The sequence below is a fragment of the Drancourtella massiliensis genome, from assembly GCF_016900655.1.
GTDB lineage: Bacteria > Bacillota > Clostridia > Lachnospirales > Lachnospiraceae > Sellimonas > Sellimonas catena.
In genome coordinates this window covers 1-185,686 of the sequence record NZ_JACJKH010000003.1, presented here as the reverse complement: position 1 = coordinate 185,686, position 185,686 = coordinate 1, and the positions used below count along the sequence as shown (strand labels likewise).

At 45.4% G+C, this 185,686-nt stretch carries 171 protein-coding genes, 4 pseudogenes and 1 riboswitch; of the genes and pseudogenes, 40 read left to right on the top strand and 135 right to left on the bottom strand.

The features are described 5' to 3' along the window. Positions 1-353 precede the first annotated feature (353 nt). Entirely contained in the window at positions 354-1,628 is a 1,275-nt protein-coding gene (locus H6A32_RS02890; protein ID WP_087166892.1) for an MFS transporter, read from the top strand. A 341-nt stretch (positions 1,629-1,969) separates the two neighbouring features. Here the strand turns inward: H6A32_RS02890 and H6A32_RS02885 are convergent, their stop codons facing one another. From H6A32_RS02885 to H6A32_RS02855, 7 genes and pseudogenes are all read right to left on the bottom strand, one after another. Further along, complete coding sequence (locus tag H6A32_RS02885) at positions 1,970-2,176, bottom strand: hypothetical protein (RefSeq protein ID WP_087252168.1); 207 nt, start codon at positions 2,174-2,176, stop codon at positions 1,970-1,972. Positions 2,177-2,523: 347 nt separating this feature from the next. Next, on the bottom strand, positions 2,524-2,862 hold the full coding sequence (locus H6A32_RS02880) for a type II toxin-antitoxin system RelE/ParE family toxin (protein WP_204863712.1): 339 nt from the start codon (positions 2,860-2,862) through the stop codon (positions 2,524-2,526). Beyond that, a complete protein-coding gene (locus tag H6A32_RS02875) occupies positions 2,862-3,167 on the bottom strand; it encodes a type II toxin-antitoxin system RelB/DinJ family antitoxin (protein ID WP_087166891.1) in 306 nt (101 codons plus the stop codon). The genes H6A32_RS02880 and H6A32_RS02875 overlap by 1 nt, the downstream gene beginning before the upstream one ends. 384 nt (positions 3,168-3,551) lie before the next feature. After that, positions 3,552-3,626, bottom strand: a pseudogene (locus H6A32_RS17000) (TIGR01457 family HAD-type hydrolase); the annotation flags it as partial. A gap of 213 nt (positions 3,627-3,839) precedes the next feature. Continuing rightward, positions 3,840-4,640: a helix-turn-helix domain-containing protein gene (locus H6A32_RS02865; protein WP_204863711.1), complete on the bottom strand. Its 801-nt coding sequence runs from the start codon at positions 4,638-4,640 to the stop codon at positions 3,840-3,842. Between the two features lie 435 nt (positions 4,641-5,075). Then, positions 5,076-6,473 (bottom strand): MFS transporter, encoded by a 1,398-nt coding sequence (locus H6A32_RS02860; RefSeq protein ID WP_087252170.1) that lies wholly within the window; start codon positions 6,471-6,473, stop codon positions 5,076-5,078. Positions 6,474-6,643: 170 nt separating this feature from the next. Next, positions 6,644-9,682 carry a glycoside hydrolase family 2 TIM barrel-domain containing protein gene (locus H6A32_RS02855; RefSeq protein WP_204863710.1) on the bottom strand — a complete coding sequence of 1,013 codons (3,039 nt, stop codon included), beginning with the start codon at positions 9,680-9,682 and terminating at the stop codon, positions 6,644-6,646. Between the two features lie 202 nt (positions 9,683-9,884). Here H6A32_RS02855 and H6A32_RS02850 point away from each other — a divergent pair, with 202 nt between their 5' ends. Further along, a complete protein-coding gene (locus H6A32_RS02850) occupies positions 9,885-10,748 on the top strand; it encodes an AraC family transcriptional regulator (RefSeq protein ID WP_204863709.1) in 864 nt (287 codons plus the stop codon). A gap of 72 nt (positions 10,749-10,820) precedes the next feature. Here H6A32_RS02850 and H6A32_RS02845 read toward each other — a convergent pair whose 3' ends face one another. From H6A32_RS02845 to H6A32_RS16635, 3 genes and pseudogenes are all read right to left on the bottom strand, one after another. Further along, a complete protein-coding gene (locus H6A32_RS02845) occupies positions 10,821-11,717 on the bottom strand; it encodes a helix-turn-helix domain-containing protein (RefSeq protein WP_204863708.1) in 897 nt (298 codons plus the stop codon). A gap of 182 nt (positions 11,718-11,899) precedes the next feature. Next, positions 11,900-12,409 (bottom strand): response regulator, encoded by a 510-nt coding sequence (locus tag H6A32_RS16640; protein WP_346342231.1) that lies wholly within the window; start codon positions 12,407-12,409, stop codon positions 11,900-11,902. Between the two features lie 3 nt (positions 12,410-12,412). Further along, positions 12,413-12,616: pseudogene (locus H6A32_RS16635) on the bottom strand (ATP-binding protein); the annotation flags it as partial. A 371-nt stretch (positions 12,617-12,987) separates the two neighbouring features. Here H6A32_RS16635 and H6A32_RS02835 point away from each other — a divergent pair. Beyond that, entirely contained in the window at positions 12,988-13,296 is a 309-nt protein-coding gene (locus H6A32_RS02835; RefSeq protein WP_087166885.1) for an ATP-binding protein, read from the top strand. A gap of 1,038 nt (positions 13,297-14,334) precedes the next feature. Here H6A32_RS02835 and H6A32_RS02830 read toward each other — a convergent pair. From H6A32_RS02830 to H6A32_RS02790, 10 genes are all read right to left on the bottom strand, one after another. Continuing rightward, positions 14,335-16,095 carry a hypothetical protein gene (locus H6A32_RS02830; RefSeq protein WP_204863706.1) on the bottom strand — a complete coding sequence of 587 codons (1,761 nt, stop codon included), beginning with the start codon at positions 16,093-16,095 and terminating at the stop codon, positions 14,335-14,337. A 72-nt stretch (positions 16,096-16,167) separates the two neighbouring features. Beyond that, a complete protein-coding gene (locus H6A32_RS02825; RefSeq protein ID WP_204863705.1) occupies positions 16,168-18,840 on the bottom strand; it encodes a DUF4116 domain-containing protein in 2,673 nt (890 codons plus the stop codon). Between the two features lie 184 nt (positions 18,841-19,024). Next, positions 19,025-19,168 carry a hypothetical protein gene (locus tag H6A32_RS16810; RefSeq protein ID WP_346342230.1) on the bottom strand — a complete coding sequence of 48 codons (144 nt, stop codon included), beginning with the start codon at positions 19,166-19,168 and terminating at the stop codon, positions 19,025-19,027. A gap of 21 nt (positions 19,169-19,189) precedes the next feature. Further along, positions 19,190-20,338 carry a plasmid recombination protein gene (locus H6A32_RS02820; protein WP_346342229.1) on the bottom strand — a complete coding sequence of 383 codons (1,149 nt, stop codon included), beginning with the start codon at positions 20,336-20,338 and terminating at the stop codon, positions 19,190-19,192. Positions 20,339-20,486: 148 nt separating this feature from the next. Continuing rightward, positions 20,487-20,726, bottom strand: coding sequence for a hypothetical protein (locus H6A32_RS02815; protein WP_087163716.1), 240 nt, complete (start codon positions 20,724-20,726; stop codon positions 20,487-20,489). Between the two features lie 74 nt (positions 20,727-20,800). After that, positions 20,801-21,034, bottom strand: a complete 234-nt coding sequence (locus tag H6A32_RS02810) for a complexin-2 (RefSeq protein ID WP_204863704.1) — start codon at positions 21,032-21,034, stop codon at positions 20,801-20,803. 98 nt (positions 21,035-21,132) lie between these two features. Next, the gene (locus tag H6A32_RS02805) at positions 21,133-22,263 is read right to left on the bottom strand and encodes an AAA family ATPase (RefSeq protein ID WP_204612115.1); all 1,131 of its coding nucleotides are present in this window, start codon (positions 22,261-22,263) and stop codon (positions 21,133-21,135) included. After that, positions 22,260-22,583 (bottom strand): plasmid mobilization protein, encoded by a 324-nt coding sequence (locus tag H6A32_RS02800; RefSeq protein ID WP_021844633.1) that lies wholly within the window; start codon positions 22,581-22,583, stop codon positions 22,260-22,262. The genes H6A32_RS02805 and H6A32_RS02800 overlap by 4 nt, the downstream gene beginning before the upstream one ends. Then, positions 22,567-23,667: a site-specific integrase gene (locus H6A32_RS02795; protein ID WP_204863703.1), complete on the bottom strand. Its 1,101-nt coding sequence runs from the start codon at positions 23,665-23,667 to the stop codon at positions 22,567-22,569. The genes H6A32_RS02800 and H6A32_RS02795 overlap by 17 nt, the downstream gene beginning before the upstream one ends. A 20-nt stretch (positions 23,668-23,687) precedes the next feature. Further along, entirely contained in the window at positions 23,688-23,867 is a 180-nt protein-coding gene (locus H6A32_RS02790; RefSeq protein ID WP_021869173.1) for a DNA-binding protein, read from the bottom strand. Between the two features lie 335 nt (positions 23,868-24,202). Between H6A32_RS02790 and H6A32_RS02785 the strand changes: the two genes are divergently transcribed. Continuing rightward, positions 24,203-24,736 (top strand): helix-turn-helix domain-containing protein, encoded by a 534-nt coding sequence (locus H6A32_RS02785; protein WP_204612119.1) that lies wholly within the window; start codon positions 24,203-24,205, stop codon positions 24,734-24,736. A gap of 200 nt (positions 24,737-24,936) precedes the next feature. On the opposite strand, the gene guaA is transcribed toward H6A32_RS02785, so the two are convergent. The 15 genes from guaA to udp form a co-directional block, all read right to left on the bottom strand. Beyond that, positions 24,937-26,484, bottom strand: coding sequence for a glutamine-hydrolyzing GMP synthase (guaA, locus tag H6A32_RS02780; protein WP_087252203.1), 1,548 nt, complete (start codon positions 26,482-26,484; stop codon positions 24,937-24,939). 112 nt (positions 26,485-26,596) lie between these two features. Further along, entirely contained in the window at positions 26,597-27,070 is a 474-nt protein-coding gene (locus H6A32_RS02775; RefSeq protein ID WP_204863702.1) for a YbaK/EbsC family protein, read from the bottom strand. A 194-nt stretch (positions 27,071-27,264) separates the two neighbouring features. After that, positions 27,265-27,897, bottom strand: a complete 633-nt coding sequence (locus tag H6A32_RS02770; protein ID WP_204863701.1) for a hypothetical protein — start codon at positions 27,895-27,897, stop codon at positions 27,265-27,267. 14 nt (positions 27,898-27,911) lie between these two features. After that, positions 27,912-28,583: a deoxyribose-phosphate aldolase gene (deoC, locus tag H6A32_RS02765; RefSeq protein ID WP_204863700.1), complete on the bottom strand. Its 672-nt coding sequence runs from the start codon at positions 28,581-28,583 to the stop codon at positions 27,912-27,914. A 1-nt stretch (position 28,584) separates the two neighbouring features. Then, positions 28,585-29,550: an adenosine deaminase gene (add, locus tag H6A32_RS02760; RefSeq protein ID WP_204863699.1), complete on the bottom strand. Its 966-nt coding sequence runs from the start codon at positions 29,548-29,550 to the stop codon at positions 28,585-28,587. A 36-nt stretch (positions 29,551-29,586) separates the two neighbouring features. Continuing rightward, entirely contained in the window at positions 29,587-30,399 is an 813-nt protein-coding gene (locus H6A32_RS02755; RefSeq protein WP_204863698.1) for a purine-nucleoside phosphorylase, read from the bottom strand. Positions 30,400-30,414: 15 nt separating this feature from the next. Continuing rightward, the gene (locus H6A32_RS02750; RefSeq protein WP_087252206.1) at positions 30,415-31,146 is read right to left on the bottom strand and encodes a Crp/Fnr family transcriptional regulator; all 732 of its coding nucleotides are present in this window, start codon (positions 31,144-31,146) and stop codon (positions 30,415-30,417) included. A gap of 55 nt (positions 31,147-31,201) precedes the next feature. Continuing rightward, entirely contained in the window at positions 31,202-32,470 is a 1,269-nt protein-coding gene (locus H6A32_RS02745; protein ID WP_204863697.1) for an amidohydrolase family protein, read from the bottom strand. A gap of 32 nt (positions 32,471-32,502) precedes the next feature. Continuing rightward, positions 32,503-33,444: an ABC transporter permease gene (locus tag H6A32_RS02740; RefSeq protein ID WP_087166857.1), complete on the bottom strand. Its 942-nt coding sequence runs from the start codon at positions 33,442-33,444 to the stop codon at positions 32,503-32,505. Positions 33,445-33,461: 17 nt separating this feature from the next. Further along, the gene (locus tag H6A32_RS02735) at positions 33,462-34,553 is read right to left on the bottom strand and encodes an ABC transporter permease (protein ID WP_204863696.1); all 1,092 of its coding nucleotides are present in this window, start codon (positions 34,551-34,553) and stop codon (positions 33,462-33,464) included. 3 nt (positions 34,554-34,556) lie between these two features. Further along, entirely contained in the window at positions 34,557-36,083 is a 1,527-nt protein-coding gene (locus tag H6A32_RS02730) for an ABC transporter ATP-binding protein (protein ID WP_087166855.1), read from the bottom strand. Positions 36,084-36,108: 25 nt separating this feature from the next. Beyond that, complete coding sequence (locus tag H6A32_RS02725) at positions 36,109-37,296, bottom strand: BMP family lipoprotein (RefSeq protein WP_346342228.1); 1,188 nt, start codon at positions 37,294-37,296, stop codon at positions 36,109-36,111. A gap of 34 nt (positions 37,297-37,330) precedes the next feature. Next, positions 37,331-38,521 (bottom strand): phosphopentomutase, encoded by a 1,191-nt coding sequence (locus H6A32_RS02720; RefSeq protein ID WP_204863695.1) that lies wholly within the window; start codon positions 38,519-38,521, stop codon positions 37,331-37,333. A 7-nt stretch (positions 38,522-38,528) separates the two neighbouring features. Continuing rightward, positions 38,529-38,954 carry a cytidine deaminase gene (locus tag H6A32_RS02715; protein ID WP_138373041.1) on the bottom strand — a complete coding sequence of 142 codons (426 nt, stop codon included), beginning with the start codon at positions 38,952-38,954 and terminating at the stop codon, positions 38,529-38,531. 14 nt (positions 38,955-38,968) lie between these two features. After that, on the bottom strand, positions 38,969-39,751 hold the full coding sequence (udp, locus tag H6A32_RS02710; RefSeq protein WP_207753121.1) for a uridine phosphorylase: 783 nt from the start codon (positions 39,749-39,751) through the stop codon (positions 38,969-38,971). 293 nt (positions 39,752-40,044) lie between these two features. Here udp and vanR point away from each other — a divergent pair, with 293 nt between their 5' ends. The 3 genes from vanR (at position 40,045) to H6A32_RS02695 (ending at position 42,860) form a co-directional block, all read left to right on the top strand. Next, positions 40,045-40,758 carry a VanR-ABDEGLN family response regulator transcription factor gene (gene vanR, locus H6A32_RS02705; protein ID WP_087166852.1) on the top strand — a complete coding sequence of 238 codons (714 nt, stop codon included), beginning with the start codon at positions 40,045-40,047 and terminating at the stop codon, positions 40,756-40,758. Further along, a complete protein-coding gene (locus H6A32_RS16805) occupies positions 40,751-41,860 on the top strand; it encodes a sensor histidine kinase (protein ID WP_087252212.1) in 1,110 nt (369 codons plus the stop codon). The genes vanR and H6A32_RS16805 overlap by 8 nt, the downstream gene beginning before the upstream one ends. Before the next feature lie 160 nt (positions 41,861-42,020). Beyond that, entirely contained in the window at positions 42,021-42,860 is an 840-nt protein-coding gene (locus H6A32_RS02695; RefSeq protein ID WP_204863694.1) for a C39 family peptidase, read from the top strand. A gap of 101 nt (positions 42,861-42,961) precedes the next feature. Here H6A32_RS02695 and H6A32_RS02690 read toward each other — a convergent pair whose 3' ends face one another. From H6A32_RS02690 to H6A32_RS02615, 16 genes are all read right to left on the bottom strand, one after another. After that, a complete protein-coding gene (locus H6A32_RS02690; protein ID WP_204863693.1) occupies positions 42,962-43,891 on the bottom strand; it encodes a PfkB family carbohydrate kinase in 930 nt (309 codons plus the stop codon). 89 nt (positions 43,892-43,980) lie between these two features. After that, entirely contained in the window at positions 43,981-45,204 is a 1,224-nt protein-coding gene (locus tag H6A32_RS02685; protein ID WP_204863692.1) for an AAA family ATPase, read from the bottom strand. Positions 45,205-45,495: 291 nt separating this feature from the next. Continuing rightward, a complete protein-coding gene (gene spoIIID, locus H6A32_RS02680) occupies positions 45,496-45,753 on the bottom strand; it encodes a sporulation transcriptional regulator SpoIIID (RefSeq protein ID WP_087166847.1) in 258 nt (85 codons plus the stop codon). A gap of 91 nt (positions 45,754-45,844) precedes the next feature. Further along, positions 45,845-46,159 carry a type II toxin-antitoxin system RelE/ParE family toxin gene (locus tag H6A32_RS02675; RefSeq protein WP_204863691.1) on the bottom strand — a complete coding sequence of 105 codons (315 nt, stop codon included), beginning with the start codon at positions 46,157-46,159 and terminating at the stop codon, positions 45,845-45,847. Beyond that, on the bottom strand, positions 46,149-46,409 hold the full coding sequence (locus H6A32_RS02670; protein WP_087166845.1) for a type II toxin-antitoxin system Phd/YefM family antitoxin: 261 nt from the start codon (positions 46,407-46,409) through the stop codon (positions 46,149-46,151). Before H6A32_RS02670 ends, H6A32_RS02675 begins: the two co-directional genes overlap by 11 nt. Before the next feature lie 196 nt (positions 46,410-46,605). Next, complete coding sequence (gene thpR / locus H6A32_RS02665) at positions 46,606-47,091, bottom strand: RNA 2',3'-cyclic phosphodiesterase (RefSeq protein WP_204863690.1); 486 nt, start codon at positions 47,089-47,091, stop codon at positions 46,606-46,608. A gap of 34 nt (positions 47,092-47,125) precedes the next feature. Continuing rightward, positions 47,126-47,635, bottom strand: a complete 510-nt coding sequence (locus H6A32_RS02660; protein WP_204863689.1) for a YkgJ family cysteine cluster protein — start codon at positions 47,633-47,635, stop codon at positions 47,126-47,128. Between the two features lie 24 nt (positions 47,636-47,659). Further along, on the bottom strand, positions 47,660-47,938 hold the full coding sequence (locus tag H6A32_RS02655; RefSeq protein WP_204863688.1) for a hypothetical protein: 279 nt from the start codon (positions 47,936-47,938) through the stop codon (positions 47,660-47,662). Then, positions 47,938-49,314 (bottom strand): AAA family ATPase, encoded by a 1,377-nt coding sequence (locus H6A32_RS02650; protein WP_204863687.1) that lies wholly within the window; start codon positions 49,312-49,314, stop codon positions 47,938-47,940. Before H6A32_RS02650 ends, H6A32_RS02655 begins: the two co-directional genes overlap by 1 nt. 549 nt (positions 49,315-49,863) lie before the next feature. Continuing rightward, the gene (locus tag H6A32_RS02645) at positions 49,864-50,739 is read right to left on the bottom strand and encodes a DUF6591 domain-containing protein (RefSeq protein WP_204863686.1); all 876 of its coding nucleotides are present in this window, start codon (positions 50,737-50,739) and stop codon (positions 49,864-49,866) included. Positions 50,740-50,919: 180 nt separating this feature from the next. Beyond that, a complete protein-coding gene (locus H6A32_RS02640) occupies positions 50,920-51,252 on the bottom strand; it encodes a MerR family transcriptional regulator (RefSeq protein WP_204863685.1) in 333 nt (110 codons plus the stop codon). 262 nt (positions 51,253-51,514) lie between these two features. Continuing rightward, positions 51,515-52,387 carry a hypothetical protein gene (locus tag H6A32_RS02635; protein ID WP_243424837.1) on the bottom strand — a complete coding sequence of 291 codons (873 nt, stop codon included), beginning with the start codon at positions 52,385-52,387 and terminating at the stop codon, positions 51,515-51,517. A 126-nt stretch (positions 52,388-52,513) separates the two neighbouring features. Then, on the bottom strand, positions 52,514-53,227 hold the full coding sequence (locus tag H6A32_RS02630; RefSeq protein WP_204863684.1) for a metallophosphoesterase: 714 nt from the start codon (positions 53,225-53,227) through the stop codon (positions 52,514-52,516). Positions 53,228-53,510: 283 nt separating this feature from the next. Continuing rightward, a complete protein-coding gene (locus tag H6A32_RS02625) occupies positions 53,511-55,385 on the bottom strand; it encodes an IS1096 element passenger TnpR family protein (protein WP_204863718.1) in 1,875 nt (624 codons plus the stop codon). Between the two features lie 9 nt (positions 55,386-55,394). Then, positions 55,395-56,474 carry a DUF7309 domain-containing protein gene (locus H6A32_RS02620; protein WP_204863683.1) on the bottom strand — a complete coding sequence of 360 codons (1,080 nt, stop codon included), beginning with the start codon at positions 56,472-56,474 and terminating at the stop codon, positions 55,395-55,397. 3 nt (positions 56,475-56,477) lie between these two features. Next, complete coding sequence (locus H6A32_RS02615) at positions 56,478-57,152, bottom strand: metallophosphoesterase (protein ID WP_118636749.1); 675 nt, start codon at positions 57,150-57,152, stop codon at positions 56,478-56,480. 77 nt (positions 57,153-57,229) lie between these two features. Between H6A32_RS02615 and H6A32_RS02610 the strand changes: the two genes are divergently transcribed. From H6A32_RS02610 to H6A32_RS02580, 7 genes are all read left to right on the top strand, one after another. Continuing rightward, on the top strand, positions 57,230-57,571 hold the full coding sequence (locus tag H6A32_RS02610; RefSeq protein ID WP_204863682.1) for a hypothetical protein: 342 nt from the start codon (positions 57,230-57,232) through the stop codon (positions 57,569-57,571). Between the two features lie 100 nt (positions 57,572-57,671). Then, on the top strand, positions 57,672-58,496 hold the full coding sequence (locus H6A32_RS02605; RefSeq protein WP_204863681.1) for a helix-turn-helix domain-containing protein: 825 nt from the start codon (positions 57,672-57,674) through the stop codon (positions 58,494-58,496). A gap of 182 nt (positions 58,497-58,678) precedes the next feature. Next, positions 58,679-59,068: a YbaN family protein gene (locus H6A32_RS02600; RefSeq protein ID WP_087166832.1), complete on the top strand. Its 390-nt coding sequence runs from the start codon at positions 58,679-58,681 to the stop codon at positions 59,066-59,068. Then, positions 59,065-59,418 (top strand): nitrous oxide-stimulated promoter family protein, encoded by a 354-nt coding sequence (locus H6A32_RS02595; RefSeq protein WP_191437094.1) that lies wholly within the window; start codon positions 59,065-59,067, stop codon positions 59,416-59,418. Before H6A32_RS02600 ends, H6A32_RS02595 begins: the two co-directional genes overlap by 4 nt. A 1-nt stretch (position 59,419) precedes the next feature. After that, the gene (locus H6A32_RS02590; protein WP_204863680.1) at positions 59,420-61,153 is read left to right on the top strand and encodes an ABC transporter ATP-binding protein/permease; all 1,734 of its coding nucleotides are present in this window, start codon (positions 59,420-59,422) and stop codon (positions 61,151-61,153) included. Further along, positions 61,150-62,805, top strand: coding sequence for an amino acid ABC transporter ATP-binding/permease protein (locus H6A32_RS02585; RefSeq protein ID WP_204863679.1), 1,656 nt, complete (start codon positions 61,150-61,152; stop codon positions 62,803-62,805). Before H6A32_RS02590 ends, H6A32_RS02585 begins: the two co-directional genes overlap by 4 nt. Before the next feature lie 362 nt (positions 62,806-63,167). Further along, on the top strand, positions 63,168-64,499 hold the full coding sequence (locus tag H6A32_RS02580) for a hemolysin family protein (RefSeq protein ID WP_087166828.1): 1,332 nt from the start codon (positions 63,168-63,170) through the stop codon (positions 64,497-64,499). 89 nt (positions 64,500-64,588) lie between these two features. Here the strand turns inward: H6A32_RS02580 and H6A32_RS02575 are convergent, their stop codons facing one another. From H6A32_RS02575 to pepT, 12 genes are all read right to left on the bottom strand, one after another. Continuing rightward, positions 64,589-65,011 carry a hypothetical protein gene (locus H6A32_RS02575; protein WP_118636757.1) on the bottom strand — a complete coding sequence of 141 codons (423 nt, stop codon included), beginning with the start codon at positions 65,009-65,011 and terminating at the stop codon, positions 64,589-64,591. 15 nt (positions 65,012-65,026) lie between these two features. Then, on the bottom strand, positions 65,027-65,620 hold the full coding sequence (locus tag H6A32_RS02570) for a TetR/AcrR family transcriptional regulator (protein WP_087166827.1): 594 nt from the start codon (positions 65,618-65,620) through the stop codon (positions 65,027-65,029). A gap of 75 nt (positions 65,621-65,695) precedes the next feature. Beyond that, complete coding sequence (gene nspC / locus H6A32_RS02565) at positions 65,696-66,817, bottom strand: carboxynorspermidine decarboxylase (protein WP_118636758.1); 1,122 nt, start codon at positions 66,815-66,817, stop codon at positions 65,696-65,698. Positions 66,818-66,826: 9 nt separating this feature from the next. Continuing rightward, positions 66,827-68,029 carry a saccharopine dehydrogenase family protein gene (locus H6A32_RS02560; protein WP_087166825.1) on the bottom strand — a complete coding sequence of 401 codons (1,203 nt, stop codon included), beginning with the start codon at positions 68,027-68,029 and terminating at the stop codon, positions 66,827-66,829. A gap of 21 nt (positions 68,030-68,050) precedes the next feature. Next, positions 68,051-68,908: an agmatinase gene (gene speB / locus H6A32_RS02555; protein ID WP_204863678.1), complete on the bottom strand. Its 858-nt coding sequence runs from the start codon at positions 68,906-68,908 to the stop codon at positions 68,051-68,053. Continuing rightward, positions 68,886-69,749, bottom strand: coding sequence for a polyamine aminopropyltransferase (gene speE / locus H6A32_RS02550; RefSeq protein ID WP_087166935.1), 864 nt, complete (start codon positions 69,747-69,749; stop codon positions 68,886-68,888). The genes speB and speE overlap by 23 nt, the downstream gene beginning before the upstream one ends. A gap of 3 nt (positions 69,750-69,752) precedes the next feature. Further along, positions 69,753-71,207, bottom strand: a complete 1,455-nt coding sequence (locus tag H6A32_RS02545; protein WP_204863677.1) for an aminotransferase class I/II-fold pyridoxal phosphate-dependent enzyme — start codon at positions 71,205-71,207, stop codon at positions 69,753-69,755. A gap of 443 nt (positions 71,208-71,650) precedes the next feature. After that, positions 71,651-72,073, bottom strand: coding sequence for a bacteriohemerythrin (locus H6A32_RS02540; protein WP_087166822.1), 423 nt, complete (start codon positions 72,071-72,073; stop codon positions 71,651-71,653). Between the two features lie 20 nt (positions 72,074-72,093). Further along, entirely contained in the window at positions 72,094-72,549 is a 456-nt protein-coding gene (rpiB, locus tag H6A32_RS02535; RefSeq protein WP_204863676.1) for a ribose 5-phosphate isomerase B, read from the bottom strand. Positions 72,550-72,729: 180 nt separating this feature from the next. Then, positions 72,730-74,106 (bottom strand): dipeptidase PepV, encoded by a 1,377-nt coding sequence (gene pepV, locus H6A32_RS02530; RefSeq protein ID WP_204863675.1) that lies wholly within the window; start codon positions 74,104-74,106, stop codon positions 72,730-72,732. A 57-nt stretch (positions 74,107-74,163) separates the two neighbouring features. Next, entirely contained in the window at positions 74,164-75,669 is a 1,506-nt protein-coding gene (locus H6A32_RS02525) for a YfcC family protein (RefSeq protein WP_204863674.1), read from the bottom strand. A gap of 13 nt (positions 75,670-75,682) precedes the next feature. Then, on the bottom strand, positions 75,683-76,903 hold the full coding sequence (pepT, locus tag H6A32_RS02520) for a peptidase T (RefSeq protein ID WP_204863673.1): 1,221 nt from the start codon (positions 76,901-76,903) through the stop codon (positions 75,683-75,685). Between the two features lie 208 nt (positions 76,904-77,111). Here pepT and H6A32_RS02515 point away from each other — a divergent pair, with 208 nt between their 5' ends. From H6A32_RS02515 to H6A32_RS02500, 4 genes are read left to right on the top strand one after another with little or no spacing between them, the layout of a single operon-like run. Continuing rightward, on the top strand, positions 77,112-77,813 hold the full coding sequence (locus H6A32_RS02515) for a helix-turn-helix domain-containing protein (RefSeq protein ID WP_204863672.1): 702 nt from the start codon (positions 77,112-77,114) through the stop codon (positions 77,811-77,813). A 13-nt stretch (positions 77,814-77,826) separates the two neighbouring features. After that, positions 77,827-78,597 (top strand): HAD family hydrolase, encoded by a 771-nt coding sequence (locus tag H6A32_RS02510; protein WP_204863671.1) that lies wholly within the window; start codon positions 77,827-77,829, stop codon positions 78,595-78,597. A gap of 49 nt (positions 78,598-78,646) precedes the next feature. Beyond that, on the top strand, positions 78,647-79,591 hold the full coding sequence (locus H6A32_RS02505) for a radical SAM protein (RefSeq protein WP_243128498.1): 945 nt from the start codon (positions 78,647-78,649) through the stop codon (positions 79,589-79,591). Further along, positions 79,592-80,140 carry an HdeD family acid-resistance protein gene (locus tag H6A32_RS02500; RefSeq protein WP_204863670.1) on the top strand — a complete coding sequence of 183 codons (549 nt, stop codon included), beginning with the start codon at positions 79,592-79,594 and terminating at the stop codon, positions 80,138-80,140. A gap of 167 nt (positions 80,141-80,307) precedes the next feature. Here the strand turns inward: H6A32_RS02500 and H6A32_RS02495 are convergent, their stop codons facing one another. From H6A32_RS02495 to H6A32_RS02455, 9 genes are all read right to left on the bottom strand, one after another. Continuing rightward, a complete protein-coding gene (locus tag H6A32_RS02495) occupies positions 80,308-81,180 on the bottom strand; it encodes an aldose 1-epimerase family protein (protein ID WP_191435069.1) in 873 nt (290 codons plus the stop codon). A gap of 15 nt (positions 81,181-81,195) precedes the next feature. After that, positions 81,196-82,398, bottom strand: coding sequence for a class I SAM-dependent rRNA methyltransferase (locus tag H6A32_RS02490; RefSeq protein ID WP_118636766.1), 1,203 nt, complete (start codon positions 82,396-82,398; stop codon positions 81,196-81,198). Between the two features lie 234 nt (positions 82,399-82,632). Next, a complete protein-coding gene (locus H6A32_RS02485; protein WP_087166805.1) occupies positions 82,633-82,995 on the bottom strand; it encodes a heavy-metal-associated domain-containing protein in 363 nt (120 codons plus the stop codon). A 260-nt stretch (positions 82,996-83,255) separates the two neighbouring features. Then, positions 83,256-83,432: a FeoB-associated Cys-rich membrane protein gene (locus H6A32_RS02480; RefSeq protein WP_087166804.1), complete on the bottom strand. Its 177-nt coding sequence runs from the start codon at positions 83,430-83,432 to the stop codon at positions 83,256-83,258. 127 nt (positions 83,433-83,559) lie between these two features. Continuing rightward, complete coding sequence (gene feoB, locus H6A32_RS02475; protein ID WP_138373015.1) at positions 83,560-85,746, bottom strand: ferrous iron transport protein B; 2,187 nt, start codon at positions 85,744-85,746, stop codon at positions 83,560-83,562. Between the two features lie 59 nt (positions 85,747-85,805). After that, positions 85,806-86,024, bottom strand: a complete 219-nt coding sequence (locus H6A32_RS02470) for a FeoA family protein (RefSeq protein ID WP_087252235.1) — start codon at positions 86,022-86,024, stop codon at positions 85,806-85,808. Positions 86,025-86,073: 49 nt separating this feature from the next. Continuing rightward, a complete protein-coding gene (locus H6A32_RS02465) occupies positions 86,074-86,286 on the bottom strand; it encodes a FeoA family protein (RefSeq protein WP_087166801.1) in 213 nt (70 codons plus the stop codon). A gap of 355 nt (positions 86,287-86,641) precedes the next feature. After that, on the bottom strand, positions 86,642-86,977 hold the full coding sequence (locus tag H6A32_RS02460) for an ureidoglycolate lyase (protein WP_204863669.1): 336 nt from the start codon (positions 86,975-86,977) through the stop codon (positions 86,642-86,644). A 13-nt stretch (positions 86,978-86,990) separates the two neighbouring features. After that, a complete protein-coding gene (locus H6A32_RS02455) occupies positions 86,991-90,296 on the bottom strand; it encodes a DUF5107 domain-containing protein (RefSeq protein WP_346342226.1) in 3,306 nt (1,101 codons plus the stop codon). A gap of 142 nt (positions 90,297-90,438) precedes the next feature. On the opposite strand from H6A32_RS02455, the gene H6A32_RS02450 reads away from it, so the two are divergent. Then, entirely contained in the window at positions 90,439-91,320 is an 882-nt protein-coding gene (locus H6A32_RS02450; protein WP_204863668.1) for an AraC family transcriptional regulator, read from the top strand. Between the two features lie 40 nt (positions 91,321-91,360). Here H6A32_RS02450 and H6A32_RS02445 read toward each other — a convergent pair whose 3' ends face one another. The 8 genes from H6A32_RS02445 to licT all read right to left on the bottom strand — a co-directional run bounded on the left by H6A32_RS02445 (position 91,361) and on the right by licT (position 101,676). After that, positions 91,361-92,320, bottom strand: a complete 960-nt coding sequence (locus tag H6A32_RS02445; protein WP_204863667.1) for a DMT family transporter — start codon at positions 92,318-92,320, stop codon at positions 91,361-91,363. Positions 92,321-92,338: 18 nt separating this feature from the next. Next, positions 92,339-93,280, bottom strand: coding sequence for a putative ABC transporter permease (locus H6A32_RS02440; RefSeq protein WP_243128497.1), 942 nt, complete (start codon positions 93,278-93,280; stop codon positions 92,339-92,341). A gap of 17 nt (positions 93,281-93,297) precedes the next feature. Then, the gene (locus H6A32_RS02435) at positions 93,298-93,939 is read right to left on the bottom strand and encodes an endonuclease III domain-containing protein (protein ID WP_087166795.1); all 642 of its coding nucleotides are present in this window, start codon (positions 93,937-93,939) and stop codon (positions 93,298-93,300) included. A gap of 14 nt (positions 93,940-93,953) precedes the next feature. Further along, positions 93,954-95,963, bottom strand: a complete 2,010-nt coding sequence (locus H6A32_RS02430; RefSeq protein ID WP_138373008.1) for a glycoside hydrolase family 31 protein — start codon at positions 95,961-95,963, stop codon at positions 93,954-93,956. 132 nt (positions 95,964-96,095) lie between these two features. Then, the gene (locus H6A32_RS02425; RefSeq protein WP_087166789.1) at positions 96,096-97,181 is read right to left on the bottom strand and encodes a M24 family metallopeptidase; all 1,086 of its coding nucleotides are present in this window, start codon (positions 97,179-97,181) and stop codon (positions 96,096-96,098) included. Positions 97,182-97,295: 114 nt separating this feature from the next. Then, positions 97,296-98,753, bottom strand: coding sequence for a glycoside hydrolase family 1 protein (locus tag H6A32_RS02420; protein ID WP_191435359.1), 1,458 nt, complete (start codon positions 98,751-98,753; stop codon positions 97,296-97,298). Positions 98,754-98,777: 24 nt separating this feature from the next. After that, complete coding sequence (locus H6A32_RS02415) at positions 98,778-100,691, bottom strand: beta-glucoside-specific PTS transporter subunit IIABC (protein ID WP_204863666.1); 1,914 nt, start codon at positions 100,689-100,691, stop codon at positions 98,778-98,780. A 145-nt stretch (positions 100,692-100,836) separates the two neighbouring features. Continuing rightward, a complete protein-coding gene (gene licT, locus H6A32_RS16800; RefSeq protein WP_087252247.1) occupies positions 100,837-101,676 on the bottom strand; it encodes a BglG family transcription antiterminator LicT in 840 nt (279 codons plus the stop codon). Between the two features lie 360 nt (positions 101,677-102,036). Here licT and H6A32_RS02405 point away from each other — a divergent pair, with 360 nt between their 5' ends. Continuing rightward, the gene (locus H6A32_RS02405; protein ID WP_204863665.1) at positions 102,037-103,191 is read left to right on the top strand and encodes a double-cubane-cluster-containing anaerobic reductase; all 1,155 of its coding nucleotides are present in this window, start codon (positions 102,037-102,039) and stop codon (positions 103,189-103,191) included. A 43-nt stretch (positions 103,192-103,234) separates the two neighbouring features. Next, on the top strand, positions 103,235-104,041 hold the full coding sequence (locus H6A32_RS02400; RefSeq protein ID WP_207753120.1) for a Cof-type HAD-IIB family hydrolase: 807 nt from the start codon (positions 103,235-103,237) through the stop codon (positions 104,039-104,041). Here H6A32_RS02400 and H6A32_RS02395 read toward each other — a convergent pair. From H6A32_RS02395 to H6A32_RS02385, 3 genes are all read right to left on the bottom strand, one after another. Next, a complete protein-coding gene (locus H6A32_RS02395; protein ID WP_204863664.1) occupies positions 104,025-105,911 on the bottom strand; it encodes a heavy metal translocating P-type ATPase in 1,887 nt (628 codons plus the stop codon). The genes H6A32_RS02400 and H6A32_RS02395 overlap by 17 nt on opposite strands. Before the next feature lie 124 nt (positions 105,912-106,035). Beyond that, positions 106,036-106,254, bottom strand: coding sequence for a cation transporter (locus H6A32_RS02390; RefSeq protein ID WP_087166782.1), 219 nt, complete (start codon positions 106,252-106,254; stop codon positions 106,036-106,038). Positions 106,255-106,298: 44 nt separating this feature from the next. Beyond that, positions 106,299-106,445, bottom strand: coding sequence for a hypothetical protein (locus tag H6A32_RS02385; protein WP_204863663.1), 147 nt, complete (start codon positions 106,443-106,445; stop codon positions 106,299-106,301). Between the two features lie 39 nt (positions 106,446-106,484). On the opposite strand from H6A32_RS02385, the gene H6A32_RS02380 reads away from it, so the two are divergent. From H6A32_RS02380 to H6A32_RS02370, 3 genes are all read left to right on the top strand, one after another. Continuing rightward, entirely contained in the window at positions 106,485-106,865 is a 381-nt protein-coding gene (locus tag H6A32_RS02380; protein WP_087166781.1) for an ArsR/SmtB family transcription factor, read from the top strand. Positions 106,866-106,868: 3 nt separating this feature from the next. Next, the gene (locus H6A32_RS02375; protein ID WP_204863662.1) at positions 106,869-107,897 is read left to right on the top strand and encodes a helix-turn-helix domain-containing protein; all 1,029 of its coding nucleotides are present in this window, start codon (positions 106,869-106,871) and stop codon (positions 107,895-107,897) included. A gap of 200 nt (positions 107,898-108,097) precedes the next feature. After that, positions 108,098-110,764 (top strand): heavy metal translocating P-type ATPase, encoded by a 2,667-nt coding sequence (locus H6A32_RS02370; RefSeq protein ID WP_204863661.1) that lies wholly within the window; start codon positions 108,098-108,100, stop codon positions 110,762-110,764. Between the two features lie 90 nt (positions 110,765-110,854). On the opposite strand, the pseudogene H6A32_RS02365 reads toward H6A32_RS02370, so the two are convergent. From H6A32_RS02365 to H6A32_RS02300, 13 genes and pseudogenes are all read right to left on the bottom strand, one after another. After that, positions 110,855-111,076, bottom strand: a pseudogene (locus tag H6A32_RS02365) (DUF1905 domain-containing protein); the annotation flags it as partial. Between the two features lie 37 nt (positions 111,077-111,113). Beyond that, positions 111,114-113,198, bottom strand: a complete 2,085-nt coding sequence (gene rbr / locus H6A32_RS02360; protein WP_191427305.1) for a rubrerythrin — start codon at positions 113,196-113,198, stop codon at positions 111,114-111,116. A 153-nt stretch (positions 113,199-113,351) separates the two neighbouring features. Continuing rightward, positions 113,352-113,441, bottom strand: a riboswitch (cyclic di-GMP riboswitch). Positions 113,442-113,494: 53 nt separating this feature from the next. Beyond that, a complete protein-coding gene (locus H6A32_RS02355) occupies positions 113,495-114,376 on the bottom strand; it encodes a helix-turn-helix domain-containing protein (protein WP_204863660.1) in 882 nt (293 codons plus the stop codon). A 107-nt stretch (positions 114,377-114,483) separates the two neighbouring features. Beyond that, positions 114,484-115,461, bottom strand: coding sequence for an HD domain-containing protein (locus H6A32_RS16795; RefSeq protein ID WP_343215468.1), 978 nt, complete (start codon positions 115,459-115,461; stop codon positions 114,484-114,486). 144 nt (positions 115,462-115,605) lie between these two features. Beyond that, positions 115,606-119,139, bottom strand: a complete 3,534-nt coding sequence (locus H6A32_RS02340; protein ID WP_204863659.1) for a CAP domain-containing protein — start codon at positions 119,137-119,139, stop codon at positions 115,606-115,608. A 223-nt stretch (positions 119,140-119,362) separates the two neighbouring features. Next, positions 119,363-119,509 carry a hypothetical protein gene (locus tag H6A32_RS02335; protein WP_171027983.1) on the bottom strand — a complete coding sequence of 49 codons (147 nt, stop codon included), beginning with the start codon at positions 119,507-119,509 and terminating at the stop codon, positions 119,363-119,365. Between the two features lie 140 nt (positions 119,510-119,649). Continuing rightward, positions 119,650-119,871, bottom strand: a complete 222-nt coding sequence (locus H6A32_RS02330; RefSeq protein WP_138373811.1) for a DNA-binding protein — start codon at positions 119,869-119,871, stop codon at positions 119,650-119,652. A 102-nt stretch (positions 119,872-119,973) separates the two neighbouring features. Beyond that, the gene (locus H6A32_RS02325; protein WP_204863658.1) at positions 119,974-120,390 is read right to left on the bottom strand and encodes a GNAT family N-acetyltransferase; all 417 of its coding nucleotides are present in this window, start codon (positions 120,388-120,390) and stop codon (positions 119,974-119,976) included. Positions 120,391-120,406: 16 nt separating this feature from the next. Further along, complete coding sequence (rlmD, locus tag H6A32_RS02320) at positions 120,407-121,564, bottom strand: 23S rRNA (uracil(1939)-C(5))-methyltransferase RlmD (RefSeq protein WP_118637603.1); 1,158 nt, start codon at positions 121,562-121,564, stop codon at positions 120,407-120,409. A gap of 148 nt (positions 121,565-121,712) precedes the next feature. After that, positions 121,713-123,308 (bottom strand): amidohydrolase, encoded by a 1,596-nt coding sequence (locus tag H6A32_RS02315; RefSeq protein ID WP_243424836.1) that lies wholly within the window; start codon positions 123,306-123,308, stop codon positions 121,713-121,715. 124 nt (positions 123,309-123,432) lie between these two features. After that, positions 123,433-124,428, bottom strand: coding sequence for a DnaJ C-terminal domain-containing protein (locus H6A32_RS02310; protein WP_204863657.1), 996 nt, complete (start codon positions 124,426-124,428; stop codon positions 123,433-123,435). A gap of 148 nt (positions 124,429-124,576) precedes the next feature. Then, positions 124,577-125,143: a GNAT family N-acetyltransferase gene (locus H6A32_RS02305; protein WP_204863656.1), complete on the bottom strand. Its 567-nt coding sequence runs from the start codon at positions 125,141-125,143 to the stop codon at positions 124,577-124,579. A gap of 71 nt (positions 125,144-125,214) precedes the next feature. After that, positions 125,215-125,547: a winged helix-turn-helix transcriptional regulator gene (locus H6A32_RS02300; protein WP_204863655.1), complete on the bottom strand. Its 333-nt coding sequence runs from the start codon at positions 125,545-125,547 to the stop codon at positions 125,215-125,217. A gap of 170 nt (positions 125,548-125,717) precedes the next feature. Here H6A32_RS02300 and H6A32_RS02295 point away from each other — a divergent pair, with 170 nt between their 5' ends. From H6A32_RS02295 to H6A32_RS16990, 4 genes are all read left to right on the top strand, one after another. After that, on the top strand, positions 125,718-126,263 hold the full coding sequence (locus tag H6A32_RS02295) for a flavodoxin family protein (protein WP_204863654.1): 546 nt from the start codon (positions 125,718-125,720) through the stop codon (positions 126,261-126,263). A gap of 32 nt (positions 126,264-126,295) precedes the next feature. Then, positions 126,296-126,847 carry a flavodoxin family protein gene (locus tag H6A32_RS02290; protein ID WP_204863653.1) on the top strand — a complete coding sequence of 184 codons (552 nt, stop codon included), beginning with the start codon at positions 126,296-126,298 and terminating at the stop codon, positions 126,845-126,847. 266 nt (positions 126,848-127,113) lie between these two features. Continuing rightward, positions 127,114-127,380, top strand: coding sequence for an aldo/keto reductase (locus H6A32_RS16995; RefSeq protein WP_243424835.1), 267 nt, complete (start codon positions 127,114-127,116; stop codon positions 127,378-127,380). After that, on the top strand, positions 127,359-127,586 hold the full coding sequence (locus H6A32_RS16990; protein WP_430749566.1) for an aldo/keto reductase: 228 nt from the start codon (positions 127,359-127,361) through the stop codon (positions 127,584-127,586). The genes H6A32_RS16995 and H6A32_RS16990 overlap by 22 nt, the downstream gene beginning before the upstream one ends. Positions 127,587-127,655: 69 nt before the next feature. Here H6A32_RS16990 and H6A32_RS02275 read toward each other — a convergent pair whose 3' ends face one another. The 7 genes from H6A32_RS02275 to H6A32_RS02245 all read right to left on the bottom strand — a co-directional run bounded on the left by H6A32_RS02275 (position 127,656) and on the right by H6A32_RS02245 (position 135,086). Then, positions 127,656-128,633, bottom strand: coding sequence for a biotin--[acetyl-CoA-carboxylase] ligase (locus H6A32_RS02275; protein WP_118637593.1), 978 nt, complete (start codon positions 128,631-128,633; stop codon positions 127,656-127,658). Between the two features lie 22 nt (positions 128,634-128,655). Then, complete coding sequence (locus tag H6A32_RS02270; RefSeq protein ID WP_243424834.1) at positions 128,656-129,207, bottom strand: GNAT family N-acetyltransferase; 552 nt, start codon at positions 129,205-129,207, stop codon at positions 128,656-128,658. A 56-nt stretch (positions 129,208-129,263) separates the two neighbouring features. Then, positions 129,264-130,763, bottom strand: a complete 1,500-nt coding sequence (locus tag H6A32_RS02265; protein WP_204863652.1) for a MerR family transcriptional regulator — start codon at positions 130,761-130,763, stop codon at positions 129,264-129,266. Between the two features lie 374 nt (positions 130,764-131,137). Continuing rightward, positions 131,138-132,841: a recombinase family protein gene (locus H6A32_RS02260; protein ID WP_346342225.1), complete on the bottom strand. Its 1,704-nt coding sequence runs from the start codon at positions 132,839-132,841 to the stop codon at positions 131,138-131,140. Continuing rightward, positions 132,838-134,229, bottom strand: coding sequence for a recombinase family protein (locus tag H6A32_RS02255; protein WP_204863651.1), 1,392 nt, complete (start codon positions 134,227-134,229; stop codon positions 132,838-132,840). Before H6A32_RS02255 ends, H6A32_RS02260 begins: the two co-directional genes overlap by 4 nt. A 2-nt stretch (positions 134,230-134,231) precedes the next feature. After that, the gene (locus tag H6A32_RS02250) at positions 134,232-134,744 is read right to left on the bottom strand and encodes a recombinase family protein (protein WP_204863650.1); all 513 of its coding nucleotides are present in this window, start codon (positions 134,742-134,744) and stop codon (positions 134,232-134,234) included. A 171-nt stretch (positions 134,745-134,915) separates the two neighbouring features. Further along, positions 134,916-135,086, bottom strand: a complete 171-nt coding sequence (locus H6A32_RS02245) for a hypothetical protein (RefSeq protein ID WP_204863719.1) — start codon at positions 135,084-135,086, stop codon at positions 134,916-134,918. 653 nt (positions 135,087-135,739) lie between these two features. On the opposite strand from H6A32_RS02245, the gene H6A32_RS02240 reads away from it, so the two are divergent. Then, the gene (locus tag H6A32_RS02240) at positions 135,740-137,194 is read left to right on the top strand and encodes a hypothetical protein (protein ID WP_204863649.1); all 1,455 of its coding nucleotides are present in this window, start codon (positions 135,740-135,742) and stop codon (positions 137,192-137,194) included. A 635-nt stretch (positions 137,195-137,829) separates the two neighbouring features. Here the strand turns inward: H6A32_RS02240 and H6A32_RS02235 are convergent. From H6A32_RS02235 to H6A32_RS02215, 5 genes are all read right to left on the bottom strand, one after another. Further along, positions 137,830-138,477, bottom strand: a complete 648-nt coding sequence (locus H6A32_RS02235; protein ID WP_204863648.1) for a histidine phosphatase family protein — start codon at positions 138,475-138,477, stop codon at positions 137,830-137,832. A 21-nt stretch (positions 138,478-138,498) separates the two neighbouring features. Further along, entirely contained in the window at positions 138,499-139,476 is a 978-nt protein-coding gene (pdxA, locus tag H6A32_RS02230; RefSeq protein ID WP_346342224.1) for a 4-hydroxythreonine-4-phosphate dehydrogenase PdxA, read from the bottom strand. Positions 139,477-139,496: 20 nt separating this feature from the next. Beyond that, positions 139,497-140,702, bottom strand: a complete 1,206-nt coding sequence (locus H6A32_RS02225; protein ID WP_204863647.1) for a four-carbon acid sugar kinase family protein — start codon at positions 140,700-140,702, stop codon at positions 139,497-139,499. Positions 140,703-140,717: 15 nt separating this feature from the next. Next, positions 140,718-141,674: a 2-keto-3-deoxygluconate permease gene (locus H6A32_RS02220; RefSeq protein ID WP_204863646.1), complete on the bottom strand. Its 957-nt coding sequence runs from the start codon at positions 141,672-141,674 to the stop codon at positions 140,718-140,720. A gap of 200 nt (positions 141,675-141,874) precedes the next feature. Next, positions 141,875-142,873, bottom strand: a complete 999-nt coding sequence (locus H6A32_RS02215) for a sugar-binding transcriptional regulator (RefSeq protein ID WP_204863645.1) — start codon at positions 142,871-142,873, stop codon at positions 141,875-141,877. Between the two features lie 231 nt (positions 142,874-143,104). Between H6A32_RS02215 and H6A32_RS02210 the strand changes: the two genes are divergently transcribed. After that, complete coding sequence (locus H6A32_RS02210) at positions 143,105-144,448, top strand: RuBisCO large subunit C-terminal-like domain-containing protein (RefSeq protein WP_204863644.1); 1,344 nt, start codon at positions 143,105-143,107, stop codon at positions 144,446-144,448. A gap of 103 nt (positions 144,449-144,551) precedes the next feature. Here the strand turns inward: H6A32_RS02210 and H6A32_RS16985 are convergent. The 16 genes and pseudogenes from H6A32_RS16985 to H6A32_RS02125 all read right to left on the bottom strand — a co-directional run bounded on the left by H6A32_RS16985 (position 144,552) and on the right by H6A32_RS02125 (position 163,597). Beyond that, positions 144,552-146,005, bottom strand: a pseudogene (locus H6A32_RS16985) (IS5 family transposase). Positions 146,006-146,139: 134 nt separating this feature from the next. Then, complete coding sequence (locus H6A32_RS02195) at positions 146,140-146,787, bottom strand: SIR2 family protein (RefSeq protein ID WP_204863641.1); 648 nt, start codon at positions 146,785-146,787, stop codon at positions 146,140-146,142. Between the two features lie 96 nt (positions 146,788-146,883). Then, entirely contained in the window at positions 146,884-148,332 is a 1,449-nt protein-coding gene (locus H6A32_RS02190) for a toll/interleukin-1 receptor domain-containing protein (RefSeq protein WP_204863640.1), read from the bottom strand. A 13-nt stretch (positions 148,333-148,345) separates the two neighbouring features. Continuing rightward, positions 148,346-148,570: a helix-turn-helix domain-containing protein gene (locus H6A32_RS02185; protein ID WP_204863639.1), complete on the bottom strand. Its 225-nt coding sequence runs from the start codon at positions 148,568-148,570 to the stop codon at positions 148,346-148,348. A 279-nt stretch (positions 148,571-148,849) separates the two neighbouring features. Next, a complete protein-coding gene (gene rlmD, locus H6A32_RS02180) occupies positions 148,850-150,553 on the bottom strand; it encodes a 23S rRNA (uracil(1939)-C(5))-methyltransferase RlmD (protein WP_204863638.1) in 1,704 nt (567 codons plus the stop codon). 200 nt (positions 150,554-150,753) lie between these two features. Continuing rightward, positions 150,754-151,797 (bottom strand): M42 family metallopeptidase, encoded by a 1,044-nt coding sequence (locus tag H6A32_RS02175; RefSeq protein ID WP_087251773.1) that lies wholly within the window; start codon positions 151,795-151,797, stop codon positions 150,754-150,756. Positions 151,798-151,812: 15 nt separating this feature from the next. After that, positions 151,813-153,162 (bottom strand): metallopeptidase TldD-related protein, encoded by a 1,350-nt coding sequence (locus H6A32_RS02170; RefSeq protein WP_204863637.1) that lies wholly within the window; start codon positions 153,160-153,162, stop codon positions 151,813-151,815. Next, positions 153,159-154,535: a TldD/PmbA family protein gene (locus tag H6A32_RS02165; RefSeq protein WP_204863636.1), complete on the bottom strand. Its 1,377-nt coding sequence runs from the start codon at positions 154,533-154,535 to the stop codon at positions 153,159-153,161. Before H6A32_RS02165 ends, H6A32_RS02170 begins: the two co-directional genes overlap by 4 nt. 18 nt (positions 154,536-154,553) lie before the next feature. Beyond that, the gene (locus tag H6A32_RS02160) at positions 154,554-155,537 is read right to left on the bottom strand and encodes an ABC transporter ATP-binding protein (RefSeq protein ID WP_242958815.1); all 984 of its coding nucleotides are present in this window, start codon (positions 155,535-155,537) and stop codon (positions 154,554-154,556) included. Then, a complete protein-coding gene (locus H6A32_RS02155; RefSeq protein WP_087251913.1) occupies positions 155,537-156,562 on the bottom strand; it encodes an ABC transporter ATP-binding protein in 1,026 nt (341 codons plus the stop codon). The genes H6A32_RS02160 and H6A32_RS02155 overlap by 1 nt, the downstream gene beginning before the upstream one ends. A 16-nt stretch (positions 156,563-156,578) precedes the next feature. Beyond that, complete coding sequence (locus tag H6A32_RS02150) at positions 156,579-157,499, bottom strand: ABC transporter permease (protein ID WP_087251914.1); 921 nt, start codon at positions 157,497-157,499, stop codon at positions 156,579-156,581. Positions 157,500-157,543: 44 nt separating this feature from the next. Next, positions 157,544-158,467: an ABC transporter permease gene (locus tag H6A32_RS02145; RefSeq protein WP_204863635.1), complete on the bottom strand. Its 924-nt coding sequence runs from the start codon at positions 158,465-158,467 to the stop codon at positions 157,544-157,546. Between the two features lie 103 nt (positions 158,468-158,570). After that, entirely contained in the window at positions 158,571-160,247 is a 1,677-nt protein-coding gene (locus H6A32_RS02140) for a peptide ABC transporter substrate-binding protein (protein WP_087251777.1), read from the bottom strand. Between the two features lie 243 nt (positions 160,248-160,490). Then, positions 160,491-161,345 carry a MurR/RpiR family transcriptional regulator gene (locus H6A32_RS02135; RefSeq protein ID WP_087251778.1) on the bottom strand — a complete coding sequence of 285 codons (855 nt, stop codon included), beginning with the start codon at positions 161,343-161,345 and terminating at the stop codon, positions 160,491-160,493. 19 nt (positions 161,346-161,364) lie between these two features. Beyond that, a complete protein-coding gene (locus tag H6A32_RS02130) occupies positions 161,365-162,309 on the bottom strand; it encodes a 3'-5' exoribonuclease YhaM family protein (protein WP_204863634.1) in 945 nt (314 codons plus the stop codon). A gap of 22 nt (positions 162,310-162,331) precedes the next feature. Beyond that, on the bottom strand, positions 162,332-163,597 hold the full coding sequence (locus tag H6A32_RS02125) for a S1C family serine protease (protein WP_204863633.1): 1,266 nt from the start codon (positions 163,595-163,597) through the stop codon (positions 162,332-162,334). 143 nt (positions 163,598-163,740) lie between these two features. Here H6A32_RS02125 and H6A32_RS02120 point away from each other — a divergent pair, with 143 nt between their 5' ends. From H6A32_RS02120 to H6A32_RS02110, 3 genes are read left to right on the top strand one after another with little or no spacing between them, the layout of a single operon-like run. Beyond that, positions 163,741-166,116 (top strand): endonuclease MutS2, encoded by a 2,376-nt coding sequence (locus H6A32_RS02120; protein WP_204863632.1) that lies wholly within the window; start codon positions 163,741-163,743, stop codon positions 166,114-166,116. 10 nt (positions 166,117-166,126) lie between these two features. Continuing rightward, the gene (locus H6A32_RS02115) at positions 166,127-166,828 is read left to right on the top strand and encodes a response regulator transcription factor (protein ID WP_118637583.1); all 702 of its coding nucleotides are present in this window, start codon (positions 166,127-166,129) and stop codon (positions 166,826-166,828) included. A gap of 3 nt (positions 166,829-166,831) precedes the next feature. Continuing rightward, positions 166,832-168,250, top strand: a complete 1,419-nt coding sequence (locus H6A32_RS02110) for a sensor histidine kinase (RefSeq protein ID WP_204863631.1) — start codon at positions 166,832-166,834, stop codon at positions 168,248-168,250. Positions 168,251-168,351: 101 nt separating this feature from the next. Here H6A32_RS02110 and H6A32_RS02105 read toward each other — a convergent pair whose 3' ends face one another. After that, positions 168,352-169,485 (bottom strand): substrate-binding domain-containing protein, encoded by a 1,134-nt coding sequence (locus H6A32_RS02105; protein ID WP_204863630.1) that lies wholly within the window; start codon positions 169,483-169,485, stop codon positions 168,352-168,354. Positions 169,486-169,702: 217 nt separating this feature from the next. On the opposite strand from H6A32_RS02105, the gene H6A32_RS02100 reads away from it, so the two are divergent. Then, the gene (locus H6A32_RS02100; RefSeq protein ID WP_087166697.1) at positions 169,703-169,873 is read left to right on the top strand and encodes a DUF362 domain-containing protein; all 171 of its coding nucleotides are present in this window, start codon (positions 169,703-169,705) and stop codon (positions 169,871-169,873) included. Between the two features lie 236 nt (positions 169,874-170,109). Beyond that, positions 170,110-170,631, top strand: coding sequence for a helix-turn-helix domain-containing protein (locus H6A32_RS02095; RefSeq protein WP_087251782.1), 522 nt, complete (start codon positions 170,110-170,112; stop codon positions 170,629-170,631). A gap of 58 nt (positions 170,632-170,689) precedes the next feature. Here the strand turns inward: H6A32_RS02095 and dnaB are convergent, their stop codons facing one another. From dnaB to H6A32_RS02075, 4 genes are all read right to left on the bottom strand, one after another. Beyond that, positions 170,690-172,036 carry a replicative DNA helicase gene (dnaB, locus tag H6A32_RS02090; RefSeq protein ID WP_087251783.1) on the bottom strand — a complete coding sequence of 449 codons (1,347 nt, stop codon included), beginning with the start codon at positions 172,034-172,036 and terminating at the stop codon, positions 170,690-170,692. A 40-nt stretch (positions 172,037-172,076) separates the two neighbouring features. Beyond that, positions 172,077-172,529 carry a 50S ribosomal protein L9 gene (gene rplI / locus H6A32_RS02085; protein ID WP_087166694.1) on the bottom strand — a complete coding sequence of 151 codons (453 nt, stop codon included), beginning with the start codon at positions 172,527-172,529 and terminating at the stop codon, positions 172,077-172,079. Next, complete coding sequence (locus H6A32_RS02080) at positions 172,526-174,550, bottom strand: DHH family phosphoesterase (protein ID WP_346342223.1); 2,025 nt, start codon at positions 174,548-174,550, stop codon at positions 172,526-172,528. The genes rplI and H6A32_RS02080 overlap by 4 nt, the downstream gene beginning before the upstream one ends. Positions 174,551-174,681: 131 nt before the next feature. Further along, positions 174,682-175,329 carry a hypothetical protein gene (locus H6A32_RS02075; RefSeq protein WP_087166692.1) on the bottom strand — a complete coding sequence of 216 codons (648 nt, stop codon included), beginning with the start codon at positions 175,327-175,329 and terminating at the stop codon, positions 174,682-174,684. Between the two features lie 162 nt (positions 175,330-175,491). Between H6A32_RS02075 and H6A32_RS02070 the strand changes: the two genes are divergently transcribed. Beyond that, the gene (locus H6A32_RS02070) at positions 175,492-176,139 is read left to right on the top strand and encodes a YesL family protein (RefSeq protein WP_204863629.1); all 648 of its coding nucleotides are present in this window, start codon (positions 175,492-175,494) and stop codon (positions 176,137-176,139) included. Positions 176,140-176,205: 66 nt separating this feature from the next. On the opposite strand, the gene H6A32_RS02065 is transcribed toward H6A32_RS02070, so the two are convergent. Then, entirely contained in the window at positions 176,206-176,850 is a 645-nt protein-coding gene (locus H6A32_RS02065; RefSeq protein ID WP_243128577.1) for a site-2 protease family protein, read from the bottom strand. Positions 176,851-177,118: 268 nt separating this feature from the next. Here H6A32_RS02065 and H6A32_RS02060 point away from each other — a divergent pair, with 268 nt between their 5' ends. Continuing rightward, positions 177,119-177,646, top strand: coding sequence for a methylated-DNA--[protein]-cysteine S-methyltransferase (locus H6A32_RS02060; protein ID WP_204863628.1), 528 nt, complete (start codon positions 177,119-177,121; stop codon positions 177,644-177,646). A 108-nt stretch (positions 177,647-177,754) separates the two neighbouring features. Here the strand turns inward: H6A32_RS02060 and H6A32_RS02055 are convergent, their stop codons facing one another. Continuing rightward, positions 177,755-178,546 (bottom strand): helix-turn-helix domain-containing protein, encoded by a 792-nt coding sequence (locus tag H6A32_RS02055; protein ID WP_204863627.1) that lies wholly within the window; start codon positions 178,544-178,546, stop codon positions 177,755-177,757. Between the two features lie 87 nt (positions 178,547-178,633). After that, positions 178,634-179,584, bottom strand: coding sequence for an AraC family transcriptional regulator (locus H6A32_RS02050; protein WP_138374091.1), 951 nt, complete (start codon positions 179,582-179,584; stop codon positions 178,634-178,636). A 177-nt stretch (positions 179,585-179,761) separates the two neighbouring features. Here H6A32_RS02050 and H6A32_RS02045 point away from each other — a divergent pair, with 177 nt between their 5' ends. Then, positions 179,762-180,967 carry an MFS transporter gene (locus tag H6A32_RS02045; protein ID WP_204863626.1) on the top strand — a complete coding sequence of 402 codons (1,206 nt, stop codon included), beginning with the start codon at positions 179,762-179,764 and terminating at the stop codon, positions 180,965-180,967. A 56-nt stretch (positions 180,968-181,023) separates the two neighbouring features. Here H6A32_RS02045 and H6A32_RS02040 read toward each other — a convergent pair whose 3' ends face one another. The 3 genes from H6A32_RS02040 to H6A32_RS02030 are packed head-to-tail and all read right to left on the bottom strand — an operon-like array spanning position 181,024 to position 183,596. Further along, on the bottom strand, positions 181,024-182,019 hold the full coding sequence (locus H6A32_RS02040) for an ABC transporter ATP-binding protein (RefSeq protein ID WP_191427761.1): 996 nt from the start codon (positions 182,017-182,019) through the stop codon (positions 181,024-181,026). Positions 182,020-182,035: 16 nt separating this feature from the next. Beyond that, the gene (locus H6A32_RS02035) at positions 182,036-182,827 is read right to left on the bottom strand and encodes an ABC transporter permease (protein ID WP_204863625.1); all 792 of its coding nucleotides are present in this window, start codon (positions 182,825-182,827) and stop codon (positions 182,036-182,038) included. 4 nt (positions 182,828-182,831) lie between these two features. Next, positions 182,832-183,596: an ABC transporter permease gene (locus H6A32_RS02030; protein ID WP_243424833.1), complete on the bottom strand. Its 765-nt coding sequence runs from the start codon at positions 183,594-183,596 to the stop codon at positions 182,832-182,834. A gap of 207 nt (positions 183,597-183,803) precedes the next feature. Here H6A32_RS02030 and H6A32_RS02025 point away from each other — a divergent pair, with 207 nt between their 5' ends. Both H6A32_RS02025 and H6A32_RS02020 read left to right on the top strand, forming a co-directional pair. After that, on the top strand, positions 183,804-184,700 hold the full coding sequence (locus tag H6A32_RS02025; RefSeq protein ID WP_204863623.1) for an AraC family transcriptional regulator: 897 nt from the start codon (positions 183,804-183,806) through the stop codon (positions 184,698-184,700). A gap of 149 nt (positions 184,701-184,849) precedes the next feature. After that, the gene (locus tag H6A32_RS02020; RefSeq protein ID WP_346342222.1) at positions 184,850-185,335 is read left to right on the top strand and encodes a glycosyltransferase family 4 protein; all 486 of its coding nucleotides are present in this window, start codon (positions 184,850-184,852) and stop codon (positions 185,333-185,335) included. The last annotated feature ends 351 nt before the right edge of the window (positions 185,336-185,686 follow it).

The window sequence follows — 185,686 nt, the reverse complement described above, 5'->3', positions numbered from 1 at the left end:
GGTTTTTCGTCAATTCCATTATACCAAACGGGACAGGTTTATGCCTTTTTTATTGGCTGAAATATTGAATTTTCAAGGTTCAACACACCGTATTGGTGTGGGAAGTTTTAGTAAACTATAAACAGGGTTTACAGTCAAGCAGAACTTGCAGCAATCAACACCTTAAGCTCTGAAGAACTACATTGTTTTATTAAGTTTACACCATTCTTTATTCATGTTCTATTCCTTCTCAAATTGCATATTCTCGAATCTTCCCTCCCTTCATTTACCGAAAAAAACTTGAATCCTATTTTCGATTTCAGAACGATATGATAGAATGGGGAGGAAATTGAGAGAATACGGGGAGAATATATATGAATCTGAAAGCAAAACTGGAAAAACTCAGGGAACACCCATTGGTTCAGGTCTTGGAAAATAATCCTGGAAACCCGCGCACACTGGCATTGATCGAGCCCTTATGGGGCATTCCTTACAATCTGATCGCACCGTTTGCCACGCTGTACATGTACACCCAGGGCATCACAGACGTGCAGATCGGTCTGATTCTATCCATCGCCATGGTGTTTCAAGTGTTTTTCTCATTTTCCGGTGGCATCCTGACCGATAAAGTCGGTAGAAAATTCACCACCATGATGGGCGACTTCTTTGGTTGGGCACTGGCTTGTCTCGTATGGGCTATATCCGACAACTTCTGGCTGTTTTTACTCGCTGCCGTCCTGAACTGTTTTGAGCAGATCAACCAGACCGCGTGGTACTGTCTGCTGATCGAGGACGCACGCTCAAAAGACCTTGTCAATATCTACACCTGGGTGAGCATCGGCGGTCTGGTGTCCATCTTCTTTGCACCGCTTTCCGGCTTGTTTGTCAATGCCTATTCGGTAGTACCGGTTGTGCGTGTTCTGTATCTGCTTTTCACCGTGTCGATGATCATCAAAATGCTCATCACCTTGAAATTCTGCAGGGAAACAAAGCAGGGGAAAATCCGACGTGCCGAAACCAAGGGTGTTTCCGTTTTCCAAATGCTCGGCGAATATCGGCAACTGATTCCTTACCTTCTGAAGGACAAGGGCGCTCTGAAGGCCGTTGCCGTTTCGGTCCTGCTGTATATCAGCAATATGGTAAACACCAACTTTTTCGGGCTGTATGTAACCCAAAGGCTCGGGCTTTCTGAAAACTACCTGGCCGTGTTTCCGATTTTAAACGCTGCCGTCATGCTTGTCTTTATGGTCGGTATCCAACACCGTATGAGCGTTGCAAAATTCAAGGTTCCGCTGTGGACCGGGCTCGTTCTGTACTGTGCAGCTGCTCTGGTGTTGATTCTCTCTCCTGTCAACAGTTTGGTGCCTGTTCTTGTCTACGTATTCACTGCTGCCGTTGCCGCCGCATTGGTGAATCCGCGCAAGGATGCACTGCTCCAGCTCAGCATCAACGCACAGGAGCGCGCGCGCCTGAACGCTCTGATCATGGCCTCAACCATTGCACTCTCCTCTCCGTTCGGCTACCTGGCCGGATGGCTTTCCAGCCTGGACCGCCGTCTGCCCTTTATATTTACCATCGCGCTGTTCATTCTGGCGATGTTGGTCATCGGCCACATTCAGGATCCCCAAACAGAGGAAGCACGCGCCTGAATAAAACGACTGCATCCTCCATTTGTCGGGAAAATAAATTTAACAAACTCAGACAAACAGAGAGCCGGAAAGTCCGCTGTTTATGCGTCTTCCCGGCTCTCTGTTTACTATTCGCCACCAACATATAACATAATTGTTAAATGCCAAGTTGACTTTTATGGGTTTTTATATTCGTAATATCCTTATTTTACTCATTATCCATGGTTTCCGACCAAACAGGTATCATACGGGTATCACGAATATTTCTCCTTAATCGCCCTATCTACATGGTGCTAACACCATGTAATTCTATCCAATAAGCCAGGATTTATAGGGACTTTACCGTACCTTTTTGAAAACAATTAGTCGTCATCCCAAGACGTTCCCATCAGCTCTTTTATCTCAGCACCAGTCGCATAATCGCAACTAATTTCTTCAACCGCACAACTCTCACAAACATCACCGTTTGGATAGTATTCATTATATATTCCAGCCCCATAAGAACGACCGATTCGTCTTCTTGCATCAGAAAGTTCAAATTCTTCTCCACAAAATTTGCATATTGGCATAGCAAATCCTCCATTTAACTAATTCTTATAATTTCTAAAATCTTCTTCTGATTCGTAAATATCATCAGAAGAAATACTATTTTTATGACCGCATTCTGTACTTTAGCTGAAGCACCATTAACATCACCCTAACATCACAGCAAAAAAGAAATCCCAAGAACACCCATTTTACAAGGATTCTTGGGATTTACTAATTATTCAAACTCGTAAACCAAATCTAATTCTATACAGTTTTGTATAGAATATTTGGTTCTATTTGATTTTATTTGTTTCCAACTGTCATGTTTCTATGGTCTGTCTCTGCTAGTGTTATCAATTCGTTATCATGATGATGTTATCATGCTCACTTAAATGTCTGGGTCTGCCTTATGTCTTGCTTTCAGTCTTGCATGCACATTTGAAGTTCCGTATAACACATCTGTGACTGTCACTTTATCCGGATCTACAATGTAACAGACAAGATAATTATCAATTACCATTCTGCGCATTCTCCAAGATCGTTCCGGCTCTACCTCGAAAACCGGACATCTCTCAGGATTACTTTCCAAAGTGAGAATTGCATCTGCAATACGATTATATTGACCCATAGCATTCTCCGCTGCCAAAAGAACATCTGCTATATAATCATAGATCCCTTCCATATCGTCAAGAGCTGTCTGGGTAATTTCTACAATCCGTTTCCCCATCACCTATGAGTCTCCCTAAACTTTTTGAATGCTTCTGCAGCGTTCTCTGTCCTTCCGGCTCTGTAATCATCATAACCTTTCTGAAGCTTCGCATGAAGAGCCGCATCTGTCATCTGAGAGGCATCTATATCTGCCGGTGCCTTTGGAAGCGTAACGGAAAACGGAATCCCTCCAACTAAAACTACTTGATTCAGGAACATATCGACAGCCGTTGACATTGGTATGCCCAGACGCGAAAGAACTGTCTCTGCCTCTGATTTTAATGTGGGATTAATCCGTAGATTAAGTGTTGCTGATTTCTCCATAATGTCACCTCCGTTTATGCTTTAATTGTAACGTCTTCGTCGTTACGTGTCAATAATGAGTTGTAGAATAGTTTAATACTATTTCTTCTTTAGCCCATATCGACTATAACCTCTGTATATTCTTAACTTCCTGACTTTTTCTCACTCAAACTCGGCGTGTTTCCCGATGTTATTAACTATATTTGTTTAGGTTTTGTGTGGATTCATGCCGATATTTACTTCTATTACATCAGTTATTTTGGTTTACTGATTTTCTGTTGCCAAAATGTTGCCACGCCTTTATTATAGCAAATTCTTGCAGATTGACACCCTATTTTTGAATGTTACGCAATAAAAGCCCGTTTTCAGGGCGATAGGCATAAAATATCACCTATGTTCCTATTTTTCATCATGTAACCACTGAATGAATTCTGGAACACCTGGCAATATCTGATTGCCATGATAAATCACACCATCCATATCGCAGATAAACCTTTTTTTCTCGTTAAAATCAATTATGGAATTTCCCATATTCATATATGCCCTGCCTTTCTTTTTCTTTAGAGTACGCCTTGTTCTTTTACTTCTGAAAAATCTATTTTCTACGACCATTGTAATATCGTATCATACGCACATAAAATCAAATACATAACGGCGTGAAATCAAAGTAAATTATTCTATCAGCAGAACCTTTTATGACAATATATCTTTTACACATGTACTCCGATAGTCACTAGGCGATATTTTATATCTTTCCTTAAATACCCGGTTAAATGTTCTCTGACTTTCAAAGCCACTATCCAGGCAAATATTTGTAATAGAATCACTCGTATTTTCCAAACGATGACATGCGTAGTTGAGCCTTGCATCGTTAAGATACTGGTTGAAATTCCTATGAAATGTTTTGGAAAAGAGTCTGGATAAGACATATTTGCTTACTCCAAAGTCTTTCGCCATCTCTTCCAGTGAAAGCTTCTTTTTGAAATTTGCTGATATATAGGAAACCGTCTGGTAAATAAGGTCATTGCTCCCCACATGGCTCTTCTCTACCAGATTCAGTTTTCCTATGCAGCGTGCCAACACAATTTGAAGATAAGCCTGTGCGACTGTAATATCCGACTGTTCTGTCTCTAAGATCGCATTGATAACCCTATATACCTCCGGCTCAACCTTTTCCGCTTTGATAACTGGATATTCAGGAGCCATGGACTGCATGATATCTGCAAATTTACCAATCGTAAAGGGCGATGCGATCAGATAAGTCGCTTTATTTACACCGGGTGTCAGTACCTGATAGTGATGAATAATATCCGGAAATACAAAGCCTATATCTCCTTTTTCCATATGGTAAAGTTCCTGTCCGACACCAAGCTCTAATGTTCCACTTGTTACACAAACAATCTCCAGTGCATTATGAAGATGTGGTTCAATATGTTTTGACTTTTTATTTACTGCTATGATCTCCTCTTTTGTGTCAACATATTTTAACTGCATGAAATACTCCCCTTTGCAACATTTGTCTATATCTTCTTTCGATTTGGCAAGCAATCCTTTTTCATCTATCCTATAATCAACTTGTAAACAAGGAAAGGAGGAATCGCAAATGAGCAATCTTAAAAAATATCTGAACGACCTTTTAGTATTCTACGCTGACTATTTTGAGCATCCATATCATGTATAAATACTAAAAGGACTATTTTGTGAAAACTGAATATTTTTTCTTAAGACCATTTCACAAAAATGAAGTGGTCCTTTTTTTATAAACTTTCAATAAATCTTTTGAATGCAGCTTTCCCGTTAAGCATTCCAATTGCTTCTTCTATATTCAAAATACTGTCCCCCGCTCTTTTGCCTGTTTCATTGTTTCATAATATGTAAAAGCATTGTCTAATTGAAGATTCAATCAGACAATGCTTTTCCCTTCAAATTTTACTCCATGTCTGATGCATCTGTTACTTCATCTGCAGTGATTCCTTTTTCTGCTTTCAGCTTCTTATTTGCACCTTCTACATTCATTCTTGAAAGTACAAACATAATCAATACATCAAAGATTAATGGAAGCCACAGATACATAAACTGCATCATATCAAGTGCGGACTGTGGCTGAGTTGCATTTGTTCCAACGTAACCACTGAAATCAAGCATCCATCCAACAACAGCCGTTCCAATACCTCCACCGATCTTTACACCAAGAGACGTACAAGAGTACATAGTTCCGTCAATTCTCTTTCCCTGTGTAAGATAAGTGTATTCAGAGCAGGATGCGATAACCGCATTCATATCTCCCTGCCATGGTCCCTGTCCTAATGCTGCAAGAGCCGTAAATGCCATCATCAGCGGAACGCTACCCATATATCCGGCAACAACAACAAGTGCTCTACCGATAACTGCTAAGATATAACCTCTTAAGTTCAGTTTGTACATACCTTTCCACTTACCAACTAAAGTTGGTGTGAAAATCAAAGCAATGATCAGTGGAATATTAACTGCCCATGCAAACTGTCCGAACAAGTTTTTGTTTTTCAGTACCCATGTCATGTAATAAATACCGGCTCCAATCATGGCACTGTATAACTGCTGTAAAATGTAAGTTCCACAGATCATCATGTAATATTTGTTTTTGATAAGAAGCTTAAATGCCTGTACCATTCCGTACTTCTCATCCTCATTTTTTACTTCCCCTTCGTTAAGTTCCTCTTCTGGAAGTTCTTTAACAGAAAGAGCAGAAATTGTATTTACAATAAGACCAATAATTGCATAAATAATTGCTACAGTTCTCCATGCAGCTGCATCTCCACCACACTTATCTACAAATCCAACTGTAATTGCCTGAATCAGAAGGCTTGTTAAAAATGCAAAAATGAAACGGTAAGATCCCATCTGCACACGTTCTTTGCTGTTCTTTGTGATGAGTGATGTAAGTGCTGAATATGCAATATTATTAGCTGTATAAAACACACCATTTAACAGTGTATAAGAAATAAAGAACCATGCATATTTAGCGGTTGTTCCCCAGCTGACTGGTACTGCAAAACAGCAGACTAATGTAATGGCACATCCAATATAGCCATATAACATCCAAGGCTTTGCTTTTCCCATTTTGCTGTGTGTTTTGTCGATCATTGATCCAAAGAATATATCTGTAAAACCATCAATTAATTTTGATACGGCAATCAGGGTACCTACGACACCAGCAGCAAGTCCTACTGAGTCTGTCAGATAGACCATCATAAAAGATGTCAGGAATGCATAGACTACATTACCTGCGATATCACCTGAACCATATCCAATTTTGTTATACCATTTTAAATACTTTTTTTCTTCCATAGAATTCTTTTGCTCCTCATATTCATCGCACTTAGAATCTCAAGATGCCTAACAGTATGGTGCCTAATTCTAAATTTTTTTGCTTTGTTTTTGTCTGATTGTTCTGTATATCCGGACTTTACAAAACACCCAGACTCTCCTTCCTTGTTAACGGGTTACTTAAAACTTTATTATCCCTTTATATACGGAACCAGAGTAAACTGGAACCGGAATAATACATCATTAAATCGATACTGATCCAATACAACCGGACCACAACTGTTAGAACCTATTCCATTTAATGCATAGTCAACACAAAATATCACGCTGTCTGATTCTGTCAATTCATAATTATGCGTTTTCTTCTCAAGTTCTTCCTGTGTATAATAAGAAGCATTGAATGAAAATGCCTTTTCTGCGGATGCCACAATTCCATATCGGCTGTTGTTAAGCTCTACATATTCACAATCATAATGGCTTCCGTTTTCCTGTGGACGGATATAGTCCTCGTGTAAATCCCCTACATTTGCCCGGTACAGGCCGTGACTCGCTGCCTGATGTTTATCACGATAGCTCTCCTGTGGTCCCATTCCAAAGTATCTGGCATCTGAAAGTTTCTTATCCAAAAACATTCTCACTCCAAATCTCGGAAGATCCGGGAACTCTCCATCTTTTGTTACTGCTATATCTGCATCAATCTTTCCTGCAGCATCTATTTTCCATGTAATCGTCACATCAAGAATCTTCTGTACCGTCTCTGCCACAACGGAAGCATGGCTTGTAATCTTCACACCATGTTTTCCCTGTGCAACCTCTGTCGTATAGGCTCTTGTGTAAGCCTTATCATAGTGAGCTTTCTTCCATTCAGACTTGATGTACATATCGTTATCTGTTGGAGCTCTCCAAATATTCAACTCCATCGGATGATTCAGATATTCCCGTCCTGCAAATTTCATCTCTGTAAAGAGAGCCGTACGTCTGTCTATGGTGTAGGAAAATTCACGACCTTTGATATGAATCTGTGTATCATTTTCATTCACCTGTAATTCAGAGTTCGTTGCTGTTTTTTCCATCCATTTCTCTGCGAGCTGACATTTTGCATCTTTCTGACTTACCTCAATTTCATCAAATCCCAGAATGTGGTCTTCCTCTAACAGTGGCATTTCTTTTTTCAGATGGTAAATAAGTTTTAAATAGCATTTTCCGCTTTCTGGAACATTGACTTTCAGATTTGTCTTTCCTTCACTGTGTGGTGCCACAGACACTTCTGAAAGTTTACCTTTTCCGATTACAAGACCATCTTGCGTCAGTTCATAACTGATGTTTACATAATCATTCAGGTCATCAAAATCCATATAATTGTGAAGTACCAGCTCTCCACTTTCTTTATCATAAGAAACCACCCTTGCCGGACGATAGACATTCTTGTATTCCAAAAGTCCTGTGTGGGCAGTTCTGTCCGGATATACTAATCCATCCATGCAGAAATTGCCATCATGGATATCTTCGCCATGATCTCCTCCGTAGGCATAGATTGTCTTTCCATTCTCAGCAGTGCCATGAGCAATCGCATGGTCACACCATTCCCAGACAAAGCCGCCGCACATTTTATCATTATCCTGTATCATCTGGAAGTAATCTTCAAAATCTCCAGGGCCATTTCCCATGCTGTGGCAATATTCTACCAGAAGGAATGGTTTGCTTCCGTCCTTGTCCAGATATTCCTGAATCTCGGAAAGTGCCGGGTACATACGGCTGTACACATTCAAGTTGCTGTAATCATATGTTTCATCATAATTACGGTATCTTGCACTCTCATACTGTGTGATACGGTCCGGATCAAATTTCTTTGTCCAAGCAAGTGCTTTTTCAAAGTTGCAACCATAAGCACTTTCATTTCCCATTGACCACATAACAATACAAAAACGGTTTTTATCACGTTCTACCATGAGTTTCACACGGTCAACGATAGCTGATTCCCATGCCGGATCATCGGCAATCTTTTCATTCCACCGCTTGAATCGATTGTAATCCGTGTCTTCTTTTCTGTAGAGCATAAATGGTCCATGAGCTTCTATATCTGCTTCATCTATCACCATAAATCCATACTTGTCACACATTTCATAGAAAAATGGTGCATTCGGATAATGGCTGGAACGGATAGCGTTAAAATTGTGCTGCTTCATTAGCGTAAGATCTGTTGTAATCTGTTCCACACTAATTGTAAATCCAGTAACCGGATCGGAATCATGTCGATTGACACCACGGAATTTAATCTTCTGTCCGTTTAAGTAAATAATCTGATCTTTGATCTCTATCTTTCTGAGTGCGATATGATCTACAATTACTTCATTTTCTGTTTCAAGGATCAGTTTGTACAGGTATGGATTTTCTGTATTCCAAAGCTCCGGACTTGCAATCTCTAACACCGCTGTTCCTTCTTCGGTAATACTTCCTACTGCGACAACTGCTCCATTTTTATCTTCAATCGAAATTTTTACATTTGCCGGAGAGTAGAATTTCACATCAAGTTCTATCTTTGCAAGCATATCCTCAATCTTTGTTTTTATATGATAATCGCTGATTGCCTGCTCCGGACGTTTCAAAATGTACACATCCCGGAAAATTCCACTCATACGGAATTTGTCCTGATCTTCCAAGTAAGAACCGTCACACCACTTCATTACCAATACTGCTATGGTATTCTTTCCATCCTGAAGAAGGTCGGTAATATCAAACTCACTGGTCATATGAGAAACCTGGCTGTATCCCACATAAGAACCATTGACCCATACATAAAAGCAACTGTCTACTCCCTCAAAATTTAAAAATGCTTTTGGTGCATTTTCATCTTTATGATAGTCAAAAGTATGTGCATATGCTCCACACGGGATATCCTGTGGTACATACGGTGGATCAAATGGGAACGGATACCGGATGTTTGTATACTGGTGTGTGTCATATCCTGCCATCTGCCATACACTCGGAACCTGAATCTCGTCAAAGTTTTCTGTATCATAATCCTTCTCAAAAAAAGATTCCTGAATATCATAGATGCTGTTATAATACTGAAATTTCCAAGTTCCGTTTAATAACTGCATACGGTCTGATTCTTCCCTGTGTTCCACCAGGTTGTCCATTCTTTTGGATGCCGGAACATAATAGGCTCTGGCTGGCATTGTGTTTTCATGCAGTACACTTAAATCCTCATAATAACGTGGTACAATCATAAATAACTCTCCTTCAATACATATACATTTTTTTATACGTTGTTCTCCCACAGCAAGTCTTGTTCTTTACTTTTTTGTTTACGTTTCTTTGTTTTTCTATACATAGCTTATCCTAATCCGCAAAATATGTCTATGAATTGGATTAGACAAAATATGCACTAAATGATACAATGGTAAAAAGTAGGAAAAGAGGTGCTGCCCTATGTATATGAATACTGGTTATCTGAACCACTCCCATATGGATTTCAAAGACAAAAGTCGCCCACTGATTGTAGGAAGCTGTGGTACTTATCGCCTTTCCAGCCATCCAAAATTACCAACCTACCGTCCAAGGGGACGCCTGGATTATCAGATCATCTATATCACTGCCGGTTGTGGACATTTTCATTTTGACAATGTAGATAATGAAACGATTGTTCCCGCCGGTAATATTGTACTGTACAGACCGAAAGAGCTTCAGAAATATGAATATTATGGGGAAGATAAGACAGAAGTATACTGGATTCATTTTACAGGCAGCAATGTTAAAAATATCTTACGTCAGTATGGATTTCCGGATAAAGAACGGGTTTTCCAAGTTGGCACATCTATGGAATATGAACGGGTTTTCAAGCGTATTATCATAGAACTTCAACGCTGTCAGGACAACTATGAGGAAATGCTTGTTCTTCTGCTTCGTCATCTACTAATCACTTTCCACCGAGAACTGACACGAGAACATATTCTGAAAAACGAATGCCTGGATCAGGAAATGAACACTGCAGTTACCTATTTCAGCGAAAATTATAATCAGGACATCAACATAGAGGATTACGCAGCCTCACGAGGCATGAGTGTCAGTTGGTTTATTCGGAATTTCAAAAAATACACCGGTTCCACACCAATGCAATTCATCGTAGGAATCCGGATCAACAATGCTCAGATGTTACTTGAAACAACAACCTATTCCATCAATGAAATCTCTAAAATCGTCGGATATGATAACCAGCTGTATTTCAGTCGGCTTTTTCACAAGCTGAGAGGATATTCACCGCGAGAATACCGAAAGCTGAGAAACAAATTCTGAAATCCACAAAGAGGATACCACAGAATTATCAAAGCAATGATTTGTGGTATCCTCTTCTCTCTTTTACTATTCTTATTTTACGAACTCAACCGAATAATAATACATATACTCATTATCTGTATCTATGTATTCACCTTTAATATCCTGTATCGGCAACGAACTCACTCCTTGTTCGCCATAGATCAGTGCTGCCAATCCTTGCTCTGTTCCGTATTCTATCGGGCTTTTGTTCTCTATAGACGTTGCAGATCTGTCATAATATTCTCTGTTTGCAACACCCTCCAAGATTGGCATTTCTGTCATATATTTTGAATATTCATCTGCCGCAATAAGCTTTGCAGTAAAATTATCAAAATCCGGCGTAATAACAATCCATCCATTTTTTGCAGATTTCACATCCTCATAGGAAAGTTCCAAAACCTTCTTATGAGAAATTCGTTTTCCAGACTGGTATTCTGACAAGTAAACATACAATGTTTGAAATGTATCTTTTGAATTGTATCGAAACATCATGGTTCCATCAATTCCAGATAACAATTCAGCTGTTTTCATTTCTACACTATCTGGTGCTACTGCTTCTATATAATTTTGTGGTTGCCGCAATTTATTACATACCATGATTCCAAAAACAATAACACATACTCCCACAACAATAAGAAGTACAGCAATAATCTTCTTTAAATAACGCTGTTTATGACTACTATCTTTTGATATCTGTATCAGTGTATCTTCCGATTTTTTTTCTACATTAGTTACCTCAATATCTTCACCAGCCAAAAATTCATTTAGACTGATGCCTAATATTTCACATAATTCTAAATACACAGACACATCTGGTAAACAGATCCCTCGTTCCCACTTAGAAACTGACTTATCACTCTTCCCCAGTTTCTCAGCGAGCTGTTTTTGAGTCATACCAAGTTTTTTTCTTTTTTCTGCAATATAGCTTCCGATTTTCACAAGGTCCATAGCCATTCCCCCTTTTGGGATTATAGTATCTATTTTCTCAGAAAAAGTACACCCCTTAATGGTAGAATCATGCTGTATTCAACAGATTTTCATTGAATTACCAGAAATTGCTGGAATAGAATCTTCTGATTTTTTGAAGGCGGAAAAAGCGGTCAACCATAAAGATCAACCGCTTAGAATTGTTATTTACCCAAAAACGAATATACCTCTACCAACAATCCTTTGCTATTGGAATTTTTCCCGATTGTATATTTCCAAATCGTATTCATCAGTTTCTTTTCATCCAACGGCTTCGATAAGTGTTCATTCATTCCGGCTTCTTTGCTTTGTTTTTTATCATCCAGAAACGCATTTGCAGTCATTGCAAAAATAGGAATTGTTTTTGCTTCTTGCCGTTCCAGTGATCTGATTGTTTTTGTAGCAGTCAGTCCATCCATCACCGGCATCATAATATCCATGAGAATCACATCAAAATAATGCACCTCTGATTTCGCAAAAATATCGACTGCCTCTTTTCCATCTTTTGCAGTGACGACATTGATTCCAGCATTTTCCAGAATAAACTTAGCAATCTCCATATTCAACTCATTATCTTCTACCAAAAGTGCTGTCAATCCCGAAAGATTTTTCGATAAATTTTCCTCTTCCAGCGTGTCTTCTTCTTTATAATCTGAATCGAGTTCAAATGAAATTGTAACTGTGAAGGTTGTACCGACATTTAATTCGCTTTCTACCGCAATCTTTCCGCCCATCATTTCTGTGAGTTGTTTGGCAATCGGCATTCCAAGCCCAGTTCCCATATAACTGGTCCTTGCACTGGAATCTTCTTGTGCGAACGGTTCAAATACATGAGAAAGAAAACTTTTACTCATACCACGCCCTGTATCTGAGCATCTAAACTTATAGGTTGCCTTTCCACCTTCACATGCTACTTACGCATGAAACCATTCCTTTCCTTCTTCCTGTGGGATTTCGCAGGTGTCTTCTACTCCATAGAAACGCTTTACAAAATATTTTGTTGGAACTTTTCCTCTAAGTGTCAGATATCCCTGTTCTTCCAGTTCTTTGTTCAGGTTACCAATGATTTCATAAGCCGATGTCTGTTTTACTTTTCATCGACACCTGCGCTGAGGAGCATCCTCACCATTCTCAAAAACGGACAGGATAGGATTCCCCTCAATCAAGCCGCTGAAGCACCTGTGCCGAAAAATGGCACCCGCCACGGGATCACACGAGACGCTGATGCTTTCCGGAAAGGGGGTGCAAACATATGATCAACCAGTCAACGATTGATACCCTCAAGCAGATGCGGTTCTCAGCCATGGCCAAAGAACTGGAGTCCCAGTTGAGCGATCCTGATACCTACAGCAGTCTCGGCTTCGAGGAGCGGATCGCTCTCCTGGTCGATGCAGAGTGGAACCGCCGCCAGGCCAATAAGCTCGCCAAATGCATCCGTGATGCCGGATTTTCAGCGCCAAATGCTTGTATGGAAGAGATCGAATACCATCCGGACCGTAAGCTGGACAAGACGCAGCTGACACGCTTCTCTACGATAACCTGGCGTACCAGGAGTACATGAGGATCTACTATGATGGCGGAGATCCAATGTCATTTAAGGAGCATGTGGATTCCATGATAAGGATTGCCCAGGGTCAGGATGACGACCGGTATTAAGTTGTCAAGGTAATAATCTATAGTCATCAGCGTATGTGCTGGAATGACTCTATGTAAGATGTCCTGAAAACATCAGGTCATCGGCTGTGGAGTCAACGCTCCATCAGCACGGAATGCGTTTGCTTTGTTTAGCTGTCATTCATCTGGCAGGATGGCACTTGTCAATGTCGTAGTTGCGTCAGCGAGGCGATAACAGCCATTGCAAGCTCCATTCTCGCCAGATACCGTCTTTAGGCAAAGTAATCGAATATCGAGTGGATCAACCATCCGGAAGGATGGTTCACTTCACCGGAAAAGTGGTTCGCATCGTTGGCAAAGTGCAGTTGCCGACCGGTACAGCCAACCGGCAAGGCGGTACTCTTGTTTCGGCAGGGTGGTACAGTTAGACCGTGCAGATGGTACTAATTCACCGTTATTTACATCCTGTATTTTGAATATTTATCTTTTCATATACTCTGTACTGACAGGTGCAAAACAGGACATCCTATTTCGGATTTTTGCAAAAATTATTTTTTTTACGGTTGCTTCCATAATGTATCTGGTATCAGGAGCTCATTGAAAAAGAGTATAAAAAAACAGTTTGCTCCAACGGAAAATACTTCCATTAAAACAAACTGTTCTTTAATTTCCACTAATTATATCTTTCTGAATTTGGATGATTTTGCGAAAATCTCGTCATTGTCCGGAATAAAAGCAAGAGAAAAAAATAAATTTTAACTCCATTTGCACTCCACCGGGCAATTCAGAAGTCCCGCAAAGCCTTTATTTACGGGCTTTTTCGCATTTTCGTCCGCTATTCGAACTCGGCGTGTTCTTCGTTATCGTTAACTATATTCGTTTAGGTTTTATGCAAATACACACCATTTTTCATTTCAATTACATCATTTATTCTGGCTTGCTGATTTTCTGTTGCCACTATGTTGCCGCTATATCATAAATTCTCCTATAAAACTATGCCTTCTGCGCTATGATACAGAAAAATCGTAAAATTTTTATCATCAATATCACTTATCGTTTCGGATATCATCTGATAATCTTTTGCCTGTAAGTTTTCTTCCACAATTGCATCAGACACTGTATATTTATAGCCACTCCCGCCTATCTTTTGGATGATTCTCTCACATATTATATCTACATAGGAAAGAAGATTTTCAACCAAATTCTCAATATTCATTATGTCATCTCCATCATGAATTATACAATTTCTTGCTCGATAAATTCGCTGCAAATGCCATCTTACTTTTTTTTCATGTTCATTTAACATACGGTTGAGATTTTTCTTCGTGCCAAATTGCTCATTTAAAGTAAAAATCCTAAATCTCAATAATGGAAACGCTTCTAATTCCTTGTACAATTCTTTTCTCTTATCATCATATACCTCAAGTGCAATAAATGCAAATAATTTCTCTATTTCATCTCCCCCTACCGTAATCCCTGATAAGACAGTATCTGTTTTCCTTTTACTCCATCGTTGCAAATCTGATAGTAAATTTTTTACTATCTTTTCAATATAAGAGTTTATTAAGTAAGGTATTACCAAATCAATAATATTAAAAATCCTACTACGGTCATTATCGTTTTTTTCTTTTTCCAACAATAGTTCAAGAATGGACCATAAACTTAGCAAAGCATTAGATGGCGATCGAATCCCTAATGCCATATTATGTATCTCCATAATTCTAGATAGTTTATACAAATTTTCATAATTCGTAGTCGCCATGTCAAATAGATTTAAAGCACTAGTAGAAGATACCGCAAATGATTTGGTTTTTTTTGATTTTTCTATACCAGATACAGGTTCCTTAATATATTTAATCTTATTTTCTCCTACTTTCACAAATCCATTTTTATAAATACCATTTTCAACATACCTAAAAAACGAGTAAAAATGATTTAATAATCCGATTATACTTTTCCCCATTTCATAAGCTGAATATTCATCATATGCATTTAAATTTTTAATTTCAATAATACTATATCCTTCAATCTTTTGAATACCTTTCGGAATTTTATTATTGTCCAAAATAACAATAGAATTTTCAGGCATTTTTTCCGATAATAGTCCACTAAATTTCGCAAGCTCTTTATGAACTGTAAAATACACCGAATATCCTTTCACTTCAGAATCAAAACAACTAAAAAAAGTATCTAAACTCGCTACATCATTCACACTTTTTAAAAAAAACACTTTATTTAAACATGAAAAAATAAACCTTGAGTTATATCCTAAAACTGTAAGTTCTCTTACTAAATATTTTGAGCATAACTCAATTTCCTTTTTTCTATCCTCTAAAACTGCATCTTTTAACTCCATCTCAATTTCTTCCAAATATCTACGATTAGATAATTTATCTAAAAATAGTTGACAGACCTTCCTTTTCATATTGCCGTCATAAGAACCATGGTTTTTTAGAAATTCTTTAGTTATACTAATACCAATGATTTTCTGCGCTGCAATATCCCCCTTCAAGGACCACACAATTTCTTCAAATATTGGAAGCTCATTTTTATCCTTTAGCACCCCCTCTTTAATATTATCAACAGTTTCTAAATATTCACGTAATAATAATTTTATATTTAACGTTGGTGTTTTATATGTATCCATTGAATAATGAAAAAGCAATTCATCCATCCGCTGTACAAAAAATAACATTCCTTGCAAATCAGAAATATCCTTCCAGTTTTTCAATCCTCTCTTAATCATTAGTCTCCTCCTATGCGTCTGGAATCTCTCGAAATATAAGGCTTCCAGAGCATCTAAATCGTAACATTACCATTAAACACTCTTTTCATCAATCATTAATCTATCATCTACAATTTCATCAATTTGATTCGATTGTTTAATCCGATTTACAAAATCATAATTCAGCAATTCTTCATTCCATAAACGCACAATATTTTTCTCTGTGCAATATTGCAAACTTTTTATAATTCGAGAAATCTTATAAAGATAACTACCCTCATCATACATAGCATCTTCATTTTCCCATTCTTCCATCTGCCCCGAATATTGGACAATCGGCAAATTATTTGCAGCTTCTTTTTCAATCCGCAAATAATTATTAGCCATTAACTTGCAGCTATCATGCGCTTGCAACAGGGTTTTTAAATCTTTGTAAACAATTCTTGATTTTACATCATAAGCAAAATATGGCGTTACTTTCCCATCTATCGGATTAACAAATAAATGACAATAAGAAAATCCTTCCAGTTCGTTTGGTCTTTCCACGTCAACAATGCAACCATGTATCTTTCCAGAACCTCCAAGATGCTTAATAAATTCAGAAAGCTTCTGTTGACCTCCTACATATCTATATAGTAGTTGATTTACATTTTCCGCATATTTTTCAAGGTTATCATAATAATAAGATAAATCTTCCAATCTATTTCGTCTTAATCTTCCCAATTTGCCACCGTTCATAAGATAAAGAGATTTTCCTCTTGAACGTTTTGAATATTGGCAATATATTAAAAATAAATACATACTATCTCTTTTTAACATATAAATTGTTCCGTCTTCCCTTTTAAATGACATAGAAACCAATTTTCCTCTGTTAAAATCAATATACTGCTCCTTTGTTATTTCATGTACTCCATCTTGATAATAAGCAAATATGTCATAATCATTATCACAATAGAAATATTTTAATCCAATATTCTTTGCTCTATATCCAATTTGATTATCAGCATATATAGTTCTCCTATCGCTTATTTCATAAAAGTTTTGGTGATTATGTCCGTTCAAATATATCCAATGTGGATTGTGTATTTCTGTATTCCAGTCCCCTTTCTTGACATGCGTAAGGACTATAACTCTATTTTTCCCTAAACATTCCAGTACTTTTGTGTATATAGTGTTAAAACAATTTGCCTCTTGTATATCTTTCTTCCACGCTGCTTCTCTTGATAATTCATCAAAACTTTTCCCATATCGTATATTTGATGCATTAAATTTTTTATTTAAACCGCTAAATCCTATTCCACCTAAAATAATAACCGAACTACATTGAACCTTATTCCGTAACTCTTCTTTGCTCGTTTTCAGTATTTCTGCTTCACTGAGTATCTCACATTTTTTTCTATCTTCTACACACATTAAATCATTTTGCAAAAATACTATACCTAATTTCGCAAAAAATTTTCTATATATCTCTACGTTATCTTCCATCTCAACATAAGGATCCCATAATTCGTGATTACCAGACACAACCACTATCTGATTTGGATTCCACCACTGTATAAGCTCATTATAAAAGATAACCGTAAACTCAAAAATAGATGAAGTATCCCCCGCAATCAGCAAATAACTATTAAATGGTCTGGTTCCAATGGAGCGAACCATACTTCTTGCCAAAAATTTTATATATGAACGTATTTCTTCTTTTGTTGCCTTATCCTCAAATTTATTACAAACTCGATGTGTCAAATGGATATCGCTAATATAAAAAAATGGAATATGGTTAATATCAAACCGTTCATGTTCATCATCGTCAATGGGCTTGGGATAACAAAATTCATCAGGTATCATAATTTCATTATTTCCCATAATTTCGTCAGTTCCCAAAGTCTTTTTTATAGTAGCAAAATATGTTCCGTCATATAGTCCTTGCGATTGCAATATCTCACTATTGATAATTGCACCTTCAATATTATAATTTCTTAAATCAATTCCACGAAAATCAAAACTTCTCAACTCAGCATCAAAAAGATTTCCATCTAAAAAAGCATAGAATTTGTCAAAATCTTCAAATTTTTCTTGGACACAATATGATTCTTCTATTATCTTTTTGTCGTCGAATATTGATTTATGATGCCCGCATACCACTTTAATTTTGACGTTAAACTTTTTTTCCTCAGAATCATAATATTTGTGTGTAAATTGCAATTTCCCTTTTGATTTTTGATAACTCAAAATATCTTCAGATATTTTCACCTGTTCTGGCATATACTGTGCAATAGAAAAATCTTCTTCCATATAATTTATACATAATGCCTTCACATCTGGGCGATTAGGCATATACACTAACCACTTAAGATTATGTGCAACAATTTTTTCTATTAAATCAATTTCCGTATTATCATCGAATAATTCATATCTTTTTTCCTGTGAAACAAACGACAATGTATTTACATCTTTTTTAATTGCATTTATACAAATCATTGATGTTTTAAAATTTTCTGGCACATTATTCAATAATTCCGGGACTGCTTCAACTGCTAATTCACACATTCGTTTAGTAACAAGCTGTCCAGGGACATATCGAAATGCTTGTCCATTCTTTTTTACTGCTGCCAAACACATTTTGGAATCTAAGCATTTTCTGGACACAAACTGTAAGGCTAAAGGATTTTGTCTAATAGCCGCTTTGCAAAGTTCTATCGTTTGCTCTTTTTTAGGAATCTTTTTCAGTAACATACCATCTCTTTTTAATTCCTTTATAATATCCATGCTCCCCTAACCCTTTCTCTAATTTCCATAACTTAATTATAGCTTCTTCATTTGAAAGAGTAAAGAGAAACAGCGAATCCCCGCCAGCCAGTCAAGAGTAAACTTCACGGCTACGCCGCTCTTGACTGGCTGGCGGGGATTCGCTTCATGGCAGCTAAGAGGGCTTTAAACAGCCCTCCATCTGTCAGCGGGCTTCCCGATTATGTTTTCTCTTTGTAGCCCGTTTCTGCTCAGCTTCCATCCGTTCCTGTTGCTTCGCCCGGTTAATCACAGCATTCACCTGTTCAGAACCGACAACCGCCTTTATACGTCCAAAATCCGCCGCCACTATCCGCAGTTCCCGATTTTCCTATAAGACTTCTTCCAGCCTGTTTGTCAGCCGCTCGTTTCCGCTCCGTTCCCTATTATACGCCGCTTGTAGCTTTGCAAACTTATTTGAAATATCCAGATATGCCGAATAAACAGAGCGCATGACTTGTACGATTTTCTTTACCAGTGGTTTTGCTTTCTTCTCCCGATACGACTTTGCAGATTCCATAACCGCCGCTTCTGGAAGCGTCTGCTCCGGATCTGCAGAAAAGTCTGCCGCCAGCTTCTCCATGTTCTTTACCATAGGAGCAAGTTCATTCATGCGCTTCTGGTATTTATCCGCCTGTTTCTGCGCTTTCTCTGCTTCCTGCCGGGATTCCTGTAAATTTTCCTGCAAGAAGCGAATCTCATCATCAACCTGTAACAACTGTTCATGCAAATCTTCGTTGATTTCTTGAAAAGCAGCATTTTCTTCCTGCAATTCCGCTTTCTTTGCTTCCAACTCTGCGACTTCCTTTGCCCGCTCCTTTTTCTCAAAATCCAGAACGGATAAATGCTTTTCATGTGTGCCTTTCTTCTCCCACTCAATCCCCTGTTCCAGCATGACAGCGGCAAGCTGTTCTTTCTCATAAGCCACCCACTGATTTAATTCCGTTTCCCGTCTTGTGCCGCCTTTAAATCCGAGAGCAGATAACGCCTGTTTCAGTGATACTCTTGTATCAAGTCCCCGCCTGCTTCCTGTCGTATACGGTACAAAATCTATATGCAAGTGGGGCGTCGCTTCGTCCATGTGAAGATAGGCGCTGAATACCCTCAACGTAGGATTTCGCCGCTGGAAGTCCTGCATATATTTATCCAACACCTTTGCGGCAAGCTGTCCGTTCTCCGTTTTCGCTCCCATATTGTCCTTATCCCCAATTTGCAGGATAATCTCATGGAACGGCTTTTCCTGCTTGCCGGAACGGATTTTCTCATAATAATCGTCAATCCGGCGGTCACTTCTGGTCTGCTTCTCATTGTACCGGGCGAGTGCTTCATCAAACAATTCGTGATATACATCCTTAACATTTTTATTGCAATATTCTACGTTTAGATAACTTCGTTCCGGGTCAGTGTTCTTTGCATGGAATTTTCTGCTGTTATGATTGACAGAGCCTTTCCCTGTCATAAAGCTGATAGTTCGCTTCAATCAATATCCTTTCTCCCTGTCCGGGTAATCAGCGCCGGATACGGCGCATAGGCTTTGTTACTTTCGTCGAAAGTAACGCAAAAGCACTTTTGACAGCCGTTCCGTCCATCAAAAGCTGCCTTTGCGCCCTGCCGGGGGCTTTTCCGTCCTACGGACGGAGCGGCTGTTCCCGCCGCTTTGCTTCCGCTGCCATAGCTTTTCGGATAGCGGAAAGTACGTTTTCTACCGTACATTCCTCCCACCCGCACAGCCATACCAGCGTCCGCATTTCTGCCGCAGTCAGTTCCACATCTCCAAAGATTTCATTGAGTGCGGCAATCCTACGGGCTTCACTTTCGTAAAAATATTTGTTCACATTTCGGGTTCCCCATTCCGGCTGAATTATCATCAAATCACACCTTTCTCGTTGTCTGCTATCCACAGGAGCGTGACACGCTCCTGTCTGTTATCATCAAAGAAAAATTACCAGCGGAAGCTATCCGGCACTCCACGTTTTTCCAGATATTCCTGTCTGGCTTTTTCCCGTTCTTCCTGTGTGGGAGCAGTCTTATATTTCGCATATAATTCATGGCGAACCAGAGAATCCAATTTCTGTTCCAACCCCTGCCGGATTTCATTCAGACAATCATCTTCTTCCATTAGATGATAGCGGAGCAGAGATACAAATAATTCATAAGGGATTTGCACGTTTTTCATAAAAATCCTTTCTGCGTCGGTTTGCGTCGATAGCGTCGATATTTTCTATACCAGCCCACTGTAAAAAATACCGTCGCAACCGACGCATATCGTCGCTTTTACTCTCTCGGCTCAAGCCGTTTCAGAATAATCTTCCTTTCATGCCCCCGCTTATTGTCATAAAAAATTCCATAGTCATTAAGCAACTGGCTATTGACTACATTCAGTTTTCTGGAAAGCACGTTTGCCTGTATCTGCATATCCGGCAACTGGCTCACAAGTTCTGTTGCTGTCCCCTCCCATTCCGGCTTATCTTCTGTCAGAAAATTGTTGATTGCTTCCAGCAGGGGATTCGGCGGCTGTTTCCACAGTTCCGTTTCTGCCTTTTTGAATTTCCAGACGCAGCGCTCCCGGTCGAACTCTATAGTCAGTTCCTGATCCGGCTGGTCACGCCCCACTATATCCATGACTGCCTCATTGTCAGTGCGCTTTTTCTTGTGCATGATAAATGCCCCGTCTGCCGCTCCAAGCAGCCCATTCGTGCCGGAAATCATATCAAAGCTGTCCTCAGATTCCAGCTTGCGTGTGTGATGAACCACCAGCAGGCAGATACCGTATTTATCGCTGAACGACTTTAATTTTGTTACAATCTCGTAGTCGCTGGAATAACTGTACCTGTCCCCGCCGACCTCTCGCACTTTCTGGAGCGTGTCAATGATAATCAGCCTCGCGTCCGTATGCGCTTTCAGAAATTCCTCTAATTGCCTGTCTAAGCCCTCATTCAATGTCTTTGCCTGTGTCGCAAAATACAGGTTATCCGCACATTCCACACCAAACATACCGGAGAGCCGCCGCTGAAGCCTCGCATAATCATCTTCCAGTGCCAGATACAATACCGTCCCCTTTCGGATGGGATAATCCCACAGAGGAAGCCCCATTGCCACATGATAGGCAAGCTGCCCCATAAAGAACGATTTTCCAACTTTCGGCGCACCCACAAAGAGATAAGTGCCGCCATAGAGAAAACCGTCCACAATCGGCGTTCTCGGCGGGTAGACGGTATCATACAGTTCCGTCATAGAAACGGTTTGAAGCCCGCCGTTCCCGGATTTCTCCGGGTTTTGTGCGGCTTGCAGATTGATTTGTGCTGTTTCATTTGCTATAATTTCACTGTGATTTTTTAATTGCGGCTGCGCCCCATCTGCGCCAACAGATGATAAGGGAGCAGTCGTTTTCATTTTTTCTGTCATTCATCTTCTCCTTTCAGACCATCTAATGTGATTGCTATTACCTGCAACGTGTAAAGTAGTTCGTCATTGTCCGGGCTTAACGCTTCCAGCCGCTTCAATTCCTCGTAGATAGCCACCATTTGGTTTTTCAGCGCCTTATAAACCCTCGGATTGCCCTGTACCACTACATCCCGGCACAGCAGCCGCCTTGTGATATAGTCCTGCTTTGTCAAGCCCGACAGCGCCACCAAATCATTGAGCAGCTTTGATTCCTCGTCAGACACCCGGAACGCTACCGTATGATTACGCCACCGTCCTTTGTAATCAAGTGTTCTTTCCATTTGCACCCTCCTTTGTCATTCGCTCCATTTCCAGTTTCTCCGCCATTTCTGTCTGCACCGTAGGGAACAAGTGAGCATAACGATAGGTGATCTTCTCCGCTTCATGCCCCATGCGCTCCCCAATCGCCAGCACTGAAAATCCCATGTCGATTAACAAAGAAACCGCACTATGACGAATATCATGCACGCGAATCTTCTTTACGCCCGCCTGCTTCGCCCCTCGCTCCATTTCGTGATTGAGATAGGATTTCGTGACCGTAAACAGACGCTCGTCCGGCTGAATGTCATACAGCATTTTGATATATTCCTGCATTTCCTCACAGAGAAACGGCGGCATTTTGATTGTACGGTTACTCTTTTTCGTTTTCGGGCTTGTGATAATATCCCGCCCTTTAGAGCGGTGAAATGTCTTGCTGATTGTGACTGTCTGCTTCTGAAAATCAAAATCAGCCGGAGTAAGCGCCAGCAGTTCGCCGGAGCGGATTCCACACCAGTAAAGCATTTCAAAGGCATAATAGGAACGTGGCTTATCCATCATGGCTTCGGAGAATTTCAGATATTCCTCTTTCGTCCAGAAATTCATTTCTTTCGGAACCTCATTTCCCATTGTTCCTGCCCGTCTTGCCGGATTGTACGGCAGGTTATAAAAGTTCACAGCATGATTGAAAATCGCCGTTAGCTGAGCGTGTATGGTTTTCAGATAGTCAGATGAATAAAGCTTTCCTTTCTCATCCCGGTACGCCATAAGTTCATTCTGCCATGCGATAACGTCCTTTGCCTCAATCTCCGCTATCTTCCGATTCCCAAAATACGGTAAAATCTTTGTGCGGATTACATGGCTTTTGGATTCCCATGTGCTTTCCTTGACGCGCTGTTTCTTGTCGGCTTCGTAAACCTCAAAAAAGCTGGCAAAAGTCATATCCAACTTTGAGTTCTGTTTCAGCATGACCTCATGCTCCCATGCTTGCGCTTCCCGTTTCGTAGCAAATCCCCGTTTCTGTGTCTGCTTCCGTTCCCCCTTCCAGTTCGTGAAGCGATAGATTACCCGCCACGTTCCCGTAGCATTGTCTTTGTATACAGCCATTCAAATCATCTCCTTTCCGCTTAATCGCTGTAACAGACTTTTTTGTGAAAAAATGTAGCGTTCACACGTCCCGCCACCGTCAGATAGCCCTGTTTCTGTAATTCTGCGTTCAGTTCCCGCACAATCTGGTAGGCTTTTGACTTTGACACCCGCAATTCCGCTGCCACTTCCTCCACAGTCATAAATGATTTTTCTGCCATTCCGTTATCGTCCCCCTTTCCTTTAAAATCTTCGCCGTTCTGCCTCCCTGTTCGGCGCTGTGCCAGTCCCTCATATATAAGAGCCGCTCGTTCCATTTCTGGAAGTCATGGCGTTTGTTCAGTTTGGACGGTCATTCAGTTTTTAACTCTTTTTGTTTAAGTTATATTTATAATACTAAATAAATTCCGTTAAGTCAAGTGGTTTACAGAAAAATATTAACTTTTTTTATTTAAGTTTCTCTTGCTATTCCTGCTGTGCCGTGTTATACTAAATTCAACAAATTTGTTTAAGTCAAGAATGGTTGTATCACTATAACTACAACGGAGGTTTTATTATGGCAATCGGCAAACGAATCCGCTTTTTCCGCAATCGGAAAGGCATGACGCAGAAGCAGCTAGGCGAAATCCTCGGTTTTCTCGGAAAGACTTCTGATGTCCGTATGGCGCAATACGAATCAGAAGCCAGAACGCCGAAACAAGACCTTGTAAAAGAAATGGCACATATCCTTGATGTAAGTCCTCGTGCAATCACTGTCCCGGAGATAGACAGCTACATCGGACTGATGCACACACTCTTTGCATTGGAAGATATGTACGGACTGAAAATCGGAGAAATTGACGGGGAAGTTTGCCTGAGGCTGGATAAGTCCACCGGCTCCACCTACTCCACCATGTTTGATATGTTCCACGCATGGCAGGAACAGGCTGCCCGTCTGGAACGTGGAGAGATAACCAAAGAGGAATACGACCAGTGGCGGTACAAATATCCCGAATATGATACTGTAAAACACCAACATAAAGTCGTCCCCTCACAGGAATTAAGTGACTATCTTGTAGCATCTCTGAAAAAAGACCATGAATCCGATTAAAAACCGCTTTTCTTCCCTCCAAAATGCAAAAAACCTTACCGACTTTCAGCTTCAACATACCTGAAAATCAGTAAGGTTTTTTATGTTATTGAAGTATTTTTGTTTGATGAATAATGCAATAATGTTGCCAAATCGTTGCCAACGCTTAAACAAATTTGCTTGAATCCCGCATAAACACTGGATTCTTACAACTCATTTCATCACTCGAACTCAATCGTTCCTGGTGGTTTGCTTGTCAAATCGTAGAATACGCGATTGACTCCTTTCACCTCGTTGATGATCCTGCTCATGACTTTCTGCAGCACCTCAAACGGGATATCAGCTGCTTCAGCTGTCATGAAGTCGATCGTTTTTACTGCTCTAAGTGCCACTGCATAGTCATAGGTTCTTTCATCTCCCATAACTCCAACAGAACGCATATTTGTGAGCGCTGCAAAGTACTGATTGACTTCTCTTGCCAGTCCTGCGTTTGCAATCTCTTCTCTGTAGATTGCGTCTGCATCCTGCACGATCCGTACTTTCTCAGCTGTAACTTCTCCGATGATACGGATTCCAAGTCCCGGTCCCGGGAATGGCTGACGGAATACCAGATCTTCCGGAATGCCAAGCTCCAGTCCTACTTTACGAACTTCGTCTTTGAAAAGATCGCGGAGCGGCTCGATAATTTCTTTGAAATCAACAAAGTCCGGAAGTCCTCCTACGTTGTGGTGGGATTTGATCACTGCGGATTCTCCGCCAAGCCCACTCTCTACAACGTCCGGATAAATCGTTCCCTGTGCGAGGAAATCTACGGCACCGATTTTCTTTGCCTCTTCCTCAAATACACGGATGAATTCTTCACCGATAATTTTACGCTTCTGTTCCGGTTCTGTCACACCTGCAAGTTTGTTGTAATATCTTTCCTGTGCGTTGACACGGATGAAGTTCAGGTCAAAGTTTCCTTCCGGTCCGAATACCGCTTCTACTTCATCTCCTTCGTTTTTACGAAGAAGTCCATGGTCTACAAACACGCATGTCAGCTGTTTTCCGATCGCTCTGGAAAGCAGTCCTGCTGCTACGGAAGAGTCAACACCGCCGGACAGTGCCAGCAGAACTTTGCCGTCTCCCACTTTATTTCTGATATCTGCAACTGCATTTTCAACAAACGCATCCATCTTCCAGTCGCCTGAACATTCGCAGACACCGCGTACGAAATTGTACAGCATCTCTTTTCCACGAACTGTATGAAGTACTTCCGGATGGAACTGAATTGCGTACAGCTTTTTCTCTGCATTTTCAGCTGCTGCAACCGGGCAGTCTGCTGTGTGCGCTGTGATCTCAAATCCCGGCGCAACCTGTGCGATATAATCAAAATGACTCATCCAGCAGGTCGTAGCATCTTCTACACCTTCAAACACTTTGGAATCTTTCTTATCAATCAAAACCTCGGTCTTTCCGTACTCTCTGACTTCTGCTTTTGTTACCTTTCCGCCAAGCACATGCATCATCAGCTGTGCTCCGTAGCAGAGTCCGAGAACCGGGATACCGAGTTCAAATAATTCTTTTGTATATGTCGGAGAATCTGCCTCATAGCAGCTGTTCGGGCCGCCGGTCAGGATGATTCCCTTTGGATTCATTGCCTTAATCTTTTCAATATCAATACGGTAGGAATAGATCTCGCAATATACATTACATTCACGAACACGTCTTGCCACCAGCTGGTTGTACTGTCCGCCGAAGTCAAGCACAATTACTAATTCGTTTTTCACGGGTTACCCTCCTTCTTTTCCTTTGTGGTTCTTCTATTATAGAATAGCACCCTCTGATTTACAAGTGAATTTTCCGAAAATGGGCGAAATGGGAAGTTTACTCTATTTTCTCTCACTCCCCGCTCCTTTTCCCCACATCAATCCATTTTTCACACCCCGAATACTTTTCCAGTTCCTCCACCGTCAGATCCACGGCGCTATGTCCGCTTCCTGCCGCCGGATATACCCGCTCGAAGCGTTTCAGAGATTCGTCCAGATAAACCGGGATGCCTGGTTTGGTTACAAACGGGCAGACGCCGCCCGGCTGATGGCCTACAGCCTCTTCCACCTGATCCCAGGGAATCATTTTGGCTTTCTGGTGGAACTGGGCTTTGTACTTCTTATTATCGATTTTGGTGTCGCCGGCCAGGACAATGAGAATCGGGGCGTCGTCCACGAAAAAGGACATGGTTTTCGCGATCTGACACGTCTCACAGCCTATCGCCAGCGCCGCCTCTTCCACGGTAGCGCTGGACTGTGCAAGATCCATGACCCGTTCTCCCATTCCATCCTCTTCAAAATATTGCTTTACCAGTTCAAAAGACATTGGTACTCACCTACTTTTCCTTTTCTTTTCCTCTCTTCATTATAGCCAATCCTTGTCCGGAAGTAAATCCGCTTTCCCAGGAACCAAAACAGGCACGAAAAGTCCAGCTCCCTCGCCGCTCTTTCCGCACCTGTTCTTTTGCTTTCCTGCTAAATAAATTGTTTTATTCTAACTCCCTTTTCTATACTCTGCTTTTAATTCTCATTCTGATCCAGTTCCTTGACATATGTTCCGTCTTCTTTTACAAATCCCATCGTCTGCAAGTAGTATTCGTGAGGCCCCGGAGTTCCTGCAAAACTCAGTTTCCGGATTCCCTGCTCCTTCAGGCGGGAATACAGATATTTCCCCACCGAGCAGTCCCGGTATGCCGGGGTGGAATAGTCCAGGATTACATCCAGCTCTCCGTCCGGCCTCCGGTTTCCGATCAGAATTCCTGCCGGAGCGTCGTCATGGCAAACGATGTAGGCGGCGTTGCAGCCTTCCATTGTCTTGGACGATGCGTTAAAATCCGGAAAGTATTTCTGAATGTCCGTCGCATATCGTTTCACAAAATAACGCAGCATGGATTCTTCCGCTTTTCCTTCAATCACATCGTAGGCTCTCTCCGTTTTCCGGATCCGCATCAAATAGTAAAAATTGATCAAAACGAGACAGGTATTCATGATTGCCGTCGGATATGCATGGATCACGAGAGAGTAGATCGTACAGATCACTCCGCCGGCCATGTTGATGATCCTAAGCTTGACCACCGAGGTCATTAGAAAGGACAGCAGTACAAGGGCGGAGCCGAAATACCCGACGAGCTCCACAATCATATGGGTATCCACGCGGTCTCCTCCTTCTAGTATCCGGCTCCTGCGTCCGGGCTGTTTTTCATGATTTTCACCAGTCTGCTTGTTCCAAGACGCTCCGCTCCGAGGCGGATAAATTCTTCCGCGTCATCGAAAGATGAAATGCCTCCTGCCGCTTTCACTTTGACGTCAGATCCAACATGAGTCCGCATCAGTTCCACGTCCGCAAAAGTTGCACCTGCGGTGGAAAATCCGGTGGATGTCTTGATGTATTCTGCTCCTGCTTTTGTGACAATCTCGCACATCTTGATCTTTTCGTCTTCGGTCAGCAGGCACGTCTCGATGATCACTTTCAGAATACGGCCGCCGCATGCCTCGTGGATCTGGCGGATTTCGTCTTCCAGCGCCTCATATTTCTTATCTTTTAACCAACCGATATTGATAACCATATCAATCTCGGAGGCTCCGTTTGCGATAGCGTCTTTTGTTTCAAATACTTTGACTGCCGTTGTGCTGTACCCGTTCGGGAATCCGATCACGGTGCAGATCGGAAGTTTCCCTTCCACATAATCTGCTGCCTGTTTTACATAGGACGCCGGGATGCAGGCGGACGCCGTCTCATATTTCATGGCGTCATCCAGAATCTGGCGGATCTCCTCCCAGGTTGCTCCCTGAGTCAGCAGGGTATGGTCTACATATTTCAAAATTTCTTTCTTTTCCATCTTAAATCCCTTTCCATTTCGTTTCCAGTGTCTCTTTGATTTCCGGGTCAAATGCCGTCTCTGCGGCATTGCGAAGCAGGGTGAGAATCAGTTCGTCATCCTGACCGTACTGCTCATAAACTCTTGTCAGCTCTTTTGTCATGGTTGTTCCGCTGACCGTCCGGTTGTCTGTGTTGATGCTGACCTTGATTCCTGCATCTACAAACTGGCGAAGCGGATAGTCTTCCCATCCTGCTGCTGCCTTCGTCTGAAAGTTGCTGGTCGGACACATCTCCACACCGATACCGGCCTTTGCGTAGGCTTTCATCAGCTCCGGATCCTTGCGAAGCGCGATGCCATGTCCGATCCGTCTGGCCCCCAGTTCGTAGGCTTCCCGGACATTTTCCAGATTTCCGGTTTCCCCGGAATGAATGGTAAACGGCATGCCCAGACGTTTTGCTTCCACAAAAATGTCACGGAACTCCGCGGTCGGAAATGCGGATTCATCCCCTGCCAGATCCAGGGCACAGACACCGTGTCCCAGATATTCCCTTGCACATTTCAGCATGGACAGGTTCTGCTCCGGGCTGTGATTTCTCATGGCACAGACGATGATCCCGTACTGTACCTGAAAATCTGTCTTCGCCCGCTCCATTCCTTTCCGCACGGACTCAATTACCTTTGCGCAGCTTAAGTTTTCGTGAACCGAAAGCATCGGAGCAAACCGGACTTCAATATATTCTACATGTTCCTTTGCGATCTCTTCTACAAAGGTATACGCACCGTCTTCCAGTCCTGCCTCGTCCTGCAGGCACTGTACCGGCAGATCAAATTTTTCCAGATATTCTGTCAGGCTCCGGCAGTCCTCCGACACCGTCAGGGCATCCTCCGGTATCGGTTTCCCCAGATGCCGCTCGATCATGTCTTTTGTCAGAGAGCCATCCAGATGACAGTGCAGATCCAGTTTCGGAATTGTTTTGATATCCATATATTCACGCCTTTCTTCCGTCTCTCGAAATCAGTCCTACATCGTTTCGATAATCTTTGTTACCAGCCGTTTGAAGTCTTTGGAAACACGGTCTGCGGTCTCCTGCACTTCTTTATGGTCCAGTTTTTCTTTACTGATGCCGGCTGCCAGGTTTGTAATGCAGGAAATTCCTCCGATCTCCATACCCATATGGCGTGCCGCCATTGCCTCGCAGGCAGTGCTCATACCGACAGCGTCGCCGCCCCAGATTTTGCACATCCGTACTTCGGCCGGCGTCTCATAATTTGGTCCGGTAAGCTGAACGTACACGCCCTCTTTCAGGTCAATTCCGCACTCGGATGCGGCATTCCGGATTACGTCCCGGATCCTGTGGCTGTATACTTCGCTCATATCCGGGAATCGAGGTCCCAGTTCGTCCAGATTCGGTCCAATCAGCGGACTTGGCACGCCTGTGGCAATGTGGTCGGTCAGCATCATGAAATCGCCCGGACGGAAATTCTCGTTGATTCCCCCCGCTGCATTAGTAAGAAGCAGCTTTTTTGCCCCTAAAAGTCCCATCAGGCGGGTCGGCAGCACCACGTCGGACATCGGGTAGCCTTCATAATAATGAACCCTCCCCTGCATGATGACAACCGGCACATCTCCTACATATCCAAAGACGAAGCGCCCTTTATGTCCTGTCACTGTAGATACCGGAAATCCTTCGATTTCGGTGTAATCCACGGTCGTTTCAATCTGAATTCCGTCTGCATAATCTCCCAGCCCGCTTCCGAGAATCAATGCCACTTCCGATTTGAAATCTGTCTTTTCCCGGATACTTGCAAGACAGGTCTGTAATTTCTTTTCCATCTTTGATCCACTCCTTTATAAGTCCTCCGCCAGAATTCCGGAGATCATCTCCTCCATTCTGCGGTATTGTTCATAGTTAATCATGATATTGCTTCCCTGTGTCGTAATCATCCCGTTTTCCTTGAATTTCTTGATGGAACGGCTGATCGTCTTCACACAGAGTCCCGTGAAATCCGACAGTTCCTGCCTGTCGCCTTTCATCCGCAGGACGCCGCCCTGGGCATATTTGCGGTACCGTTTCATCAGAAGGAAGGCTACCCGGTCCGCTCCCTGTAAAAACAGAAGCATCCGGCTGTCTCTGGCCTGTTCCAGAAGATATTCGCCCATCAGCCGGCTCTCCTGCTGCAGAGCGACTATATCCGAATCCAGCCATTTCTTGAATCCTTCTTTCGGGATTTTCAGTACGGTACACTCTGTTACCGTCTGGAGGGTTGTCTGGTACTTGTCCAGATTGATGATGACTTCCATTCCGCCGAATGCATAGACCTTGTCAAACATAGTAAAATCGTAGTTGATTCCGTAAATCCGATAATCAGTGGCTTTGATCAGACCTTTCCCGATAAAGAAAATCATGTCTGCAGGCTCTCCCTCCTGCACGAAAACCGTCCCTTTTTCCAGCTCTTCCACCACAAAAGTGTCCATCAGCCACATGGGTGCTGTCCGGAAATACTCTTCAAACTGTTTTCTTCTGTCTTTTTCAATCTCATCTAAAAACGGCAGAATCTTCGCCAGATACTTGTTTTCCATTCCTTCTCACCTACCGTTCTCTTTTGGTACAGCGGCACACGAAAAGCCCGCTTTGTCAGATTACCTGTTTCCCTTTGATATATTTTGCTTCCACCCTGGCATCCCCGTCCAGATAGATCAGGCGCTCCAGCCGTTCCCGAACGGAAAGTGGACGGGCATGACGGATCTTCTGATCGTCAATCACGACGGCGTCAAATTCGTACCCTTCTTCCAGACTTCCCGCCTTTCCGAAGAATGCTCCGCCGCCTTTGGTCGCCAGGTAAAAGACTTCTTCTACTGTCAGAGGCGCCTGACTTTGATCGACGAGTCTCCATCGAAGCTTCGAGCACTGAATGGCCATGGCCATCGCCCGGAACAAAGAGAGCGACGAGCCGGCCGCCACATCGGTGCCAAGTCCCATCTGCATCCCCTGTTCCATGTATTTCCTTGCCGGAGCGATTCCGGAGGCGAGGTTTGCATTGGATTCCGGACAGTGGGCGACGAAGACCCCCTGTTCTTTCATCATCCGGATTTCCTCTTCCCCGCTGTACACGCAGTGTGCCATGATGGTCGGGCAGTCCCCGCCAAACAGGCCGTAGATCCGGTAGGAATCCCCGTAGCAGGTCGCCTTTGGCTGCAGTTCTTTGACCCAGTCGATCTCGCTTAAATTTTCCGAGAGATGGGACTGCATCGGCAGATTGTATTTTTTCTGAAGCCCGGAGAGGCGTTCCATCAGCTCATCGGAACAGGTCGGAATAAATCTTGGCGTCAGAATCGGTCTGACATTGAAAAGATTCTTTGCGGCCAGAATCCAGTTCTCGGTCGCTTCCGCGGATGCTTTGGCGCTTTCCTCGCACAGACCTTCCGGACTGTTCCGGTCCATATTGACCTTTCCTACATAGCCCGCAAGTCCTGCCTCTTCCATCTGTTCCATGAGCCAGAGTGTAGCGTCCGGATGGCAGGTGCCAAAAACGCAGGCTCTCGTTGTCGCACTGTGAAGCAGATCATCCAGAAAGATGGTATACGCCTTTTTTGCGTATTCCAGATCCTGATACTTTTCCTCTTCCGGGAAGGTATGGGTATTCAGCCAGTCGATCAGTTCCTGGTCCATCCCCAGTCCCCGGAAAGGGTACTGGGGTGCATGGACATGCAGGTCAATCAGTCCCGGAATGATCAGCCGGTCGCCGTAATCGTGGCAGGGAATCCCGCTCCATTTTTCCGGAAGCGTTTCAAATACTCCGATGCTTTTTCCGTCTTCGCACACAACGTAACCATGCTCGATGGTGCGGATTGTCTTTTGATTTTCACTATAGCAGATCTGTCCTCTGATCGCAAATCGTTCCATGTTGTGCTCTCCTTGCTCTGAATTTCCGTCTGTTATCGTTGTCCCTTATCGTAAGGGATTCCTTCCGCTTTTGGTGCTCTGGAGTTCCTTGAGAACAGAGCCAGCACCACGAGGGAGATAATATATGGAAGCATGTTGTAAACGGCACTTGGGATATTGAGTGCTTCCAGAATGTCGAATCCGGAGTACACGTTGGACAGTGCACGGAACAGACCGAACAGAAGCGCTGCCAGTCCGATCAGCTTCGGCTCCCACTGTCCGAAGATCATAACCGCAAGGGCAAGGAATCCAAATCCTGCCACACCGTTTTCAAATTTCCACTCGCTGACACCTGCTGTGATGTAGACGATTCCTCCCAGACCTCCGAAGAATCCGGAAATCAGTACGCCCGCATAACGCATTTTGTATACGTTGATTCCAACGGAATCCGCTGCCTGCGGATGCTCGCCGCACGCCCGCAGTCTCAGTCCAAACCGGGTTTTATAAAGAACCACGTGCGCAACGATCAGAAGGATGACAGCCAGGATCATAAACCAGCTTACTTCAAAGTTTCCGATTTTAAATGCCGAGAATGCTTTCCTCTGATCGATATACTGAATGGAAGAGGAAACATTGTTTACATTTTCTCCCATATTGATTGCTTTGACAATGACAGTGGCCGCCGCTGTTCCAAGAAGGTTCATGGCTGTTCCGACCAGTGTCTGGTCTGCCTTGAAGTTGATGGCCGATACTGCAAGCAGAAGGGAGTAGATCATACCAAAGATCACACTTCCAAGGACAACCGCCAGAATCATCAGCGCTGCCGGAAGATCTCCCATATACTTCATCACCAGAGCGCCGCCGAGGGCACCGATGACCATGGTCCCTTCCAGCCCCAGGTTGATCACACCGCTTCGTTCAGAAAAGCATCCGCCAAGGGCCACAAGCATCAGTACTGATGCATAGATCAATGTATATTGTAATAAGAGTGCCATATGTTCTTCCTCCTTCCCTATTTCTTTGCTTTTCTGTTCATGCAGTATTTAAAGAATAATACAAAACCGCAGAAGTAAATGATGATTGCCGAGATCAGATCGGAGATCTGCGCACAGTATACCATCTTGTCCACATAGGATCCGCCGCTTGTAATGTGCTGGATGAAAAATGCTGAGAAAATACTTCCGATCGGGTTCAGGCCTCCGAGGAAGGCTGCCGCGATTCCGTTGAATCCCATGGCCGGGACTGCTGTCTGTGCACAGGACCACTGCTCGATTCCGCTTAAGTAAAGGAATGCAGCTCCAAGACCTGCGAGACATCCTGCGATCACCATGGTAAGGATCATGTTTCTCTTTTCTTTCATACCTGCATATTTTGCGGCATTTTTATTCAGTCCGGTTGCTTTTAATTCGTATCCAAGTTTTGTCTTGCTCATGACTACCCATACGAGAATGGCGATGATGACTGCAAGCGGAATGGCAATCGTCACATACCGGTTGTCAGAAAACAGCTTGTCCAGGCCAAGACTCGGAATCAGGGCGTCCGGGCTGTTTGTCTTAAGCGCCATCGTATAGGTCGTACTGGATTCCTTGACGTTCGTCAGAAGCATGTTGACGCTGTAAAGGCTGATCCAGTTGAGCATGATTCCGGCGATAACTTCGTTTACATTTAAGTATGCCTTTAAGATTCCGGCGATTCCTCCGAGCAGTCCTCCGCCGATCATGGCTGCGATCATGCAGACATACCAAGGCATCTGATACGCAAGCGCCAGGTAAAGGGCAAGTCCTGCTCCTACCGCGTACTGTCCGGAAGATCCAATGTTAAAGAGCCCTACCTTGTAGGCAAAAAGGATGGACAGGGTACACATCAGAAGCGGCGCCGTTTTGGCAAGGGTGCTTCCGAAATATTCCAGTGCAACTTCCGGTCTCGGGAAATACAGGAAGTTCTTTAAAATAGATGTCATCGCATCCCAGGCTCCGGCCGGATTGATGCACAGCAGCACAATATAACCTACCAGAAGGCCAAGGATAATACAGATCAGAGACGCTATGACCGTCTGTACGCCGCCGATCTCCAGGAACCGTTTCTTTTCATTTTTTGTATTCATATGCTACACCTCCTGTTTCTTGGCGCCGGTCATATAAAGACCAAGTTCTTCCACCGTCACTTCATCCGGTTTGAATTCCCCGACAAGTCTTCCTTCATACATGACGAGAATCCGGTCCGGCACATCCATGACTTCATCCAGTTCCAGGCTGACCAGAAGGACTGCCTTTCCGGCATCCCGCTGCTCGATCAGCTGCCTGTGAATCGATTCAATTGCTCCGATGTCGACTCCCCGTGTCGGCTGCACTGCAATCAGAAGATCCGGATTCTTGTCGATCTCTCTTGCAATGATCGCCTTCTGCTGATTTCCCCCCGACATGGAACGTACGATAGTAGAGGATCCCTGTCCGGAACGGATATCGTACTCTTCGATCAGGCGGTCCGAGTATTCCCGGATTTCTTTTCGCTTCATCAGTCCGGCCTTGCTTGTAAACTGCGGTTCAAAGTAGCGCTGCAGCACCAGATTGTCCTCCAGAGAATAATCCAGAACCAGTCCGTGCTTATGCCGGTCTTCCGGAATGTGACTCATTCCGGAAGTGGAGCGTTCCCTGACAGATGCTTTTGTAATATCTTTTCCATTCATATGGATACTTCCGCTCTTTAACGGCTCCAGACCGGAAAGTCCGTAGACAAGTTCTGTCTGGCCGTTTCCGTCGATTCCGGTAATGCAGACGATCTCGCCTTTACGTACCTGGAAGCTGACATCCTGCACCGCATCCTTTTTATTCTGTCCGGCAACGGTCATGTCCTTCACATCCAGCACCACGTCGCCAGGCTCGGCCGGTTTTTTCTCTACTTTAAAGGAGACATTTCTTCCTACCATCATGGCGGAAAGCTTCTCCGGAGTCGTGTCTTTTGTTTCGACAGTTCCGACGTATTTTCCTTTTCTTAAAACCGTACAGCGGTCAGAAACTTCCATGATCTCGTTGAGCTTGTGGGAAATGAAGAGGATACTCTTTCCTTCCTTTGCAAGTCCCTTCATGATCTGCATCAGTTCCTCGATTTCCTGCACGGTCAGCACTGCCGTTGGCTCGTCAAAAATCAGAATTTCATTGTCCCGGTACAGCATTTTTAAAATTTCCGTTCTCTGCTGCATTCCGACCGTGATATTCTCCACTTTGGCGTCCGGATCAATCTGCAGATGATACCGGTTTGACAGTTCCATTACCTTTTTCCTTGCGTCATCCTTTTTCAGAAATCCGCCCTGTACCGGCTCTGCGCCGAGAATGATATTATCCAGCACAGAAAAACATTCCACCAGTTTGAAGTGCTGGTGCACCATTCCGATTCCAAGTGCGTTGGCGTCGTTCGGATTTTTGATTTCTACTTTTTTCCCGTCTTTGCGGATTTCTCCTTCTTCCGCCTGATACAGTCCGAATAACACGCTCATCAACGTGGATTTCCCCGCTCCGTTTTCCCCGAGGAGCGCGTGGATCTCGCCTTTTTTCAACTGAAGCGTAATGTCATCGTTTGCCACAATCCCAGGAAATCTCTTGGTGATGTGAAGCATTTCCACTGCATATTCTCCCATTTTTGCTTCCTCCTTCCGGTATCTTTTACATGATCGATCCTTGTCTTTCGTTTACCTTGACAGATACTTCCGGCATCTTTTCGGTGGAATTATCAATAGTAATTTCCCCGTCATAGATTTTCCGTACCAGTTCATGGTAATCGTCCACGGTAAAGTTTTCGTTCCACTGTGTCGTATCTTCCGGAAGCCCTACGTAATTGACATCCATATCCGTTCCTGACACAAGTCCAAGATTTTCGATCTTTCCGACATGTTCTTCCCAGGTATTTGTCACAATGATGGAATCCAGCATCGCCTTTACGGTTGCTCCCAGCCCTTTCATTGCGGATGTTACCGTCATTCCTTCTCCGTACGCGTCAATAATCGGGGACTGGTCGCTGTCCACGCCGATCATCTTTCCGCCCACTTTTGAAGCAGCTTCTGCCGCAGAGGTAAAGATACCGCCGCCGCATGCAAAGACGATCTCCGTTCCCTGGCTGTACCAGGTATCCATCGCCGCTGTTACCTCTGTGGAACCATAGAACTGTCCGCCGTACGCATACTCGACTTCAATCTGATCGGTAATTCCAAGTTCTTTTGCCGCATCATTGATTCCCTGTACATAACCGAATCCGTATCTCATAACTGCCGGTACCGCCTGACCGCCGAGGAAACCGAGTTTCCGGTAACCAAGCTTCACAGCCGCGTACCCTGCCATATATCCAGGGATTTCTTCCTGATACACCGCGCAGTATGTGTTTTCAGTGTTGTAATAATCGGCTGCTTCATATGCGTCCGGATTGTCATAGTATTTGCTTCCGACTGCTGCCGCAATGATATCTCCTGCCGTCATATCCAGCGCAATAAATTTGACATCAGGATATTTGTAAGTAACTTCTACCAGCGCCGGAGCAAAAATGTATCCCGGCATGACGATGATGTTGTAGCCTTCCGCTACCGCCACATCAATCATGGCAATCCGGGCATAATCCGTATCTCCGTCCGGCTTTTTGTAGGTAAAGTCAATGTTGTTTTCCGTACAGTACTCAAGACATGCTTCGTAAGTTGTCTGGTTAAAAGACTGGTCTGTTATGTCGCCGCTGTCCGTGATCATGGCCACACGGTAATCAGAATTCCCGGTACCCTGGCTGGACTTGGAAGGTCCGCATCCGATCACGGAAACCGCCATGCAGATTACCAGAAACAACGCGGCAAGCTTTTTCATTCTTTTCATGTCTTCTTTTCCTCCTTTTTTTGTAGAATGGTGTTTATTTTAAACAGGAAAGCAGGGAAGTTCCGATTGTCTCCTCCGGCATGGACAGCCCGAAATTGTCCAGGATCGTCGCGCCGATCACCGCAAAGGTATCCTGTTCCGGCAGCATTCCGTTTCCTTCCATGGATCTGGAATACGCAAGGAACGGTACTTTCTCCCGAGTGTGGTCGGTTCCTGTGTAAGTCGGGTCATTTCCATGGTCCGCCGTGATGATTAAAAGATCGTCCTCTCTTAGCTTTTCCAGCAAAACCGCTAATTTTTCATCAAACATCTCCAGTTCTTTCGCATACCCTTCCGGGTCTCTTCTGTGTCCCCACTTTGCGTCGAAATCTACCAGATTGACAAAGCAGAGTCCGTGGAAATCTTTGTCCGCAAGCTCGATGGTCTGCTCCATTCCGTGTACGGAGGATTTGGATTTGTATGCTTCCGTAATGCCTTCTCCGTCGAAAATGTCCTTGATCTTTCCAACGGAAACCACATCGAAACCATTGTCCTGAAGTACATTCAGCGCCGTCTTTACCGGAGGCTTCAACGCATAGTCATGACGGTTGCTCGTCCGTTCAAACTCGCCCCGTTTCTTTCCGACATACGGTCTTGCAATGACTCTTCCGACTCTCCACTCTTCTTTCATCGTCAGTTCTCTTGCAATTTCGCAGCAACGGTACAGTTCCTGTAAATCAAAGGTCTCTTCATTTCCACAGATCTGAAGCACCGAGTCCGCTGAAGTATACACAATCATATGTCCGGTTGCGATTTCTTCTTCTCCAAGTTCCTCTATAATCTCCGTTCCACTGGCACTCTTGTTTCCAATCACTTTGTGTCCGGTCCGTTTTTCCAGTTCGTCGATCAGTTCCTTCGGAAATCCGTGTTCTGTAAATGTCTTGAACGGCTTTTTCGTCTCCACTCCCATGATCTCCCAGTGTCCGGTCATCGTATCCTTTCCGTTACTTCTTTCCCGGAGTGCCGCCTGGTATCCAAGTGGATTTTCTACTGCCGGCACCTGGCGAAGCTGTGTCAGATTTGCGATTCCAAGCTTTTGCAGCGCCGGAATCCGGAAGGTCTCCACTGATTCGGAAATGTGTCCGAGCGTGTTGACTCCTACATCTCCAAACTTTTCCCCGTCCGGCATGACGCCGATTCCCAGAGAATCGATCACAATTACAAATACCCGTTTTGCCTGTTTCATATTCCTCCTACCTTTCTTCCAGATTGCCCGGTCCAAATCCCTGAGGCATCAGATCTTTCAGTTTATAAATCCGATAATCATCTTTTCCCTTTGCCAAGATAATCTGAAATTCGTCCGGATGACAGAATTCCATCATGACCTGCCTGCACACTCCGCAAGGTGGTGTATAATCCAAAAGTTCTCCGTCCGGTCCGCCTACAATACAGATTGCTTCAAATTCCCGGATCCCTTCGCTGACTGCCTTGAAAACGGCTGTCCGCTCGGCACAGTTCGTCGGCGTGTACGCAGCATTCTCTATATTGCATCCTGTGTAGATCTGTCCGTTTTTTGCAAGCAGAGCCGCCCCGACTTTGAAATGGGAATACGGTGTGTAGGAGAAGGCAAGTTGAGCAATGGCTGTTTCAATCAGTTCCTGAATCTGTGTTTCACTCATCTGTGCACCCTCCTTTATTTTCCTGCCTTTTTGTCCGCTTCAATCAGTTTCCGGATTGCTCCCACTGCTACCCGGACTGCCATATCGGTATCATGGACTACCGGATTTTCCAGTCCTTCCTTTTCCCGTTCCTGGTTTGCCACAACGAGGAAGCAGGATCCTGCCCGCACTCTTAAGTGGCTTGCTACAACAAAGAGGGCCGCCGATTCCATCTCGGAAGCCAGGCATCCAAGCCGCTTCCATGCTTCCCATTTATTCAGAAGCTCATAGCTGACCGGCATCCGCTCCGGAGAGTGTTGTCCATAGAAGGAATCTTTACACTGAACGATGCCGACATGGTACGGCGCTCCCATTTCCCTTGCTGATTCCATCAGTGCGTTGGTAAGATGGATGTCCGCCACAGCCGGAAACTCGATCGGTGCGTATTCCCGTGTCGTCCCTTCCATACGGATCGCCCCGTTTGCGATTACCACGTCCCCGCTCTTTACATCCAGCTGCATTCCTCCGCATGTTCCGATCCGGATAAAGGTATCCGCCCCGGACATAACCAGCTCTTCCATGGCGATCGATGCGGACGGACCGCCGATTCCTGTAGAGGTCACGCTTACCTTCACACCGTCCAGATATCCGGTATAAGTCACATATTCTCTGTTGTCTGCCATCAAAACCGGAGCATCAAAATATTTTGCGATCTTTGCACACCGTTTTGGATCCCCCGGAAGAATCACATAACGTCCGACATCTCCTTTTCCTACCTGAATGTGATATTGTTTATTCGGGTTTTCTGAATAATTCATAATCATACCTCGCTTTCCCTTACCTGTAATATGGACATCCGTTCTCATTTTTACACAAAAAAAATACCGGCTTGTCCTCATTTCGTTCGTCTTTACTTGCATCTTAACCGGAATTTAACATATAAAAAAGGACTCGAGTCCCTTTTTGTTCATTTACGTAACTTTTCACAATTTCGTACCACGGTTTTTGTCTACTTTTTCTATATTCCTCACCTCTTTTTCTCTCTCTTCTTGACAGTTTTCTATTTCTGTGTAAGGATTTTATCAGTATAAAAAACAGGAGATGGAATGTTATGAAAAGGAAAATACTGATTGTGGACGACGAACAGGCCATTGCCGATCTGGTGGAAGTCTATCTTTCCAATGAGGGGATGGAAGTCCTGAAATGTTACAATGGAAAAGATGCGCTTGACTGTATCCGGAAAGAAGAACTGTCTCTTGCGATTCTGGATGTCATGCTTCCCGACATTGACGGCTACAAACTCTGTCAGGAGATCCGGAAGGAGCATTTTTATCCTGTCATCATGCTGACCGCAAGAACAGAGGATACTGACAAGATTCTCGGTCTCACCATTGGAGCCGATGATTATATTACAAAACCGTTCAATCCTCTGGAACTGGTGGCAAGGGTCAAGACCCAGCTCCGCCGCTTTGAGCGCTACAATCCAAAAGCCGCGCCGGCGGATTCTTCCTTGGATGCAGCCGCCGATTCCTGTATCGACATCCGGGGATTAAGCATTGATAAGGATTCTCACAAATGTTCCTTAAACGGCAGCCCGCTGTCTCTGACACCGATCGAATTTTCCATCCTATGGTATCTGTGCGAAAACAAAGGTCGTGTCGTTTCCTCTGAGGAACTCTTCGAGCAGGTCTGGGGAGAAAAATTTCTTGATAATAACAATACGGTCATGGCTCACATCGGCCGGCTCCGTGAGAAGATGAAAGACTCCGGCCGGAAGCCGAAATACATTAAAACTGTATGGGGAGTGGGGTATCAAATTGAATAAACAGACAACGAATCAACTTTCCGAACAGCTCCGCCGCAGACTTTTATACCGCTTTATTTTTTCCTGCCTGCTCTATGCAGGAATCGGCGGGTTTCTGTTCCTTCTTATATACTGGTATTATCACACGAGAATATGGTACGGGTATGAGACTTTTTATATCGTGATATCCACATTGGAGCGTTTCCATGAACTCTTTATGATTTTATATCTACTCATCGGCGCTCTTATTTTCGGATACCGTTATCTCTCTAAATCCTGTGCCTATCTGGATGAGCTTCTGACAGCCTCCGACAGCCTCTGGAAAAATCAGGAGGAACCTGTCGTTATGTCCGATGACCTGCGGGAAGCCTCCCTTCATATGAATGAGGTACGGCTTGATATCATCGAAAGCAGGAAGGCCGCCAACGAGGCTGAACAGCGAAAAAACGACCTGGTCGTCTATCTGGCTCATGACCTGAAGACGCCGCTCACCTCCGTGATCGGATATCTGACGCTTCTTCATGATGAAAGGGAAATTTCCCCTGCACTTCAGGAGAAATATCTGGGCGTTGCTCTTGAAAAGGCGGAGCGGCTGGAGGACCTGATCAATGAGTTCTTCGACATTACCCGGTTTAATCTGACCCATCTGACGCTGGATCTTAGCCGGATCAATCTGACAAGGATGCTGGAGCAGACTCTTTATGAGTTTGCCCCGATGTTTGCCGAAAAGAACCTGGAATATTCTTTCCATGCCCCGCAGAATCTGGAGTTCCTCTGTGACCCGGACAAACTGCAGCGTGTCTTTGACAATCTGCTGCGAAATGCGGTCAACTACAGTTTTTCGGACACGGTCATTGATGTCCGGCTTTCTGTCGACATGGGCGTTCTGACTTTCACCGTGGAAAACGAGGGCCGCACCATTCCGCCGGAAAAACTGGAGCGGATTTTTGAACAGTTCTTCCGTCTGGACTCTTCCAGAGGCTCCGGAAGCGGCGGAGCAGGCCTCGGTCTTGCCATTGCAAAAGAGATTGTAGAACTGCACGGCGGCCAGATTTTTGCCGAAAGTCACGATAACCGTGTGATCTTTCGGGTTGACCTTCCATATTCGTCAGGAAATCGTTAGAATTTCGTGGGATAAAATACAGATTTCCGTCTATGAATCCGAGAAAATCAAATCGACCATTCTGATATAGTAAAAGCGTGCCAGGGAAACCGCTTCCGGTTTTCCGACACGCTTTTTCCATGTGAACTTTGGGTACTTTACCAGAAAGGAATGATCTCTCATGAATACAAGAACAAGAAAACCAATCCATTATCGTAAAAAACGCCGCGGGCACCTGCTTCACTTTGTCCTTCCCATGCTCTGCCTGATCCTGCCTCTTTGTGCCTGCGCCTCCTATATACTGAACCGTTCTGCCGGCGCAGACTCCGGACTGGTGTCCGGGATCCTTTCCCTCCTTGGCGGCTCCGCCGAGGAAGAAATCAGCCGGTATGCTTCTGCCAACGGCTACGACATCAGCGACTATCCGCAGTCACTGATCGATCTGTATGACCGGAATAAAGAAACCAAAGACTTTGTCTTTGAATATCCGGCGAAAAAGGATGAAACACCTGCCATCGATCTGAGCACGCTGAATACGTCTTCCGTCCCGCTTCTCATGCAGTGGGATCAGCGCTGGGGTTATAAGCAGTACGCCGGAGATCTTTTCGGTTTAAGCGGCTGCGGCCCGACCTGTCTTTCCATGGTGGCCATTTACCTCACCGGAAATACGAATATGAATCCTGCCTGGATGGCGGATTTTGCCTCCTCCCATGGATATGCCTCCGATGGAAGCGGCTCCTACTGGACTCTTTTCTCTGAGGGTGGAGCCTCCCTTGGATTTGATGTCACGGAGATCCCGCTGGATGAGCAACGGATCATCGATAACCTGGAAGTAGGAAATCCGATTGTCGCTGTCGTAGGCCCTGGAGACTTCACAACGACCGGACATTTCATCGTTCTGACCGGGTATCAAAACGGACAGATCAAAGTCAATGATCCAAACAGCCAGAAAAATTCCAAAAAGCTGTGGGATTACGATCAGATCAGCGGACAGATCAAAGATCTGTGGGTGTTCCGGTAAATAACAAAGAGTTCCGTTTGCGGAACTCTCACGCCGAGCGCGGTCGTTTTAGCGACAAATTTCTGCTTTGCGCGAGTGCGCATCTCGCGGAGCGTTACTTTCTATCTCATTCTTCTCCTCACATCTTCCAGCGAATGAATTCCTCCTGCTGCCCCGTAGGCTTCCACGGTACAGGAAGCGGCCGCGCAGGCAAACCTCGCACACTCGTCAATCTGCCATCCGTTCGCAATTCCCCAAAGGAAGCCTGCCGCAAACGAATCGCCCGCTCCGGTCGTATCCAGACATACCTTCACAGGAACCGCCGGGATTGCCCGGACGCACTGCCTGTCTGCTACAACACATCCATCGGCCCCGCATTTGACAACCGCTGTCTTTACTCCGCATGATACCAGACGCTTTGCGTTTTCAAAAGGATCCCGCTCGCCCGTCAATAAAGCGATTTCTTCTTCATTCGGAAAGATACAGTCTATATAAGGAAGAAGTTCTTCAATATCCTCCAGCGTTTCTCCGTTTTTCGCCTTTGTCATGTCCACCGCCAAAAATCGATCTTTCCCCTTGATTCTGGCAAATAACTGTTTCATTTTTGCGATGTTCAGCAGCGGAGAAACGAACATCCCCGCAAAACTTACAATCGGAGCCGCATCATCGAGACAGCCGTTGATATCTTCAAATGCCAGCTTTCTTAAGCTTCCATGCGGATTCGTCAGGAAATTCCGCTCCCCTTTTTCATTGATCAGGACGATGTTGATACCTGTTGCCAGATCCTTCTGTATTTTCACGCTCTCCACAGGAAGATGGTTCTCTTCCATAAAATTCAAAACCCGCTTTCCTGCCTCGTCTTTACCAACCTTCGTGATCAGCTGTACCCTTTTTCCCAGTCTGCTGAGAATCACTGCCTCATTCAGCGCATCCCCTCCAAAAGACATCTGAATCGTGTCCATCGGACAGGAGCCGGCGGAAAATACTGTTTCATTTACCGGCGCCGCAAGAATATCGATAATCGCAGCACCTATAATAGAGATATCATACACCTTGCATTTCTCCTTTCGTATTTTTACAAATTTTCATTTCCAAGTGCTCCTGGCGACGCTTTTTTCTCCAAGATTCCGTTCTGGCTTTTTTAGGCATTAACCTTCCCCCAATCTATGATTCGCTTAAGATACGGATCTGCACCATATTTACCTTCCAGATACTGCTTATCAAATTTTGCGTCTTTACGGACAGATTCACCTTTTTCATTTTTAAACTCTACCAAGGAGTACAATTGGGAATTCTGAGAATTTCCTTTTGCCACAAACCATATTTCATCCCGGCGAAATACCTCACTATTCATTGTGGATAAATCATGAGATGTAAAGATTAATTGTGCCTTCTTTTTATTAATGCTCATATTACTGAACATCATAATAATATGGCGTAACAATACCGGATGTATCTTGGCATCTAATTCGTCAATTACCAGGGTAGTTCCTGACAATAAACTATCTGCAATAAAAGGCATCAAACCGAATAATTTCTTTGTTCCACTGGACTCTTCCAGCAAATTTAATTCCGTTTCACGGCCTTCTACCATATGTTTTGTATATACATCAATTCTATCATTTTCATCCTTGACTACACGAAAATCTACAATATCTAAATCCATCTCCTGGATCATTTGCAACATCAGGTGTTTTACAGCTTCCGAACTGGATACTGCCATACGAAGTTCTTCCATTGAATTCCCATAGTTCAAGAAATCGATTCCATATTCAAACCATTCCAAAACATCCTTTACTACCTCATTCTTTTTATAAGTAATTCCAAGATAAGATAATAACGGAAGTGTTTCAGACAGCTCATCACTGATCTTTAACTTCGCAAATGCACCTTTTAATATAATTTCTTCGCCACGTTCAAAAAGAGCCGACCGCCTACCTGTATCCATTTTTACCCGATCAAGCCTTTCATAGACAACCACCTCTCTTTTCACATGCAGTATATATCTATATTCTGCTAATTCTGTGCGAAAAAAGATTTCAAATTCCGTAGGCTCGCTTTTAGTTTCCTCTGAAAAGGCAAATGGTTCTATTATCATTTTTTTCTGAAGAAAAATACGTTCTTCATTGTCTCCAGTTGCATATAAAGGACGAAGCACTTTTACTGCTAATGTATGCAGCGCTTCCAATACATTGGATTTTCCTCCGCCATTTGGGCCATATATTGCAAAAACAGGCAAAAATATTTCTCCATCTTTATCTCTTATTATTCTATCTTCATGTTCAGAAATAGCCGCAGCCTGCATGTCGAATGTTACTTCATCTCGAATACTCTTGTAATTTTTGACTGTAAATTGGCATAGCATAACAGTTACCTCCTCCATTTCATATTTCTTTTCACCATCTATTATATTCCATTTTGCATTTTTGCAAACAATATATGAGATATTTCCTCATATATTTACTTGTAAATTGTAAAATTGATAATTACGAAACCATTTCTATTCCATTCTTTTATCTTTATTGTAACTTTTTCTCACCTCGCTAAAACTTCCATCTCTTATCATCCGGCTTCTTGTCCATCACCACAAGTCTATTTGCAAAAATAAAAGAGCCAATGCCTTTGACCCTATTTAGCCAAAAACATCAGCTCTCTTTTAATACATATGCTTTCCTTTATATTTTTCGCGCGTTGCCATGCCTCCCCGAATATGGCGCTCGGATTTGTTCAGATCCAGCACCTTTCTCGCTTCACCGGCAAGTTGGGGATTGATCTGCCGCAGACGCTCGGTGACATCTTTATGTATGGTACTTTTACTCACTCCGAACTCTTTTGCCGTCTGCCTCACTGTTGCATTATGATCAATGATGTAATGTGCGATCTCTACCGCCCTCTCCTCGATATATTCCTTCATAGATTTCCTCTACACTCACTATTTTTACAATGTATGCAGAGAAAATCGTCATCATTCATACATTCGGATAAAAGAGACTTCCTCGTTATTTCTACAAATATCTGTCCGTATCTCTGGCTCCATAAAGGAATCTCCGAACTTCCATTACATCTCCAATAACCACATAATAAATCACATAATTCCGCACATAAATCCGATAATATGGATATTTTCTCTTTTTTGCAGAGGGATAAGGTTCAAACATCAATGGATGATCCAAACGTTCCAATATTGCCGCTTCTACATCATTCGCAAGTTTTTCCGCTGCATCGGGATTTTTTAGCACATTTGTAATGTAACTCACCGTCTGCACCAAATCCTGCTCAAATAAAGGAAGATATTGGAGTCTGCATTTTTTATTTGCCATGGATTGCACCTCTAACGTTTCTGAACACATCCTCATGGCTTAGTCTTTCTTCCTTAGTTTCTGCCATTTTGTCCGCCTCATCCAGTTTCATCTCCACATTGTCTACAAGACTTGCATATTCCTCCAAACTAAGCACAACCATTGCCCCATATCCATTTTTTGTCAAATATACCGGCTGCCCCTCATTGACGAGCATTTCAATCTCAGGAAATTTATTTCGCAAATCCGAAACAGGTCTGATCTGTATCATAGTAACCTCTCCTTTCTTATCGCAATTTCTATCTTTTATTATCTTAATTTTATCAATATTTTATCATTGCCGCAAGGCAATATAATATTCATAAGCTATTTTTTAGGTAATCATTCATAAGGACTTGCCAGCATTAACTCAACCCACAAACTCTTTTGCCATCTACTTCATTCTTGTATTATGATCAAAACCGCTCCTATATCTCCTGGTAAACCATCTTCCCATTCTTTCTTTCCGACTTCATAAGTGATATCTTATCTACGTTCATCTCCGTCTTTCGCAAATGCACCTGATATGGCTTCTTCGAGACGAACCTTCGGATCAGAGTGATGTGCGGGATAAACTTGTCGTGCGCATAAGGAATTCCTACTTCTTTCAAGGCTGCCCGTAAATTCTTCACATACGCGTGCAAATCCTGATTTTCCTGAATCCCTGCCCAGAGAAGATCCCCAAACTTTCCTTTCTCGGAAAGTTTCAGACGAAGCCGGGGCAGCGGAATACTGTTTATAGCATCCTTTATCCGCTCCGGCTTATCATATTCTCCAATAAATGCCAATGTCAGATGCAGGTTCTGCGCCGGTACATAATTGCCGGTCACTCCCTGTTTTTTCAAATCATTCATGCAGGCTGTCAGAGCCCTTTTCATGTCCTCTGATAATTGAATCGCTATAAACAATCTCATATACTATTCCACTCTTCCCTTTTCCTGCAAACTTCTACCTCTGATACTTCCACCCATATTCTTTTTTCAACCTTTCAAAAATCTCAAATGCCACCGGGCAAACTTCAATCACGTCTAACACGCTGAGCAAACTGTAAAGCCGTTCCGGCTGATCTGTATAGGGAAAAGTTTTGCAACTCTGCGGTTTACAACTCCCTAATCTGCAGTCCCCATTCTGATCCAGAAAATCACAAGGTACATGTTTTGTTTCATATCCATCTTCCGTTTCGCTTTTCTCCAGATATTTTTCTATGAGTTCTTCCTTTGTAAGCCCAAGTACTCCTGCGTCCTGCTCCAGGTCTTCTTTCGGTATACTGCCACGATACATCTTACAGCAATTTCTGCACCTGCTACAGTCATAATTTCTGAATAACTCCTGATGCAATTTTTGAAATTGCTCATCCAATTTGTCTTCCTCCGCATTGCATTTCAAATAAGTATGAAATGCAAAGTTTTCATTTCTTCTTTTTCCTGCTTCAAAACGTATTTTTCTCGGTGCAATCATTGTTCATTCTCCTCTTTTATCCTGTTATCTAAAACCTATGTAACCATAATACCGGTTCAGCTGCCGATTAATCTCCTCAATTGTCCGTTGATCTGCTCTTGTGTTTTCCGACCATTGGACCATGAACTCATACTCTGGATTTTTCGGACTTTTATACTTTCCTTTCCCATCCATATACACAGGACTAAACTTCACCTGTGTACGATCGTATTCATAAAAATGTTCTACCGTGTCCTTAATATATATCCAGTCCGAATTACATTTCTTGTTTGTTTCAACAACAAAAATCAGCTGAAGCCCCATTATTCGTCCTCCCCACCTGAACCAAATACACCTATAAAGTCAATGGAATCTACATTAAATGGAGAACCTTCGATCATTCCATTTCGATATAGCCTGGATGGCGAATAATTTCCATTTGTTTTCCATGAATAAATCTGGTGGTTCTCAGACAAAAAGTCTATCGATTTTTTCCGCTGTTTCAGAATATCCATCGGACCTACATTGTGAGTCGTAAAACATAGCTGCCCTTCCCCGTATTCCATCAGATATTCCAGAAGCGCACATAAATAAACATCATGAAGGTTGGAATCAAATTCGTCAATAAAAACGATTCCTCCTTCCACCATTTCTTTTATATAAGCAAATAATCGAATCAGTTTTTTTATACCGGTGCTTTCGTATTCTGCATGAATCCTGTACGACGAATACTCCATAATTAAATCACAAACCCAGAGATTGTGATTTTCCTTTTTGTCAATCTCGATTCCCTGCAGGTCTGATTTGAATATATGCAGAAAATCATACAATTTATGGACATCTTTTTCAAAATTAATATACATTTGTTTGGATACGATGTTGCCCGAAGCCGAAAGCACATTGAGATAATCATTATTCATTTTAAGGAAACGGCTCAACACTGTATCGATTTCATTTTTATATTTTTCACTGTCATCATAATGTTCCAAAGAAATCTGAGCAACATAATTCCTATGATCATCAGACTGATCTAAATATACATGTAATTCCTTGCCAAAGAAATACAACAGGCATAATCCAATCCAAAGATTGCCCTGATGGTGCTCTTGATTTTTTATCGCCGAAAGTAAAAATTTCTCATAAAACAAAGCGCACATAGTAGCCGTTTCCAGCAAATTCATAGTTTTGCTCTGAATATCAGCTGAAAATTTACTATGCTCATTTATTCCGGAAATAAACACAATTTCACCGCCGGACACTTCATAAACAATATCCATAGAATCATTTCTTGAAGTTGCTTTTTTGCCGGATAAACATTCGTGAGTGACTGCATATTTTCCAGAGGTATCTCTTGTAAGTGTCACGCTATATCGGAAAAGCAGGGGGCTCTCTTTCAAATTTACCATATATTCAGCCTCTATAAACAGCTCTTCTGTTCCCTTATTAATAATTGCATCCAAATTTTTCTGTGCAATTGGGTTATTCAGATATCCAGGATCAATGAGCAGATTTCTTAATATCTCAACAGAAGTTATAATACCGGACTTGCCGGAACCGTTCATACCATATATTCCCTTAATATTATATTCTTGTGTATTCGGATTCTTTGAAATCGTTTTTTTGTAAAACGACAATGAAATCAGCTGATCCAGTGTTTTAATTCCCTTAACAGAATAACGGGTCAAATATATATCTTTCATCTCAGATTCCTCCTGTTCGAGTTTAATATAGCACAGATTATGTGCGAAATAAATACATAATGTATTTATTTTGTGTTTCTTTGTTTGCATATCGAATAATATGATCACCTGAGATTTCTCTTCCGGAAACTACTTGTGATTTCACATTTTATTATATCGAATTTACTTAAAAGGCGAACCTCATACGGCAAAATATAACACTTCTAAGATTTCCCCGATCTTCTGATTCCTGTCACAAGTTCAATCAGATGATTATGCATTCGGTTAATTAGAGCCTCTAAATAGCCGTCTCTCCTAATTTCCCTTTATCGCCCCATTTCATTGAATATTTTTGACACAAATACCAGTTTTACTCATTATATCATGTTTTGCATCAACCATCTTCAAACCTTCATTGAATATTTCTCTAAAAATTTGCTTCCAGAATTTATCATCTGTCTCTCCCCGCTAAGAATTATAACAAGATAATATTTATAAAATAACTTAATTAATCAGGGCGATGATAACTTCGCATCACCGCCCCGATTTCATAGATTCACTTATTTTAGACTATTCGCTTTCTGTTTTGGGTGCACTGATAGTGACACTCATCGAATGATCCCTTTCATCGTAATATAAATGGACATTATAACCTTCTGCATTATCAGCAGTATAGGATCCTTCATAGTTATTCGACTCATCTGTATATCCAAGTTCTTTACATTCGTCGACATACGCATTAAATTGCTCTAACGTCAAGCCGTATGCATCAAACATAAAGCTCGCTTTATCATCTATGCTGCTTTTTACCACTTTCACATCCGGTTTCGGAATTTTGCTGCCAAGATCTGTTTGTGACCATTGATATGCTATCTCTGTTTTTTCTTCGGTAGAATATTTCTTTGAACCGTAATCATAATATACCGTAAAAATTTTATCCTCCTCCAAGTACTTAATGGTAGCAATATCAGGCTCAACCAAGTTATAGTGGTTTATATCTTTCAGATAAAAAGAACCGCCGTAATAATAACAATTTACATTTGAAATGGATTCGCCTGGTTTCACAACCCTGTCTGTTTCTGCGTGCATTGAAATCGATCTGCTTTTGAGATCATCCATATCTTCATCGCTTAGTTCAAACTTCTTTTGAATATCTGAATAGAAGTCTGATTTTTCTTCTTCGGTGATACCATCCTTTTCATTAAATGTAATTTCAAAGTTCGTTATTGTACATTGCGTATCGTTCGTGTAGCTAAGAAGAACATAGCGCTCACCTCCAACGATACCTTCATCAACATTCCAGGCAATATCCTTTATATTAATCTTCTCCTTTATGGCTCTGCTGCCGGGATTATTGGCTGTTTCGCCGCTGCCACATCCGGCAAGGCATCCTGTCATGCTAAGTATAATAGCAAAAATGGTAAATATCTTTACTTTCTCCTTCATATTCCAAACCTCCTAAATGTATTTGTGAATCGTCATCAAATTCTACGGTTTCGTAATCCGGATTTCCATGATTATCCTTGTACCCGCCATCAGATAACACATTAAATTTTTCCTTTTCCCTCCTTATCATTTCAGATTTCAACACCACGGGAAGTAGATCTGCTGTCAAAACTGCTTTGTTTACGAAAGTGTTGCAATCAATTGTTTTACTTTATCGACCAGATCATCAATCCGCTCTTTTTCTTCCTCCATTTTTACGATCCGTTCTTCCAAAATCTTTTTCAGTACCGGATTCGGGGCATCAATGATTTCCTTGACCTCCTTAATTTTCAGTCCCAAATCCTGGTACAGTTTAATGCGTTTGATCCGTTCCTGTGAATCTGTATCATATAAAAGATATCCGTATGTATTCTTGCCTGACGCGGAAACCAGTCCTGCTTTCTCGTATCCCTGAACAGCGCGTCTTGAGACATTTGCACTTTCACACACTTCCCTCAATGTCATTTCTTTCATCGTTCCACCTCTCCTTTATAGCTTAAAATTGCACGTTGCGTGCCGTCAACATTTCTTTTCACATGGCAAATCGACAGCAAAACACTTCCTCAAAACAGGCCGTGTTTTTTTCGCGAATGCATTTTCCGCAAGGTGGCAATTAGGACCACCCTCCCATACTGACTATGGTGAGGCAACTTTTTCCAAAATAAAATGGACGTATTGATTTCACTCAACACGTCCGTTTGCTTTTCCTTATTCTATTTTTTCTCTCCCATCATAGCTATACATCCGTCCTTCCATCTGTCTCTTCTGAAACACTGGCTTTATCCTGCAGTTTTGCAGCCACCTTTTTCTGTCCCGGGACTTTTGACGCGATCCGTTTTGGCATATCTTTTGGCACATTGATCTGGATTCCGAACAGCATCTTTATGAACCAGAGCATAAAGACAAGTACCAGAATCGGAATCAGGCAGGATGTTACCAGCATGACAGCGATCGTCTCAATAAACTGATTCAGGAGCTGTTCTCCCTTGTCCAGCAGTCCGGTTACTCCGTCTTTGATCTTTGACAGCGCTTTCTCGATGATATTGCCTTCGGAATCCGTGTTCTCATTGATTTCATCTGTGAGATCCTCCGCCCCTTTCACTGTTTCTTCCATAGATATCTCGTATGTGTCTTCTATAATCGAAGAGACCTTCATGCTAAATGGAATTACAAGAAAGATCACGGCAGCAAACAGTGCGATTTTTGCTGCCAGCATTTTCAGTACCGCCTTATTTGCACAGATTCCGGCAGCAAGCAATACGCATGCAATCGGAATCAAAATGGTAAATGCGGCATAGCCGGTCAGAGTGACCAGATATTTTTCCAGAAAGACCACCATCAAAATAATCAGGAAATACGATGTCAGATCCGCAAGCTTATTTGCCACCGGTGTTGTCGCATCGCCAGGAATGGCGGCGAGAGCTGTGGATGCCGCTGCAGATGTAGCTGTGAGTTTCAGAACATCTTCCTTCTTTTCATCCAATGATTCGATCGTCTTCTTATGATTTTCCGGATCACTTGCCACTTTTGAAACAACTGTCATAGACAGAATCATGACTACGAGCAGCACAATGACTGCCGTTACTTTTTTCACATTCATCTTTCTCATAAGATTTGTCACTTTTTCTCTCTCCTTTATCCTTTGTTTTCCCTCTCATCTGGCACATTCAGGGCCTTTGACCATTTAACACGGGTTTGTCCTGTCTGATATACTAGTCCTGCACGTTGCGTGCAGTCAATATTTTACTCCCTGAAATTCCCATGTCTTGGTATCGATAATCGGAAATTCCCGGGATCCGATCGGGCTTCCGTCCCGGTATGTGGAAAAGACATCACACGATATCACACTTCCTCTTCTGTAGATCGCTTCTACCGGAGTGTGCCCGACCACCTGAAGCGCCTGATCCTCCCCGTACATTTTCCAGCTGGAATACTGCGGGCGGTACCAGATCGGAGAGATATCATTCCACATCAGGTCGTGGTGAAACTCATTGATCGTGCGCACCACTTCGTCCACGTCATCATACTTTTCCGCTTCTACCGTTCCCTTTACAAATTCGTCCCGGACGCCGCCATGGCAGAACAGCACCTGGTCAATCTTCTGAATGTACCGGATCTCGTTTCCTTCCGGCAGTGCACGTCTTAGCTCCATCAGCTTTTCTCTTACTGTCCAGGCAGCCGCTACACTGTATCCACTTTCCCGTTCGTTCCACATATAACACAGATCGTGATTCCCATAGGCCCAGAGTGTGTCCGGATACTTCTTGGCAAATGCGATCGCAGCATCATACGTTTCTACATATCTTTCAATATGATATTCCTGTCCCCAGTCGTCCGGAATATCCATCAGGCAGACCGCCTGGTCGGCAGCACCGCTCTCCAGAATGGATGACGCCTGAGTAAACAAATATGGTTTCAGGTGAACATCTGGTATCACTAATACTTTCATGACAATCCCCTTTTCTGAGTTATTTTCTGACACAATCCCAAAGCATTTTCCCTAAAGGTAAATTATATAATAGCCTTCTGACTTATTCCATTCTTTTCGCTAAATTTGTGTAGAATGTCTACACCTGTCTGGTTTCCGGTGTCTTATTCTTATAAGAAAGAAGAATATAGCATGACCCTGAGAAAAGTGCTGATGTTTCCAGCCGCATTTGTCATCAAATAAAGCAGAAAAGGCGTATTGACTTCGGTGTGCCACCTGTACAATACGCCTCTATTTCTCTTCTTTATCCCTTCTTACTTTTCCCGCAGCATTTCTTATATTTCTTTCCGCTTCCGCACGGGCACGGATCATTCGGATAAATCTTTTTTGTCCCTTTCACGGTATGTCCCGCAATTCCATCCGGCATAAAAACAGTTTCCACTTCATCTGCTCCGGAATCCAGATCAACGGTAAATCCCATCTGCTGAAGTTCATTCGATGCCTGCTTAAGCTGTTCCGCTGCCAGACTGCTCATCGGGACAATGGTCGGTTTCTGCCCTTCGGGAAGTACCGGCCTTTTCTTTGTCATCTCGCTCGGAGTCCAGCCTCGGTTTTGGATCATTCTTGTGCTATTATTCAATTCTATCAGCAAAGCTATGAAATCCCTGACCGTAGTTTCATTCGGAAATATGATTCCTTCTTCCTCAAAAATCTCTGTCACATCAGATGGCCCGCCACCTAAAGATATCCTGCTGTATATACCTTGCATCAGATTTTCTGTCTGTTCTTCCTCGATCTTCATCCGTTTTATGAGAAACTCTTTTACCTTCCTGCAGCAGGTATCTCTGGATGGATATCCATGTCCTGTATAATCCAGAATCTCTTCCTGTTCCGGAATATAATATTCCAGGTCTCCCTGGCTTTCTTTGATCTTATTATAAAGCCCCTGCGGTAGAACTTCTTTGTATATAACCCACTCTCCACGGATGACACAAGGATTCTGATAATCTGGAATCCATGCAAAGATCTCCCGAAATTCCTCTTCACTGATATCTTCGCCCAGACATTTCACCAGCATTTCCTTTATAACAGAGATAGGTGCCAGGACGTAGAGAAAAATTACCATTGTAAGACACCGTATCATCCAAAAGGCTCTTTTCCTCTTTTTCCGGAATTTTGGTGTATTAACCTTTTTGTATATTTTCTTTACCTCATCCGGAACTGCGGCGAAATTGTCATTATAAATTCCCGCATAGGCCAGATTATAAAATCCCTCCAGCAATTCCAGATCTTTTCTGACCGGGTAATATCCCGTTGTTTTCAGTACGCTTTCAAATGCAGTAATTTCCTCATCACTGAACATCATCATCTGTCTCTCCATCACAGACGGCTTCAAAAGTTCTTCCTTGATTTTGCCGACCAGAATATCCTTTTTTAAAGAATGATATCCTTTTAATTCCAGGTCTTCTGCCAGACTTTTAAGTTCTTCTTTCGTCCAGGAGGACATAATTTCTGCCATCTCAGGATTTCGTGTATATCGTTCCTGCGCATTCCTGTTTTCTGCAAGATGCTTCTGCAAAAGATCCGCAAACTCCCGCAGCTTTGTCTCTGAGGATTTCTCATTGCGTTCTGTACGGCTCACAGGTTTTTCTGCTCCCCTGAGACCGAAACTACCCGTTTTCATCTCCTGTTTCAACTCGTCAAATGTCCGGTAATCCGGATCTCCATAAGTCACCTGAAACTGTCCGCGAAGCTCCTGATTCGCTTTCTCCACGTCCATCCATGTCCTGCTGTCCGAACTTTCTTTTTGTTTGAGAATATATGGATATGGTTTCTCGTCCGTGACACATTTTTCAATCGTAACACGATATTCCTTTTCTTTTCCTGTCCGGAATGTAAACCATGGTTCCCTCCCCATGAGATCGTCAATATAAGTATCAGAAGAACACCAGTAATCAAAATTATATCTTCTGACTGCCTGTTCGCCCTCTCTCCACTCTCTTAACTGAATTCCGGCCTGGTAAAATTCAAATTCATACTGTTCTGAAACTTCTGTCTCCGCTATTGCCTCCAGAATCACGGCAAGCTGTGAAAAGGTAATGCCTCCCGGCACAATACACCGCTTCCATACCGGTGGTTTTGTTTTCTTTTCCGCCAATTTTATCTGAAATGTTTTCATCTGTATCTCCTACATCCGATTTCCAATCTTCTTCATCAGTTCTTCCAACACTTCCGTCTTTCCAAGTTCCGTCTCGATTCCCAGCTCCTGGCAGATCTGTTCCAGCGCCTTGATGATCCACGGATTTCCGGAAGTGATCTTTCTCATTCTTCCCTGCTGTTTCAGATGGCTTAAGAGGAAATTAGATACTACAGACAATTCGGTTTCTTCCGGTTTGAGGAAATACCGTGTTATGATTTTTCCGGTCTTTTCGTCCGCCGCAACAAACAGAAATGGATTTCTTGGCCTTCCCGCCTCTTCGTCGCTTTCTGCGATATGAGTATAGTAAAAATCAATCTGAACATTCTGCTCTTTTGCCGGAGTGTTTTTCAGTTCTTCTTTTAATTCTTCTTTCTGAATCTGCATTCCCATGTATGGCCGGGTCTGTTTCGGAATTTTTGCCGGGAACATGTTCCAGAGTCCGGTCTCGGCATTAAAAATCCGGCAGAGCCGTTCATTTTCTTCCCACTTCATTGGAAGCTTCTTTTCTTCCAGCGCCCGGATGCACATGAACAGGTTTCGGATGGCTTCTGTCATCAGAAGCACCTCGTCCTGATCCGGTGAAAACGGAATGTATCTGGAACGGTAGGAAATAAAATTCGGCCACATCTCTTCTTTTGCCATCGGAAGATTCAGTGCTTTTGAAATCTCCTGCTGTGAATATATCATGTCTGACTTCTTTCCATATCTGCAGATCAAAGTGCGGCGGTCCGACATGGCATAATCTTCGGAAAGATATTCTTCCAGTCCGGTTCCCAATTCCGCAATCATGGTCAGATCCTGCCATCCTTTGAAGCCAGGATAAATCTGGATCTCTTTTTCCTCTCCCTGTCCGTTTCCAAGGATACGGAGAAAGATCGGTTCTTTCTCATCTTTTAACTGAATAACGACATACTGATCCTTTGTCAGGTACTCCCATGGTTTCAATTCTTCTATCCGGCAGGCTGCTTCGTACAGTTCCCACCACATCTTTAAAGCTGCTTCTTTGCGCATCGTTTTTTTCCTCCGTCTGCTGCTTTCTGATCGCTTGATTTTCGTTGTCTTCCTCATTTACTATACCATTCTTTTTTCCGGCGCGCCATCCCCTTGTGCGGTTTCCTCGCTGCCTCCCTGTTTTGCCCTCCTGTTTCTGTTATGTTCTATCCATTCGTCCAGAGAGAGAGGTTCGTAGTCGGAATACATGCAGAAGCAGTTCAGCATGTTGCACGGAATCGTCTCCTCCTCTTTTGTGTACATATTGACCCTTTTTGTCTCCCCGGTTTCCCGGACAAATCGGGATACCAGTACTTCATCAAAGCTGTCATGGACATGGCCGTACATCATGTAGGTACGCGCGTTTCCTTCCTGGTCTTTCCTGTACTGTCCGTGATAGCAGAAGACCGGATAATGGCAGAGAATGACTTTCCGTTTGTTGTCTTTCATCTCCGCGTAAGGCCGGATCCATACGAAACGTTCTCGTTCAAAGTCGGAATCCTTCAGATAATAATCGTGATTTCCTTCGATCAGATACAGCCTTCCGTGAAGTCTCCGCAGAATCTCATTAGTCCGTTCTCCTTTTTCCATGGAGAAATCTCCCAGAATGACAACCTCGTCCTTCGGACGTACTTTCTTGTTCCATTTCCGGATCATATATTCATTCATCTCTTCCACATCCGCAAAACCTCTCTTGTCCATCTTTTCATTCAGTCCCCGATGGAAAAAGTGGCAGTCCGCAATGTAATACCTCATCGTATCGCCTCTTTTCCTTGCACTCTTCTGTTGTTCATATTACAATAAAGTCACCTATTTTTAAAGGAGGTTTTTCCATGGCTGACAAAGAAAATTCATTTGATATGACGGACTGGGAGCTGTCCGAAGAATATTACAAGGAAAACGAGGAGAATAAAGAGCTGAAACTGGAAGATTTCATGCTCCCTGAAGACGAAATTCCATCCGCTAGTTCAGATGAGACTCAAGATCCGGCGCTTGCCAGAACCATTTCTGATGTTCAACAGGTTCTTTCTGTCTATGGAGCAGGAAAATCTGTAGAAGAGATCGCACTTGCACTGTCTTTGGAGGCAGACTATGTCCACACGATTTTATACTGTGCTCAGGGCTTCTCTGAGGATGATCCAATTGCCGTAGCCCGGCTTGTAATGATGTCATAGTCCACAGTATGTTGCTTTCGGGCAAAAAAGAATTGACATCCGGTCGTTTCAATGCTACTGTTTTGGTTAGATATTGCTAACCAAAATGAGGTGAAACGGCATGACCAGAGATCTGGCAGAAGAAAAAATCAAATATCTGCTCTTTTTATATGAAAGGAAAGACCAGCCTTTATCCGTAACTGCGGCTGCAAAAGCCTGCGGTGTTGCCAAATCCACGTTCAGCCGGACATTGGGTGCCTTTTTTGAGATGGGCTACGTGGCGGAACCTGGGAAAACGATGTTATCCCCTGACGGCGAAAAGGCAGCCCGTGCTCTCCGGCAGGAAGTTGACCAGATGAAAGAATGGTTACAGTCGGAGATTTTTCTGCAGGGTGACCTGTTAGAAGCGGAAGCCAGACGGACTGTCTGTGCGCTTTCGACGGACACCCGAAAAAAACTGTATTCCCGGCACCGTCTTTCCATTTTCTTTGCTTCCCTGAAATCTGTTACTGAAATTCCGGGAGACCGGCTCTGCTTCCAGCTTCCGGACGGGGAGTACGAATTCGCCTTTTCTATCTACAAATCAGGGAAAGAAGAAGCACAGCTTTCCATGGCGGATCAGGGTTTTTTCCATCCCGGGCTGCTCCGGATTCAGGAAGGAAAAGGCGAGGTCTTTTTGAAAATCCGGGAGGTGGAACAGGATTCCCGTGTCCGCGGTATGCGGATGCGTGGGCAGGTGGACAGCCTCTCCTGTCTCATCCACGGCGTTTCCCGGCCATGCGGACGCCGGGAGGATGCATTTGTCTTTCCGATCCAGCCTCTGGATTTCTTTTACCGGGAGGAGGAGCGGATCCTGCAGGCCAGTGTGGAGATGGAGTTTACCTGCTCTGTCGGACCAATGCATATGCCAAAGAGCCGCGCTCGAATGATCATGATTTTTAAATAAACAGCCCTTTGTTCCAGGGGCGGAACAATCAGGACCCGCAGAAAACAGACTGTTTTCCGGGTCCTTTTCCAAAATGTTCCGTCCCCGGAACATTTTTTTTGCTTGAAATCCTCTTGCCTCCTATGCTAGGATAGGTTCGCAAGTTAGTCGAGACTATCCACCAAGTAAATCAGGAGGTATTTATGAAACGAAATCCTTTTCGCTTTTTGTGGCTGATCGCAGCCTTTTTGTCACTCGCTCTCGGCGCTGTGGGCGTCGTACTTCCGGTACTGCCGACCACACCGTTTCTTCTGGTAGCCTCTTTTTGTTTTGCAAAAGGCTCCGAACGGTTCCACCGCTGGTTTATGGGAACACGTCTGTACCAGAATCATCTGGACAGTTTTGTAAAGGAACGGGCCATGACGTTGAAGACGAAGCTCTGTATTCTGCTTCCGGCTTCTGCCATGCTTCTGATCGCCATGTACATGATGTCAAATCTGCCGGGCAGACTTTTCATCGTTTTCCTGATCCTCTTTAAATACACCTACTTTTTTACAAAAATCCGTACTATCCCGCAGGGTGAGCAGTCATGAGGAAGAATCTCAGCACGGCAGACAAAAGAGAGCGTGAAAAGCAGGTCGTCGATCTGATGATCGCTCTCTACTGCCGTAAAAAGCATCATACAGCAAAGGAACAGCTCTGCCCAGAATGTCTGGAGCTTCGTTCCTACTCGCACCTTCGCTCGGACCATTGTCCGTTCATGGAATCAAAAACCTTTTGCAGCAACTGCCGCGTGCATTGCTACCGCCCGGAAATGCGGGAACGGATCCGGGAAGTCATGCGGTTTTCCGGTCCAAGGATGCTGCTGCACCATCCCGTTATGGCAGTGGATCACATGATCTGCTCGATAAAAGAAAAGAAAAAACTAAAAGGAGAACAATGATATGATCAAGACAAGGCTCATGAAGCTTTTGAAGGGATCTGAAAAATATATTATCCAGAATATTCTCTGGCAGTGGATCGCTCTTTTGTTTCAGATCGCGGCCATCTTTGCGGCAGGTACGTTTCTGCAAAGTCTGATGGACGGCACACTGAATCAGGGAATCTGGACCCGGACCACCGTCATTGCGGTTCTTTCGCTTCTTGTCCGCTTCGGCTGCGAAAAAATGGCCGCCATCGCTTCGGGCAGGGCAAGTTCCGATGTCAAGCTTGTGCTGCGCCGCCAGATTTATGAAAAACTTCTGCGGATCGGTGCATCGTATAAAGAAAAGGTACCGACTTCCGAGGTCGTACAGGTAACCACAGAAGGAGTGGAACAGTTGGAGATCTACTATGGAAAATATCTTCCGCAGTTGTTTTACAGCCTTCTGGCTCCGGTCACACTGTTTCTTGTGCTGGCTCCTGTCAGCCTAAAGGCAAGCCTCATTCTTCTGATCTGTGTGCCGCTGATTCCGGTATCCATTGTGGCGGTGCAGAAATTTGCCAAAAAACTGCTGAATAAATACTGGGGAATCTACACGGAGCTCGGCGACAGTTTTCTGGAGAATCTGCAGGGACTGACAACTCTGAAAATCTATCAGGCAGACGGGATGAAAGCCCGTGAGATGGACGAGGAGGCCGAACGCTTCCGCAAGATTACCATGAAGGTACTGACCATGCAGCTGAATTCTGTCAGTGTGATGGATCTTGTCGCCTACGGCGGCGCAGCCATCGGAATGATCGTCACCGTGCTGGAATACGCGGATGGCAGAGTCAGCTTTGCCGGAGCATTTACCATTATCCTTCTGGCATCGGAATTTTTCATTCCTCTCCGGCTCCTTGGTTCCTTCTTCCACATTGCCATGAACGGAATGTCGGCAAGTGACAAGATTTTCCGGATTCTGGATCTGGAGGAAGGACAGAGCGGAACAAAACATCTGGAGGCCGGTCCGGTACAGGCATCCTTTGACCACGTAGAATTTTCCTATGAAAAAGAGAAACCGGTATTAAAGGATATTTCCCTGACCATTCCGGCAGGCAGCTTTATCTCCCTTGTCGGTGTTTCCGGCTGTGGAAAAAGTACTGCCGCCGCTCTTCTGACCGGGAAGATCCGGAACTTCCGCGGTCGGATCCGGATCAACGGAATTCCGGTATCCGAAATCCGTGAGGAGAATCTGATGCATGCCGTCACCTTGATCCGCCACAACAGTTATCTCTTTAAAGGAACGGTCCGGGACAATCTCCGGATGGGAAATCCTGATGCGTCCGATTCCGAGATGAAGGATGCGCTTCAGAAAGTGCGTCTTCTGGAATTTCTGGAAAACCAGAACGGACTGGATACGGTGCTCGGGGAGCAGGGAAGCAATTTCTCCGGCGGTCAGAGACAGCGTCTTGCCATTGCACGAGCCCTTCTCCATGATACGCCAATGTATATTCTCGACGAAGCGGCGTCGAATATTGATGTAGAAAGTGAAGACCAGATCATGGAAGTGGTCCGGGAACTCGCAAAGACAAAGACCATTCTCTTTATTTCCCACCGTCTGGCCAATGTGACGGCATCCGACTGTATCTACATGATGGAAAAAGGGGAAATCTCCGAGAGCGGTACGCACGAAGAGCTGATGCTGCAAAACGGCAGTTATGCGGCCATGTTCAAAAAACAGCAGGATTTATGCAGGATAAGGGGGATTGAATCATGAAACGACGAAGCGGAATCAAAATCATGGGACAGCTGATCGGACTCGTACGTCCTCTGCTCCATGTCATGCTTGCGGCCATCCTTCTGGGCGTGGCCGGCTATCTGTGCGCCATTTTCCTTACGGTCATGGCCGGCGCAGGAATTCTGAAGCTTTCCGGCCTGATGGGTGGATTTTCACTGAGATTTCTGTTTCTCTGCCTTGGGGCTGCTGCCATTCTCAGAGGCATTCTCCACTACGGTGAACAGGCATGCAACCACTATATCGCGTTCAAGCTGCTGGCGCTGATCCGTCATAAGGTCTTTGCCGCCCTCCGCCGTCTCTGTCCGGCAAAGCTGGACGGGAAGGATAAAGGAAACCTGATTTCCATCCTGACGACGGACATTGAACTTCTGGAAGTGTTTTATGCCCACACCATTTCCCCGATTGCCATTGCTGTGCTGACCTGTCTGATCATGGAAGCCTTTTTCTTCCACTACAGCATCCCGGCAGGAATCTTTGCGCTGTGCGGCTATGTGGCAGTCGGCGTTCTCATTCCGGTGTGGAATTCACGGAAAGGTGCCGGATCCGGAATGGCATTCCGGAATGAATTCGGTGAGCTGAACAGTTTTGTTCTGGACAGCCTTCGGGGACTGGATGAAACAATCCAGTACGGCTGCGGCAAAGAACGGATGGAAGAACTGGAAGCGCGGAGCAGGGAACTCAACCGGAAACAGACTGTGATGAAAGAACTGGAAGGAAACCAGAGAGGACTGACAAGTCTCCTCATCCTGTTCTTTTCTTTCGGGATGCTCTTCTTATGCGCATGGATGTGCATGGAAGGCCGGATGGATATGGAAGGCGCTTTTCTGTGTACGATTCTGATGATGGGCTCCTTTGGCCCGGTCGTGGCGCTGTCCGGACTTTCCAATAATCTGATGCAGACACTTGCAAGCGGCGAACGTGTTCTGTCTCTTCTGGAAGAAGAACCGGAAATTGAAGAAGTCACCGGAAAAGAACCGTCTGAATTCGGGTCTGTCGAATGTCAGAATCTTTCCTTTGCGTACGAGGAGGAACAGATCCTCACCGATTATTCCATTTCCATACCAAAGGGAAGCCGGATCGGTCTGCATGGAAAGAGCGGTTCCGGAAAATCCACGCTTCTCAAACTTCTGATGCGCTTTTATGATACGGACAGCGGTTCCATCCAGATCGGCGGACGAAAGCTTGCTTCGATCAACACGAAAGACCTCTGGGATATGGAAAGTTATGTCACTCAGGAGACAAGCCTCTTCCACGATTCCATTGCCAACAATATCGCGGTCGCAAAGCCGGGCGCGTCCCGGGCTGAAATCGAGGAAGCCGCGAAAAAGGCATCTCTCCATGAGTTTATCATGAGCCTTCCGAATGGATATGACACCATGGTCGGAGAACTCGGAGATACTCTCTCCGGCGGAGAAAAGCAGAGGATCGGGGTGGCAAGAGCCTTTCTCCACGATGCTCCGCTCATCCTTCTGGACGAGCCTACCAGCAACCTGGATTCCCTCAACGAAAGCATCATTCTGAGATCTCTCAAAGATCTGGGCCGGGACAAAACAATCGTCATCGTCTCCCACCGCGAGTCCACCATGGCGGCTGCCGAAAAGGTCTATGAAATGTCCGGTCGGGTTTCCTGATGCCTGAACCTGAACCGGTTCCGGATACGCGTCGTATGAGAACTCTCAGACTGCGCTATTGACATTTTCACCGCCATCCTATATAATCATCTCGACATCTGTCAGTAACAGATGATTATTTTCAGAAAGGATGTATTACATTTTTATGGACGACTCAAGCGACGGTGATTCTGAGCATCATAATTTTGTAAAAATGAACATAAATCCGGATATGAGGTATAGTCTGTCGTTTCATGAAACAACAGGCTATGCCTTTTTGTGTTTTTTTATCCGGCTTCGGCTATGACAGCGCCTGTATTTTACCGGCATTTGAAGCTTTTACATTTTTACAAATAATATGATGAATAAAGGAGAACTGATTTATGAATTCTATATTACCCCAGCTTTTGCTGCAGGTCATTCTTATCTTTTTAAATGCATTTTTTGCGGCGGCGGAGATCGCAGTGATCTCACTGAATGCCTCCAAACTTCGGAAATCGGCGGAGGACGGCGATAAAACCTGTGCCCGTCTTCTGAAACTGGTGGAAGAGCCTTCCGGATTTCTCTCAACCATCCAGATCGGAATTACATTGGCAGGATTCCTCGGCAGTGCGTTTGCCGCGGACAACTTTTCCGGCTATCTGGTAGACTGGGTATACAAAGACCTGGGATTTCATTCTCTCCCGGTCTCAGTACTGGATACACTCTCCGTTATCGTGATCACCATTATTCTTTCCTATTTCACACTGATTTTCGGTGAACTGGTTCCAAAACGGATTGCCATGCAGAAATCCTTTGCTGTAGCAAAATTTGTCTATCGTGTAGTTTCTTTTGTTGCTCTGATTATGAAGCCGGCAGTTGCCTTTCTTTCTCTTTCTACCAATCTTGTACTGAAGATGTTTGGTATGAAGACGGAAGCGGAAGAAGAGACCGTAACGGAGGATGAGATTCGTCTCATGGTAGAGCTCGGAGAAGAGAACGGATCAATTGACAGCGATGAGAAAGAATGGATCCAGAATGTGCTGGAATTTAATGACACCATTGTCCGGAACTGTATGACACATGAATCTGAGATCATCGCCATCTCAGCGGATGCTACCGATGAAGAAATCACGCAGCTTATTACGGAATCCGGTACTTCCCGTTACCCTGTATACCAGAATGATCTCCACGACATTATCGGTGTACTTAATGCGCGTACATTCCTGCTTTCCCGCGCCAACGGTGAGAAAACGAACATCCGTAAACTTCTGCGTCCGGCATACTTTATCCCGGAAACGGTTCATGCATCCACGCTCTTCCGTGATATGCAGAAGCAGAAACTGCACATTGCAATCGTGGTTGACGAGTACGGCGATACTTCCGGTATTGTAACGCTGGAAGACCTGGTGGAAGAAATCTTTGGAAATATCTACGATGAATTTGATGAAAACGAACCGGCGGAGATCGAACAGCTCAAAGAAAATCTCTGGAGAGTCACCGGAACCGCAGATGTCGATGACATCGCAAAAGAACTGGACATCGATCTCCCGGAATCTTCCGACTATACCACACTTGGCGGAATGGTGTTCAGCAACCTGAAGACGATCCCGAAAGATGGTACAACTGTCGATCTGGATGTCGGGGATATTCACATCCACGTAGATGCGATCTCCAGAAGAAGAATCCAGTCCGCACTTGTATCAAAGGTCGAAAAAGAACCGGAAGAAGAATAAAGAGTCACAGACAGAAAGGACATGGAGCCGGAAAATGCTCCATGTCCTTTCCTTATCTGTTTTTTCTATTCACTCTCATCGCTGCTTTTTCATTTCTTTTCCCGGAACACCACATAGTTTTTCCGGTAATTTCCCCACCAGGTGCTTGCCGGATTAGTAAAGTAAAAGGTGGAAAAGAGCATCTCGGTCTCATTCAGCTTCGCAAGCAGCCTCAGAAGCCGTTCCTCCAGCGGAAAAATGATGCCGTCTTCCTCCGCTTCCAGCTCTTTTAGGTACCTGTTTTCCTCTTCCGTCAGGCTTTCCCTGATCTTTTCCTTCGCCTCATCGGGAAGAGTGAAGTAATAAAAGTCCGCCCAGGCATTCTCTTTTCCACATGCCTCCCATTCTGCGGACAGTTTATCCACAGCTTCCCCGGCATCCAGTGTGAATTCTACCCAGTCGCACTGATCAAATCCTTCCTGGATCTGTTCCAGATAAATGGCTCCCGCCTGTTTCAACGTCTCAATCTGCATCTTCGTCCCCCCCTGTTATCTCCGGACTCTTGGGTGCGTATCGCGGATCACGCTCATAATAAAGCGGAATGCAATATCTGCCATCTCTTCCGGCGTTTCCGATTCCTCCGGATCTTTCTGGAGCCAGTAGCGGATGAGCCCGACACAGCCTGACAGACAAAACCGGTAGGAATATTTCAATACATTCATCTCATTCGGGAACTGGCGCTTCAGTCCGGTCAGGCACTTCTCTCCGACAAGATCCTCTACCTCCTGAACAAAGGCCGGATCCCCGTTTTCTCCCATAAGAGATCGATACAGTTTGCGGTTTCTCCCGAGAGAAAAGAAGATGTCCTTCATAAACAGAACGCTCTGCTCGGAAAATGGTTCCGGCGGATAAGTTTCCATCACTTCGGCAATCTCCTCTATCAGCTCCTGCTTCACATTTTCAAGCATGTTGGAAATATCAGAGTAGTGCAGATAAAAAGTAGAACGGTTGATGTGGACATGGGCCACAAGCTCTTTTACCGTAATCTCCTGAATACTTTTTTCCGTCATCAGATCTGCCAGACCTTCTTTTAATCTTGTCTTGGTTCTCGCAACTCTTTTATCCACTTTCTGTCCTGTCATGCCAGCATCCTCCTCTTTTTCTTCTTTCACTATAATATAAAAAGACTTGAAATGCAACACTGTGTCTATTATTTTTTAGAGTCTACGTTTAAATTCGTCGTATCCAAAGCTTCGGATGATCTGATAGTCTCCCTGATCTTCCAATACGATATCCGGAAGTTTCATCCCGTTAAAGGTATTGTTTTTTACCATCGTATAGATTGCCATATCCTGAAATTCCAGCCATTCCCCTGGTGCGATCGGATGGTCAAAAGAATAATCACCGATCACATCTCCCGCAAGACAGGTCGGGCCGGCAAGACGGAATGTGTAAGGCTTCTCATCCGGAAGGCCTGCATCTTTCAGCGGCGGACGGTACGGCATTTCCAGTACATCCGGCATATGGCATGCTGCGGAAGTGTCCAGAATGGCGATCCGGATGCCGTTTTCCATTGTCTCCAGCACCTCCGTCAGAAGCGTCCCCGCATTCAGCGCGACGGCCTCCCCCGGTTCCAGATAGACTTCCAGTCCGTATGTTTCCTGCATATGGCAGATGCACCGCTTTAACCGTTTAATGTCATAATCGCTTCTTGTAATATGGTGGCCGCCGCCAAAATTGATCCACTTCATCTTTGGAAGCCACGCCCCGAACTGCTCCTCCACCGCCCGCAGCGTCACTTCCAGATCATCGGAATTCTGCTCGCAGAGCGTATGGAAATGGATGCCTTCAATACCGTCCATCAGTTCTTCCGTCAACTGTTCCTTCACTGTTCCAAGGCGTGATCCCGGTGCACATGGATCGTAAATGGCATGTCCCTCCTGGGTGGAGCACTGCGGATTTACCCGGATTCCCGGGCTTTTCCCTGCTCTTCTCACCCGCTCCTTATATTTTCGGATCTGGGCCGGGGAATTCAGAACAATATGTCCGCAGAGGGAAAGAATCTCGTCAAACTCTTCCTCCCGGTAAGCAGGGGAGAAGATGTGGTTTTCCTTCCCCATCTCCTCCGCCCCCAGTCTGGCCTCATAAAGCCCGCTGGCCGTTGTCCCGTCCAGGTATTCCCCGATGAGCGGGTACAGTGAATACATGGAAAATGCCTTCTGGGCCAGCAGGATCCGGCACCCGGTCTCCTCGCGAAGCTGCTTTAATACCCGCAGATTCGCTTCCAGCTTTTCTTTCTGTACAATATAGCACGGCGTGCGAAGTTCTTCTTTTCTCATGGCCGCGCCCTAATCTACCAGTTCCGGGTTCTCACAGATCTTCCACGGCAGTCCCCATTTGTTCAGTGCATCCATGAACGGATCCGGATCAAACTCTTCCATATTGAAGACGCCCGGTTTCTGCCAGGTACCGTTCATCACAAGCATCGCACCGATCATGGCCGGAACACCTGTAGTGTAGGCAACCGCCTGGGAACCTACTTCCTTGTAGCATTCCTGATGATCGCACGTATTGTAAATGTAGAGTTTCTTCTCTTTTCCGTCTTTCTTTCCGATAAAGATACATCCGATATTGGTCTTTCCTTTTGTTCTCGGTCCCAGAGTGGATGGGTCCGGAAGGACAGCCTTTAAGAACTGAAGCGGTACGATCTCTTTTCCTTCGTACATGATCGGCTCAATGGATGTCATTCCTACATTTTCCAGACATTTCAGGTGAGTCAGGTAGCTCTGTCCGAATGTCATGAAGAAACGGATTCTCTTGATGCCCGGGATGTTGAGTGCCAGAGACTCGATCTCCTCATGGTGCAGAAGGTACATATCCTTCTTTCCTACTTCCGGGAAATCATACTCTCTTTTGATTTCCATCGGCTCGGTTTCTACCCAGTGTCCGTCCTCCCAGTAGGAGCCTTTTGCGGACACTTCCCGGATATTGATCTCCGGGTTGAAGTTTGTTGCGAACGGGTATCCATGATCTCCGCCGTTGCAGTCCAGAATATCGATGTAGTTGATTTCGTCAAAATAGTGTTTCAGCGCATAAGCGGAAAATACACTTGTCACGCCCGGATCGAATCCACTTCCAAGAAGGGCCGTGATTCCTGCTTTTTCATATTTTTCGCGGTACGCCCACTGCCATTTATATTCAAACTTTGCCGTATCTTCCGGCTCATAGTTTGCTGTGTCCACATAGTGTACGCCGGTTTCCAGGCAGGCATCCATGATTGTCAGATCCTGATACGGAAGCGCCAGGTTCAGCACGACGTCCGGCTGTACCTTCTTGATCAGCTCCACAAGTTCCGGCACGTTGTCCGCGTCCACCTGCGCGGTTGTGATTTTTGCTTTTGTCTTTCCTTCCAGTTTTTCTTTCAGCGCGTCACACTTGGATACTGTACGGCTTGCGATGCAGATCTCGTCAAACACCGCGTCATTCTGCGCACATTTCTGAATTGCTACTCCTGCGACACCGCCGCATCCGATTACAAGTACTTTTCCCATGATAAGTTCCTCCTTCTACTTTTACCTGCCGATTGCCAGCAGCATTTCTCTGATAATTTTACATGCCACGGCTGTGGACACCCCGCTTGCATCATACGGCGGGCACAGCTCGTTGACGTCACACCCTACAAGATTCACATTGCTGCAGACAGCGGTCACTGCCCGCTGCAGCGTCATATAATCGACTCCGCCCGGTTCAGGCGTTCCTGTTCCCGGAAATACCGACGGGTCCAGGACATCCAGGTCCACCGTAAAATAAACCGGCTTTCCTTTCAGGTTTTCGATCGTTTCTTCCAGTCCTTCCAGATCAAAGGGATGCAGGTTTGTATGTCCCTCTGCCGCCCAGGAAAACTCTTCCTTTTCCCCGGAGCGGATTCCGAACTGATGGATCCTGCCGTCTCCCAGAAGTTCCCAGCAGCGCCGGATGACGCAGGCGTGGGAAAGTTTCACACCCAGATAGTCCTCTCTAAGATCCGTGTGGGCATCCAGATGGATGATATGAAGATCCGGGTACTGCCCTGCCACGGCCCGGATGCTTCCAAGGGTCACAAGATGCTCTCCTCCGATCAGAAACGGAAGTTTTCCGTCCTTTAAAATTTCACCGGCTCGTTCCTCAATGGCAGCAAGCACCTTTTCGGAATCTCCGATGGCAAGTTCCAGATCACCGCTGTCAAAGACATGGCAGTCCCGAAGATCTTTGTCCTGATACGGGCTGTATGTTTCAAGTCCGTATGACTCATTCCGGATGGCCTGTCCGGCAAATCTTGTTCCCGGACGGTAAGATGTGGTGGAGTCAAACGGCGCGCCGTAAAGGACGACCTTTGCCTCCTCGTACTCTGCATCACATCCGATAAAATTAATTACGTTTTTCTTCAACATCTTTTAACAGTTCCTCCACATACACCGGAAGGGCAAACACACCCGCGTGAAGCCTCGGTGCATAATATCTCGTACTGATTCCCCGAAGTTTCCATGCTACGCCGTTTAAGTCATCCAGCGGATGATACCGTTTTGACGCAAATCCGAAAAGCCAGTGTCCGGACGGGTAGGATGGAATGTGTGCCTGGTACACCCGGCAGATCGGAAAGGTTTCCACAATCCGCTTGTGCATCCGCTGGCACTGGTACGCTTCTTCTGCATAGAACGGACTCTCGTTCTGATTGATCATGATTCCGTCTTCATGAAGGGCATTATAACAGTTTCCGTAAAATTCCTTTGTAAACAATCCTTCGCCCGGTCCGAACGGATTCGGGGAATCGATGATAATCAGATCGTATTCATCGGTTCGGGAGCGGATAAACCGCAGACCGTCCTCATGGTAGATTGCCACCCTCGGGTCCGTCAGGCTGCAGGCGATCTCCGGGATATATTTCCGGCAGACCTCTACAAGAAGCGGATCAATCTCCACCACATCGATGGTCTCGATCGTCTCGTATTTAATCAGCTCCCGGACAACGCCTCCGTCACCTCCGCCGATAACGAGCACCTTTTTCACATCCGGGTGGACTGCCATCGGTACATGGGTAATCATCTCATGATAGATGAATTCGTCCTTTTCCGTCAGCATCAGATCTCCGTCCACCACAAGAACCTTGCCGAATTCCGTCGATTCCAGCACATCGATCCGCTGGAATTCGCTCTCGGCGCTGAACAGCTGCCGTTCCACACGAAGGGACAGTCTGGCATGGTCCGTATGTTCATCTGAAAACCACATTTCCATTTTTTATTCCTCCTTCAGTACGTTGAGCCGCTCGATCTTCTCATCCTCCGGCCCGGTCATGGAACATCCTTTTTCCTTGGCATAGACAATATAGTCAATAATCTCATCGGTGATCTCCTCGCCCGGTGCGAGAATCGGGATTCCCGGAGGGTAGCACATCACAAACTCGCTGCAGATCCGTCCTCTCGTCTCTTCCAGAGGGAGGGATTCTTTCTCTGCATAGAAGGATTCCTGCGGAGTCATCACAACTTTCGGCGGAATATATTCCTGGGAAAGCATTCCTGTCTTGTCTTTCTGATACCGTCTCTTAATGTCCGCAAGGGCACTGACAAGCCGCTCCACTTCCTGCTTCCTGTCTCCGATGGAAAGGTATGCCAGAATATTTCCAAGATCCCCGAATTCAATCTGAATATCGTATTCATCCCGCAGAATATCGTACACCTCAATCCCCGCAAGGCCGATGTCCAGCGTATGTACCGAAAGTTTCGTCGTATCGAAATCAAACACGCTGCTTCCGTTTTTCATCTCTCCTGCAAACGCATAGTATCCTCCGACCTGGTTGATCTCTTTTCTCGCATACTCGGCAAGCTCCGCCACCTTTGCGAATGCTTCTTTTCCCCGGAGCGCCAGATTCCTCCTGGAAATATCGAGGCTTGAAAGAAGCAGATAGGACGCACTTGTCGTCTGGGTCAGATTGATGATCTGGCGCACATATCCTGCATTGACATTCGGTCCTGTCAAAAGGAAGGAACTCTGCGTCAGGCTTCCGCCGGATTTATGCATACTGACCGACGCCATATCCGCTCCCGCTTCCATGGCAGAAACCGGAAGTCCGTCTCCAAAATAAAAATGGGTTCCATGTGCCTCGTCGGCAAGTACGAGCATATTGTATTCATGGGCAAGCTTTACGATCGTGCGCAGATCCGAACAGATACCGTAGTAGGTCGGATTATTCACAAACACTGCCACCGCGTCCGGATTCTCCCGGATAACCTTTTCCACCTGGGATACCTTCATTCCAAGAGAAATCCCCAGATGATGATCCACATCCGGATTCACATATACCGGCTTTGCTCCGCAGAGCACAAGCGCATTGATGACGCTGCGGTGGACATTCCTCGGCAGAATAATCTTGTCGCCCTTTTTACAGCAGGACAGCACCATGCTCTGCACTGCCGATGTCGTCCCGCCAACCATCAGAAAGGCATGCGCCGCTCCAAATGCATCCGCTGCCAGCTCTTCCGCCTCCTTGATGACAGAAACCGGGTGGCAGAGATTGTCAAGCGGCTTCATCGAATTGACGTCAATACCGACACACTTGCTTCCCAAAAGCTCCACCAGTTCCGGGTTCCCACGTCCGTGTTTGTGGCCCGGAACATCAAACGGCACAATTCTCATTTTCCGGAACCGTTCCAGCGCCTCGTAGATCGGCGCTCTCTTCTGTGATAACATCTCCATTTCCACTTACTCCCTTACGTATTGATATGCCTGCCCTGATCCAGGCCGGAACTCCTTCTGAGAGAAAGTTTTCCGCAAAACAAAAAGACACAGGCAGACGGCATACATACCATTTACTTGTGTCTTCTCTATCTTCTTTCCACACAGTCAAAGAAACTGTGCGGATACATATACAGTTTTATCGCATATTCAGACAGATATTGGCGTAGAGTCTATATAGCAAATATTTTTACTTTTACTACTCTTATTGACCGTTTCACAAGTTGTGTATGCTGTTGCACACCGGTTATAAAGTAACCAACTTATAAAATTTGAGCTTCTAACTCAATCAATAATGCAGCCTCCGGCCGCTAAGAAAATATTTGCATGGAGAACTTTACGAATATCTGCTTTCCATACGCGTTTATTCTAACACGCTAAATCTGAATATACAATAGTTATTTTTATAAATTTTCACTGTTCTGTCTCATGTTTTTGTATTCGGCCACGGAGCGGTCAAATCCCTTGATATGGCGGAACAGCCAGTCTGTCACGGTCTCATTGAGCGCTTTGACAAACGCATCTGTCGGGCCTTCCTCTTCTTCCAGCATTTCATGCAGATCTTCTACCGCATGCTTGAATTCTTCGTGTTTTGCCTTGTGCTCTTCCAGCCCCGGATAAGCGATCTCTTCCTGAAGCTTTTCTTCCGCTGCAAAGTGGAAATCTGTGTAGTCAGCAAGGTAATTAAGAAGCTTCACTGCTGTCGCCTTGTCTCTGTGTGTCTCGCAGGCTTCTTCCAGGTCTGCGATCTTTCCGATCAGCTCCTTGTGCTGAGCGTCAATCATCTCATTTCCGGTTACAAGAGTTTCATCAAATACTGCATACATCTTTTTTTCCTCCTTTTTGATTAATCCAGTTTGGACTCTCTTCTTTCTACATCCATGATCATATCGACTCTTCTCTGGTGGCGGCCTCCTTCGAATTCAGCGCTAAGAAATTCGTCGATAATCATCTTAGCAAGTTCAATTCCAATTACACGGGAACCAAACGCAAGAATATTTGCATTGTTATGCTGTCTTGACAGTCTGGCGGTGTACGGTTCGCTGCAGACGGCAGCCCGGATTCCGTGGACCTTGTTTGCCGCAAGGGAAATTCCAAGTCCGGTACCGCAGATCGCGATTCCAAAATCCACTTCCCCGGATGCCACCGCATGTCCGATTTTCTCACCATAGACCGGATAATCACAGCTCTCAGTGGAGTCCGTGCCATAATTTACTACATCATATCCTTTTTCTTTTAAATATGCCACAACCTGCTGTTTCATCTCTACAGATGCGTGGTCATTTGCAATTCCTATTTTCATACTCGTTCCTTTCTGTTCTGGTGATTTTCCTCACTCTGGTTTTATTATACTTGTTTTGTATTTTTTTGACAACTGTACCGTCCTATCTTTTCTTCCTAAAACTCGAAATTTCATAACTCTCCCGAAACCCGACAAGAGCCGCACGTATCTTTTCCGTGCAGCTCTTGTCTTCATGAAGCTTTATTGTGCCAGTCTGTAGATTGCCTCCAGATAGATTTTCATCCACAGATCCAGTTTGTCCAGTTCCAGATATTCATTTTTCTGATGCATCAGATCCGGCTGTCCAGGAAGAATAGCCCCAAACGCTACACAGTTTTCCAGTGCTCTCGCATAGGAGCACGCTCCGTCCACCTGTGGTTCTGCGTCATAATCCTGTGTTATCTCCCGGTAAACATCCATCAGTGTGGTTACAAGGAAGCTGTCTTTTGGCACATAGATTGCTTCTGTAATCTGAGGATTTTCAAACCGGAACCGGCTTTCTTCCAGATTCTTTTCCAGCAGATCCTGCACTTCTTTACATTTGTATGTAACCGGAACCCGGTTATCAATGGACAGGATCAGTTTTCCATCAATGACTTCCACTTTCCCCACATTAAAGCTTAGAGCCCCTGAGATCTCGTCGGAAAGATCGATTCCAAGACCTTTTCCCTGAAGGTCAAATCCAATATTTTTCATATACCACCGGGCAATCTCTGAAAGTTCCCCTTCCAGTCCCAGATCGGCAATCATGTACATCATCCCGCTGACCGCATTGATCCCTTTAGCCGGGCTGGCCGCATGGGCCGCAAATCCCCGGACAGACAGCCTCACACCCTGCTTTTCTGTCTCACAGCTGATTTTACAGCTGGTTGCTTCTTCCCACTTTGGCATCCGCTCCCGCACCGTTTCTTCCAAACCTGCCGGAAGGAGAGCCGATGCTGATTCCGCTACCGAGTTGTATGCATTGCCTCCGGAAAGTTCGATCTTTTCCTTCAGGTCTGTCACAAGCTGGTACTGGAACACCCCTTTTTCCGCATGATTCAAAGGGAACTCCGCATCCGGCGTGAATGAAATCTGCGGAGGAGTCATTTTCTTTACTCCAAAATAATAATCCATGCATTTCCAGTCTGTCTCTTCGTTCGCTCCTACAATCAGACGGATCTTTTTGCTCAAAGGAATCCCCATTTCCTTTAGAATTTTTACTGCATGGAGACATACCACCATTGGTCCTTTATTATCCAGCACACCTCTTCCATATAGTTTTCCATCTATAATCCGAGGCCGGAAGGGATCACAGATCCATCCTTCCCCGCACGGGACAACATCCACATGTCCCAGAATTCCGACTGTTTCTTCCCCGTTTCCATAGTCCGCATGTCCTGCATAATTATCAAAATTTTCTGTCTGAAGACCTGCTTCCTCCGCCAGGCCGAGATAACATTGAAGTGCCTTTGCAGGACCTTCTCCAAACGGCATTCCCTCCGCCGGTTTACTTTCCACACTGTCTATGGAAACAAGCTTCATAATATCCCGGTTCAGACTTTCTCTGTCATCTTTGATCTTTTTCTCAAAATCCATCTTGTCCTCCCTATTCCATCAGGGGACACTCTTGCTGTCCCCTGACTTGGTCATCCGCTACAGGAACAGCTGAATTACAAGCATTACCGCACTGAATCCTGCCATGATTCCCATCAGCGGCATAATAAATTTCAGCCATTTATCGTATGTTACATCTACCATGGCAAGAGAAGCCAGAATCAGTCCGGCCGGCGTAATAAAGGAAATCAGTCCGAGCCCGTATGCATAAGCAGAAACAATCGCCGCTCTGGATACACCCACCGTGTCCGCAAGCGGTGCCATAATCGGCACAGAAAGCACTGCCAGTCCCGATGAAGAGGAAATGAAAAATCCAAGCACGATAAATACAAGCATCATCAGGATGATAAACAGAACCGGATTCATTCCGCTGATTGCTCCGGAGAAAAATGCCAGAATTGTATCCGACACCATCCCATTTTCCAGAATGATATTAATTCCGCGGGCAACACCGACAACGAGTGCAACGCTCATCAGGTCGGCTGCTCCGCCGATGAACTGATCCATGAAGTTCTTTTCTCCGATTCCGGAGGTGAAGGCAAGAATGATCGCGCACGCCAGAAAGAGTGCGGTCATGCTGTCAAACCACCACTGCTTTGCAACCAGTCCCCATACAAGCACCCCAAAAGTAATTCCAAACACGGCCAGAGAAAGTTTCATGCGTCCTGTAAATTCCGGAACCTCCCCCTGATGCCCGAACTTTTTCATATGATATTCGTACTGATCATAGCAGATTGATTTTGTCGGATCCGCTTTTACCTTTTTCGCATAGCGCAGAATATAAACCAGTGTAATAATCACACCGATGATCAATGCCGCGAAACGGAATCCCATTCCGTCCGCCAGGCTGATTCCCGCCGCATTGGATGCGTTTCCTACTGAAAACGGATTAATCGTCGGGAACATGGTTCCGATCGATGATCCCATATAGATCGCTGCGATACACACGATGACATCATACCCCGCCGCCAAAAAGACGGGAACCAGAATCGGATACAGAGCGATCGTCTCCTCCGCAAGTCCGAACGTTGTTCCTCCTGCCGCAATAATAATCGTAATCAGGACAATCAGAATGTATTCCTTTCCCTTTGTAATCTTTGACAGAACCGCTATCGCCGAATTGAATGCTCCCATATAATTCAGGACACCGATGCATCCACCAAGAACAAAGATAAAAAGAATGATATCAATCGAATCATATACCCCGCTGATTGGTGCCAGAAGAATTTCAAAAACTCCCTGCGGGTTTTGTTCTACTGTTTCATAAGTTCCCGGAATCGCAACCGGTTTGCTGATGGTTCCATCCATAAATTTGTCCAGATTTCCGGTAACTCCCAGTTCATCCAGCGTCTCCTGGGTAGGATCCATTTCCGTGATTTCGCCCTCCGGGTTTGTAACTTCAAACATTTCCGTCTGTGCGTTATAAGCCAGCTTGGAATACAGACCCGCAGGCACAACCGCTGTCAGGATCGCCGCAAAAATCAAAACAATAAACAACACGGTCAATGCTGACGGGAACGACAGCTTTTTCTTTTTCTTTTCCATATCCTGTTTTCCTCTACTTTTCTGCAAATATTTTTACAAGTTCTACAATAATCTGTACCGCTTTTTCCATTCCTTCTACCGATACATGCTCCAGCGGTCCATGATATCCATGTCCTCCTGTTCCAAGATTCGGACAAGGAAGGCCTTTAAAAGAAAGCTTGCATCCATCCGTACCTCCCCTGATCGGGCAGATGACAGGCACGGCTCCTGCCAGCTCACATGCTTTTTTTGCATTTTCGATCAGATAAAAATGATCTTTTACAATACATTCCATGTTTTTATATTCATCTTTCAGTTCAAGGGAAACAGTTCCTTCACCCCAGATTTCATTCATGGATTTTTCAATATGCCGGAGTGTTTCCTTTCTTGCACGGAAACTTGTCTCATCATGGTCACGTACAATATACTCCATTACCGCATGGCTTTCATCTCCGTGAATGGTCAGAAGATGATAAAAGCCTTCATATCCTTCTGTATATCTCGGCGTTTCATATTTCGGGAGCATCTGATTGATTTCTGCTGCCAGAAGTACCGCATTGATCATCACGTTCTTGGCTGATCCCGGATGGACGCTTTTCCCTTCTACTGAAAATCTTGCTTCACAGGCATTGAAATTCTGGTACTGAATTTCTCCCTCGCCATCTCCATCCAGAGTATAGGCCACATCCGCATCAAAAGCGTCCAGATCAAAGTATGCGGCCCCCAAACCACATTCTTCATCCGGCGTAAACGCAACACTGATCTGTCCATGCGGAATTTTCTCCTCAATAACGATCCGGAGCATCTCCATAATTTCTGCAATTCCGGCCTTATCATCCACTCCAAGAATGGTACGCCCGTCTGAAGTGATCAGGGTTCTTCCTTTCCACTCTTTCAGGTGAGGGAAATCCTCCGTACTGATTACCCTGCCGCATTCTTTCAGCTTTATGTCTTCCCCGTTGTAATTCTCCAAGCGAACCGGAGTGATTTCTCCTTCACAGAATTCGGATACAGTATCCATATGGGCTATAAATCCGATTTTTTTCCGGTTCTCGTATCCTTCCGTCGCTTTTAAGGTCCCATATACAAAACAATGGGCATCCAGTCTTGCGTCCTCTATTCCAAGCTCTTTCAGTTCCCGGACCAGAATTTCCGCAAGGTCAAACTGACATTTTGTTGTCGGTACACATTCCACATTCTCATCACACGGCGTCTTTACGGTAATGTACCTCATAAGCCTCTCTTCTACCTGCATCTTTTTTCTCCTTCCGTTTTTATCTGGAACTATTTTATAAGCTGAACGTATTTCCCGCAAATCTTCTTCGTTTTCTTGACACGAAAATTTTTCTCATGATATTATAGGCTCAGTCGAAAAAGCACAAAGATTCCTGCTTAATTTTTTCGGCGCCAAGCTCTTTGTGCATTTTTCATAAAATAATCGATTATTATGAAAGGTTTTTGATATGGGTGTCAATAAAATCATCGGACAAAATATAAAAAAATATCGTACCGCCTATAATATGACTTTAAAAGAGATGTCCGATAAACTCCATAAAAGCATCTCAACGATTTCCAAATATGAAAAAGGCGAGATTTCCCTGGATATGACAACGTTTCTTGAAACGGCAAAAATTCTCCGTATTTCACCGTCTGCCCTTCTTTCCGGCACCTCGGTTCCTTCTAATGAGCATTCTGAGACTGATCATAATGCCGAGGTTATATATATGTATACATACAGCGGTTCTGAAAAGGATATTGTCCGCAGCCTTATTGAACAGTATCCTCCGGTTTCTCCTGATGATCCTTACCGCGTTCATCTTTATAATGATGTCCGCGATTTTAAAAATCCCGGAAGCTGCAGCGGCTTTTATACCGGAGACTACTCTGAAAACGGATTCCTCGGAACCTATATCCTTCACAACCAGATTTCTTCTACTGAGCATGTTATGATTTCCTGCGTAAAAAATCTGGTCAACTCGAACCAGCAGCTTGGACTTGTCTCCGGGCTTTCAAACTATACTATGCTCCCTGTTGTTTTTAAAACGGTTCTGTCCCGGAGCGAACTTACGGACAGAAAACATTTAATGGACCTTTTAACATTTTCCAGAGAAGACTTCCGGGAACTGAAGCAGTCACACTGTCTTGTGGTCCGTAATGTCAGATAAGGAGGAATTTGTCATGATACGATTAATCGCCAGCGACCTTGACGGTACGCTTTTGAAAAACGGAGCGCAGGCTCTATCTCCGGAAGTTTTTGAACTGCTTCCTGCCCTCAGGAAAAAAGGCATTCATTTTGTCGCTGCAAGCGGCCGCCAGTACGCCAATATCCGCCGTCTCTTTGCGCCGCTTCAGGATGAAATTTCCTATGTTGCGGAAAACGGTTCTCTTTGTATGCATGAGGGAAAAATGGTTGCTTCCGGCCAGATTGACCGGGATCTTGCCAACGAAATTATTCTGGAAGCACGCCGTCAGCCGGACTGCTCGCTTCTTTATTCCAGCCCGGAAAAGTGCTACGTTGAAAAAGGAAATGACCGTCTTTACGACCATATTAAAAATTATGTCCACTATGATGTGGAGCTTGCAGATGATCTGACACAGCTGGATGCTCTGTGCCTGAAAGTTGCAATCTGTAACTTTGACGGTGCAGACCGTTCGTTCGGATATTTCCGCGAAAAGTATCAGGATCGTATTAAAATTGTCACCTCCGGAAATATCTGGTTTGATTTTATTGCACCGAATGCAGATAAGGGAACCGGACTTGCGGCTATCGCCTCTGCTCTTGAAATCCGTCCGGAGGAATGTATGACGTTCGGCGATCAGTATAATGATATTGAGATGCTTGCATTCACTCCAAACAGCTATGCGATGGATACCTGTGCAAAAGGGGCGGAGCGCTACGCCGCACATCAGACTTCTTCGGTAGAAGAGGTCATCCGAACCCTTTTATAAACCTGTCTGCACAGTTACCGGAATTTGCAAAAAAAGAGAGGAATATATTATGACGACTGTACCGCATCCATCCTCCGGGATGGATTTGAAGCTCATGTATCAGGACTGCACGCTCTGTCCCCGAATGTGCCATGCCGACCGGACCAGCAAGACCGGTTTCTGCAGATGTACCGATGAAATCACGGCGGCCAGAGCCGCCCTTCATTTCTGGGAAGAGCCATGTATCAGCGGATCCGGAGGAAGCGGAACTGTATTTTTCAGCGGCTGCACATTAAAATGCTGCTTTTGCCAGAATTATCAGATCAGTCAGGAGGGATTTGGGAAAAAGATTTCCACGGAAGAACTTGCCCGGATTTTTCTGGATCTTCAGGAACAGGGGGCTGAAAATATCAGTCTGGTCACTGCAGACCAGTACCTGCCGTCTGTCGTTTCTGCATTAGACCTGGTTAAAGACCGGATCCGGGTTCCTGTTGTCTATAACTGCAGCGGCTATGAACGGTTGGAAAGCCTTCAGCTTCTCTCCGGTTATATTGATATTTTTCTTCCGGATCTGAAATACTATGATACAGGCATTGCGCAGAAATATTCCCGTGCAGGAGATTATTTTTTCTATGCATCCAGGGCCATTCCGGAAATGATCCGCCAGACCGGCATTCCCCGGTTTAACCAGCAGGGAGTTCTGGAGAAAGGCGTCATTGTGCGGCATATGGTTCTTCCGGGACAAAAAGCTGATTCGATCCGTCTTCTGCACTGGATGGCGGACCATCTGGAAAAGGGCAGCTTCCTTTTAAGCCTGATGAGCCAGTATACACCTTTTTACCACGCATCCGATTTTCCGGAAATTAATCGACGTATCACTACCTACGAATATGAAAAGGTTCTGGATGAGGCAGTACGCCTCGGAATGACTGATGGATATATGCAGGAAAAATCCAGCGCAAAGGAGGAGTACACTCCTGCTTTTAATCTGGAAGGAATAGAAAGGAGAATCTAAATGAAATATAAACATTCCGGAGACGAGTATACGCTCCATTTCAGCCACAACATACTGGCGTTTCTCTATGTTGTACTTGGAATTGTACTTTTGATCAAGCCTACCGAACTGACCCGTCTGTTCTGCATCTTTCTCGGCATTGCAGCTCTGCTTTACGGCGGAATCAGACTGTTCTCCTATCTGCGCAGAAAAGAATATGAATCCGCCTTTCAGATGGATCTGATTCTTGGCGTGATTCTGATTGTCGTCGGAGTCGTCTGCCTGGTACAGCCGCGGATTATTCTTTCCATTCTGCCATTTGTCCTTGGAATCATTATTCTGCTGGATGCCATCGGAATCCTTCAGCGGTCACTTCGACTGCGGAGACTTGACTATGACGGATGGTGGATTTCCATGATTCTGGCACTGGTGCTGGCACTTTTCGGACTTATTCTGATTGCCAATCCGTTTGAGACGACGATTCTCTTTGTCCGTTTTCTCGGATTTACACTGCTGGCAGACGGATGCTTCGATCTGTGGGGAATTTATCTGTATCGAAAATATCTCTAATTTGAAATATTCTGAAAGTTTAGAACGATTTGAAATTCGGGACAGTTTCTCATCACAATAGAAAAACAGAGGTGCGGACTTCTTCGTACGGGTATTACGTACAGAAAAGCTCCGGCACCTCTGTTTTCTATTTTTGATTTGCTGAGTTTATTGTTCTATTTTGCGGTTTATCCTACTGTGATCGTGTAGGATTTCTCAAAGATCCCGCCCGGTTCCAGCATATTTCCCCATTCTCTTTCTTCCAGCTTCTTACTGAAGTCCGCCCGGTCGCATCTTCCGTACCACGGTTCTATACAGACAAACGGAGCCTTGCCGCCTTTCGGGGCCCAGATTCCAAAGAGCGGTGCGTCAAACTCAACTGTCACATAGGCATTTCCTTCCGGATCTACAAGAGCTACGTTGTGTGCCTGGTCGTTTTCAATAACCAGCGCGTCTCTTGAAAACAGGTCTTCTGCGATCTGCATTTCTCCATTTTCCAGCTGATATTCGGCCTTTTCCTCTGTCAGAAGGCCGCCCTCTCCGATGAGGCTGGAGACCACCGGACCTTCCGCGTCAAAACGCAGCCGGTAATCTGTCTGTTTTCCCTTCCCGGAAATCGGACAGACAAACGCCGGGTGACCGCCGATGGAAAAATACATTGTCTTCTCATTTGTATTTTCCACTTTCCACATCACTTTCACGCTTCTGCCTTCCAGTCTGTAGCCAATGGACAGGCAGAAATCAAACGGATACTTTTCCTTTGTTTCCGGCGTTTCATGCAGCTCAAACCAGATTTCATTTTCCGCTTCTTCCGTCACAGTAAAATCCATATCCCTGGCAAAGCCATGCTGCGACATCGAATACGTCTTTCCCTCATAGATACTCTCCTTATCCCGGTAGTTTCCAACCAGAGGGAAAAGCACCGGGGACGTCCGTTTCCAGAAAGCCGGATCCGCATCCCACAGATACTCCTGTCCGGTCTGATTGTCCTTTAAAGACCTCATCTCCGCTCCATGAGAAGCGATTTCCAGTGTCAGTTCTTCATTTTTCAAACAAAACATAGACTGTTCCTCCTTTTACCGGTCACGACAGACCTGAAAAATATAAAACTTCAAATAATACGATTCATCCGCCGCCCACAGGATCGGATGATCCGGAGACTGCGTCCTGAATTCCACCTGACGGAGCCTTACATGCACATTTTTCGCAGCCTGAGCGATTGTCTTCGTAAACAGCTCATAGTCCATGAAATGAGAACAGGAACAGGTTGCAAGAAAACCACCGTCTTTTACCAGCTTCATGCCACGCAGGTTGATTTCCCGGTAGCCTTTCACCGCATTTTTAATCGAACTTCTGGACTTCGTAAACGCCGGCGGATCCAGAATCACAACATCATACTTTTCTCCCTGCTTCTCCAGCTCCGGAAGCAGTTCAAACACGTCCCGGCTGATAAATTTCACCCGGTCGGAAAGCCCGTTCAGATCCGCATTCTCCCTGGCCTGATTTACCGCCAGATCCGACGCATCCACACCAAGCACACTCTCCGCGCCCGCAATTCCCGCATTCAGTGCAAACGATCCGGTATGTGTAAAACAATCCAGCACCTTTGCATTCTTGCAGAGCTTCTGAATCGCCAGACGATTATACTTCTGATCCAGGAAAAATCCGGTCTTCTGACCATCCTTCACATCCACAATATAACGGACACCATTCTCCACGATCTCAACATTCGTATCAAATTCCTCTCCGAGGAATCCTTTCACCTTTTTCAGTCCTTCCTTCTCTCTCTCCTTCGCGTCACTGCGCTCATACACACCGCGGATCCTGATACCATCCTCCAAAAGAATCTCCCGGAGCAGCTCAATCAACAGTTCCTTATATCGGTCAATTCCCAGAGCAAGCGCCTGAAACACCAGCACATCCGAGAACTTATCAATCACCATGCCCGGAAGAAAATCCGCCTCGCCAAACACAATCCGGCAGCTCGATGTATCCACCGTTTTTTTCCGGTACTCCCATGCATCTTTCAGGCGCATACGGAAAAACTCCTCATCAATCTCCTGATCAATATTCCTCGTCAGCATCCGCACACGAATCTTTGAATGCCGGTTAATAAATCCCCTGCCCATCGGATACCCGTCAAAATCATGGACAAGCACGATATCCCCATCATCAAACTCACCCAATACACTATCGATCTCATTATCAAAAATCCAGGCACCACCGGACTTCAACATCCGGCCCTCCCCCTTTTTCAACGTCACAACAGCAAAACTCATATCTCAATCTCCCATCTTTCACTTTCAATTCTCCCTTATCATATCACATCCCCCTGATCCCGTCTCCCATTTCCATATATTCCGAATCTTCTGAAAATTCACCATCGGGGACAGGTCAAAATCCATTAAAAACCACCCCAATCCCAGAAAACACAACACTTTCAAAAACATTCTACAATTTCGCCAACGGGGACGTGTTCCGATGCATCGGAACACGTCCCCGTTAATGAAAAATTATATAATTTCTACTACTTCGTAGCCTGCTTTTTTGACGGCGTTCCGGATGTCGTCGTCTGAGATCTGGCGGTCGTAGGATACGATGGCCTGTGATTTTTTGAAGCTTACTTTGGCGGCTGCGCCGTCGATTCTGTTGATGGATCTGGTCACGTTTTCTGCGCAGTGTTCGCAGTGCATGCCGGAGATTTTTACTGTTTTTTCTCCGATTTTTGGATGCTGCAGTTTCTTTTCTTCGGTTTTGATCAGTCCTTTGCTTCCTCCTCCGCAGCAGGCTCCTTCGCCTTTGAAGTGTTTAATGGTTCCTTTGACTGCGAAGATGATGATAACTAATACGATGAGTAAGATAATGATGTCTACCATATTTTTACTCCTTTATTTCTTCTTTTACATTTTGGGAAAAAATCTCTGTAATAACTTTAAATATCCGTACTGAATATCTGTAATCTGCTGTCTGTCCTATCGGTTTTTCCGTTTTTTTCTGATCCAGAGAACCAGCTGGTAAATTCCCATCGCAATGAGATAGATGAGAATGAATGCGCCGATGGCATAGAGCATGGAGTTTGTATCGCCCATTTTTCTACCTTCTTTCCTGAACAATCGGGCTGTTTTCATTCGGCTGTTTATTTCTTTTTCTGATAGAGGGAAGCGCTGCAGCCCGCGCATGAACCGGAGCAGCCGCTGCATCCTGCGCAGCCTCCTTTCCCGCTCTTTTTATCCTGATGTTTTCTGTAAATAATATATCCGCAATATCCAAGTACCAGTGCAAGGATAATGATATCGGCAATACCTGCTATCATGGTTTTGTTCCCTCCTTCTATTCATATGTGTTTGTATGTTCTTTCTGAATTGTTTAATAATAATTTCTTGAAATGTTCATGAAAGCCGGCCATGGTAAATCATAGCCAGCTTTCTTTATTATACCTCTTATCTTGCTGCCTGAACAGAAGTTTTGGTATAGACTTTCTGGTTTTTGTACGGATCCGGTCTGAACAGTAAAACCAGGAAAATGATTGCTACGATAAATCCGGCTGCTGTTCCGATTCCGAATGCTCCACCCATTACAAAGCTTCCGATCTGGTATACGCTTAAGCATACAAGGTATGCGAATATATTCTGGAATGCGATTGCAAACCAGAACCATTTTCTGGACTGCATCTGCTGCGCCATTGTGGCAATCGCTGCAAGGCACGGAGAGTCAAGCAGGTTGAACAGCAGGAAAGAGAATGCCGCGATGGTTGTCGGGAACCATGCTGCCACGCCCTGTGCAACGTTAACTGCATCTTCGGTATCCCCTGCTACGTTCGCAAGAACACCCATCGTGGATACGATCGCTTCTTTTGCTGTGAATCCGGACAGGGATGCTGCCACCGGCTGCCATTCCCCAAAGCCGAGTGGTGCAAAAAGCGGAGCGATCACGCCGCCGATTACCGCAAGGAGACTGTTGTTGCTGTCCTCTACCATTCCGAATCCTCCGTCTGCAAATCCGAATCCTCCGAGGAACCACATCACTACACATGCGAGGAAGAGAATCGTTCCGGCTTTAATAATGAAGCCTTTCAGTCTTTCCCATACATGCATCAGTACTGTCTTTGCAGACGGAATGTGGTACTGTGGAAGCTCCATTACGAACGGAGCCGGCTTTCCGGAAAATGGTTTTGTCTTCTTTAAAATGATTGCGGATACAAGTACCGCCAGAATTCCGATGAAGTACATCAGCGGAGCAACAAATCCGCCTGCCACATAGCTTCCTGTCGCATAGCTTGCCATAACGCCTCCCATAAGGGCAATAACCGGAAGTTTTGCTCCGCATGGGATGAAGGTTGCTGTCATAATAGTAAGTCGTCTGTCATTATCCTGCTCGATGGTCTTGGAGGCCATGATTCCCGGGATACCGCATCCTGAAGAGATCAGAAGAGGAATAAAGCTCTTTCCCGAAAGTCCGAAGTGACGGAAAATACGGTCCATAACGAATGCGATACGAACCATGTATCCGCAGTCCTCAAGGAGAGACAGGAACAGGAAGAGAATTGCCATCTGCGGTACAAATCCGAGTACCGCGCCGACACCGCCGATAATGCCGTCTACAACAAGCCCTGTCACAAGATCCCCTGCGCCGATCGCGCCAAGCCCGGATGAAACCGCATCCTGAATTGCCACTACAAAAACGTCATTCGTCCAGTCTGTTACAATCGTACCGATTGTCGTAACGGAAATGTAGTACACAACCGCCATAACTATAAGGAAAATCGGAATACCGAGAATACGGTTTGTCACAATCCGGTCGATCTTGTCAGAAACAGTAAGCTGTCCTTTTGCCTTTTTCACAGTAGATGCTACAAGCTTCTGTATGTAATTATAGCGTCCATCGGTAATGATACTTTCCATATCATCATCGTGTACTTTTTCCAGTTCTTTTGCCTCTGTCTCTGCCTGATTTAATACTGCATGTGGAAACTTCTTGTTTTCTTTGACTTTGCTGTCGCGCTCCAGAAGTTTCACCGCATACCATCTTTTCTTGTTTTCACTGATAGAATCCGGCAGCATTCCCTGCACGTCAGAAACCGCTTTTTCAATATCTTCTTCAAAGATTTCTCCCGGAAGCTTGTGTTCGGACTTTTTCGCAACTTTCACGGCTTCGTCAATCACTTCATTCAATCCTGTGCCTTTTAAAGCGGATGTTTCAATAATCGGGCAGCCAATCAGCATGCTCAGTCTTTTTACGTCGATTTTAATATTGTTCTTTGCCAGAAGATCGCTCATGTTTAACGCGATTACAACCGGAATTCCTGTCTCGATGAGCTGTGTTGTCAGATACAGGTTTCTCTCAATGTTTGTCGCGTCTACCAGATCAATAATGACATCCGGATCTTCATTCAGAAGATAATCACGGCTGACAACTTCCTCCAGTGTATATGGTGAAAGAGAATAGATTCCAGGAAGGTCTGTTACGATCACTTCCTCCTTCCCTTTTCTGCTTTTCACCTTTCCTTCTTTTTTCTCAACGGTAACGCCAGGCCAGTTCCCAACGTATTGATTCGCTCCCGTCAAGGCATTGAACATCGTCGTCTTACCACAGTTCGGGTTTCCGGCGAGCGCAATTTTTACTGCCATAAATCCTACCTCCTCAAGTTAGTTTATGTTAACTCATGTTCAAAAAAATATTGTTAGTTTTACTTAACCTGTACACACTCTGCATCATTTTTTCTTACAGAGAGTTCGTATCCCCTCACGGTAATTTCTACCGGGTCTCCAAGAGGCGCTACTTTTCTGATATAAATTTCGCTCCCTTTTGTAATTCCCATATCCATGATCCGGCGCTTATACGCCCCGTCTCCTTCAATTCTGGTTACTACTACTGTTGAACCAACTTCAGCGTCTTTTAATGTCATATTTCTTCTCCTTCCTATAGGTTAAAAACAGCCGGTGTTTTCCGTCAGACTATACCATTATGCGTTTGGCCATATCTTCATTGATCGCGACTCTGGAATCCTTGATATTTACAATCAGGTTCCCGTTCAATTTGGAAATCACACTGACTTCCGCGTTTTCAACAAATCCGAGTCCCGCAAGAAAGCGTTTTGTTTCCTCAGCTCCGCCTACGCGTTTAATCCAGGCCTTATCACCCTGCTGTAAAAAAATCAATGGCTGCATAGAATCCCCTCCGCTTATTAGAATCTTTTTCCTTTCGGAAAACGGTTAGCATCTTCTAACTGTTATCAAGTTTACTACCACTAACTCCCTTTGTCAAGCATGTGTTTATACTTTCTTAATAATTTAAGAATTTTATGCTTCCTGTTCAATCGGTCATGAATCCGATTTCTCTTCGGGGCTGTCAAATACATGGTATTTATCAAAAAGGCGCTGTAATTACAGACTCCCGTCCATGATTACAACGCCTTTTCCACTGTGTCTGTTTTCTTTGCGGTATCTATCCTACCAAAACGCGGATCTCTTTTTCCAGATCATAAAATTCGGACTTTACTTCCAGATTCTCCACAATCTTAACCTATGCTTCCTCTGTCAGTGCCAGCACCTGATGCCAGATCCCTTTCTTCAGGCATACCGGCTTGTCCAGTATAAATGCTTCGTATTCTTCCGGATTTTCATGCGTGGCTGCCACAAGAACTGTCAGCCCATGCAGCGGTTCAAAACTTTCCCGGGATGTCGGGTGACACTCCATCCGTTGGATTTCTTTGTTTGTATACCGGAACACGGCAAGCCTCCATGGTTCCTTCTCTTCTGTAGTAATAATACAGAATGTTTCTTCTATGCCGGCCGGAAATTCCAGGACCTCTCCATATGGTAAAAATGCTTCTCTTTGAACAGACTGTAATTTTTTCATTTTCTTCCTCCTGTTACTTTTGTGTCATTTTCCGGTACATCCGTGCATTTTGATGATTGGCATCGTATGACAGCGCCTTGTCAAAAAACCCTTCTGCCTTTTGAAGCTCGCCCAGTCCCAAAGAAGAAAGCCCCATTAAATACCAGCAGTGAGCTTTGTTTTTCCTGTTCAGGTCATCTTCAAAAATCAGAAAATCCGGAAGGGAAACCGCAAAATACTCAATCCGCATTTCATCATTCAGATGTTGTTCCCCGTAATCAAGCAGCTTAAAGAACCGTGATCTGGCTTCCTTTTCCTTACCCAGCTCCCGTTTTGCCAGTCCTTGATACAAAATCATATCCGCCGGCTGATCATAGTAATACATTACTCCGGCAGGTTCGATGTCTCCCAGAGAAGCCCGTTCAAAGTATCCGTGCGCCTCCTGCTCTTTTCCAAGCGCCTTATTGCAAATTCCCAGATAATAGTAAATATGATTATCTTTCGTTCCCTCCAGACGTCCTTCTCCAAGATTTTCAGGATACCTGAGCGCCTTCTCAAGATAGTCCTTTGCCTGTCCGTATTCTTTTGCATCAATACATTCTTTTGCCATCTCAAGAAGTGCAATCTTATACTGAGTCGTAATTTTTCCTTCTGCTCCTTCCCATGGACGAAATGTGTGGGACATAATTGATTCATATGCTTTCTTGTAGTTTCCGAGCAGATTTTGTAATGTAATATATTCAATCCGTACGTCATCTCTTTCTTCTATGACTTCCGGATGCTTTTCATAATTCTGGATCCGCTGTTCAAACGGGACTTCCAGCTTTTTATATAACTGATCCAGTTCCAGGAACACCCGTGCATCCGTCTCGTCCAGTTCATATGCCCGCTCCAGCTCTTCCTGTGCTCTCGTCGGATCCTTTTTCTTATTATAATAAGCAATCGCCAGATTTCTATGAACCGTCGGGAAACTGTCATCCCGCTTTTCTGATTCCTCCCATAAAGCAACAGCCCGATCAAACTGCAGCTTGTCATAATAAAGATTTCCCAGATAATAGTATGCTTTTGCTCCATCACTGCAGGCTGCGATCGCATCCTTCAATACTGCAATATCTTCCAGCTTGTTCGGGAAACAATAAAGCGGACTGCACATTTCAGCTGTTTCATAAACCGCTTTTGCTTCCGTGGTACTGCCCATGCAGTGCAGATAATACCCTTTGTAATAGTAAAGCATCGGCTTTTCTTCCGTACATTGTGCCAGAATCGCAACCGCTTCCTCATAATTTCCGGATTCTGCATAGTCTCTGGCTGCCTGCAAATAGGATTCCCCAAAGTTTCTCATCCGCTTATTCATCTCAGCGAGTGCATCCGGACTGTCCTTTTCCAATAAAGCATTCTCAAACATAGACACAAAGTCGAACGGATCCACCTTCAGATTTTCTTCGATCTGCCGCTTTGCTTCTTCCTGTTTCCCAAGCTTTCGCAATATCACTGCTTTCAGACCTCTTGCTTTGATATTGTGCACATTTTTCACCAGCCCCTTGTTGACGAACTCCAACGCAGCCTCATAATGCCCTCTTCCCGACTCAATCGCCGCCAGATAATAAAAGGACATTTCCTGCTGTTCATTTGACCAGGTTGCCTTATAAAATGCGTCAAAAGCTTTTTCCATTTTCCCCTGATAAAACGATGCCAGTCCCAGATTATAGTACGGCTCACTGTCATATGGATTTGGATTTTTCCAGGTCAACCTCTGCAACGCTTTCCGGAAACAGGATTCAGCCTCCTCAAAACATCCTCTTCGCATCAGCAGAAGTCCATATGCGTTATTGATTCGTATATCACCCGGATCCCTTTTTAATCCTTCCAGATAGTATGGATCCGGCAGATACGTCGCATGCCGGTACTGCTCAATGTGCTGTCCGGTGAGGAACAGTTCCTCATTTGTCATAATCTCTTCCGGATCTTTTGCCGCCTCCGCCGGCTTTGCAAGCTCCGGAATTCCAGCATCTTCCGGCTGATATTCCACAAGCAGTTCTTCTCCGGAAAACACCTGAACTTTGAGATCCGATTCTTTTTCCACCGTAATGTCCAGCACCTTCTCATAAATATCTACCGGCGAGATCATACAACGTTCCGAATAGATTCTTTCTCCTTGTTTTGTCACCACAACTTCCGCGTCATCATATGGCTGTGTACCATATACGCAGACATACAGGCCCTCTTTTCGTACTTCCATATTTAAAGCTGCGTGAATCGACGCATTTTTTACCGGTCCGACCTTTTTGTACGGCATGAAATACTGGCAGAAGGTCTTCTCTTCAAACGGCTTTAACCATGTAAAATCCGGCTGATTGTCCGTATATACTCCCGTCATCAGTTCAATATACGGTCCATCCTCGTCCGTCAGATTCCGGTCCCATGCTTTTCCGAATTCCCCGCATCCCCAGGTCCACTGCTTCTTGCCCGGTGAAATGTGGTGGTCTGCCACATGCAGAATTCCAGCCTCTTTCTGATAATCATAGCCTCCCACGAAATCATAGTCAGACTTTTCCGCCATATAAGAAGTTGGCACAGGAATATTTTTATATCGTGAAATGTCAACTCCCTCACTGTAATCGTGTTTATAATACACCCCGTTGGCAATCGGGAAACGGGAAACATCTCTTTTTCCATGATCCATTACCGAATGGACATCCGGCGGAAAGATTGACTGCGTGTAGTCGTTAACCGCAACGGCCGGATTTGCCCACCACAGAAAGGTCTGCGGCAGCGCGGTCCGATTGTAAAGCTGTCCTCTGATTTCAATGTACGCCTTATCCGGATACAGCGTAAATCCTGCAATTCCTTTTGTCCCATACATCTGATCCACATCATTGACAAGAAGTGTCTTACTTCCGTCTTCATGTTCCTGAATCAGATAATCTACCGGCATGAATGTCGTCGGCCGGTGATGCTGCGGCCAGTTGAATTCAATTCCCCCGGAAATCCATGGTCCCAGAAGTCCGACCAGCGCCGGCTTAATGACACGGTTATAATATACAAAATCGTATTCGTTCGTCTTATCATAGGCCCTCTGGATCCGTCCGCCAAGTTCCGGAAGAATCATCACTTTAATATACTGATTCTCAAGAAATACTGCCTTGTAAACTTTATCTGTCTTTTCCTGACTGATCTTTTCTATCGTCGGATAAGGATACACCTTTCCACTGCTGCCCTGATAGACTCTCTTTTCCAGAAACATCGGGTTTTTATCCGGTTCCCCAATCTCGTAGGTAGGAATGACTACCTCTTCTTCCCAGATCTTTACTTCCTCCATATTGATACTCCTCGTCTGCATTTATTATTTTAACCATATTGTAATATGCATTTTCCGCGAAATCATTATTGTTTCTTGTTCATCTATTTAAAAAAATTGCTGTTTCTTTTGCGTTTTACAGATAATTGCTTTACAATAGCATTAAAAGAAATGGAGGTATCATATGCGTTCTACCGAATTCAAAGTTTCACCTCAGTCAGACTACTATGTCTACACCCCAAGCGCCCTTGCCCGAAAGCTCTACCTCTATCCGCTCCTGACCGGATATTTTATCTATGAGCCGGGTTATTTCATAGAAAGAAATCATTTTGACAATTTTCTGATCATGTATATTTCAAAAGGAACCTGCACTGTTTCGGCCGGCTCACAATCCTGTACCGCCTCAGCCGGACAGTTTGTTCTGCTGGACTGCTACCACCCTCACAGCTATGGCAGTGAGGATTCCTGGGAGGCTGTCTGGCTGCATTTTGACGGTCCTCTCGCCCGCGCTTACCATGATGAAATTCTGTCTGAATGCGGTCCGGTTATTGCCCCTGCGCATCCGGAAGTTCCAGGCGGACTGCTCTCCCGGATTTATGAAATTTTCCGTACTTCTTCTCCGCTGGAAGAACATGCTCTCTCCGATTATATTACCCGTATTTTAAACATTCTTCTCTTTTCCGGGCAGAGCAAAAAGAGAAGCGCCCTTCGCACTTCCTCTATTACGGATACCATCACCTATATAAATGAACACTTTCATGAATCCCTCACGCTGACTACACTTGCAAAACAGGCGAATGTCAGTCCATATCATTTCACAAGGATCTTCGCAAAAGAAACCGGAATGACACCCCACCATTATCTAATCGCCACCCGAATTTCCGCAGCAAAATTTCTTTTAAAATCTTCCGGCACTTCCATAAAAGAAATTGCGTTTCGTACAGGATTTCAGAGCGAAACCAGTTTTTGTAATACTTTCAAAAAATGGGAAGGATGCACTCCAGGCCAGTATCGCACAAGCGGCACCCTCTCCTCTTCGCCTTCTGCTCATAAAAATCGGGAATGATTCCAATGAACCATTCCCGATTTAATAAAGTTTCTTTATTTTATTCTGCCTGAGGCACCTTTTGTTCCCCTTCCTTCTTTTTCCACAGGTTCACGACAATAATTCCCGTACATACCAGCAACAGTGCCAGCAGATTTTTTGCGGAAAATGCCTGGCCACCTTCTCCAAGAAGCAGCGCTGATAAGAGTACCCCGATTACCGGATTGGTGAAGCCGTAAATCGCTACGCGGGACACCGGATTGTATTTCAGAAGAATACCCCAGAGTGCGTAAGCCATGGCGGATAAAAATCCGAGATACAAAAGCAGAAGGGATGACTGCAAGGTAAATCCTGACAGACGTCCGCCTGTTGCAAATCCAAGCACGGAAAGGATCAGTCCTCCCACAAGGAACTGATAGCCGCTTAACATGACCGGATCATCCTGCTGCGAATATTTCTTCAGATAGATAGATGAGATCGCATAAAATAATGCCGCAATAAAGACAAATCCCTCTCCATTAAGGTGCATCTGTGTTCCGATGGAACCCCCTCCAAGATTTGCTACAACGACACCGGCAAGACCGATCACACACCCGATCATGGTCGGAAGCGTCATTTTTTCCTGGCGGAAGATGAAGCAGGCAATCAGAATCGTAAGAAGACTGTTTGTTCCCGTGATGATCGATCCGGTCACCCCGCTTGAGTGTGCCAGTCCGACATAGAAGAAGAGGTACTGGATGACCGTCTGCATCATACACAGCTTCAGAATATTTCCAATGGAACTTTTTTTCGGAAGCAGTACTCTTCTTTCTATGATGCTTTCAAATACAATGCTCAGCACGCCGGCAAGTGTAAATCTCACCCCCGCAAATAAAATCTGTGTGCTGACATCATCCGCGGCGATATTCAACAGCTTATATCCGATTTTAATGCACGGAAAAGCACTTCCCCACAACGCACAGCTGATGATGGCCCCGATGGCCACCACCCATCCGTTGGTCAAAAGCTTTTCTTTTTTCATGTTGTTTTTTCCTCATTCCTATTTCTTTTTCTTCAGCATTTCCTGTACCTGCTTTAACGCTTCGGCATATCTCTTCGATACCGTATTCGGATTTCGGTGCAGCAGTCTTGCGGAACGTCTTGCCGCCCGGTTCGTCAAAGAGCCGATGTTCTTAAATTCCTGCTCGATCTGTGTTTTAATTTTCTGAAGCTCTTCCCGCTTCTCCAGACCGGCATCTATGGACTCGTTGACTCTGTCAATAAGCTCCACAAGCATCATACGACGGTTTTCTCTCTGCCGTTCGATCATTCCTTCCAGGAATTCTTTCCGGGACATCTTTCGTTCTTCCCGTTTCATCTGATACTGCATCAGTCCATCCTCCGCAAATGCGGAAACAACTTCGAGACGCTTCTGCAGTCTTTGGATTTTTTCATTGCTGTCACTTAACCGGATCAGCATATCCCTCAGATCCATTGCCTCGCCGAATGACAGGGTAAAGTCTGCAGCAAACGCAGAGGAGCAAAGGACAGTTACCGCTTCTGCAATCCGTTCCGGAATCTGAAGGACAGCATTTTCGATCGGTACATGGATCACCCGCACAAGAAGCACAGAAAACACACCCCAGCCAAGCGAAACCGGGAGACAGATATAGCCCTTCAGATTCAGCGGCATATGGCTGTAGTCCCAGTACCGTACCCGGAAAAGCCGCTCCATGCAGGCCCCTGTCACGTATTCCAGAATGGTTGCCCCTGTCATTCCGAAAATAAATATCAGAATCACCTGATCTCTTACTCCAATTGTACATAAAAGCACGATAATCGCACCGCTTCCATAAATGGGCAGCATCGGTCCGTGCAGGAATCCTCTGTTAATCCATTCCCTCTTCTTTATGGAAACATAGCAGCTCTCCCATACCCATCCGAGAAAACAGTAAATGAAGAAAAACAGCAGCCACTGAATAAAGGTATATTGATAGGTCAATCGCATTTTCCTCCTTATTAATTGTCAACCCCGTTTTTTCCGCACAGATCACTTAAACAGCATTTGTCACAGTACGGCTTTGTTCTTGCTGTACAGACATCCCGCCCATGGTAAACAAGACGGTGGCAGAAACTGCTCCCCTCTTCCGGCGGCACCAGTTTCCAGAGCTCCATCTCTACTTTTTTCGGCTCCTTGATGCCATCCACAATACCGATTCTGTTTACCAGACGAATACAATGCGTGTCGGTCACAATGGCAGGTTTTCCGAAGACGTCTCCCATAATCAGGTTTGCACTTTTTCTGCCGACACCCGGGAGTTTCAACAGGGCGTCAAAATCGTCCGGAACCTGTCCGCCGTACTCGTCTCTCAGGATCTTCATACAGGCGCTGATATCTCTTGCCTTACTCTTTCCTAATCCACACGGACGCACAATTTCTTCAATCTTTTCCACAGGTGCATCCGCCACTGCGTTGATATCCGGATATTGGGCATACAGATCCTGCACCACCACATTGACTCTCGCATCGGTGCACTGTGCCGCCAGCCGGACACTGATCAGAAGCTTCCACGCCTCATTGTAATCCAGCGTGCAGTCCGCGTCCGGATATTCTTTTCTCAATCTTTCAATTACTTCTAATGTCAGCTCTTTTTTGGTCATTTTTTCACTCCATTTTATTCTTCTGTCGTTGAAAAAAGAAGAGAGAGATGTTCCGGATTTTCATAATCCTTGCTGTATCCGTCATCATGATAATATTCATAAGATGCCATCTCATTTTGCACAAATTTCAAAAGCTCCAGATGCTCAAAATCAATGTCCTGCGTACACTGTGCCGGTTTTGCCAGCGGAATCAGCGTATCCGGACGCATGAAAAATACAACATCTGTCAGTTCCACATCGATGTACTGATGTCCTGCCGGACGGATCTCTGTCTCCATCGTTCCGTCCTCCTTAAAGCGTACCATCTTCATCGTCTCAGGCAGGTAAACATAACGCCCTCTCGCGTTCTGCTCATAGACCGGGGCAAGCATCAGCTCATTGCCAAGAAGCAGCTGATCCTCCACCTGAGCGGCATACTTATCGTCCGGATAATCAAAGGCCAGCGGGCGGAACATCATTTCGCCGCGGAGCGCCGCTTTCATATATTCACTGTAAAGATACGGGATAAGCCGGTATCTCAGTCCGATCACATGCCGGAATCCTGCTGTATTTCCAAACCGGTAGACTTCCTGCTCCCTTGTTCCCGCGGCGGAATGGTTCCGCATGAGCGGCGTGAAAATGCCGAACTCCAGCCAGCGCATCAGAAGTTCCTCTGTCGTATCTGCGCCGAATCCGCCCAGATCCGCTCCTGTATAGAGGAAACCGCACATATTCAAAGACGGCATCATCTTGATATTTAAAAGCAGGTGGAACCACCAGGACTTGTTGTCACCCTGCCAGATTCCGCCATACCGGTGCATACCGATATAGGAAGAACGAGAAAACATGAGAATTCTCTTGTCCGGTTCCAGACGTTCAAACGCTTCTCCTGCCGCCTTTGTCATATTGTATCCAAACAGGTTGTGCACCCGGTCATGGCGCACCCGGACACCGTCCATATCATGGTAAAATGCTTTATAGTCTTCCGGATTGTTGGAAAGGCCTCCCACAAGCCCCTGGAATTCAGAGAAACTGTCCAGATCCAGATTTTTTCCTTTATAGGTATCGATTTTTTCCATGACCGCCTTCAGGCTGTCCTCCGTATAAAAGATGGACGGCTCATTCATGTCGTTCCAGAAGCCCTCGATCCCCTGATCCAGAAGAAAACGGTACTGATCTCCAAACCAGTTACGCGCCTCGGTATTGAGCATATCCGGGAATAAGGCTCTGCCCGGCCAGACTGCTGCCACAAACGGAGTCCCGTCTTCTTTTTTGCAGAAGTATCCCTTCTCGATTCCCTCTTCATATACCGGATATCCCTTTTCTTCCTTCACGCCGGCATCGATAATCGGTACCAGGTGAATGTTTTCCTTCTTCATTTCTTCTACAAAGTCCGGAAAATCCGGAAATGTTTCCTGATTGAGGGTAAAATCCTTATACCGCTCCATATAATCGATATCCAGATATACGCTGTCCAACGGAATCTGAAGATCCCGGTACGCTTTCACCACTTCCCGGACATCATCCTCACTCCGGTATCCCCAGCGGCTCTGTCCATATCCAAATGCCCACAGCGGCGGAATGTAACTGCGTCCGATCATTTTCCGGAACTGCTTTACAATATCTTTCACATCCATGCCTGTAATCACGTAAACATCCAGATTCCAGTCCGATGCCTGAATTTTCAGTTCCTCCATCTTCGTATATCCAATATCAAAACTTACAATTCCCGGATAGTCCACGAAAACGCCAAACGTCTCCGAACCGTCCACTACAAAAAAGTTATGGGCAGCATAAAGAGAACGCTTTTCTTCCATATGATTCGGGTCATCCGTACATTTGCTTTCATAGATCCATCCACGCTTGTTGATTCCGCGCAGATTTTCCCCCAGTCCGTATACCCGGTCGTGTTCCGCCATCCGGTATGTCAAAGTCATCTGTTCTTCATCTACCACAAAAAAAGGAAGCGCTCCCGCCTCGATCTCTGGCTTTTCCGGCACCGCACCGGTTTCAATGCAACTTCCATATGTATATCTGCTGATCATACTCTTTCTTCCTTTCTTCTCATAATTGCATACTCCTATCTAATCACTGTTTTTTCCTGTTGTCAAACGAAACCTGCAATTTTAGAATAAAAATCCCCCGGACTTTCATCCGAGGGATTTCATTTGCTTTTCTTATTCTTCCGGAACTACGATCAGATCTTTTGTGAAGTGGTTCAGTACTTCGCATCCGTCCTCTGTTACGATAACAAGGTCTTCGATACGAACACCGATTCCTTCGTCCATCAGGTAGATACCCGGTTCGATGGAGAATACCTGTCCAACCTGGATGATGTCTTCGTTTACAGAAGAAACATCGCCGTATTCATGGTCTTCCATACCGATGGAATGTCCTGTTCTGTGTGTGAAGTATTCGCCATATCCTTTTTCTGTGATGTAGTTACGGCAGGCAAGGTCAACGTCACACATTCTTGCGCCCGGTTTTACAGCATCGATACCTCTCTGCTGAGCTTCTTTTACGATCTCGTATACTTCTCTTGCTTTGTCAGATACTTCTCCGATGAAAACTGTTCTTGTCATATCTGAGCAGTAGTCATTTAAGATACCGCCGATATCAAGTACAACGCTGTCTCCACGTTTTCCTTTTGTATCATCTGTTACATGATGCGGATCTGCACCGGATTTTCCGTATGCTGTGATCGGGTCAAAGGAAACTCCTGAATGACCTGTAGCCGCATACATTTCGCGAACTTTTGCGTTCAGTTCGTTTTCTGTGTATCCTTTTACTACAAGCGGAATCAGCTCTTCCATAATCTTGTCGTTTGCAAGGGAAGCTTCTCTCATCAACTGCTGCTCATGCTCGTCTTTTACCATTCTCACATAGTCAACGATCATAGAACCGTTAAGGAATTTGCTTCCTGCGCCTAATTCCTGAAGTCTGAGAAGGAATCTTGCCGGCCATACTTTATCAATTCCGATCGGTTTGTCTTTTTCAACAAACTGGCTTAAGATTTCAACTGCATCCTCTACATCATCATACCAAACAAGCTCAACACCAAGATCTTTTTCCTGTGGGAATAACTTATTAATTACAAGTTTGTGGTTTCCGTTTACATTCAGGTAAAGAGCTAACATTCTTTCGCCCGGATGAATCCACTTACCTGTTAAGTAATAAATTGTCGGAGGATCGGAAATGATCATCTGCGGCATTCCCTGCTCTTCCATCTTTGTTAAGATTCTTCCTAATTTTGCTTGATCCATTGCTAATACCCCACTTTCAATATGTTTTTATCTAGCTGATATTATTATAATCTTGTCATATATAAAAGTCAATCATGGGGATGTCCTGAAAGCACTTTCAGAACACCAAAAGCGTTACTCTTTAAAGAGCTCCACTCCGTTCGTCCGGATCACATTCTGGTACCAGTAAAAGCTGTCTTTTTTATAGCGGTTTAAGGTACCGCCTTCCTCTTCTTCCCGGTCCACATAGACGAATCCGTATCGCTTCTGGTAGCCGTTCAGCCAGCTTAAGAGGTCGGTGAAGGACCAGGTGCAGTATGCAAGAACCTGACATCCCTCTTCAATCGCTTCTCCCAGTGCCTTGATATGTTCTTTCAGATAGCAGATCCGGTACTCATCATGAATCTCATTTTTTTCCGTTTTCTTGTCAAATGCGCCAAGTCCGTTTTCGGAAATGATAATCGGAAGTCCATAACGGCTTGTAATCTCACGGCAGCAGAACCACAGTCCGGACGGATCAATGCTCCAGTCCCAGTCGGTTGTCAGAAGATATGGATTTGCAGGATTCTTATAGATTCCCTGAATTCCCACTTCCTGAGCAGATCCTTTGACACCGCTTGTATTCATCGTTCCGTACGGTGTAACACCATCTATCGGATTGTATTCACAGACACAGCTCTGATAATAATTTACGCCCATGAAGGTGATCTCTTTAGCCGCCTTTCTTAAGATCTCCTCATCGCCTTCAGCCATGTCCGGTGCGAATCCTTTCTTTTTTAAATAAGTAAGAGCAGCAATCGGATAACGTCCATATGCATAAACATCCATCCACCAGTAATTTTTCAGATCATCGTAATTTGCTTTTGCCATGGCATTGATGGGTTTACAGTCCAGCGCATAGGACGGGGTATATGCAAAACTTGCACCGATCTCGCCTTTTCCGCCCATCTCCCGGTAGGCAAGCACAGTTTTTGCATGAGCCATAAAAGCATGGTGATTCACCTGATAAAACATTTTCTGGTCATCAAATTTTCCAGGCGGATGCTGTGCAGTGAGCCATCCAAGGGAAGTGAAAATATTCTGCTCATTCAGTGTAATCCAGTATTTCACTTTATCTCCAAATCGTGTGAACAGTGTCTTTGCATAATTGACAAAGTCATCGATAATCTGTGGGCTTTCCCATCCCTGATAAGCGTCCACAAGTGCCTGAGGAAGATCCCAGTGGTAGATCGTCACCATTGGTTCGATCCGGTATTTCAGACATTCATCAATGATATTCTGATAAAAGGCAACGCCTTCCTCATTAACTTCCCCTTTTCCTTCCGGGTAGATTCTTGCCCAGGAGATGGAAAAGCGGTAGGTCTTCAGTCCCATTTCTGCCATCAATGCAATATCCTCTTTGTATCTGTGATAATGATCAACCGCCACATCGCCTGTTGTCGCTTTAAATGTCTTTCCAGGAATACGTACGAATGTATCCCAGTTTGTTACGCCTTTGCCGCCTTCCTGCCAGCCGCCTTCAATCTGGTATGCGGCAGATGCGCTGCCCCATAAAAATCCTTCCGGAAATCCGGCTGCTTTCATCTGTTCCATTGCCTTTCCTCCTGCTTTCTTTTCTTATTTAATTACTAAAATCTCATCCAGTTCTTTCACCGGCCCGGTCACGTCAGCCTCCACGTCTTTGAATTTATCTGTGTTGGAGACGATAATCGGAGTCGTAATGTCATATCCCGCCTTGACAATTTCATCTTTGTCAAATTCCAGAATCACTTCTCCTTTTTTCACCTTGTCTCCGGATGACTTTTTCGGGTAGAAATATTTTCCTTCCAGATTTACAGTATCCATTCCAACGTGAATCAGAAGTTCTACCCCGTCTTCACTTGTCATTCCAACTGCATGTCCAGTCTCAAACATCACGTCAATCCGACCGTCGAACGGCGCTCTCACTTCCCCTTTTTCCGGGATCACCGCTGTTCCTTTTCCGAGGATTCCCTGTGAAAATGTCGCATCTTTTACCTCTTCCAGCGGAATACATTCTCCCTGCATCGGGCTGGATACGTGAATTTCTTCTCCTTCTTTAAGGAGTTTCTCTTCCAGTGCTTCCTCTTTTACATCCGCTTCCATTGTCACTTCATCCAGATCATCGTCCTCATCCACAATATCCTCAAATCCGATAATCATTGTTGCAATAAATGTCACTACAACTGTCAGAAGAATCGTAAGTGCTGCGATCAGAAGGCTGGATGCCCGGTCTTCCTCTACATACTGTACAATCGTTACAATCGCCGGTGTTGCAATACCAAAGCATTTCATCTGGAAGAATCCGCCGAACAGTCCTCCTACAGCCGCTCCAATACATGCGCCAAGCATCGGCCGTTTCAGACGAAGTGTTACACCGTAAAGAGCAGGCTCCGTAATTCCGGCAAACAGTGCGGAAAATGCGGAAGAACCGGCAATCTGTTTGAAATCTTTGTTTTTACTTTTGATGGATACTGCAAGCGCCGCCGCACCCTGTGCCATGTTGGAGCAGAGTTCTCCGATACAGATAAAGTTTTCATATCCTGTTGTCGCGATCATTCCAAGCTTGATCGGTGTAAATGCATGGTGCATTCCTGCCATCACGACAAACGGATAGATTCCGGCTACAATACCGATTGCGATAAATCCAAGCTTGTCGTGAACAAAGTATACCGCGTCAGACAATACATTTCCGAAAATAGCCCCAAGAGGTCCTAACACGATCAGTGCAATCGGTGCTTCAATCAGTACGACCAGCATCGGTTTTAAGAAGTTCTTTGTCACCACAGGAGTAATCTTGTCTACCAGTTTTTCCACATATTTCAGCGACCACACCGCAAGGATAATCGGAATAACCGAGTAGGAATAAGATGCATACGTTACCGGGATGAATCCCAGAAATTTTACTATTTCGCCTGCTTCATTTGCCTCGCTCATCAGAGAAATAAAATTCGGATGCAGCATAATCAGTGCGATACTTGCCGCATAATACATATTGGTGCCGAATTTCTTGGATGCGGAAATCGCAATCAGCACCGGCATAAAGAAGAATGCACCGTCACCCATTACACTTAACAGATTGTAGGTATCTCCTTCAGTACTCAGCACTCCAATCATCGGAAGGAGCGTTAAAAGTACCTTGATCATTGCCGCACCGATGATGGCCGGAATAACCGGAGCCATAATGCCGGAAATCGTATCCATCAGCATGGAAACCACATTCTTTTTCTCTTTCTTCTCCGGCGCCTTTTTCGGAGCCTCACTTGAGAAATTGCCAAGCTTATTGAGCTCTGCATATACATTGGCTACATCATTTCCAATAATGATCTGATACTGGCCCGCCTTCTTCATGACGCCCATAACGCCTTTTGTCTTTTTTACCGCCTCATCATCTACGATGGACTCATCTTTCAGTGTGAATCGAAGTCTTGTCATACAATGTACAAGACTGATTACATTTTCTTTTCCCCCTACACGCTGCAGGATTTTTTTGGCTACACTTGCGTAATCCATGTCTTCACCTCTTCATAAAATATTTATTTCTCCGGCATTTCCCGGAAAACACAAAGACCTGACCGCAAAAAGCACGTACATTCCCGGGATGTACGTTCTTTTTGCGGTCAGGTCTTGCTTAACTGAATAATAACAAACCTGTGAACTACTCTTGTTGTTCATCCAATATTCTTTTTATATGAATCAGCAGATACAGCTCTTCATCAATACTAAGCCTGTACCCGTACTGCTTTTCGATAAACTGTGCCACTTTTTCCACGCCGGTATATGCCCGGCTGTTCTGCACTACCATGGCACGGTAGATTTCCTCCATGCTGTCCTGATACACTTCGCCGTCCATAACCCGGGCGGAAAAGAACTTCAAATGTGTCAGAAATCTCTGATAGGATACGGAATCCTCATCGAAATCAATCTTAAAATGCATTTTTACAATCTTGATAATTGCATTGATCAGTTCTGTAATCTTCTGCACATCTGAAACTTCACTTGTCTCGAACTCGGAAGATACGATATGCATGGCAATAAATGCCGCCTCATCTTCTCCAAGATCAATCCCTGTCTTTTTCTCAATCCATTCGATTGCCTGACAGCCGATCCGGTACTCCTGAGGGTAAAACTTCCTGATCTCATGACGCATCATGTTTTTCAGGCTGATCCCGTTCTGATAACGCTCGACTGCGGAATTGATATGATCAGTCAGCGTTACATACAAAGTATCCCGGACTTTCAATCCCGCATTTCTCGCCGAAACCACGACTTTCCCGGCCGTCTCCAGATACTTCTCTGAAATCTCCCGAACCACCTGCTGAAGCCGGTGATTATCTTCTTCACTTTGCAGGCAGTAAATCTTCTCTACAAGAGATTTATCCAGTTCCTCGCCTTTTTTCTTTTTAAATCCAATACCGGCACCGGTGATGATGATTTCTTTTCCCTGCCGGTCTGTCGATACGACCGCGTTCGTGTTTAGAACTCTGACAATTTTCACTTGCTCTCATCCCTTCCGGTAAGCGGCGAAACAGCGAAGTACTTTGATGCAAAATAAAAAACTGCCTACAATACCAGTCCATCAGTATTATAAACAGTCTTGCTTACCATTACGTAATAACAAACTTCATTTACGCATCTATATTATCAGCTTCAGCTTCATTTGTCCACTATAAATTTTCTTTTCATCATTTATCATAATTTTATTTCTTTATTTTTAGGCAAAACATCCAAAATTGTCCCCCTACTTCTATTATCGATTTTCTCTATCCTTCTTATAGTCTGTTTCTATTTTCAATCTTTTTGGATTTTTCCTATAATATCTAGTATAATTATAATTGACAACCAAGGAGGAACCAAAATGCCAGAATTTTCTTTACCGGAAAACTTTGAAACTTACCCGGAAGCCCGCAAGAAGGCATTTATCACCATGAAAGAACTAAAAGAGCAGGGCCGCCGGATCGTCGGGGTCTTCTGTACCTATACCCCGTGGGAACTGATCCTTGCCGCGGATGCCGTTGCCGTTGTTCTGTGCGGAATCGGAGACGACAACATCCCTGCTGCCGAGCTCCGGCTTCCGAAAAACCTCTGTCCGCTCATCAAGGCCAGCTATGGTGCCGCTGTGACCGACCGGTGCCCGTTCTTTTATTTTTCGGATATGGTTCTGGCCGAAACAACCTGTGACGGGAAGAAAAAGATGTACGAGCTGATGGGCGAGCTGAAACACTGCCACATCATGCAGCTTCCGCCCGGAAAGACCGGACGGGGTGCGCTGGAATTCTGGAAACAGGAAGTCATCAGCGTAAAGGAAGATCTGGAACAGTTTTACGGCATTACCATTACAGAAGATAAAATCCGGGATGCCATCAAGCTCCGGAACCGGGAACGCAAAGCTGTCCTTGACTTCTTCGAGGTGGCACGGCTGAAACCATCCCCGATCAGCGGCTATGAAATCAATACCGTGATTTCTTCCAACGAATTTTCACCGGATCTGGAAGAAAAAATCGCATTTCTCAACCAACGTACCACCGAATTAAAAGATCTTTATGAACGTGAATATAAAGGAAAGCCGTCCCGGCCGCGTGTCCTCATTACCGGATGTCCGACAAACGGCGTCATGGACAAGATCGTGAAACGGATTGAGGAGCTTGGAGCCGACGTTGTCGGATTTGAAAACTGCTGCGGCCCTCGTGAAAAGAAAGATCCGATTGATGAAGAAAAGGATCCGATCACTGCGATTGCAGAGAAATATCTCCGCGTCAACTGCTCCGTCATGAGTCCGAACCCTGGCCGTCTCGAAGCTCTGGATGTGCAGATCGATGAATACCAGGTGGACGGTGTCGTGGAAGTGCTGCTTCAGGCATGCCACACCTTTGCTATCGAATCCGACGCGGTCAAGAAATTTGTCACACAGAAGAAGCATATTCCATATATTGCCATTAACACCGACTATTCCCCGTCGGATCAGGCACAGATCGATACAAGACTCGGCGCTTTTGTCGAACTGTTACAGTAACGATTGACACCATTTGCTTTAACAAGAAAAGAGGAAAAACATTATGAAACTGCTTGCACTTGACATGGACGGAACCTGTCTGAATTCCTACAGTAAAATCAGCAAAAAGACAATGGATGCGTTATACCTTGCCCGGACATCGGGGATTGAGATTGTCCCTACTACCGGACGCGCGCTCTCCTGTATTCCGCATCAGCTCAGGAAAACGGGCCTGTTCCGCTATGTCATCTCCTCCAACGGCGCTGTTGCCGTAGATCTGAAAGAACGAAAGACTCTCTTCCGTGCTCTCATGCCTTACGAAGCAGCGGCGACAATTATTGAATCCTGCCAGGGGCCGGATCTGAAAATGGCGGCACATATCCGCCATGATTATCTGTTGCAGGGTCAGCTTCTGCCTTTCTTCGGACATCTGATCTATGGCCGTGACGCCTCCCAGGCAAAGGCGGTGCCGGATCTTGCAGAATTTATCCGAAGCCGGCACGCGGACGTGGAGGAGCTGCAGTTTTTCCTTCTCACAAAAAAAGCCAGGGAACGTACCAGACGCATCGTGTCTGAGTTCCCTGAGCTTTCTTCTGCCCGCACATCGTATTATGCGGAAATTTATTCCTCCAATGCCACCAAGGGCACTGCCCTTTCAGCTGTGGCAGACTATCTTTCTGTCTCAAAGGACGAGATTGCCTGCATCGGTGACGGTGAAAATGATATTACCATGTTTCAGGCATCCGGACTGCGCTTTGCGATGGGGAATGCCGTACCGGCCTTAAGATCCATGGCCGATGTTGTTGTTTCCTCCAACAACCACGACGGTGTTGCCGAGGCTGTGCGTTCCCTGCTTACAGCTTTTTTATGAACAGTGCCCGGATCGCATTCAGCACTGCCAGAATCATAACCCCGACATCCGCAAAAATAGCCAGCCACATATTTGCGATTCCTACCGCTCCCAGAAGCAGGCAGATCAGCTTAATACCGATGGCAAATACAATATTCTGGTAAACAATCCGCAGGCATTTCCGGGATATCCGGATCGCCTTTGCAATCTTCATCGGATCATCATCCATCAGCACTACATCCGCCGCCTCGATCGCTGCATCCGATCCCATGGCTCCCATGGCGATTCCGATATCTGCACGTCCCAGAACCGGGGCGTCATTGATTCCGTCGCCCACAAATGCCAGTGCCGATTTTTCCGGTTTTTCCTTTAAAAGCTCTTCCACTTTTTTTACCTTATCCGCAGGAAGCAGTTCACTGTAAACCATATCGATTCCAAGCTCTGCAGCTACTTTATCCGCCACTTTTGCAGCATCTCCGGTCAGCATCACTGTTTTTGTGACCCCTGCTTTTTTCAATGTCTGTACAGCCTCTCTGGCATGCGGCTTCACAATATCCGAAATCACGATATGACCTGCATACGCGCCGTCTATCGCCATATGGATAATCGTTCCGGCCAGATGGCAGTTCTGATAAGGAATTCCCAGACGCTCCATGAGCTTGTCATTTCCCGCCGCCACTTCCACACCGTCCACGCGGGCCGTCACACCGTTTCCACTGATCTCCTGAATGTTCTCCACACGGGAACGGTCTATCGCTTTCCCGTAGGCATTCTGCAGACTCCTGCTGATCGGGTGGGAAGACGCACTCTCCGCAAGAGCCGCATATTCGAGCAGTTTTTCCTCCTCCATGGAATTGTGATGAATGGCATTGACTTCAAAGACACCTTTCGTCAGTGTCCCGGTCTTGTCAAAGACCACGGTCTTTGTCCGGGAAAGTGTTTCCAGATAATTGGAACCCTTTACGAGAACCCCTGCATTACCTGCCCCTCCGATTCCTGCGAAGAAGCTAAGTGGAATACTGATCACAAGGGCACACGGACAGCTGATGACGAGGAAGGTAAGCGCCCGGTAGATCCAGGTTCCCCAGTCCGCCGGAAGGCCCATAAAAAGCATCCGGACAAGCGGCGGCAGGAAGGCAAGCGCCAGTGCCGCATAGCAGACCCCAGGCGTATATACCCGGGCAAATCTGGAGATAAAATCTTCTGAACGGGATTTTCTGGAGCTTGCATTCTCCACCAGATCCAGAATCTTCGATACTGTAGATTCGCCAAATTCTTTTGTGGTACGTACCTTCAGAACACCTGTCATGTTAATACATCCGCTGATAATTTCATCTCCGGCTTCCGCATCTTTTGGAAGACTTTCTCCTGTCAGCGCACTGGTATTTAAAGTGGAGGTTCCTTCCACAATGATACCATCGAGAGGTACCTTTTCCCCCGGCTGAACTACAATCGTACTTCCGATTTCCACATCATACGGATCTACTTTTTCGAGTTTTCCATCTTTTTCGATATTGGCATAATCCGGCCGGATATCCATCAATTCACTGATATTGCGGCGGCTTTTTCCGACCGCATAACTCTGGAACCATTCTCCAATCTGGTAGAAGAGCATGACGGCGATGGCCTCCGTATAATCTCCGCTCCTTTCATAAAGTGCCAGAGCAATGGCTCCGATCGTTGCCACTGCCATCAGGAAACACTCGTCAAACACCTGGCCGTTCCGGATCCCTTTGAATGCCTTCAGTAAAATATCATAACCGATCACGAGATACGGGATCAGGTACAGTACAAACCGGAGCCAGCCTTCTGCCGGGACAAAATTCAGTCCGACAAGAAGCAGGGCCGCAATCAAAATCCGCACCAGCATGATTTTCTGTTTTTTTGTCATAGTAATTCCCTTCTTTCATTTTTATATATGCTCATACGCTCATGTATTCATATATTATTCTTAAGAAATGCACCGCAGAATTTTTCTTGTAAATCTACGGTGCACTTATTCAAAAACGAACATTTTAAAGAAAGATCTCACAGTCAGCCTCTACCTTTTTGCAGTTTTTGAGGACTTCCTGCATCACTTCCTTCGGATTCTGTCCATCTTCAAACTCAACATTCATCTTCAGCAGCATAAAATTAACAACAGCATCTTTTACACCTGGAGTCTTCTTTGCCGCAGCTTCCATTTTATTTGCGCAGTTCGCACAGTCTACTTCGATCTTATAACTTCTTTTCATGATTCTACATCCTTTCTGTTACTCTTGCTTAATTAAACAACTGTTTAATCGTTTGTCTTTATGATAGCATATCTTCCTTTCAGGTCAATAATCATATCAAATTCCCTTCCAAACCGGCTAAATCTATTTCCTTTTGGGCAAATTCCTTCTTCTTCACGGAAATTTCTTCTGCCTTGTTTTCTTTCGTTCATGCTGTTATAGTAAAAATAGCATCAAAGGAGGAATCGCTTATGAAAACTTTACCACATGATCACGGCCAGACATTTGAACACATGCCGGATCAGATTCCAAATCCGGAAGACTTTCAGATTGTCGCGGATCTGTTCAAACAGATGAGCGATCAGAGCCGGATCCGGATTTTCTGGCTTTTATGCCACTGCGAGGAATGTGTCATCAATATCTCCTCGCTTGTAGAAATGAGCAGCCCGGCAGTCTCCCACCATCTGAAACAGTTAAAAATCACCGGACTGATTGTCAGCCGGCGTGAAGGAAAAGAAGTCTATTATAAAGCGGCCGACACGGTACAGGCTCAACTGCTTCATCACATGATCGAGCAGGTGATCCAGATTTCCTGTCCTTCTTCCTCACCCAGTCATAAAGAGGGGAAATAGAATATGAAACATGAACCATTCATTCAGATCGAATCTATTTTATGCGATATTCCAAACGGTTCCCTTGTTCTTGAACAGCACACGGACGACCATCAGGGAAGCAGCCTGTTTACAGAGCAGTTCGAATCACAGACGTCCGGAAAAGGGAAACTGGAGATTTATCCTGTATTTCCCGGCATCCTGCTTTCTCTCGACTGGTTTCTGGCAGATCAGGTCTCTTTCCGGCACGGTGCCAACCGTCATATTCTTGAGATTACCCACTGCCGCTTCGGCCGAATCGGCTGGAATTTCAAAAGCGGAACCTCCGTCTACCTCGGAAGTGGGGATCTGTCCCTGCACAGTACAGACTGCTGCGCAGATTCTGTTATGACATTTCCGCTTGGTTACTGCGAAGGGATCAGTATTTTTATCAATCTGAAAGAACTTTCTTTGCACATGCCTCCGATTCTACGGGACATAATGCTGGATCCGGACCTTCTATATCGATGGTTCTGTCTGCCGGAGACCCCGGCCGTTCTTCCGTCCGGGCCGGATATTGACGTCATTTTCCGCCCATTATACGGACTTCCGGAACAGCTCCGCATGCCATATTTTAAATTGAAAGTTCAGGAACTGCTTCTCTATTTATACCGCCTGTCCCCGGAGATCTCGGCCCCTGCCCAGGTCCAGTCCCGGCAGGCCGCACTGATGCAGGAGATCCATCATCAGCTTACGGAACACCTGGACCGCCGGTATACGATTGAAGAGCTGTCCCGCCAGTATCTAATCAACACTTCCTCGCTCAAAGAAATTTTTAAAGGCGTTTACGGAATGCCCATTGCAACTTATATGAAAGAATTCCGGATCCGTAAGGCGATGGAACTTCTGCAGCAGACAGACGATAGCATTGCCGAGATTGCCGCAAAAGTAGGATACGAAACACAGGGGAAATTCGCCAAGGCATTTAAAGAATTCACCAATCTGACACCGAGCAGTTATCGAAAAAAATACAGAGAAGGAAATTTTATCCAGCAGAAGCGGACAGACATATGAAAACGTCTGTCCATTTTTCTACTTCTTCCATTTGGACTAATTTTATTTCTGATTGGGCAAGTCAAACTTTTTGTTTTGGATTATACTAAAGCCACACAGATACTCATACCCCGTATATGTGTATCTGTTTCCTCATAAAATATACATGGTCATGATACGCCGGTTTTCTTCCGGCCGTACAGCCAGAAAGGAGAATAGATATGCAGGAAAAATATAATGTAACCGGCATGAGCTGTGCTGCCTGCTCTTCCCGTGTGGAAAAAGCAGTCTCGGCTCTTCCCGGTATGAAAGAGTGTTCGGTCAACCTCTTAAAAAACAGCATGGTCGTCAACTACGATGATCAGACTTTATCCGAAGCCGATATCGTTCATGCAGTCGAGAAGGCCGGATACGGTGCTTTCTTGCAGGCGGACGGTCAGAAGAAAACTTCTGCCGCCACGGTGCAGTCCTCATCTGCCATTGCCGCGAAAAACGAATATGAGAGCATGAAACGAAGAGTGATCTGGTCCTTTATCTTCACGGTTCCACTGTTTTATCTTTCCATGGGACATATGATGGGCTGGCCGCTGCCGGGCATCTTCCTTGGCACGGAAAATTCCATGATCTTCGCCTTTACCCAGTTTCTGCTCCTGATTCCGGTCGTATTTATCAACTTCAAATACTATCGTGTCGGGTTTAAGACACTGATTCACAAATCCCCGAATATGGATTCCCTGATCGCTCTCGGATCCGGTGCCTCTCTCGTATACGGCATCTATGCACTGTACAAGATCGCATTCGGTCTCGGACACGGGGATATTGCAATGGTGCATCAGTTTTCCCACGACCTGTACTTTGAGGGTGCAGGCACGATCCTGACGCTGATCACCCTCGGCAAGTTTTTCGAGGCACGTGCAAAAGGCAGGACTTCCGATGCCATCAACAAGCTTCTGAACCTTGCCCCGAAGACCGCAACCGTCATCCGTGACGGTGTGGAATCCACAATTCCGGTGGAAGAACTGGAAAAAGGTGATATACTGATTGTAAAGGCCGGCGAATCCATCCCGGTAGACGGAATCCTGATGGAAGGCTCTGCCTCCATTGATGAATCTGCGATAACAGGCGAAAGTATTCCTGTTGACAAGCAGGCCGGAGATAAAGTTATCGGCGCAACTGTCAATAAGAGTGGATATTTCAAAATGCAGGCAACCAAAGTCGGGGACGAAACCGCTCTTGCACAGATTATCCGTCTCGTGGATGAAGCGACCAGTTCCAAGGCTCCGATCGCAAAGCTTGCAGATAAGGTAGCCGGCGTTTTCGTCCCGATTGTCATTACCATTGCCATTGTTTCCGCTGTTGTCTGGATGATCCTGGGAGCATCCTTTGAATTTGCGCTGACCATCGCCGTTTCCGTTCTGGTTGTCTCCTGTCCATGTGCGCTTGGACTTGCGACTCCGACCGCAATCATGGTCGGCACCGGTCGCGGCGCCACAAACGGAATTCTGATCAAGTCCGCAGAGGCGCTGGAAACCGCCCACTCGATCCAGACGGTTGTCATGGATAAGACGGGTACAATCACCCAGGGAAAACCGATGGTGACCGATATTGTCTGCGAGCCGAAAGTGTCGGAAGCCCGACTTCTTCAGGTGGCTGCCTCCCTGGAAAAGCTCTCTGAACATCCACTTGGACATGCGATTGTCGAGGAAGCAGAAAACCACCAGATCGCGTATCTTGCAGTACAGAACTTTCAGCAGATACCGGGGCAGGGCATCAAGGGAACAATCGACGGCGTAGAATATCTGGCCGGAAACCAGAAAATGATGGACGCCTTTTCCATCCATGATCCGGCACTGGAGCAGTTACAGGATAAAATGGCATCCGACGGTAAGACCCCACTATACTTTGCCGAAGGCGGACGGCTTCTTGGCATGATCGCAGTAGCCGATGTCGTAAAACCGACAAGCCGTCAGGCCGTCAAAGAGCTTCAGGCCATGGGAATTGAAGTCGTCATGCTGACCGGAGACCACAAAAAGACTGCCGAAGCAATCCGCCGGCAGGTCGGTGTGGATCGGGTCATTGCCGAAGTGCTTCCTCAGGATAAGGAAGAAGAAATCCGCCGGATTCAGGAGAGCGGCAAAAAGACCGCCATGGTGGGTGATGGTATCAATGATGCTCCGGCTCTTGCCAGAGCGGATGTCGGAATCGCCATCGGTGCAGGCACTGACATTGCCATGGAATCTGCCGACATTGTCCTGATGAAAAATGACCTGCTGGATGTAGCAGGCGCCATCGAACTGAGCAAAGCGACCATCCGCAACATCAAGGAAAACCTGTTCTGGGCTTTTTTCTACAATGCAATCTGTATTCCGGTTGCAGCCGGATGCTTCTACACCGCCTTTGGGCTGAAGATGAATCCGATGGTTGCGGCTCTCGCCATGAGCTTCAGTTCCGTCTTTGTCGTAAGTAATGCGCTCCGTCTGCGCTTCTTCAAGCCGAAACACGGATCCGCTGCCGCTTCCGACAATACGGCGACAGATACTAAGCCATTTACTGTTACACACACGACGATAGCAGAACACGTCTCTTCCGAAGAGCCTTCCGCAAGGGAAGCCCTCCCGCAAGAAGACTGCTGTCAAAATAAAACGAAACAAAATACAGGAGGTATCACAATGAAAAAACAACTCTCAGTAGAAGGAATGATGTGCCAGAACTGCGTAAAGCACGTAAAGAAAGCTCTTGAAGCAATTGAGGGTGCAACGGATGTTGTTGTCAGCCTGGAAGACAAGACAGCAACTGTCTGTGTACCGGAATCCGTTACTGATGAAATGCTCACTGCCGCTGTGACAGAAGAAGGATATGAAGTAACAGGAGTTCAGACCATTGCTTAAGTAACTTCATTACTCTCTATTTGCACAAAAGCTGGAAGAAACCGTGCCTTTCAAAAGGACTGGTTTCTTCCAGCTTTATTTCTATTCGAATTATTCTTTTCTGTCCGGGACCGCTTCCTGGATCGTAACAAGCACGGTATCTCCCGGTTCTTTTCCTATCGCCTTTCGGATATCTTTGCGGATTCCGATAATATAGCAGACAGAGCCATCATCATTTTTGACACCCATATTTACAATACTTCCACTGTACGGAACTCCGTCAAATGTTGCTTCCACCTTGACCCGGCCCTTTCCAAATTCCTGCCTGATATCCATCTTTCATCCTTTTCTTTTTTTCTTATGGCTGCTATTAGTAGTTCTTTTTATGCACTTCAAAGTAGGACTGGCTGTAGCTGCATACCGGGCATACATCCGGAGCTTTTGTTCCTACATGGATGTGTCCACACACGCGGCATTCCCATACAGTTTCTTCGATTTTCTCAAATACCTGTCCTTTTTCAAGATTCTCCAGAAGCTGTCTGTAACGTTCCTCATGACGTTTTTCGATCGCGCCTACTCTCCGGAACCGTTCTGCAAGATCATGAAAACCTTCTTCCTCGGCATCTTTCGCCATGCGCTCATACATATCGGTCCACTCATAATTTTCTCCTGCTGCTGCCGCCAGGAGGTTTTCTTTACTTGTCCCGATGTGTCCTAATTCCTGATACCACAGGCGGGCATGTTCCTGTTCGTTGCGGGCTGTCTGGAGGAATAATTCCGCTATCTGCTCATATCCTTCTCTCTGTGCAACCTGCGCAAAAAAGGTGTATTTATTTCTTGCCTGGCTTTCCCCTGAGAATGCTTCCTGAAGATTCTTTTCTGTCTTTGTTCCGGCATACGGAGAAGTTCCTGCCGCCGGTATTTCCTCTATCTTTTCAAAAGAGGATGCCGGCTGTTTGCAGATCGGACATACAAAGTCTTCCGGCAGAGTCTCTCCTTCATAAATATAACCACAGATCTTACATTTCCATTTTGTCATTGTGTTTTCCTCGTTTCTTTCTTCCGTCTCTTGTTCGTTTCCATGTTTCGTTAAATCTTCTGCTCTGCTGATGTAGGAAGTATGAAGCATCTTCTCAGCCAGCCTGCTTAGCGGTGTACCGTAAAATTCTTCATAAAGTTTTTTGATTTCCGGATTCTCGTGACTGAACCGCAGCGTCATCTGCTCATCCCGGCTGTAGAGCCCCGCTATCCTTGCTTTTCTCGTCTGATCGGCATCCACCTCCAGATTGCGCGGCTGTCCGCCTCCGCCGATACAGCCTCCCGGGCAGGCCATCACCTCGATAAAGTGATAATCTTTCTTCCCCTCTTTCAGGCGTTCGATCATCTTCCTTGCATTTTGTGTGCCGTGCACAACGGCAACATTCAACTGTGTTCCGGCAATATCAAGACTCGCTTCCCTGATGCCCTCATATCCTCTCACCGGCTCTAACTGATAGAACTCCTTTGGCGCATTTTCCCCGGTAAGACTATAATATGCAGTCCTAAGCGCGGCCTCCATCACCCCTCCGGTATTTCCGAAAATCACACCGGCGCCGGATGCTTCTCCCATCAGAGAATCGTATTTGCTTTCCTCCAGTTTTGCAAAATCGATCCCCTCTTCCTTTGCCCATCGTGCCAGCTCACGGGTCGTCACAACATGATCCATGTCCCGCATGGCCGGCTCTCCAAGCTGTTTTCCGGCCGCATTCATTTCCGGTCTGCGGATTTCAAACTTCTTGGCTGTACACGGCGTCAAGGCTACATTCACAATCTCTTTTGGATCAATTCCCATCTTCTGAGCAAAGTACGTTTTGATTGTCGGTCCCTGCATCCCGATCGGGCTTTTTGCCGTAGAAAGATTCGGCAGCAGTTCCGGATAATAGGTTTCCGCAAACTTGACCCAGGCCGGGCAGCAACTTGTAAACTGTGGCAACGGCGCCGTCTTTTTTGTGATCCTTTCCAGCAGTTCGGCCGCTTCTTCCATGATGGTAAGATCCGCCGCAAAATTCGTATCCAGCACATAGTCTGCTCCAAGCGCCCGCAAAAGAGCAACCATTTTTCCCTGGACAAAATCGCCCGGCTTCATACCGAACTCTTCTCCCAGTGCGACTCTGACCGACGGTGAGGTACTGACAATAACCACTTTGTCCGGATCTGCAATAGCCGCTCTCACCGCCTGATATTCATATACCTCCGTGATACTTGCGGTCGGGCAGACATTGGCGCACTGGCCACAGTGGATACAGATCGCCGTATCCCCGGTTTCTTCCAGTGTGTACGTACCGTGTACCCCAATTACATTCGTACACACGTCCCTGCACATCCCGCATCTGATACATGCCTCTTCGTCCCTGCAGATGCCTGGATTGTCGCTCTCAATCGGAACCCGCACGGACAAAGGTAAATGTTTTGACATGACTCTTCTCCTTCTTCCTTTGTATTTTCTTCTGCAGCATCCTGCAAAAGAATGCTTTTGAAAACCCGGAATAAAAGGTAACAAAAAACGGATAAAACATCTGCTTTATCCGTTGCACAATACATATCGGGGGAAATCCGGTACATTTGATAATACTGCAACTGGCTGTCATTCTCATATTACTATGGATTAGACCCTATAGTTTTGCGTCGCCATCTTTCGAAGGTTTTGCCCATAATTATTCTTTTGTTTTCTGTTACTATCAAATCACACTCTATCCCTTTTGTCAAGTGATATTAATCGTGATGGTCAGAAGCACTACTCACCAGGACGGCTTCTTTCCCGCTCTCTGAGCACTTCTCTCTGAATTGTCTGTTCTGCTCTTCTGCCCTCGTAATCTGATCCTTCCCTTTCAACTGTTCCTTGTTTTCCTTCTCTTTTCTTTGTTGTTTTCTCCTCTCTTCTTCACAGTTTTCATGATAACTCCGCTCCGCATCCCAGTGTTTCCGGATCACTTCGGCCATCTGGATAATCCATTCCGGGTCTTCACCCCAATGGGCTTCTGATGGTGCGCTGCCGGAAATCTCTTCTTGTTCCATATGCCCGTATGCCAGAAGCATTGCCTTCCACACACTCATCAACTCATAATAAAACGGCATTTTCAAAATCATTTTTTCCATATTCCGCATCATTTCCATCAGATCATTGGTCATTCCATAAATGCTGCATCCACGGTTGATGCATGCAATTTGTGATGCTATACTCCCCGCATGATCGGTCCATTTGATTATATCGTCTGCCTTTTCCAGAATTTCCTGTTTCCTTTTCTGCGCCAGTACATATTTTTCATCCATGCTGATCCGGGTATCCGGCAGAAAATATATATGCTGATTTTTCCCGTCCTTATCCTGCGGTTTATACCGATAACTCTCCCTGCCATTATGGTCATAGCGGAACATCGCCTTTTCAAGCAAAGTGATCTTTTCTTCTTCTGATATTTCTCCAAAATATCTTTGGTCAATCCCGAAAAACTCTGAAAGCTGCTCTTTCCTTTGTTCCGGTATTTCTTTTTTCCCGTTCTCCCACGCGCTTAATGCCTGTCTTGTAACGCCAATACACTCTGCCAGATCATTTAGTGACAGATTGCACCGAACCCTGATATATTTTAATCCATTCATTCTGAATCCCTCCAAAGATTTCTTAAATGAATCAGTGCACCGTTCATGTAGCTAAATCATATCTTTGGTTGACAGGCATTGTCAATCCGCAACCATCAATCTTTTTCTCAATGTTCCGGTGTGCTTTTCATCGGCACAACCGTGTACAGATCTTTTCCCATCTTTTTCTCAAAATATTCCTTCAGCGCCATATTTCTGTCCCATTTATCCTGCGGATAATAACCGTAACGGCTTTTCACATCATTCATCCGCTCTTCCAGAGATACAATCCCGTCGGCCACAGCAATGGAATCGCAAAGCTGAATCAGATAGTCGTATTCATCGTATTCCATTGCATCCAGCAGGCTTTTCAGCTCTTCCTGCTTTTCTTCTGATATGTCGAACTTTCCAATATAATCTTCCATCTTTTTCCGGTTGAACGAATGGGAAAGCGCCGTCCTTGCGGCTTTCTCATAGCCACACTCCATCAAAAACGTATATCCGTCATAGACATGCGCCAGATAACTGACCCCGAACCGCCGTCCAATGTCATGAAGCAGACCGCAAATATAGGCCGTTTCCTCATCCAGCCCTTCGCACTCGGCCGCAATTTTTCCTGCGGCCTCTGCCACATATTCGCTGTGTCGGATCCATGGTCCCGGGTTCATCCTGCCGCCCTCTTCCAGCAGGGATCGCGCCTCATCCGTGGATGGAATTCCGTCTTCCTCTCTCGATCGTCTTCCTGTCTGTATAAAATGGATCAGTTCCTCCACATCGTCAAACTCATCATAATCACCGTTGATGCCTTCCCGGTGATAGATAATCCCATTTTGTTCATTCCGCTCCAGACAGTCCAGCAGCGCATTCTCGCCATAACGTCTGGCAAACAGCGTGAACGCATAGGGCTTGATCTTCGTCAAAATTCCTTTCCGGCAGTCAATTTTGCATTCATAGCAATGGCCGATTCCCTTTTCCATTGTGCATTTTCGATTCTCACACCAGTCCTTGTCCGGACAGGTATCCGCATTACATCCGGCACAATTCTGATTTTCTGAGCAAATACAGCAGGCAAGCCCGCATCTTGCAATTCCAAGTTCTCTTCGCATAATAAGTCTCCGTTTCAGTTTCTGCTTTTCTACAATTTCTCAATCCATTATACACCAAAAGGCCATTTACCGGATCAATGATCTCCGTCTGTAAATGGCCTTTTTTATTTAGTTTAAATTACTGCCTGTCCGGTGCATTATTAATTAACTGTGTTTTTTCTTCCACGCTGCAAGTGCTGCTGCCAACGCTCCCATTCCTGCTGTCGCATACAAAGCCGGTTCTGCCGAATCGCCGGTTTTTACAGTTATTCTTTCTTCTGTATCTGTTTTTTCTTCTTTTTGAACTTTTTCTGTTTGCTGTACGTTTTCACCGTTCTGCTCCGTAGAAGTCTTCATAAACTGATCATAGCTTTCCTGTGCGTCAGCAAGATCAACAACCGCCTCTGCATATGCAAGTTTGGCCTGATCGTATGTCTTTTTCGCTTCCGCAAGTACCACTTTCTTTTCTTCATATACTGCTTCGATCTCCTCAACCTGTTTTTCGGCCAGTTTAATCTCATCTACATAGGCATTCAGATAGGAGAAGTTTGCACCCTCGATTGGTGTTTTCATCGCTTCTGTCAAAGACAGTTTATCTGCTTCCGCTTTCTTTGCTTCTGCCTGTTCCAGAGCCGCTTTCGCATCAGCAACAGCCTGTACTGCTTTTGCCTCGTCTTCCACAGCTTTTTCATAGTTTTCTTTCGCTTTTGCCTCTTCAGAAAGAGCTGTGTTGTATGCCGCTTTCGCCTCACGGAGCGGTGTAATTGCATCTACTGCATCCTGATATATTTTCTGAGCTTCCTCAACTTTTCCTTCGCTCTCTTTGCGTGCTTCTTCTGCCACAGCAACAGCTGCTTCTGCTTCAGGTTTGTTTTCTCTTAATGATGTCAGCTGTGATTCAGCATCTTTCTGCGCTTCGGTATTCGTCTGAATATCTGTCTCAGCGTCTGTCTTATCCTGCTGTGCTGTTTGCAGATCTACTTTACAATCTTCTACTGCCTGTCTTTTTTCAGCAAGATCTGCGGCCACAACAGCTTCTATTTCGTCTCTCGCCTTTTCTGCCTGTGTAAGATCCGCCTCTTTCGCTGCTGTCACACTCTGCGCAGACTTCAGATCTGTCTCTTTTGATTCAGCTTCTGTCTTTGCCGTACTCAGTTTTTCATTAGCTGTCCTAAGGACCGCTGATACTGTCTGATAATTCCGTTGCGCTGTCTGTAAGTGCGCTGCTGCTGTCTCAGCATTTGTCTCACCAATTTCTTTGCCTGCAAGTGCTCTGTATGCCTGACGTTTCTGCTTAAGATTTGTCTCCTGCTCTTCTTTCTTCTGCGCTGCCTGCTCCTGAGAGGCTTTTGCAGTCTGGTATGCCTGCTGCTTGTCAGAAAGTGTCCGCTGTGCTGCGTTTACTTCTGCCTTTGCGCTCTGCACCGCCTGTGATACTGATGTTACTTTTGCTGATGCTGATGTCACAGCTGCAACTTTCTGAGCTGTTGTCTGTTCTGCAGCCTTAACTTCATTTTGAGCTGATGTTACTTTCCGGGCTGCCTGAGTATTTGCCTGTTGTTTCTGCCGAAGGACTGTAGCTGCCTCGGCCGCCTTTTTCTGTGCAGCCTCATATGTAGTCTGCGCAGATGCAAGTGCATTCTTCGCCTCTTCCAGCTTCTTTGCTGCCTCCTCAGCAATCTGCGGAGCATTCATCAGACCGTCATAGTATTTCATGAAACGGTTGGTATAGTCTTCGAGGGTCATGGCGTTACCAATATTGGAACTACCTGATAAAGCAAATACCTGTCCATGCGTCACGCCAAAACCACTATACTGATTTACTGCAAATCCTGTAGCAACATACTCCGAATCAATAATATTCAAATAATGTCCAACCTCCGAAAAATCAGTGACTCCAGAATCATACAGCTTTTTTTCTTCTGTATACCATCCATCAAATGGATTTCCATAGCCCCATGCAAGGTTTTCACCAACTCCAAACTGACGTGTATGATCAAGAATATATGCCGACGCATTTGTATTAGATTGAGAAATAGCCATCAATCTGTCACTTACCATAAGTTCAGAAAGACCATGCGATTTTCTGAGTTCATTACATTCTTTAATCCACTCCAATGCCGTTTTCATGTTCTCTAAAGATGTGGCATCTCTTACATTTCCCTGTTCTGTACCATCTTTATAATAGGCATTATTCAATGCATCCAACGCTTCTGTTGCCCCCATTTCCTCAAAGAATCCAAACGATCCTTTCGAAATCTGGGCTTCTGCATTGTCACTTGCTTTTTTTGCCTCATCATAAGCTTTCTGGGCTGCGTCAACTGCGGCCTGTTTTTCTTCCACCTGTTTTCTTGCTGCTTCCGCCTGGGAATCTGCGCTGTTTTTGGCTGTTTGTGCAGACGCAACTGAACTTTCCGCAGCTGTCTTAGCTTCTTGCGCTTCCTGAAGCGCTTCTTTGCTGGCCGCTTCCGCCTGTTCTGCCGCTGCTTTTTCCTGTTTTGCCTTCTCAAGAGCTGCTTCTGCGTTTGCTTTCTCCTGTGTTTTCTGATTCAGTACAGCATCTTTCTGATCTTTTACAGTCTGTGCCGCATTCAGTTCACTCTGTGCTGAATTTAATACAGACTGTGCCTGCTGCTCTGTCTGTACTGCTGCCGCAAGGCTTTCCTGTGCTGCTGCTACAGCGCCTTCTGCCTGTGCGATCTCAATCTCTTTCTGTGCCTGATCCACATCTGTCTGCGCACTCTCTGCGGCACTTTGTGCCTGTGCCAGAACCGCATTTGCCGTATCCAAAGCTGCCTGCTTTTCTGCCTGCACAGCCTGTGCTTCACTTAACGCATCCTTCGCCTGTTCCACCTTTTCCAATGCAACCTTGTATTCTGGAGAACCTTCTGCGGCTTCTGCTTCTGCCTGCTCATAAACTGCTGTTGCCTGTTCCAGAGCTGCCTGGGCTTCTACAATATCCTGCTCTGCCTGGGCTTTTGCTTCCTGAGCCTTTACAATGTTAGCTTTCGCTGTCTCAATCGCAGCTTCTGAACTGCTGATCTGTCCATTAATCTGCTCCAGGTTTTCCTGTGCTTCCTGTACGGCTCCCTCTTTTTCCGTTAAATCTGCCTGTGATGCTTCCAGAGCCTCCTGCTTTTGCTGGACCTCTTCTTCCGTTACAGTAACTTTTTCCTGTACCTCTTCCAGATACTCCTGCGCTTCTTTACTAAGCTCCTGACTATCTGTATACGCCTGGCTCTTTTCCTGCGTATTGACTGCGGCCTGCATCTGTTCTACCTGCTTCTGGTCAAAAGTATCCTGAGCTTCGACCTCTGCCTTCTCTGCTTCTGCTACTGCTTCCTGAAATGCCTGCTCTGCTTCCTTTTTCGCTTCCTCTGCCTTGGCAACCGCTTCTGCCGCTGCCTGTGCCGCTTCACTTTCTTCTTTCTTCGCTGCTTCGTAGGCTTCCGATGCCTGCTTTTCTTCAGAAGCAGTTTTTTCTTCCTGTTCTTTAGCCATATTCAGATTTTCTTTTGCTTCATCCAGACTGACCGGAGCTGCCTTTTTCTTTTCTGCAGTCCCTTTTACCTGCTTATCCTCCTGTCCGTCAATCTGTCCTGCATCTGCTGCTGTAGCTACATCCTGTGCCATCACAGATGAAGAAAGAAGTACTGCGGCCGTCACCGCTGTTGTCAATTTCACAGATTTTTTTCCCATTTCTCATTCCTCCGTAATATTTACATTATTTACCGCAATAAAACTGTATTCTCAACCTCTTTTGGTAATGAATAATTCCTCCTTCCCTGCTATATTCATTTCTCCCCTTAAAATCCCATATATGTATTTTACACCTGCCGCTTTCGTTTTTCCAGCGTTGCATCTCATCTTTTCATTATTTTACATGCCCTTAACTTACTGAAAAAGGCACCCTTTCGGATGCCTACATCTGTCTCTTCTTCGGTTCCACCGCCTCATCCCGGACATTATGTCCCTGATTCTGATTTTCCGGCTTCACCTTCTGCGTGATACTGTTGAACTGATTCAGATTTTTCTGTCTTTCCTGTTGTTCTTTCTGCTTTTTACTCATACAACCACCTCGGAGATAGTATGTGCAGGTTTGGGAAATCGATGCTTTTCATTCAAATCTTTATAATATTTTAATACCAGTTCCACCAATTCTGTCCCGTTAATGCCTCGAATTATTATAAACCATATCCTTGTAACTATCTACTCAGTTTTATCAATGATTTCTTTTTTCTTTACTATGCTTTGAATATTTTTAATACTTGCCAAATATTCCTCTTCAACTGGCGACAGATTCTGTACCTGGTATTTCCTATACTCTTTTGTTGCCTTCTCGATTGCCTGCTTCTTTAATAATATATCTTTCTCTCCAATCATATCAGAATCATCTGCAGCTCTACTGTTTCCCTCTCTCAATAATGCCACATTTCTACTTTATCTGAGCAATATATAAGCTACTACCCTTCAGGCCAATATGCTCCGTATAAGGATCCATGCAGCAAAAAACTGCAACAATATCAATTTCTTTTAAGTTTCTCTTTGAACCTTTATAAGCCCGCAGCATCCGATTTCCGACATTTTTCTGAATCCCAGTGATTCATAAAACGCAAGTGTAGATGGCATTTCATCCGTCGTTAATTCAATCTGCCGGACTTTATCAAAACGTTCCAGGACACTTTGCACCAGCAGTGTCCCGATTCCTTTTCTCTGGTATTCTGGATTTACTAAAATATCCTGTATAAAGATAATTGTATAGCCATCACCGACTACACGCACAATTCCTACTATCTGACCGCCTTCATATGCTGCCAGACATAACAATGAGTTTTCAAACCCATTTTTTAATGTATCCGGCCGATCCGTATATGCAGTCCATCCAACACTGGAATATAATGCCAGAATTTCCTCTTCGTCATAGATTGAATACTCTTTAATTTCTATCATAGCTTTCTCCTGTTTATTACTGTTTCCGTCCCAAAACCACAATGTTTTCTATATGCTCCGTATGTGGAAATAAATCCACCGGCTGAATCATCCGGACTCCCCATCCTTTTTTCTTCAGGATCTCCAAATCCCGCTTCTGGGTTTCCGGATTGCAGGAAATGTAGACGAGCTTTTCCGGGCTCATACGGCTGACAGCATCCAGAAATTCCGGTGTGCTGCCCGCCCGCGGCGGATCCATAAATACGACATCTACCTTTTCACCTCTTGCCGCCATCTTCTGAATAGCCTTGGTTGCATCTTCGTTCAGAAAACGGGCATTCTGAATTCCGTTGTCTTTTGCATTCTGAATAGCGCATCTGACGGCACTTCCGTTTTTCTCGACTCCCAGGACATGCTTTGCGTGAGGAGCCGCCGCAAGTCCGATGGTCCCGACTCCGCAGTAGGCGTCCAGAACAGTCCGGGTACCGTCAAGCCCGGCCGCCTCTATAGCTGTCCGGTACAGGATTTCCGTCTGAACCGGATTGATCTGGTAAAAGCTGGATGCAGCAATCCGGAAACGGATTCCGCACAATTCATCGACAATATACCCTTTTCCATACAGAATCTTCTCGGAAAATCCAAGAACTGCACTGGTGGATCTTGCATTGATATTCTGGACAATGGTCGTGACGTTCGGGCAGAGTTCCCGTACCTTTTTGACAAAGGCCTTTGCACCCGGAAGAATCGGGGAAGCTGTAATAAGTACCACCAGCACTTCATCTGTCAGAAGGCTGTGGCGGACGAGTACATGGCGGATCAGTCCGGTCTTTCTGTCCTCATCGTACGGCTTGTATTTACAGAGTCTTGCCGCTTTCCGTACTGCGCGCACGGCCCCATCCAGTGCCGGATGATGCAGAAGGCATGTCTTGACCGGAATCACATAGTGGCTTCCGCGGGCATAAATTCCGCTGATCAACTGTCGCCCCGGCCCCTCCGCGAAGGTAGAAATCGCTTTATTCCGATAATGCCATGGATTCTCCATCCCGATCACCGGGCGCACCTTGCCGAAATTCCCCATCAGCTTTTTCATCGCTTTCTGTTTTTTCCGCAGCTGCTCCTCATAGGGCAGCGAAAGAAGCGGGCAGCCTCCGCACCCTTTCTGCTGCAGACTGCATGTGTATTCCTGTCTTTCCATGTCTTACCTCTCATCATTTTATCTATTTCTGTTTCCCATTCTATCATAAAACCGCCTGTAAAACAGCAAAAAGCTGAGGCTGGTTGATCTATCTGCAGAAATTTTCTGCAAAACAATCCGCCGCCTCAGCTTTTTCTTTTTTAATCATTTACCGTTGATATTCGCGCTTGCCATTTATATAGAGGGTCTCCACTTTGACCTGGTCAATCTCCTCCGTCGGAACTGCAAACAGATTCCGGTCTAACACCGCAAAGTGAGCCTTATATCCTTCTTTTAACTGCCCGATTTTCTGGAATCCTGCTGCCTTTGCGGATTCTCTTGTATACAGTTTCACTGCCGTCTCGATATCCACCCTCTGGTCCTGCCCGCAGTCGGTATCGTCATAGGCCCGCCGTGTCACCGCTGCTTTCAGGCACGGGAACGGGTCGGACGGTACTGCCCAGGATGTGGCCGGAGCATCCGTGGAAAAACAGAGCCGCACTCCCTGATCCAGCATGGTCCGGACCGGATAACACGTTTTCATCCACGCTTCTCCCAGATTGGTGAGATAGCTTTCGATCTCCGCGTACATAAAAATCGGCTGTGTCACAAAGAACATTCCTTTTTCCGCCGCCTTTCGGATACTGTCTGCCGCCGGGTCTGTGATGTGCTCCACCCGTACATACGGAGTGTCGTCTTCCATCCAGTTCTCTTCCCGGTATGCCCGGTCTACAACACGGCTGATGGCGCTTCCTCCCATCGCATGCATGGAAAGCTGGCAATGATGCTTCTTACAGAAAGCAACGGCCGATTCCATCAATGAATCCGAACAGGTAGAAATTCCATATTCATCCGTTGTCCCAAGATACGGCTTATCCATCCAGGCCGTTCTTCCTGAGACGCTTCCATCTCCAATCAGCTTAAGTCCCGCCGCAAAAATCTGGCTGCTTTTATCCCGATGTGTTTCCGGAATGATAAAATCCGGATCGTCCGCAAAATAATCCCACATATAGTAAATTGCCGTCTCCTGGCAGTATCCTCGCCTGGCTGCTTCCTGATACAGCGGAAAATTGTCGCCATTATCCAGATTTCCCATATCACAGACCGCCACAATTCCCTGAGATTTCAGGAGATTTCCAAGATCCACCAGATTCTGCACCTTATCATCGTGGCTCTCTTTCGGTATGAACGGAAGCACCAGATTTCTTGCATTTTCTTTTAAAACACCGGTCGGCTCGCCGGATGCATCCCTCTCGATCTCGCCGCCCTCCGGATCCGGCGTATCCCTTGTAATGCCGGCAATCTCCAGAGCTTTGCTGTTCACGCAGCGGATATGTCCGCATGTTCTTGTGATGGAAACCGGAGAATCGCTGCATCCCTGATCCAGATCATAACGGTTCAACGAACGTTTCTCCTCAAACTTGCCTTCATCGTACCCCCATCCTTCAATCCATTCACCCGGCTGCTGCGTCTCCCGCACCTGACGGATCTTCTCCTTTAATTCCTCAATCGAATGGACTTCCGGCGGAAGGGCGGAAATCTTCTTGCTGAAATCTGCCAGCATCACCGGATGCATATGCGCGTCCACAAAACCAGGAACGACACAAGCCCCTTTCAGATCCACATGCTCATAATCCCCGTCCGGAATATTCTCCTTCTTTCCAATCCATTGGATCATTCCGTTCGAGACAAGTATGGCATCTGCATAAAGGTTTGTGTCGTCCGATGTAAAAATAATTCCGTTTTCAAATAAACAGTCTTTCAAATCTGCCGCCTCCTTACTCTGATTTATTCAGTATAATCCTTCCCTGCTCCCCTTGCAAGAAGGAAGGAGGCGGTTTCCCCTTTTATTCATAATCAGATTTTCATTTGCCGGTTATCATCAGGCTTTATGCCGCGGAGTTTCCTCTTCTCCTCCCGCCTTTACAGGCCGCCTCATATTCCCGAAGCTTCTGCTCCGCCTCCGGACTTAAGGACGTCGGAACCTGGATCTGTACCGTCACATACTGATCACCGTGTACGGACGGCTGGTTCATGGAAGCAACACCTTTTCCTTTCAGCCGGATCCTGGAACCGGACTGGGTTCCCTTCCTGATTTTGCAGAGCACACGCCCTGTCAGGGTCTCCACCATAACTTCTCCGCCGAAAACCGCTGTGGTAAACGGCACCTGAACCGTTGTATAAATATCGGATCCCTTCCGTTCAAATCCCGGACGTGTTCCTACATGAACCTTCATAAACAGATCTCCCGGCTGGCCGCCGCCCGTTCCCGGCGCTCCCTTGCCGCGAAGCCGGATGCTCTTGCCGTCCTCCATTCCTTCCGGAATGTGTACCTGCAGCGTCTGAATGGAACCGTCCTCTTTCTGAAGCCGGATCATCTTATCGCATCCAAATGCGGCTTCATCAAAGCTGACCGAAATCTCTGTATGGATATCCTGTCCTCTGCTCTGATAGGAACGGCCTCCAAATCCCTGGCTGTGGAAGCCACTGAAGCCGCTATTACTTCTGCTGCCGCTTCCGCCGAACATACCTCCAAAGATATCTCCGAAAAGATCATCCATATTTCCGCCTTCGAAATGGAACTCCCGGTAGCCGCCGTTCTGACCGCCGAAACCTCCAAAACCACTGAAGCCCTGCCCGGCTCCCTGCGCGTTCTGATCAAATGCTGCATGGCCGAACTGGTCGTACATCTTCTTCTTCTTCGGATCTCCCAGTACATCATAAGCCTCATTTACCTCTTTAAACATCTGCTCTGCCCGGGCATCTCCCTGGTTCGTATCCGGATGATATTTCTTTGCAAGTTTCCTGTATGCTTTTTTAATTGTTGATGCATCTGCATTTCTGCTGACACCAAGTACATCATAGTAATCTCTCTTTGCTGCCATAATCTCACCCTCTCCGCTTTGAAAACAATCCTTTTATCTATCTTCTTTGAAAATACCCCGGATTCATCCGGGGCATCTTGTCGTCTGTTCTATTTATAATATAACAACTATGTTTTTCAAAGTCAAGAGGCAGGATGCGATTTTCGCATCAAATTTCCTGCTTCATCTTTCTCTGCTCATATTGCTCTTTCGTCAGTAAATATTTCACCGCTTCTTTTTCCTGCCCGAAAACGAGTTCCTTTCTCCTGATATCTGTTGGAAGAAAGCCCGCTTTCCGAAACAACTTTACGGCTTCGAAACGATCCTCCGGGAACCAGTCAGACAGTATCTCCGCCTCGTTTTCTTCAAAAGCTACTTTTTGCAGACTTAACAGTGCTGGATATGCATAACCTTTACCCCTGTATTGGGAAGCAATTACAATTCCAATTTCGTATTCCCTGCTATTTTCATCATGCTGAAAATATACTTCGCCCACCGGTATTTTCATCTCTGCATCATAAATATATGCAATATATCTATTGTGAGACTTCGTCCATTTTTTATACCACTCCTGCATCTGCTCATCTGTTTTGCAGATTGTTCCAGACACTTTATCATAGCCCTCCATTTCCATATCATATCCTGCATTATATGACATCGTTTCCGGATCCATCATCCATTTTTGTCTATAATAAAGCTCCTCCACTTCCGGCGTTTTTAAATAAATAGATTTCACCCTACCCCTCCTCACACTTCATTTTAGCATGATGAGCATTTTCTTTAGAATGACTCTGACCGACCGTTTCCTTATAACCGATTTTGGTCTCCCCATTCACACATCCCATCCAAAATCGGGATCAACGATTTGCCCCGCTCTGTCAGGCTGTACTCCACCTTCGGCGGGATCTGCGGGTACTCCTCCCTGTGGACAAGCTGATCCGCTTCCAGTTCCTTCAGCGTGGAGCTGAGTGTCTTATAGGAGATTCCTCCAATATATTTTTTCATTTCATTAAACCGAACCACACCGAATTCCATCAATGTATAAAGGATGGTCATCTTATATTTTCCGTTAATCAACGATAATGTATAGCTGAAACCTGTCGTACTGAGACATTCATTTGAAATACATCGTGTTCCCATTTCACACTCTCCTTTGGGTAAGTACCCTACTGTACTGTAAGTATCGCACTTTTATGTGCGTACTTGTTTTCTTATCAACACTTGTTATGATTATAGTATCAGGAATGTGGAAAGTCAATTCTTATTCCGAATTAAACCAGCCAGATTTTATGAAAACAGGAGGAAAAAAGATGAGTAAAAAAATTGTTATAATTACAGGGAGCCCACGGAAGACCGGAAACAGTTTTGCCATGACGGATGCGTTTATCAAAGCTGCAGAAGCAAAAGGACACACTGTCACGAGATTCGATGCAGCCATGATGAATGTGGGCGGATGCCATGCCTGCGAGACGTGCTTCAAGTCAGGAAAGGCATGTTCCTTTGATGATGATTTCAATAAGATTGCTCCGGCTGTTCTGGAAGCGGACGCTGTTGTGTTCACCATGCCGGTATACTGGTATTCCATTCCGGCACAGATCAAGGGAGTCATCGACAAGCTTTATTCATTCTGTGTTGCCGGAAAAGATATTGCCGGAAAAGAGTGCGCGCTGATTGCCTGCTGTGAGGAGGATGATCTCTCAGTCCTGGACGGCGTCCGGATTCCGATTGAACGTTCCGCTGCCCTGCTCAAATGGCAGATGGTCGGGGAAGTGCTTGCACCTGGCGTCTTAAATACCGGAGACATTGAAAAGACAGATGGATGTCAGCAGGCGGCTGCACTGGCAGATAAGATCTGATCAATATCAATCATGATGAAGGAGAAAATGAAATGAGTAAAAAAATTGTAATCTTAAACGGAAGCCCTCGCAAAAAGGGCAACACATCAGCTCTTGTAAAATCATTTACAGAAGGCGCCGAAGCCTCCGGCAACACGGTCACCGAATTCTTTCTTGGGGGCATGAACATCCATGGATGCAGGGGATGTTTTGGCGGGCACAGCAGCAAGGACTGTCCTTGTGTTCAGCAGGACGATATGAATCAGATCTATCCGGCTGTCCGGGACTGTGATGTGATCGTACTGGCTTCGCCATTGTATTACTGGAACATGAGCGGCCAGCTTCGGACCGCTGTGGACCGTCTGTTTGCCCTGGAAGAAGGGGAGGGCAACCTTCTCAGAGGACACGGACGTGCATCCGCGCTTTTGATGGCCGCGGAAGGAAATGGATTTGAAGATGTCCTTCTCTACTATGACCATCTGCTGAAACATCTCAAATGGGAAAATCTCGGCCACGTCCTTGCCGGCGGAAATGGCGATATCGGTGATATCGACGGCAAACCGGAACTTGGGCAGGCTTACGAGCTTGGGAAATCTATTCGCTAGAGGCTTATATAAATTCGTGGTGATATTCCCATTTTGCATATCATGATATAAGTATTGGATATTTTACAGACTCCTCCGCTTTCTGTATAATAAATGCAGAAAACAATTCAGAAAACGGGGGATCGATTTTGAATGATATGACCTTAAATAATAACGTTCGGATGCCCATGATCGGCTTTGGCACCTGGGATATCCGCGGGGAAGCGGGAAAACAGAGCATCCTGACTGCGCTGGATCTTGGTTAACGGCTGATCGATACAGCCCAGATGTATGAAAATGAGTATATTGTCGGATGTGCAGTCAAAGAAAGTGGAATTCCCCGAGAAGAACTCTTTCTCACAACCAAAATATACCGTCCCAATACGACCTGCCAAAAAGCAAAATCGGGGATTGAACAGTCTCTGAATGAGCTGCAGACCGATTATATTGATCTTCTCTTGATCCACGAGCCCTATAAAAGCGCTCCGGAAATGTATGAAGCCTTCAAAGAAGCTTTGCGGGACGGAAAAACATTTTTGCGGAACCTGTTCTGAAGGAAATCGGCGCAAGGCACGGCAAGACATCCGGACAGATTGCCCTTCGTTATCTGATCCAGAATGGCATTGCCGTGATTCCGAAGTCCGTTCACCGGGAGCGAATGGCAGAAAATCTGGCTGTACTGGATTTTGCACTGACTCCGTCCGAGCTCTCTGCTATCAGCAGGCTGAACGGGAACTCTTCACTATTTGGATGGTACTGATTGACCGTCTGAAGGCCGGACACATCCTGCCCGGCCTTTTCATTTGATGCCCACAGCTCCGGCAGCAGTTTATGAAAGCCGGATACTGATCTCCCCGGAGGACAGCCGTTCTGTCTGTCCATTTTCATACTGCACAATCAAATGGCAGTCCTGGTCCACATCCAGCGCCGTTGCGTTTCTGTCGCCGGACGGGGACAGTATCGTGATCTCTTTCCCCACTACGAGACTTTTTGCACGGTACTTTTCCACATAATCAGTACGGTCTATCCTCTCATATTCTTTAAAAAAATAATTCAGAACTCCGGCGGCCAGCCGGTTCTTTCCATCATTTTGCTTCCCGTCAAAAACGGATCCTGCAGTTTCTCTGATATCTTCCGGGAATCCACTCTCCGGCGGGTAAACATTGATTCCGATTCCCAGAATCACCGATTCTACACTTCCATTTTCCATACTGACTGAAGCCTCTGTAAGAATTCCGCTGATCTTCCGTCCTTCCTGATAAATATCATTGACCCACTTGATCCAGGTCTCTTTTCCGGAAATCTCCTCTACCGCTTCGCATACAGCGACAGCAGCCATTGTCGTGATCTTCACCGCCTGATCCGGTGTCATTCCATCCGGCCTTAACAGGATACTCAGATAGAGACCGGTGTCTGCCGGAGAATAGAAACTCCGGCCCCTCCTCCCCCGTCCTTTTGTCTGGGTGTTGGCAAGGATTACAGTCCCTTCCGGCGCTCCTGCATTTGCCTTTTCCCTGAGAAGCGTATTGGTAGATTCTGCCTCCGGCAGAACGCATAAGTTCAATGTCCGGCAGACAGGATCCTGATATTTTTCAATTCCCTGTGTAGATAAAATATCCGTATCGGCCGCAAGACGGTAGCCCTTGTTTGAGACTGCGTCAATTTCGTAACCTTCTTTTCGAAGGCCGTTCACCGCTTTCCATACTGCCGCCCGTGAAACCGCAAGCCTGGCTGCAATCTCTTCGCCTGAAAAATAAACTCCCCTCTGCTCTTCAAACAGAGCAAGAATACTTTCTTTTGTCGTCAATTTTATCCACCTCCGCCAACTGCTATAAATTCTGTGGAATCCCCTCTGGTCCTTCCGTTGCCGCTGATCCTGTCCATTTTTCAAATATTTGAGATTCTGTGCCAGTATCATATCCAGCATCCTTGTATCCCAGCTTTTTCAGCAAGGCCATACTAGGTACATTTTCCGGCTCAGTAAGACTGACAAATTTCCACTTTGGATATTGCTCATGCAGCAGATTGATCAGGGCTGATAATGCTTCAAATGCGTATCCCTTTCGGTGATATTTGTAGGAAATAGTATATCCAAGGCTAATCACACCATCACCAGGCATAACCACGATTTCACCTATCATCTCATCGGTATCCTTGAATGCAACTGCTATCATGGCCGGACTGTCAACAGACAGGATATCATCTTTACGGCGTTCCACCAGGGCAGCAATCCCATCGTAGTCCTTTGTTTGTCCACGCTGATAGCGGGTGCAGATTTCATTATTGCGATAATCGTGCATAATTGCTGCATCTTTCGCCTTGACATTGCGTAGTTTCAGACGATCTGTTTCTATAAATATCATGCATGTTTCCTTTCTCATACTTAAAGCCTGTTTTCCATAATACTGCCACAGGAAGTAATGGTACACAATGTACATTACTCCTGCCAGATGCGGAAATCCACATGAAAATATACATCCTCTCCATACACCGGCACAAGTACATCGCTGCTTCCATACTGCGCCTGCCGAATTTCATATCCGCTGAAATCAAACGATGCCTGCACTTTAACCCCCGCCTCATTAATCATAAAATCACTGCATTGATCCCCATATTCTTTCACCCGGTTGTAAAGGCGCGAAGGCGGAGAAAGCAACAGGTGGTAGTCGTCCTGTGCACAAATATAGGAAAGAGATGCCAATGCCATCAGATCCCCATACACCGGGATTTCCATCTTCTCATCTTTATACTCGGAAGATAATGAAATTTCTGTCAAAACACCGTCTTTTTCCGTAAATTGAATCCTTGGAAGATCCGGATAATCCACCCCGGTATCAACGACATACCATTTCCCGTCCATTTGCTCCCAATCACCGTACTGATTCAGACGCTTCATGGAATCGTTATACGGAGGTAAAAACTCTGGATGATTCATCTGATGGTCAATCTGATAAAATTCCTGCAAATGGTTAAAATTCTCGGCATACTGTGCTGCCGTGATATTTCCTCTGTTCTGCGGCAGTGCACCTGCCTGCCACACAAAATAATTCAGGACATCAAGTACACTCAGTACCAGAACTGCCGCTATCACTTTCCACCTCATATGCCGTTCATCCAACGTGAGAATATTGTCTTCTTCCCACTCAAGAATCTCTCCTTTTTTACAATCCCTGTAAGAAGAGTATTCTCGAATGAGTCCGTAAACCGGGATATAGAATCCCAGTCCTCTTTTCAGTACAATTCCTGTTCTATCATAAGCCTCCCTCCATGTAAGCCGTGCACCGCTTTCTGCGGACACCCGAAAGCCAAACAGAAATTTCCCGGGTGTCGTACCAAACCTTGAAAGCATAACCGGTTCTACCAGAAGAAGCAAAACGGACTGCATTATGGTTCCTATTACCACGAATGCCAATCCTGTTTGTCTGATATTCATATGAAAGCCAAGCGCCAGAATCAGATTCCAGAAAATCAGATAGATTGTTTCATCGATCAGTCTGGCAAAATATCGTTTCCAAGGCGCTCTCACTTTTGGAAGTGAATCTGCTTCCAGCTCCGCCGGAATTTCTGAAGGAGCCTTTTCCAGCAGATTGAAATAATGCTCCGCGTCAAAACTTTCATAAGCTGCCTGATCCCTGCACAGCTGTTCACAGATCACTCTTGACTGTTCCAGATCTTTCTGTTCTTTTTCCAGTGTCCTCAAATGTACAAGAAGAACATCTGTCAGCTCGCTTTCTTTCTCACTTAAAGACCGGATCTCTTCCAGGCTGAGGTGAATCGTCCGAAGCAGCCTGATCCGTTTTAATGTGTCCACATCATGTTCTGTATAATTTCGATAACCATTCGGATCCCTCTGCGGCGTGATGAGTCCTTCTTTTTCATAGAACCGGATATTCGCCCGGGTCATTTTGGACAGTTCTTCCACTTCTTTGATCGTCATCGTCATGGCCCTCCCTTGTTATGATAACTAAATTATAAGGGGTAAAGGGACTTTACAGTCAAGTAAGATTTAAGATTTTTAAACCGCAAATAACAAGACAGGTTTTGCTAACGGCAGGTGAAATGCAGACAATGCCTACCGCCAATTTCCCCTTGAACATTAAAAACCGATATGCTATATTGTAAATAGAAAAAGGAACAACCGTCCACAAAGTGGTTGACCTCGTGAAGTAAATAGCAACATAGAAATTACCACCTTTTCACTCAGCCAAAGTTTCGGGGTGGTTTTTCTATGCTTAAAACATTATCTGATAAACGTAAAAACGAATGTCAGTAATGCCAGAATGAACACAATGCACATTTTTAATCAGGAAACTATTTTCCGGACGCCTTGATTTTCCGGCATAATTTCACGACAGTTTCGACTGTGTTTTCGTTGAGCAACCGAATTGTATCGCCTTCACAGCCGTTATAATACACCGGGAACTTAAAGCTGATCTGCTTTATGATGCGCCCGCTGTCATCCCTTTCGGGATACAACTCGATTGCCTTGATGAACGTTCTCATGAATTCCTTCTTTTCAAGATCCGTCATCTTTCTATATATCTTATCAAATTCCAGGAGGAATTGATAGACCTGTTTTCCGGTGATCTGCTCACCGCAGGATGCGGAAATCTTCGCTTCCACATCCGCCAGCATCTCCTCCAGCCCGGAGATCCGGTCATACAGGTTATCCAGGCGTTCCTGCATATCCTGATACTTCCGCTCATAATGCCGGTCATTCACGTCCAGCTTATCCAGCATAAGCACCAGCTTCTTTTTGGCGCCCATGACCTGCACAAGCTCCCCCTTCACCAGTTCCCGTTCCTCTTCCAGAGCAGAAACATCCACCTTCTCATGCAGCTTGTCCTGGATGAAATCCCGGAACTTTTCCATCGCCACCATATCACGGATAATCTGAACCACTTCCCCATTCAGCTCATCCTGGTTCAGGGAAGGTTTAAAATCGCAGAAATGATCTTCATCAATCTTCTTCCTATGCTGGCACCTGTAATAAAAATCGTCCTTATACTCTCCGGTCTTCTTATTTTTTCTCCTTCTCACCGTCCCGGCCATACCGGAACCGCAGACCGGACATTTCAGAATCCCGGATAAAATATGCTCATGGTCAAGGCTGTGGGTTTTATTCCATTTCACGCCTGTCACCCTGCGCTTGGATCTGGCCGCCTCCCAGGTTTCCTGGTCAATGACCGCCTCATGGAGTCCCTCTGCCAGAAGATAATCATCCTTCTTTACCCGCCGGTACTGATCCCTTGTCCCTTTCACCTTTTCTGTTGCATTCTTGCCGTAAGCAATCTTGCCTGCATAGACCGGATTATCCAAAATTTTCAATATTGTGCTCCTGGTAAAATAATTCACCTCCTGCTCCCGGAGCTTCTTTTTGGAATACCCATGCTGATTCAGATACTTGCTGATGAAATCCGCTCCCATGTCCGTATGAACAAATTTTTCAAAAATCAGCCGCACAATCTCCGCCTCTTCCGGGTTCACGATCAGCGTGCTGTTTTTGGAATCCAAAAAATACCCGAAAGGCGCCTGACCGCCGTTCCATTTTCCTTCCCTGGCTTTCTGCCTGCGTCCTTCCATCGTCTGAACCAGGATATTTTCCCGCTCAATCTCAGCGACCGCGGACAGCACGGTAATGGTCAGTTTTCCGGAGTCTTTGGAAGAATCAATCCCATCTTCCACACAGATCAGGTTCACGCCGTAATCCTGGATATACTGCAGGGAATTCAGCACATCCGCGGCGTTCCTGCCAAACCTGGACAATTTGAATACCAGAATATAACTCACCCCGTCCCGGTCATCCGCCACATCCTGGAGCATCTTCTGAAACTGGGGTCTTCCGATAATGCTCTTCCCAGACTTTCCGGCATCACAGTATTCCCTGATGATCTCCATCCCCTGAAACTCCGCGAATTTCACCAGCCGATCCTTCTGCGCGTCCAGGCTGTAGCCGTCTACCTGCATGGCGGTAGATACCCTGATATAAAGATAGCATTTTTCTTTCTTCTTCACGCTTCCGCCTCCTCATATTCTTCCGTCTCCGGCACCATCCGAAAATACTTCAGGGCGTCCAGAATCGCAAGTTCCTTCTCCTTCGGGCATTTCGGGACACGCGCTTTCGGATTCTCCGGCTTATTATAATTCTCTCCCATCTCTACACCGTATTTTCGCTTGATCTGAGCGATATACAGGGAAGATACTTTCAGTCCAGCCTTTTCCATAACATACATCTTGATCTCCGCATAGGTTGCTTTCGCTTCCGGTACGGTCACCGGCAGTTTCCGGCAGTCCAGCTGAAAGGATACCATTTCATCCGGAAGTTTCGGATCCCCGGGTGCCGTTTCCCCGTCATAGAAAACCGGGAACCGGAAAGCGATGGATTTCAGGATCCTTCCATCTTCCTGTTCTTCCGGGAAAACCTCAATCCGCTCAATAAACTGCCGGCACAGCTCCCGCCGCTCCGCACAGGTCATCTTCCTGTAAAGACAGTCAAAATGATCCAGGATCCGGCTGATCTGTCCGGAAGAATGGATCCCTTCACGAACCGCGGCCAGTTTCTTCCTCACCTTCCCGATTTCTGCCTCCAGCTGCTCGATCCGGTCATAGGCGGCGTCAATCTTCTCCTGGACAGCGTCATAGGCCTTGTCATACCCATCCGACAGGACATCCAGATGGTCAAGTTCCCCGCCCAGTTTGTATTTCAGATGCTCCTGGCTGTGCAGCCTCCTGCGCAGGTCTTTCAGCTGTCCCTCCAAAGCCTCTTCAGATGAGGAATCTCCAACAGCCTCCGCAAAAGCTTTCTGGAATTCTTCTGTCCGCGTCAATTGCCCAAGAATCTCCATTACGGCGCCATCCAGATTCTTCTGATTATAGGTATGATGAAAACCGCATCGCCGCCCTTCGGATTTCCGGTAATACCGGCAGGCGTAATAATGGATTGACTTGTAATGTCCGCCTCTGTTCCGATTGACCCGTTTGCTCTTTTTCATCACCAGCCCTGCCCCGCACATGGGACATTTTACCAGGCCGGACAGCATGCTGATCCGATCCGGTTCATCCTTTTCATAGCGGACAGCTCCCTGTCGCCTCTTAGCCTGCGCCCTTTCCCACATTTCTTCCGGGATGATTGCCTCATGCTTTCCCCGGACTGTGATTTCTTCCCTTTGATCCTTCTCCTCCTTCCCTCTGTTCGCCCTGCGGAAATATACGATCTTCCCGCAGTAAAAGGGATTATCCAGTACACGGGCAGCAAAGTCCCTGTTAAAAGGGCAGGAGATTCCCCGGGAAATCCTCCGATAGCCGTGGTCATTCAGCCACCGCACCACTGTGGTCAGCCGCATTTCCGGCTCCAGATATTTTTCATAGATCAGCCGGACAATCTCCGCATCCCCCGGTTCCACTGTCAGTCTGCCGCCCTCATTCCGTATCCGAAAGGCGCTGGTCCGCCTGCCCAGCCTCCTTCCAGCATCTTCTGCATCCGTCCGGCCATAAACTGCACCCGGATATTTTCCCGTTCAATCTCCGCCACAGCGGACAGGATAGCAAGGGTCAGCCTTCCTCCCTGGGTAGAACTGTCAATGCTGTCTTCCACGCACACCAGATCCACGCCATAGTCCAGAAGCGTCTGGATGGATTTCAGCACATCCGCAGCATTCCGCCCGAAGCGGGACAGTTTAAATACCAGCACATAAGAGACCTGATCCTTTTCACTGGCGATGTCCTCCATCATTTCCATAAAGGCAGGCCTTCCGGCAATGCTCTTCCCGGACTTTCCGGCGTCACAGTATTCGCCCGCGATTTCAAGCCCCTTATACTCCGCGTACTGGCGCAGGCGTTCCTGCTGGGCCTCCAGGCTGTATCCCTCTGTCTGAGCAGCCGTGGAAACCCGGGTGTAAATGTAGCATTTCTTTTTCACATCCTCACCTCTTTCGGTTGCTCACCGTCACACGGTTTCTCCTTGTATGATTAATATATCGGAGTCCTGTATCCCCGCCAACTCGCAGAACGCATAAAGTTTCCTGCGAAGAACTATGCGGAACGCACAGAAAAAGCGACAGCCCGGAGGACTGCCTGTAAGGACGTGATTTCAGGATGTTTTTTCTGCAGAGCTCTGCGTCTTTTCTTCGTCCAGTTCTTTCAATATTTCAGCGCCGTACTTCTGGATCATCCGCGCCATAAACTCGGCGCAGCGCTCCATGTTCAGATCTGCCTGCTTTTGCGTATACGTGCCTGTGCTGACCAGTTCCCGTCTTTCCATGAGTTTCCCGCCTCCCTTGCCGCAGGGAGCATCCCTGCTTTGTTTCCTCATGTCACAGGCAAAGAAAAAACAGTTATATTTACCCTCCCGCCAAAAATCACAAAAAGAAACCCGTCGGCACATTTTTCCAACGGGTTCTAAAGATTTTATTTATTGTCGAACAGACTGATCTGCCAATATTCACTTTTTTCCGGAAAATCTTTCAGATAACTAAAAATTTGATCTGTCTGATACATTATTCCTGCCTTACGGCAGGTTTCTCTGAAGATATGCAGAAGGTGTTTGCTATTCGGGCTGTTTATTACATAATCATATCCATATTTATTCCGGTATTTTTCTGACAATCCCGGAAATACTTGATCCAGGGCATGATAGAAGTATTCCCGGTTTCCCTCCCGCAGGGTAACACCCATTCCAAAATTTACAATACCTTTCACGCCCGCAGCCACGCAATATTCCAGAATTCCTTTTAAATTTTCCTCCGTATCATTAATATAACTTCTCGGAATTTTCAGCCCTGATTTTATAAGGCTTTCCGACCCCTATCTCAAAAAAATCACCCACTTTTTTCAAAAAACGCTTGACAAATCGCTCAAAATTTGCGGCGAAGCCGATTGATTATATTTTATTTCAATCGACTGGAGGCGATTTCTTTGTTACCTACTAATCCTGGCGGACATGCCGCCTATCAGGATACTTTCGTATCCGATTTCCTTAAATTTTATCCTGATCCCTTCGCACTTCCGAAAAGCACATGGGATTATATCGTGCAGTTCTGGTATCTGGATCTTTCTCAGACGGATTCCATTATGCAGAAGTGTTACTCTGTTTTGGGTCCGGAACCACGGCTCCCTTCCTGCATGCTGCGCTCCTATCTGCTGGCTTTAAAGCTGAAAGTCACTTCCATCACTCGCTGGTGCCGTATGCTCAGGGAAACTCCTCTTTATGCCATCCTCAGCGGTTTCTCCTTCGGAGATACCCCGGGTGTCGGCACTTTTTATGATTTCTTTTCCCGTATCTGGCAAAATGACAATAACAACCTTTCTCCCAGGGACCGCTTCCCTAAGATGAAGCCACCCAAAGGGAAAAAGAAGGGCGATAAGACTCCCTGCGATTCTTCCAGTACCGCATCCAAACTTCTTCCTTTGCTGGAACGCTGGAAATTCAAACCGGAAAATCCGTTTTCCCTTATTTTCCAACTCTATCATCAGCAGTTCCTGGATCGTTCTGTTCAGAAAGGATTGATCGATCCAGACCATCTGGCTCTTGCCGGTGACGGCACCCCTGTCCGGACTGCTGCACAGCAGCGTAAAAAGCGGATCTGCGATTGTAAGGAAAAAGGCTGTTCTTCCTGCAGCTGCAAACGCCATTATTCCCAGCCGGACTCCAACTGGGGATGGGACTCACACCGGGAACGCTACTTCTTCGGCTATCACCTCTACATGTATGTGGCATCCGATTCCCACAGTGACCTCCCCGTATTCCCGCTTTTGGAACGTGCTTCCCGGCATGACATGCTGTCGTTCCTGCATTCCTTTTTTACGATGAAAGCATATCTTCCGGAATTCCGCATTGAGAAACTTCTTCTGGATTCCGCTCACGATGCTTATGCTGTCTATGAATACTGCAGACGGGAAAACATCACTCCGTTTATCGATCTTAATCCCGGTCATACCGGGCACTTTACGTATAAGGACGATTTCACGATTGATAAGGACGGCGTCCCGATCTGTAAGATGGGCTTACGTATGCATAAAGATGGATATGAGGCTGCCAAGCATCGGGCGAAATACCGATGTCCAAAAGCAAACCGAAAACGTGGCTGCTTTTGTGAACAGCCCTGTTCGCCGGCGAAATACGGAAGGACCGTACACATCTTTACCGATGACAATCCAAGGTTATTTAACATACCGCCAAGGGACAGCAAAGCGTGGGAAAAGGAATATGACGGAAGAACTTCCGTGGAACGCTCCAATAAGCGGGAGAAAGAGGACTATAAATTAGAAGACGGCAGGCACCGCTCTACAAAGATGTGGTACTGCCGCCTCTACGGCATCTTGATGCCTGGGAAATGCCATCAGTCGAGGCATTTCAAGAATCATTTTTAGGTTTGACCGCCTAACAATGATATCTTAAAAGACTCCATAAAATTTTTCAAGGCATAGTATCCGCTATGTCCAATGTTTATATCCATTTCTCGTAAATTTCTTTTCCTGCACGATATTCAGTTGTCAAGTTTCGGTTGGAATCTCATCCATTGAAATTCCGAGAAGTTATTTCGTACTTGAGACTCCCATTGATTCAGTCCTTCGCTGCATGCAGCTACTATGACCTCTGCTGACTTCTGTGCGCTCAACACTATCTCACGATAATGCTTACTCCTTTCAAAGCATTCCGCACAGACCTCCCTGGGTACCACACGTCTCTTTCCCTCCATCCATCTGCCGCATCTACTGCACATGATTCCGTGTAGCTATTGGGCTTCATCTTGTATGGCAGACTCACCCTCATGTACAGCCTTATATGCGATTTCTGTCCGTCAGACCAGAGGTTTGCCCGTGGGTTAGTAGGTTCCCCACATCCGGCTTCCTTCAGATTCCACCTCACGATGGACACCCTTGCCTTCGGCTATATCCTTCCCGCTACCGGGCGGATTTGGGACTTACACCCTTAAGAAACGTGCGCCGCCAGGCGCACCATAAAAAAAGCAAGCGCTCCGTCTTACTCAGACGAAGCGCTTATTTTATGGTTCTGGCACATAATGATTCCGAATCTGTGATGGATCATAAAAGATCTGATCCTTTTCAATGATTTTCAGCGTTTCTCCCTTTGCCTCCACAACCGTAACCGCGCAGTTGGGCGGCACTCCCTCCTGCCAGAAATTTTTCGGATCTTCATATAGATGGTTGAGGATTCCCCGGACTGCACAGCCGTGTGTCACCACCAAAACTGTGCTCTCTGACAGATCCTTCCTGCCTGTCAGATCATCCAGAAATTCCCTGCCTCTTTGACAGACCTGCCGGATTGTCTCGCCGTCTGGCGCTCCTTGAAACCGGAAGGGATCCGTATAAAAAAGCTGATACTCTTCTTTTTTTCCCATTTTTTCTATCTCTTTTGCCGTAAGGCCGTCCCATTTTCCCCAGGTGATTTCCCGGATCCTTTCGTCTTCGAAGACCGGGATCTGCCGCCGGCGCAAAAGATGAGCCGCGGTCTGTCTTGCTCGAATATAGGGGCTGACATATGCGATGTCAAAGGGGACATTTTCCAATGCCGCGCCGGTGATATCCGCCAGCTTTTTTCCTTGTTCACTTAAGGGAACATCACTTTCCCCTTGCAGTCTTCCCAGTGCATTCCACTGGGTCTCACTGTGTCTGACAAAATAAATCTGCATCGTCCCCTCCATCTGCCGCCGCTATTCTTCTGCTTTCAAAAATTCTTCCGCCACATGCATGGACTGTTTCATATTTTTCCCATCTGCGATCCCTTTTCCTGCGATATCAAAGGCTGTTCCGTGATCGACAGAAGTCCGGATAATCGGAAGGCCGATGGTACAGTTAACACAGTCGCTCATATGCTGCATCTTGGCCGCAATATGTCCCTGGTCATGGTACATGGCGATCACGCCGTCATAGACTCCATTCAGCGCCTTACTGAATACTGTATCTGGAGGAATCGGTCCTGTAACATTGATTCCTTCCGCCTTTGCCTCTTCAATGGCCGGGATGATCTGGTCAATTTCTTCTGTTCCAAATAATCCGTGCTCTCCTGCGTGGGGATTCAGCCCAGCCACCGCAATGTATGGATTTTCCAGCCCGGTTCTCTTCAGTGCCTGGCAGATCAGCCGGATACAGGTAAGCACCCGCTCCTTAGTTGCTCTGTCACATGCCTCCCTCAGGGAACAATGGGTCGAAACATGCATGATTTTCAATGGGCCATAAAACATCATGGCATAATCTTTCGTGTGAGTCAAGGTCGCAAATATTTCTGTATGGCCGTCATAGTTATGACCGCCCATATGCAATGCTTCCTTATTTAAAGGTCCAGTTACGACAGCTTCGATTTTTCCTGCCAGCGCATCCTGGATTGACCGCTCGATATACCGGTAGGCAGCATCGCCGCATTTTGCCGACAACGCGCCAATCTGGTACTGATCCATTGTCAGATGAATCGGATCAATGACATTCACTGCGCCCTCTTCATACTCTTCCACCTGGCTGATTTCTTTCACTTTGCAATTAAGCCCCAGCTGATCTATATAATGCTGCAGAATATCTGCCGCTCCATATACAACATAATCCGCTTCAAATTCCTGGCTGTCCGCCAGCGCCTTTACAACGATCTCAGGGCCGACGCCCGCCGGATCGCCCATCGTAATTCCTATGATTTTCATGGTTTACATCCCTCTTTCTGTCATTGTTTGAAAAACCGGATTGCCTCCGCAATCGTATCTGGGGTTCCGATGGAACCGCCCTTTACGATGCAGCGAAGTCCCGGAGAATCTCCTCCATCAAGCTCAATCAGCGCCACGATGGGGAAAACTTCCTGGATCAGTTTTGCTCCATGTGCATGGTTATGGTCATGGACACTGATTGCTGTATCTCCTCCTGTCAGAATACATCCACAGACTTTCGCACGTTTCAGGATCTCTACGGACAGTTCTCCCAGCTTTTTCTGCGTAAACTGCGCTACCTCCTGACGGGTCATCCCGGACTTCTTCCCGGCGTCTACTGCGTCCAGATAATCCGCTTGCTCTTTTGCGCTGACAACGATGACGTCTTGCCCCAGCTTCAGCCTTTCCACTACTTCCTCTGCCACAGGGGCAATACTTCCGCCTCGAATCAGATCTGCCACATTTAGTTCTACCAGCTTTGCTCCGGCTTCCACCGCCACACGCACCTGGCCGCGGGATGTCTCACTGATGCTTCCCACGATGCCAAGCACCGGATATCCTGGATTCAAAGCAGAAAACAAAGCATTTGCCATGCCGGCAGAGCCCACCCATAAAACCCGTTTCTTCTGCTGGAGCACGAATTCCACCACGTTTTTTAAGTCCACATTTTCCAGGACATCAAATGTCAGGATTCTGGGGCCTTCCAGCTTTAAATCTTTATTGCGGATCTGAGCCAGCGTAAAATACTGTATCGGCTCCTCAAGCTCTTCTTCCAGCAGAATACGCAGATTGTCCTGCTGTACCAGGCACAACGGATCACGCATAATCTCCGTCTCACAGATGCGGACTCCGTTCATCATCAGGATTCCGTCTACAACGGTGCGGTTGGAATCTGGATTTGCCGGGTTGAAGACAATCAGATCCGGCTTTAATACCTCATCGGCCGCCTGCAGCTCTGCTTTGATATTTCCTCTGAGTGTTGAGTCAATCTTCTTATAATAATGGTCATACTGATATGGCTGAACACTTTCATAAATCTGTTTTACTTTTTCATATGCTTCCTGTGCAGGAATATTTCTAGATTCGGTGTCGATTACATAAGATTTTTTCGGATCAATGCTTTTTGCGTCAAAGGCTATATAGGATTCTATTCCATTTTTCGACATCTGAACGCCTGCATCGCCGGATCCGGTAAAATCGTCTGCCACCATCAAGAATCTTGCCATATTGATTCCTCCAATTTACGATGTCTTTTTCGGAAACTTCGGACAACCGAATTTCTTTGCCCACCAGCTGACAATAAAAGGTACGATCAACGCAGACAGCACGGTGGATGCCGCTACCTGGATGGTGGCCGTGGCTACAAATGGTTCCCACACCGGGTCTGCCGTAGCGATCACGGCCGGTACGGCAACCGCATTTCCAGCTGTAGTGGCAACTGCCCAGCCTGCATATCCTGGACGCCTGCCGATCAAGCGGTCACACAGACAGATGAACGCACCGCCCACAAAGATTGTAAGAAATGCCAGGACAATTCCGGAAACGCCTCCTTCCAGCACACTCTTCAAGTTAATGCCGGCTCCAAGACAGAATCCAATGATCGGGATGATCGCATCTCCGGCAGGTCCGAAGAAATCGGTCACCTTATGATCCAGATTGCCCAGAAGCATACCTGCCAGCACCGGAACCAGTGCCGCAACCAGGCTCATGATCGGAATATCCGCAAGTCCGGAAGCTCCCAGAGCAACCAGTGTCAGGAAGGGTCCGTCATTGATGGCAAGGATCGGCATACAGGCACAGTCCACATCGTCTCCATAAGTCTGCATCAATGCATAATAGACACTGCCGTTGCTGTTGGTTACCGCACAGATCACTGCCATACTGGAAATTCCCAGCACGCCAGCCGGTCCGAAGAATTTTCCGATAGCGATTCCCAGAACCGCACCGATGACAAACTTAGCCAAAAGAAGCAGGCCTCCCCGCTTGATTACCGCCGGCATCTCACGAATCTGAAGTTTCGTGCCCATACAGAATAACAGGATTCCCAACGCACAGTTGCTGCCCGCGCTGGAAAAAGTCGCCGTTGTGATGCCTCCGATCTGGAGCGCATCAGGGAAAAACGTGTTTACCAGGCATCCGAGGATCAATGGGACTACCATCATACCAGCCGGCACCTTTTTTAAAAAATTCATAATCATGGCGTAAAACCTCCGTAATTTTTTTTAACAACCGGTCGTTTTATCTTTACTTTATATTTTATAAGCGGTGATAATATTTTCATAGATTGAAAATGTTTTCACTCACTCCCTGCAAAGAAAATAATCCCTATCCCAAAAGAGCTGAATCTCATTTTCTGAAATTCAGCTCTTTCGATTCACACTTTTCCCTCTTCTCTTTCCTAGAGCTCTGTCTGTGCCAGTTCCAGCAATCTGGTTCCCAGATTGCTGTCCACGATCAAGGTATCCACCAATCCTCCTTTGACCGCCGAGAGGACAGCATAAGCCTTTTGCACTCCTGACGCCAGCGTAACCTTATTAGGAATCTTCTTGAAAACCTCCAGATCAATAGACAGTGTCCGGTCCTTCAAAGAAGTATCGCACTCTTTTCCATCCTTATCAAAAAAGCGGATGGCAATGTCTCCTACAACTCCTTTTTCTCGTAATTCCTTAAGATCCTCCGGCGGAAGATAATCCGGCCTTGCCAGTACCGTTGTTGTCTCCGGGTAAAAGACTCCTATCCCATTGACGGCGATATTGACCTTATCAAACATTTCATAGACCTCTGCAATGTTAGACTCTTCCTTTAACAGCTCCACCGTCTCTTTCGACCGCATCAGCGTATGGGTCAGCAGGGTATGCTTTTTCCCGGAAAATGCTTTCGCAATCCGGTCTACCAGAGTTCTGACGTCCCATTCCGGAACGCTATGTGCCAGACTTCCATGCAGGCTGACAAATTCAGCAGCCACCTTCTGAGCCGGGTTCAGATAATTGATCATCTGATAGACGGTACTGCCCCATGTAAATCCCACTACATCATCGTCATGAATCTTTCTTTGCAGATATCTGGCTGCCTCCAGCGCCACCAGCTTCTTCACATTTTCCGGGTCGTCCGCCACGCTGAGACCATCTTCCAGCCGGACCGCCGGCGCAATGACCACCTCGCTGATTCCCAGAATCTTTTCCAGACGCTCTTCCATTTCCAAGCATTGTACCAGCGGATCTCGGATCACAAACTCTATGATCTTTTCCTCCTTTGCCTTTTTTAGCAGCCTGGACACCGTTGTAACAGAGATTCCCAGCTCTTCTGCGATCTCTCCTTGAGGTTTCTCTGATATATAGTACAGATAAGCTGCCTTTAATACCAAAAACGTTGACTGATCATACTTGTCCGTCTTCATAAACGGCCACCTCCCGTTCCCGTTTTTTCTATATATACCCTATCATAGACCTTCGTAAAAATATTTTCAATATAAATAATATTTTTACATGCGCTTCAGATTTATGTGTGCGAAAATATTTTCTATGTTGTAATTTTTTTCTCATACGGTATATTAAAGATACAAAGATCGTTCGAGCAAACGTTCTTTTAACTACAATCCAATATGATTATAATTTAGGAGGTATTCATTATGATCCAACAGAACAGATTCTACAATCCACTTTTAAATCCTTTGTATGAAGGCTGCGACATTGATGATCTGTGCGTTGCCACATATCTGATCGGAGCAGCAAAGGAAGAAGGCGCTATTCTGAAAGCAGTCAGCATCGGTATCGAGCAGACTACCGGTTCCTGGGTAGACGTTCCGGCTGAAACCGACGAGATGCGCGCAAAATACTGCTCCAAGATCATCGGTGTTTACGAGGTTCCTAACTATGAGAACCAGACAAACGTAAACCTGGATGTAGCTCCGGACGGACTTCGTTTTTACATCGTTCGTATCGGATATCCGGTAGCAAACATTGAGAACAATATTCCTCTTCTGATCGGATCCATCGCCGGAAACATCATGTCCATGCCTTACTTAAAACTGCTTGACATTGATTTTCCGAAGAAGTTTACAGACGCTTTCCAGGGACCAAAATTTGGTATTGACGGAATCCGTGACATCCTGAAGGCTTATGACCGCCCGCTTTTGAACAACATGATCAAACCTTGTACCGGTTATACACCAGAAGTCGGAGAAAAACTTTTCTTCGAGGCAGCTGCCGGCGGAGTTGATATCATCAAAGACGATGAGTTGATTGGCGGAACCAGAGAGTTCAATGACTTAAGCGAACGTGTAAAGAGAAATATGGACGCAGTAGAACGGGCACGTGCCATCAAAGGTGAAAACACCATGTACGCCTGCAACATCACTGATGAAGTCAGCCGTTTGAAAGAAAACGCTATGACCGTCATCAATAATGGCGGAAACTGTATCATGATTGATATTCACGGTACCGGCTACTCTGCATGCCGTATGCTGGCAGAGGATCCGGAGATCACCGTTCCGATCCTTGCACACTCCTGCTTCAACGGCGCTTTCACCTGCTCACCTTATCAGGGAATGAGCTCAAAAGTTGTCAACAAGCTTGTCCGCTTAAGCGGAGCTGATATTTACCTGACTCAGCCGCCATATGGAAAATTTGACAATACGTTTGATAACTATATTACAAACATCAATACTTCCAAGGCAAAATTCTATGACCTCAAGCCGATGCTTCCATTCGTAGGCGGCGGCGTCGTACCAGGACTGGTTGCGAAGTTCATGGACGACTGTGGTCCGGATGTACTGCTGGGTGTAGGCGCTGGAATCCACGCTCATCCGATGGGACCAAGAGCTGGAGCCATTGCATTTAGAAATGCTATCGACGCAGTCATGAACGATGTTCCGATCAGGGAAAAAGCAAAAGAATGCAAAGAGCTGGAAGTTGCTTTGGACAAATGGGGACTTTACGGAGAAGATCACAGCAAGGATCTCTACGCAATCTAAATCCTTTTATAGATCAAAATTATCTGCCAATGATTATCGGAGAGGAAGCGAAACGCTTTCTCTCCTTTTATTTCCTATTTCTTTTTTAGTTAGTGCCTGCTGATTAAGCCAGTATTATAACAAAGCGCTCTGCTGGAGAGGGGAACAATCCCCATTTCTCCATAAAGGCGCAGAGAATCCTTCTCTGCATCTTGAAAAGATTTGACACGAATACAGATAATGCGATCGATGAGAGCTGAGTCGCCTCCAACTTTGTGGTTATAAGCCCCAGCCCATAGCTGTGCTTCTCCAAACTGAATTCACGTTCTATTCCAATCCGATCCGTGTTATCCTGATATTCCTGCTTCTTTTCCTTTCCGCTTTGTTGCTTTGCCGATGGCCGTCCCAGCTTCGGCCCTGACATCCTTATCCCGTATTGTTTGCAGAATGCTCTGTTATCTCGGGTACGATAGATCTGATCCACCAACAGCCTTTCCGGATAATGTCCGGTCCGTTTGTAATACCGGCCTACTGCCTCCTGCACATACTGGCTCTCATTGTATGCGCGGAAGGATATATGCTCTATTCGGGCATACCCTCTTTCGTCAATACTTACATCAAGTTTGGCCCCGAATTCCGTTGCTGTTTTCGCCTTCCCGCGGACAATCGGCCGGATCCAGGGCTGATGGATACTGACAATCCGATCGGGAACACTGTGAACCTTATGGTCATACATGTACTGCTGCTGCCTGTGAAGTTCCATAATCGTCAGCAGCAAAGGGATTTCCTTTTTCACAGGAGCGTATCCCTCTGACATAAAACGATCCACATAATCCAGGTCACGGCGGACATAGGAAAGCTGCTTTTTAATTGCCTTCCTTGTCTGTTTCCCGGTATGCTTCCGGCATTTTGCATAAGCAAGGTAATCTTTCCGTGCCTTCCTGGCATATCGTCTGGGAAGTGTTAGTCCATACTCTTTACAAAAGCGGAAAATGATGCTTTCCAGTTTCTCCCGCGCTTCGTTGAGAAGCGAGATATCCTGTGGATATTGGCTGGTGCACAGGTGGCGTCCACGATCAGGGTACCCTGATTTTCCTTTGTTCCAGGATCTGTCTTATCCAGGGCAGAGGATGAGCCATCCGAAAACGGGTCTGAGGGAGGCGTATGGTTGTCATCCTTCTTGCTGTCAAACATATAGGCATTTGCATCCATGATGGCATCTACGTCCAGGCGTTTCCGGAATAATACCAGCGTGCTTGAATCAAATGGAGGCTCATCCTGGTAGCCGGGCAGGCCAATGAAGTATTGCAGATATGGGTTTTCGGTGATCTGCTCTACAAGTTCCCGATCAGAGAATTGGAATTTTTTCTGGATAATCAGGGAGCCCAGCGCCATGCGCAGCGGCTTTGCGACATTACCCGTATCACTCGGGAACAAATCAGCATACTTGCGCTCCAATTCATCCCAGGGGATAGAGTCAGCCAGACGGATCCATCTGTTTTCCGGATTCATCTTCAATCCCAGTGGCTGATTGAAATCAAGGAAAGAATGCTGAAGTTTATCAACTGGCTTATACATACTCTATTCGGCTCCTTTTTGTAGGAAATATAGGTATAACCTGCAAGAAAAATCAAGCAGGCACTGAAATACCCTTGCAATCATTTTACCAGAAAATCGCTGGAATGTCAGTAAAATCAAGCGTTTGTAGTTAATCAGCAGGCACTAATTATTTGCCAAATCCCCCGAAAATCATTATCATCAAAACTATAACCAATCAATAACATCGTATTGGTAATAAACAAGTTTGCAATGTACGTTGCAAAAATAGGATTTCGCTGAATATACATATCATAGTCATTTTCTGTAATTACCATTTTATCTGGATGATTAAAATCACCATGCAACTTTATTATTTTACTTTCATCCTCATTGCCTACAGTCAACCGATCTTTTGTAACAATAACAGAAACAGGGCGATGTAACAATATCATTTCATCTTCAAGTAAAGAATCAAAATTAGTTGTACAAATGATCCCAGTGAATAATTCACAAAAGGCTTTATATGTGGATCCTGGCTGTATTTTTCCAAAATGCAATTCTTTCATTAAAAACTCAACCAGCTTGGTTCGCGAATATAAATCTTCATAATATGAAAGCGCATCTATTGCATTATTATCATAATCATAACCAGTGATTTCAGCAGCAACAAGTTTACCTATCTCATTCCAATCAGGCATAGAGAATCCGGCTGGAATATCAGCATTCTTTGAAAATCCTGCTCCTACAAAAGGAATCACTCTATTATTCACAAAATCATTTAATAATGGCCTTGGTATAGATGATAGATATTTATATTCCATAGACACCCCTTCTCTCATTTTCTTATCTAAAATCCACTCAGTAAAATAAAAAACAAACTTGTAAAAAGACTAATATTTATCCTCAAAATTAAAATATTAACTCAACGTACCTATATCCTCAACTTGAATGCAATTTAATATTGCTGGTGCTGCATCCCAACTCCTAGGGTACTTCATTTTACTATCAAATGTACATCTACTGATAACCGTCTTTAAAGCTTCTAAACTGTCTACACCAAACAACACCATCATCTTATCACAATATCTTCGGGATTTCATTTTTTCCCATTCAATAGGCATGTTCTTAACATAAACATAACATGTTGGAAACCAATACGCTTTATGCCAGCTCTGTTCATTTTCTGACAACTCATAAGCATTACATACTTGATAAAGGAATAAATCTGCTTCAGCAATAGCTTCTCCTGTGTAAATTGGAAGTTTTTCTCTCTGACTACAAATAACATCACCCATAAGAGTATATTTATTTTTCATTTCCGTTTTTGGCTTATAACACTCCTCAATGATGCGGCTATGATGTCTAAAAGCTGTATAATTGTTTGGCTTAATAGCTCCTCCAAATATGCTTGTTTCTAAAAAATATGTATATGTAAGCATTTCGTTTATTGCTGCATAATCTTTAATATGACGCATGAAAGCAATAACACATATAAATAATTCCCATATATAGATTTTAAATATATCTAAGTCGTCTTGAGAAGCTGAATTCGCATTTGGTTCAAATGTTTTGATACAAGTCAATTGGTTATACATTGTTTCAAAGCCCTCGGCTATTATCTCTGCATAATCTGTTCCTGTCTCTGCAAGGGTTTCTACAAACTCTAAAAAGAAATCTCTCACTGGCTTGGTATTTAAAAATATTTCGTATACTCGTTCTGGACTAGCATTCTTTTCAATATATTCCTTTAAAACTTCGATGTGTGTTATTTGAAATCGGGATATACAACTTTTTCTTTTATTATCTGTATTACTTCCACGTATTTGACGAATTAAATCCTTTAGTTGAAAAAAATCTGTTTTCTCTTCGTCAAGCCATTCGGGCATTTTTCCTAACTTTGGTTTTGTAAATTGCGGTTTTTCATAGATATTACGAAGAAGTTTCTCATACTCTATCTCATACGTCTCCGGATCAGACAAATCAATATATATTCTTGTTTTTATATATGTAGGAACATATGGTTTCCCATCCTCGCTTTTTTCTGCTATAACAGGAATGAATTTTTCTTGTTTCATATTTCCATAGATTTCACTGGAAATAATCACAGTTTCATCTCCTACTCCTCCGGTACGATCATTCGCCTTCTGTGCATACACTTTATCGCAAATAATTAGAACCTTTGTTATCTCAGGATCATTAACACAACGTTCCATAAACGCATATTTATCTTGACCTTCTTTCAAATCCCACTTATCAAGAACAACATCAACCCCATGCGAAACCAGTCTCTGTGCCAATTCTAGCACTAACGCATCACTACTCCAAGAATATGATATAAATATCTTTGGTATCCTGTCTTCTTTCAATGTATATTTCCTCCTACTTACTTCCCATTTTGATTTCATATCCATCCTGCAACACAAACGTCTGCTCATATCCGACCTGTAACACCTCTGCAATCTTCGCCATTTCCTCAAAGGATACAGTGCCACGCTGCAACTTCTTATTAAAATTCTGCGGAGTCTGTCCAATCCGTCTGCAAAGTTCTGCAAGGCTGATATTCATTCTGTCACACAATTCTCTGATCATATCCGATGTTGTCATTTTCCACCTCCATCAGCATAGTACAATTATAAACTCTATGGTTGATAAGCACAAGCTACCTTCTCTAAAAATAACAGCCTATTAAAAAGCATCTTATAGCTATTTCAAAAGGCACAAGGTACCTCCTCCATTCTGTTATTTACCTTTCCACATCCACCTTCGTACCAGATTTTAACTCCACCTCAAATCATTCACCATAAACCGTGATTTTCTCAAGCAGTCGCCGCATTAGAAGCAAAAAATAAGCGCATCACTATTTCTAATGATACGCTTATGGTTTTAAATAACCTCAAAATGCTTCAATGCATCTTTGATAGCTTCCACCTTCTCCACTGTCGGATGTTTCCTCGGATGTTTCAATTCTTCTACTGCATTAGGAGCGTCATACATCGGCAAGCCCAGACTTCTCTTTACCTCTGCTATATAAGCAGTATGTACTTTGAAACCATATTTAGCTTCTATGTATTCCTTTATCATTTTGTATGTAACTCGCTCTTTCGGCTTGTACGCCTCGGCTCTCTTTGCGATATTATCCAGCGGTACTTTACCTTCACCTTCACCAAACTCGACTTTTACGTTGATATGTCCATCCGGTTTTTTGTGGGAAAGCAGTACAACCGTCTCTACGTGCACCGTCATCGGAAACATATCCGCCGGCCGTACTTTTTTCAATTCATACCCGTTCTCACACAGATACTTTAGATCCCTTGCCAGTGTTGCGGAATCACAGCTCACATATACGATCCGGTCCGGTTCCATGTTTACCATCGTCTCAAGCAACGTCTCATCGCATCCTTTTCTCGGCGGGTCCACCACAATCACATCCGCATGAGCACGGCTGCCCGGATTTGACTCTTCATACTTTCTATAATAGTCCGGCAGCACTTCTTCTGCTTTTCCAACATAAAATTCGGCATTTGTGATGCCATTGATCTCTGCATTTTTTCTGGCATCTTCAATCGCCTGCGGAATAATCTCAACTCCGTAAACCTGTTTTGCTTTTTGGGCAAGGAAAAGCGAAATCGTTCCAATTCCACAGTAAAGATCCCATACGGTCTCCTGCCCGGTCAGTCCTGCGTATTCACAGGCCAGCCCGTAAAGAACTTCTGTCTGCACCGGATTCACCTGGTAGAAAGAAAGTGGTGAAATCTGATATTTGATTTCTCCGATATAATCTGTGATATACTCCTGTCCCCAGAGAAGCCGGATCTCTTTTCCCATAATAACATTGGTATTTTCACAATTGATGTTCATCGTAATGCTGGTCATTCCCGGAAGCTTTGTCAGTCGTTCTGTCAGAGTCTCCACATGCGGAATCTGTGTTCCATTTACGATCAGACAGACCATGATCTCGCCTGTCTTAAATCCACTTCGGATCAGAACATGGCGGAACAGCCCTGTTCCCGTTCCTTCATCGTAGGCAGTAACATGAAATTCTTTCATAAACCCAAGGACAATGTTCAGGACTTCGGTGTTGATCTCCTTGCCAAGTGCACAAACCGTGTTTGGAATAATCTGGTGGGTCCGTCCTGCATAAAAGCCGGCTACCGGATTCCCGTCCCTGTCAGTTCCGATCGGATACTGTGCTTTATTCCTATAATGAAATGGTTCCTCCATTCCACAGATCGGCTCCATAACAGCATCAAGCAGTGTGCTTTCAAATCCTCCGATCCGCTCCAGATTATTCCGGACTTTCCGCCCCTTGAATTTCAGTTGTTCTTTATAGTCCATCTCCTGAATCTGGCATCCACCGCACTGTCTTGCCACAGGGCATTTTGCCTCTTTCCTTTTTTCAGACGGCTTGATAATTTTCATCAATCTGGCATAACCGTAATTCTTCTTCAGCTTTGTGATTCTTGCCTCGATCACATCGCCGACAACCGCATCCTTCACAAAGAAAGTCATCCCTTCGGCTTTCCCGATTCCTTCTCCTCCTACGCCAATATCCTCTATTGTCAGTGTCACAAAATCATTTTTCTTCATCGTTTCTTCCCCTTTTGTGCCATAATACACAGTTCTGTTACCGCAGATCATTCATTGATCTGCTTTCTACCGCCCATTATACCTGACTTTCCATATGCATACAAGAAAAAGCAGAACCGGTGTCCTTCTAATCCGTGGCTCCGGTTCTGCTTTATACTTTCAATCTTCTGATATATGCTTCCTGTTTTGCCGTTTTATTTTTAATCCTGTTCCTCTGTTCCGAGATATGCACTCAGCAGACGAAATGTATTCATCATTCCATTTATATGACTTCTTTCATATCCATGCGATGCATAGACACCCGGTCCGATCAGTGCGTGCCGGATATCATAACCACTTTTAAGAGTTGCTTCTACGTCAGATGTATAAAACGGATACACATCTACAGCGTAGGAAATCTCATGTTCTCTTGCTGTTTTAATCAATTCCGTTGTAAGATCATAGTGATATGGTCCTCCGCTGTCTTTGGCACATATTGATACCTCTTTCTCTGTGCACGAAATCCCTTCGCCCACACAGCCCATATCAACAGAAATCACATCCGTTACATCTTCCGGGACAGATGCGCTTGCACCATGTCCGATTTCCTCAAATACTGTAAAATATTGATATACTTTTCGTTTCGGTGTCCGTTTTGTATCTTTCAGAAATTTCGCATATCCCATCAAAACCGCCGCACTTAACTTGTCATCCAAAAATCTGCTCTTGATATACCCGCTTTTTGTGATTTTCGTGACGGGATCGAAGCAGACATAGTCTCCATTATCGATTCCGAGTTTCCGGACATCTTCACCTGAGCGGACATTCTCATCCAGTACAATTTCTATATTCTGATAAGTGCGTACAGTCTGGCTGAATTCTCCATTTACGTGAGAAGACGCATTGACAAGCTGACAGGTGCCTTCGTAAACCTCTCCAAATCTGGTATAGATCCGGCAGTTTTCTGTCTCCAGTGTACTGGCACAAAGTGCTCCCACCGGCGAGAGTTTCAGTCGGCCGTTCTCTTTAATTTCTGCTGTCACTGCTCCTAATGTATCTACATGAGAGGCTGTCAGAACTGCTTCTTTCTCAGTTCCGCCAAGATCTATCAATATGCCTCCTTTGTAAGTTCTGACTGGTTCATATCCCATTTTCTGATATTCTTCCACCAGATAGTCTGTCACACGCCCTGTAAAACCGGTCGGGCTGTCGATCGCTGTCAATTCCTGTAGTTTTTCCAAAATCCATGTCTGATACTGCTCCATCTCATGATCCTCCTGTTATTTTCCTGATACTGTCAGTTTTCCCGTCCAAAGATCCGGTGCCAGTACACTCATAGCTCCCGGTTCTGTTGTATAGAGTTCATCGCCTGTCTTTTTGATGCTGCCCAGGCACTCAAAGAAATCGCCCGAAATCGTTACTTCACGAAATGTTTCTGCTTCTCTTCCATTTCGGACCACCCTTCCACCTGCAATCAGAGAAAACTTTCCCGTTGTACTGTCTGCTCCCGCAAATACTCCATCTACCCTTGTTACAAGAATGCCCTCTTTCATTTCCATTTCCAGACCGCTGCGTGAAGAAGTCTGCTCCTCTTTCATTCCCAGAACAACATTGGTAATTCCCGTCTCCACATCACTCTGAACAGACGGGCGGAATCCATTTCCTGTACTTGGCACTCCGTCTTTTTGTGCTGTCTCCCGATTGTACAGTTTCTGTACGAAAATTCCATTTTGGATCAGTGTTTTTTCTGTTACCGGTATGCCTTCATCATCTACGGTTCTGTGAATTCTTCCCTTATCAAATTCAGGGATTTCTTTCATCCAGATACCAGATGAAGCAATCTGTTTTTTCCATTTTCCTTTCAGAGGGCTGTCATCTCTTTGCAGATTTTCCGCATAAAATGCAGGCAGAAACGCTTCCAGAAGTTCTGCAGCCACATTTCCTCCAAGAATGACAGAATATCTGCCTGAAACAAGTTTCTCGCCTCCAAGCGAATTCTGTGCTTCACATATCACACGGTCTACACAGTGTTCTATCTCCATCATCTGCAGATTTTTTCCGTAAATACAGTCTGATGCACTGGATCTTGTCCCGTCTTTTCCGGCTGCAATGCGGATGTTAAAACAGTGATATCCATCTGTATCACATACACGGTGCATCTGTTCATCGATCATCCAGATTTCTCGAAAATTCTGTTCATAACAACATTTTTGAACAAGCAAAATCAGTGATGCGTCTTTTGTTTTTTCCCACGCCTTCCTGACAGTACGGATAATCTCTTCCGGTTCATTCCAGAAAAAAGAAATGTCTTCCGTTGTACACTCATCATAAATCAGGCCGGCGTTTTCTGCCTGTCCATATACCTCTGCCGATTCTTTCAGGACTTGTATAACCCGTTTCGTCTCCTCCGGATGATTGGTGTACATTCTGCTTTTCTTCCCCTTGTAGGACGCTTCAATACTGTACATAGTATCATTCATCTCTTCCTGTCTGATTGAAGCCCCGGGAAATACAGAGATCTGAACCCTTTGCGTCCGGATCATATAATAGCAGATATCCTGAAACCCTTCTCTTTTCAATGTTTCCGTCAAGCTTCTGATCTGCTCCAGCCTTTTTTCTGCCTCTGTCATACTTCATCTCCTCCGACTGTCATTTCCGCAATTTTAACGGTTGGCTGGCCTGCACCGATATAGACTGCCCCGCTCCCCGCATAGCAAAATCCCTGACCCATAGCAGGATCTGTCCCGACCATCTCCACTTTTCTTAAAATTTCTCTCCCGGTTCCAATCAACGTGGCATTGTGAACCGGGCAGACAATCCGGCCGTTTTCAATCAGGAACGTTTCATTCGTGTAAAAATTAAATTCCCCGGTTACCGGATTTACTGATCCTGCGTGAATGTTTTTTACATAAAGCCCCCGCGTTACAGAATGGATCATTTCATCCGCAGCATCCTCTCCCGGAAGCAGAAAAGTATTCGTCATTCTTGCCACAGGTGCATACCGGTAATTTTCTCTCCGTGCTGATCCGGTCGGCGGCATTCCCAGTCTCCTTCCATCCAGACGGTCCACAAGACATCCTTTTAAAATTCCCTTCTCAATCAGTACATTACGCCTTGTCGGAATCCCTTCATCATCGATGTGAAGGGATCCCCATCCACCCGGGACTGTGCCGTCATCTACCAATGTTACTTTTTCTGAAGCAATCTGTGTCCCGATTTTCCCGGAAAACTCAGATCCCTTGTCTGCCATACTGGAAGCCTCTAACGAATGTCCACAAGCTTCATGAAAGAGAAGTCCGCCAAATCCATTTGCAATAATCACGGGCATCCGGCCTGTCGGACACGGTTTCGCATGAAGTAGTGCCTGTGCAGATCTTGCTGTCTTTTCTGCCGTTTTCCGAAAATCAATCTGCCCGAAAAGTTCCATGCCTCCCATAATGCCGGGGCCTGTATAACTCTCTGCACTTTCTTTTCCATCCCGGGCAGTTGCTTTGATATAGAGGCGCATCTTCCGCCGCTCATCCTGCGTATTACATCCTTCCGTGTTGATCAGCCTGACTGTCTGACAGTCCTCTACACAGGAAGTCTGCATTCTGACAATATGTGAGGCTGCATGTTTTCCGGATTGAACACACTCTCTTAAAAGCCGGATTTTTTCTGCTGTTACAGTGTTTTTCGCCCCTTGAGTCTGAAAGATCTCCGGCTGTTTTAAAACACTTCTTTCCATATGTTCTTTTCCATCCGCCCAGTCTTTCAGAGCCGTTTTCATCATCTTAAAAATCTCTGCTTCGTCTGTATGAGATACCGCAATATACCTGCTTTGAGTTCCTCTGAGAATCCGTATTCCTGTTCCTTCTTCCTGTCCCGTCAAAATCGTGGGGGATTCCTGATTTGTCAGAGTAATCTTTGAGTATGTTTTTTCTTCTTCAAAAATTTCTGCATAATCTCCACCGTGTGTCACTGCATAGTTCAGTATTTTTTCTGCCAGTTCATATGATATCATAATCCTGCCTGCTCCTTGTTATTCGCATAGATGGCACGCCACAAAATGATCCGGTTCCACTTCCCGAAGTACCGGTGCCTCTGCAGCGCACCGCTCTGTCGCATACCGGCATCTTGTTCTGAATTTACATCCGGACGGCGGATTCAGAGGACTTGGCACCTCCCCTTCCAGCTTGATCCGGTCTTTCTCGGTATCGGCCTCCGGATCCGCAACCGGAATCGCTGAAATCAGAGCCTGTGTGTACGGATGTTTCGATGCAGAATAAATTGTTTTTTCAGGTGCCAGTTCCACGATTGATCCCAGATACATCACTCCTACACGATCGGAAATATGCTGAATCATTGACAGATCGTGAGAGATAAACAAATATGTAAGCCCCATCTCCCGCTGAAGTTTCATCAGAAGATTAACTACCTGTGCCTGAATCGAAACGTCCAGGGCCGAAATCGGTTCATCGCAGACTATAAACTTTGGTTCCACTGCAAGCGCACGTGCAATTCCAATTCTCTGTCTCTGCCCGCCGGACAGTTCATGTGCAAATCGGTTTGCGTATTCAGTATTCAGTCCGACTTTCCGCAACAGATCATTGACACGTTTTTCTTTCTCTTCTTCCGAAAGCTTCATATGAACATCCATTCCCTCGGAAATAATCTCGCCAATCGTCATACGTGGATCCAGCGAAGCATAGGGATCCTGAAAAATAATCTGTACATTTTTCTTAAAATGCAGGAGTTCTTTCCCCTTCAGTTTTGAAATATCCTGACCTTCAAAAAGAATCTTTCCCGAAGTCGGTTCATATAGACGGATCATTGTTCTTCCTGTTGTTGTTTTTCCGCATCCGGATTCTCCTACAAGCCCCAGCGTCTCTCCGTGTCTCATGCGGATGTTCACATGGTCAACCGCCTTAACATACTGCTTTCTTCCGGCCTTAAAATATTTACACAGGTCAACTGCTTCAAGAATATATTCTGAGTTTGGTGCTTTTCCCATCTTTTCCTCCATTATCGTCCCTCCCTGTCGTAAAAGGATTTTACCTTCGGTGCCTTTGGATGCATCAGCCAGCACGAAACCTTATGAGTATCAGTGATTGACGTTTCCATTGGATTTTGCTCCTTACAGATTCCCATGCAGTATTCACATCTCGAAGCAAAAGGACATTCATTCAATGGCAGAATCAGATCCGGCGGTGTCCCCTTCAGAGCATACAGTTCCTCTTTGGATTCATTTCCTTTTTTAGGTACAGAACTTAACAGCGCCCATGTATACGGATGTCTGCTCTCGTAAAAAATTTCTTTTGCGGTTCCCCGCTCCAGAATCTGTCCTGCATACATAACCTGAATCCTGTCGGCAAAATTCGCAACTACTCCAAGATCATGCGTTACGAGTATAATTGCCGTATTCATTTTTTCCTTCAGTTCACGCATCAGATCCATAATCTGCGCTTGAATCGTAACATCCAGTGCTGTTGTCGGCTCATCTGCAATCAGAATCTTAGGATTACATGCAAGAGCCATGGCAATCATAACTCTCTGTCTCATTCCTCCTGACATTTCATGCGGATAATTATCCACTCTTTTTTCCGCGCCTGGAATGTTTACCATCTTAAGCATCCGAACAGCCTCTTCCCGTGCTTCTTTCTTATTCATATTTCTGTGAAGCATCAGGCTTTCCATAATCTGTTTTCCGACTTTCATTGTCGGATTCAAGGATGTCATTGGATCCTGAAAAATCATGCTGATTTCATCTCCCCGGAAAGCATACAGTTCCTTTCCGGTCATTTTCATTACATCCCTGCCGTTACAGATAATTCTGGATTCCGGCTTAATCTCCGCAACCGGAGGTTTTAAAAGTCTCATAATGGATTTTGCCGTAACCGATTTCCCGCATCCGGATTCTCCTACAAATGCAAGTGTTTCTCCACGTTTCAGTTCAAAATCAACTCCGCGCACCGCTTTGACTTCTCCGGCATAGGTATGAAATGATACATGAAGGTTCTCCACCTCCAGGATTTTTTCATTAGTTTCCATTGTCTTTCCTCCCCGTTTATTTTCTCTGTTTTGGGTCCAGTGCATCACGTAGTCCATCTCCCAGAAGCGTGAAGGACAACATGGTAAGTGCAATCATGATACCCGGAAACAAAAGCTGATATGGATAGAACATGAAGTTCTGCTGTGCTGCCGCGCAAAGCGCACCCCAGCTTGTCTGAGGAGCCTGAATTCCCAGCCCTACATAACTCAGGAAGGCCTCCGAAAAAATATACCCCGGAATATCAAAGGTGATTGCGACAATAATCAGACTCATTGTATTCGGAATCATATGTTTTAAAATAATCCGGATCGGCGATACTCCAAGGGCATTGGCCGCCAGCACAAATTCCTGGGATTTCAGCTGCAGCATCTGCCCTCGCACAATCCTTGCAATCCCGCACCACCCGGTCAGTGTCAGCGCCACAAGCATCGTTCCAAGGCTCTTACTGTCCGTAATAACGGAAATCAGAATAACAATCAGCAGATACGGTACACTCAGGAGAATTTCTACAATACGCATCATAATATCATCAACTACACCGCCAAAATATGCGGCAATTCCCCCGTAGATCGATCCTACAATACTTGCCACAAATGCACCGACCAGACCTATGATAAGAGAAACCCGCCCTGCCTGCCATACACGGGCAAACAGATCTCTTCCAAGATTATCCGTTCCAAACCAGTGCTTCGCACTCGGTCCCTGATTGATCGCAGTATTGTCAATTTCTTCAAATTCATATCCGCTGATCATCGGTCCAAAAATGATAAAAAATATCATCACAATCAGAATCACTGCCGCCACAAGGGCAATTTTATTTTCCCGGAATCTGCGCCATGCATCCTGCCAGTAACTGATTCGTTTTCTGGCCAGCACTTCTCCGGCATTTTCATCGATCCCGATAATCGTAAACTTTTCATCCGGTATATCCGGCATCATTGCTTCATTTCTTTTGTTTTCTGCTGTCATGGCTCTACCTCCTACTGTACACGGATTCTCGGATCGAGAAGACTGTATGCAATATCAATAATAAGCTGTGCCAGAATAAACAGGCCGGCCGCAAAAATTGTCGTTCCGATAATCATGGTATAGTCACGGTCATTAATAGAGCTGATATAATAAAATCCAAGTCCCGGAATTCCGAAAATCTTTTCCACAACGAAGGAGCCCGTGAAAATACCGGAAATCTGCCCTCCAAGAAGCGTGATACACGGAAGGAATGCATTTCTCAGAACATGCTTTTTAATTACATTAAACCGGCTTACTCCTTTTGCCTCTGCCGTCAGGATATAATCCTGCCCCATCACATCAAGCATGTTGGACTTTACATATCTGGCATAGGTGGCAATCGTTCCGAAACTCATGACAACGGCCGGAAGGATGATATTTTCCGGCTGTCCCCATCCCTGGGTAGGAAGAATCTGAAGTCTTACTGCAAATACATACTGGAACAATGACGCCAGAATGAAAACCGGAACCGTAATGCCGACAATCGCAATAAACATGACAACATAATCCGGCCATTTGTTCTTCTTCAGAGCAGCAATAATTCCAAGAATGATACCGATAATCAGACCAAATATCAGTGCCAGTCCTCCCGGTACTACAGAAACCCGGGAATTCTGAAGAATTGTATCTGTGATGGAACGGCCCGGATATCGAAGTGATTCTCCCAGACTGCCTTCTGTCAACAGATTTTTCATAAAAATGATAAACTGTTCAAATACCGGCTTATCAAGTCCATAAGTTGCATAGTAGTTTTCCCTCGTTTGTTCAGGAAGATTCCTTGCCATATAGGACAGCGGATCTCCCGGAATGCTGTGCATCAGGAAAAAGGTTGCCGCTGTAATAATCAGCATAGTGATAAGCATATAAATAATTCGTTTGATAATATATTTTTTCATGTGGTATCTCCTTACTATGTTAAAAGGCCCTTATACACGGCCCGCAGAACCTTTCAGGTAAAAAAGTGCCGCCGCCAGTTGGCGGCGGCTGGCTTTTCATTTGCTATCTTCCGCTTGTATAGACCTTCTTCATGCCCATTGTATTGAACGGTGTTGTAGCAACGTTTTTAACATAAGAATATACGAATCCATGATATACTTCGTTCGTAACCGGGCAGACCGGACATTCCTCAAGAAGGATCTGCTCTGCCTGCTTATAGAGTTCTGTACGCGCCGACTCATCCATTTCCCGGGATGCCTGCTCAATCAGGCTGTCGTATTCATCGTTCTGCCAGAATGTCGGAATCGAACCTGCATCAGATTTCATAATCTCCAGCATGGAAATCGGGTCGTTGTAGTCGATTGTCCAGGACATATAGCCCATCTGATAGTCACCGGAGTTTGTCTTGGACTGGAATGTTCCCCACTCGTTCTGTTCCAACTCGATATTGACACCCAGAACATCCTTAAATTTCTGCTGGAAATATTCACCGTATGTCCGGAGCCACTGTGTGGTTCCGCCAACACTTAATGTCACCGTGATCGTTGACGGGTCATCTCCAAGTCCCAGTTCCTCCATGCCCTTTAAGAGCAGTTCTTTTGGATCCTGTTCTCCCATAATATCCTGAAGCGGATTTTCACCTACCTGTTCACGATAGAATCCATTCTCGCCTGTTGTAACCGGTCCCATTACCCAACTGTAGGACGGCTTGTGAATATCAAAATAAATCGTGCTGTTTACATCGTCCCGGTCGATTGCATAGGTAAATGCCTTCCGGATATTTTCATTCTGGAAAAGTTCATCCTGTGTATTATAGAAATGGTAGCGGACAGTTGTGTTTTCATACTCATAACTTTCCACTCCGTCCTTTTCGCTGAAACGATCGATCCACTCCGGTGTTCCCGAAGAACAGGTGTCGAGTGATCCGCTGTCAAAAGAGTTAAATACGGTTGTCTCCTCCTGAATAATCTGCCAGGTTACTTTATCCAGATATACATTGTCCGCATCCCAGTACTCATCATTCTTTGTGACTACAATTTCTGAGTTATGTGTCCACGATTCAATTTTAAACGGCCCGTTGCACACTATATTGGAAGCTTCTGCACCGTATGTATCACCGTACTGTTCTACAATATCCTGCCTTTGCGGAAGCATCGCTCTTGTATCTGTCAAAGACAAAAAGTACGGCGTCGGCTGTTCCAGTGTAATCTCCAATGTCTTGTCATCTACTGCTCTTACTCCCAGCTGATCTACGGACATCTCTCCATTATTAACAGCTTCTCCATTCTTGATACAGGTAATCAGATAGGAATTGACTGACCCGGAATCCGGATTTAGTGTCCGCTGAATACCGTATACATAATCGCCTGCAGTAACAGGCTCGCCATCAGACCATTTGTTGTCATTAAGATGGAATGTCCAGACCGTTCCGTCATCGTTGGACTCCCAGCTTTCTGCACCTGCCGCCACTCTGACATTTTCCCCGTCCTGCTCGTCCAGTCTGGTTAACGGCTCCATAATGTTCAGAAGGATACTCCAGCTGTAAGTATCATTTCCCTTGACGCTGTCCAGCGTCGTCGGATCAGACGACAAGTACGTATTGTAGTACTGCTCCGCATCCAGCTGATTTCCATCTACTGTTACATCACTGGTACCGCTCTCTTCATTGTTTCCTCCACATGCCGCAAGTGAAAGCGTCATAATACCTACAAGCATGACTGATAAAATTTTCTTTTTCATGTGTACCTCCTTACTATAATGTAAATACTTAATTTTTGTTTGTCTATAAGTATAGCACTCGCTATATAGTTTGTCTATATATAGTCAATAATAGAAGGTAAATACTATATTTCTTACAGTTTATTTCTGATTATTTTATGCATATTTGACAAATTCCTATTACTTTTATTTAACACATCACTTCGCAGAAGTATAGGGTTTACTGTACAAAAAAAGAATCCTGTCATCAGGATTCTTTTCCATCTAAAGCAGTTCCGAAAATTCCTTCTCTTTTTCGGAATCCTTTTTATCATTTTTCAAAATTTTGACTGCAGAGGTCAACAGATTTACAAGAAACATCGGTGCAGAAAGTGTATTGAGAAATGCCCGTGTCATAGACGGTACCGTCAGTGTAAAGTCTGCGAACTCTGTCACCTCCGCATTTGGGGCATCCGTAATCGCAAGGATCGTCACACGATTTTTCTTTGCGAACTCCGCAAGTTTCAGCGTCATAAAATAATAGTCCGGGAAAGATACCGCCACCATAATGGCATCTTCATTCAATTCAGAAAGCACTCCATATACTTCCTCGTTCAGTTCTGTATTGACCGCACTGGCAAAACAATTACACCCATAAAGATAATCAACCATACATTTTGCAAGTAAAAAAGAAATTCCTCTCCCGCAAATATATATTTTCTTCTTTCCAAGAATCATCCCCGCCGCTTTAAAAATCGCCTCAATATCTGTTTCTTCCCAGAACCGTACAATCATCTGGGCCTCATTATCTCCGACAGATTTTAAAAACTTTCTTTCATCTTCTGATTCGTATGCCGGAATCGTTTCCGTATAGGAGTTTTTTTCATCCAAAACATCCGTTTTTCTTTTTTCAATCGCTGTTTTTCTGAACTCGTATTTGATATCATTGAAGCCGCCATACCCTAACGACTGACATGTTTTAAGAACTGTAATCTCTGTCACCTGAAGATCGTTACTCAGTTCTTTCAGGGTAATGTATGACATCAACTGTGGATTCTGTTCCATATATTCTGCGACAATCCGCTGCTTTCTTGGCAGCGCCGCTTTTTTTTCTGCAATTACATCCAGTACATTTTTCATCTACTTATCTTACTTCCCTCTATGACAAACTTGATTTTCTTAAGTTTGACTCAAACAGTCTGTTATATCCGATCCACTCTGCCGTATTTTTATCCTTAAACAGCTCTTTCATCGTCTGCATCTTGGCATCTGTCATATCAGCCAGATTTAATGCCATGGCCTCTGCAAGTGCAGGTTTTTTCGGGGAACCATATTCCAGTTCTCCGTGATGCGCCAGAATACAGTGTTTCAGTTCGCTTGCAAGCTTTGGTGGAAATCCCGGTATTGAGCGGATTGCGTCATCCAGCATTTCCACTCCGATAATAATATGTCCAAGAAGCTGCCCGTCATCTGTGTAATCATTTTCCGGAAATGCAGACAGTTCCTTTGTCTTTCCAATATCATGATACATCGCCGCCGCATACAGGAGATCTCCACTCAGGAAATCATATGCTGCAAGATAATAGCGGCAGAGATTCAAAATACTCAACGTATGTTCCAGAAGGCCCCCGCAGAACCCGTGATGGACGCTCTTGGCCGCGGAATGATTTTTAAATTTCCGGATAAACTCCTCATCTTTTACGAAATAGTATTCAACCGCCTGCTTCAGATATGGATTTTTGATCATCCCCGCAAACTCCAGGAGCTCTTTGTACATCTCTTCCGCATCCCGGTCACTGGTCGGCATATAGTCCGACAGCACATATTCGTCTTCCTGCGCTTTTCTGAGCTGTTTGATATTGAGCTGCAGATTGTTGTTATAAGTCGTAACCTCTCCGACAATCTCCACGAAGTCCTTTTCATCATAGTCAGCGATCCCGTTGGAATTCGGATCCCAGATTTTCCCGTCCAGTGTGCCGGTTTTATCCTGCAGAATCAGGTTGTCATATGGTTTCCCGTTTCTTGTCTCTGCGCTTCTTTTTGATTTGCATAAATAAATGGCACGAATGGTTTCTCCTTCATGCAGTTCCTTGATATATCTCATTTTTTTCCTCTTTCTAAATTCATTATTCTGCCCCGGCCAGCGTAACATCAAACTGTACGTCCACATATTCCTCCGATCCTCTACGCTGTCCTTTGATCGTAATCTGACGTCCCTGCCGGTAATCCATAAGCTCTTCTTTGAGCCCCTTTAAAGTATAGATCTTGGTATCTCCGATTGCTGTAATAATGTCTCCGCTTTGAATGCCTGCCTGCATGGCCGGAGAATCCGGCATGACAGAACTTACATAGACCCCTTTTGGCATATCCTGACTGTCCGCAACGGCATCTGACACTTCGGTTCCATTGATTCCAAGGTATGCTGCAGAAATACCGTTTGAAAGGAGTTCGATCTCTTCTTTTAATTCGGAAATCGCGAAAGCGGTAATGACTCCTGACGTACCGTCTTCGTCCTCATCGATCAGCCCGATAATCTCTCCGCTTAAATCTACCAGAACTCCGCTTGCGCCTTCCACACGCACCATATCCGTCTCAATCATCTGATACTGGCCGTCACAGAGATACTGCTGTCTTTCTGTTCCGCTGACAGTCCCGAAACTTACCCCGCCCTCTGAACCGAACGGTGCGCCCAGCGCAATCACCGGATCTCCGGTGGATACAAGATTGGAATTTCCAAGCACCGCGACTGATGCCTGGATCGCTGTGTTCTGCGAAAGCCGCGACTTCTCAACCGCATAGACTGCAATTCCCAGATTCCTGTCCTGCTGTTTTAAAGAAGCCGGCACCTCGTTGCCATCGTAGAATGTAGCTGTCACTGTCTTGCCGCTCTCAAAGATACTGTCTCCTGTCAGGATCAGAAGCTCCACTCCATTGTCTGCCACAATGATTCCGGAACGGCTCTGGCTTACGCCGGCTGTCTGGCCGTCCCCGGAAGCCGGTACAGTCCCTTTGATCACAACAACACTTTTCTCCACAGTATCTGCAATCCGATTCATCTCATCTATCATCTGTTGATAATTTTCAATCGTCAATGATGGAACAGCGGCCTGCCCGTCTTCTGATTCAGTCTCATCTTCCTCCTCCGTCTGCTCATCCTGCGGAATCGTCACATTTGTCCTCGTATTTCCGATATGCTCATCTACCCATGGTTTGGCCACAACAAACCCAACACACGCCATAAGTCCGAAAATCAGTCCCAGGCCCGCGACCCTCAGAATCTTTAATGCCACCACCCGCTTATCCACCGGGGGTTTTTTGATCGTTTCCTTCAAAAAAGAATAGGAGTCTTTTTCTTCCTTCTTCTCATCATCATCTTGAAATTGGGCAGACATCGTATTTCTCCTTTTTAATCCCTTTTTATAGTATACCGTAACACCTCCCAATGTTCAATATTTAACCTTTTTTTCTCCTTTATTTTAGAAGGCAAATAGGGTAAAATGATATTTGACAAAGTATGTATAGACAGGGGATTTTCATGAATACGAAAACATTACGTAAATTAGAATATGATAAAATTATACAGCTCCTCGCAGATCATGCCGCATCGGAAAGCGGAAAAGAGCGCTGCCTCAGTCTTCTTCCCCAGACGGACTTGTCTGTGATTGAGCAAATGCAGGAAGAGACCGCCGCAGCGTTTACCCGGATCGTCAAGAAGGGAATGCCCTCCTTCGGAGGATGTGTCCCGGTGGAAGCGTCGTTAAAGCGTCTGGATCTGGGGGCTTCACTCAGTGCCGCCGAGCTTCTTGCCATCGGGCGTCTGCTGGAATGTGCAGGCCAGGCGAAAGCATACGGCCGGCACGATACTGTCGATGAAGTACCGGACTGTCTGGATTCTTATTTCCAGCGCCTGGAACCCGTATCCAGGACTGTTTCCGAAATACGGCGCTGTATTCTGGAAGAAGATGTGATTGCAGATGATGCCAGCAGCAATCTTTTAAAGATCCGCCGCAGTATTCAGGCTTCAGGGAGCAGGATTCACTCCACCTTGAACAGCATGGTAAACGGTTCCATGCGCAATTATCTGCAGGATGCCATTGTAACCATGCGCGGGGATCGTTACTGCCTTCCGGTCAAGGCCGAATACCGCAGTCAGGTCAAGGGAATGATCCACGATCAGTCCTCCACCGGTTCTACCTTATTTATCGAACCGATGGCGGTCGTAAAACTGAATAATGATCTGATGGAGCTTCATGCAAGGGAGCAGGAGGAGATTCAGGTAATTCTTGCAAATTTAAGCACAATGGCTGCGGAACACAGCGATGAGATCCGCGTCGATTATGAAATGCTGACAAATCTGGATTTCATTTTCGCAAGAGGAAGCTTTGCTGTTGATTTAAATGGTTCCCGCCCGGTATTTAATCAGGAGGGGCGGATTCACATCCGCGAGGGACGACACCCGCTCCTTGACAAGACCAGGGTGGTCCCGACCACGATCCGCCTCGGTGACGAGTTTGATCTTCTGATTGTCACGGGGCCGAATACCGGCGGAAAGACCGTCTCTTTGAAGACAACCGGACTGTTTACTCTTATGGGTCAGGCGGGACTTCACATTCCGGCGCTTGACCGGTCGGAGCTTTCAGTCTTCACAGAGGTGTATGCAGATATCGGAGATGAACAGAGTATTGAGCAGAGTCTTAGTACCTTCTCTTCCCATATGACGAATATCGTTTCTTTTCTGGAACAGGTCGATGAGCGTTCTCTCGTCCTGTTCGATGAGCTTGGCGCCGGGACAGACCCGACAGAGGGAGCAGCCCTTGCCATTGCTATTCTCTCAAGCCTCCACAGACGTGGAATCCGCACGATGGCTACCACACACTACAGTGAGCTGAAAGTCTTTGCGCTCACTACCGAAGGCGTAGAAAATGCCTGCTGTGAGTTTGATGTGGAGACCCTCCGCCCGACATATCATCTGCTCATTGGAATTCCGGGGAAAAGTAATGCATTTGCCATCTCAAAGAAGCTCGGTCTTTCAGATGAGATTATTGAAGAGGCCCGGACGCACCTGAGTGATCAGGAAGAGTCCTTTGAAGAGCTGTTAAGCGATCTGGAACACAGCCGCCGTACAATTGAAAAGGAGCAGGCGGAGATTCAGGCTTACAAAGAGGAACTGGAAATGCTCCGCAAACGTACAAAAGAAAAACAGGAAAAGCTGGATGCCCAGAGAGACCGGATCATTCGGGAAGCCAATGAAAAGGCCGGTCGTATCCTTCAGAGTGCAAAAGATTATGCGGATGAAACTATGCGTAATTTCCGTAAATTCGGAAAGGAAAATATTTCTGCATCCGAGATGGAAAAAGAGCGTGAAAAACTACGCCAGAAGATGGCAAAGACCTCTTCTTCCGTTTCTCTGGAAAAGGCAAAACCAAAGAAGGCTTATAAGCCGTCCGACTTTAAACTTGGCACCGCCGTCAAGGTGCTCAGCATGAATCTGACCGGAACTGTTCATACTCTTCCGGATTCAAGAGGAAATGTAGAAGTACAGATGGGAATTCTCCGGTCCAAGGTTCCGATCACTGATCTGGATATCATTGACGAACCGGTTTCCTATGTTTCCAAACAGACACGCCGCACTTCATCCGGAAAGATGAAGATGGGCAAATCACTGAGCGTGAGCCCGGAGATCAATCTGATCGGCCGGACGACAGACGAAGCGGTAGCTCTTCTGGACAAATATCTGGATGATGCTTATCTGGCACATATCAGTCCGGTCCGTGTCGTACACGGAAAAGGAACCGGCGCACTCCGCAATGCTGTCCATCAGTATTTAAAGAGACAGAAACATGTCAAATCCTACCGTCTCGGCGCTTTTGGCGAAGGGGACGCGGGAGTTACTATTGTAGAATTCAAATAGGGAGGAAGTTATGACTACAAAACAGAAAATTTTAATCGTAGACGATGATGAAAATATTGCCGAATTGATCAGTCTCTATCTGACAAAGGAATGTTTTGATACCCGCATGGTCTATGACGGAGAGGAGGCGCTGAAGGCTTTTGATTCCTATCAGCCGAACCTGATCCTTCTCGACCTGATGCTTCCCGGCATTGACGGTTATCAGGTCTGCCGGGAAATCCGTTCCAGATCCAACGTACCGATCATCATGCTTTCAGCCAAAGGGGAGGTCTTTGATAAAGTACTCGGTCTGGAACTCGGTGCCGATGATTATATCATCAAGCCGTTTGATTCCAAGGAGCTTGTGGCCCGTGTCAAGGCTGTGCTCCGCCGTTACCAGCCGGCAAAGCCGGAAAGTCCGGACCCGTCAAAGGGAAAATGTGTCGAATATCCGGGAATTTCCATCAATCTTACCAACTACTCCGTAGTTGTCGATGGACAGCGCGTGGATATGCCGCCAAAGGAGCTTGAACTTTTATATTTTCTTGCCGCTTCCCCGAATCAGGTCTTTACAAGAGAGCAGCTTCTTGATCAGATCTGGGGATATGAATACATCGGGGATACCCGTACCGTGGACGTCCATATCAAGCGTCTCCGTGAGAAAATCAAAGATCACAGCGGGTGGGGCCTCAGCACTGTCTGGGGAATCGGATACAAATTTGAGGTAAAATAAACAATGCACAGCAATCTCTACCTGAAATTTATCATATTGTATATTATTTTCGGTTTTTTAAGCCTTTTCACAGCTGCCACACTTGGAGCACAGCTTATTCTCGATACCATCCGTGACGAGGATGCATCCAGGCTGTACCGGGAAGCAACCATTCTGGCAACCGACTACCTTACTGATTATTATTCGAAAGAGACTACCGCTTCTTCGACGAGGGCAATGCTGAACGGAGTCAATGTCTATCTGGAAGCGGATCTCTGGCTTACGGATACAGAGGGAAATGTATTATTGTCCGTTTCCTCCTCCGGCTCCGCCATAGTTCCGGAGCAGATCCGTGACTTTGATCCGGCGGAATCCGGAGGTGAACAGTATCTGACCGGCGATTATCATGGATATTATTCAGAAGAAGTTCTTACCATGATTGTCCCGGTAACAGAAGGATTTTCCACAAAAGGATATCTTATCGTACATAAGCCGGTCTCCTATTTCGAGGATCAGCAGCACAGCATCATGCATTCCGTTTATATCACTCTGGCTGTCATTTATCTGCTTTCGTTTACAATCTTCCTCGGTATTCATCTGATTATTTATCTGCCTCTGCGCAAGATTACGGAAGCTGCCAAACAGTACGCCTCAGGGAATCTGGACTATGAGATCCCGGTAAATTCACAGGACGAAATCGGATATCTTTCCGCTTCGCTGAACTATATGTCCGCTCATCTCAAAGATATGGAGGATTATCAGAAAAAATTTGTTGCCAATGTGTCGCATGATTTTCGATCCCCTCTGACTTCCATCAAGGGATATGTGGAGGCAATTGCCGATGGTACAATCCCGGTGGAGCTTCAGAGTAAATATCTGGGTATTATTCTCTTTGAAACGGAACGTCTGACAGACCTGACACGGGATCTTCTGACGCTTAATGAATTTGATACAAAGGAGCTTCTTCTGAACAAGGAATCCTTTGATCTCCATGAAATGATCAAGCAGGTAGCCGCCTCCTTTGAAGGAGCCTGCACATCCAGGAAAATATCCATCGAACTCCTGCTTGCTTCCAGGGTCCTCTACGTCCATGCTGATCACAGCAAGATCCAGCAGGTACTTTACAATCTGCTGGATAACGCCATCAAATTCAGCAATCCACAGTCTACAGTCACAGTGGAGACAACGGAGCGGGGAGAGAAAGTTTTTGTTTCTGTTAAAGATTATGGAATCGGTATTCCGAAAGAAGATCTCAGTAAGATCTGGGAGCGTTTCTACAAAAGCGATCTTTCCCGCGGAAAAGACAAAAAAGGAACCGGCCTTGGTCTTTCCATAGTCCGCGAGATTATTCAGGCACATAATGAAAATATCAATGTTATCAGTACGGAAGGAGTCGGAACGGAATTTATCTTTTCCCTCCCGAAGTCAGATGGCGGCAAATAAGTTTTCGTCACAAATTTACACCCCAAAAAACGGGCGGATTCCTTCTCCTTCAAAGGAATCTGCCCGTTTTATTGTTCGGTTTCCGCTTTATATTTTAAGAATTAGTACAGCATGTTTTTGATTGCTGTCTCTTCCATATTGTCCTGTGTTACCCATGCATAGCCGGTATCGACGTTTGCCTCATTTGCCATATCAAGCGCCGATCTTGCTGCAGCTACTACTGTAGCATAGCCCATACCGTATGGATTCTGTACGATCAATCCATCGACCTTGCCGTCCTCGAGCGCCTCTGTCAGTGTCTCTCCTCCATCGAATCCAATCAGCCGGATGTCATCACTCTCTGATGCTTCACATGCGTCAATGAGCATCTTGGTCGTCTCTTCATTGGCTCCAATGCATCCTTTTGCATTAGGGTGGTCCGCCAGAATCTGCTGAATCACCTCTTCGTCTGTCACATCCTCTGCTGCTTTGCCCAGTTTCCCGGCAGTCTCTTCTTTCATACTGTCCAGCTCGTCCATGTAATAGATATCGGAAACTGTAATATCCGGGTACTGTGACTGGAACTGGCTGATCATTCCCGCCTCTCTTTGCTTGGCAGAACCGGAAGTATTATCCTGAATGAAAAGAAGTACTTCTCCCTGTTCGTCTAACAGACCGGCCATTTTATCCGCCGCCGTAGCGCCGGCCTCCTGATTGTTCGTGGAAACAAGCATAAGCCCTGGATAATCACTCGGAGAATCCACCCCGATAACCGGAATATTATTTTCCGTAGCCAGATCAAACTGTACCTCACATGCGGTTTTGTCTATAACCGCAATACCGACAGCAACCGGATAACGGTCCAGCTCTTCATCCAGAATATTAATCTGCTCGTCCACATCTCCTTCATGTCCCGGAGCATTATATGTTACCTTGATTTCATCTCTTCCACTGTATCCCAGGGCTTCGTTCAGTTGGTCCACAGCATCTTCAGCCCCGCGTTTTACTTCATCCCAATATTCGGAATCTTCAGATTTCCCGATGATGGAGATATAACTTCCTTTCTCCAGATTCAGACCTTCTACCGTACTGTAAGCCTGCGGCTGAATCATGTTAAGTTTTGTCTGATCTGCTGACTCTTCTTCTTCCTGACCGAGTACCACGCTATCTTTATCGGACGTACCCTTCCCTGCACAGGCTGCCGTTGAAACTGCCGCGCAGAGCATGACTGCCATGACTGCGATCTTTTTTTTCATCGTTCTTTCTCCTGTTAATTGAAATTTACTACCCTACACTATACACCAATTTCAGGGAAAAAGCATAAAGTTTTTCTTAATTTTTCTCGCTGCTCCCGCTGAATATTTCTTTTGTACTAAATTAAAACCACGAATTTGCTTGTATAATGAATTTTTTTGTATTAAAATAAAATCACCATATAACATGGAATGTTTAGAATAAAGGAGGATACATACTATGGCACATGTAATTAGTGATGAATGTGTAAGCTGTGGAGCTTGCGAAGCAGAATGCCCGGTTGGCGCTATTTCTCAGGGAGCAGATCATTATGAAATCGATCCGTCTGCTTGCGTAGATTGTGGTGCTTGTGCAGCACAGTGCCCGACAGGTGCTATCTCCGCTGAATAATTTCAGTTTGTTTAATACTTTTGAATGCATGAATGAAAATGCCGTCATCCATTTGGTTTTGGGTGGCGGTATTTTTTCCCTGTTTCTTTTTCCACCGCCTCCTTTCGCCGGAATCCGCCATGCCTTCCGGGTTTCCTGTCCGAATCCGTCGAGAAGTTTTTCGGAATTCTTCCCCACAATATGTTATGATAGAAGTGCAGCAAAAGTGTATAAAAAAATTAACAGGGGGTTGTTGTATGGGCGAGGTTCAGTATATGATTTCAGAAGCTGCCAAGCGCACGGGCGTGGACGAGCACCTGCTCCTCTACTGGGAAAAGAATTTATCTCTTCCGTGCGGCCGGACTGAAAACGGGCATCGTTACTATACAGACGAAGACATACGGCTGTTTGGCTGTATCAAAGAACTACTAGAACAAGGTATCCGGATCGGAGATTTAAAGGAAGTCATCCCGGATATTTTACATACGAAAGAGGCTTTGCAGAAAAGAGTAAAGGAAGAGACACCGGAATCCCTTCTGGCGTCCGTCCTGCGCTCTGTACTGGCGGAAAACAATCCGATCCTCGAAAAACAGATCAGTGAGACGATCACAAAACAGGTATCCCAGAATATGAGTTTCCTGCTCCAGGCGAAAGAACGCCAGGAAGAAGAACGCTACAGAAACCTGGATCAGCTGATCCGCCAGCAGCAGCTCTACCGGAAAGAGAGTGTCAGGACCGCTCCGTCCCGCTTCTTCCACAGACTGCTCGGTGAAGCCTGAATCTATAAATGCTGCCACACGGTAAGAACTCTGTTTGCTCTTACATGTGGCAGCATTTTTATCGTTCATCCTTCCGAAGGAAGTTTGCAAATTTGGTATAATTCGGAAGCCATGTCAGCTCCACGGTTCCAATCGGGCCGTTTCTCTGTTTTGCGATGATGATTTCCGCAATGTTCGGCCGGTCTGTATCTTTATGATAGTAGTCGTCACGGTAGATAAACATAACCACGTCGGCATCCTGCTCGATCGCTCCGGATTCCCGGAGGTCGGAGAGCATCGGCCTGTGGTCCGGTCTCTGTTCCACCGCACGGCTCAGCTGTGACAGTGCAATCACCGGAACATTCAGCTCACGGGCGAGTGCTTTCAGTGAACGTGAGATATCGGAAATCTCCTGCTGTCTTGACTCGCTTCGGCCTCCCACACTTCCGCTCATCAACTGAAGATAGTCGATGATAATCAGTTCCAGATTGTGTTCCAGCTTATACTTTCTGCATTTGGAACGCATCTCGGAAATGGAGATACCAGGCGTATCGTCGATGATCAGATTGGAGCGCCCGATGATGCCGGCTCCTTCAATCAGCTTTTCCCAGTCCGTATCTTTGAGATTTCCGGTACGTAGCGACTGGGAATCAACCTGGGATTCCAGAGCGAACAGACGGTTTACCAGCTGTTCCTTTGACATCTCCAGACTGAAGATCGCCACTGTCTTCTCCACTTTAAACGCAACATGCTGCGCAATATTCAGTACGAATGCCGTCTTTCCCATGGACGGTCTCGCCGCCACAAGAATCAGATCCGACGGCTGCAGTCCCGACATCTTATAGTCAAGATCAATAAATCCTGTCGGAATACCGGTTACGGTTCCTTTACTCTTGGATGCTTTTTCGATCTTGTCAAGGGCATTTAAAACTACCTGGCGGATCGGAACATAATCTCCTGTATTTCTCTTCTGAATCAGCTCAAAGACATCTTTCTCCGTCTTCTCCAGAATTCCTTCCAGCGGTTCTTTTGCCAGATAGCATGTATTGGCAATGCCTTCTGTCAGCCGGATCAGCTTTCTTAACATTGACTTTTCCGCCACGATATCCGCATAATATTTGACATTGGCGGAGGTGGAAACCGATGTCAGAAGCTCACGCACGAATTCCAGGCTCTGGATTTCTTCGGGCACGTCTTTCTCCCGGAGTCTGTCCTGAAGCGTAATCAGATCTACCGGCTTCCCTTCATTGTAAAGCTCTACAATGGAATTGAATACCACACCGTAGGTGGTCTGGTAAAAATCTTCTCCGCTGATGATCTCGGACGCCGTCATGATCGCTTCTTTGTCCATCAGCATCGCTCCCACAACAGACTGCTCCGCCTCGATGCTGTGCGGCAGGACTCTCTTAATCAAAGCCTCTTCCATCTTGAATTCCTCCCGTCATCTTGCTCTCCAGGCGATCGGCCTATTCTTCCTGAACAGATACTTTCAGTTCAGCGGTCACTTTTGTATGAAGTCTGACCGGAATCCGGTGCATGCCAAGTGACTTCACCGGCTCTTTCATCTGAATCTTTTTCTTATCAATGTCATATCCCAGCTGCTCCTTGACTGCTGCCGCGATTTCCTTGGAAGATACGGAGCCAAATGTCTTTCCCCCTTCTCCCGTTTTCATCTTCAGTACTACTTTTTTATCTTCTGCCTCGATTTCCTTTTTCAGGGCTTCCGCTGCTTCCAGCTGCTCCTGTGCAATCTTGGCATCATTCGCTTTTTTCAGTTTCAGGTCGTTTAAGTTCTTGCTTGTTGCTTCCACTCCCTGTTTTTTCTTCAGGATGACATTCCGTGCGTAGCCGTCGCTGACTTCCACGATCTCACCCTTTTTTCCAAGTGACTTGATATCTTCCAGTAAAATTACTTTCATACTGTGATGTCTCCTCCTTCAATCATATCATCGATGACCTGTTTGAGCGTTTCGATGTCGCCCTCCAGATCCGTATTTTCAAACTGAGCGCCGGCAGTATTAATATGTCCTCCACCGCCGATCCGCTCCATGATGATCTGTACATTGATCTCATCAATCGAACGCGCGCTCACATAAACTTTTCCGTGATATTCTGTCAGAACAAAGGCTGCCTTTACCTGACTGATATTCAGAAGCTCGTTGGCCGCCTGCGCTCCTACAATCGTCGGACTCTCAATATCTTCTCCTGCTCCTTTTGCAATAATAAAGCATTCTCTGTAGATCTCAGCCTGACCGATAATCGCTGCCTTTGCCCGGTATGCTGCCAGATCATCCCTGAAAATCTTATGTACATGTGTAATATCCGCGCCGCTTCTTCTCAGGAATGCCGCCGCCTCAAAGGTACGGACGCCGGTCCGGTTCGTAAAGTTGTTCGTATCAATCATGATCCCTGCGTAAATGCAGTTTGCCTCGATCGGGTCGAGCTTGATATCGTCCGAAATATACTGCAGAACTTCCGCTACCATCTCGCATGTGGATGACGCATACGGCTCGATATAGGAAAGCACCGCGTTCTCAATTACCTTGCTGCCCTGCCTGTGATGATCAAGCACCGCAACCGTCTTCACCATTCCAAGAAGCTCTTCACACTCCGTAATCGGAGGCTTATTTACGTCCACGACAACAACCATTGTATTATCATCCACAAGCCTCAGCGCTTCCTGGGAACTGACAAACATATCCTCCGGATAGTGGTCATTTTCCATGAACTCATTATAAAGCGGTCTCAAAGATACCGTAATCTCATTGATTACAATATGCGCCTTCTTTTCCAGACTTTCCGCAACCTTGTAAATTCCGATTGCCGCGCCAAAAGAGTCTGAATCTCCAAGCTTATGTCCCATGATCAGCACCTGATCCTTGGCAATCATGAACTCTCTGAGCGCCTCTGCCTTTACTCTTGCCTTTACTCTTGTGTTTTTCGACATCTGCTCACGCTTGCCGCCGTAGTACTTGATGCCGTCCTGGTCTTTAATGACCGCCTGATCCCCGCCTCTTGCAAGCGCAAGATCGATCGCCACACGGGCATAGTTATAGCTCTGTCCATAGGTGTCTTCGCTGAAGCCAAGACCGATACTGAGTGTCGCCGGAATCTTGTTCCCGACACTGATTTCTTTTACATCATCGAGAATGGAAAAATGGTCTTCCTCCATTTTGTGGAAATAAAAGTTTTTTACAATAATGAAATAGCGGTCTTTTTCAAGCTTCTTGACAATTCCATCCATCCTTGCCACATACTGGTTGATCTTACGGTCAATCAGCGCAATCAGCAGGGACTGCCTTACTTCCTCGACACTTTCGATAACCTCGTCATAGTTATCAATATAGATCAGTCCTGCCACCAGCTTCTGGTCTTCAATCTCAGCGACAGCCTGATTCAGGTCTGTAATATCATTCATATAGAGGGTAACAAAATACTCTTTCCCCTCCGGCAGTTCAAGAATCGGTTCTTTCTGGCTGAATCCGGATACCGGAACCTTCCGCAGATCCACTGAGTAATCCCGTCCCATATAGGTGACTTCAAGCCGTACCGTCTCCTTTTCCTCTTTTGGGAATACGCTCCTGTTAAGTTCCGGAATATACTTGCTCAAGTAGGTATCCGGTCTTAGTCCAGGTCCGATCACTTCGGCAAACTGGCTGTTCCCCCACAGTATCTTTCCATCATCCATCAGGATGGCATATGGAATCGACAACTCTCTGAGCAGAATGTCCTGTACCCCGCCGTACTGAGTGGCAAACTCCACAAGCTCTGCCATAAGCAGGGACCTGTTATAAAAATACAGGATAAACGCAATAATCGCATAGACGATGACGAATGCACTCATCAGAAAACCTGCACTTTGATCAACCATGTAAATCCAGATATTCATGGCAATCAGGAGAATCGTCATAATCGCCGGCCATTGCATATACAACTTCAACTGGCCTTTAAAATGAATAGTTCCTTTTTTGTTCATCTCTACGTCCTCAAATCCAAAAGTTGCAAGGTTTATTATACCACTTTTCAGCGCTTTTTTAAAGCGGTTTATCCGTTTTGGATCTCCTGAACGGATCAGGAGACATTTTCAAGAAGCATTTCAACGAATGCTGCCGCATTCTCTTTATGTTTTGCATTTTCCATGACACAGACATAAGCCGGTTCGTAGGAAACCCCCATTTTTTCTGTCATGTAGTCATTCTTCTCAAGGACTAACGCATCCCCCTGTACTTTTCCGCCCGCAAGTGCTTCCTCCGAAAGCAGTTCTTCCAGATTCACGAAGCCATTCTGATCATTATACTGTTCATAAACTTCCTCCGTGCAGATCAGAACATCGACCGATTCCGCACCAATGAGTGTGGACAGGGCAACATTGCTGTTGTAATCATCTGCCGATCCGCTTAAGTTGGAATTGATCTCCACCGTCTCTTTGCTGCTCCCTGTACCAAGGAGATCTTTGACATCCTCTTCAAGATCTGTCAATTCCGTGCCTGTTCCGCCCGTGATTGTCAGATTCAGCAGCACTTCACGGGTAATTCCCTGATACATGGTGACTCCCAGATAAATAACAACTCCGATAATCACCGGTATCAGAAAAATAATTTTATAGTACATCCACAAATATTCAATTTTCTCTTTCAGCGTCATCTGCCGCATTTTTTCCGCTTCAAATTTCCGTTTTTCTTTTCCGCTCATCTGACGCTCGTACTTTCTGTCCAGCATGATGTTTCCTCCTGTTGTTGTATTCTATTATTATGATGAATATTCATCAATATGGCAAGTGAATTTTTTGTGTATCTGGTCTATTTTGTTGATTTTTACCTGTTTTTTCGCTATACTGTGTTTTAACGGTCCGCCCATGGCGGGATCAATAAGGAGGTTATTATGAGTCGTTTGTTTAGTCCGGAAAATCCTTTTATGCAGTTTCTTTCCAAAGTCTGCGACATGTTGATTCTGAACGTTGTCTTTATCTTCAGCTGTGTTCCTCTGTTTACAATCGGAGCATCCTTAAGTGCCTTGAATACAATCGCGCTGAAACTGGTCCGCCGGGAAGAGCCTTACATTGTCAAAGGATTTTTCAAAGCTTTTGCAGCAAATTTTAAACAGAGCACCATTGTGTGGCTCCTCAGCGTTGCTGTATTTCTGTTTTTCCGTTATGATTATATAATTGCAGCCTCAGTAGGTGGCACCATGTTCCGGGTGATTCAGCTGCTGCTTTTGATGATTATCCTTGTATTTGCAGCAGCGTTTTTGTATGTATTCCCGATTATCTCGCATTACATCTGTACGACAAAGCAGGCTGTCCGAAATGCGTTTTTGATGAGTATCGGCCATCTTCCATATACTCTCATCATGTTCGCTTACTTTGCACTGATCGGATTTTTACTTACTGCTTCTACGACCACTTTTGGCCTTGTTATCGCCATCAGCATGATCTGCGGTTTTTCCGTGACTGCCTACATGTGCTGCATTTTATTCAACCGCATCTTTAAAAAATACGATCCGGAAGAGGAAAAAGAGGCAGCAGAATAAACTTGTCCATTGTAAAAAGCCAGAGCAGGATTTCCCTCTCTGGCTTTCGCTTTCTTCTTCACATTTTTAAAGAATCGTACCTCCGCCCGATGACTGTATCTGCACGCCAAATCCCAGGATTCTCTGCACAATCTCCCACATTCCTCCCAGAATCGTACTGTTCGCATTCATAAGCGGACGGCTTAAGACACCGCTCACAAGGAGGATCAATAGAATCAGGGAACGGTACGGCCGGATTCTCTGATAAAAGTACCCGACTCTCGGCACCAGCTGTTCCAGTACATTGGATCCGTCAAGCGGCGGAAACGGAATCAGGTTGAAGACTCCAAGTCCGGTATTCATCACCGCAGAATAATAGCAGAGAAGATATAACACCTGCATCAGTTCCGAATTTGCGTCTCCGAAACGAATAATCAGGCCGCTTAACAGAACCGACAAAAACGCCAGAATAAAATTCATCACCGGTCCGGCAAGGGATACCAAAATAATCCCCTGTCGCCTGTTTTTGTAATATCTTGTGTTAATCCTTACAGGCTTTGCCCAGCCCATATGGAAGAAGATCAGACACAGTGTTCCGACCGGATCCAGATGCCTGAGCGGATTCAGGCTCATACGCCCGTCGGCTCTCGGTGTCGGATCTCCCAGGCGTTCCGACATCCAGCCATGTGCAAACTCATGGGCAGTAATCGCAATCAGCAGTACCGGTGCCATATATAAAATATATCTTATTTGCTGCAGGTAATAATTGAGATACATTGATCACATTCCTTTCCATTCTTACATATATTCTTTGATTCTAGCATATATGACACAATTATCAACCGGCACAATGTAAAATTTTTCTAAATTGTGCTAAAATAATTACTGTTCACACAGTGCCGGGATGCTGGAAAATGCAGCGTCATGTTTGCATGTAAGATGCAGCTTCCGGCGGCTCGGGGTGAGCAGTAACTCATAACGGAATAAAAGGAGAAATCTTATGCAGTACACCAGCCATTACCAGTCTCCGCTCGGCAGGATTCTTCTTGCAGCAGACAATACCGGCCTGACCGGTCTATGGTTTGAAGGGCAGAAATATTTTGCTCTTTCTCTGAATGCCAAGTGTTTAGACCGTGAAACTCCGCTTTTATCTAATGCAAAGCGCTGGCTCGATCTTTATTTCACAGGAAAAAATCCGGATTTCCCTGTCTCTCTGCACCTTATGGGAACAGAATTCCAAAAAGAGGTCTGGAAAATTCTCTGCACAATCCCTTACGGGAAAACGACTACTTATGGAGACATCGCACGTCAGATTGCCCGAAAAAGAGGTCTGGATCATATGTCCGCCCAGGCTGTTGGCGGTGCCGTGGGACACAATCCGGTTTCTATCATTGTACCATGCCACCGTGTCCTCGGAACGAACGGCAGCCTGACCGGTTATGCCGGAGGCATTGATAAAAAAATCAGTCTGCTCACGCTGGAGGGTGCCGAACTTCCGGCCAGCCGGCATCGTGCGAAGGAGAAATAACCGATGGCAGTCAGAAAAGCCGTCGCAAGCCGGAGACGGCTTCTTCCGAATCCAATTAAACAGCGCGTGCCGCACAGGGAGAATCTCACTCCCCGGCGGCACGCATTTTTACCACATCGTAAACAGTTTTTGTATCATCGGCCATGTCTTTGGAAATTCCTGCAGAATCATGCTGCGTACCACTTCCGGATCCATATCTGTAAAGTTCGCGTCCTTCAGCAGAATTTCTTTCATTCCACTGACTGTATTACCTATGGCAATATGCCCATGGGCATAATTACCAAGAGCGATCTTATTCGCGACAGCACAGTTTCCGATGGCGTACATCCCCACCGCAAGATTGCCGAACGCAACGATTCCCACACTGAGATTGCCTCCCGCAATGATTCCTGCGGCAAATGCTCCAAGAGCCAGAATGCCAAGACTCGCCGCTCCTATGGAAATCATCCCCATCGCCGCTGCTCCGATCGCGACCAGGCCTCTTGCGAATACTCCGATGCTGACAACTCCTGTAGCCCGCACCCCGACTGCCAGAATTCCTTTTGCCGGAGCCATCTTCATCCGAAAGCGCCCTCCGCTCTCTCTCATTCCCTGAAAACAGATATGATAGATAGGAAGTCCAAACAGTGTGTGTCTGCTCTTCTTTTCGAAATGCCACGGCCTGACCTCTCTGTAATACACCACTTTCTCCGTCTGTTCTTCTTGCTTGTCCTTCAGAAGATAATCTGTAGTCACCTGAAACAGAGTGCTCATCATAACGATCTTATCCACGTCCGGCTTGGATACTCCAAGCTCCCATTTTGAGACTGCCTGGCGGCTGACCCCCATCTTCTCCGCAAATGCTTCCTGCGAAAGCCCCTCCTTCTTCCGGAGCATCTGAATTTTTTCTGATAATTCCATACCTGTATATCCTGCCTTTCTGATTTTGTCTGCCTACAGGTTAACCGAAACCCGGCATTTTTTCCAGCAACCGAAGACGGAACATTGTCAACCTGAGGTTGCAGTACAGGATTTCACATGGTTATCCTGCCTTGAAATTTTTTTCAAACTGTCTTTTCTATATTCAGTGGGGGTTACCTTGTAGTGCTGCTTAAACTTTCTGCAAAAATAATCCTCGTGATTAAATCCTGTCTCTTTCGAGATTGTTTTAATATTTTTCTCCGTGGACGTAAGCAGCCTTGCCGCTTCTTTCAGTCTGCAGCTGTTCAGGTAGTCCACCGGTGTTGTATGTAGATACCGGCGAAAAAGATTGAGCGCGGTGCTTTTACTAACCAGTGCCTGATCGGCAATATCTCTCAGGGAAATACCTGACGCCAGATTCTGGTGAATATACTGCATCATCAACTGTACCCTTGCCTGAGAAGAAACAGATGTATCCATTCTCCTTCCCGCAAGATCCGTCTCCAGATTTTCATACATCAGATACCAGATCTTCTGAAGCAGCGACGACGTCAGCAGTTCTTTTCCGGAATCCGACTCCTGAATCCGGACAGTTTCCCTCATAAGTGTCAGCACTTCGGACTGCCAGGATATGTTTTCCTCAAAAGTCTGACAATCCAGAGCAGAAGAGAGGACAGGCAGCACGTACCTGTCAAAGATCAAACTGTCCTGCGGCGCTATAAATACCGGATGGCATACAAAATTCGGCACTACCGCTTCTCCTTCCGAATAAAAGCGGTGCAACACTCTGGAATTTACAAACAGTCCGTCTCCTTCCAGCAAAGAGAACTGCTTTTCCCCGATCTCGCACCTCACTGTGCCTTTTTCAACCAGAACAAATTCCACTTCGACATGCCAGTGCCACTCGATGCAATTAAAGTCAAATTCAGCCAGATTTTCATAGTAATAATGGAACGGATAACTGCTGTTTCCATGCCGGACTGTTTCCATCAGACTGTCATCGGTCATGATTTTGTTACTTTGTCTGCCGTACTTCATAGCTTCTCACTCCTTAAAGGCACTGTCGTTTACGATATTATACAACAAATATGTGATATATTTCAATGACAGGCGTAATGTGGTACGATATAATTCAGTTGGTTTTCGTTTTGGGAAACAACAGTCCCGGAGCGGAAACCCCTAGATAAATCATAATAATCACAGGGGGAAGAAATCATGAAAAATCCATATAAAAAAACTCTCACCGCGTGTTACCTTGGATTTGTAACACAGGCAATCTGTGCAAACTTTGCTCCTCTGCTGTTTCTGACTTTCCACAACACCTACAACATACCTCTTGGAAAGATTGCATTCATTTCCACAGCATTTTTCTTTACACAGCTGCTTGTGGATCTGTTCTGCGCCAGATTCGTAGACGGCATCGGTTACCGGAAGAGCGTGGTGGCTTCCGAGATTCTTTCGGCTTCCGGCCTTATCGGGCTGACTGTGCTGCCGGAGCTTCTTGGTGATCCGTACATCGGAATTCTTCTCAGTGCCATCATCTATGCAATCGGAAGTGGATTGATCGAAGTACTTGTCAGTCCGATTGTGGAAGCCTGTCCTTTCGACAGGAAAGACAGCGTGATGAGCCTGCTTCATTCCTTTTACTGCTGGGGAGCAGTCGGCGTTATTCTGTTCTCAACCGCATTTTTTGCCATTTTCGGCATAGAAAACTGGCGGATTCTTGCATGTATCTGGGCTCTGATCCCATTATACAATGTGTACAACTTTTCTACTTGTCCAATCCGGCATCCTGCAGAAGAAGGGGAAGCCAGGGGAATCCGGAAGCTTTTCAGGATTCCGGTCTTCTGGGTTTCCATTGTCCTGATGGTTTGTGCGGGAGCAAGTGAAATCTCCATGGCTCAGTGGGCATCCGCCTATGTGGAATCAGCTCTTGGAATTTCCAAAAGCATCGGAGACATTGCCGGCCCTTCTCTGTTTGCCGTTACTATGGGACTCAGCCGTCTCCTCTACGGAAAATACGGCGAAAAAATAGATCTGCTCAAATTCATGATCGGTTCCGGCGCACTTTGTCTTGTCTGCTATCTGATGTCGGCACTGGGGCAGCATCCCGCTTTGGGGCTTGCCGGCTGCATTCTGTGCGGCTTCTCTGTCGGAATCATGTGGCCGGGTACAATCAGTATATCGTCCTCCCGTATTCCTCTTGGCGGAACAGCAATGTTCGCACTGCTTGCAATGGCTGGTGATCTTGGAGGATCTATCGGCCCCGGCATCGTCGGATTCGTAACGGAAAGTTCCGGCGACAGCCTGAAAGCAGGCCTTTTGGCCGCCTGTATATTCCCGGTGGTCCTAATTCTTTCTACCTGCCTGCTGAAAATGGCAGGTTCCCAAAAACAGATGTCCTGTGCTGCAGAACAATAACTGTCAAAGGGCGTACCATGTGCGAAAGCATAAGCTTCGTACGATACGCCCTTTTCTTATTTTCTGTTATCCTGTTTTACGATATCCCGGATGATGGATTCGATATCCTGTCCGTTGATGGACACATCAAGGATTCTTGTTTTCTCCGCTATCAGGTTGATAATACGGATGCTGTCATTTTCTTCACTGTCAAATTCCAGCACAAGTTCGGATTCCTGTGAGTGCAGAATTTCCACTCCCGGAATCTCGAATACGGTTTTCTGATTCCATGGATTGTTTTCCAGTTCCAGACGGATCTGTTTTCTCCGGTCAAAATTTTTCCGGACATTTTCAATTTTATCATCTACAACCAGTTTCCCATGGTTGATGAGGATAATTCTGCGGCACAGCGACTCAATGTCCTGAAAATCATGAGATGTCACGATAAAGGTCGTCTTCCTCTCCTCATTCATCCGCCGGATAAATTTCCGGATTTTATATTTGGACTCACTGTCAAGTCCGATGGTCGGCTCATCCAGATAAACGATCTCCGGATCGTGAAGAAATGCCGCCGCAATATTACATTTCATCTTCTGGCCAAGGGACAGCTGTCGCTCCGGTGTACCAAGAAGTTCTTCCATTTCCATCAGTTCCGTGAACTCCTCCAGATTCTGACGAAATCGGTTTTCCGGAATCTCGTAGAGCTGCTGCAGCACTCGGTAAGATTCGATGACCGGCACGTCCCACCAGAGCACGGAACGGTTTCCAAATACAACGCCGACATGTTTATTAACCTTCATCCGATTTTTTGACGGCTCCAGTCCATTGACAAGCACCTTTCCGGCTGTCGGCGTCAGCACTCCGGAAAGCATTTTAATCGTTGTAGACTTCCCGCTCCCGTTTGGTCCGACATAACCCACTGCCTCACCTTTCCGGATCTGAAAATTGATATCATCTACCGCCCGGAACACATCGTACTGCGGATGAAACATGGATGCCAGAGCCTTCCCCACGGAGCCCGGATCTTTTTTCCTTTTATATTCTTTTACTAAATGATTCACTTCAATCTGCATAGAAACTTCTTCCCCCTTACGTTCCTGTACTGTTATATCCCTTCAGGCCCAGCCGCCAGATCACAGCCGCAATTCCGGCTACCAGTGCCGCCACACACGGCAGAAGGATCATGACCGGCATATCGGTTCTTCCAAGAAGACCAAGCACCGGATAGTAGGCCACAAACCCCAGCGGCAGAACGTAGGTGAAAAATCCCTGTATCGCCGCAGGGAATACCTGAAGCGGATATTTGACAAATTCCCGGCAGGTCTGCACGAGAACCGCAATGTCATCGCCCTGCACGATCCAGAAATTCAAACTGTTAAAAATCGTGTAAATTCCGGAGTTGATGACCGTCCCGAAAATCACATATTCGACAAGCAGCACAATCTCCCGGACTCCCACAGAAAGGCCGATTCCATGAATAGACCACGCCAGAATTCCTACATAGACTACCATACTTAACACTGCCTGAAAATGCATGATTTGTCCAAGCATCTGCACAAACGGTGACGCCGGACGGATCAGGAATACATCCATCTCACCTCTTCGTATCATCTTATCGATAGACCAGACATTGTCAAAAAATGCCTGTCCGATTGCTTCAATTACCGCACACATGGAGAACAACAAGCAGATCTCGTAAAATCCCCATGTGCCAAGGCCTCCCGTCACACTGGCTACTGCCAGAATTCCGATGAACCCGCAGGCCTCCCGGACAATCATGGAAATCAGCCAGATCAATGTGTCCGCCGGGTACTGGGTCATGCAGAGAAGCCCGATTCTCATATAGCAAAGCCAGAGCTTTGCATAGTATTTCCATCTCATACCATCAACCTCCCTGTACCACAACTTTTTTGATTGCGAACCGGTAAAATGCCATCACTCCGATTCCAAGCAGTGCCACCCAGATAATCTGAAGACCGATAAAGGAAAAGGCCTCTGCGGCCGTGTATTTTCCAAGATAAATGTGAACCGGCACCGAGACCATCCCGGCAAAAGGCATATAGTCCAACACCTTTTCCACACCTTCCGGGAAAAGAAAGAGCGGTACAATCCCGCCGGAAAGAATCGACATCAGCGCCGTCTTCGTATAACCAATCCCGTATGAATTCAGTGTAAAGAACGAAATCAGCCCCACCATCACTTCAATCCAGAACATCAGTCCGATGGAAATAAAGACACTGATAAGAAACAATGCAAAGTTTGCTGCGCCATCCGGACCGGTTCCGCCTAAAATAAAGGTTGCGAGTATACTGACTGGAATTCCTTTGAAAAGGATAAAGAAAAGGAATTCTCCCACTCTTTTTCCAAAGAGCGTAAATACAAGCGGTACCGGTCTCAGAAGCTCAACCACAATATTGCCTTTCTGGACCCACTCGGAAAACTCCCGGTTGATTCCGCCGGAAAACTGCGAGGACAGAAGTCTGGAAATAATCACGTAAGTCGTGATCTCCACCGCCGTAAATCCATTCAGCTCGTCCCTGGATTGAAATACATATTTCCAGAGGAAATAGTAAATCAGAATCGAGACCGCCGTTCCGAAAATATTGAACCAGAAGGCTTTGATATATGCAAATTTTGTTTGAAACGTCATTCTGATTAGATAATATAACTTTTTCATAACTTTTTTCTCACTCCCTTCCCATTGGTATGATTCTATCATTAATGCCTTTTTGCATCCATAGCTGTTTTGTCTATAAACATTGCCATTTCTCAGATTTTTCTTCTTTTTTGCAATTTTTCTTTCTTTTAGCATTGCGAAATTGTATAATCAAGTCACTATATAGAAAAGGGGGATATCATGTTACAGAATTCGGATTTATTTTTAAATGCTGTAGAAAAAGATTCTCTGGATCTTGCTTTTCAATCCAGCGGCATCGATCAGTGTGTCTGCGGAAATATTTTCGGCCCGCGTATCCGGCGTTATTATCTGATCCACTTTGTTTTAGACGGCTCCGGTGTTCTGCAGATCGAAGAGAAAAAATATCCGGTCAAGCCAGGCCAGGCGTTTCTGATTCCCGCAGGCGTAAATGCTGCCTACCAGGCTGATTTCCGCCACCCGTGGAAATACTGCTGGATCGGTTATCAGGGGACTCAGGCCGGCTATTATACGAACCTTCTTTTTGGAGATGGATTCGTTACCGACATACAGGATGTCACTTTTTACGAAAAAATGATCATGAAGTTCCTCGCTTTCACCGACCGGCGTATTCCTGGTGGAGCCAGATTTACACCCGAAGACTTTCCTCTTACCTTTTTTTCGGAAGCAAAAACCGCATCCGGCCATCTCAAGCTGAAAGGTCTGCTGAAGGAAATGTTTTCGAGCCTTGTTGCGGAACACCACAAGGATCAGGAGGATATTTCCTCCGCTCCGTATCCGAAGCAGATCAAAGCCTATATTGACCGGCACTACAATGAACATATGCAGATTCAAGACATTGCCGATTATCTGCATCTAAATCCTCATTATGTGACCGCGGTCTTTAAGCAGAAATACTTCAAAACACCGAAACAGTATCTGACAGAACTGCGGATTGAGAAAGCAAAAATCTATCTTGTAGATACAGATTATTCCCTGCAGGTCATTGCAAATGCAGTAGGACTCGAAAATCCTTTTTCCTTCTCCCGACTTTTCAAGTCGGTAACGGGATATTCGCCGTCTGAATATAAGAAACGGTTTCCAAACTGGTTTTCTTAATTTAGTAATTCTATATATCAGGAGAAAAAGATTATGAAAATTTTATTGATTGACAGTCTGGATCACTATTCCGGCGTCACAACACACATGTCAATCCCAATGCCAAAGATCTTGTTTTTACCGGAAGACTCTCAGAAGAAAAGAATATCATGATACTTCTGAATGCCATAAAACAGCTGAATCAGGAACCGATCCATTTACATTTATATGGAAATGGTCCAATGGAATCGGAAATCAAAAAGGTAATCGCGCAGAATTCTTTACAGGAAACCTGTATTTTGCATGGATTCTGTTCAAATATCGGCCAAATTCTGAATCAATATCAAATTCTTATCCTGCCTTCTAAAACGGAAAGCTGCTCCTACACACTACTTGAAGGGATGGCAAACCATGTGTTCCTGATCGCCTCTGACTGTCCCGGCAACCGGGAAATGATTGTCGATCAAATCACCGGAGCCCTCTTTCACTGTGATGATTCAGCTCAACTGGCTCAGTCTGTCCGCTACTGGTTCAGTCATACTCCGGAACGAAACGCTGTAGCAGAAAACGCTTATAACCGGGCCAGACAATATTATAGTACAAAACAAATGGGCGACAGGTTCATCGAGCTATATCAATGTGTACTTAATAAATAAGTGCTCGTTTCCAGGCAGTCCTCTCTATAATAAGACAGTTTTAATAGTATGACTGTTGATTTCTATCTCCTCTATTGCTATACTAGGGGCATATTCTTTCCCGCCTTTTCCTACAAGGCGGGAGGCATTTCTTATTATCTATTGATTCCATTCTATTTTCAAATCAAAGGAGGCTTCTGCCTATGAAGAAAAAACAAAGAAAAATCACATCTAAAACAAAAAAACGGAACCGGTCCCTGGGAAAACCTGTCAACCGAAAGTACAAAGACACTCTTTTCCGTATGATTTTCCGGGACAGACACAATCTTTTATCCCTCTATAACGCATTAAACCACTCTTCCTATACGAACG

Coding starts and splice junctions, on each gene's coding strand:
- H6A32_RS02390 (WP_087166782.1), bottom strand. CDS start 106,254: ATGAAAAGAAGTTATAAGATCGAAGTAGACTGTGCGAACTGCGCAAAT.
- H6A32_RS02620 (WP_204863683.1), bottom strand. CDS start 56,474: ATGAGGAAGACAACGAAAATCAAGCGATCAGAAAGCAGCAGACGGAGG.
- H6A32_RS02030 (WP_243424833.1), bottom strand. CDS start 183,596: ATGACGTTTCAAACAAAATTTGCATATATCAAAGCCTTCTGGTTCAAT.
- pdxA (WP_346342224.1), bottom strand. CDS start 139,476: ATGAAAATCATAGGAATTACGATGGGCGATCCGGCGGGCGTCGGCCCT.
- H6A32_RS02020 (WP_346342222.1), top strand. CDS start 184,850: ATGATACTTCTGAATGCCATAAAACAGCTGAATCAGGAACCGATCCAT.
- nspC (WP_118636758.1), bottom strand. CDS start 66,817: ATGAGAAAAGAAGAACTTCGCACGCCGTGCTATATTGTACAGAAAGAA.
- H6A32_RS02040 (WP_191427761.1), bottom strand. CDS start 182,019: ATGCAGATTGAAGTGAATCATTTAGTAAAAGAATATAAAAGGAAAAAA.
- H6A32_RS02510 (WP_204863671.1), top strand. CDS start 77,827: ATGATACGATTAATCGCCAGCGACCTTGACGGTACGCTTTTGAAAAAC.
- H6A32_RS02645 (WP_204863686.1), bottom strand. CDS start 50,739: ATGAAGGAGAAAGTAAAGATATTTACCATTTTTGCTATTATACTTAGC.
- H6A32_RS02270 (WP_243424834.1), bottom strand. CDS start 129,207: ATGAGAAAGGAAACATGCATGATATTTATAGAAACAGATCGTCTGAAA.
- H6A32_RS02845 (WP_204863708.1), bottom strand. CDS start 11,717: ATGGACCTTGTGAAAATCGGAAGCTATATTGCAGAAAAAAGAAAAAAA.
- H6A32_RS02170 (WP_204863637.1), bottom strand. CDS start 153,162: ATGACAGAGGCAGAAAAAAGGCTGGAGCAGATCAGAAGCTTGACGGAA.
- H6A32_RS02130 (WP_204863634.1), bottom strand. CDS start 162,309: ATGAGATATATCAAGGAACTGCATGAAGGAGAAACCATTCGTGCCATT.
- H6A32_RS02175 (WP_087251773.1), bottom strand. CDS start 151,797: ATGGAGCAGTATCAGACATGGATTTTGGAAAAACTACAGGAATTGACA.
- speB (WP_204863678.1), bottom strand. CDS start 68,908: ATGTTGAAGAAAAACGTAATTAATTTTATCGGATGTGATGCAGAGTAC.
- H6A32_RS02300 (WP_204863655.1), bottom strand. CDS start 125,547: ATGGGAACACGATGTATTTCAAATGAATGTCTCAGTACGACAGGTTTC.
- H6A32_RS02295 (WP_204863654.1), top strand. CDS start 125,718: ATGAGTAAAAAAATTGTTATAATTACAGGGAGCCCACGGAAGACCGGA.
- H6A32_RS02695 (WP_204863694.1), top strand. CDS start 42,021: ATGAATACAAGAACAAGAAAACCAATCCATTATCGTAAAAAACGCCGC.
- H6A32_RS02290 (WP_204863653.1), top strand. CDS start 126,296: ATGAGTAAAAAAATTGTAATCTTAAACGGAAGCCCTCGCAAAAAGGGC.
- H6A32_RS02750 (WP_087252206.1), bottom strand. CDS start 31,146: ATGGAAAACAAGTATCTGGCGAAGATTCTGCCGTTTTTAGATGAGATT.
- H6A32_RS02490 (WP_118636766.1), bottom strand. CDS start 82,398: ATGAGTTTTGCTGTTGTGACGTTGAAAAAGGGGGAGGGCCGGATGTTG.
- H6A32_RS02455 (WP_346342226.1), bottom strand. CDS start 90,296: ATGCAGACGAGGAGTATCAATATGGAGGAAGTAAAGATCTGGGAAGAA.
- H6A32_RS02575 (WP_118636757.1), bottom strand. CDS start 65,011: ATGCAGATTGAGACGTTGAAACAGGCGGGAGCCATTTATCTGGAACAG.
- H6A32_RS02185 (WP_204863639.1), bottom strand. CDS start 148,570: ATGACAACATCGGATATGATCAGAGAATTGTGTGACAGAATGAATATC.
- H6A32_RS02460 (WP_204863669.1), bottom strand. CDS start 86,977: ATGAAAAAATTACAGTCTGTTCAAAGAGAAGCATTTTTACCATATGGA.
- H6A32_RS02385 (WP_204863663.1), bottom strand. CDS start 106,445: ATGAACGAAAGAAAACAAGGCAGAAGAAATTTCCGTGAAGAAGAAGGA.
- H6A32_RS02120 (WP_204863632.1), top strand. CDS start 163,741: ATGAATACGAAAACATTACGTAAATTAGAATATGATAAAATTATACAG.
- H6A32_RS02755 (WP_204863698.1), bottom strand. CDS start 30,399: ATGGAAAAGAAATTACAGACCTGTCTTGCAAGTATCCGGGAAAAGACA.
- H6A32_RS02450 (WP_204863668.1), top strand. CDS start 90,439: ATGCGTTCTACCGAATTCAAAGTTTCACCTCAGTCAGACTACTATGTC.
- H6A32_RS02595 (WP_191437094.1), top strand. CDS start 59,065: ATGAGGAAGAATCTCAGCACGGCAGACAAAAGAGAGCGTGAAAAGCAG.
- H6A32_RS02670 (WP_087166845.1), bottom strand. CDS start 46,409: ATGATACAGATCAGACCTGTTTCGGATTTGCGAAATAAATTTCCTGAG.
- H6A32_RS02335 (WP_171027983.1), bottom strand. CDS start 119,509: ATGAGTAAAAAGCAGAAAGAACAACAGGAAAGACAGAAAAATCTGAAT.
- H6A32_RS02135 (WP_087251778.1), bottom strand. CDS start 161,345: ATGAAAAATGTACTGGATGTAATTGCAGAAAAAAAAGCGGCGCTGCCA.
- H6A32_RS02355 (WP_204863660.1), bottom strand. CDS start 114,376: ATGAATGGATTAAAATATATCAGGGTTCGGTGCAATCTGTCACTAAAT.
- rplI (WP_087166694.1), bottom strand. CDS start 172,529: ATGAAAGTAATTTTACTGGAAGATATCAAGTCACTTGGAAAAAAGGGT.
- H6A32_RS02570 (WP_087166827.1), bottom strand. CDS start 65,620: ATGACAGGACAGAAAGTGGATAAAAGAGTTGCGAGAACCAAGACAAGA.
- vanR (WP_087166852.1), top strand. CDS start 40,045: ATGAAAAGGAAAATACTGATTGTGGACGACGAACAGGCCATTGCCGAT.
- H6A32_RS02855 (WP_204863710.1), bottom strand. CDS start 9,682: ATGATTGTACCACGTTATTATGAGGATTTAAGTGTACTGCATGAAAAC.
- H6A32_RS02400 (WP_207753120.1), top strand. CDS start 103,235: ATGAAACTGCTTGCACTTGACATGGACGGAACCTGTCTGAATTCCTAC.
- H6A32_RS02065 (WP_243128577.1), bottom strand. CDS start 176,850: ATGGCACCGGTACTGCTGATTGCGATTACTGCCCATGAGTTTGCACAT.
- H6A32_RS02235 (WP_204863648.1), bottom strand. CDS start 138,477: ATGCAGATTTATTTTGTCAGACACAGTGAGACCCAGTGGAATGCACTG.
- H6A32_RS02545 (WP_204863677.1), bottom strand. CDS start 71,207: ATGGAGATGTTATCACAGAAGAGAGCGCCGATCTACGAGGCGCTGGAA.
- H6A32_RS02395 (WP_204863664.1), bottom strand. CDS start 105,911: ATGACAAAAAAACAGAAAATCATGCTGGTGCGGATTTTGATTGCGGCC.
- H6A32_RS02850 (WP_204863709.1), top strand. CDS start 9,885: ATGTATATGAATACTGGTTATCTGAACCACTCCCATATGGATTTCAAA.
- H6A32_RS16795 (WP_343215468.1), bottom strand. CDS start 115,461: ATGCGAAGAGAACTTGGAATTGCAAGATGCGGGCTTGCCTGCTGTATT.
- rpiB (WP_204863676.1), bottom strand. CDS start 72,549: ATGAAAATAGGAATTGCAAATGACCACGCATCTGTAGAGATGAAACAG.
- dnaB (WP_087251783.1), bottom strand. CDS start 172,036: ATGGAAGAGGCTTTGATTAAGAGAGTCCTGCCGCACAGCATCGAGGCG.
- H6A32_RS02095 (WP_087251782.1), top strand. CDS start 170,110: ATGGGCGAGGTTCAGTATATGATTTCAGAAGCTGCCAAGCGCACGGGC.
- H6A32_RS02055 (WP_204863627.1), bottom strand. CDS start 178,546: ATGGAATTATCAGAAAAAATTCAGATGCTCCGGAAGAAGGAGGGGCTT.
- H6A32_RS02740 (WP_087166857.1), bottom strand. CDS start 33,444: ATGGCACTCTTATTACAATATACATTGATCTATGCATCAGTACTGATG.
- H6A32_RS02160 (WP_242958815.1), bottom strand. CDS start 155,537: ATGGAGGAAAAGATGGGAAAAGCACCAAACTCAGAATATATTCTTGAA.
- H6A32_RS02540 (WP_087166822.1), bottom strand. CDS start 72,073: ATGTATGCAGTATTTGATGAAACTCTTGTAACCGGAAATGAGATGATT.
- H6A32_RS02560 (WP_087166825.1), bottom strand. CDS start 68,029: ATGGGAAAAGTACTTGTAATCGGATGCGGCGGTGTCGCAGGAGTAGCA.
- H6A32_RS02730 (WP_087166855.1), bottom strand. CDS start 36,083: ATGGGAGAATATGCAGTGGAAATGCTTCACATCACCAAGAGATTTCCT.
- H6A32_RS02245 (WP_204863719.1), bottom strand. CDS start 135,086: ATGGAAAGACGGGAACTGGTCAGCACAGGCACGTATACGCAAAAGCAG.
- H6A32_RS02805 (WP_204612115.1), bottom strand. CDS start 22,263: ATGACAGAAAAAATGAAAACGACTGCTCCCTTATCATCTGTTGGCGCA.
- H6A32_RS02025 (WP_204863623.1), top strand. CDS start 183,804: ATGTTACAGAATTCGGATTTATTTTTAAATGCTGTAGAAAAAGATTCT.
- H6A32_RS02590 (WP_204863680.1), top strand. CDS start 59,420: ATGATCAAGACAAGGCTCATGAAGCTTTTGAAGGGATCTGAAAAATAT.
- H6A32_RS02370 (WP_204863661.1), top strand. CDS start 108,098: ATGCAGGAAAAATATAATGTAACCGGCATGAGCTGTGCTGCCTGCTCT.
- H6A32_RS02860 (WP_087252170.1), bottom strand. CDS start 6,473: ATGGAAGAAAAAAAGTATTTAAAATGGTATAACAAAATTGGATATGGT.
- H6A32_RS02640 (WP_204863685.1), bottom strand. CDS start 51,252: ATGAAAGAAATGACATTGAGGGAAGTGTGTGAAAGTGCAAATGTCTCA.
- H6A32_RS02110 (WP_204863631.1), top strand. CDS start 166,832: ATGCACAGCAATCTCTACCTGAAATTTATCATATTGTATATTATTTTC.
- H6A32_RS02580 (WP_087166828.1), top strand. CDS start 63,168: ATGAATTCTATATTACCCCAGCTTTTGCTGCAGGTCATTCTTATCTTT.
- H6A32_RS02445 (WP_204863667.1), bottom strand. CDS start 92,320: ATGAAAAAAGAAAAGCTTTTGACCAACGGATGGGTGGTGGCCATCGGG.
- H6A32_RS02155 (WP_087251913.1), bottom strand. CDS start 156,562: ATGGAAACTAATGAAAAAATCCTGGAGGTGGAGAACCTTCATGTATCA.
- H6A32_RS02650 (WP_204863687.1), bottom strand. CDS start 49,314: ATGAAAGATATATATTTGACCCGTTATTCTGTTAAGGGAATTAAAACA.
- H6A32_RS02625 (WP_204863718.1), bottom strand. CDS start 55,385: ATGAAAACATTTCAGATAAAATTGGCGGAAAAGAAAACAAAACCACCG.
- H6A32_RS02125 (WP_204863633.1), bottom strand. CDS start 163,597: ATGTCTGCCCAATTTCAAGATGATGATGAGAAGAAGGAAGAAAAAGAC.
- H6A32_RS02310 (WP_204863657.1), bottom strand. CDS start 124,428: ATGGCAGCAAAGAGAGATTACTATGATGTACTTGGTGTCAGCAGAAAT.
- H6A32_RS02115 (WP_118637583.1), top strand. CDS start 166,127: ATGACTACAAAACAGAAAATTTTAATCGTAGACGATGATGAAAATATT.
- H6A32_RS02145 (WP_204863635.1), bottom strand. CDS start 158,467: ATGAAAAAATATATTATCAAACGAATTATTTATATGCTTATCACTATG.
- H6A32_RS02515 (WP_204863672.1), top strand. CDS start 77,112: ATGGGTGTCAATAAAATCATCGGACAAAATATAAAAAAATATCGTACC.
- H6A32_RS02485 (WP_087166805.1), bottom strand. CDS start 82,995: ATGGTAGACATCATTATCTTACTCATCGTATTAGTTATCATCATCTTC.
- H6A32_RS16995 (WP_243424835.1), top strand. CDS start 127,114: ATGTATGAAAATGAGTATATTGTCGGATGTGCAGTCAAAGAAAGTGGA.
- H6A32_RS02795 (WP_204863703.1), bottom strand. CDS start 23,667: ATGGCTGTATACAAAGACAATGCTACGGGAACGTGGCGGGTAATCTAT.
- H6A32_RS02600 (WP_087166832.1), top strand. CDS start 58,679: ATGAAACGAAATCCTTTTCGCTTTTTGTGGCTGATCGCAGCCTTTTTG.
- H6A32_RS02880 (WP_204863712.1), bottom strand. CDS start 2,862: ATGGGGAAACGGATTGTAGAAATTACCCAGACAGCTCTTGACGATATG.
- H6A32_RS02500 (WP_204863670.1), top strand. CDS start 79,592: ATGAAATATAAACATTCCGGAGACGAGTATACGCTCCATTTCAGCCAC.
- H6A32_RS02865 (WP_204863711.1), bottom strand. CDS start 4,640: ATGCAGTTAAAATATGTTGACACAAAAGAGGAGATCATAGCAGTAAAT.
- H6A32_RS02265 (WP_204863652.1), bottom strand. CDS start 130,763: ATGACGATCAAAGAAGTGGAAGAACTGTCCAAAATGACCCGGGCGAAT.
- H6A32_RS02745 (WP_204863697.1), bottom strand. CDS start 32,470: ATGGAACGATTTGCGATCAGAGGACAGATCTGCTATAGTGAAAATCAA.
- H6A32_RS02435 (WP_087166795.1), bottom strand. CDS start 93,939: ATGACCAAAAAAGAGCTGACATTAGAAGTAATTGAAAGATTGAGAAAA.
- speE (WP_087166935.1), bottom strand. CDS start 69,749: ATGGAAATGTGGTTTTCAGATGAACATACGGACCATGCCAGACTGTCC.
- H6A32_RS02725 (WP_346342228.1), bottom strand. CDS start 37,296: ATGAAAAGAATGAAAAAGCTTGCCGCGTTGTTTCTGGTAATCTGCATG.
- H6A32_RS02140 (WP_087251777.1), bottom strand. CDS start 160,247: ATGAAAAAGAAAATTTTATCAGTCATGCTTGTAGGTATTATGACGCTT.
- H6A32_RS02815 (WP_087163716.1), bottom strand. CDS start 20,726: ATGATAATTCAGCCGGAATGGGGAACCCGAAATGTGAACAAATATTTT.
- add (WP_204863699.1), bottom strand. CDS start 29,550: ATGGATATCAAAACAATTCCGAAACTGGATCTGCACTGTCATCTGGAT.
- H6A32_RS02325 (WP_204863658.1), bottom strand. CDS start 120,390: ATGATAGAAATTAAAGAGTATTCAATCTATGACGAAGAGGAAATTCTG.
- H6A32_RS02675 (WP_204863691.1), bottom strand. CDS start 46,159: ATGGCAAATAAAAAATGCAGACTCCAATATCTTCCTTTATTTGAGCAG.
- H6A32_RS02810 (WP_204863704.1), bottom strand. CDS start 21,034: ATGAAAAACGTGCAAATCCCTTATGAATTATTTGTATCTCTGCTCCGC.
- H6A32_RS02225 (WP_204863647.1), bottom strand. CDS start 140,702: ATGGCAAGATTCTTGATGGTGGCAGACGATTTTACCGGATCCGGCGAT.
- H6A32_RS02830 (WP_204863706.1), bottom strand. CDS start 16,095: ATGATTAAGAGAGGATTGAAAAACTGGAAGGATATTTCTGATTTGCAA.
- H6A32_RS02615 (WP_118636749.1), bottom strand. CDS start 57,152: ATGAGGTATTACATTGCGGACTGCCACTTTTTCCATCGGGGACTGAAT.
- thpR (WP_204863690.1), bottom strand. CDS start 47,091: ATGAGATTGTTTATAGCGATTCAATTATCAGAGGACATGAAAAGGGCT.
- H6A32_RS02720 (WP_204863695.1), bottom strand. CDS start 38,521: ATGAAACAGGCAAAACGGGTATTTGTAATTGTGATCGATTCTCTGGGA.
- H6A32_RS02405 (WP_204863665.1), top strand. CDS start 102,037: ATGCCAGAATTTTCTTTACCGGAAAACTTTGAAACTTACCCGGAAGCC.
- H6A32_RS02050 (WP_138374091.1), bottom strand. CDS start 179,584: ATGAAGTACGGCAGACAAAGTAACAAAATCATGACCGATGACAGTCTG.
- H6A32_RS02465 (WP_087166801.1), bottom strand. CDS start 86,286: ATGCAGCCATTGATTTTTTTACAGCAGGGTGATAAGGCCTGGATTAAA.
- H6A32_RS02800 (WP_021844633.1), bottom strand. CDS start 22,583: ATGGAAAGAACACTTGATTACAAAGGACGGTGGCGTAATCATACGGTA.
- H6A32_RS02505 (WP_243128498.1), top strand. CDS start 78,647: ATGACGACTGTACCGCATCCATCCTCCGGGATGGATTTGAAGCTCATG.
- H6A32_RS02875 (WP_087166891.1), bottom strand. CDS start 3,167: ATGGAGAAATCAGCAACACTTAATCTACGGATTAATCCCACATTAAAA.
- H6A32_RS02660 (WP_204863689.1), bottom strand. CDS start 47,635: ATGATTGCACCGAGAAAAATACGTTTTGAAGCAGGAAAAAGAAGAAAT.
- H6A32_RS02585 (WP_204863679.1), top strand. CDS start 61,150: ATGAAACGACGAAGCGGAATCAAAATCATGGGACAGCTGATCGGACTC.
- H6A32_RS02070 (WP_204863629.1), top strand. CDS start 175,492: ATGAGTCGTTTGTTTAGTCCGGAAAATCCTTTTATGCAGTTTCTTTCC.
- H6A32_RS02785 (WP_204612119.1), top strand. CDS start 24,203: ATGGCAATCGGCAAACGAATCCGCTTTTTCCGCAATCGGAAAGGCATG.
- H6A32_RS02380 (WP_087166781.1), top strand. CDS start 106,485: ATGAAAACTTTACCACATGATCACGGCCAGACATTTGAACACATGCCG.
- H6A32_RS02775 (WP_204863702.1), bottom strand. CDS start 27,070: ATGTCTTTTGAACTGGTAAAGCAATATTTTGAAGAGGATGGAATGGGA.
- H6A32_RS02470 (WP_087252235.1), bottom strand. CDS start 86,024: ATGACATTAAAAGACGCTGAAGTTGGTTCAACAGTAGTAGTAACCAGA.
- pepV (WP_204863675.1), bottom strand. CDS start 74,106: ATGGATTTTGAGAAAAAGATCAAAGATGACAGAGAAAGTCTGAACCGG.
- H6A32_RS02790 (WP_021869173.1), bottom strand. CDS start 23,867: ATGGCAGAAAAATCATTTATGACTGTGGAGGAAGTGGCAGCGGAATTG.
- H6A32_RS02075 (WP_087166692.1), bottom strand. CDS start 175,329: ATGCTGGACAGAAAGTACGAGCGTCAGATGAGCGGAAAAGAAAAACGG.
- H6A32_RS02340 (WP_204863659.1), bottom strand. CDS start 119,139: ATGGGAAAAAAATCTGTGAAATTGACAACAGCGGTGACGGCCGCAGTA.
- H6A32_RS02715 (WP_138373041.1), bottom strand. CDS start 38,954: ATGAGTGAAACACAGATTCAGGAACTGATTGAAACAGCCATTGCTCAA.
- spoIIID (WP_087166847.1), bottom strand. CDS start 45,753: ATGAAGGAATATATCGAGGAGAGGGCGGTAGAGATCGCACATTACATC.
- rbr (WP_191427305.1), bottom strand. CDS start 113,198: ATGTCAAAACATTTACCTTTGTCCGTGCGGGTTCCGATTGAGAGCGAC.
- rlmD (WP_118637603.1), bottom strand. CDS start 121,564: ATGGAAAGACAGGAATACACATGCAGTCTGCAGCAGAAAGGGTGCGGA.
- H6A32_RS02220 (WP_204863646.1), bottom strand. CDS start 141,674: ATGATTATGAATTTTTTAAAAAAGGTGCCGGCTGGTATGATGGTAGTC.
- H6A32_RS02105 (WP_204863630.1), bottom strand. CDS start 169,485: ATGAAAAAAAAGATCGCAGTCATGGCAGTCATGCTCTGCGCGGCAGTT.
- H6A32_RS02045 (WP_204863626.1), top strand. CDS start 179,762: ATGAAAAATCCATATAAAAAAACTCTCACCGCGTGTTACCTTGGATTT.
- H6A32_RS02825 (WP_204863705.1), bottom strand. CDS start 18,840: ATGGATATTATAAAGGAATTAAAAAGAGATGGTATGTTACTGAAAAAG.
- H6A32_RS02210 (WP_204863644.1), top strand. CDS start 143,105: ATGATCCAACAGAACAGATTCTACAATCCACTTTTAAATCCTTTGTAT.
- H6A32_RS02890 (WP_087166892.1), top strand. CDS start 354: ATGAATCTGAAAGCAAAACTGGAAAAACTCAGGGAACACCCATTGGTT.
- H6A32_RS02035 (WP_204863625.1), bottom strand. CDS start 182,827: ATGAGATGGAAATACTATGCAAAGCTCTGGCTTTGCTATATGAGAATC.
- H6A32_RS02375 (WP_204863662.1), top strand. CDS start 106,869: ATGAAACATGAACCATTCATTCAGATCGAATCTATTTTATGCGATATT.
- H6A32_RS02420 (WP_191435359.1), bottom strand. CDS start 98,753: ATGGAACAGATGAAAGCAGCCGGATTTCCGGAAGGATTTTTATGGGGC.
- H6A32_RS02630 (WP_204863684.1), bottom strand. CDS start 53,227: ATGAAAGTATTAGTGATACCAGATGTTCACCTGAAACCATATTTGTTT.
- H6A32_RS02610 (WP_204863682.1), top strand. CDS start 57,230: ATGGCTGACAAAGAAAATTCATTTGATATGACGGACTGGGAGCTGTCC.
- H6A32_RS02685 (WP_204863692.1), bottom strand. CDS start 45,204: ATGCTATGCCAATTTACAGTCAAAAATTACAAGAGTATTCGAGATGAA.
- feoB (WP_138373015.1), bottom strand. CDS start 85,746: ATGGCAGTAAAAATTGCGCTCGCCGGAAACCCGAACTGTGGTAAGACG.
- H6A32_RS02525 (WP_204863674.1), bottom strand. CDS start 75,669: ATGGAAAAGAAAAAGAAAAAGCTGTCGTTCCCGTCAGCATTGACCGTG.
- H6A32_RS02150 (WP_087251914.1), bottom strand. CDS start 157,499: ATGCCGGATATACCGGATGAAAAGTTTACGATTATCGGGATCGATGAA.
- H6A32_RS02165 (WP_204863636.1), bottom strand. CDS start 154,535: ATGATATCATATGAACTGGCAGAAAAAATACTGAACTATGCAGTGACA.
- H6A32_RS02100 (WP_087166697.1), top strand. CDS start 169,703: ATGGCACATGTAATTAGTGATGAATGTGTAAGCTGTGGAGCTTGCGAA.
- udp (WP_207753121.1), bottom strand. CDS start 39,751: ATGAATTATTCAGAAAACCCGAATAAACAATATCACATTCAGGTAGGA.
- H6A32_RS02635 (WP_243424837.1), bottom strand. CDS start 52,387: ATGAGAAAGATGAATGTGAAAAAAGTAACGGCAGTCATTGTGCTGCTC.
- H6A32_RS02605 (WP_204863681.1), top strand. CDS start 57,672: ATGACCAGAGATCTGGCAGAAGAAAAAATCAAATATCTGCTCTTTTTA.
- pepT (WP_204863673.1), bottom strand. CDS start 76,903: ATGCAGGTAGAAGAGAGGCTTATGAGGTACATTACCGTAAAGACGCCG.
- rlmD (WP_204863638.1), bottom strand. CDS start 150,553: ATGAAGAAAAATGATTTTGTGACACTGACAATAGAGGATATTGGCGTA.
- H6A32_RS02480 (WP_087166804.1), bottom strand. CDS start 83,432: ATGATAGCAGGTATTGCCGATATCATTATCCTTGCACTGGTACTTGGA.
- H6A32_RS02495 (WP_191435069.1), bottom strand. CDS start 81,180: ATGTTTTGTTTGAAAAATGAAGAACTGACACTGGAAATCGCTTCTCAT.
- H6A32_RS02735 (WP_204863696.1), bottom strand. CDS start 34,553: ATGAATACAAAAAATGAAAAGAAACGGTTCCTGGAGATCGGCGGCGTA.
- H6A32_RS02655 (WP_204863688.1), bottom strand. CDS start 47,938: ATGGGGCTTCAGCTGATTTTTGTTGTTGAAACAAACAAGAAATGTAAT.
- H6A32_RS02885 (WP_087252168.1), bottom strand. CDS start 2,176: ATGCCAATATGCAAATTTTGTGGAGAAGAATTTGAACTTTCTGATGCA.
- H6A32_RS02835 (WP_087166885.1), top strand. CDS start 12,988: ATGATCAACCAGTCAACGATTGATACCCTCAAGCAGATGCGGTTCTCA.
- H6A32_RS02195 (WP_204863641.1), bottom strand. CDS start 146,787: ATGGAATATAAATATCTATCATCTATACCAAGGCCATTATTAAATGAT.
- H6A32_RS02060 (WP_204863628.1), top strand. CDS start 177,119: ATGCAGTACACCAGCCATTACCAGTCTCCGCTCGGCAGGATTCTTCTT.
- H6A32_RS02425 (WP_087166789.1), bottom strand. CDS start 97,181: ATGGATCAAGCAAAATTAGGAAGAATCTTAACAAAGATGGAAGAGCAG.
- H6A32_RS02430 (WP_138373008.1), bottom strand. CDS start 95,963: ATGATCAGCAGATATACATATGGAAGTTGCATTGAAACCGGTGCGGTG.
- H6A32_RS02215 (WP_204863645.1), bottom strand. CDS start 142,873: ATGAAGACGGACAAGTATGATCAGTCAACGTTTTTGGTATTAAAGGCA.
- deoC (WP_204863700.1), bottom strand. CDS start 28,583: ATGGAAAAGAAAGAAATTTTGAAATATGTAGACCATACCCTGCTGACT.
- H6A32_RS02415 (WP_204863666.1), bottom strand. CDS start 100,691: ATGGATTACGCAAGTGTAGCCAAAAAAATCCTGCAGCGTGTAGGGGGA.